Source organism: Xanthomonas sp. NCPPB 3582 (genome assembly GCF_041475735.2).
Lineage (GTDB): Bacteria > Pseudomonadota > Gammaproteobacteria > Xanthomonadales > Xanthomonadaceae > Xanthomonas > Xanthomonas codiaei.
The window spans coordinates 1,058,162-1,288,847 of the sequence record NZ_CM192968.1; the positions used below are offsets into that span (position 1 = coordinate 1,058,162).

Here is a 230,686-nt window from a genome sequence, read left to right on the forward strand (position 1 = left end):
AAGACCAGCAAGCTCTACGGGTACAACGGCTCGGGCCGTTCGCCCAAGTCGCTGACCCTGGCAGAGTTCCAGCGCCGTGGGCTGAAAGACATTCCGCCGACCGGCCCGCTGCCGGTGTCGGTGCCAGGCGCGGTGGATGGCTGGTTTGCGCTGCACGGGCGCTTCGGCCGCAAGCCCATGGCGCAGAACCTGGCGCCGGCGATCCGTTATGCCCGCGAAGGGCACCCCGTTGCCGAAACGATTGCGTATTACTGGGACCGCTCGGTGCCGCGGCTATCGCAGTACCCCGGCTTCAAGGAACAGTTCACCATTGATGGCCATGCCCCGCGCAAGGGCGAGCTGTGGAAGAACCCGAACCTGGCCAACACCCTGCAGCAGATCGCCGATGGCGGCCGCGAGGCGTTCTACAAGGGCGCGATCGCGCGCACCATCGGTGCCTACTTCAAGGCCAATGGCGGGTATCTGAGCTATGAGGACATGGCCAGCCACCAGGGCGAGTGGGTGGAGCCGGTCAGCACCAATTACCGCGGCTATGACGTGTGGGAGCTGCCGCCCAATAGCCAGGGCATTGCCGCGCTGCAGATGCTCAACATCCTGGAGGGCTACGACTTTTCCAAGATCCCGTTCGGTTCGGCCGAGCACGTGCACCTGTTTACCGAAGCCAAGAAGCTGGCCTTTGCCGACCGTGCGCGCTTCTACGCCGACCCGGCGTTCCAGCCCGCGCCGCTGGCCAGGCTGGTGTCCAAGGAGCACGCGGCCCAGCGCCGGTCGCTGATCTCGATGGACAAGGCGCTGAAGGAAGTGCAGCCCGGCACGCCCAGGCAGCTGGAGGAGGGCGACACCATCTACATGACCGTGGCCGATGCCGACGGCATGATGGTGTCGCTGATCCAGTCCAATTACCGTGGCATGGGCAGCGGCATGGCGCCGCCCGGGCTGGGCTTCATCCTGCAGGACCGCGGCGAGATGTTCGTGCTGAAGAAGGACCACCCCAACGGCTATGCGCCGGGCAAGCGGCCGTTCCAGACCATCATCCCGGCCTTCGTCACCAAGGATGGCAAGCCGTGGCTGAGCTTCGGCGTGATGGGCGGGGCGATGCAGCCGCAGGGCCACGTGCAGATCGTGATGAACCTGGTGGACTTCCACATGAACCTGCAGGAGGCCGGCGATGCGCCGCGCATCCAGCACGAGGGGTCCACCGAGCCCACCGGCCAGGCCACCGCGATGAGCGATGGTGGCGAGGTCAATCTGGAAACCGGCTTTTCCTATGACACCATCCGCGCGCTGATGCGCAAGGGGCACCGGGTGATCTTTGCCGACGGCCCGTACGGCGGCTACCAGGCGATCGCGCGTGATGCGGCCAGCGGCGTCTATTACGGCGCGTCGGAAAGCCGCAAGGACGGGCAGGCGGCCGGCTACTGAGCGCGCCGCCACGGCCGAGTCTGTGGCTCAATTCCCGCTACGACGCGCCGCTAACGATAGCGATGGATCAGGACTTCCCCCATGAACTCGATGCAACAGCCCGATGTGCCGTCGCAAACCCAGGCGGCCCTGCTTCCCGACGCACCGGTGGCCTTGCTGCGCCTGTCGGCCGAGGCCTGCGTGGTGGCCTGCAATCGCGCCGGCCTGGATGTGCTGGGCAAGGCGCCCGGCGATCTGATCGGTGCACCGGCTGCGGTGCTGTGGGGCCTGAGTACGGCCGATCTGGTCGGCGATGAAGGCGTGTGGGCCGCGCCGGGCGACGATCCGGCCCGGCGTGTGCGCTATCTGCGCGACCGCGAGCATGGCGGCTGGATGTTGTCGCTGCCGCATGTGGAAACCGCGGTCCTGCTGCGCGAGGCCACCCGTCTGGCCGAAGACAGCCGCCCGGTACCGATCTCGCCGCTGTTGCAGCCTCTGGTCGCGCGCCTGCAGGCCGAGCACGAGGACCGCACCGTGCTGGAGCGCACCGCGCAGGCGCTGGCCGGCTGCGAACTGGAACTGCTGCTGCCGCCAGGCCTGGCCGACACCGAGATGGGCCGTCGGCTGCAGGCCGGGTTCGGCAATCTGGCCGAAGCGATCCGCCAGGCGGTGGCGCTGTCGGTGCAGATCGCCGCCGAGGTGCCGCCGCTGGTGGCCGAGAACGATGAGATGGTGCGCCAGTCGCAGGCACAGACCGACGCCCTGGACGGGGCGCGCACGGCCGTGGAGCGGCTCTCGTCCAGCCTGCAGGACGTCAATGCCGAGCTGGCGCAGGTGATCGCGCTGGCCGCCAGTGCCGACGACAGCGCACGCCAGGGCGTGGCCGCGGCGCATGCGCTGGGCCAGGCCATGCACGAGGTGGAGCGCCGTGCCGCGCGCGCCGGCGAGGTCATCGAAGTCATCGATTCGGTTGCCTTCCAGACCAATATTCTCTCGATCAATGCCAGCATCGAGGCGGCGCATGCCGGTGAGGCCGGGCGCGGTTTCGCCGTGGTCGCCACCGAGATCCGCCGCCTGGCCGAACGCGCCGCCGCCGCCGCCCGCGACGTGCGCGCGATCCTGGCCGAAACCAGCGCCGCAGTGGGCGAGGGCGCGGCCTCTGCGCGCGGCACCGAAGCCGTGCTCGATGGCATCACCCGCGTGCTCGGCCAGGCCAGCGCCGCGATGACCACGGTAGCCGGGCGCATCCAGGCCCAGGACGGCGAGATTCGCGGCATCGAGCATGCGGTGGACGGCGTGGTCGCGCTGGGCCGCAGCAATCTGCAACATGCCGCGCACGTGGCCGAACGCAGCGAAGCGCTGGAGCGCGGCACCGAAACCTTGCGCGATTGCGTGGGCCTGTTCCGCTTGCCGGCCGACCCACTGCAGGTGCCGCGGCACGCCCGCGTCAAGGAGCTTGCCGTGGCCACGGCGGCCAAGATCGGCACGGCCCTGGCGCAGGCGATCGCACGGGGCCAGATCGACGAGGCGTCGCTGTTCGCGCGGACCTATACGCCGATCCCCGGCGTGGAGCCGGCCAAGTTCAGCACCGACTTCGACGCGCTCTGCGATCAGCTGCTTCCGCCGCTGCAGGAGCCGCTGCTGGAAGCGCATCCGTGGATCGTGTTCGCGATCTGCGCCAATCCCGACGGCTACGTGCCCACCCACAACCTGCGCTTCACCCAGCCGCTGACCGGCGACCCCAAGCGCGACCTGGTCGGCAACCGCACCAAGCGCAAGTTCAGCGACCGCGTCGGCCGCAGCGTCGGCGCGCACACCGATCCGTATCGGCTGCAGGTCTACCGCCGCGACACCGGCCAGATCATGTTCGATCTGTCCGCGCCGATCTTCGTCGGCCGAAAGCACTGGGGCGGCCTGCGGGTGGGGTACACCCTGGAGTAAGCCTCGTGCGGGCGGGCATGGTATGCCCAGAGCGAGTAATTGCTGTCGGGCATTGACGACATTGTCGGCCCAGGGCTGCTCTCAGCGCTGCTGCAGACGCGAGCAGGCACGGCGCAGCGGCTTACAGACAGGAGTCCGATGCCGGCAATGGCGTTCCCAAGGCTGCGCCTATCGTGCCGTGCGTGGATTCAGCGCGGCGGCGACTGGCCTGCCCAGAGTGCGCTGCAGACGCTGTCGACATCGAGCGTGTCATCCTGCAACACAGTCTCGACGAAAACTTCGCGCAACTGCTCGGGGGTCACGCCGGCGCGGAAATCGCGGGCGATGCGCGCATGGTTCGGCAGAGCAATGATGTTGGATTCCGGTGCGATCAGGTCAGCCTCGAACATGCCGACGAAATCGAAGGTGTGCACGTCCTCGATCAGCGCACCCACGCGGGCGTTCCCGGTGCAGCCGAAGACGCGATCGCCGTAGGACAGGCCGACCAGGGTCTGGCAGTCCAGATCGCCGAACACGTACAGCTCGCCATTGGCAATGACTGCGCGGGCGCGCAGGTCGCCGGCGACGATCAGGCTGGCAATATCGTTGACGAACAGGATGTCGCACTCGACGTCGCCCAGCACCACGAGCACGTCCTGCTCGATCTCCAGCGCGCCATCGATCCGCAGTGGGCCGTCGCAGCACTCCTCGCCTGCATGGAAGTGCAAATACTCCCAGTTCGGTGGGCAGCGCGCCTGCAACGCTGCGGCCTCGGCATCGGTCAATGGGCGGCGTGCGATTGTCGAGCGCATGGTCGGTGACATCCAGTCAGAAAGGCGGCGAATCATGGTCTATCAGCATGAACGCGTCCAGCGTGGTTCCAGGAGATGCCCGTGTAAGCGTATGGCGGTGACCGGCCGCTCCCCGCCCTACGCTCACTACCCAGACAGCGCACGGCGTCCCACGCATTCGCTTGCCCGTTTCACGAAAAAATAACGGGTTGCGGCGATCGCTGGCTTGCAAAAAAAACCGCCGAAGGTCGGCGGCAGGGAGAGAGAGCAGTTTCTTGTCGTTATGCGGGCAGGCTAGCGAGGGGGCGTGCCTTGAAGATATCGGTGTATGTCAGGGGCGCGGCATGTGTTCAGCTGTAGCGAGGCGAGCCGTGTTGGCGGCACGCACGGCCTGGCTGCATTGGCGCATGCCGCCTGTCTTGGCGATGTGGTTTAATCGCCGCCGAAGTGGGGGTACCGCGGCACCGTTGCGGTTGAGATAGTCCCTTCGAACCTGATCCGGCTCATACCGGCGTAGGGAAGCTTCGTTAGATGCGATGGTCCGTGCCTGCACGGGCGATCCGTGTTGAGCGCCGCCGCTTCGTCCGTACTGCGACTTTCTCGCAGAGCCAGCGCCATTAGCGCTGGTCCCCAGCACACAGGACGAATGCCATGAATGCCGCGCCTACCGTTTTGCAGCAACACGCCCAATCGCTGTCCGAGGCCGTGACCCGGCCGATTCCCGGTTCCCGCAAGATCTTCGTGTCCGGCTCGCGCGCCGATCTGCAGGTGCCGATGCGCGAGATCGTGCTGACCCGCACGCCCACCTTGTTCGGTGGCGAAGACAATCCGCCGCTCAGCGTCTACGACACCTCCGGGCCGTACACCGATCCGCAGGCGGCGATCGATCTTGCGGCCGGGCTTGCGCCATTGCGTGCGAACTGGATCGCCGAACGCGACGACACCGTGGTGCTCGACCAACTCAGCTCCAGCTTCGGGCGCGCCCGCGAACACGATGCGCGGCTGGACGGGGTGCGCTTTTCAGCGCGGCGTCTGCCACGGGTCGCGCGCGCCGGCGCCAATGTCACCCAGATGCACTACGCACGTCGTGGCATCGTCACCCCGGAAATGGAGTTCGTGGCCATTCGCGAAAACCAGCGGCTGGAGGCGGTTGCCGATGCGGCACTGCGCAAGCAGCACCCCGGCGAGCCGTTCGGCGCGGCGATCCAGCAGCGCATCACGCCGGAGTTCGTGCGTGAGGAGATCGCGCGCGGCCGCGCGATCCTGCCGAACAACATCAACCATCCGGAAAGCGAGCCGATGATCATCGGGCGCAATTTCCTGACCAAGATCAACGCCAACATCGGCAATAGCGCGGTGTCCTCGGGCATTGCCGAAGAAGTCGAAAAGCTGGTCTGGTCGATCCGCTGGGGCGGCGACACGGTGATGGACCTGTCCACCGGCAAGCACATCCATGAGACGCGCGAATGGATCATCCGCAATTCGCCGGTGCCGATCGGCACGGTGCCGATCTATCAGGCGCTGGAGAAGGTCGATGGGCGCGCCGAGGCGCTGACATGGGAGATCTTTCGCGACACCTTGATCGAGCAGGCCGAGCAGGGCGTGGACTATTTCACCATCCATGCCGGCGTGCTGCTGCGCTACGTGCCGCTGACCGCCCGGCGTGTCACCGGTATCGTGTCGCGCGGCGGATCGATCATGGCCAAGTGGTGCCTGGCACATCACAAGGAAAATTTTCTCTACACCCATTTCGAAGACATCTGCCAGATCATGAAGGCCTACGACGTGGCGTTCTCGCTGGGCGATGGGTTGCGCCCTGGCTGCATCGCCGATGCCAACGACGCCGCGCAATTCGGTGAGCTGGAAACCTTGGGCGAGTTGACCAAGCTGGCGTGGAAGCACGACGTGCAGACCATGATCGAGGGGCCGGGCCACGTGCCAATGCAGCTCATCAAGGAAAACATGGACAAGCAGCTGCGCGAATGCGGACAAGCGCCGTTCTACACCCTGGGGCCGTTGACCACCGACATCGCGCCCGGCTACGACCACATCACCAGCGCCATCGGTGCGGCGATGATCGCCTGGTATGGCACGGCGATGCTGTGTTACGTCACACCCAAGGAGCACCTGGGACTGCCCAACCGCCAGGACGTGCGCGACGGCATCATGGCCTACAAGATCGCCGCGCATGCCGCCGACCTGGCCAAGGGCCATCCCGGCGCGCAGGTGCGCGACAACGCCCTGAGCAAAGCGCGTTTCGAATTTCGCTGGGACGACCAGTTCCACCTGGGCCTGGACCCTGAAAAGGCCAGGGAATTCCACGACGAAACCTTGCCCAAGGATGCGCACAAGCTGGCGCACTTCTGCTCGATGTGCGGTCCGCACTTCTGTTCGATGAAAATCACCCAGGACGTGCGCGATTACGCTGCCGAGCATGGCCTGGGCGAAGAGGGCGCGCTGGCGGCAGGGATGGAACAGAAGGCGGCGGAATTTCTGGACCAGGGCGCGCAGGTGTACCGCGTGTCGTAGCCCTGTCACTTGGTTGCACGGCAGCCTGCGTGACACGGGGGCTGCTTAGGAACAGTTCAGCAAATTTTTGCGCAGATTCCAGCGGCTCCCGCAAGTGCCACACTGCAACCGATTTGCAAGCGGTTACAGATTTCAAGGCTTGCGGGCCGTCTAACTGAATCGCAGATAAAAAAATCGCGCCAGAAGGCGCGAAGGAAACATCGTGATTATTTGAATTCGTCGGCGAGAGAGAGAGAGCCTGACGTCACTGCCCGGCATAGGAAGCAACGGGCCATAGCGTAAAATTTGCACCAAATGGATGCATGACACAGTCGGTCGTCGTCCTTTGCTGAATTTGGCGCTTCGCATCCGGTGTGTTGCGTCTTCTGTGGCTCTTGCATGCCGATGCCTGTTCTTTGCCGATGAGTGTTTCTCCCGCTACTGCACTGTCCTCTGGCCGACTGCGTGTCGGGCAGTGTGTGATCGACATTGCCTCGCGCGAGGTGCATGCGCCAGGCGGCAGGCGCGTGCTGCGGCTGGCGCCCAAATCCCTGGCGGTGTTGCTGACACTGGCAAGGCAAGCTGGGCAGGTGGTCACGCGCGAACAACTCCTGGCCGAGGTCTGGCCCGACACCTTGCCCAGCAATGATGTCGTCACCCAGGCCGTTACGCAGTTGCGCAAGGCGCTGGGCAGCCACGGCAGTCAGCGTTCGGACCATATCGAGACGATCGCCAAGTCCGGCTATCGCCTGATGGCGCCAGTGGCGTGGGACCTGCATGCCGAGTCTCCCCTGGTGCAGGTGCCACAAGCGCCCATGCCGCCCGGCGAGCCGCTGCCCGAGCACCCGGCGCCGCCCGCAATTCCGGCGATGCACGCCGGGTCGGATGCGGGCCAGCATGAGGCCGCGCAGCGTTTACCGGCGACAGCGAAAGCGCCGCATCGGCGCCGCTGGATGGCCTTGGCCGTTGCCAGCCTGGCGTTGCTAGTGGTGCTGGGGCTTGCGGCGCGCACGCTGTGGCTGCGACCGCAGGCGGCCGATACGGCTGCGTCGGCACCGGCGGTACCAGGCAGTCCCAAGCGGCCGTATCAGGTGATCACCGCAGGCGGCGGGTTCGATCTCACCCCCAGCCTGTCGCCCGATGGCGCGATGGTTGCCTATGCCTCGCTGACCGGCGATCGAGTGGGCACGTCGATCCTGGTCAAGACCACCGACAACGCCTATCCGCGTGTGCTGGAAACGCCTGCACCTGGCGTCTCCGATCGATTACCGGCCTGGTCGCCGGATGGGCGCCAAATCGCATTCTCGCGGCAGGCGCCGGATGGTAGCTGCAGAATCATGATCGCCGCGGCGGCCGGCGCTGCCGCCTCGCGCGAGGTGATGCGTTGCGATGGCAGCGACATGCTCAGTTTCAGCTGGACGCCCGACGGCCGCGCATTACTGTTCGGCAGCATGACCGGTGTGCAGGGCGCGCCGGGGATCCGGCGCCTGGACCTGGAAACCGGTCGGTGGCAGGAGCTGGCATACGACGCGCAGCCAACCGATTTCGACTATGCGCCACGCTATTCCCCGGACGGGCGCTGGATCGTGTTCCTGCGCAACCCCCAGCTCGGCGATCTCTGGCGGATTCCTGCACGCGGTGGCACCGCCGAACGCCTGACCCACGACAACGCCGACATCCGCGGCTGGAGCTGGTTGCCCGACGGCAGCGGCCTGATCTTCGGGCGCCGCGTCGACAGCGAAGCGCGGCTATACCGGCTCGATCTGGTCGACCGCAGCCTGCACGATCTGGGCGTGGACGACGCGCAAGCACCGGACGTGGCGCACGGCCACCTGGTATTTGTCCAGCGCAAGCCGCAATTCGGCGTGTATCAGGTCATCCACGATCCGATGAATGGTGGCTACATTCGACGCCGGCTGTTCGCGTCCAATGGGCGTGACGACCACCCCATGATTGCCCCGGATGGGCGCCAACTCATCTTCGCTTCCAACCGCTCCGGGACTTACGGCCTGTGGTGGGGCGATGTCACCAAACCGGCGTCGGTGCGCTTGATCGAAGGAATACGGCCGGACGCGCGGCAGGCGGCGGATTGGTCGGCCGACTCGCGGCAGGTGCTGGTCAGCGGCAGCGATGCGGAGGGACACGCAGCGCTGTTCGAAGTGACTCCGGCCACCGGCAGGGCGGTGCGCCTGCCGGTTCCGCAGGCACGGCCGCTGCAGGCCATCCATCTGCCCGATCCTGACCGGATACTGGTTGTTGCCGCCGACGACGACGGGCATACCTTCGCCACGCTCTACGACCGGCGCAGCCGGCCCTGGCGTGCGCTGGCCACCCTGAAAGATGTCTCGCAACTGCGCCTGGACCGCGGCAGCGGGCAGGTCTTGTTCACGCATCTCAGTGGCGCCGGGCTGTGGCAGATCGCGCCGACGCTGGCCGCAGACAGCGTGCGGCCGGTGGATACGCAGCAGCCATCGCGTTGGCGGTATCGCAGTTGGTCGCCGGGCGCGGACGGCCGGCTGCATTACCTGTCGTCCACCGATAGTTGTGCGGCCTACGACAGCGAGCTGCGCGGCGGGCGAGGGCAGTGTCTGGACGTGGACAAATTCACCACCATCAACGGATTCAGCGTGGATCCGCGCAGCGATGCGATGTACGTGGCGCTGGCGCAGGAAGACGGCAGCGCGATCGCCTACATGGCGCTGCCGGAGCGGTCGTCGCTCGCCTCTGGCCTTGTCTCCAGCCTATTGATACTAATGAGGAAAATGACCTCGTAAGTTCTTCGGAAAGGTTTCGTGGCGATTTCGGCACAGTTTCGTCAGAACTTCCTGACCCGCGCCAGATTCGGCAAAACACTACGCCCTCTTTTGTACATGGGGCTGCCAACATGCAACAGGTCATCACTGCCGATCGCGGTCTTGCATTGTCTCTGGACAATGCCAGCGAATCGACCTCGACCACGTGTCTGGCCGTCTCGCGCCTCGGCAGCATCCGCACCGCATCTGCGACATTCACACTGTGGGTGCAATTGCGTGGACGCGCATGGGTGGAATCCAAGGAAGGGCGTTTCCGCCTGCGCGCCGGCGACTGGATCGCCTTCGACAAGGATTCGCATCCCACCGTGCAGGCCGACCGCAGTGCGCTCTGCGTCGGTGTCGGTCTCGATGGCGATAGCCTGCAATCGCTGGCCGAGTTGACCGACGCCACGCTGTATCCGGGTCGCAGCCAGCTGTCGCGCAGCGATCTGCGCATCGCCTTGCGGCTGTGGCGTAACGCAGCAGTGCAGAGCGGTAGCGCCTCGGCACGCCCGCTGTTGCTGCATCTGGCAGCGATGCAGCGCGACTTCATCGAGCAGGAGCAACGTTGCCCGGGCCGCTCACGCAGCCGCCGCCGGCAGGTGTTCGGTCGCATGCAGCGCGCCCGACTGTATCTGGAAGGCAACAGCGACCGCGTCGTGCGCATCAACGAACTGGCGCAGCTGACCAACTTCTCCAGCTGGTATGTCTCCAAGACGTTTCAGAGCCTGTACGAGGAGAGCCCGCAGGCATTGTCGGCGCGCCTGCGGCTGGAGCGCGCCTCCGATCTGTTGCGCGACACCTCGATGATGATCGGTGAGGTGGCCGCCGCCAGCGGCTTCGATAACTGCTGCAGTTTCGCGCGTGCGTTTCGCGCGCGCTTCGGGGTTTCTGCATCGCACTACCGCGACCAGGCGGCCAATTCGCCAGATTCGGCAAAGCCACGTAGCGTGACGCGCAAAGCGACGGCGTTCACGCAATCGTAATTTGCACAGGGGCGCTTAACGCGCCACTAACGAACCCTGGAGAGATTGATGAACCTTCGCACCTCCGCAGTGCGGCTGGGCCTGTTGCCCGCCGGTATTGCGATCGCGTTGACGCCGGCTTTTGCCGCCAATGCACAAGAGCAGTCCGCCCCGTCGACCACGACCCTGGACCGCATCGAAATCACCGGCTCGCGCATCCGCTCGGTCGACGTGGAAACCGCACAGCCGGTGTTCACCGTCACTCAGCAGGACATCCAGAAGTCCGGCCTGGTCAGCGTTGGCGACATCCTCCAGAACCTGTCGATCGCCGGCACGCAGACCTACAGCAAGGCTGCCGTGCTGACCTCCGATCCGGAACAAGGCGGCCAGTACGTCAATCTCTACAACTTGAACGAAAACCGTACCCTGGTGCTGGTGAACGGCAAGCGTTGGACCAGCAGCCTGAACGGCCTGACCGACATGTCCACCATCCCGAGCTCGCTGATCGAGCGCATCGAAGTCCTGAAGGACGGCGCCTCGGCGATCTACGGCTCCGACGCCGTGGCCGGTGTGGTCAACATCATCCTGCGCCAGAACTACGACGGTGCCGAGGCCTCGGCCTACTTCGGCCAGAACGGTCGCGGCGACGGTTCCAAGGAGCAGTACTCCTTCACCGCCGGTACCACCACCGACCGCGCCTCGCTGGTGTTCGGTGCCAACTACACCAACGAAGATCCGGTGTGGGCCAAGGACCGTGCGCTGACCCGTTACTCGTCCGGTCCGAACCACATCGAAGACAGCCTGAGCGCGACCGGCCCGTGGGGTCGTTTCACCTCCAACGGCGAAACCTACATCCTCAACCACACCGGTTCGTTCGATGGGCGTGGCGTGGGCGCCGATTCGCGCAATCTCGCCAACTACCACAACGAGATCACCACCGACGACTACTACAACTCCGTCGACCAGATGATGTTGCAGCAGTCCAGCCGCAACAAGTCGATCTTCACCACCGGCAGCTACAACTTCACCGACAGCCTGACCTTCAAGTCGACCGCGATGTACTCCGAGCGCGACTCGAACCGTCAGATCGCCGGCTACCCGCTGCAGGCCGCCTCGCAGCCGCAGTTCCCGGTCGCCATCAGTGGCAGCAGCTACTACAACCCGGTCGGCCAGGACATCACCAGCTGGTTCCGCCGCACCGTCGAGTTGCCGCGCACCACCGAAAGCAACGTCAAGACCCTGCATTTCGATGCAGCGCTGGAAGGCGTGTTCGACGTCGGCAGCCACGGCTGGAACTGGGACGTGGGCTTCAACTACAACAAGTACGACGTGACGCAGGTCTCGCGCGGCAACATCAACCTGCTGGCGCTGCAGAAGGCATTGGGTCCGTCGTTCCTCAATGCGCAGGGTCAGGTGCAGTGCGGTACCGCGGCGGCTCCGATCGCGCTGGGCACCAGCAACGCGTTGGGCCAGTGCACCCCGTTCAACATCCTTGGCGGCCCCTCGGCGTCCACCCCGAACGCGCTGCAGTACATCAATGCGCTGACGCAGTCCACGCAGCAGAGTCTGAGCAAGCAGTGGACCGCCAACATCACCGGTGGCCTGTTCGATCTGCCGGCCGGCGAGCTGGGCTTCGCCGCAGGCGTCGAGCACCGCGAAATCAGCGGTTACGACTATCCGGATCAGCTGTCCAGCGCCGGTTACACCACCGACCTGGCTGCACAGGCCACCGAAGGTCGCTACCAGACCAACGAAGCCTACCTGGAGTTGTTGATCCCGGTGCTGAGCGATCTGCCGGGCGCCAAGGAGCTGTCGTTCGATGTGGCTGCGCGCTACAGCAACTACAGCCGCTTCGGCGACACCACCAACAGCAAGTTCAGCTTCACCTGGAAGCCGATCGACGACCTGCTGGTGCGTGGTACCTACGGTACCGGTTTCCGTGCGCCGACGCTTGATGATACCTTCGGCGGTGGTTCCCAGAGCTTCGATTACTTCACGGACCCTTGCGACGCAACGTTCGGCTCGCTTGGTAATGCCGGTGTAGCGGCGCGTTGCGCAAGTGAAGGTTTGGCAGGCAACTTCCGTCAAACTGACACTGCGAACAACCCAGTAACCCAGCGCGACGAGCAGGGTAATGCTCCGTTCAATGCAGGCGTTGGTAATGCTGAGCTTGAGCCGGAATACAGCATCACCCGTACCGCGGGCATGGTGTACAGCCCGCATTGGGTGCAGGGCCTGGACTTCTCCCTGGACTGGTACCGCATTTCGATCTCCAACATCATCACGGCGCTGTCAGCCAATGATGTGTTGAACAACTGCTACCTCAACAACCTGGCCAGCTACTGCGCCGACTACGGTCGCGACGCGGTCACCGGCCAGGTCACCACGCTGAGCCGCGGCAACGTCAACCTGGGTCGTCTGGAAACCGAAGGCTACAACTTCGGCGTGCGTTACCGCATGCCGGAAACCGCCTACGGCAAGTTCGCCGTCAACCTGGACACCAACTACCTGGCGACCTACAAGACGCAGGCCGAAGCCGGTGCCGAGTGGGCCAACGATGCTGGCTACTGGAACTTTCCGCGCGTGCGCGCCACCCTGGGCGTGGACTGGTCGCTGGGTTCGCTGTCGGCCAACTGGAACCTGCGCTACTACGGCGGTTTCCGCGATTACTGCTGGGATGCCTCGGCAGGGATCGAGTGCAACGATCCGAACTACCAGACCCCGAACCCGGGTTGGGGCGGCGGTACCGGTTCCAACAAGAAGGGCTCGATCTCCTACCAGGACGTCTCGGTCACCTGGCAGGCTCCGTGGGATGGCAGCGTGACCGTCGGCGCCCGCAACATCTGGAACAAGCAGCCGCCGGTGACCTACTCGATCACCAACAGCAGCACCGCGGCCATCGATCCGATGCTGGATTACGACCGCTTCCTGTTCGTGCAGTACAACCAGCGCTTCTGATCATCGAAGCGACGTGAAAGAAGAAGCGGGCCGAAAGGCCCGCTTTTTTTATGTCCGTGTTCGACTGCGTTCAAGGTGTGGTGGTGCGTGCCAGTCGCGCGGCTGCCGTGTGGCGCCGAGGGCTGGCGCGCCCCGGGACCGCCTGGACGCGCTGCAACCGGAGCCGGGGCATGCCACAACATTCCCTGCGCGTGTGTGCGGTCCACGACTCTTCAACGACAGGGGCTCGCGTTTCCGTGTCGCAACCTCGGTCTGGCTTGGAACGCAGCTGTTTCGGGTCTGGATCCTCCTTGGCGGATAGCGCGTTGCGCGGAGGCTGAAGTCACCGCTCGGCAGTGACCCCGAGTGCCCATCCCGCGCGCGTCATCCCGCAGCAAAGGGCCAAAGAAAAAGGCGCGATCCCATCGCGCCTTCTCGCTACTTGCATCGCTGCCCTGGGCGGCCGCCGCTCATGCCTCGGCAAGGCCAAGCAAGGTATCGGCCTGTTCGCGCCAGGTGGGCAGGCGGGAGATTACGCCGACCTTGGACAAATACTCCTCGTCCACGGTTTCGCCACTGGCCAGTGCCGTGGCCACATGCACCGCGCCTGTCACCCAGAAGCTGCGCAGGCTGGAACGTTGCGGGTGACGATGGAAGGCCACCGCTTCGATGATCGGCATCGGCAGGCCCCACAGGCCAAGCAGGTAGGCGCCGGCTTCGGTATGGCCCAGGCGCTCGTCGCCGCCTTCCGGCAGCGGCTCGCGCTCGTCGCGCACGCCGGGCAGCAGCAGGCCGATATCGGCCAGCAGCGCGGCGGTGGAACCCAGCTCCGCGCTGGTCGGTGGCAATACCTTGGCCGCCAGGCGCGAGGAGAGCAGGGCGCGGCGCTGCATCGCGCTGCGCTCGGCGGGGGTCAGGGTCTGCACCGAGAACACTTCGCTTGCCAGTACCAGGTCGCGCAGCGTCGCCACGCCCAGGCGGGTCACCGCCGTGCGCAGGTCGGTGATGCTGCGCCCGCCGGAAAAGAACGCCGAGTTGCACAGCTGCAGCACCTTGGCCGCAATCGCCGGATCGCCGGCAATGAGCTTGGCGATGTCGGCCGCATCGGCGCCATCGTCTTCTTCCAGTGCATGCATCAGGCTCAGATACAGATGCGGCGGCGACGGCAGCTTTTCGATCCGCCCGATGGCCGCGCGCAGGCGCGGGTTGCCGAGCAGGTCGCGCAGCTCTTCCAGGCTGGTGACGGCCTCGAGCAGGACTTCCGGCGCCAGCGGCATCGGCAGGAAGCGATGGGCCACGCCGATGATGCGGGCCGGCGGCGTGCGCTGGCCATCCTGGGCATCGATCAGCGCAATCCGGATCGTATCCGGGCGCAAGGTGCGGATCTGCCCCAGCAAGGTGGCGGCAGTCAGGTCGGGCAGGATCGGTGCAACGATGACCGCGTCGAACGGCGACAGCGCGGCAGCTTCGATCGCCGAATTTCCATCGGCCACCTGCTGCGCCTGCCATTGGTCGCCGAGATCGGAGACGTAATCGACCAGGTCGGACGGCAGGCTGGCTTCGTCCCCAACAAACAGAATACGCAAGACACTTCCCCAGAAGTCACCGGCGGCAAGGCGCCGGCCAAACGCAGTCCGGCAATGTACCCAATCTGCCGGCAGCGGTCACCGGGATCACGGCAAAAGCGTGATCCCGGTCGCTCCGTGCTCACGGAGCCAAGGTGACGGCCGACGACTCAGGGCACGTCGGAATTATAGCGTTCCACCGATTCGACCAGGATGCGCTTGGCCTCGGCCGCGCCGCCCCAGCCGTCCAGCTTGACCCACTTGCCCTTCTCCAGGTCCTTGTAATGCTCGAAGAAATGGCCGATGCGCTCCAGCCAGTGGCTGGACACCTGGTCGATATCTTCGATATGCGCATAGCCGGAGAAGATCTTCTCGATCGGCACCGCCAGGATCTTTTCGTCGCCGCCGGCCTCGTCGCTCATGCGCAGCACGCCCACCGGACGGCAGCGCACCACCGAGCCCGGGACCAGCGGCAGCGGCAGCACCACCAGCACGTCGGCCGGATCGCCGTCGCCGCACAGGGTATTGGGCACATAGCCGTAATTGCAGGGGTAGCGCATCGGGGTCGACAGGATCCGGTCGACGAAGATCGCGCCGCTGGCCTTGTCCACTTCGTACTTGACCGGCTCGGAATCCTTGGGGATTTCGATGACGACGTTGATTTCTTCCGGCAGATTCTTGCCAGAGGTGACCAGTTCAAGACCCATGCGCGTAGCTCCGAGGCGTCAGCAGTGTGTGGAGCGCGATTCTACGCGTTCGGCTGTTGCGCTGCAGCGACACTGAATAGGCACCGTTCTGACGCCCGCATGCGGCATAGCCTGCATTCATCACAGGGAAGGCCCCGATCCCTGCAGGTCGGCCCTGCGGCGCACGCTGCAGGCTCATCCACCGCTCGGGAACCGCCATGCTCAGGACCACGCGCTTGCTCGTCGTACTGCTGTTTTCGCTCTGCGCCCATGCCGCCGCTGCGGCAACGCCACCACCGACCTACATTGACGCCGTGGACTGGCCGTCCAATGGGGAGGGCTGGGAGGCCTTCATCGATCTGGAGCAACGGCTGGACCGTGATTTCGACAACATCTGCGGCGACACTTTCTGCGGTGGCGAATTCAGCGACTACCAGCCGCTGCGCTTTCGCTGCTCGGTGCATCGCCTCACCGGCGTGGTGCGCAGCTGCATCTGGACCTTCGGCGCCAGCGAGGTCGGCGTCGATCCCCGCAGCGGCTACCTGCGCTCCGACAGCCGGGTCTGGCGCTGCACCGCGCCCGTGAAGGCTGGAACCCGCCTGGACGAGATGTATCGCGTGCTTGCGGTGACCAATCCGCTGTTCGAACCGCTACCGGGCGGTGCGCCGGCGATCTACGACGGCCTGATCGGTTGCCTGTGATGGCGCCGAGGCGAGCCGCCCAGGTTGCGGGCCGATGGTCCGCTCGACACGGTCGGCGCCATCCATCGCAGGCGAGTACGTCGCTTGCAGCACCGCATGCGCCGGCGGCCATCCGGTCACGGCGCAGGATGGTGCAGCCGGCCGCATGGCAGCGGCCGGGGACGGCTCGCCGCCCCGTACTGGGCCAGATATCTCGACCTGGCGACCGTGCCCGGCCGGGCCGGGCCGCACTGCGAACTGCCAGCGAAGCCCAGGCGCATGGCACGCTTCGCTCAGAGCAAGGGCACCAGCAACAGCGCCACGATGTTGATGATCTTGATCAACGGGTTGATGGCCGGCCCTGCGGTGTCCTTGTACGGGTCGCCCACGGTGTCGCCGGTGATCGCCGCCTTGTGCGCTTCGCTGCCCTTGCCGCCGAAATGGCCATCCTCGATGTATTTCTTGGCGTTGTCCCAGGCACCGCCGCCGGTGGTCATGGAAATGGCCAGGAACAAGCCGGTAACGATCGTGCCGATCAGCAGGCCGCCGAGCGCGCGCGGCCCCAGCAACAGTCCCACCACGATCGGAACCACCACCGGCAACAACGAGGGCACGATCATTTCGCCGATCGCCGAGCGGGTCAGCATGTCGACCGCACGGTCGTATTGCGGCTTGGCGGTGCCGGCCATGATGCCGGGAATCTCGCGGAACTGACGGCGGACTTCCTCCACCACCGCGCCCGCCGCGCGGCCCACGGCCTCCATCGCCATGGCGCCGAACAGGTAGGGAATCAGGCCGCCGATCAGCAGGCCGATGATGACCGTGTGGTCGGACAGGTCGAAGGCGAAGACCTCGTTCGGATTGGCGGCCTGCAGGTTGTGGGTGTAGTCGGCGAACAGCACCAGCGCGGCCAGCGCCGCCGATCCGATCGCATAGCCCTTGGTCACTGCCTTGGTGGTATTGCCTACCGCATCCAGCGGATCGGTGATGTTGCGCACTTCCGGCGGCAGCTCGGCCATTTCGGCGATGCCGCCGGCGTTGTCGGTGATGGGGCCATAGGCATCCAGTGCCACGATCATGCCGGCCATCGACAGCATGGCGGTGGCTGCGATGGCGATCCCGTACAAACCGCCGAAGTGGAACGCGGCCCAGATCGCCGCACATACGGCGATCACCGGCAGTGCGGTGGACTTCATCGAAATACCCAGGCCGGCAATGATGTTGGTGCCGTGGCCGGTGGTGCTGGCCGATGCCACGTGCTGCACGGGCCTGTACTGGGTTCCGGTGTAGTACTCGGTGATCCACACGATCAGCCCGGTGAGGACCAGGCCGATCAAGGCGCATACGTACAACGACGTGGCGCCATGGCTGTTGTCGCGCATCAGCGCCTGGGTGATCGGCCAATACGCCAGCGCGGCCAGGACGCCGGAGACGATCACGCCCTTGTAGAGCGCTCCCATGATCGAGCCACCCGCCTTCACCTTGACGAAGGCCGCACCGACGATCGACGCGATGATCGATACCCCGCCAAGCACCAGCGGATACAGCACCGCATGCGGCCCGGTCTCGGCCAGGGTCAGGCTGCCGAGCAGCATCGTGGCGATCACGGTGACTGCATAGGTCTCGAACAGGTCCGCTGCCATGCCGGCGCAGTCGCCCACGTTGTCGCCCACGTTGTCGGCGATCACCGCCGGGTTGCGCGGGTCGTCTTCGGGGATGCCGGCCTCCACCTTGCCCACCAGGTCCGCGCCCACGTCCGCGCCCTTGGTGAAAATACCGCCACCCAGGCGCGCGAAGATCGAAATCAGCGATGACCCGAACGCCAGCCCGACCAGGGCGTGCAGGTTTTGCTCCAGCGGCAGCCCCAGGCGCTGCAGCACGGCGTAATAGCCGGCCACACCGAGCAGGCCCAGGCCCACCACCAGCATGCCGGTGATCGCGCCACCGCGAAACGCCACATCCATCGCCTTGCCGATCCCGTCGCGTGCGGCCTCGGCGGTGCGCACGTTGGCGCGCACCGAGACGTTCATGCCGATATAGCCGGCCAGCCCGGACAGCACGGCACCCAGTGCGAAACCGATCGCGGTGTACCAGCTTAGGAACAGCCCGACCAGCACGAACAGCACGCCGCCGGCGATCGAGATCGTGAGGTACTGCCGGTTGAGATAGGCGCGTGCGCCTTCCTGGATCGCAGCGGCGATCTCCTGCATGCGGGCGTTGCCGCTTGGCTGCGCCACCACCCAGCGCGCCGACACGATTCCGTAGACGATTGCCAGGACCGCACATCCCAGCGCAAGCGATAACCCGTAATGTTCCAGCATGACCCCTCCCAGAGAATGGATGTCATCCGGTCGGGATGAACCAGGGGGCGATGCACGACGAGTAGACGGCGAATACGAACTCGACGGCCGCAAGGGCCACAATGCGCGTCGCGATGTTCAAGTGGCCGGATCGCGGCCGAGTATGCGCCGCCGAGTGCGTGGCTGCCAGCCATCATGGCTTGGCGCGTTGTTCAGTTGCCACGTGACAGCCTGCGGACCATCCGATCAACCGATCCAAGGAGTCGCCATGTCCCGCCATGCCGCGTCCAGCTATGCCGCAGCGTTGAGTGCCCTGCTGCTCGCCGGCAGCGCCTTTGCTGCAGACCCCGCGCCGGAACTGAAAGCGCGTGCGCCCGGTGCCGCGCAGGCGGTCGGGGCAGTACACACCTTGCGGCAGATTCCGGAAGCGTGCGCACGGTTGGAAGGCGTGTTCACCGGCAATGCCGCGCAGCCGTACACCTTCTCGGTGGTGCGCAGCAGCCCGACCTGTCAGCCGCGCGCGCGCTTGGTGGACTACGCCAAGGCCGCGCCCAGCGTGGCGTCGGGCTGGATTTTCAACGACGTGATCCGTGTTCCCAGTGCGGCTTGCCCGAGCCAGCAGGCGGTGGTGCGCATCTGGCGCAAGCCGGTGGATGCCAAGCCGCAGCTGGACGGGCAAGGTCAGTCGCGCATCTATCTGGAAGATGCCAAGCAGCAGGCCGCTGCCGGCAAAATGCCGCAGGTGCCGATGTTCGCCGCCCAGCAAACCCTGGAAGGCAAGGCCTGCCAGTAGGTGGTGCGGGTCGTCAACGCACTGCGTGGATGGATCACGCTGGGGATCGACCTGGCGAGGGCGCCTTGACATCGCTGGCCACCAAGCTGGATGACTCGCTGGGTGAGCAGTGTCGCCGGGGTTTAGAGATGTGATGCACCCCGCCGGCCGGTTCTCATGCATTCCATCCCGACGCGCGCCGCAGCGCCCTGAGATAGCCAACACACTTGCACCGGCTGCCGCTCCTGTGTCGCATCCATGTCGAAGCCAGCTGCCACGCACATTTTCCGGTGATGTCGCCGTGCCATTCGGCTGGTGCCGGGACGCGGCTGCATGCCACCGCCTGCCTGTCCAGGTGCTGATGCGTCAGCACCTGGAGCGCGGCGGCCCGGCTGGACTCAGCCCTCCCAGGCCGGCAGCTTTTTCGCCACTGCCACGTTCTTCAGGCTGACGTATTTGGGCAGGCCATCGCTGCCATAGGCCAATGGCGCTTCGCCCTTGATCAGCGGGGCGAAGTAGCGGCGGGCGCGTTCGGTGATGCCGAAGCCGTCCTTGCGCAGGAAGCTGGGCGGCATCTTCTTTTCGTGGTTGGCCACCTTGTGCAGCGGGGCCGGCACGATCTTCCAGCGGTACGGGGCGTCGCTGCTGCGTTCGATCACCGGGATCACCGCGTTCATGCCCTTGAGTGCGTATTGCACGGCGGCCTTGCCGACAGCCTGGGCCTGTTCCCAATCGGTCTTGGAGGCGAGGTGGCGTGCGGAACGCTGCAGGTAATCGGGCAGCGTCCAGTGCACCTTGTAGCCCAGCTCCTGCTTGACCTGTGCCGCCAGGAACGCGGCCACGCCGCCGAGTTGCGCATGACCGAACGAGTCGGCGGCGCCGCCGGCATCGGCGACGAAGCGGCCGTGCGCGTCCTGGATGCCCTCGCTGGCAACCACCACGCACCAGCCGACTTTTTCCACCACCTGCTTCACTTTCGCCAGAAACACGGCCTGATCGTAGGCACGCTCGGGCAGCAGGATGATCTGCGGTGCGTCGTCGGGGCCCTGACCTGCAAGCCCCGCCGCTGCGGCCAGCCAGCCGGCGTGGCGGCCCATGGCTTCGTAGATGAAGACCTTGGTCGAGGTGTCGGCCATCGCGGCGACATCCAGCGCGGCCTCGCGTACCGACACTGCGGTGTACTTGGCGGCCGAGCCGAAACCCGGGCAGGTGTCGGTCACTGCCAGGTCGTTGTCGATGGTCTTGGGCACGCCGATGCAGTGCAGCGGGTAGCCATAGGCCTTGGCCAGTTGCGAGACCTTCCAGGCGGTGTCGGCGGAATCGTTGCCGCCGTTGTAGAGGAACCAGCGCACGTCATGCGCGCGCAGCACGTCGAGCAGGCGTTCGTACTTGGCGCTGTCGTCCTCCAGCGATTTGAGCTTGTAGCGGCACGAGCCGAATGCACCGCCGGGCGTCTGCGCCAGCGCGGCGATCGCGGCGGCCGACTCCTTGGAGGTATCGATCAGCTCTTCGCGCAATGCGCCCAGGATGCCGTTGCGCGCGGCCAGCACCTTGATCTTGCGCGCGCGTGCTTCGCTGATCACGCCGGCGGCAGTGGCATTGATGACGGCGGTGACGCCGCCAGACTGGGCATACAACAGATTGCCGGTGGTCATAGTGGACAGGCTCCTCACATGGGCGATGGCGCAAGGGACAGTGCCGGGACATTCCCCGGATGCGGTAAGCTGCACGACCATACGGTCAGCGCTGGCGAAGACCTGAGTCTAACGCCGCCAACCGCAACGCGTTTTTCTTCGAAAGTGGAGTCCACTGATGCGATTGGTTCTGTTGGGACCGCCCGGTTCGGGCAAGGGCACCCAGGCGACACGTCTCAAAGACACGTTTGACATCCCCCACATCTCCACCGGCGACCTGTTGCGGGCCGAAGTCGCCGCCGGCTCGCCGCTGGGCTTGAAGGCCAAGGAAGTCATGGCACGCGGCGATCTGGTGTCCGACGACATCCTGCTCGGCATGCTGGAGGCGCGTCTGGGTCAGCCCGACGTCTCCAAGGGCTTCATCCTCGACGGCTACCCGCGCAACGTGGCGCAGGCCAATGCCTTGGAAGCGTTGCTGAGCAAGATCGGTCAGCCGCTGGATGCGGTGGTGCAGCTGGATGTGGCCAGCGAGTTGCTGGTCGAGCGCATCGCCGGCCGCGCCAAGGCCGAGGGCCGCGAAGACGACAATCCCGAATCGGTGCGCAAGCGTCTGCAGGTGTACACCGACTCGACCGCGCCGGTGATCGGCTTCTACGAGCAGCGCGGCAAGCTGGCGCGCGTGGATGGCGTCGGCTCGCTGGACGAAGTGCTCGCGCGCATCAGCAAGGCGCTCGGGCGCTGAGTTCGCCAGGCCGGGCGCAATGCCCGGCCCTTGCCGCGGCGCTCCGATGGCAGCGCCGCGGCGCAGGTGCAAGACCTGCGAATCGGACCTCTTCCCAAAAGAAAAACCCCGGTCGTACACGACGACCGGGGCGGAATAACGCCAGTAGTGAGCTTGCTCAGAGCCCCGACAGCATGAGCTCCCTGGGGATTTGGCCTCTTGGGGAGTAGGACCAAAGGGATACTGCGACTGGCGTTCAGCATAGTGATGGATGTGACGCAGTTCGCATATCGGGAAATTCCCGACAGTACGGTAGGTGTTTCCCGACACGGGCGTCGAAAGGGCAGCGCGATGGCCGACGCCTGCGACGATCGGCGACAATGTGCGGCATGACCAAACTCCACATCCTCGGCATCGCCGGGACTTTCATGGGCGGTGTGGCCGCCCTGGCGCGCGAGCTGGGCTGGCAGGTGGAGGGCAGCGACCAGGCCATCTACCCACCGATGTCCACCCAGCTGGAAACGCTGGGCATTGCACTGGCGCAAGGCTACGCGCCGTCGAACATCGCGCCCGATGCCACCGACGTGGTCATCGGCAATGCCTTGTCGCGCGGCAATCCGGCGGTGGAAGCGGTGCTCGATGCCGGCCGTCGCTACACCTCCGGCGCCCAGTGGCTGGCCGAGCAGGTATTGCCGGGCCGCGACACGCTCGCGGTGGCCGGCACCCACGGCAAGACCACCACCACCACCATCCTGAGCTATCTGCTCGAGGCCGCCGGGCGGGCGCCGGGCTTTCTGATCGGCGGGGTGGCCGAGGACTTCGGCGTCTCCGCACGGCTGGGCCAGGGCCGCGAATTCGTGGTGGAAGCCGACGAGTACGACACCGCGTTCTTCGACAAGCGCAGCAAGTTCGTGCACTACCGGCCGCTGGTGGCGATCCTCAACAATCTCGAATACGACCACGCCGATATCTTTCCGGATGTGGCGGCCATCCAGCGGCAGTTCCACCATCTGGTGCGCACGGTGCCGGCGCGCGGGCGGTTGATCGTCAACGGCGACGACGCGCGTCTGGCCGAGGTGCTGGCGATGGGCTGCTGGACGCCGGTGGAACGCTTCGGCTTCGATGCCGGGCTGGAGTGGAGCGCGCGTTTGATCGCCGCCGATGGCAGCACGTTTGCGGTGGCCCATCGCGGAGTGGAGATCGGCCAAGTGCAGTGGCCGCTGGTGGGCCGGCACAACGTGCTCAATGGGCTGGCGGCCTTGGCCGCGGTGCATGCGGTGGGGGTGGACCCGGCCGCGGTGATGCCGGCGCTGGCGCAGTTCCAGAGCGTCAAACGGCGATTGGAAGTGCTGGGCCAGGCGCGCGATATCACCGTCTACGACGACTTCGCCCATCATCCCACCGCAATTGCGACCACGCTGCAGGGGCTGCGCGCCAAGGTGGGTGCGGCGCGCGTGCTGGTGGCGATGGAGCCGCGCAGCAATTCGATGCGCCTGGGCGCGCATGCGCAGGCGCTGGCGCCATCGCTGCACGATGCCGATGCGGTGGTGTTCCTGCATCGGCCGGAACTGCCCTGGGATGCGGCGCCGATCATCGCGCAGGTACGCGGCGATGCGCGCGTGGTGCAGGATGTCGACGCCTTGCTGCACAGCTTGGGCGAGCTGGCGCAGCCGGGCGACCATGTGGTGTTCATGTCCAATGGCGGTTTCGATGGCGCGCCGCGTCGCTTCTTGGCGCAGCTGTCCTGATGGCGCCGATCCCTGCCGTTGCCGACACCAGCGCGTTGCCGCTGTTCCCCTTGCACAGCGTGCTGTTGCCGGGCGCGGCGATGGGCCTGCGTGTGTTCGAACGCCGCTATCTGGATCTGGTGCGCGAATGCGGCCGCAACGGCACCAGCTTCGGCGTGTGCCTGATTCTGGAAGGCAACGAAGTCGGTGTGCCGGCCACGCCGGCCGCGTTCGGTACCGAAGTGCGCATCGAGGATTTCGATGTGGGTGCCGATGGTGTGCTGGTGCTGCGCCTGCGTGGTACGCGGCGTTTCCACGTACAGCGCTCGCGCATTCGCGACAACGGCCTGGTGGTGGGCGATGTCACGTGGTGCGAGCCGGATCCGGACGACGAATTGCGGCCCGAGCACAGCCTGCTGTCCACGGTGCTGGAGCGCATGCTGGAGCAGATGGGCGGCGAATTCGCATCGGTGGGACCGGGGTTGCTGGATCAGGCCGCCTGGGTTGGTTGGCGGTTGGCCGAGCTGCTGCCATTGACCGAGCAGCAGCGGCTCTCGCTGTTGCAGCAGGACGATCCGCATCGGCGGCTGGATCAATTGCTGGCCTGGATGCCCTGAAAGCGGCTGACAAAACGGCTGCGTCCGCCACACGGGTGCGAGTGGCGTTCGGAATTCTCATGGATCAGGCGTGCACGCTGCGTCCTGCGCGCTGTGCACACCCAACCGTCGACTGCGCGCTACGCCTTTCAATCACTCCGTGACGTGGGGCGATGGTTTCGGTCGGCCCCATCACCGCGCTTGCACCATGGCAACGGCACACTGCGCGCGCTTGAGTGCGCTAGCGAGCGCATCCACGCACTGGATGCGCGCACTGGCGTCACTCGTTCCTCTTGATGGAGTGTGCCTTTGATCGTCGATGTAAAGCCGCGTGTGGCCGATGTGATCAGCCAGGTCTGGCGGACCCTGGCGGTGCTGTTCGTATGGGACGTGTTGATCACCATCATCTATTACGTACTGCCGTTCCGCGCACCGGCGCTGCCGTTGACCATCTTCGGTTCTGCGTTGGCGTTGTTCCTGGGCTTTCGCGCCAATTCCACCTATCAGCGCTGGTGGGAAGGCCGGGTGCTGTGGGGCCAGATGATCAATGCCTCGCGCAATCTGGTGCGCCTGAGCGTCAGTATCCTGTCTGCGCCGGAAGCGGGCGATCTTGGGCGCGCCATCGCGCTGCGGCAGATCGCCTACGTCAACGCACTGCGCTGCCAACTGCGCCGGTTGCCGGTGGCGATGGCGCTGTCTCCGTACCTGGACGCCGACGAAGCGGCGGCCGTGGTCGTGCGCACCAACGTGGCGAACGGCTTGCTCGATAGCACCGGACGCAGCGTCGAACAGGCGCGTCGCGAGGGCTGGATCGACAGCATCCAGCAGGCCAGCGTCGAACGCATCCTGGTGGACATCGCCAACGCGCAAGGCGGCATGGAACGGCTGAAGAACACCCCGCTGCCGTATCAATACCGCTTCTATCCCAACCTGTTCACGCGGCTGTTCTGCGTGCTGCTGCCGATCGGGCTGGTGGAAACGCTGCAGTACGCCACGCCGGTGGGGTCGACGGTGGCCGGCCTGATGTTCCTGGCGGTGCTGAAGATCGGCGATGAACTGGTCGACCCGTTCGCCAACACCATTCACGACCTGCCGCTGGATACCATGTGCCGCACGGTGGAGATCGATGCGCTTCAGGCCCTTGGTGAGCAAGCGCCGGAGCCGATGCAACCGGTGGATGGCGTGTTGTGGTGAGGTGTCGCGTGTTAGGCCAATGCGGCCTTTGCATCGCCGAACTGCGCTGACTCGCAATCTCCCGGTCGCCTTGAGAGGCGATTGAAAGGTACGAGCAGTTGTAGAGCGGCCAACTGCGAGTTTTCTGCAGGGCCCTTGCCCGCCCACCATCGCGGGACACGCTGCAAGTACGTCCTTGTAAGCTCTTACGCGGCATCCATGTCGCGTAAGGTCCCGCGACGGTGAGCGGGCAAGGACCAGTCAAGTTGGTCGGTGCGCAGAGTGTTCAAGCGACAGCAAACCCTGCGACGCAAGTAACCAGGCTGCGCAGTGTTCTCTGCTCTTTGGTAGGTCACCGACGAACGTTCTGGTGCGGTGTCCTCGCCGCTTGCGGGACCGTTGGCGGCATGGATGCCGCCATCGAGCCCCCATGGATGGGTTCACGGCGTGTCCCGCAAGCGGCGAGGGCGCCGCGCGCTCGACGGGCCAAGCGTTCACCCTGAAAATTCAGCTGCTTCTACACGACGCCAAGACGCTACCGCCATCGATACAGCGTTCAAGACGCATTGCGGGCACCCCATGTCGACACGACCCATAGCGACACGACCCATATCGACACGCCTGTGCGATTCGCCGGCCGATCGCCTGTTGCCGGATCGCTCAACGGCGTTGTTGTGGCGAACCTGATGCTGCTGGATCGAGCGCAGCGGTTTGCGTCTGCGCTGCAGCGTTGTCGTTGTTTTCGCCACGCACCGCATTGCCCGAGGTGCTGTCGATCAGGATCACCGGCACCTGCGAACGACGCCGCTGTTCCACACGATGCGGCAGTGGCCCGAGTGCGTCGCGCAATGCGCTCAATGCCGGATCGACCCCACGCAACGGATACCACAGCCCGATCAGGCTGAAGTGACGGCTGTAGCGCAAGGTCTGCGTGCTGCCGACCCACAGCGACTGTGCATCGGGCTGCAGGCGTGCGGCCGCTGGCCACAGGCGCAGCACATGCACATGGCCGGGTGCCGCGTGGCGCACCATCAACAGCGCTTCGACCTGGGTGTCCAGTGTGGCCGGCAGGATCGGCACCTCGTCCGGGCGACCACTGACGTCGAGCAGGTGCAGTGCCTGTTCCCAGCCGGCCTGCGGTTGTGCCCGCCAGCCGCGCGTTTCGAGCTGGCGCTGCAATGGGGCGAGCGGACCGGCCACTTGCACGTCCAGCGGCCAGCGCTGGTCGTCGTCGAATTCGTTGCGGCGCGCCGGCAGCAGGCGCCATTGGCTGGCCCACCACTCGCTGGCGGGCAGCTCCATCAGCAACGGCGGCGGCGGTTCGAACTTGGCCAGCTTGGTGTCGAGGTTGCGCGGCGCGAAGAAGAGCGCACAGCCCAGGAACACGCCATAGAAGATCCACGACACCGGCTTGACCCAGAATGCGCGGGTGGCGCGGCGGCGGTAGGCGATGCCCAGCACCAGCAGCCAGAAGATGCCGAACAACATGCCGCCGACCACATCGCTGAGCCAGTGCGCGCCCAGGTACAGCCGCGCAAAACCGATCAGCGAGACGATCGCGCCACTGACCAGATACGGCCACACCCGGCGCCGGCCGGGCAGTTCGCGCGCGATCAGCAACGCAAAGAAGCCAAAACCAATCGTGGCCATGGTGACCGCCACCGATGGAAACCCGAACCCGCTGCTGGCCGCAGGCGGGCGCACCACCTGCACGGTGGCGCCGAGCAGTTGGGTCAGGGCAAGGCCGAACGCCAGCGCAATCACCCAATGCGTCACCGCCATCCAGCGCCGGCGCCAGGCCAGGTAGCCCATAGCCGCGACAATCGCCGGCAGCAACACCTGCCAGTCGCCCAGCGAGGCCAGTGCCACCATCGGGTAATCGGCCAGCGGGTTGCGCAGCGCCAGCATCAGGTCGTGCACGGCCAGGTCCACGCGCAGCGGCTCGCCATGCGCCAGCACCACCATCAGCAACACGAACCAGCCCCAGCCGAGCAGCAACAGCATCAGGGCCATCATCGCCAGCGGCACCGATTCGCGGCGGCGCGGGTCGAACACGCTGACCGACCAGTCGCCCAGCACCGGATGCCGATGCGACCACTCCAGCAAGCGCGCCAGCAGCGCGTCCAGGTGGCCGGCGGACCAGCGGTACGAATACAGCACTATCGCCCACGCCAGGCCGATCACCGCGGCCAGCAACGCCACCACCACGAACAGGCGCCCGGCCACCGCGGCCACCGCGTCGTAGGCGGTGCCCAGCACCCAGCCCGGCACCAGGAACAGCAGCGCCCAGGAAATGCAGGCCAACCCGCTGGCGGTCAGGTAGCGCTTGAACGGCATGTGCGACATGCCGGCAATGGCGGGCACGAACGGCCGCACCGCGCCCACGTAACGGGCGATGAGGATGCTCTTGAAGGCATTGCGCCGGAACAGCAGCTCGCCACGTTCCAGCAATTGCGGGTAACGCCGGAACGGCCAATAGGTGTGCAACTGGTGGCCCCAGCGATGACCGACCCAGAAGCTCAGCGCGTCGCCGACGAAGGCGCCCAGGGTGGCGCAGGCCACTGCGTACGGCCCGTTGATCTGGCCGAGCCCGATCAGCACGCCGATGGCGAACAGCAGCGGCAGCGCGGGCACGATGGCACCCAGCACGATGACCGCATCGCAGAATGCGATGACAAAGATCGCCACGCCAGCCAAGGTGGGGTGGTGTCCGATCCACTCCAGTGTGGCGTCGATCCATGAGTTCATTGCCGAATTATAGGTGGGCACGGTGACGGCTGACTTGTGCCCCGCTCACATCGGGCCGTTCGCTTCACCTGAGGTTGCAACCGGCCCTGCAGGGCCTGTCCGGTGCACGGTGGCGCGAGCGTTGGCGATGTGGCGATGCGGACCGCCCGTCTACAATGGGCGATGAGCCACGATCCCGCCGGCAACCTGCCGCTGAAGTCCGATACCTTCGGGCGCATCCTGCTGATCCGCGACGCCGGCCGCGTGTTCGTGCGGCGCGACCTGAGCGTGGCGCCGTGGCTGCTGCGTGGTGTGGCATGGTGGCTGGCGCGGCGCGAAGCGCTGGCACTGCGCCAGCTGGATGGCCTGCCGCACACGCCACGCCTGCTGCACTGGGACGGGCGTCATCTGGACCGCAGTTACCTGGCCGGCGATGCGATGTACCAGCGCCCGCCGCGCGGCGACCTGGCGTATTTCCGGCAGGCGCGCCGGCTGTTGCAGCAGTTGCATCGGTGCGGCGTGGCGCACAACGATCTGGCCAAGGAAGCCAACTGGCTGGTACAGGACGATGGCAGCCCGGCGCTGATCGATTTCCAACTGGCGGTACGCGGCCATCCACGCGCGCGCTGGATGCGTCTGCTTGCACGCGAAGACCTGCGCCACCTGCTCAAGCACAAGCGCATGTATTGCCCGGCCGCGATCACCCCGGTGGAACGTCGCGTACTCAAGCGCCGCTCCTGGGTGCGCGAGCTGTGGTTCGCCACCGGCAAGCCGGTCTACCGTTTCGTGACCCGTCGGGTGCTGCATTGGGAAGACAACGAGGGGCAGGGGCCGAAGCCCTGAACGGCTGGGATTGGGTGTTCGGGATTGGGGATTCGTAAAGGCCGATGGTGCAGGGCTGGTGGCTGGTCGGTTGAATCCAGCAGCTGCACATGACGCGTTCCGATTCGGCGCCGGTTACCGGCTGTAAGCTCTGACGAATCCCTAATCCCGATTCCCCAATCCCATGACCTTAAACGGCAAAACCCTCTTCATTACCGGTGCCTCGCGCGGGATCGGGCTGGCGATCGCGTTGCGGGCGGCGCGCGATGGGGCCAATGTGGCGATCGTGGCCAAGTCGGCGGTGCCCAATCCGAAATTGCCCGGCACCATCCATGGCGCCGCCGATGCGGTGCGTGCGGCGGGTGGACAGGCGCTGGCACTGCGCTGCGACATCCGCGACGAGGCGCAGGTGCATGCGGCGGTCCAGGCCACCGTGGAGGCGTTCGGCGGGATCGATATCCTGGTCAACAACGCCAGCGCGATCTGGTTGCGCGGCACGCTGGATACGCCGATGAAGCGCTTCGACCTGATGCAGCAGGTCAATGCGCGCGGCAGTTTCCTCTGCGCGCAGGCCTGCCTGCCGCATCTGCTGCGCGCGCCCAACCCGCACATCCTCAGCCTGGCGCCGCCACCGTCGTTGAATCCGGTGTGGTGGGGCGCGCATACCGGCTACACGCTGGCCAAGATGGGCATGAGCCTGGTGACGCTGGGGCTGGCGGCCGAATTCGGCCCGCAAGGCGTGGCGGTCAATGCGCTCTGGCCGCGCACGGTGATCGCCACCGATGCGATCAACATGCTGCCCGGCGTGGATGCGGCGGCCTGCCGTCGGCCGGAGATCGTGGCCGATGCGGCGCATGCGGTGTTGACCCGCGAGGCCGCTGGGTTCCATGGCCAGTTCCTGATCGACGAGCAGGTGCTGGCGCAGGCCGGCATCACCGATCTGCGCGGATATGCGGTGGATCCTTCGCGCGATTTGCTGCCGGATCTATTCCTGGACTGACGGTGGTGCGCGGTGCGTGCGCCTGCCGCGTCCGGACCTGGGCGGGGTGCGAGCCGTGTGCCGTCGAGGACTGGTTCCCACCCACCCGCCACGCGTCGCAGACCGACGTGGCGGCAGCCGTCGCGCGCGCATCCGTGCGCTGCGCGCGCCGGGCTGCACGGGCCTGGCTCATCCGTTTCCCATGGCCGGCAGCGGCTCGGCGCACTGCCGGCAATAGCGTGCGTCCGGCGCGTGGCCTTCCAGCCCGCAGCGCACGCAGTTGCGGATATCGCGCTTGCCGGCGTGGCCGCCTTCGCGCAGCGTACTGGCCAGCTCGGCGGTGTAGATGCCGGTGGGCACGGCGATGATGCTGTAGCCGATCAGGATCAGCGCCGAGGTGACGAAGCGGCCCAGCGTGGTCTGCGGCACCAGATCGCCGAAACCCACCGTGGCCATGGTGACGATGGCCCAGTACATGCTGGTCGGGATGCTGGTGAAGCCATGCTGCGGGCCTTCGATGACGTACATCGTGGCGCCGGCGATCACGGTGATGGTGAGCACGCTGAACAGGAATACCAGCACCTTGCGGCGACTGCGCCACAGCGCGTCCACCAGCTGCCCGCTTTCCTGGATGTAGCGGGTGAGCTTGAGGATGCGGAACAACCGCAGGATGCGCAGCACCCGCACCACCAGCAGGGTCTGCGCACCGGGCACGAAGAACGACAGATAGCTCGGCAGGATCGACAGCAGGTCGATCACGCCCCAGATACTGAGTGCGTAATGCAGCGGCCGCCGCACCACCGCCAGCCGCAACGCGTATTCCAGCGTGAACAGGATCGTGAAGGCCCACTCCAGCGGCACCAGCCAGTGCGCCGACTGCGCATGGATGCGCGGCACGCTGTCGATCATGATCACCACCACGCTGGCGAGGATGGCCGCCACCAGCATCAGGTCGAAATTGCGCGAGGGGCGGGTGTCGTGCCGGTAGATGATGTCGAACCAGTGCCGGCGCCAGCCGTGGTCGGTGGCAGGGGTGAGTTGCGGATCGGAAAGAGGGCGCATGCGGGCATTGTGCCGCAGGCGTGCGAATGCGCGAGAATGCCCGCTCCCCTTCCGCTTCCGCGACTGATCCTCATGAGCACCGCTGCCGATTCGCCCCTGTCCCTTGCGCACTACTACCTGCCGGTGTATCGCCCGCGCCAGGTGGTGCTGGAGCGCGGACAGGGCAGTCGCGTGTGGGACGATGCCGGGCGCGAGTATCTGGATCTGTCCTCGGGCATCGCCGTCAGCGGGCTGGGCCATAACGATCCGGACCTGGTGGCCGCGCTCACCGAGCAGGCCGGCAAGCTCTGGCACACCAGCAACATCTTCTACAGCGCGCCGCCGTTGAAGCTGGCCGAAGAACTGGTGGGCGCCTCGCGCTTTGCCGAAAAGGTGTTCCTGTGCAATTCCGGCACCGAGGCCAACGAGGCGGCGATCAAGCTGGTGCGCAAGTGGGCCAGCGACCAGGGCCGCCCGCCGGAGCGGCGCGTGATCGTCACCTTCCGTGGCAGTTTCCACGGCCGCACGCTGGCCTCGGTCACCGCTACCGCGCAGCCGAAGTACCAGGAAGGCTACGAGCCGCTGCCGGGCGGATTTCGCTACGTGGATTTCAACGACGTGTCGGCGCTGGAAGCGGCGATGGCGACAGGCGATGTGGCGGCGGTGATGGTCGAGCCGATCCAAGGCGAGGGCGGGGTGATGCCGGCCGCGCCGGGCTTCCTGGCCCGCGCACGCGCGCTGTGCGACCAGCACGATGCCTTGCTGGTGCTGGACGAGATCCAGTGCGGCATGGGCCGCACCGGCAGCCTGTTCGCGCATTGGCAGGAACAGGTGACGCCGGACATCGTGACCCTGGCCAAGGCCCTGGGTGGCGGTTTCCCGATCGGCGCGATGCTGGCCGGCCCCAAGGTGGCGCAGACCATGCAGTTCGGCGCGCACGGCACTACCTTCGGCGGCAATCCGCTGGCCGCTGCGGTGGCGCGGGTGGCATTGCGCAAGCTGGCCTCGCCGGAGATCGCGGCCAATGTGGAGCGTCAGTCGGCGGCGTTGCGCGCAGGGCTGGAGGCGCTGAACGCCGAGTTCGGCGTGTTTGCGCAGATCCGCGGGCGCGGCCTGATGCTGGGCGCGGTGCTGGCGCCGGCGCATGCCGGCCAGGCCGGCGCGATCCTCGACCTGGCGGCCAGGCATGGGCTGCTGGTGCTGCAGGCGGGGCCGGACGTGCTGCGCTTCGTGCCGGCACTGAATCTGACCGATGCCGAGCTGGCCGACGGGCTGCAGCGCCTGCGCCTGGCGATTGCCGAGTACGCGGCGCAGCGGTGATGGATACTTGCGCGATGCGAAGCGCTGAATGATCTGGCTTGTGTCTGGGTGAGCGGGTGCAGTTTGGCGCCAGTGATTGCGTGACGTGCCGATCGTCTGATTTTGATCGTGGCATCGTGCGCTTGAGGCTCGGCTCTTGCTGCTGAGGTTGTCGCTTCCCGCCGTACCCTCACCCCAACCCCTCTCCCGATGGGAGAGGGGCTAGTCGGTGCGTTTTGCTGAGCATGGTCTGGTCGAGGAGTTGCGCCCGATTTATCGCGGTTTCGTGCGCATGCGCGCAAAAACGCACGCTGGCGGATGGAATATCGATAAATGCATGCTTGGCCTGATTCACCACAACACACACGGCTAGCGTGTTGTTTGGCTGCGCATTCGCTTGCAGAGCGAGGCTAGCTACCGTTGGCCGCTCGGCAGAGCGTTGACCTTTCAAGAACGCCGGCGAACGCTGCTCCGATTCCCGATTCCCGATTCCCGATTCCCGATTCCCGATTCCCAAATCCCAAATCCCAAATCCCAAATCCCAAATCCCAAATCCCAATTCCCCCCTCATCCCAACCCATACCGCTTCACCACCCGCCGCAATGCGCGCGCATCGCGCACCGTGTCGGCGTGCAGCCCCGCAGCACGGGCGCCGCGGACGTTGACGAACAGGTCATCGACGAACAGGGTGCCGGCTGCGGTCGCCCCAAGGGCGTCGAGCGCACGCTGATACACCCGCAGCTCCGGCTTGCGCCCGCCCAGTGCACCGCTGCACAACACGCGTCCCTGCAGCAGCGGAAACAGCGACGGCACGATCTGCGCAATCGCCTCAGCCATCAATGGGCCGTTATTGGTCAGCACGGCCACCGCGGTTGTCGCCGATACCGCCAGCACCTGCGCCGCCACCGCAGGGTCTGCACGGCATGCGGCCACGCGTGCAGCGATCCAGGTGGCCTGATCAATCGGATGCCCCAGACCGTCGCCGAGTTGGCTCAGGTACGCCGGCGTGTCGATCGCGCCGGTATCGTAGGCGCGCTCCAGGCCCTGGTCGAACAGTACCTGCTGCACGCGCTGCGGCGTGCAGGCGGCGGCCGTTGCCAGGGCCGCCAGACGGCGTGGCCGCGAATAGCTGGCGAGCACGCCATCGAAGTCGAGCAATAGCAGGGAAACCGGTGGAGTTGGCATGCGCAGGCTCAGGACATAGCGCTGCAGCGTTGTCGATTCGCACTTGCATGGCAAGCGTGCGAGCGCTGCCATGCCCAAAGCGCTGCGCGCGGGTAGGCGCGTTGCGCACGAACGGTTCGCGGCCATGCGGCGCAGCGCCAACGCCTGTGTCGCCAATGCCTTGCCACGGAAATCCGCGCCCGCCAAGCACACGGATGCTGCGTATTCATACGGTTCAATTCGGTAGCAGCCTACCCACCTGCGCAGAGCCTACCCTCCGCACCGCCTCTGCTTCGGAACCGTGCTGGGTATGGTCGATACGTGCCGCATCCGCGGTGTCAGCCGGTCTTGGGGAGCGGGTCCGGTCACTCAGCACGCACCACACTCCGAGGGCCGATTGCATGCCTAAGCGCTTGAATACCGATCAATTGGCGGCCGCACTGGCCGCAGTTCTCACCGCCGCCACGCGCCGCCACACGCTCGCCTCGATGACCCTGCTGGTGGCTGGCGCGCCAGGCCTGCCCGCGTTCGCCCAGGAGGCACGCACCCTGGATGCGGTCAGCGTGGTGGGCACCGGGTCCACCCGTACTACCGCCTCCATTTCAATGGACGAGATCCAGGCGCAGGTGCCTGGCGTGGCGCCGCAACAACTGCTGGCCAGCCTGCCCGGCGTGAATGTGCAGACCACCGATCCGTTCGGGCTGTACGAGTTCGGCGATTCGATGACCATTCGCGGGTTTTCCGCCAACCAGATCGGCGTGACCCTGGACGGCATTCCGATCGAGACGTTCGACACCCGCGAAGGTGGGCCGATCACCCGCTATGTCTCCAGCGAAAACCTGCTCGATGTGACGGTGTCCGCCGGCTCGGGCGATGTCACCCAGCCCTCCTATCACGCACTGGGCGGTGCGATCCGCTACACCAGTCTTCCGCCCAAGGGTGGCGATACCTGGAGCGGCAATCTCACCCAGACCATCGGCTCGGACGATCTGGTGCGCAGTTTTGTCCGTCTGGATACGCCGCAGTGGTGGGCGGGCGGGCCGAGTGCGTACCTCTCCGCATCGCGCACCCAGGGCGGGGTGTGGGACATGGAACCGGCTACGCAAAAGAGCGATCACTTCGAAGCCAAGGTGCGTCAGGCCTGGGACGCGGGCAGCCTGACCCTGGGCTGGATCTACAACAACCGCAAGGACTACGACGTGCAGTCGTACAACTCCGACGGCTCGGTATCGTGGGATCTGCACGAACGCATCACCGGCAACCCGGAAGTGGATGCCGAGCATTACAGCGAATGGCAAAACGGCCGCCGCGATTCGCTGCTCAGCCTGCATGGCGATTTCATGTTCAATGACGCCATCGGCGTCACCTTCACCGGTTATTACGAAAACAAGCACGGTTACGGCGTCGGCGGCACGCCGCCGAGTACCGCCACCGGGTTGTACAACGATGCGGTTGCCGGCACCCCCGGGCGCACCGATATCGCCATCAACGACCCACAGAGCGTCGATGCCAATGGCAACGTCACCCAAGTTGGTGCGATGACGCGGCGCGAAGAAATCATGGGCGGCGATCGCTATGGCTTGACCACGGCCGTGGCATGGGAGACCGAACATAACAAGCTGGAAGTGGGCGCCTGGTACGAAAGCTACGACTTCGACCAGGTGCGCCCGCTGTACAACCTAGACCCGGCCACTGGCGCCTTGCTCAAGAACGCCCTGCCGATCGTGATCTATTACGACAACCACTTCTCCACCGAAGTGAAGCAGCTCTACATCAAGGACACGCTGCGCCTGCTGGACGATCGGCTCACCATGGAGTTCGGTGCCAAGGGGCTGGACGTCAAACGCGACTACAACGGCATCGCCAATCTGGACGACTTCAATGTCGGTGTGCGCCGCGATGTCGCCATCAAGAACAGCGATTGGTTTCAGCCGCAGGTCGGCGCCAGCTTCCAGCTCGCCGAGGGCGTGCAGGTATTCGCCAACTACGCGGAAAACTTCAGCTCCGCGCCGCGTCTGGCATTGACGTCCGGTGCCTTCGATCCGGACATCGCGCCGGAAGAATCCACCAACATCGATATCGGCATCCGCGCCGAATCCAGCCAGTGGAGCGGCTACATCGCCGCCTACAAGATCGATTATGAAAATCGCATCATCGCGCTGACCGACCCGGACCCGCTGGTGGTTGCGCCTACCGTCTACGCCAACGTCGGCGACGTGCAGACCTACGGCGCGGAAGTCTCCGGCATGTGGAAGCCGGCGCCGGGCTGGCGGCTGGGTGCGTCGCTGACCTGGAATCAATCCGAATTCCAGGACAATTACTTCGGCCCGGTCAGCGGCAACCTGGTGCAGGTGAAGGGCAACGACGTGCCGGATGCGCCGAAGGTGATGTTCAGCGTCAACGGCGGCTGGGAAGGCGAGCACTTCTTCGCCAACCTCGACACCAAGTACACCGGCAAGCGTTACGGCGACACGCTCAATACCGACCAGGTGGATGCCACCTTCATCGTCAACGGCAGCGTCGGCTATCAAGGCAGCGATGCCGGCTTTCTTGCCGGTGGGCGGCTGCAATTGTCGGTCTACAACCTGTTCGACAAGGACGATGCGATCGGTGCGGTGTTTCCCAACGAGAGTTCCGGCTCCTACCAGCTGATCGCACCGCGCCAGCTGTTCGCCAGTCTTTCCTACCGCTTCTGATGGCTCCGCTGCGCGCGGTGTTGCCGATGACCACAGGCGGGATGCGCCGTCGCGCCGCGCGCGGCCAGGGCGTTGAGTTGGCTTCTGTTCCACTATCTGCAGGGGACGTGCGTTGATGCAAGGCAATCACACTGGGGCGATGACGCGGCGGCAATTGCTGGCGCGCATCGGCATGACCGCTGGCGGGGCCATGATGTATCAGGCGATGAGCAGCCTGGGCATGGCCGCCGAGTCCAGCTTCACCGGGCCGCTGCAACTGGATGGCGATGCGAAGGGCGCCTCGGTGCTGGTGCTGGGCGCCGGCCTTGCAGGCATGACGGCCGCCTTCGAATTGCGCAAGGCGGGGTATCGCGTGCAGCTACTGGAATACAACGCGCGCCCCGGCGGGCGCAACTGGACCTTGCGCGGCGGCGATCGCTACACCGAACTCGGTGGCGCTGCCCAGCAGTGCCAGTTCGACAAGGGCCATTACCTCAATCCCGGGCCATGGCGGATTCCCCATCATCACCGGGCAGTGTTGAGCTACTGCAAGCAGTTCGGTGTGGCGCTGGAAGCCTTCAACCAGGTGAACTACAACGCCTTGCTGCACAGCCAGCACGGGTTCGGCGGCAAGCCGCAGCGCTTTCGCGCCATCGATGCCGACTACAAGGGGCATGTGTCCGAGCTGCTGGCCAAGTGCACGCAACAGCACGCGCTGGACACGCTGGTCAGCAACGAGGACCAGCAGATCCTGCTCGAATCGCTGCGTACCTGGGGGGCGCTGGATCAGAAGTTCGGCTACGTCAAGGGCAAGGACAGCAGCGAGCGGCGCGGTTTTGCGCGCTATCCCGGCGGTGGGTTGTCGGGCATGCCGGAATTCTCCCAGCCCTTCAGCGTGCAGGACGTATTGCGCTCGCGGCTGTGGACCACGCTGGCGGCCGGCAACAACTACGAGATGCAGACCACCATGTTTCAGCCAGTCGGTGGCATGGACCAGATCGGCAAGGCGTTTGCGCGCCAGCTCGGCGATGCCATTACCTACAACGCCAAGGTCACCAGGATCGACCAGGATGGCAACGGCGTGCGGGTGTCCTGGCAGGACGCGGTACGCGGTGGCGAAGAGCGCATCGCCAGTGCGGACTGGTGCATCTGCACGATTCCGCTGTCGGTGCTGAGCCGCATTCCGGTCACCGCCAGCGATGCGATGACCACCGCCATCGGCAAGGTGCCGTATGCGGCATCGGTGAAGGTGGGGCTGCAGTTCAAGCGCCGCTTCTGGGAGGAGGACGAGGCGATCTACGGCGGCATCAGCTACACCGATCTGCCGATCACCTTGATCAGCTATCCCAGCACCGGCTATCACAGCCCGGGCAAGGGCGTGCTGCTCGGCGCCTATGTGTGGGGGCTGGATGCCTACCAGTTCACTTCGATGAGCCCGCGGGAGCGCGTGCGCAAGGCGGTCGACTACGGCACGCAACTGCATCCACAGTATCCGCGCGAATTCGAAACCGGTATTGCGGTCGGCTGGCATCGGGTGCCGTTCACCCATGGCTGTTTCGGCATGTGGACCGAGCAGGCCCGCGCCGAGCATTACGCACCGCTGTGCCAGATCGATGGCCGTCTGGCACTGGCCGGCGAGCATGTGTCCTACATCCCGGCCTGGCAGGAGGGCGCGATCCTGTCCGCGCACGATGTCGTGGGCCGGCTGCATCGCACCGTTATCGCCGCAGGAGGCCGTGCATGAGTCTGTTGCCCCGCACACTGGTTGTCGCTGTCGCGCTCGTCATCGGCGCTCTGCTGCTGCCGCCCGGCATGCGCAGCGCACGCGCGCAGAGTTCCGATGCCACGGCGCTGTACCCACAGCAGGGCTTCGCCACCGCGTCCGGCGAGCACGTCTATCGCGCGGTGTGCCAGGGCTGTCACATGCCGGCCGGTACCGGTGCGCAAGGGGCGGGCGAGTACCCGGCGCTGGCAGGTAATCCCAAGCTGGCGGCTGCACCCTACGTCACCATGATGGTGCTCGACGGCCATGCCGGCATGCCGGGATTTGGCGACATGCTCACGGACCGCCAGGTGGCCGAAGTGGTGAGCTATGTGCGCACCCATTTCGGCAACGACCATGCCGAGCGCGTTACTGTCGACGACGTCAAGCTGCTGCGCCAATGACCTTTCCCTGCCAAGGAGTTGCCATGTCCCGTTCCATGTTGTTTGCCGTCACCGCTGCCGCAGTGTGGTGCGCAAGCCTGACCGCCGCGCACGCTGCCGATGTCATCCGCCACAAGATTCCCAATAGCGATTTTCCGATTGCCGCCGCGGTGGAGATTCCTGCCGGCAAGGCCACTGTGTACGTCAGTGGTAAGGTGCCGGCGGTGGTGGATGCGAGCGCACCGAAAGAGTCACCTGCCGCCTATGGCGATACCAAGGCGCAGACGGTCAGCGTGTTGAAGCAGATCCAGGACCAGCTGAAATCGCTCGGACTGGGCATGGGCGATGTGGTGAAGATGCAGGTGTTCCTGGTGGGCGATCCGGCGATGGGCGGCAAGATGGATTTCAACGGGTTCATGGAAGGCTACCGGCAGTTCTTCGGTACCAAGGAACAGCCCAACCTGCCGGCGCGCTCGGCGTTCCAGATCGCTGCATTGGGCAACCCGCTGTATCGGGTGGAGATCGAAGTGGTGGCCGTGCGTCCCTGAGTGGGTGTCGTTGCCTTGCCGGAGAAGCTCAAGAAAGTCGCCGCTTCGCATCGTCATGCAGACGCATGGCGGTGACGCGTTGCGCCAGGCGCTGCCCACCCACCGTGGCAGCGGCCGGTGTACGGTTCTGTTGATCCCGACAAGCGGTTACCCTGGAAGCGCCGACGCACTGCGCGCGGCGACGGTTGCGTTGGACGCATCGTGCATTTCTGATTGTAGGAGTCATGCCTTGAAACTGTTTTCCACGATCGCCGTGCTCGGCGCGATGGTGCTCGCGCCTTCGGCCTGGGCCAAGACCTGCGCGGTGACCATCACCGGCAACGACCAGATGAAGTTCGACCAGAGCGCCATCGCCATCGCGCCGGACTGCACGCAGGTGGAGCTGACGCTCAAGCATTCCGGCAAGATGGCCGCCACCGTGATGGGGCACAACTGGGTGCTGACCAAGACCGCCGATTTCCAGCCGGTTGCCAACGCCGGCGTGCGATCGAGCATCGCGGACAGCTATCTGCCCAAGGCCGATGTGCGCGTGATCGCGCATACCAAGGTCATCGGCGGCGGCCAGAGCACCACGGTCAGTTTTGCCACCAGCAAATTGACCAAGGGCGGCGCGTATACGTTCTTCTGCTCGTTCCCCGGGCACTGGGCGATGATGAAGGGCACGCTGCGCTTCGGCTGATCTGGTCGCGGGGGCAGCGTGCATCTGTGGCGTGCGGAGTGCCGGTGCATTGACGTGAGCGTTGCCTGCAGCGATCACGCGCTGCAAACGCAGGCGCTGCCGTCCGTGAAAGACGCAGGTCGGGCGAGCGCCGCCAGGTGCCCCGCCACTTAGCGCGGCGCGTCCTCTGCTTGCTGCGGATCCTGGCCACGCAACACGCCCCGTTGCTGCGCCTGCGCCAGCGCGCCCTCGCGGCTGCGTGCGTCGAGCTTGCGATACAGGTTCTTGAGGTGGAACTTGACGGTGTTTTCCGACAGGTGCAGGTGGCGGGCGATCTGCTTGTTGGAGTAGCCGCGTGCCAGCTGCGCCAGCACTTCCAGTTCGCGCTCGCTGAACATGTCGCTGGCCGGGTCTTCGTCGCCGCTGAGCCGTTCGAGCAAGGCCTGGATGGTCAATGCACGCGTGGTGCCGGCAACGGTGTGCGGGTCGTGCTGACGTAGCGAACGCAGCATTGCCTTGGCCGGCAGGCCAAGTTCGACGATGGCCTGCCAGCTCTGGGTCAGCGCCACGTGCTCCAGTGCGCTGTACAGCGGCGGCAGTGCCTCGCGCAGTTCGCCGCGCTGCTGCAGCACCAGTGCGATGCGTGCACGGGTGCGCGCGAGATGGCAGGCATTGTCGCTGCCGATGCAGGCCTGTTCGATCTGGCCAAGAATGCTCAGCGCCGCATTGCTGCGCCCGGCCAGCCGATGCCAGCGTGCCAGCGCAAAACCCATCGCGGCACGGTCACGCCAGCGGTGCGCGGCGCGCAGCGTGTGGGCCAGGCCGGATTCGCCGCCGGTGCGGGCGATCAGCAGGTCGATGGCCGTGTTGCCCGGGTGCTCCAGCAGCGCCATCAATCGCCACGCGGCGGCCAGTTCGGACAGCCGCGCCAGCTTGCGCCCGTGGGCGATCTGTTCGATGTGTTCGAGCAACGCCAGGGCACTGCGTCCACTGCGATCGCGCAGGCGTTCCAGGCCCAGCGCGGTGTCGTAGGCGGCTGCCAGCACATCGGCGCTGCCATCGTGTTGTTCGAGCAGTTCCAGCGCCGGATGCAGCAGGTCGGCCGCATCGTCGTGGTGCCCGCGCTCGTAGTGCAGCTGCGCGAGCAGGCAATGCGCTGTGGCTTGCAATACACGATCCGGCTGCGGTGAGCGCGCGCTGCACTGCAGGGCCTGCTGGTAGCAGGCGTCGGCCTCGCCGAGCTGGCCGCGGTAGAACAGGCTCTGTCCCAGCGACAGCAGCGCCTGGCTGGCGCCAAGATCGCTGCCGCCGCGGCGCATCGCATCGCGTGCGGCCAGCGCATGCCGCTCGGCCACTGCAAACGCGCCCTGTGCAAGCGCGGTATTGGCGCAGATGCACAGCAGCATGCCGCGGCCCAGGTGGTCGTCGTCGTCCAGTGCGTCGGCCTGCGCGGCGATCTGGGTCAGGCCGTGCGGATTGCCGCAGATTTCATCCAGGCGGTCGCGCAGCAGCGCCACCACCACGGTGTAGTCGCGTTGCTGAGGCTCGCGCAGTGCGGCCGGGAAATCACGGAAGCGCTCCAGCAGCAGGCGCGCGTGGCTGAATTCGCCGAGCTTGAGGTGCAGGTGCGCCTGGGTGAGGTTGAGTGCCGGCGTATCGCGGATGGTGCGGTGGTCGAAGTGGCGCAACAACCCACGCACCGCGTGCGTGCCCTGCGTCAGCAGCAATTGCCAGGTGCCGGCACGCGCGATGTAGCTGGCGGCCAGACCACCGCACTCGCCGCGCGCGGCATGCCGTACCGCGTCGGCCAGATGCTGGTGCTCGCCGAACCAGCGCGCCGCACGTTGATGCAGGTTCATGGCCTGGCCGGGATGCTCGCGGTCGAGCAATTGCTGCAGGAAGTCGGCAAACAGCGGGTGATAGCGGAACCATTCGCGTTCGCCATCCAGCGGCACCAGCAGGCCATGGAAGTGTTCCAGGCGCGCCAGCAGCCGACCGCTGTCCTCGCGCTGGCGCAGTGCATCGGCGAGTGACGCATTGACCCGCTCCAGGTGGCTGGTGCGCAGCAACAGGTCGCGCGTGTCCGCATCCAGATCGTTGACGACCTGTTCGGCCAGGTAGGCGGCGATCTGCGCGCTGCGGCCGGAGAAACGCGCTGTCACTTCCTGCTGGCGTTGCGCATCGCCTTCCAGCCAGAGGCGGGCCAGATGCAAGGCCACCGGCCAGCCCTCGGTGTAGTGCAGCAAGGCGTCCAGTACCGGCGCAGGGATCTGCGGCCCCAGCAACGCGCGCGCCTCGTCGGCGTCCAGTGCCAGTTGCGCGCTGCCAAGGCGGCTGAGTTGCGCCTGCAGGTCCAGCCGCGCCAGCGGTAGTGCGGGAATGCGGCGGGTGGCCAGCAACAGATGCAGGCGCCCGCCGCCGTGTTCGATCAATCGCAGTACCAGTTCATCGACCGCTGCGCTGCCGATGCGGTCGTAGTCGTCGAGAATCACGCTGATCGGGCGCGGTGCCTTGCGCAGTGCGCGGATCAACAGGCTGACGGCGGTGCGTGGCTCCTGGTCGCGGCTCTGCAACACGCTGGCGCACAGTGCGGCATCCGCGCCCGCGTGCTGCAGGGCCAGGGCAAGATGGCCGAGGAAGCGCCCGGCATCGGCGTCCTCCTCATCCAGCGACAGCCACGCCACGGCCATATGCTGGCTTGCCTGCAGCCGGGCATGCCATTGCGCCAGCACGGTGGTCTTGCCAAAGCCGGGCGGCGCCAACAGCAGGGTGAGCGGGCGTGCCTGCGCCCGCTCCAGTGCGGTGAGCAGTGCCTCGCGCAGCACCGCACCCGGGCGCGGCAACGGCGGCTCCAGCTTGCCGGCAAGCAGCCAGTCGGGAAGGGAATGGTCGCGCGACGGTGGCGGGCGCGGAGCGAGCAACGCAACAGGCTTGAGCATGAGGCGAGGGCGGCCGTGGCAGGCGTCGGCAGCGCGCCGGCTCGATGCGCTGCATGACAGGATGAAACAGCGGCGACGGCAAGCCTGTCGCTGCGAAGGCGACAACCGCGGATCGGCTGCTTCGAGGGTCCCCACCCATGCCCGTCCGTGGACACCTTTCAGAAAGGTATGACAGCCACCAGACAAAAGCAAAGGCATCTGGCCGCATGGTGCCGAGATCGCCGCGAGCGATGAGGCCGGTGGTGCGACGGGTCAGGCGATGCGCGGTGCGGCCGCCGTCGCTCGGCAGCGATGGATGAAGATCGGCAAGGGCGTTCATCGGTGCCGATGAACGCGCGCGGCGGCGACCCACGCGCCTGCCTGGCGAACTGTCACACCTGCTCGTCGAGCCAGGGCGGATGGCTGCCTGAGATCGCTCGCTACGTCGTGCTGGCCATCAGCAAGGCGCGCGGCTCAGCGCGCCACCTCGGCAAAGGCCTCGCGTGCGGCCGCCAGCGTGGCGTCGATCACCGCCGCATCGTGCGCGCTGGACATGAAGCCGGCCTCGTACGCAGACGGCGCCAGGTAGACCCCACGCTGCAGCATCGCGTGGAAGAAGCGGTTGAACGTAGTGATATCGCAGGCAGTGGCCTGGGCGTAGCTCTCCACGATTTCGTCGGTGAAGAACAATCCGAACATGCCGCCCACCTGGTTTGTGGTGACCGCAATGCCGGCCGCGCGCGCGGCGTCTTCCAGCCCTTCGCACAGCATGCCTGTGGCCTCGCTCAGGCGGGCGTGGAAGCCCGGTGCCTGCACCAGCTCCAGCATCGCCAGGCCTGCGGCCATGGCCACCGGGTTGCCCGACAAGGTGCCCGCCTGGTAGATCGGCCCGGCCGGGGCGATCTGCTCCATCAGCTCGCGCCGGCCACCGTAGGCGCCCACCGGCATGCCGCCGCCGATGATCTTGCCGAAGGTGGTCAGGTCCGGCGTCACCCCGTACAGCGCCTGCGCACCACCCAGGGCCACGCGGAAACCGGTCATCACCTCGTCGAAGATCAGCAGCGCGCCATGCCGCGTGCACAGCGTGCGCAGGTGCTGCAGGTAGCCGGCCAGCGGTGGAATGCAGTTGGCGTTGCCCACCACCGGTTCGATGATTACCGCCGCCACGTCGGCGCCGATCTCGTCGAACAGGGCGGTGGCGCCTTCGAAATCGTTGAAGCTGAGCGTGGCGGTCAGCTCGCTCAGGCCCGCCGGCACGCCCGGCGATGTGGGTACGCCCAGGGTCAGCATGCCGCTGCCGGCCTTGACCAGGAACGAGTCGCCGTGGCCGTGATAGCAGCCTTCGAACTTGATGATGCGGTTACGCCCGGTCGCGCCGCGTGCCAGGCGCACCGCCGACAGCGTGGCCTCGGTGCCGGAGTTGACCATGCGCAGCATCTCGCAGGAGGGCACCAGCCGGGTGATGGTGTCGGCCATGGTGACCTCGGCTGCGCACGGCGCACCGAACGACAGCCCGTCACGGATGGCGCGTTCCACCGCCTCGCGTACCGCTGGGTGGTTGTGGCCGGCGATCATCGGGCCCCACGAACCCACGTAGTCGATGTAGCGGTTGTCGTCCACGTCGTACAGATACGGGCCATCGGCGCGCGCCACGAAGAACGGCTGGCCCCCCACCGACTTGAACGCCCGGACCGGTGAATTGACACCGCCGGGCAGCAGGGTCTGCGCCTGGGCGAACAGGGCGTGGGAGCGGGTGTGGTTCATGCGCGCAGATCCTTGAGGAATACCGATGGGGGCACCGATGCCCGGTCGTGGGCATCGCGTGCGCCATTGTCAGGCCTGCAGCCTCGCGCGCCTACCCGGCAGAGGCTCGCCTACCCGTCGGAGCCGGCGGGTAGGGCAACCCGGCTGCCTATGATCGAACGCGACGGTCTCGACGGTTGGGCATGAGCTGATGGCACGCGGTCATTGGCGCCCTGCCGCCGATGTTCAGAAAGTGTGATTCCGGTGGCCGTTGGCCCCGTTCATTGGTCGCCTTGCGACAGTTCCAGACTTGGGGAGAAAGCATGAACCGTAGTATCCAGAAGCGTGCGCTGGCGTTGGCCCTGGTGGTGGCCATCGGCAGTGCACACGCGCAGTCGACCACCGGCAGCATCGTCGGCAGCGTGGGCCAGGGCAATGGCACCAGCGTGGTGGTGGAAAACAACAGTGGCCTCAGCCGCGAAGTGCCGGTGGATGCGCGCGGCCGTTACACCGCCGGCAACCTGCCGCTGGGCACCTACAAGGTGACCGTCAAGCGCGACGGCGCGGTGGTGGACACCCGCGAGAACGTGGCCATTACCGTCGGCGCCAACACCGACGTCTCGTTCGCCGCCAGCGCCGCGGGGAGCGGCGTGCAGACCCTGGACAGCGTCACCGTCAATGCCGCCAGCCTGGCCACCATCGACGTCAGCAGCGTCGATACCCGCACCGTGGTCACCGCCGAACAGCTGGCGCAGCTGCCGTTGGGCCGCACCGCCGAAGCGATCGCGCTGCTGGCGCCGGGCGTGGTGGTCAACAGCGGCGGCTTCGACAACGGCCCGCTCGGCGGCTCGCTGCCCAGCTTCGGCGGCTCGGCCGCCAGCGAAAACGCGTACTACCTCAACGGTTTCAACACCACCACCATCAGCAACAACCTGGGTGGCCTGACCCTGCCCTACGGCGCCATCGACCAGCAGGAAATCTTCACAGGCGGCTACGGCGCGCAGTTCGGCCGCTCCAATGGCGGTGTGATCAACCAGATCGGCAAGCGCGGCACCAACGAATGGAAGTTCGGCGCCGCCGTCATCTGGGAACCCAACGGCCTGCGAGCCGACCAGCGCGACATCTACTGGCGTCCGGACAGCCAGGCCAGCACCGTCAACAACGCCGCCTACCGCTACGCGCGCGCGGCCAATGGCCTGTACCAGCCGGCCAGCGAAGCCGAAGCCAACCAGACCACCTACAGCGCCTATGTCGGCGGTCCGATCATCCAGGACAAGCTGTTCTTCTTCCTGGCCGCCGAGCAGGTGGATTCGGACGGCGTGCGCGTGGGCACCAATCGCGACACCGACAACGGCCGCACCGGCGGCCTCACCGATTACGACTACAAGCAGAAGCGCTGGTACGCCAAGGTGGACTGGAACATCACCGACAACCACCTGATCGAGGTGACCGGTGCCAGCGACGAAGCCGAGACCAGCGGATCGATCTACCGCTACAACTACGTCGACCGCCAGCGCGGCAGCTATCTCACCGACGAATCCACCTGGAAAACCGGCCCGACCCTGTTCACCGGCAAGTACACCGGCTATATCGGCGACAACCTCACCGTGACTGCGTTGTACGGCAAGATGACCACGCCCGACGAGTTGACGCCGTTCAACTACGACGCCGCCAATGGTCCGGTGATCAACAGCGCCGCGCTGCAGAATCCGGCCTACACCGGTGGCACCCCACGCATCGGCAATCAACTGGTCACCTCGGTCAGTTCGCCCGACCGCGAATACAAGAAAGACAATCAGCGTCTGAATCTGGAATGGCGCATCGGCCATCACACGCTCAACTTCGGTATCGACAACCAGAAGTCCGAAGGCATCGACGTAGGGTCGGTGCTGTCCGGCCCCGGCTTTGCGTGGACCTATGGCCAGACCAACGATCCCAACGGCCTGGCCACCGGCGGGCTGGTCAGCCAGTCGGCCAACGAGGCTGGTGGCATCGGCGCCCCCAGCCCGGGGTTGGTGGATCCGGTCAACGGATCCAGCGGCTATTACGTGGTACGCAACATCAACACCAGCCTGTACTCGTACGAGGCAAAACAACGCGCCTACTACATCGAGGACAAATGGCAGGTCACCGACACCCTGCTGCTCAGCCTGGGCCTGCGCAAGGACGAATTCACCAACTACACCCCGTTCGGCGACCCCTACATCGAAGTGGACAATGCCTGGGCGCCGCGCCTGGGCTTCAGCTGGGACGTCAACGGCGATTCCAGCCTGAAGGTCTTCGGCAACCTCGGCCGTTATTACCTCGGCCTGCCGCTGTCGGCGGTGAGCCTGTTCACCCCGGCCACCACCACCGACACCTACTTCACCTATAGCGGCATCAATCCCGACGGCACGCCGGTCCTTGCGCAGCAACTGGGCTCGGCGGTCTCGGCCAACTCGCGCTTCGGCCGCATTGCCGATGTACGCACCGCGGTGGCCAAGGACATCGAAGGCGAGAATCAGGACGAACTCATCCTCGGCGTTACCAAGCAACTCGACAGCGGCTGGGTGCTGGGCGTGCGCGGCACGCACCGTCGCCTCAATGCCGGTATCGACGACCAGAACTACGACGTCTCCAATACCGCCTTGATCGACGCGGCGGCCGCGCAAGGCGTGACCATCGATTTTTCCAAGGTGGCCGGCGCATCGCTGATCAATCCGGGTCAGACCAATACCTGGGGCGTGATCGGCACCGATGGCCAGTTCCACGAAGTGTCGGTGAGCCGCGAGGCGGCGGGGTTCCCGAAGTTCAAGCGCAACTACTCGGCGGTGGAATTCAACCTGGAGCGCCCGTTCGACGGCCAGTGGTACGCCAAGGTCAACTACGTGTGGTCGCACAGCTACGGCACCACCGAAGGGCAGGTGCGCTCGGACCTGTGGCGCACCGGCGGCGCGCTGGGCAGCTACCAGGGCCAGGCCTCGGTATCGACCACGCAGAGCTGGGACCACCCGGCATTGATGGAACACTTCAACGGCGATCAATCCAACGACCACCGTCACCAGCTCAAGTTGTTCGGCTTCTACCAATTCAACCCGCAATGGGGCGCCTCGGCCAACTTCAGCCTGATCTCCGGCGCGCCGCATAACTGCTTGGGCAATTACTACGGCACCGAGTACAGCGGCCGCGATCCGGCCGGTTATGGCGGCAGTGCGATCACCGGTGGTCCGTACCACTACTGCTACAACCCGGAGACCGGCACCGGCGTGGCATCGCCTCCGGGCTCGCAGGGCCGCCTGGGCTGGATCGCCCAGCTCGACATGGGCGTGACCTACAAGCCGTCCTTCGCCGATGGCAAGCTGGCGCTGCGTTTCGACGTGTTCAACATCACCAACGAGCAGACCGCGACCAATATCTACCCGTTCTCACAGCTGCCCGACAACACCACCAATCCGCTGTGGAACCAGGTGGTGGCCTATCAGGCGCCGCGCTCTGGCCGGGTGACGTTGAGCTACGACTTCTAATCGGATCAAGCAACAAAGGCAGTCCCAGCAGCGACGCGTGAAAGCACGCGTCGCTGTTGTTGTTTTGGGAGATGGCTTGGCTGACGACGCGGTGTCTTCGTTCTTCAGTAAAACCACCAACCAACTGTCTGGCGTGGTGTCCTCACCGATTGCGGGACCGTGTGGCGGCATGGATGCCGCCATCGAGCCCCCATGGACGGGTTAATGGCGTGTCCCGCGAGCGGTGAGGGCGCCGCGCCCTCGACCGGACTTGAAGATCGCCAGGCGCTCGCGATACGCACATTTCAGGTGTTTCAACCTGATTGCTCGATACGGACAGATCAGGCGCAGAGCGGATCATCTGCGCCTTTGCTGCAGGGCCCTTGCCCACCCACCATCGCAGGACACGCTGCAAGTACGTCCATGTAAGCTCCGTGGCGGCATCCATGCCGCCAAGGGTCCCGCGACGGTGGGCGGGCAAGGACCAGTCGAGATGGTCGGTGGACACCTTTGTAAAAAAGCAACCAGCGACGCGGTGTCTTTAATGCTCTTCAACAAAACCACCAGCCAACTGTCTGGCGTGGTGTCCTCGCCGATTGCGGGACCGTGTGGCGGCATGGATGCCGCCACCGAGCCTACATGGACGTACTTGCGGCGTGTCCCGCGAGCGGTGAGGGCACCGCGCCCTCGACGCTGCGACCTTGCTGCACGGCCCTTGCCCGCCCGCGACGGTGAGCTGGCAAGAACCCGTCACGATGGTCGGTACACGTGGTGCAAGCAATCCATTCAATCTTGCGCGAGCGGCGTACGACGCAGCCAGCGTCAATCGTCTTCAACGCTTGCAGCACTACGACCCAAACCCGGCGCGATATGCCTGCACCGCGGCGACCGGATCCGGCGCCGCATAGACACCGCTGACCACGGCAATCAGATCGGCGCCGGCGGCGACGAGTTCGGGCACCTGTGCGGGCGCGATCCCGCCGATCGCCACCCGCGGCAGGCCCAGCTCGGCAGCCTGCTGCAATAGCGCAGGCGTCGCGCGCCGGGTGGTCTGCTTGGTGGTGGTCGGGAAGAACGCACCGAACGCGACATAGCTGGCACCCGCGGCGGCGGCGGCGCGCGCGCGCTCGATCTCGTCGTAGCACGACACCCCGATGATGGCCCGCTCCCCCAACAGCGCGCGTGCGGCTCCCACCTCGCCATCGTCTTCGCCCAGGTGCACGCCTTGCGCACCGACCTGCGCGGCCAGCTGCGTATCGTCGTTGATGATCAAGGGCACGCCGTGCGCCGCGCAGGCCTCGCGCAGGGCGCTGGCCTGGCGCAGCCGTAGCGCCGCATCGGCCTGCTTGTTGCGGTACTGCAGCCAGGTGATAGACGCCAACAACGGCGCGGTGCGCAACAGCAGGCGCTGGGTGTTGGGCTCGTCGGGGGTGATCAGGTACACGCCGCGGGCGTCGAGACGGTTGGGCATGGCAGCGCTTCCGAAAGCGGAGGGTGGAGTGGGACAATGCAGTCCCACCGTTACGTGACCGCGATTATCCGATGAGCGACACATCCACGACCACCTACCGCACCTGGATGTGCGTCGTCTGCGGGTTTCTCTACAACGAGGCCGACGGCATTCCCGAAGAAGGCATCGCCCCCGGCACCGCCTGGCAGGACGTGCCCGACACCTGGACCTGCCCGGACTGCGGCGTCACCAAAGACGACTTCGAGATGGTGGAGATCGACTGAGCTCCTGCCCGCCTGGATCGGATATCGATCACGGGCAGCAGAGCCACGCTGCGGCGGCCAAGCGGATCGCGATGCGGGCAGGCTCAGTGCGCGCGAGCGCGCTGACTATTCAACTCGACCAGGTGCTCGTGCAGATTGCCTGCGTCCTGCGCGCCTGGATTGAGCAGCAGGTAACGCGACAGATCGTGGCGTGCACCGGAACGGTGGCCCAGGTGCAGGTAGGCCATGCCGCGGTCGCGCAACGCCTCGGGTTGGTCCGGCACCAGCTTCAGGATGCGGTCGGCGCTGCGCGCGGCGCGGTCCCAGTGCTCGGCATCGGCGTAGACGCCATGCAGGTTGCGCAGGATGCGGATCAGGATCGCGCGGTGCGGGGCCGGGTCGAGGATCTGCGCCAGCGCGCGGTCGTCGGGAATCTCACCGCCCAGGTGCGGGCGGGCGCGCTCGCGCAACTCGTCCACGCCCAGCGGGCGACCGCCGTTGAACGGGTCCATCACCAGCACGCCGTCGTCCACCGGCAGGCGCACCAGGAAATGCCCGGGAAACGAGACCCCCGCCAGCGGGATGCCCAGGCGCCGGGCCACTTCGATCTGCACCATCGCCAGCGAGATCGGGTTGCCCAGCCGGCGCTCGAACACCTGATTGAGATAGCTGTTGCGCGGGTCGTAGTACTCGTCGTGATTACCGCAATAGCCCAGCTCATCGAACAGGTAGCGGTTGACCGCGGCCATCTTCAGCGGCCACAGGTCGATCGCATCCACCTCGCGGCGCAGGTGTTCGACGTGGCTCTGCACCAGAGTGTCATACAGCTCGGCATCCAGCTGTGGATACTCGTCGCGCGCAATCAGCAGCGCGGTGGACATCAACGGCACCGCATCGTCGTCCAGGCTGGCGAGCGCGGTCCAATGGGGAAGTGGGAGCATGTCGACCATGCTGCCAAGAGTGTCGGCAAGCGGCGCGGGGTTCAAGTCCGGTACTTCCTGACAGGAGACACCGCATCGCTGTGAATCACTTCAGCTTGGGAATATCCGGACTGAAAACAAGTTCGGTGCCATCCTGGAGGTCGAGCCTGGCGGCCTGGCCGGCATTGAGCTCCAGCACGTAGCGGGCCGGCGCCTTGCTGGGATAGGACGGGCAGGCATCGCCGGCCGAACACGGCGGCACATCGCGCTGCTGCGAGACCAGCCGGCGCTGGTCGTCGAAATACAGGATGTCCAGCGCGATCTTGGTGTTCTTCATCCAGTACGCCAGCGGTTCCTGGCGGTCGTGGATGAACAGCATGCCGCGGTCTTCGTCCATGGCGTCGCGGAACATCAGCCCCCGGATGCGATCGGCATCGTTCTGCGCCACCTCCACCTGATAGCGCGTGCCGGCCAGTTCCACCCACGCGCCGCGGCTGGCGCAGCCGGCGAGCAGGATCAGGCAGGCAAGGGCGAGGAAGCGGACAGGGCGCATGCGGCAGACCGACGAGGCGAGGGATGGCGCACCATCTGTCATGCGCCGGCGTGCGTCAAGCCGCCGGCATGCCAGCCCACCAGAGCCATGCGGGGCCTGCATCGCCGGGTGCAGGCTGCCTGGTCTCCGCGCCCGGCATGGGCGCGCGAATGGGGCCGCGCGTGGTGCGTCAGAGCACGCGCGGCGGTTCGCCGCCGACGATCACCACATCGGCCGGGCGGCGCGCGAACAAACCCACGCAGACCACGCCGGGGATCTGGTTCACGCTGCGCTCCAGCGCCACCGGGTCGGTGATCTGCAGGTTGTGCACGTCCAGCACCACGTTGCCGTTGTCGGTGACCACGCCGTCGCGCCACACCGGCTGGCCGCCAGTGAGCGCCAGGATCTGGCGCGCCACCAGGCTGCGCGCCATCGGAATCACTTCCACCGGCAATGGGAACTTGCCCAGCACCGGCACCTGCTTGCTCGGGTCGACGATGCAGATGAAGCGCTCGCTGGCCTCGGCAATGATCTTCTCGCGCGTCAGCGCCGCGCCGCCGCCCTTGATCAGGCAGCGGTTCGGGTCGCACTCGTCGGCGCCATCCACGTACAGCGACAGATTGCCGGTGTGGTTCAGATCCAGCACTTCGATGCCATGCTGGCGCAGCCGTGCGGTGCTCTGTTCGGAACTGGACACCGCACCCTTGATGCGATGGCCGATACGGCCCAGTGCATCGATGAAATAGGCCACCGTCGAGCCGGTGCCCACACCGACGATCATGCCGTCTTCCACGTAATCGATGGCTTTCTCGGCGGCCAGGCGTTTTGCTTCGGACATGTTTGGGCTCGGGATTGGGGATTGGGGAGTCGGGATTCGTCAGAGCGGTGCACGTCGGGCTGCGGGCATTGAGCGAATCCCCAATCCCGAATCCCGAATCACGGCGATTCCATCGCCAACAGCAGCTTCCACTGCGCGGCAGTCACCGGCAGGATCGACAGGCGGTTGCCGCGCGCGATCAGCGGAAAGCCTTCGCCCAGCGCATCGGCGTGCTGCTTGATCTCGTCCAGCGAAATCGTACGTTTGAGTTTGCGCTCGAACGCCACATCCACCAGCATCCAGCGCGGGTCTTCGCGGCTGGACTTGGGGTCGTGGTAGTCGGATTTCGGGTCGAACTGGGTATCGTCCGGATAAGCGGCGCTGGCCACCCTGGCGATGCCCACGATGCCGGGCACCTTGCAGTTGGAGTGATAGAAAAACACGCCATCGCCCACGTGCATGCCGTCGCGCATGAAGTTGCGCGCCTGGTAATTGCGCACGCCATTCCACGGTTCGGTGCCGACGCGTTGCAGATCGTCGATGGAAAAGGTGTCCGGCTCGGACTTCATCAACCAGTAGCGCTTGCGGGCAGTCATACGGAAACGGCGTCGTCTTTCAGGAGAGTGGCGTGTTCGGTGCAGATGGCATCTACCGCCACGTCCCAGGGTTCGGTCGGCAGGGCAGGCACCTGTTGCGCGGCGAAGCCGACGCCGACCAGCCAGGGCGGCGGCGCCTGGCGATGCCGGAACGCGAAGCTGCGATCATACCAGCCGCCTCCCATGCCCAGCCGCCGGCAACCCGCGTCGAAGCCGGTAAGCGGAGCGATCACTAAGGCCATGTCTTCCGGTGCCAGGGTGTCGGCAAGCGCCACCTCTGGCTCCGGGATTCCATAGCGGTTGCTGACCAGCCCCTGGCCCGGCTGCCACGGCGCAAAGCGCAGCGCGCGTCCGTCCAGCACCGGCAGGCAGTAGCGCACGCCCGCCGGCAGGCTCAGTTGCCAGCGATGCAGGGCGATCTCGCCATCCATCGCCCAATACCCCGCCACCGCGCCGGTCTGCGGCGCAAACGGCAGCGCCAGCAAGCGCGACGCCAAGGCATCGGCGGCGGCCAGGCGCTGCGCAGCCGGCACGCTGCGGCGCTGCGCGCGCAATTGCTGGCGTAACGCCTCTCGATCCTGGGTCATCGCTTTCTCGCCGCAGAAGGGGGATGCATTGTCGTTGCCGCGCGCACGCCTGCCTAGCAGCGCCTGCGCTGCGGTCGCCTGTTGCGCAGCGACCCGGTAAGCGGTGGTTCGATGGAACTGGGTCCCGGCGTGGGCGTCAAGGCTTGCATCACGGGTGGGGGCCGCAGACATGTTCAATCGCACAAAAAGAAACGACGCCCGAAGGCGCCGTTTCAGATTTGCATTCTCCGCCGTGACGATGCGGGCGAAACGACCTTGAACCCGGGGTTCAAGTGGGGACGTTGTGAGGCCATCGGGCTTCCCGCTACGAGGCGGACTTGCACACCCGGCTTCGTCGCGCCCCCGTGGTCGTAATTAAGGGACAAGGCGAATGTTTTGCACGCTGTCGTTTACAGCAGAGAACGCAGGCGAATTATAGACCTCTGCCGCGCGATGGCTAGCCCATTCGTCGGTACGCGCGTTCGAAAGTTCATCTTTGCGACGGCACTGCGACGTGCGCCTCAACGTGGCGTATCGGCCACGCTGTCCAGACGACGATTCAAGCTATCCAGCGTGGTCGCCAATTCACGGTCGTACAGCGCTTGCTGGTCGCGCAGTTGCTGCAATTCATGCGCCAGATTGAGTGCCGCCAGCACCGCGACGCGGTCCACCGCCGCCATGCGGTTGCTGCCGCGGATCTCGCGCATGCGCAGATCCAGCAAGCGCGCGGCGGCCGTCAGGCTCTCGCGTTCCTCGGCGGTGACGCCCACCGTGTATTCACGATCCAGAATGCGCACGCTGACCGGTTCGTTGCTGCTCACGTGTGCTGCTCCAGTGACTTCAGCCGCGTAATCATCGCTTCCACGCGCGAGCGCGCCTGTTCGTTCTTGGTCAGCAGTTGCGAACGCTCGCCGATCAGCTGTTCCTGCTGGTGCCGCAGGCTGCGGTTCTCGTCGGTCAACCGTTGAGTACGCTCGACCAGCGCCTCCACGCGGGTGGCAAGTGCGCGGATCTGGGCGAGGGCGGCGGCGTTGTCCATGCACCCACGATAGGGGGGCGTGCGCGCGGCGGTCAAGCGCGCGAACGACGGACGGCGGTGCCCCGCAAGCGCAGGCCTGCCAAGGCTTGCTCCCCCGTGGTCCGCGCCCGCCGCGACGGCCGTGGAACGCTGCATGGAACTTCGTCATGGCGGCGAAGGAGGAGGGCGCCTTGGTACACTGAGAAGTCAAATCGCCCGGCATGTGCGGGCACCTTCCGTTCCTAGCCTGGATGATTCGATGGATCTGCCTGATGTGACCGCCGTGCAAACCGAAAGCCGCCAGCTCGCGCTGGCGTCCTCTGCGGCGGAGCTGCATGGCGGGCTGTGCGGATGGCTGTCTGGTGGCGGCGCCGACAGCGCCGACTGGCTGGCGCGCATCCTTGCCGAACCCTCCCAGGTGGCGCCAATGCAGGGCGGCGCGCTGGATCAGCTGCGCCAGGCCACCGTGGCGCAGCTGGAAGACCGCGACTTCGCCTTCGAGCTGTTGCTGGTCGAAGACGGCGCCCCGCTGCCGGCGCGCACCGACGCCTTGTTCGACTGGTGTCGCGCCTTTCTGGGCGGCTTCGGGCTGGCCGCCCAGCAGCGCCCGGCGTTGACCGAGGAAGGCGAGGAGGCCTTGCAGGACCTGGCGCGTCTGGCGCAGGCCTCCAGCGAGGATTTCGATGCCGGCGAGGAAGACGATACCGCGCTGGCCGAGATCGAGGAATTCGTGCGCGTGGCGGTGCTGTTGCTGCATGGCGACTGCGTGATGGGGCCGCGTTTCCGCCAACGTCTGAACTGATCGTCGCCCTATGAAAAAGCTCACCGGGATCGGCGCTGCCGAATACGCGCGCCGGCGCAGGCAGCTGATGCAGATGGCCGGCGAGCACGCCATCCTCATCCTGCCGGCTGCGCCCGAGCGCGTACGCAGCCACGACACCCACTACCCGTACCGGCAGGATTCGGACTTCTGGTACCTGAGCGGGTTTCCCGAACCCGAGGCGGTGCTGGTGCTGGTGCCCGGCCGCAAGCATGGCGAGGCGATCCTGTTCTGCCGCGAGCGCGACGCCGAGCGCGAAGCCTGGGACGGCCCGCGCGAGGGCCAGGAAGGGGCGGTGGAGCGCTATGGCATGGACGATGCCTATCCCATCGACGATGTGGACGAGATCCTGCCGGGCCTGCTCGAAGGACGCAGCCGCGTGTATTACCACTTCGGCCGCGATGTCGATTTCGACCTCAAGCTGATCGGCTGGCTCAAGCGCGTGCGCGAGCAGGTGCGCCACGGCGCGCAGCCGCCGCACGAATTCCTGGAGCTGGGACACCTGTTGCACGAGCAGCGCCTGTTCAAGTCGCGCGACGAGATCGCGCTGATGCAGCAGGCCGCCGACATCAGCGTGCGCGCGCATCGTGCAGCGATGCGGCTGGCGCGCCCGGGCGTGCACGAATACGCGTTGCAGGCCGAGATCGAACGCGAATTCCGCGCCGCCGATGCGTGGCCGGCATACGGCAGCATCGTCGGCACCGGCAGCAATGCCTGTGTGCTGCATTACCGCGCCAATAACGCACGCAGCCGCGATGGCGAGCTGGTGCTGATCGATGCCGGCGCCGAGTACCGCGGCTATGCGGCCGACATCACCCGCACCTTTCCGGTCAACGGCCGCTTCACCCCGGCCCAGCGCGCGCTGCACGAGCTGGTCGGTGCCGCGCAGGCCGCTGCGCTGGCGCAGGCGCGCCCGGGCGTTGCCTACGAGGCGGGGCATCTGGCCGCCGTGGAAACCCTCACCGAAGGCCTGCTGCGGCTGGGCCTGCTCAAGGGCAAGCTGGAGCGCAACATCGACGAAGGTCATTACAAGCGGTTCTACCGGCACAAGACCGGTCACTGGCTGGGCCTGGACGTGCACGATGTCGGCGACTACAAGCTGGCCGGCGAGTCGCGGCTGCTCGAACCGGGCATGGTGTTCACCATCGAGCCGGGGCTGTATGTCTCCGCCGACGACACCTCGGTGGAGGCCCGGTGGCGCGGCATCGGCATCCGCACCGAAGACAACGTGCTGATCACCGCCGACGGCCACCGGGTTCTGACCGATGCCTTGGCGCGCAGCGCCGATGAGATCGAGGCGGAGATGGCGGGCGTCGTCGCCTGAGGTGGTTTCTCCGGTGCGGTTGGTGTGCCTCGCTAGCGGCGCTGGCGTGCGCGGCGCGTACCTCCCGGCGCCGACGGCGACTGCAGGTGTCCTTCTCGATGAGATCGAGCGGAGATGGCAGGCGCCAAGGCCCGATGCCTTTGCCGCGGTGTCGAGCTGAGGGCGGCTGCAGTGGAGGCAATGCGTACGCCCCCCGATGCACGCGCCGTAGCCTGCGCAGGGTCCGGTGCGAGCGCGTGGATGCCGCGCCTCACCTGCCCATCTTTCTGTTCGCCGGGATCGCCGCGATCGCCGCAGTGCCAGCTGTGGTGCCTTGTAGGTGCTACTGCCCCAGCTGCGGCGTCTGGCTGCGCTCTGGCTGCTGTTCCTGCTCGCCGGGGCCGGTGAGTTGGCGTGCACGCTCGAACGACTGCGCTTCGGGGGTGCTCAGCGCCTGCTCGGTCTTCATGTGCGCGCGCAGATGCGCCGGGTTGGTCGGCTCGCCCTGCACCACGAACACGTTCTCGCCGCTGTGCACACCGGTGCCGTTCGCCTGGCTCATCAGCACGTGATCCACGCGCGACAGGCCGTTCTCCTTGGCCAGCGGCAACAGCGCGGCGGTGAGCCGCGCGCTGGCCTGGTCGGGCGTGCGCCCGTGCGCGGCGTCGATCGCGTGCACGCCGCGTTCGATCTGCTGATACATCGGATGGTCCGGATGCGAGGCCTGACGTGGGTCGTTCATGGGAATGCTCCGTGCGGCACAGGGCCGGTCATGCGGCGGCAAATACCGGGCGCGTCAGGTTTTCCGGCGCGTCGTCGGTGCACACCACTTCGTCTTCGATGCGGATGCCGCCATAGGGTTTGAAGTATTCCACGCGCTGCCAGTCGATGCTGGCGGCGTGGCCATTGCGTTTGACTTCCTCCAGCAGCATGTCGATGAAATACACGCCCGGTTCGATGGTCACCACCATGCCCGGCTCCAGCACGCGGGTCAGGCGCAGATACGGATGACCCGCGGGCCGCTCGATGCGCCCGCCCTGGTCGCTGGCGGCAAACCCAGCCACATCATGCACCTGCAGGCCGATCAGGTGGCCCAGGCCGTGCGGGAAGAATGCGGCGCTGACGCCGGTGGCCAGGGCCGCCTCGGGCGAGACGGTGAGGATGCCGAAGTCCTTGAGGATGCCCATCAGCGCCAGGTGCGCATCGACATGCAGCTGCCTGTAGTCCACGCCGGCACGCACGCCCTGGCCCATGCGCAATTGCGCGGCGTCCACCGCATCGATCAACGCCTGGAACTCGCTGCCGGTGTCGGCGGCATAGGTGCGGGTGATGTCGCTGGCATAGCCGTGGGCCGAGGCGCCGGCATCGATCAGGAAGCTGCGCAGCGGTTGCGGCGGTTGCTGGCCCAGCTCGGTGTAATGCAGCACCGCGCCATGCTCGTTGAGCGCGATGATGTTGCCATAGGGCAGTTCGTTGGCGTCCTGGCCCACTGCGCCACAGTAGGCCATGTGGATGCCGAATTCGCTCTGGCCGGCGCGAAACGCGGCTTCGGCGGCGCGATGGCCGCGCACGGCCAGCTGCTGGGCGATGCGCATCAGCGCCAGTTCGTAAGGCGTCTTGAAGGCGCGCCGATACTCCAGGTCATCGAGCACCGGCTGCGGGTTGTTCGGTACGTAGGCGCCGAGCGCGCTGTTGGCCTCGCCCAGGATGGCGCAGCGTTCGCTGCGCGCGGGCAGCAGCGTCAGCGCCTCCTCGGGCGTGCGGATGATGTGGATATCGCAGTGCTCCACCCACCAGCCACTCGGTGCATCGGGCACCACATGCCAGTAGTCGAACGGCTGATGGAAGATCACCGTCGGTCGCTGGCCCGGTGTGTAGACCAGCCAGCTGTTGGGCACCCGGGTCAGCGGTACCCAGGCCTTGAACTGCGGATTGACCGCATACGGGTAATCGCGGTCGTCGAACACCTGGTAATGCAGGTTGCCGCTGGGCACCACCAGATGATCGAAACCGCCGCGCTGCAGCGCCTGGTCGGCGCGCGCGGTGAGCGTGCGCAGGTGGTCGGAATACAGGCGGCTCAGGGAGGGCTGGGTCATGCAGGACTCGATCGGCGATGCGAAGCAAACATCGATTTTGCCGCAAACCCGGTGACGCGGTCAGCCCACCATGTGTTCTTCGGCGATCCAGGCACGCAGGCGCAGGCGATGCGGCTCGGACATGCTCAGGAAGCGAAAGCCGGCCCAGGCCTGGCCCGGTGCGTGTGCCGCGTCCGACCACAGCAGGTGCACACCGACATCGATCTCGGTCGCGCGGCCGATGCGCTCGGGCAGGCTGAAGCGCAGCTGGTACAGCGCATCGTCGTGCAGCGGAACCGAGGCCAACAGCAACATGCCGGTCTCGGAGACATTGCCGACGCGGCCGATCTGCGCCTCGGTCAGCATGTCGATGACCGGCACCAGGTCGCTGGGCTGGCGTCGGGGCGCGCGGCGGGTGTCCTGGATCATGGCGATGTCTCGGCGGGGGATTGGCCGGCCAGGCTGCGTAGCGTGCGTACGGTGGCATGCCAGGCACGATCGATCAGTCGCGATTTTTCTTCCACCAACAGCCGCGCCTGGCCACTGGCCATCAGCCGCGCCAGACCGTCGAGCGAGTGGTCGCCCACCTTCTGCCCGCGTTGATTGACGAACAGCGCGTGGTCGGTCATCGGGCTGTACCAGGACAGCCGCTGCCGGCGCAGGTCGCCCTGCTGGTTGATGGTGAATTCGAACCAGGTACCGAAGGGCAGGCTGCGCAGTTGCGTGTAGTACTCCTCTTCGACCGGCGTGCGCGGTGCCGCGGCCGGCTTGCGCGCTGCGCCCTCGCCTTGGTCGCCCAGCCGTGCGCGCGCCTTGAGCTTGGCGGTGAGCTCGGTGCGCGAGGTGAGTGCGTCCTCGCCGCCGGGCGTGGCCAGGCGGCGCGCGATCGCGGCGGCTTCGTCGTGGTGGTAGCCGACCTGCAGCAGCGCGGTTTCCACATCGGTGGCGAGCGCGCTGTCGATGGGCTCGCCCTTGCTGCGGCAGGTGACCTCGGCGATGCGCGCGGTCAAGGCCTGGCGTTCGTCCCATTCGGGCGATTGTTCGCCCTGGCGCAGCAGGGTGAGGGTGAGCACATCGGACCAGGCCTGGCGCAGCAGCGACTGCACGAAGCGCGGCGGTGCGCTGCGTTCGCACAGGTCTTCGATGCGGGCCTGGGCCTGCTGCTTGGCCGATTCCAGCCGCTCCTTGCCGCGGGCGGCATCCACGTGCCGGCGTTCGGCAACCTCGGCCTTGCGGCCGAGCGCGCGCAGGTGCGCCTGGATGTCGTCGTTGGCGGCGGCGAACACCGCTTCGTCGCCCTGGTAGGTGTCCACGATGCGGTCGACCGCGCTGCCCAGTTTGTGCAGCAGCTGCGGGTCGATATCGTCTTCGCCCAGCCACACTGCGCCGGACTCGGCCACGGTGTTGAGCAGCTCGCGCACCGGGTGTTGGTCGCGCACGAAGAAATGCGTGTCGGTCAGCGCGGCGCGCACCACCGGAACCTGCAGTCTGGCCAGCAGCGCCTGTGCCGGGGTGTGCTCGCGGACCTCGCGCTGCATCTGCGCATACAGCAAGCCGAGCAGGTCGAAGGTGTCGGTGTCCTGCGGCGACAGCGCCGCGCCGGGCCCATGCTGGGCACGCAGCACCTCCAGCACCTGACGCTGGACCGCATCGATACCGCTGGCCTGCGGCAGCGGGTCGGTCTGCGCGCGCAGGGCGCCTTGCAGGCTGGCCAGGGCCTCGCCGAGCGCGGCCTTGGGCACCGCAGCCGAGGCCGCCGCAGCGGGCGGCATGGCAGGCTGTGCCGCGGCGGCCTGCACCAGGCTGCCTGGCGCGGCGCCTTGCTGCGCGTTGCCGGCGATCTGTGCCTGGCGCGCCGAGGACATCAGGCCACCGAGCGCCTGCGCGGCATCGGCCAGTGCCGGTGAGCCGGCCGCTGCGCCCTTGGCGGCAGCAGCCGGCGTTGCAGCGGCGGTGCCCTGCGGATCGAGCAGCGCGCTCTGCCAGGCGGTCGGTGCGGCTGCGCCACTCCAGCCGGTGGCCGGGCGCCCCGTGCGTTGTGCGCTGCCGCGGCTGGTCGCATCCTTCGGCGTGCCCGCGGCGGCCGGTGCCGTGCGCCGGGTCTGGACCTGGGTGGGTTTGACCAGGTACGGGTGATAGATCAGTCCCGGCAGGATGCCCTCGTGTTCCAGGGCGCTATTGGCGCGTTCGAACAGGTCGCCCAGCCGGTCCATCACCTGGCGCTCGAACACCTTGTACAGGGTCAGCTGCCCATCCAGGTTGAGCCCGAGCGCGTGGCCGCACTCGCGCAGGATCCGGCACAGCGCGTACGGCCCGAGCGGCAGGGCTTCCAGTTCGAATTCGGGCACCGCGCCGATCACCGCCAGCCGCTGCGCGAGCAATTGCAGTGCATCGGCGCGCCGCGAGGTTTCGCGCCGGGCGATCTCGCTGAGCACGATGTCGCGGTCGATCTCGGTGTCTTCCACCAGCGTGAGCATCTGCGGATGCGCCGCCGCATCCGGTGGCGGCATCAACGCAGGGCGTGTGTGCAGGTTGGCCAGGTCCTGCGCCAGTTCCTGCAGGAAGCGCTGCGGAAAGCGGTCGATGTGATCGCGCAGCCCGCGTGTCTGCGCGTAGGTGTCGGCCTGGATCTGGCTGTTGCGCGCATGTTCGGCCTTGTGCAGCAGCTCGCGCTCCAGCTCGACGATGGTCAGCCGCAGCGGCCCGCCAAGCGCCTGCACGCAGTGCGCATGCAACATGCCCAGCAGGCGCCGGCCGCGCGCGGACACTGGCGCATCGGCGATCGGGCCGCTGAGCGTGGGCTGCAAGGAAGAGGCGGGCGTGGACATCCGGGGCAGGCTCGGTTCGAAGCGTGAGCTATGTAGCATGTTTCCGCTACCGAGCGAACCTGCGTGCGGAAGCTGTCCGGCCGTTGCTCTCCACAGGCGCAGGCGATTGCAGACCTGCGGGCTGTCCTGTCGTGAGCCCGAGCAGGTTCGCCTCCGGTAGCAAGCTGCAGCCACCGGGCCGGCCGCTGCAGCGGGCAGGTAGTCGCCAGGCGGGCGCGGCCGCTGCCGGTCGGCTGACGCGCAGAGACTGCGTTGTGCCGCCGCCAGCTGCATCTGGCCGGTGGTGATCTTGCGGTAGCGCGTTTGCCGTGCCTGCGTGGCGCAGGCCGCTCACCTGTTGCGCGCGGCGGCAGTCAGTCCAGGAACAGCTCGACCACGTCGTTGGTGAAACGGCGGCCCAGTTCGGTGGGCAGCAGGCGCCCGTCGTGCTCGACCAGCCAGCCCTGCGCCTGCGCGCGCGCCAGCGGTGCGGCAATCGCCGAGGCCGGCAGCCCGGTGCAGGCTTCGAAGTCGGCAAGCCGGAAGCCTTCGTGCAGCCGCAGCAGGTTGAGCATGTATTCGAACGGCAGCCGTTCGCGCGGCACGAGGTCGTCGCCACCGATCGACGCCGCCGTGCCGGCGCTGGCCAGATAGCTTTGCGGATGCTTGTGCTTCCAGCGGCGCAGCACCTGCTGCTGCGCGCCGGAACTGATCTTGCCGTGCGCGCCGGCGCCGATGCCCAGGTAATCGCCGAAGCGCCAGTAATTGAGGTTGTGCGCGCACTGCCGCCCCGGTTTGGCGTAGGCGCTGACTTCGTACTGCGCGTAGCCGGCCTCTGCCAGCAAGGCTTGGCAATGTTCCTGGATATCCCAGGCCGCATCGTCGTCGGGAATGCCCGTGGGCGGCCGCGCGAAGAACACCGTGTTCGGCTCCAGCGTGAGCTGGTAGTGCGACAGATGGGTGGGCTGCAGCGCGAAGGCGCGTTCCAGGTCGTGCTCGGCCTGGGCCAGCGTCTGCTCGGGCAGGGCGTACATCAAGTCGATGTTGAGATTGTCGTAGCCGGCATCCTGCGCCAGCTTGATCGCACGTTCGGCTTCGCCGCTGTCGTGGATGCGGCCGAGCCGTTGCAGCGCCACATCGTCGAAGCTCTGCACACCGAAGCTCAGGCGGTTTACGCCTGCGGCGCGGTAATGCTCGAAGTGCCCATGTTCGGCAGTGCCCGGATTGGTTTCCAGGGTGATTTCCAGATTCGGCGCAAACCGCAGCCGCGCCGCGGCCGCCTGCAGGAAGCGGTCGATCGCCGCAGGCGGAAACAGGCTGGGCGTGCCACCGCCGAAGAACACCGAATGCACCACCCGGCCCCAGACCAACGGCAGATCCGCATCCAGATCGCGGATCAGCGCATCCACGTAATCGTCGAACGGCAACGCACCCTTGGCCGCATGCGAATTGAAATCGCAGTACGGGCACTTGCGTACGCACCAGGGCAGGTGCACATAGAGCGACAGCGGCGGCGGAATCAGCTCAGGCATGGCACCACGCGTCGGTCACAGCGCCAGCGCGCGTAGCTTGTGCTGCAGCGTGGCCAGCGCCACTGCGCGATGGCTCAGGCGGTTCTTCAGATCGCTGTCCATTTCTGCGGCAGTCAGGCCATGCACCGGGTCCAGGAACACCGGGTTGTAGCCGAAGCCACCGTCGCCGCGCGGTTCGGTGGTGATCGTCCCTTCCCAGCTGCCTTCGGCGATCAGCGGCTGCGGGTCTTCCGGATGGCGCAGCAGCACGATCACCGCATAGAAACGCGCGCTGCGGCGCTCGGCCGGCACCGCGCGCATCGCCTCGAGCAATTTGGCGTTGTTGGCCTGTGCGTCGGTCGGGCTGCCGGCATAGCGCGCGCTGTACAGGCCGGGCGCGCCGCCCAGGGCATCGACGATCAGGCCCGAGTCGTCGGCCAGTGCCGGCAGGCCGGTCACTGCGCTGGCGTGGCGGGCCTTGATCAAGGCGTTCTCGACGAAGGTCAGGCCGGTTTCCGGTACATCCTCCACGCCCAGCTCGCCTTGCGCCACGATCTGCAGCGGCAGGCCGGCCAGCATGGCGCGCAGTTCTTCCAGCTTGCCGGCGTTGCCGCTGGCCAATACCAGTTGTTTCATTGCTTGGGCTCCAGCAGATCCCACCGGGTGCCGTACAGGTCGCGGAACACCACGACCGTGCCGTACGGTTCCTCGCGCGGGGTTTCCAGAAATTCCACACCAAATGCCTGCATCGCCGCGTGGTCGCGCCAGAAGTCGTCGGTGTAGAGGAAATGATCCACCCGCCCGCCGGTCTGGTCGCCGATACGCGCCTGTTGTGCGGCATCGGCCGGTTGCGCGAGCAGCAGGGCGGCCTCGTCTGCGCCGCCAGGGCCGATCACCACCCAGCGCTTGCCCTCGCCCAGTGCACGGTCTTGCAGCACCTGGAAGCCCAGTGCGCCGGTGTACCAGGCAATGGCCGCGTCGTAGTCGGCGACCAGCAGCGTGGTCAGGGCGATACGCCGCTTCATGCGGCCAGCGCGGCGCGTTGCAGCGCGAACAGTTCGCCCATGCCTTTTTCAGCCAGCGTCAGCAGCGCATTGAGTTCTTCGCGGCGGAAGGCATGGCCCTCTGCCGTGCCCTGCAGCTCGATGAAGCCGCCGCCGTCGTTCATCACCACGTTCATGTCGGTGTCGCAGTCGCTGTCTTCCGGGTAATCCAGGTCCAGCACCGGCTCGCCGCGGTAGATGCCCACCGACACCGCTGCCACCGCGCCGATCAGCGGATGCTTCTTGATGTCGCCACGCTTGAGCAGCAGATTCACCGCGTCGGCCAGCGCCACGTAGGCGCCGGTGATGGCCGCGGTGCGGGTGCCGCCATCGGCCTGCAGCACGTCGCAGTCCAGGGTGATGGTGCGCTCGCCCAGGGCATTGCGATCCACGCAGGCGCGCAGTGCGCGGCCGATCAGACGCTGGATTTCCAGCGTGCGCCCACCCTGCTTGCCGCGTGCGGCTTCGCGGTCGGAGCGGGTGTGGGTGGAGCGCGGCAGCATGCCGTATTCGGCGGTGACCCAGCCTTCGCCCTTGCCGCGCAGGAAGTTCGGCACGCGGTTTTCCACGCTGGCGGTGCACAGCACGCGGGTGTCGCCGAAGCTCACCAGCACCGAGCCTTCGGCATGGCGGGTGAAGGCGCGTTCGATGCGCACCGGGCGCAGCTGATCGGCCATGCGGCCGCTGGGACGGGAAAAGGTCATGCGTGAGTCCGGAAGTCGGGAGGTGGTCGGTCGGCGCGTGGCGGGGCGGTCAGCCAGCGCGGGCGGCTAGGGTACCATTCGCGCTTTGATGGAACGGGATTGACGATGATCCGAAGCATGACCGCGTTTGCCGGCGGCGAACGCATCACGCCCTGGGGCACGCTCGGCTGCGAGCTGCGCTCGGTCAACCACCGCTTTCTGGAAGTGGGCACGCGCCTGCCGGAGGAATTGCGTGCGCTGGAGCCGTTGCTGCGCGAGCGCGTGGCGGCCAGGAACAGCCGCGGCAAGCTGGACCTGACGCTGCGCCTGCGCGCGCCGGACAACGCGCAGACCCTGGCGGTGAACGAGGCGCTGCTGCAGGAACTGGGCGCGCTGGCCATGCGGCTGGACGCGAGCTTCCCCAAGCTGCAGGTGGGCTTCACCGAACTGCTGCAACTGCCCGGCGTGCTGCAGGTGCAGGACGTGGATGCGCCGGCCCTGCAGGCACAGGCGCTGGCCTTGCTGGACGAGGTGGTGGACAGTTTCGTGGCTGCGCGCGAGCGCGAAGGCGCCAAGCTGGCCGAGGCAATCGGCGAGCGGGTGGATGCGATCGAGCGCATCGCCGCCGAAGTGCGCAGCCTGATCCCGGTGATCCGCGAAGGCCAGCGCGCCAAGCTGGCCGCACGCCTGGCCGACCTGCCGCATCCGGTGGACCCGGGCCGCGCCGAGCAGGAACTGGTGCTGTGGCTGCAGAAGCTCGATGTGGACGAGGAACTGGACCGGCTGTCCAGCCATATCGGCGAGATCCGCCGCGTGCTCAAGCAGCGCGAACCGGTGGGCCGCCGCCTGGATTTCCTGCTGCAGGAATTCAACCGCGAGGCCAATACGCTCGGCTCCAAGTCGGTGGACAGCCGCACCTCCAACGCCGCGGTGGATCTGAAGGTACTGATCGACCAGATTCGCGAGCAGGTGCAGAACATCGAGTAGCCGGGATTCGGGATTCGGGATGGGGCAGTTGCCGGTTCCCGATGTCTGCGGGCTGCGCCCAATCCCGGTAGCATGTCGACCCCGGTGGTACCGGTCCGCAGTCCGTTCGCGAATCCCGACTCCCCAATTCCGAATCCCTGATCCTATGCGCGGCACTCTCTATATCGTTGCGGCCCCCTCGGGCGCCGGCAAGAGCAGCATCGTCAACGCCACCCTGGCACGCGACCCGAAGATCGCCTTGTCGATCTCGTTCACCTCGCGCGCGCCGCGGCCGGGCGAGCGGCATGCCGAGCACTACCATTTCGTCTCCGCCGACGAGTTCCAGGGCATGATCGAAGCCGGCGACTTCTTCGAGTACGCGCTGGTGCATGGCGACTGGAAGGGCACCGCGCGGCAGTCGGTGGAGCCGCAGCTGGCCGCCGGCCACGACGTGTTGCTGGAGATCGACTGGCAGGGTGCGCGCCAGGTGCGGCAGAAGGTGCCCGATGCGGTGAGCGTGTTCATCCTGCCGCCGTCGCGCCAGGCGCTGGACGAGCGCATGCGCAAGCGCGGCCAGGACAGCGAGGACGTGATGGCGCAGCGCCTGGCCGCCGCGCGCGAAGAGATGCTGCATTTCGAAGAGTTCGACTACGTCATCATCAACGAAACCTTCGACACCGCTGTGTCGGAGATGTGCGCCATCTTCACCGCCAGCCGCTTGCGCCGGCAGGCGCAACAGCAGCGGCATGCGCAGCTGATCCAGGCCTTGCTGGATTAACCATAATCGGCCAGGCAGCGCGCGCAGTCGCGAACGCGGTCTTGCAGCAGTGCGAAGGTGCATGGTTCGTGACGTCTTGTTGCCTCGAATCCGCGGCGCCTTCGTGTCGCTCCTTGCCCGATGGCGATGGATCCGTGTGTTGCCCGGATCGGATGGCTGGAGCGCACGAGCGCGGGGCCAAGGCGGAACGCGACCGGTCGTTCTGCGCACCGAAAGGTCGGGGGTGTCCGGGTGTCGCGGCTCAAGTCGCTGATTCCAAAGGAAACTGAATGGCCACCGGTTGCCCGGCCCGCAGGGCAGGCGTACACTCCGCCCCCTTTCCCTCATTCGATGCGCGGCCGTTGCCGGTCGCCGGGAGCCCGCATGGCCCGCATTACCGTAGAAGATTGCCTGGAAGTCGTGAACAACCGTTTCGAGCTGGTCATGATGGCCTCCAAGCGCGCCCGTCAGCTCGCCAACGGCGTGCAGCCGCTGATCGAGAACGCCGACGCCGGTGACAAGCCCACCGTGATGGCGCTGCGCGAGATCGCTGCCCGCCGGATCGACAACGCGCTGATCGACGAAGTCGAGAAGGCCGAACGCGAGCGTGCCGAGCGCGAAGCGCTGGAATGGGCCGCCGCCGAAGTGGTCGCCGACGAAGACATGTCCAAGAACGACGACTGAGTGGTTGCGGGATGCCGACGCGCCTCGCGCGGCCGGCAAGCGATCTGCAAGCGGCCCGCCTCGTGCGGGCTGTTTGCGTTCCGGGCGGCGGATTGGGGCTAGCGTGTCTACAGGTCGCCAATCGTGCAGGCCACGGGCCGCGACGGACATGCAGCTTTCGCTACGCGGCCCGGCCACAGTGGACGGCCGCACCCGCGCTGTCAGACACCCGTCGTGATGCGCTGGGGCATCGCCTGCGCCATCTCGTGACGCAGCGAGCGCTCCAGCGCCTGCATGGCGGTGTAGCCGCGGCGTTTTGCAACGTGGAAACGGGCGATGTCTGCCGGCGTCGGCACGGTGCCGGCGCCGGGTGCGCTCATTGCCGCCATCGCTGCCGGCAGGTCGGGGTACGCACCGCTGGCCACCGCCGCCAGCATCGCGCTGCCCAGCAGTACCGGTTCGGCCGTGGCGGCCACGTCCATCCGGATGCCGCAGGCATCGGCCATCAGCTGGCGCACCAGCCGGCTGTGGCTTGCCCCACCGCTCATGATCACGCTGTCCATGCACACGCCTTGCCCGCGCAGCGCGTCGAGGATGTCGGCCAGCCCGTAACCCAGTCCGCAGATACCCGCGACATACAGCGCCTCCAGGCCATCGAGATCGTGGTCGATGCCGAGCCCGACGATGACCGCCCGGGCGCTGGGGTCGGCGGCGGGCGAGCGGTTGCCCAGGTAGTCCGGCAGCACGTGCAGCGCGTGCGCACGCAGGGCGGCGTGCGAGGGCGTCCGTACCTGCGCCAGGATGCGTTGCTCCAGCCATTGCAGGACATCCAGCCCGGCCGCGGTGGCCTGCGCGCTGGCATCGGCATAGCCCGGATGCGAGCGGATCAGGGTGTCGATCGCCACGCCGGCGGCCGATTGCCCACCCTCGTTGAGCCATAGCCCCGGCACCAGCGCAGAGTCATACGGTCCCCAGACACCGGGCGTGAAGCACGCGGCCTGCGTGCTCACCAGCACGCAGGCGGAGGTGCCCAGGATGTAGGCCGCGCGTGCGGTGAGCGGCACCGGCTGGCCGTCCGCGGCGGGGCTGGCGAGGGTGCCGACGGCGCCGGCATGCGCATCGATCAGGGCCGCACCCACCGCGATCCCGGCCTGCAGACCCAGTTCGTCGGCCGCCGTGGGCGTCAGCCCCTGGCCCAGTGCGGCGCCCGGTGCAACGATCCGGTGGCCGATCCGTGCAGCGTCCTTGACGAGCAACTCGGCCAGGCCGATGCGTTCGAAGAAGGCCGGGCTCCAGCCGCCGCTATGCTGCACGTAGGTCCACTTGCAGGTGACCGTGCACAGCGAGCGGTCGGTGCTGCCGGTGGCACGCCAGCTCAGCCAGTCGGCCAGGTCGAACAGGTGCGCGGCGCGCGCATAGCTGTCGGGCAGATGCTGCTTGAGCCAGAGCAGCTTGGGTATCTGCATTTCCGGCGAAATCTGCCCACCGACATAGCGCAGTACCGGGTCGCCGGTGGCATTGATGTGGTCGGCCTGAGCGACGGCGCGATGGTCCATCCACACGATCACATCGCGCTCGGCCTGGCCGCCGGGGCTGATGCACACCGGCCCGCCGTCGGCGGCGACCGCGACCAGCGAACAGGTGGCGTCGAAGCCAATCCCGGCCACCCGCGCAACATCCACGCCGGCCTGCGCCAGCGCCGCGCGGATCGCCTGCACGCAGGCCTGCCAGATGTCCGCGGACGATTGCTCGACCATATCGCCGGGCAAATACCAGGTCTGGATGGGATGGCGCGCGCTGCCGAGCAGGCGGCCGCGCGCGTCGAACAGCCCGGCGCGTGCACTGCCGGTGCCCACGTCCACGCCGATGAACACGGCAGTGTTGGTCGAAGACATGGCCTACCAGCAGGTATAGCCGCCGTCGGCCAGCACGATACTGCCGGTCATCAGGCTGGCGGCGGGGGAGGCCAGGAACAATGCGACCGAGGCGATTTCTTCCACTTCGCCCAGTCGCCCCATCGGCGTGCCGCCGATCCAGGCGGCGTACATCGCCGGGTCTTCCTTGACGAAGGCGTTCAAGGGCGTGGCGATATAGGTCGGCGCCACCGCGTTGACGCGCACGCCGCGGTTGCCCCATTCGGCGGCCAGCGATTTGGTCAGATGGTGCACCGCCGCCTTGGAGGCGTTGTAGTACGCCTGCGCCTGCGGCTTGTTGACGATGAAGCCGGACATCGAACCGACATTGACGATGGCGCCGTCGCCGCCGTCCAGCATGTGCTTGCCGAAGGCGCGGCAGCACCAGAAGGTGCCGTTGAGATTGACGTCGATGACATTGAGCCAGTGCTCGTCGGTGACGGTTTCGGCCGGGGTCTGGCTGCGCGCGATGCCGGCGTTGTTGACCAGGATGTCGACCTTGCCGAACCTGGCGTGCAGTTCGTCGGCCACCTGGGTCACGCGCGCCGAATCGGTGACGTCCATCTGCACGATCTCCGCCTCCAGGCCCTTGCTGCGCAGGGTGGCCAGACCTTGCTCGGCCACGGCGATGTCGTGGTCGGCAATCACCACCTGGGCGCCGGCTTCGGCCAGCGCATCGCAGATGGCCAGGCCGATCGCGCGGCCGCCGCCGGTGACGACCGCCACGCGGCCATCGAGTTTGAACTTGTCCAGATACATCGCATGTCTCCTGCTGGGTCTTGCACGTGGGGGAGTGAACGGGTGAACGCTGCAGCGCTCAGCGCATGGCCTGCTGGCCGGCGTCGAAGCGATGCAGGTGCTGCGGGTCGGGCAGCAAGGTGACGGTGTCGCCCACGGCAACGCGCAGGTCGCCGGTACAGCGCGCATCCACGGTGCCCACGCCGGGGATCTCCACATAGACGAAGGTGTCGCTGCCCAGGTGTTCGGCCTGGAGCACGCTGCCCTGCCAGGCTTCGCCGCCGGCAGCGGCCGCAGTGCTGCCGCGGTGCACGGCGATATGTTCCGGACGCACGCCGAGCGTGACCGCGCCATGGCGCGCGGCCACCTCGCCCTGCAGCAGGTTCATGCGTGGGGAGCCGATGAAGCCGGCCACGAAGACATTGGCCGGGCGCTCGTAGAGTTCCAGCGGCGTGCCGACCTGCTCGATACGCCCAGCCTGCAGCACCACGATCTCGTCGGCCATGGTCATCGCCTCGACCTGATCGTGGGTGACGTAGACCGCGGTGGTCCTGAGGTGTTTCTGCAGGCGGGTGACTTCCAGGCGCATCTGCACGCGCAAGGCGGCATCCAGGTTGGACAGCGGTTCGTCGAACAAAAAGCCCTTGGGTTCGCGCACGATGGCGCGGCCGATCGCCACGCGCTGGCGCTGGCCGCCGGACAACTGGCCGGGCCTGCGGTCCAGATAGTCGGTGAGGTTGAGCACCGTGGCGGCCTGCGCCACGCGCCGCTCGATCTCGGCCTTGGGCACGCGCGCCATCTTCAGCCCGAAGGCGATGTTCTTGCGCACGCTCATGTGCGGATACAGCGCATACGACTGGAACACCATCGACAGCCCGCGCCGGGCCGGCGGCAGCTTGGTGACATCGTCGCCATCGATCAGGATGCGCCCGCCGCTGACGTCTTCCAGACCGGCGATCAGCCGCAACAAGGTGGTCTTGCCGCAACCGGACGGGCCGACGAAGACCACGAACTTGCCGTCGTCGATCTCCAGGTCCGCGCCGTGGATGACCTGCGTGTCGCCGAAGGATTTGCTGACAGCTTGCAGCGTGATGCGTCCCATGAACCACCTGTTGCGTTGAGTGAGTTATTTCACGGCGCCGAAGGTCAGCCCGCGCACCAGTTGCTTCTGGCAGAACCAGCCCAGCACCAGGATCGGTGCGATCGCCATGGTCGAGGCAGCCGACAACTTGGCCCAGAACAGGCCTTCCGGGCTCGAATAGGACGCGATGAAGGCGGTCAACGGCGCGGCCTTGGACGAGGACAGATTCAGCGACCAGAACGCCTCGTTCCAGGCCAGGATCACGTTGAGCAGCAGCGAGGAGGCGATGCCGGGCAGTGCCATCGGCGCCAGGATGTAGAGGATCTCCTTGCCGATGGTGGCGCCGTCCATGCGCGCCGCTTCCAGGATGTCCCTGGGGATGTCCTTGAAGTAGTTGAACAGCATCCACACCATGATCGGCAGGTTGCCCAGGCACAGCACGATCACCAGGCCGAGTTGGGTATCCAGCAGGCCCCAGTCGCGGTACAGCAGGTAGATCGGCACCAGCACGCCCACCGGCGGCAGCATCTTGGTCGACAGCATCCACAGCAGGATGCTGCGGGTGCGCCGGGTCGGTGCGAAGGCCATCGACCAGGCCGCGGGGATGGCGATCGCCAGCGCGATCAACGTGGAGCCCAGTGCCACCACCACCGAATTCCACGCATGCGCGAGGTAATCGCTGCGGGCCTGTACGGCGGCGTAGTTTTCCAGCGTCCAGTGGAAGAACAGGAAACTGGGCGGAGTGGAGAATGCGTCGATCTCGCTCTTGAAGCTGGTCAGCAGCATCCACAGGATCGGGAAGAACATCACCCCACCCACCACCCAGGCGGCGAGGGTGGTGGCAAGCACTTGCATGGCGGGCGCGCGACGGGCCATCTCAGGTCTCCAGGTTCTTGCCGACGATGCGGACCAGGAAGATCGCCGCCAGGTTGGCCAGCACTACCGCGATCAGGCCGCCGGCGGAGGCGGCGCCGACGTCGTACTGCAGCAGCGCCTGCGAATAGATCAGGTAGGCCAGGTTGGTGGTCTGCATGCCCGGGCCGCCGCCGGTGGTGACGTAGATCTCCACGAACACCGTCAGCAGGAAGATGGTTTCGATCAGCACCACGATGGTCAGCGGGCGCGCAAGATGCGGCAGGGTGAGATGGAAGAAGCGGTCGAATACACCGGCACCATCCATCAACGCCGCTTCCTGCTGTTCCTCGTCCAGCGATTGCAGCGCGGTCAACAGGATCAGCACCGAGAACGGCAGCCACTGCCAGGCCACGATCAGGATGATCGACAGCATCGGGTATTGGGTGAACCAGTCGATCGGCGTCAGCCCCAGCGATTGCCATAGCCAGGCCAGCAAGCCGGACACCGGATGCATCAGCAGGTTCTTCCAGATCAGCGCACTGACCGTGGGCATCACGAAGAAGGGGGCGATCAGCAACAGGCGCACGATGCGCCGGCCCACGAACGCCTGGTCGAGCAGCAAGGCGATCGGCACGCCGCATCCGGCAGTGATCGCCAGCACCGAGCCGACCAGCAGCAAGGTGTTGCCGAGCGAGGAGAAGAAGGCAGGGTTGCTGAGGAAGTAGCGGAAGTTGCCCAGCCCGACGAAGGTCTTGTCCGGGTTGAGCAGGTCGTAATGCAGCGTGGAGAACCACACGGTCATCGCCAGCGGCACGATCATCCACGCCAGCAACAACAGGATCGACGGCGCGATCAGGAAGCGGGCGAGGCGTTGGGTTTGCTGCGTGGCCATCGGAAGGTCCGTTGCAGGGGCGGCGAAGGTTGCGGATGACAGTGCGCGATGGTTATGGGAACGACTTGGCCCGCTGCGCGTGCGCAGGCGGCAGCCGGCGCTGCGCGACTAGAAGTTCAGGCTGACCTGCAGGCCGAGCAGGGTGGCGTGATCGACATCGCGCCCGCCGGGATGCCGGATGTACTGCACGCTGGGCATGATCTCGATGCCGCGGCTCACGGCAAGGTTGTAATTGAGTTCGATCGGATACTCGTAGCGCTGCACCTCGATCGCGCCCGCGCCGCTCGGCAGGCGCTGGTTGTAGGCACGCTGGGCGCTGCGCAAGCGGTCGCTGAGCGCATTGCGGCCGAATGCCAGGCCGATGCGGTCGTTCGGCCGTGTGGGAAACACGCCCTTCCAGAACGCGCCGAGCGCCACCACCTGGCCCACCGTGCTGACCTCGTCGTCGGCATCGATGAGGCTGGCGAAGATGCGCAGGCCGCCGCCTTCCCCGTTGCTGGTGAGTTGCTGTTCGAGGTTGGCGTAGAACGCGCGATCGGTGTCCTGCAAGGTGGCCGGGCTGGCGCTCAGGCTGGTGGGCAGGCCGATCTGGTTGTAGACCCGGGGTTGATCGTTGCTGTTGCGCACCGCGCCGATGCGGTAATCGCCATCGATGCCATTGCCGTAGTCGGGTTTGAATTCCACCTCGGCCACCATCAGCGTGCCGTGGTCGTCGCCTGCGGTGCGCAGTTTCAGGCCCTGGTCGGTGGAGCGGTTCTGCGGGTTGGCATCGTAGCCGCCGACGCGGAATAACCAGCGCTTGTCCGGGCTGAAGGTGAGCACGCCGCCCCAGGCACTGAGCGGGTCGCCATACCAGTTGTTGCTGATGGTGTTGGACGAGCCGCCGCTGCAGAAGCTCAGGTGCTGGAAGTTGCAGTTCAACGCGAAGAAGTCCGCGCTGGGGTAGATGCGGCCGGCCTTCAGCGACAGGCGGTCGTCGAGCAGGCGCTGGGTCAGCGAGAACTGGGTCAGGCGCGTGACCGGGCCGCGGCCGAAGATCTGCTGTGCCTGCAACAGGGTGGGAATGCCGGCCTTGGTGTTGATCAGATCGCCATTGCGGTTGGTGATCTCCAGTTTGAAATCGGCGCCGGTCCAGCCCCAGAGCCTGTCCAGGTCGCCGTAGCCGCCCAGAAAGAATTGATCGGCGTAGGCGGTGGTCTCGCGTTCCCCGCCGGCGAGGTTGTGCGCGGTCTGGCTGAAATGGGCCAGCTTGAATTCCACGCCCTGTTCGGCCAGTGCGCTGCGCGCCCCGCCCCAGTCGCCGCCGATATGCTTGCCCGGGTCGAATGCATCGGCGGCCTGCGCGGGGGCGCAGAGCAGGCTGGCGGCAATGGCCGGCAGCGCAGCAAGAGTGTGCCTGATCTTCATCGAGTGCCTCGCGTGATGAGGCCCGGCGCGCCTGCGCCGAGCGTGCAGCGGGATCCAGGCCGTGCGGCGTACCGCACGGAAAGGTAGGCGTTACTTCTTCGGGTAGCCGGCGCGCAGCATTTCGCGCTCGGTGCTGGCCTGGGCGTTCTTCAGCGCGTCGTCCACGCTGACCGAGCCGGTGAGCGCCGCAGAGAACTGCTGGCCGACCGTGGTGCCGATCGACTGGAATTCCGGGATGGCCACGTACTGCACGCCGACATAGGGCACCGGCTTGACCGCGGGGTGATGGGTGTCGGCGCCCTGGATGGCGGCCAGGGTCGGCTTGGCGAACGGCGCGGCCTTCAGATACTCGGAGTTGGCATACAGCGATTGACGCGTGCCCGGTGGTACGTTGACCCAACCGTCCTTGGCGGCGACCAGGTCGATGTAGTGCTTGCCGGTAGCCCAGGCGATGAAGGCCTGCGCCTTGTCTGCCTTCCTGGAACTGGCCGGGATCGCCAGATTCCAGGCCCACAGCCAGCCGGTAGTCTTGCCCTTGCCGGCATCGGGCGCAGGCGCGAAGCCGACCTTGTCGGCCACCTTGGATTCGCTCGGGTTGCTGATGAAAGAGGCCGCCACCGTGGCATCCACCCACATGGCGCACTTGCCGGCGTTGAACAGCGCCAGATTCTCGTTGAAGCCGTTGGAGGCCGCGCCGGGCGGGCCGGCCTGCTGCATGACATCCACGTAGGTCTGCAACGCGGCCTTCCATTCCGGCTGGTCGAACTGCGGCTTCCACTGCTCGTCGAACCAGCGCGCACCGAAGGCATTGCCCATCGCGCTGATCAAGGCCATGTTCTCGCCCCAGCCAGCCTTGCCGCGCAGGCAGATGCCATACACGCCGTTCTGCTTGTCGGTGAGCTTGCGCGCGGCATCGGCCACGAAACTCCACGACGGCTGCGCCGGCATCTGCAGGCCGGCCTTCTGCAGCAGGTCGGTGCGATACATCAGCATCGAGCCTTCGGCGTAGAACGGCGCTGCGTACAGCTTGCCCTTGTCGCTGACCGCATCGCGGATCTGCGGCATCAGGTCGTCCACGTCGTAGTCGGCGTCGAAGCTCAGCGGCTTGAGCCAACCGCGCTCGGCCCAGATCGGCACCTCGTAGGTGCCGATGGTCAGCACATCGAATTGCCCGCCCTGGGTGGCGATGTCGGTGGTCACGCGCTGGCGCAGCACGTTTTCCTCCAGCGTCACCCACTCCAGCTTGATGTCCGGATGCCTGGCGGTGAAGTCGGCGGTGAGCTTCTGCATGCGGATCATGTCGCCGTTGTTGACGGTGGCGATCACCAGCGTGTCCTGCCTGGCCGCCGCATCGCCATCCTGTTGGCCGCCACCACCGCAACCGGCCAGTGCGGTGCTCAGTCCCACGCAGGTCAGCAACTTGATCGAAGTGTTCATACCGGTGCCTCGGGTCGAGGTTGCTTGAGCAAATGCCCGTGTGATGCGCATATGCCCACGCTGTCGGCACGCTGTAAAGCACTTTCGATCGTGCAACGCAGCATCGCCGCGCACGCCAGGGCGCCCGCAGCCGGATGAAAACCTCACGAATGAACCGTCTTGCGCCGCTGCGCGAGGGCGTGCCTCAGCTGGCGAGCAAGGCCTTGGCCGTGTGCTCGTCGGTGATCAGGCCATTGAGGATGCGGCCCTTCAGGGCGGCCTTGATCGGCCCCACCTTGACCGTGCCCGCGGCCACGCCGATGGTCAGGCTGCGCGACGGCACGCTGTGCGGCACGCTGGTCAGGCGCAGGTTGCTGCCGCCCTCGATGATCTCGCCATCGGCATTGATCGCCCAGCCGATGACCTCGCCCACGGCGCCCAGGCGGATCAGTTCCAGCAGTTCGGTGCGGCTGATGAATCCGTCCACATGCAGCGGAGCGGTCTGGTCGAGCTGGCCGACGCCGACCAGGCGCAGATCGGCCTTGTCGGCGATCGCGCGGACCCTGCGCACCACCTCGATGCCCAGCAAGCTCTTGCGCTCGGTCTGCGAGGACAGGAACACCGGCAGCGGCATCGGGTAGTGCTGGGCGCCGGTCAGGTCGGCCAGGCGCGCCACCGCATCGAACGGGCTCGCCGAGCCGTCCGGGGAGATATTGCCGACCAGCGACACCAGCTGGTGATTGCGGGTCTGCATCGCCGGAATCCGTTCCACCGCCGCGCGCATCGAGCGGCCGGTGCCGATGCCGATGATGCTCGGGGTGTCGCTGCGCAGCGTGGATTCCAGCAATGCGGCCGCACGCTCGGCCACGCCGGTGACCAGGCCCGGATCGGCCGGATCGGTGGGCGCCACTTCGCAATAGCCGATGCCGAAGCGATCCTGCAGCTGCGCGGCCAGATCCATGCAGGCGGCGATCGGGTGTTCCAGGCGAAAGGTGATCAGGCGCTGGCTCAGGCACAACGACACCAGCCGCTGCGCGGTGGCCCGCGAGACCTTGAGCTTGCGGGCGATTTCGTCCTGGGTGTTGCCTGCGATGTAGTACAGCCAGCCGGCACGGGCAGCGGCGTCGAGTCGCGTGGTGTCGCTGTCGGAGTTGGCCATCTTTCACATGTGGACGCGTGGACGTCTCAGCCTAACGCAGTGCCCGGGCGTACGCAGCCGGCGGCATCCAGCGCAGCGGACACGGCCGCCATGCTGTCGAACACGCGCACCGCGCCGGCGGCGGCCAGCGACGCGCTGGCATCGGCTGTCGCGCCGTGGTGGCTGCCACCGCTGAATCCCCAGCCCTGCATGCCGGCCGCGCGGGCCGCCTGCAGGCCGCTGGGGCTGTCTTCGATCACCAGGCAGTTGCCGGGCGCGACCTGCATGCCGTCGGCGGCGAACAGGAACAGGTCCGGCGCCGGCTTGCCCTGCGCCACGCGCTCGGCGGTGTACAGGTGCGGGCCGAAGTAACGCGCCAGTCCGGTGACCTGCAGGCACAGCCGGACCCGTTCCAGATGACTGGACGAGGCCACGCACAGCGGCCGGTCCAGCGCCTGCAGCAGCGCGGCCACGCCGGGAACCGGCTGCAGTTCGCTGCGCAGGCGCGCCAGCAGTTCGGTGTTGAGATCGGCCTCGAAGGTGTCGGGCAAGGCGATGCCCAGCGTCTGGGCATGCGCACGTACGCTGGCCAGGCGACGCCCGAGAAAGCGCTGCTTGACCGCAGTGGCGTCCATGTCCACGCCATGCCGTCGCAGCGTCTGCGCCAGCACCGCGCAGGCCAGCGGTTCGCTGTCGACCAGCACGCCGTCGCAGTCGAAGATGATCAGGCCAGGTCGGGCGTGCATCGGTCGGCGTCTCGCCACGGGCAACGGTCCTGGAGTATAGCGTCCGGGCAAATGTTGCATGGAATGGGCAATAGCGCAGGGTGGCGGTTCGGTGCCGTGCCTCGCCCCGGCAGCCCGCGCCCTTGCCTCCGGCATGCTTGCGCGTTCACGTGCCGCATTGCCGCAAACCGGCCACTGGCATAGTCTTCCGCCATGAACCCAGGCCCCACTGCCCAGGCGAGCGTGGCGACGACCCCGTCCTCCGACCCGGCGATTCCCGACTACGTCCTGCACTTCGAGCGCGCTGCCAGCTACCTGCCCAAGGAGCAGCTGCCGATCCTGCGCCGCGCCTGGGAAGTGGGCGCCACCGCGCATGCGGGCCAGACCCGCAAATCCGGCGAGCCCTACATCACTCACCCGGTGGCCGTGGCCGGTGTGCTGGCCGAGCTGGGCCTGGATATGGAATCGCTGATCGCCGCGATCCTGCACGACACCATCGAAGACACGCCGCTGACGCGCGAAGAGCTGGCCTCCGAATTCGGCGAAGCGGTGGCCGAGCTGGTCGATGGCGTCACCAAGCTGGACAAGCTCAAGTTCCGCGACCGCCAGGAAGCGGCTGCCGAAAGCTTCCGCAAGATGCTGCTGGCGATGTCGCGCGACCTGCGCGTGATCATGATCAAGCTGGCCGACCGCCTGCACAACATGCGCACGCTGGGCGCGCAGAGCACCGAGGCGCGCGGCCGCATCGCGCGTGAGACGCTGGAGATCTACGCGCCCATCGCCCAGCGCCTGGGCATGAGCCTGATCAAGTCCGAGCTGCAGAACCTGGGCTTCCGCGCGTTGTATCCCTGGCGTCACGCCATCATCGAAAAACATATCCGCAGCCAGCCGGTGGTGCGGCGCGAATCGATGGCGCAGGTGGAGGTGCAACTGAGCCAGCGGCTGGCCAAGGAAGGGCTGGAGCACCGTCTGGTCAGCCGCATCAAGACGCCGTGGAGCATCTATTCGAAGATGCACGAAGAGAACAAGTCCTTCGACCAGGTGATGGACGTGTTCGGCTTCCGCCTGGTGGTGCGCACGGTGGCCGATTGCTACCACGCACTGGGCGCGGTGCATGCCACCTTCAAGCCGCTGGACGGGCGCTTCCGCGATTTCATCGCGATCCCGAAGGCCAACGGTTATCAGTCCTTGCACACGGTGTTGTTCGGGCCGTACGGCTCGCCGATCGAGGTGCAGATCCGCACCGAAGAGATGGACCTGATCGCCGAGCGCGGCGTGGCGGCGCACTGGACCTACAAGGTGGGTTCGGCCGCGCCCAACAGCGCGCAGAGCCGTGCGCACGACTGGATCGTGGAGCTGATCGATTCGCAACGCGCCGCCGGTTCGTCGCTGGAGTTCCTGGACAACGTCAAGGTGGACCTGTTCCCGGACGAGGTCTATCTGTTCACGCCCAAGGGCAAGATCCTGGCATTGCCACGCAATTCCACCGCGCTGGATTTCGCCTATGCGGTGCATACCGACGTGGGCAACCGCGCGGTGGCCTCGCGCGTGGACAAGAAGCTGGTGCCGTTGCGCACCAAGCTGGTCAGCGGGCAGGCGGTGGAGATCATCACCGCGCGTTCGGCCACGCCCAAGCCGCAGTGGCTGGAATTTGTGGTCAGCAGCAAGGCGCGCACGGCGATCCGCCACCAGCTCAAGCAGCTCGAACACGAAGACGCCGTACAACTGGGCCACCGCATGCTCGACCGCGCGCTGGAAGCGATGGATTCCTCGCTGGAGCGGCTGCCCAAGGGCCGCCTGGACGCCTTCCTCACCGAACATCGCTACCCGCGCCTGGAAGCGCTGCTGGCCGACGTGGCGCTGGGCAACTGGATGCCCACCCAGGCCGCGCAGGCGCTGATGGCCTACGCCGAACTGCGCGGTGGCGGGCATTCCAAGCATTCGCACGAAAAGATCCTGATCGACGGCAGCGAGCGCGGCGTGATCAGCTTCGCCAATTGCTGCCAGCCGATTCCCGGCGACGAGATCATGGGCTACCACACCGCCGGCAAGGGTATCGTGGTGCACCGGCTGGATTGCCCGAACCTGGCCGAGTTGCGCAAATCGCCCGAGCGCTGGGTGCCGATCGACTGGGACTCCAACGTCAGCGGCGACTACGACACTGCGCTGATCGTGGAGGTGGAAAACCGCACCGGCGTGCTGGCGCAGCTGGCTGCGGCGATCGCGCAGAGCCAGTCCAATATCGAACGGGTGGATTATCTGGACCGCGATTTCAATGCCGCGGTGTTGCGCTTCAACATCCAGGTGCGCGACCGCCGCCATCTGGCCGAAGTGATGCGCCGGCTGCGCCGCCTGCATGTGGTGCAGAGCGTGGGGCGGCAGTAGGCCGGAGCCCGACCCTGCCAAGCGCCGCAGCAGGCCGGTTGGATCGGCTTGCGCGACGGCGCGCGCCATGAGAACGCAGTGCGTTGATCGCTTCAGTGCGTTGCAGTGCGAACGACGCAGCCGGCGTGACGCACCGTGCCCATCGTAAGTTGCGCTGCAAGCGCCGCGTGCTCACGACGTCAGAAACTGCGCGCCCTGCGGGTGCGCGCAACCAATGTGAAGTCAGCACTCGACGTAGTCGTGCACCGCGTTCGTATCGGGGCGCAGTCTCGATTGGACCGCAAGACATGCGCTGCACCCGCTTTGGGGACACTCCGGATCGCGCGCGAGTCGGCCGAGGCCGACGCAGAAACCCTGGGCGCGCATCACTGCGTGACGGTGGCAGTGCACAGTCCTGGGTGACCAGCGCGCTCGCAGAACTCAGGTGATCAGCCGGCGTAGTGCCGGATTGTCGTTGTCCTGCTTCCACGCCAGATGCAATTCCACCGGCGTGGCCGGCGCCTCCTCGCGCAGCGGCAGGTACACGATGCCGGCGTAGCGCAGGCCGCTGGCGCCTTCGGGCACCAATGCCATACCCATGCCACCGCGCACCAGCGCCAGCACCGAATGGATCTGGCTGACGTATTGCACCGAGCGCGGCGCGATGCCGCGGCTGCCGAACAGCTGCGCCAGCAGATCGTAGAAGTAGCGCGCTTCATCGGGCGCGTAATTGACCAGCGGCTGGCCGTCGAAATCCTGCAGGCGCAGGCTGTCGTGACGTGCCAGCGGTGCGTCCTCGGGCAACGCGGCGATCAGCGGCTCGCGCGCTACGCAGCGGCTGTGCAGGACAGGGCGCTGGATCGGCGGGCGCAGCAGGCCGATATCCAGCCGCCCTGCGTCCAGCGCATCCAGCTGCGCCAGGCTGACCATTTCCTTCAGCTGCAGGTCCACATCCGGTGCCTCGCTGCGCCAGCGCGCGATGGCCTCGGGCAGGAAGCGATAGCTGGCGCCGGCAGTGAAGCCCACCGAGACGCTGCCGGCATCGCCGGTGCCGATCCGGCGTGCACGCAGGCCCGCGTTCTCAGCCATGCGCAGGATCGCGCGCGCCTCGGCCAGCAGGCTGCGCCCGGCCTGGGTCAGCCGCACGTGCCGGCTGTTGCGCTCCAGCAAGGTGGTACCGACGCTGTGCTCGAGCAGCTGGATCTGCCGGCTCAGCGGTGGCTGGGTCATGTTCAGGCGCTCGGCCGCGCGACGGAAGTGGAGCTCGTCGGCAACGGCGACGAAGCAGCGCAGCTGGGGCAGATCGAACATGAAGCGGCCTCTCGACGGGCGATTTGGATGAATTCGATGCTGCACGTGCAACATCTTGGCGCACGGTGCGCGGATGAATACGCGGCACGCCGGCAAGACACCGACACCGGGCACGAGCATTCATAATTACGTGGGTCACAGAAAATCGTTGCAAAGCAGCCATTTGCGCCGGTTTGGCGTCATCCATGAAGCGACTGATTCGAATCGTGTATCAAACAATACGTAATTTGGTTTGGACCAGCAACGATCTGCGTTCCTAGGATCAGCCCATCCCCCGCCCAGGAGCGTTTGTCCGATGAGCAGCAGATACACCCCGTCCGAAATGGCCCAGGCGCTTGGCGCCGGGTTGCTGTCGTTTCCGGTCACCCATTTCGATGCCGAGCTGGCGTTCGACGAGCCGGCCTATCGCACCAACCTGGACTGGCTGTCCTCGCATCCGGCGGCCGGGTTGTTTGCTGCCGGCGGCACCGGCGAGCTGTTTTCGCTGAGCCTGGAGGAGGTCAACCGCGCCGTACGTGCCGCGGTGAGCCAGACCGCCGGGCGCATGCCGGTGATTGCGCCGGCCGGCTACGGCACCGCGATCGCCATCGAGATGGCGCAGGCCGCCGAACGCAACGACGCCGACGGCATCCTGCTATTTCCGCCATACCTGACCGAGTGCGATGCCGACGGCGTGGCCGAGCATGTCGAGCGCGTCTGCAAGGCGACCAAGCTGGGCGTGATCGTCTATGGCCGCGCCAACGCCAGGCTCGACGATGTAACCCTGGCGCGCGTGGCCGAACGCTGCCCCAACCTGGTGGGCTACAAGGACGGCATCGGCGATGTGGATCGCATGACCCGCATCTATGCGCGGCTGGGCGACCGGCTGCTGTACGTGGGCGGCTTGCCGACGGCCGAAACCTTCGCGCTGCCGTATCTGGAAATGGGCGTCACCACCTATTCGTCGGCCATCTTCAACTTCCTCCCCGAGTGGGCGCTGGCGTTCTACGCGGCGGTGCGCGCGCGCGACCACGCCACCATCTACCGCGAGCTCAACGACTTCGTGCTGCCGTACACGGTGCTGCGCAATCGCCGCGCCGGCTATGCGGTATCCATCGTCAAGGCCGGCATGCGCGCGGTGGGCCGCCCGGCCGGCCCGGTGCGCACGCCATTGGCCGACCTCACCGAGGACGAATTCGCCCAGCTCAAGCAACTGATCGGAGGGCGCCGCTGATGCATGCCATCCAGGGTGAATCGTTGATCGGCCAGCGCAGCGTGCCCGGTGCCGGTACGGTGTTTCAGGGGCTGGATGCGGCCAGTGGCCAAGCGCTGCAGCCGGTGTTCGCCTCGGCCAGCGCACAGGACCTGGAGCAGGCCTGCGCGCTGGCGCACGCGGCGTTCGATCCTTACCGCGACACCTCGCTGGAAGTGCGCGCCGGCTTTCTGGAGACCATCGCCGAACAGATCCTGGCACTGGGCGATGCGCTGATCGAACGTGCCATGCGCGAGAGTGGGCTGCCGCGTGCACGGCTGGAAGGCGAGCGCGCACGCACCGTGGGCCAGCTGCGGCTGTTCGCCAACGTGGTGCGCGAAGGCAGCTGGCTGCAGGCGCGCATCGACCCCGCCATGCCACAGCGCACGCCGCTGCCGCGTGCGGATCTGCGCCAGCGTCATATCGCGCTGGGGCCGGTGGCGGTGTTCGGTGCCAGCAACTTCCCGCTGGCGTTCTCGGTGGCCGGCGGCGATACCGCCTCCGCCCTGGCGGCCGGTTGCCCGGTCGTGGTGAAAGCGCATGGCGCCCATCCTGGCACGTCCGAGCTGGTGGGCCGCGCGATCCAGGCGGCGGTGGCGCAGTGCGGTCTGCCCGAAGGGGTGTTCTCGCTGCTGTTCGACGCCGGCATCGAGATCGGCGCGCAGCTGGTGGCCGATGCACGCATCAAGGCCGTGGGCTTCACTGGCTCGCGTGCCGGCGGCATGGCCTTGATGCAGATCGCCTCTGCACGCCGCGAGCCGATTCCGGTGTATGCGGAAATGAGCGCGATCAACCCGGTCTATCTGTTGCCGCATGCGCTCCAAGCGCGCGCGCCGGCACTGGGCAAGGCGTTCGTGGGCTCGCTCACCCTGGGCGCGGGACAGTTCTGCACCAACCCCGGCCTGCTGCTGGCGATCGATTCGCCAGCGCTGGATGCCTTCATCGCCTCGGCAACGCAGGCGCTGCAGGAGGTGGCGCCGGCGGCGATGCTCACCGCCGGCATCGGCCAGGCATATGCGCAAGGCGTGCAACGCCTGGCTGCGCATCCGCAGGTCGCCACCCTGGCACGTGGCGCGGCGGCAGACACCGGGCGTTGCCCGGCGGCGTTGTTCGGCACCGATGCCGATGCCTTCCTGGCCGATGAAGCGCTGCAGGCCGAAGTGTTCGGTGCCTCCTCGCTGCTGGTGCGTTGCAAGGACATCGCCCAGTTGCGTGCATTGAGCGAGGCGCTGGAAGGCCAGCTCACCGCCACCTTGCAGATGGACGAGGGCGACACCGCGCTGGCGGCGGCATTGCTGCCGGTGCTCGAGCGCAAGGCCGGCCGCATCCTGGTCAACGATTGGCCCACCGGCGTGGAGGTCTGCCACGCCATGGTGCACGGCGGCCCGTTCCCGGCCACCTCCGATAGCCGCAGCACCTCGGTGGGCACGCTGGCGATCGATCGTTTCCTTCGCCCGGTCTGCTACCAGGACCTGCCGGCCGCGCTGCTGCCGGCGGCGGTGGCGCATGGCAATCCGCTGGGCCTGTGGCGGCGCGTGGATGGCGCCTTGGGCCACGACTGACCGAGCCGTTCGCAACGTTGCCTGAGGCGTGCCGGAGGAGGGTCCGGCATGCCAACCGCAGGCCCATTTGGAATACCGAAGCGCAGTGCGCTTCCATCGTCATAGGTGAGGAACGATGATGGCTATCGATTCAAAAACGGTCGGTTCAACGACAGTCGGCGCACCGACGGTTCCGCGCAGGCGGTATCTGATCCTGTTGATGCTGTTCGTGGTGACCACGATCAACTATGCCGATCGCGCCACCTTGTCCATCGCCGGTTCTGCGGTCCAGGATGCACTGGGCATCGACGCGCTGCAGATGGGCTTCATCTTCTCCGCGTTCGGCTGGGCCTATGTGGCCGGGCAGATTCCCGGCGGCTGGTTGCTCGATCGCTTCGGGTCGCGCCGCGTGTATGGCCTGTCGCTGCTGATCTGGTCGCTGTTCACCGCGTTGCAGGGCTTCATCGGCTGGGTGCCGGTGGCCTGGGCGGTGACCACGCTGTTCGTGCTGCGCTTTCTGGTGGGCATTGCCGAAGCGCCGTCGTTCCCCGGCAACAGCCGCATCGTGGCGGCCTGGTTTCCCACCGCCGAGCGCGGCCTGGCCGCGTCCATCTTCAATTCCGCGCAGTACTTCGCCACGGTGGCGTTTGCGCCGCTGATGGGCTGGCTGGTGCATGCCTGGGGCTGGGAGCATGTGTTCCTGGTGATGGGCGGGGTGGGCATCCTGCTGGCATTGGTATGGCGCAAGACCATCTATGCCCCACGCGAACATCCGCGCCTGAGTGCGCAGGAGCTGGACTACATCCAGCGCAACGGCGCACTGGTGGACATGGAGCAGGGCGCCAAGCCCGGCAGCCAGCCCAAGGGCACGCAGTGGCATTACGCCAAGCAGTTGCTGTGCAATCGCATGCTGCTGGGCGTGTATATCGGCCAGTACTGCATCACCACGCTGACCTATTTTTTCCTGACCTGGTTCCCGGTGTACCTGGTCAAGGAACGCGGCATGTCGATCCTGGAGGCGGGCTTCGTGGCCTCGTTGCCGGCGGTGTGCGGCTTCGTCGGCGGCGTGTTGGGTGGCTATGTGTCCGACCGCATGGTGCGGCGCGGGTATTCGCTCACTGCCGCGCGCAAGACGCCAATTGTGGTGGGCATGCTGATGTCGGTGACGATGATCGGCTGCAACTACGTGCAGGCCGAATGGATGGTCGTGGGGCTGATGGCACTGGCCTTCTTCGGCAAGGGCATCGGGGCCCTGGGCTGGGCAGTGGTGGCCGATACCTCGCCCAAGGAAATCGCCGGCCTGTCCGGTGGCCTGTTCAACACCTTCGGCAACATCGCCGGCATCACCACGCCAATTGTCATTGGCTACATCGTGTCCACCACCGGCACCTTCGAGTGGGCGCTGGTCTTCGTCGGGTTCAATGCCCTGCTGGCGGTGGTGTCCTATCTGTTCGTGGTCGGGCAAATCAAGCGCGTGGAACTGAAGGCCCCTCCGGGTGGCCCGGCCGCGCCCATGCCCGCATCGCGTTGACCGTCTTCGGAGAGCCTTGATGAACATCCATACTTCTGCTGCAGGCATCGGCGCCACGCCGCGCATCACCGACATCCGCGTGGTGCCGGTGGCCGGCCAGGACAGCATGCTGCTCAACCTCAGTGGCGCGCACGCGCCGTACTTCACCCGCAATGTCTTGGTGCTGCGCGATTCGTCCGGGCGCACCGGCGTGGGCGAGGTGCCGGGCGGCGAGGCCATCGCCGGCCTGTTGAACGAGGCGGCCGCGCTGATTCGCGACCGTTCCATCGCCGACTACCAGCGCATCCTCAATCAGGTGCGCACCGCCTTCGCCGACCGCGACAGCGCCGGACGCGGCCTGCAGACCTTCGATCTGCGCATCACCATCCATGCGGTGACCGCCATCGAAGCGGCACTGCTGGACCTGCTCGGGCAGTTCCTGGACCAACCGGTGGCCGCGCTGCTCGGCGAAGGCCAGCAACGCGATGCGGTGGACGTGTTGGGCTACCTGTTCTTCATCGGCGAGCGCCGCAAGACCGGGCTCGACTACCGCGACGGCAGCGCTGCCACCGATGCCTGGGAGGCCGTGCGCGACCAGGAGGCACTGACGCCGTCCGCGGTGGTGCGGCTGGCCGAAGCGGCCTACGCCAGATACGGTTTCCGCGATTTCAAGCTCAAGGGCGGCGTGTTGCGCGGCGAGGACGAGATCGAGGCGATCCATGCGCTGCATGCGCGCTTTCCGCAGGCGCGCATCACCCTGGACCCCAACGGGGCGTGGTCGCTGGCACAGGCCATCGCGCTGTGTCGCGACATGCATGGCGTGATGGCCTATGCCGAGGACCCGTGCGGAGCCGAGCAGGGCTATTCCGGCCGCGAGGTCATGGCCGAATTCCGTCGCGCCACCGGCCTGCCGACGGCCACCAACATGATCGCCACCGACTGGCGCCAGATGGGCCACGCCATCCAGCTGCAGTCGGTGGATATCCCGCTGGCCGACCCGCATTTCTGGACGCTGCAAGGCTCGGTGCGGGTGGCGCAACTGTGCCGCGACTGGGGCCTGACCTGGGGTTCGCATTCCAACAACCATTTCGATATTTCGCTCGCCATGTTCACCCATGTGGCCGCCGCCGCACCGGGGCAGGTGACGGCGATCGATACGCACTGGATCTGGCAGGACGGCCAACGCCTGACCCGCACGCCGCTGCAGATCCAAGGCGGCCAGATCCAGGTGCCGGCAAAGCCCGGTCTGGGCGTGGAGCTGGACATGGATGCGCTGGAAGCGGCGCATCGCACCTACCAGCGTCTGAGCCTGGGCGCGCGCGACGATGCCGCCGCCATGCAGGCGCTGATCCCCAACTGGACCTTCGACAACAAGCGGCCCTGCCTGGTGCGCTGAAGCGCCTCGATGCACTGCTGCCGATGCACCGGCAGCAGCGCATGACCGCCAGTTCACCGCAGTTGGAGAACCGAGCAATGAAAAGCGTGATGGCAATCAGCGGCGTTGCGCTGCTGGCGGTCGGCGTGGCCGGGCGTGCGCGTGCGCAACAGCCCGATGAGGGATTCTGGAATGGCGCCACGGCCGAGGTCACCGCACTCAATTTCTATTACAACCGCGACTTCCGCAGCGGCCAAGGGCAGGGCAAGCGGGCCGAATGGGCGCAAGGCTTCGTGATCGATGCCAGGAGCGGCTATACCCGCGGCTCCGTCGGCGCGGGACTGGACCTGCTGGGTATCGGCGATTTCAAGCTCGATGGCGTGCGTGCCGAAGGCGGCACCGGCCTGCTGCCCAACAACGACGACGGCACCGCGCAGCATGCATTGGTGCGGGTGGCACCGACGCTCAAGCTGCGCGCCTCGCAGACCGAATTGAAATGGGGCAGCTTCATTCCCAATGAGCCGCTGGTGCGCGCCAGCATCACCCGCATCATGCCGGAGACGTTTCAGGGCGTGACCCTGGAATCCAAGGATGTGCCCAAGCTCGACCTGCTGCTCGCCCGCTTCACCAGTGCCTGGTATCGCGACGGCGATTCGCGCGTGCCGATCACCCTGACCAACAAGAACCGTCGCTTTCTCGGGACGCCGGATTCGGATGCGTTCAATCTGGTCTCGGCGACCTATACGCTGGCCCCGACTACCCAGCTGCGTTATCAGGGCGCGTTGATGGAAGACATCTACCGCCAGCAGCTGTACAACCTGATCCAGACCCAGATGTTCGGCAAGGACCGTCTGCGCGTGGATCTGCGCTATTTCCGCACCGACGATGTCGGCCAGTCGCGCGCCGGCCCGATCGACAACCGCATGTTCAGCAGCATGGTGTCCTGGCGCACCGGTGGTCATGAATTCGGTGCCGGCTATCAGAAGCTGTCCGGACCCAGCGCCATGCCATGGCCCGGCGGCACCGACGGCAACGTCTTCAACTGGACCTTCATCAACGACTTCCTCGAACGCGGCGAGCGCAGCTGGCAGCTGCGTTACAGCATCGATGGCGACAGCATCGGCATTCCCGGCCTCAGCGTCATGGCGCGCTACATCAGCGGCGACAATGCACGGCCGGCGACATATGCCGGCGAAGGCCGCGAATGGGCGCGCGACGTGCTGACCACCTATCAGTTCCAGAGCGAGCGCTTCAAGCATCTGAGCCTGATCTGGTTCAACGGCACCTTTCGCTCCAACTACCAGCGCAATGTCGATGAAAACCGCTTGATCCTGCAGTACCGGCGCCAGTTCGACAGCCCCGACCGGTAATGCATTCAATCCCATGTTCTGCAAGGTAGCCCCGTGATGTCCGCAACCCAGCACGCCATGCCCTGGCTCAGCATCCGCGCCCATGCGCGCGACAACGTCGCCATTGTCGTCAACGATGGCGGTGCGCCTGCCGGCGCCACTTTTCCGGATGGGGTGAGCGCCATCGAGCACATTCCGCAGGGCCACAAGATGGCGCTGCTGGACCTGCCTGCCGGCGCGCCGGTGATCCGCCTGGGCGCGGTGATCGGCACCGCCAATGCCGCCATCGCGCGTGGCGCCTGGGTCAGCGAGCAGCTGCTGGCGATGCCCGAGGCCCCCGAACTGGCCACGCTGGATCTGGCGCTGCACCCGGCACCTACGCCCGAGCCGCTGCAGGGCTACACCTTCCAGGGTTACCGCAACCGCGATGGCAGCGTGGGCACGCGCAATATCCTGGGCATCATGACCAGCGTGCAGTGCGTGGTGGGCGTGCTCGGGCACGCGGTGGAACGCATTCGCGCCGAGTTGCTGCCCAGGTACCCGCATGTCGACGATGTGGTGGCGATCAATCACGTCTACGGCTGCGGCGTGGCGATCACCGCGCCGGAGGCCATCATTCCCATCCGCACGCTGCGCAATATCGCGCGCAGCCCCAACTTCGGCGGGCAGGCGCTGATCGTCGGCCTGGGCTGCGAGAAGCTTGCGCCGGAGCGCCTGTTGCCCGACGACGCCAGCGACGACGACAGCGGCGTGTATCGCCTGCAGCAAGCCAGCCTGGGCTTTGCCGACATGGTGGGCTCGATCATGGCCATGGCCGAGGAACGCCTGCGCCATCTGGACCTGCGCCGCCGCGAAACCGTGCCGGCCAGCGAACTGGTGGTGGGCATGCAATGCGGCGGCAGCGACGCGTTTTCCGGCGTCACCGCCAACCCGGGCCTGGGCGTGGCCGCCGACCTGCTGGTGCGTGCCGGCGCCACGGTGATGTTTTCGGAAAACACCGAAGTGCGCGACGGCATCCATCTGCTGGTGCCACGCGCGGCCAATGCGGACGTGGCCAAGGCGCTGGTCCGCGAGATGGCCTGGTACGACGCCTATCTGGCGCGCGGGCAGGCCGATCGCAGCGCCAACACCACCCCGGGCAACAAGAAGGGTGGGCTGGCCAATATCGTGGAGAAGGCGATGGGCTCGATCGCCAAGTCCGGCTCCTCGGCGATCAACGGCGTGGTGCCACCCGGCGAGCGCGTCAAGGGGCGCGGCTTGCAGTACTGCGCCACACCGGCCAGCGATTTTGTCTGCGGCACGCTGCAGGTGGCTGCGGGCATGAACCTGCATGTGTTCACCACCGGCCGCGGCACCCCGTATGGCCTGGGCATGGTGCCGGTGATCAAGGTGGCCACCCGCAGCGAGCTGGCGCAGCGCTGGTCCGACCTGATGGACATCGACGCCGGCGGCGTGGCCACCGGTGCCAAGACGCTGGAGCAATTGGGCTGGGAGCTGTTCCAGCGCTACCTGGACGTGGCCAGCGGCCAACCCACCTGGACCGAGCGGCATCGCCTGCACAACGATCTGGCCTTGTTCAACCCGGCGCCGATCACCTAGTTTGGCGCTCTCTCACGCGAGAAGGCGCGCCTGCCTTCTCCCCTCGGGACATTGTCCTCCTTCATGGGGGAGAGAGTGCCCCGGAGCGGCGAATGAGGGGACGGGCGAAGCCTCACGCACTACGTCACACAGCGTCCAACAGCGCACACCGACCGCCGCACCGAAGCCATCGCGGGCAGGCGAAAGCCAGCAGCAACTGACACCACGGCGACACAGCCAATCCACCGGGCAACGCGGTGTACCGCCACCACCGAGGCCAGCGTGCCGTCACCGCGCATTCGCCCGTCCACGGCATGCGCCGATACAATGCGCGCTCGTTTTCAGTGTTGACGGAGTTCCCATGTCCCAGATCATCCATACCGATCAGGCGCCTGCCGCCATCGGTCCGTACTCCCAGGCCGTGCGTGCCGGCAACACCGTGTATTTCTCCGGCCAGATTCCGCTGGACCCGGCCACCGGCGAGATCGTGCCCGGCGATATCGGCGCGCAGGCGCGCCGCGCGTTCGACAACCTCAAGGCGGTGGCCGAAGCGGCCGGCGGCTCGCTCGACAAGATCGTGCGGCTGGGCCTGTACCTGACCGACCTGGGCCAGTTCGCCGCCGTCAACGCGGTGATGCAGGAGTATTTCCAGGCCCCGTTCCCGGCCCGCTCCACCATCGAGGTCTCCGGCCTGCCCAAGGGCGCCGGCTTCGAAGTCGATGCGGTGATGGTGCTCGACTGATCCCGTCCGGCTGATCGGTCCCGATCCGTCGTGCCGCGCGCACCCGTCGCAACGCCCAGTCTGGCCGTCGCCGGCCAGGCGGCGCTGTCCAGCCTGCCCGGCGTCGGCCCCAAGGTGGCCGAGAAGTTCGCCGCGCGCGGCATCGTGAGCGTGCAGGATCTGTGGCTGCACCTGCCGCTGCGCTATGAAGACCGCACCCGCCTGACCACCATCGCGCAGCTGCAAAGCGGCGTGCCGGCGCAGATCGAAGGGCGGGTGGATGCAGTGGAGCGCGGCTTCCGCTTCCGCCCGGTGTTGCGCGTGGCAGTCTCGGACGATTCGCACGGCAGCGTGGTGCTGCGCTTCTTCCATTTCCGCGCTGCGCAGGTGGCGCAGTTCGCCGTCGGCACGCGCGTGCGGGTGTTCGGCACGCCCAAGCCCGGCCAGCACGGCTGGGAGATCGTGCACCCCAGCTACCGGGTGCTTGCGCCGGGCGAGGACGCCGGCTTGGGCGACAGCCTGGACCCGGTCTATCCGGTGCTCGAAGGCGTCGGCCCGGCCACGTTGCGCAAGCTCATCGGCCAGGCGCTGGAGCGGCTGCCGCCGGAGGCTGCACTGGAATTGCTGCCCCCGCATTGGCTGCAGGACCAGCAGCTGCCCTCGCTGCGCGCGGCCTTGCTGACCATGCATCGCCCGCCGGTCGGCACCGATCCGCAGCAGCTGCTTGCGGGCGGGCATCCGGCCCAGCAGCGTCTGGCGCTGGAAGAATTGCTGGCGCATCAACTCAGCCTGCGCCGCCAGCGCATCGCCCTGCAGCGTTTCCGTGCCCCGCAATTGCGCGGCGGCCGCCTGGTGCAGCAACTGCGCAAGGCATTGCCGTTCCAGCTCACCGGCGCGCAGCAGCGCGTGTTCGAGCAGATTGCGCACGACCTCGCGCAAGCCTCGCCGATGCTGCGGCTGGTGCAGGGCGATGTCGGCAGCGGCAAGACCGTGGTGGCTGCCCTGGCGGCGATGCTGGCGGTGGAGCAGGGCAAGCAGGTGGCCCTGGCCGCGCCCACCGAGCTGCTGGCCGAGCAACACCTGAGCAACCTGCGCGGTTGGCTGGAGCCGTTGGGCATCCGCATCGTCTGGCTGGCCGGCAAGGTCACCGGCAAGGCGCGCGCCGCAGCCATGGCCGAGGTCGCCTCCGGCCAGGCGCAGGTGGTGGTCGGCACGCATGCCCTGATGCAGGAGGCGGTGGTCTTCCACGACCTGGCGCTGGCCATCATCGACGAGCAGCACCGCTTCGGCGTGCACCAGCGCCTGGCGTTGCGCGACAAGGGCGCGGCGGCCGGCAGCGTGCCGCACCAGCTGGTGATGACCGCCACCCCGATCCCGCGCACGCTGGCGATGTCCACCTATGCGGATCTGGACGTCTCGGCCATCGACGAACTGCCACCCGGCCGCACCCCGGTGCAGACCATCGTGCTGAGCGCCGAACGCCGCCCGGAGTTGGTCGAACGCATCCGCGCCGCCTGTGCCGAAGGCCGCCAGGCCTACTGGGTGTGCACGCTGATCGAGGAAAGCGAAGAACCCGAAAAAGGCGCGCCGAGCGGGCCGCCACGCATCGAGGCGCAGGCCGCGCAGGTCACCTATGAGGCCTTGTCGGCGCAGTTGCCCGGCGTGCGCGTCGCGCTGGTACACGGGCGCATGAAGCCGGCCGAGAAGCAGCAGGCCATGCTCGACTTCAAGCAGGGCCGCAGCGACCTGCTGGTGGCCACCACCGTGATCGAAGTCGGCGTGGACGTGCCCAATGCCTCGCTGATGATCATCGAGAACGCCGAGCGCCTGGGCCTTGCCCAGTTGCATCAGCTGCGTGGCCGGGTCGGCCGTGGCGCGGCGGCGTCCAGTTGCGTGCTGCTGTACCAGGGGCCGCTGTCGCTGATGGCGCGCCAGCGCCTGGAAACCATGCGCCAGACCAACGATGGCTTCGTGATCGCGGAGAAGGATCTGGAACTGCGTGGGCCGGGCGAGTTGCTGGGCACGCGCCAGACCGGCCTGGCCAGTTTCCGCATCGCCGACCTGGCCCGCGACGCCGGCCTGCTACCGCGCGTGCAGGTGCTGGCCGAGCGCCTGCTGGCCGAGGCGCCGGAGATCGCCGACCGCGTGGTGGCGCGCTGGATCGGTGGCGCGGTGCGGTATGCGGCCGCTTGAGCGGCGGGGATTGGGGAGTCGGGATTGGGGATTGGTCAAAGCGGGGTTGCTGCGACCTGGACGTCCCCGGAATTCGCGCGGCTCGCCGATCCTTGCGAAGATGCCGCAACGAATCCCGAATGCCCAATCCCGAATCCCATGACAAAAAGAATACCGCTGCTGATCGATACCGACCCGGGCGTGGACGACGCGCTGGCGTTGCTGATGGCCTTCAACGACAGCCGCCACGAGGTGGTCGGGCTGACCATCGCGGCCGGCAACGTGGGCCTGGAGCACACCGTGCGCAATGCCTTGAAGGTCTGCGAGATCGCCGGCCGCGACGATGTGCCGGTGTACGCCGGTTGCCCGCAGCCGCTGCTGCACCCCTCGGTGGATGCGGCGCACGTGCACGGCATCGATGGCTTCGGTGATGTGGGTCTGGCACCGGCCAAGCGCACTGCCGAGGCCGAGCATGCGGCGCTCGCCATCCTGCGCCTGTCGCACGCACACGCCGGCGAGCTGTTGCTGGTGGCGCTCGGCCCGCTGACCAATCTTGCGCTGGCGCTGACCCTGGACCCGACCCTGCCACAGCGCGTGGCGCGACTGGTGGTGATGGGCGGGGCACTGACCGGGCACGGCAACATCACTCCGGCGGCCGAATTCAACATCGGCTTCGACCCGGAGGCGGCGCACATCGTGTTCCGCGGCTTTCCGACCTTCGATGTGGCCGATTGGGAAGCCACCATCGCGCACGGCCTGCTGCACCGGGACGTGGAGCAGTGGCTGGCCGCCGATTCGGCCCGCGCCCGCTTCTACGAGGAAATCTCGCGCAAGACCCGGCTCTGGTCCGAGGACAGCCGCGGCGAGTACTGGTATGCGGCCGATGCGCTGGCGATGGCGTTCGCCCTGCATCCGGAGGGCGAACGGCGCCTGGAGCAGCGCCCGGTGCATATCGAACTGACCGGCACCCACACCCGCGGCATGACCCTGGTGGACTGGAACCGGCAGGGCGGCGCGCCCGACAATTGCAACCTGTTGCTGGAGTACGACCGCCAGCGGTTCTATGGGCTGGTCGGCGCGGCGCTGGCGGCCGGCTAGGGCGATCTTGCGCCGGCTGCCTGCAGGCCGCTATAATGCCCGGCTTATCCAGGCAGCCCGGCGCCAAGTCCATGAAAGAGAACGTGCATCCCAACTACAAAGACGTCGTCTTTCACGACGTGACCTCGGATTTCAAGATCCTGACCCGTTCCACCATGAGCTCGAAAGAGACCGTGAAGTGGGAAGACGGCCAGGAATATCCGCTGATCAAGGTGGAAATCTCATCCGCATCGCACCCGTTCTATACCGGCAAGCACAAGGTGATCGACACCGGCGGCCGGATCGACAAGTTCCAGAAGCGCTACGCGCGCTGAGCTTGCAGGACGGGCTGTACCGGCAGCGGCCGCGCATTGCGCGGCCGTTGTCTTTTGGGGCGTGCCCCGCCCCCGTTGCTTCGCTTGCCGCCCAACGGCCGGCATCTACGACTTCTGTCCAAGCGACGGGCAAAATGCTGCTGTGCGATAATGACGTGATCCGAGGCGACGCCTTGGACTTCCATCACGTGCCTGCCCATGTGGGATCAGGCGCCTTCCACTGAAGGAGCGTACACAGTGTCCGATCTTGATCAGGTCACGCTCAACGCCGGCGACACGTCGGTCGTTCTGCCGGTTCTCAAGCCCACGCTGGGCAATGACTGCGTCGATATTTCCAAGCTGACCAAAGAAACCGGTCTGTTCACCTATGACTCGGGCTTCACCGCCACCGCCAGCTGCAAGTCGGCCATCACCTACATCGATGGCGACAATGGCGTGCTGCTGTATCGCGGTTACCCGATCGAGCAGCTGGCCGAGAAGTCCAGCTTCCTGGAAGTGTCGTACCTGCTGATGAACGGCGAACTGCCGACCGCGGACGAGTTCAAGAAGTTCGACCACGAAGTGACGCATCACACGATGATGCACGAGTCGTTGAAGAACTTCCTCGGCGGTTTCCGCCACGATGCGCACCCGATGGCCATGCTGGCCGGCTCGGTCGCCTCGCTGTCGGCGTTCTATCACGACACCCTGGACCTCAACGATCCGGAACAGCGCCGTCAGGCCGCCATCCGCCTGATTGCCAAGGTGCCGACCCTGGCAGCTGCTGCGTACCGGTACTCGATCGGCTGGCCGATCCGCTATCCGCGCAACAACCTGAACTACGTCGACCGCTTCCTGCACATGATGTTCGAAGTGCCGAGCGAGCCGCTGGAGATCAACCCGGTCGTGGCCAAGGCGCTGGACCTGCTGTTCATCCTGCACGCCGACCACGAGCAGAACGCCTCGACCTCGACCGTGCGTCTGGTCGGTTCCACCGGCGCCAACCCGTACGCATCGGTCGCTGCCGGCATCACCGCACTGTGGGGCCCGGCCCACGGCGGCGCCAACGAGGCGGTGCTGAAGATGCTCGAAGAGATCGGCACCGCCGATAACGTCGAGTCGGCCGTGGCCAAGGCCAAGGACAAGAACTCCTCGTTCCGCCTGATGGGCTTCGGTCACCGCGTCTACAAGAACTTCGACCCGCGTGCCAAGATCATCCGCGAGATGACCCACAAGGTGCTGGGCGAGCTGGGCGTCAACGACCCGCTGCTGGAAGTGGCGCTGAAGCTGGAAGAGGCCGCGCTGAAGGACGACTACTTCGTGCAGCGCAAGCTGTACCCGAACGTCGACTTCTACTCGGGCATCATCTATAAGGCGCTCAATATCCCGGTGGAAATGTTCACCGTGATGTTCGCCATCGCCCGCACCGCAGGCTGGGTGTCGCATTGGCTGGAGCAGCAGGTCGACCCGGAAATGAAGATCGGCCGTCCGCGCCAGATCTACACCGGCTACGACAAGCGCGACTACACCGACAGCGCCAAGCGCTGATCGCGCCACGCGTGTGTTCGTAAACGAGCGCCCCGCATTGCGGGGCGTTTTTGTTGTTGCCTGATGCGCTTATCAGAGCGGCGCGCTTGCAGGAAGCGGATGGCGCCAGCTCCTCGGAGCACTCAGCAAGTTGGAGGGAGGGCATGCACGAAGCCGATGCTACCTGCCAAACCTTGCGGGTCGGCCCATGCCCAGCTTGAGCTGAGAACAATCGTTTGATTGCCCTAAAGCTCTGCCGGTGCCTGAATCTTGGCAATCAACGCTTGGTCGGCGGCATCGTACATGGATGCAATCCCGTCCAGGTCGAGCATATAGAAGTGTCCGCGGTTGGTGAGGAAGTGCCAGGCGAGCACCTGGTTGCCGTTATATCTATGGCTTGGATCTCCGGCAGTGATGCGGTCCAGCGTGTGTCCGCCTTCCTCGCATAGGCGGTCAATCAACTTCATATAGCGCGGTTGGTTCTTTCGTGCCAGATCGATTCGTGCCTGGCGTTCTGCAGCGGGGACTGTGCTTGCAAGACGTTCTATTTCCTGCTTTAACCGGTCCGGCGGTAATGCCAGCAGTCGTGGGTGATGGCGCAGCCATGCCGAATTCAAGTCGATCAGGTTTTCCTTGCGCTCCAGATCGTAGAAGGCGCTGTCACGCTGACTCAGGGAACGTTGCACTGACCTTCCCTCCCCATACGGGTCCTGCATAAAGATTTCCAGGTCCTGCTCGCCAAGGCGCATGAAGTCGGCGTGGTTTTCGGCGTACAACGCTGCGTGCCTTGGGGCGCCCATCGCTTCCAGGCCTCTCGCGACAAATTGCATGACCTTGGAGTTATGGTTGGAGTTCAATAGGAACTGTGCAAAACCGCCATTGTTTACCTGCGCCAGATAAAAATCGACGTAGTAGCTGCATAAAGCATTTTCTGAAATTTCGTCTTCGCGCATGTAGTTGCCAATCAAGGCATTGACAACGTCAATATTCGACTGGATCAGTTCATACGGGTCCGAGGCATCAAGACTCACGCGTGAGACGATAATGGTGTCAGATTTCATGCGGGCACGTTGATTTTCTAAATGGGCCAGTCCAGGATGATTCCATCGCGATGGGACATCGGCGTCAAGACTTTACGGTCTCAGCCCGGCAGTGGGTGTCCGCCCATGCCGGAAGGCACGCGGCACTCTCTGAGCGCGGCGTGGCTGTCGGCGGGTGGGCGGTTGCGCATGACTGCAACTGCCCAGTTACCGCTTTGCGAGATGTGATCTGGATTCGTGGGCGGGCGGCAGCTCTGCCAGCAGCTGCCGCAACTGCGCCGCCGACGCACGCGGCATCGGCTTTTCGTCCAGTTGCGAGAGCGGGGCCTGGCGCAGGGCGTCGTAGGGCAGCACGGTCAGGTCGAAGGTCAGGTCTTCGGCACCGAACAGCCACACCGGAAACTCGCCGTTGCGCTCGCGGTCCAGCCGCAGGCGGCGGGTGCGCGCTTCGGCAGGGATGCGGTGTTCCTCCAGAAAGCGCTGTACCGCGTCCGCATCGTCGCTGTGCAGCTGCAGCTGCACGGGCGCATTCGCATCAGCGGTGCCCTCCAGCACCGGGCCGGTCAGCCGTGGCTGGAACGGGCTGAGGAAATCCAGCGCCCGCAACGCGGCCTCGCGGCGCTGGCGCAATCGTGTCGTGTGGTCGGGGCCGGCGAACAGGCGTTGGTATTGGCGCAAGGCATCTTCGATCTCGCGGTTGCGTGGCAACGAGGCATCGTCATGGATGCCGAGCCGGCTGGCGGCCTTGAGCTTGGCCTGGTGGAAATCGCGGATACCGCCTTCGGCCATCAATCTGGCGGCCTCATGGGCGAGCCGATGACGGCGTTCCCGGGTGCGCGTATCGGCGTGCTGGCGTGCGTGATGCATGACCGGGCTCCCCTGATGAACCTGGGTTCGACTCTACAACAGCCACATGAAGACATGGCGAATGTGTCGCGCCATGTTGGAGCGACGGCGTCGTACTTTCGATTCGGCTCCATCCGGCAATCAGCCGCAAGCGGCAACTGCCGGGCCGCATCGCTGCACTACCTCACCCGCCCAAGAAAAAAGGGAACCGGAGCAGCTCCGCTGTTCCGATTCCCCATTCCCGAATCCCGAATCCCGAATCCCAGCCCTTAAAAAATATCGAACGCCTTCTCGTCCTGCTGTTCCTGCAGGCCGTAGTCGTAATCCTGCAGGCGATCCAGGTCCTCGTTCTTCACCCACTCGACCGCGCCATTGATCGTGGCCTGGGTCATGCCCTCGGGCGGATCGTTGGCGGCGATCGGCTTGTCCTTCAGCGCCACGCGCATGTAGTCGATCCAGATCGGCAAGGCCGCCTTGCCGCCGTACTCGCGATAGCCCAGCGAGCGGAAGTCGTCGCGGCCGACCCACACGGTGGTGGCGTACGGGCCGCCGAAGCCGGAGAACCAGGCATCGCGGTGGTCGTTGGTCGAGCCGGTCTTGCCGCCCACGTCCTCGCGGCCCAGCACCTTGGCAGCGGTGCCGGTGCCGCGCTGGACCACGTCGCGCATCATCGACACCAACTGGTAGGCGGTGCGCTCGTCGATGGCGCGCGGCGCAATCTTGGTTTCCGCCGTCGCCACAGGTGCTGTTTCCGCCGCTGCCGGGGGGGCGTTGTCGGCGGGCGCGGCCGAGGCCGGCGGCGTGGCCGGTGCCTGTGCGCCGAAATTGAAGCCATCCACCACCTGGCTGACCGGTGCCGCGGTGCCACCCTGCGTGGCACAGGTGCGGCAGGCCACGGCCGGCACTTCCTTGAAGATGACCTTGCCGTCGCGGTCCTTGACCTCATCCACGATCCAAGTGTCCACGCGCGAGCCCCCATTGGCGAACACCGCGTAGCCACGCGCCACCGACAGCGGCGTCAGCGACGCGGTGCCCAGCGACATCGACAGGTTGGGCGGCAGCTCGGCTTCCTGGAACCCGAACTGGCTGATGTATTTACGCGCAAAATCGACGCCGATCGCATCCAGCAGGCGCACCGACACCAGGTTGCGCGACTGCACCAGCGCCTCGCGCAGCCGCATCGGGCCGCGGAAGCCGCCGCCATCGTTCTGCGGCGACCAGGTCTTGCCGCGGCGGTCGCGGAACACCACCGGCGCATCCAACACGATCGAGGCCGGGTTGAAGCCTTTCTCGAAGGCGGCGGCATACACGAACGGCTTGAAGCTGGAGCCCGGCTGGCGGCGTGCCTGGGTGGCGCGGTTGAACTTGTTGCCGGCAAAGCTGAAACCGCCGACCAGGGCCCGCAAGGCGCCGCTGTTGGCGTCCAGCGACACCAGCGCCGCCTGGCCGCGCGGCAGCTGGTCGATGACCCACTCGCCATCCTTCTCGCCGGCACGGATGCGGGTCAGATCGCCGCGGGTCAGCAGTTTGGCCGGGGTCTTGCTGGTCCAGCGGCTGGCCGAGGCGGGCAGGGTGAGTTCGGTCTTGTCGTGCTGCACGACGGTGATGCCGCCATCGGGATTGGTGCGCGCCACGATCACCGGCCGCAGCCCGCCCTGGGTGGAGACGCCGGACAGGTGCTTGGCCAGCGCGGCGGCATCGGCGTCGGCGGCCACGTCGAAATGCTGCTCCACCCCATGCCAGCCATGCCGGTGGTCGTACAGGCGCAGACCATCGTTGATTGCCGCATCTGCGCCGGTCTGCAAGGTCGCATCGATGGTGGTCGTGACGTGGTAGCCCTTGTTGAGCACGTCGCCGCCGTACTTGGCGATCATCTCCTGGCGTACCAGCTCGGCCACGTACGGGGCGTAGACCTCCACCGGCGGCTCGTGCGGCTTGGCATGCATCGGCACCGCCTTGGCGGCATCTGCCTCGGCCTGAGTGACGAAGCCCAGCTCGGCCATGCGCTGCAGCACGTAATAGTCGCGCCGTTCGCGCGCGCGCTCGGGGTTGCTGATCGGATTGCCGCTGGACGGGAACTTGGGGATGCCGGCCAGCGATGCCATCTCGTCCAGGCTCAGCTCGCCCAGCTTCTTGCCGAAGTAATACTCGGCCGCGGCGCCGATACCGTAGGCGCGATTGCCGAAGAAGCTCTTGTTGAGATACAGCTCGAAGATCTCGTCCTTGCTCAGCTCGCTTTCGATCTTGCGCGCCAGCAGGATCTCGGCCAGCTTGCGGGTGTAGCTGTATTCGGAGCTCAGGAAGAACTGCCGCGCCACCTGCTGGGTAATGGTGGAGCCGCCCGGGACCCGCTTGGCATCGGTGGTGGCCAGCAGCCAGATCGCGCGGCCGATGCCCTTGTAGTCCACCCCCCCGTGTTCGTAGAAGCGCGCGTCCTCGGTGGCCAGGAAGGCCTGCTTCAGGCGCAGCGGAACCTCCTTCATCTGGACCGGGTAGCGCCGGGTCTCGCCATAGACGGCCATCAGGCGACCGTCGCTGGAATAGACGTACATGGGCTCCTGCAGTTCGACCTGCTTGAGCGACTGTACGTCCGGCAACTTCGAGGAAATGGCGTAGTACAGGCCGCCGGCAGCAATGGCGCCGAGCAGTGCGAGCACAACGAGCGTGGCCAGGATCCAGCCCAGCCAACGGCGAATACGGGGCATGTAAGAGAGATTCCGATTGCAGATTTCTTGGTCACAGAGTATAGATGACGCCGAGTTTGGCTGGGGCCGAACTCTGGGGATCGCAGAAGACAGCACTGGGGTCACGTTCGCGGGGTCATTGCCTTGCGCGTGGAGGGCTTGTCAACTGTTAAAATTTGATTATTAATACGAGGGCGCATCAGCGTCCAAGTGCCCATCGGCAGGGGAGTTTCCGTGGGGCTTCTACCCAAGAGTCAATCGCCACTTATCGGTGTCGATATCAGTTCCACTGCGGTCAAGCTCTTGCAGCTGTCGCGCAGCGGGAATCGTTTTCGCGTGGAACACTACGCGGTGGAACCGTTGCCGCCGAACGCGGTGGTGGAAAAGAACATCGTCGAAGTGGAGGCGGTGGGCGAAGCCATTCGTCGCGCCATCAACCGCTCCGGCAGCAAGGCCAAGAGCGCGGCTGCGGCCGTGGCCGGCTCGGCGGTGATCACCAAGTTGATCCCGATGCCGGCCGATCTGGACGAGAGCGATCTGGAAGCCCAGGTCGAGCTGGAAGCCACCAATTACATTCCGTACCCGATCGAGGAAGTGAATCTCGATTTCGAGGTCCTCGGCCCGATGCCCAACAGCCCGGACATGGTCCAGGTGCTGCTGGCCGCCTCGCGCTCGGAGAACGTGGAGCTGCGCCAGTCGGCGCTGGAACTGGGCGGGCTGACTGCCAAGGTGATGGACGTGGAGGCCTTCGCGGTCGAAAACGCCTTTGCCCTGGTGGCCAGCGAACTGCCGGTGGCCGCCGATGCGGTGGTCGCGCTGGTCGACATCGGCGCCACCATGACCACGCTGAGCGTGCTGCGCTCCGGCCGAAGCCTGTATAGCCGCGAGCAGGTCTTCGGCGGCAAGCAGCTGACCGACGAAGTGATGCGCCGCTATGGCCTGACCTACGAAGAGGCTGGCCTGGCCAAGCGTCAGGGTGGGTTGCCGGAAAGCTACGAGGTCGAGGTGCTGGAGCCGTTCAAGGAGGCGACGGTGCAGCAGATCAGCCGCCTGTTGCAGTTCTTCTACGCCGGCAGCGAGTTCAATCGCGTGGACTGCATCGTGCTCGCCGGCGGTTGCGCCGCATTGGCGCGGTTGCCGGAAATGGTCGAAGAACAACTGGGCGTGACCACCGTGGTGGCCAACCCGCTCGCACAGATGACGCTGGGGCCGAAGGTCCAGGCCCACGCACTGGCGCTGGATGCGCCCGCCCTGATGATCGCCACCGGCCTGGCCCTGAGGAGCTTTGACTGATGGCAAGAATCAACCTATTGCCCTGGCGCGCCGAGCGCCGGAAGGCGCGCGAGCGTGAGTTCTATTCGATGCTGGGCTTCGCCGCCTTGGGCGGCGTGCTGTTGTCGGCATTGATCTGGTTCTACTACGACGCGCAGATCAGCGGGCAGACCGAGCGCAATGCGTTCCTGACCACCGAGATCGAGAAGGTCAAGGCGCAGAACGAAGAGATCAAGGAACTCGACAAGAAGAAGGACCGCCTGCTGGCCCGCAAGAAGGTCATCGAGGAACTGCAGGCCAACCGCTCGCAGATGGTGCACCTGTTCGATTCGCTGGTGCGCACCATTCCCGATGGCGTGGCGCTGACCAACATCAAGCAGGACGGCGACATCCTGACCCTGGAAGGCCGCTCGCAATCCAATGCGCGCGTCAGTGCGTACATGCGCAACCTGGAAGGCTCGGGCTGGATGACCAATCCGGACCTGTCGATCATCGAGGCCAAGAGCCAGGACAAGGCCGGCGGTCAACCGGTGACCTCGGCGATGGACACCAAGACCCTGCCGTACGTGTTCACGTTGAAGGTCAAGCTGGCCAATCCGAACGAGGCCGACAAGAACGGCGCTGCGCCGGTCGACGGGCAGGCACCGGCGGCACCGGGCGCGACGCCTGCGGGCGCTGCACCGGCACCTGCCGCGACGCCAGCCACGCCGGCGCCGGCCACGCCTGCACCCGCACAAGCGGCACCGGCGCAAGCCACTCGGCCGCAGGAGGGGGCGGCGTCATGAGTAAGAAATCATTCAAGCTCAGCGATCTGGATTTCAACAACATCGGCGGCTGGCCGCAGCAGGCACGCATCGTGTTCTGCGTGGTCGTGGGCCTGTTCATCATGGTCCTGGCCTGGTTCCTGCTGATCAGCGGCAAGCGTGACGAGCTCGAAGGCCTGGAAGGCACCGAGTCGCAGCTGCGCACCGAGTTCGAGACCCAGCAGGGCCGTGCGGTCAATCTGGAGCCGCTCAAGCAGCAGCTCGCGCAGATGGAGCAGGTGCTGCAGCAGATGCTGCGTCAGCTGCCCAGCAAGACCGAAATGCCCGACCTGATCATCGACATCTCGCAGACCGCATTGTCCAGCGGCCTGTCCAACGAGCTGTTCCAGCCGGGTCCGGAGTCGCCGAAGGAGTTCTACGCCGAGAAGCCGATCGCCCTGCGCATGGTGGGCAGCTACCACCAGTTCGGTGCCTTCGTCAGCGGCGTGGCCTCGCTGCCGCGCGTGGTGATCCTGACCATGCACGACATCAACCTCAAGCCCAAGGACGCCAAGGCCGGCATCACCCCGCGCGGCGCGCTGGAACTGTCCGGCACGGTCAAGACCTATCGTTATCTGGACGATGAGGAAATGGCCGAGCAGGAGAAGGCGGCGGCCGACGCTGCGAAGAAGGGCGGCCAATGACCATGAAATTGCTCAAGATCCTGTCCTGCGTGGCGCTAATTGCTGTATTGCCGGCCTGCAGCCGCGGCATTACCAGCACCCCGGGCGATGCGCCGAATCTGGAAGCCTGGGTGGCCGAAGTGCGCGCGCGTCCTGCGCCGCCGCTGGAGCCGTTGCCGGTGATGCAGCAGTTCGAGACGTTCGAATACGCAGCGCAGACCATGCGCGACCCGTTCAGCGATGCCTGGGTCAGCGCGGAAGGCGGCAACGGCACCCGACCGGATCCGAACCGGCGCAAGGAGCCTTTGGAGGCCTTCCCGCTCGACGCTCTCGACATGGTGGGGACCATCGGGGGTGGGTCGGGCCTGATCGCACTGGTCATGGCGCCCGACAAGGTGACCTACCGGGTGCGACCGGGTGTGTATCTGGGACAGAGCGATGGCCGGGTGACCGGGGTCTACGAAGACCGCATCGAGCTGATTGAACTTGTGCCGGACGGTGCGGGTGGATGGCTTGAACGGCCGGCCGCACTCGCATTGGATGATCAATAAAGTGATAGGGGATAGCACGATGACGTTTTCCAATGCCCAGCGGCTGCGTCCGGTTCGACGCCACGCGATGCTCCAGGCCTGCGCGTTGGGGTTCGCGCTGGCGCTGGCCAGTGGCAGCTCGTTCGCGGCCGCCGCGCTGACTTCGCCCGCGCAAGACCCGGCCAAGACTGCTCCGGCGAGCCTGGCGGTGTCCAAGATCGATTTCAAACGCGGCGACGATGGCGCAGGCCGGTTGATCCTGAAGTTCGACGGCCAGGGCGCCAGCCCGGACCTGCGCACCCAGGGCGACAACGTGCTGGTGGACATCAGCAACGCCAAGCTGCCGCCGGAGTTGCAGCGCCCGCTCAACGTCACCGATTTCGCCACGCCGGTACAGCGCGTGGAGGTCAAGCCGTCCGGCTCCGGCTCGCAGCTGGTGCTGTCGACCAAGGGCGCCTTCGACTCGCTGGCCTACCAGACCGGTAACGAATACGTGGTCGAGATCACCCCGCGCAAGGGCCAGCCGGCCGTAGGCGGTGTGAGCCCGGCGGCGGTGACCCAGGCTGCCGCGCAGATCGCTGCGCGGGGCTACAGCGGCCGCCCGGTGACGTTCAACTTCCAGGACGTGCCGGTGCGCACCGTGCTGCAGCTGATCGCCGAAGAGTCCAACCTCAACATCGTCGCCTCCGACACCGTGCAGGGCAACGTCACCCTGCGCCTGATGAACGTGCCGTGGGACCAGGCGCTGGACATCGTGCTGCGCGCCAAGGGCCTGGACAAGCGCCGCGATGGCGGCGTGGTGTGGGTCGCACCGCAGCCGGAGCTGGCCAAGTTCGAGCAGGACAAGGAAGACGCCCGCATCGCGATCGAGAATCGCGAGGACCTGATCACCGATTACGTGCAGATCAACTACCACAACGCTGCACTTATCTTCAAAGCGCTGACCGAGGCCAAGGGGATCGGTGGCGGTGGCGGCCAGGGTGGGCAGGGCGGTGCCGGGCAACAGGACAATGGTTTCCTGTCGCCGCGCGGCCGCCTGGTGGCCGACGAACGTACCAATACGCTGATGATCAGCGACATCCCGAAGAAGGTCGCGCAGATGCGCGAGCTGATCTCGCATATCGACCGTCCGGTGGATCAAGTCCTGATCGAGGGGCGTATCGTCATCGCCACTGATACGTTTGCTCGCGATCTGGGTGCAAGGTTCGGGCTTGGTGGCACGCATACTTATGGCGATAACGTCGCGACGATCGGCAGTGGCGTGACTGGCGGTGGCACTGCGGCGAATCGTGGGTTGAACGTCAACCTGCCGACCGGTGCTTTCACTAGCGGAGCAGCTGCTCCGAGTCTGGCTTACACGCTTTTAGGTTCCAATTTCAACCTCGATCTTGAGTTGTCTGCCTTGCAGCAAGAAGGACGTGGCGAGGTGATCTCCAATCCCCGAATCGTTACCTCCAATCAACGCGAGGGCGTCATCAAGCAAGGGCGTGAAATTGGCTACGTCACGATTACCGGCGGTACCGCAGGCCAGGCGGCGACGCCGAATGTCCAGTTCAAGGAAGTATTGCTCGAGCTGAAAGTCACCCCGACGATCACCAACGACAATCGCGTCTTTTTGAACATGAACGTCAAGAAGGACGAAGTGGATCAGCTAATCGAGCTGCCCAACTATGGCACCGTACCATCCATCAATCGCCGCGAGATCAACACGGCAGTACTGGTCGACGATGGGCAGACCGTTGTCATCGGCGGCGTCTACGAATTTACCGATCGTGCCAGCGTCAACAAGGTTCCTTTCCTTGGTGATGTCCCGTTCCTCGGTAACCTGTTCAAGAGCCGCGGCCGCAGCAAGAGTAAGGCCGAGCTGCTCGTGTTCATCACGCCGAAGGTACTACGCGTCGCATCGGCAGTACGCTGACCGTACGTATTGAAAAGGGGGCCGTACCGCCGCAGGCGGTGCGGCCCCTTTTTTTTTGGACCGGGCGAGGTGCTTCCTGCGCGATCATGACCTTCGTCACTCACTGAACCTCCGGCCAGCGTCAAGTGAACCAATCGCGTTCGGATCGGTCACACTGAGCCTATGAACGCACCGCCGCTCCTTCCCCCAGAAGCCGCTGCCGCGCCCGTCGAGGACCGGTTGCATCGTCAATTCACCTCCCTGCGCGAGTCGCTGGCGCAGCGCATCGTCGGCCAGTCGGCGCTGGTCGAGCGGTTGCTGATCGCCTTGCTGGCCGACGGCCATCTGCTGGTCGAGGGCGCGCCCGGGCTGGCCAAGACCACGGCGATCCGTGCGCTGGCCTCGCGGCTGGAAGCGGACTTTGCGCGGGTGCAGTTCACCCCGGATCTGCTGCCGGCCGATCTGACCGGTACCGAGATCTGGCGCCCGCAGGACAGCCGGTTCGAATTCATGCCCGGGCCGATCTTCCATCCCATCCTGCTGGCCGACGAGATCAACCGCGCGCCGGCCAAGGTACAGTCGTCCCTGCTTGAGGCGATGGGCGAGCGGCAGGTCACCGTCGGCCGGCACACTTATGCGCTGCCGCAGCTGTTCCTGGTGATGGCGACGCAGAACCCGATCGAGCAGGAAGGCACCTTTCCATTGCCCGAAGCGCAGTTGGACCGCTTCCTGATGCATGTGCGCATCGGCTACCCACAGGCCGACGCCGAGGCGGAGATCCTGCGCCTGGCCCGCGAGGCGGCGCGCGATACGCTGGAAAAACACGAGACCGTTCCCGACAGGATTCCGCTGGAAGATGTGTTCGCGGCGCGGCGGGTGGTGCTGGATGTGCATCTGGCGCCGCAACTGGAACGGTATCTGATCGAGATCGTGCTCGCCTCGCGCGATGCACAGCGCTACGACCCCGCGTTGGGGCGGCGGATCGCCTGGGGCGCCAGCCCGCGTGGCTCGATCGCGCTGGAGCGCTGCGCGCGTGCGCGTGCATGGCTGGCCGGGCGCGACTACGTGACTCCGGACGATATCCGCGCCATCGCTCCGGATGTGCTGCGCCATCGCGTGTTGCCCAGCTATGAGGCAACTGCCGAAGGCTGGGATGGCGAGCGTCTGGTGGCCGCCTTGCTGGAAAAGATCCCGCTGCCCTGATCGGGTAGCGTGTTGCCGAGGTATGCCGTCCTCCCGCCCGACTCCGATGTCTTCGATGCCGTCTCCGCCCCCCGCACCTCCCGCCTCGTCCGTTGCCGGCCACGGCCTGCGCCCGAGTCTTGCGGAGCTGATCGCATTGCGTGGTACCGCGTTGCATCGTGGGCAGCCCGGACGCGGCCGGCATGGCCTGGTGGGTCCGGTGCCGGCCGCGACACGTGGACGCGGGATGGAGTACGCCGAGTCGCGCGACTATGTGGCCGGCGATGACGCGCGGCATATCGACTGGCGCGTCACCGCACGCACCGGGCGCGCGCATACCAAGCTGTTCCAGGCCGAGCGCGAGCGCTTGAGCCTGATCGTGGCCGATACCTCGCCCGCGCTCTATTTCGGCACGCGGGTGCGCTACAAGTCGGTCCAGGCCGCGCGCGCCGGGGCAGTGGCGGCATGGCTGGCGCAGCGGCAGGGCGATCGCATCGCCGCCTTGCGCGGTACCGCCAGCGAAGCGCCGATTGCGCCGCGCTCGGGGCAGCGTGGGGTGTTGCCGGTGCTGGATGCGCTGGCGCGCTGGTATGCCCAGCCGCCGCCCGGCGATGCCGGGCTGGAGGTCGCGCTGGACCATGCCGCTCGCTTGCTGCGTCCCGGCGCCCGGTTGACGGTGCTGGCCGATGCGCGCAGTGCCAGCACGATTTCCGCAGCCCGGTGGTCCGGCCTGGCGCTGCATCACGAAGTGGTGGTGATCGTGCTGGTCGACCCGCTGGAGTTGTCGCCACCGGCGCGCGCGCTGAGTTTCGATGTGCGCGGCGAGCGCATTGCAGTGGACCTGGCCAGCCAGTCCGCACGCGCGCGCTGGCAGGCCGAATTCGTGGCGCCACTGGAACACTTGGCCGCGATGCTGCAGGCACGCGGCGTGCGCCTGCACCGCCTGTCCACCGACGATGCCAGCGATGCCTGGCTCGGTGGCGGCGCATCCGTGCGGAGCGCATGACGATGGCACCGCAATCGCTCCCGCTGCGTGATGTGCACCTGCCGCCGTCGCCGGGCTGGTGGCCGCTGGCGCCGGGCTGGTGGCTGGTCATCGCGGTTGTCGCGCTGGTGCTGGCCGGTACGTGGTTCTGGTGGTGGCGCCGTCGCCGCCAGCAACGCCGCTGGGTGGCGGCCTTCGATGCCGAGCTGCAACGCGCGGCGACGCCGGCGCAACGCCTGGCAACGCTGTCGGTGTTGTTGCGGCGTGCGGCGCGCACGGTGGATGCGCAGGCCGACCGCCTGCAGGGCGAGGCATGGCTGCAGTTCCTGGACGGCCACAAGAGCAAGGCGAAGGCGTTTTCGCAAGGGCCGGGACGCGCGGTGCTCGACGGTGGATTCCAGCGCACGCCGGCGGTGGCCGATATCGATACCGTCCAGGCGCTGGTGCGGCAACGCTTCCTGGCGCTGATGCGGGGCCGGCGATGAACTGGCTGCAGTGGTCGCAATGGCAGGACGCGCTGGCGCATTGCGCATGGCCGTGGGCGTGGTGGCTGATGCCGCTGCCGTTGCTGATGTGGTTCTGGCCGCGCCGCGCCGCAGATGCGGCGGCATTGCGCGTGCCGTATGCCGATCAGCTACACGCCGTCGCGCAGGCGCAGCATGTGCCTGCCTTGCGGATGCCGCGCTGGTTGGCCTGGCTGGGCTGGTTCCTGCTGTGCGCCGCGTTGGCGCGCCCGCAGCAATTGGGTGAGGTCATCCAGCCACCGCGCGAGGCGCGCCAGATGATGCTGGCGGTGGACCTGTCCGGCAGCATGAGCGAACCGGACATGGTGCTGGGCGGCAACGTGGTGGACCGCCTGACCGCGGCCAAGGCGGTGTTGTCGGATTTTCTCGATCGCCGCGATGGCGATCGCGTCGGCCTGCTGGTGTTCGGACAGCGCGCCTACGCGCTCACCCCGCTGACCGCCGACCTGACGTCCGTGCGCGATCAACTGGCCGACAGCGTGGTGGGGCTGGCCGGGCGCGAGACCGCCATCGGCGATGCCATTGCACTGTCGGTCAAACGGCTGCGCGAGCAGGAGCAGGGCCAGCGCGTGGTGGTGCTGCTCACCGATGGCGTCAACACCGCCGGCGTATTGGATCCCTTGAAGGCGGCCGAACTCGCCAAGGCCGAAGGGGTGCGCGTGCACACGATCGCCTTCGGCGGCAGCGGTGGCTATTCGTTGTTCGGCGTGCCGATTCCGGCCGGCGGCAACGACGATATCGATGAGGAGGGGCTGCGCAAGATCGCCCAGCAGACCGGCGGACGCTTCTTCCGCGCACGCGATACCGCAGAGCTGGCCGGCATCTACGCCGAGCTCGATCGCCTGGAACCGGTAAAGGCGCTGGGCCCGTCGGTGCAGCCACGCGTGGAGCGGTATTACTGGCCGCTGGGGGCGGCACTGGCGGTGGCGCTGCTGGCATTCGTGTTGCCGCGGAGATGGCAATGACGGCGTTGACCGGGCTGCTCGCCTCCTTGCATCTGTTGCGTCCGGACTGGCTGTGGGCGCTGCTGGCGATCGTGCCGGCGGCGGTGCTGTGGCAACTGCGTCGCCGCAGCGCCAATGCCTGGCGGCAGAGCGTGGACGCGCACCTATTGCCGGGCTTGCTGGTTGCCGGTGGCCGACGCGGGTGGCTGGGCTTCGTGCTGGCCGCCCTGACCTATGCGCTAGCGGTGGTGGCGATGAGCGGGCCCAGCTGGCGGCAGGTCGAGCGCCCGGCGTTTCACTCGAGCATGCCCCTGGTGGTGGTGGTGGATCTGTCCTCCAGCAGCAATGCAACCGACCTGCCGCCATCGCGCCTGTTGCAGGTGCGCGCCAAGCTGGCCACGCTGCTGCGCAAGCGCGCCGGAGGCGAGGTCGCGCTGCTGGTGTATGCCGGCGAAAGCTTTACCGTCGCCCCGTTGACCGAGGACGTCAGCAATGTGGCCCTGTTTCTGGACGCGCTGTCGCCATCGGTGATGCCTGTGGATGGCAAGCGCGCCGACCGTGCCATCGATGCGGCGGCCCGTCTGTTGCAACAGGCCGGCTTCAAGCAGGGCGAGATCCTGCTGCTGAGCGACAGCGCGGACGGCTCGGCAGAAAGTGCGGCACGCACCGCACGGGCGCGAGGATTCCGCGTATCCGCCCTGGGCGTGGGCAGTGCGCGCGGCGCTGCCTATCGCACCGCAAGTGGCGAGATCGCGCAGGCACGGCTGGACGAACCCAGCCTGCGCGACCTGGCTGGTCAGGGCGGCGGGCGCTATGCGCGTATCGCGCCCGACGACGCGGATCTGCAGGCGCTGGGCGTGCTCGATCCGGCGCAACAGTCCTTGGCCGAGGAGACCACCGACGCCAGCGGCGGCAAGACCTGGCTGGACGAAGGCTATTGGCTGGTGCTGCCAGTGATGGCGCTGGCATTGCTGGCATTCCGTCGGCGTGCGGCGGTGGCACTGCTGGCGCTGGTGTGCGTCCTGCCGCTGGCCCAGCCTGCGCAGGCGGCCGATGGCACGCTGTGGCAACGCGCCGACCAGGTACAGCAGCAACACCTGGATGCTGGCGTGCAGGCCTACCGGCGCGGTGATTTCGCCGCTGCGCAAAAAGCCTTCGAACACGTGCCGACCGACGAAGGCCTGTACAACCTCGGTAACGCACTGGCGCGGCAGGGCCGCTACGACGAGGCGATTGCGGCCTACGATCGCGCGCTCAAGCAACATCCGAACCAGGCCGATGCCATCGCCAATCGCGCTGCGGTCGATGCGGCGCGCAAGCGGCAGCAGCAGGGCAACAAGGACGGGCAGGGCAAGTCCAGGGATCAGAATCAATCCGGGCAGAACAAGGCCGGCCAGAACCAGCAGAACACTCAGGGCGCGGGCCAGAATGGACAGCCGCCGCAGGACGCGCAAGGCAAGCAGGAGGGCAAGGATCCCTCGTCTGCCACGCCCGAGTCGCAGGATGGAAAGACGCAGGCCCCGCAGTCCAGCGATGGCAAGGGCGAGCCGAACACGCAGGACGCACCACCGCAGTCGGCCGACGCCAAGGCGCAACAACAGGCCGACGAAGCGCAGCGCCGCAAGATGCAGCAGGCCATGGCGCAGGCCGGCGACAAGGGCGCCGGTGCCAAGGGCAAGGCGGAAGCGGCAGTGGCGGACGAAACGCCGGAACAACGCGAACAGCGCCAGGCGGTGGAGGCATGGCTGCGGCGGGTACCGGACGATCCGGGCAGCCTGCTGCGGACCAAATTCAGGCTGGAATACGAACGCAGGCAACGGGACGGACGATGATCGGCACATACCACTTGCGCCGCGTGGCCATCGGCATGCTGAGCAGTGCCGCGCTGGTGTTCTGCGCACCGCTGGGTGCGGTGACGCGCGCCTGGCTGGACCGCGACAGCGTCAACGCCGGCGATGCGGTGACGTTGAACATCGAAACCGATCAGCGCGGGGTCGATCCGGACTACGCGCCGTTGCGCAACGACTTCGCGCTGGGCGCCAAGAGCGCCAATCAGCAGATGCAGGTGGCCAACGGCGGGGTGACGGTACGCGCCTTGTTCGGCGTGGTGCTGACCCCGCGCAAGAGCGGTGAGTTGATCGTGCCGGCGATTCGCGTCGGCGGCGAGCGCACCGAGCCGCTGCGGCTGCAGGTGGTGGGCGCGACAAACGAGGCCGCAGACAGCGGCGCCGGTGCCGCCAGCGGGCCCAGCGCGGCGCAGGGCAACGAAGAGGCCTTCGTCCAGACCCAGGTGGACGACCCGCAGCCGTTCGTGCAGCAAAGCGTGGGCGTGGTGGTGCGCCTGTATTTCGCCAACCAGCTGGCCTCCGGCGAGCTGGATCTGGAAGCGCCCGATGGTGCGTCGTTGCAACGCATCGGCGATGACGTCAGTTCGGTCAAGCTGGTCAACGGGCGTCAATACAACGTGGTGGAGCGGCGCTATCTGCTGGTGCCCGAGCGCAGCGGGCGTCTGCTGCTGCCGCCGGCGCGGTTTACTGGCCGCTCGGTGGGCGGTTTCTTCGACGATTACTTCGGCCGCGGCAACGGCGAGCTGAGCGCGCGCAGCGCCAGCATCGCGCTGCAGGTGCGTGCGCAGCCGGCCAACGCGCCGCAACCGTGGTTGCCGCTGCGCAGCCTGCAGTTGCGGTACACGGCCACCCCGCAGCGCGCCACCGCCGGCGAGGCGGCGCAGTTCGTGGTGGAAGCCAGTGCGCGTGGCGCCACCCAGGCGCAGTTCCCCGAGCTGCCCACGCCGAGCGTGCCGGATGCGCAGGTGTTCGCCGAACCGCCGCAATACGAAGAACGGTTCGTGGACGGCTCGCCGCAGTTGCGGCTGACCCGGCGCTATTCGATCGTGCCCAACCGCGCCGGCCCGCTGGTCGTACCCGGCCTGCAGGTGGCGTGGTGGGATGTGGGTGCGGCCGCGGCCAGGACGGCAACGGTGCCGGACCTGACGCTGGACGTTGCGGCGGGCAGCGGTGCGTTCGCGGCGCCTGCACCTGCACCTGCGCCGGCTGCAGGTCCGGCGACCGCCGGCCCTGCGCCTGCAGCGGCCACCGGTGCGCTGACTGTGCAGCCGCCGCCGCAGGGGCGCCCCTGGGCGTGGATCGCTGCGGCGGCAGGCTTCGCGCTGTTGTGGGTGCTCACGCTGGCATGGGCATTACTGCGCCGAGGTGGTGCGCCGCGCACGGCGGCCGGTGCCCATGGCGCAGAGATCGCCATGCCTGGACGGCGTGCGACACACGGCGTGGCCGAGTTGCGCCGCGCGCTGGATGCCGGCGGGATGGACGAGGTGGCAACCGTGCTCTGCGGCATGGCCGGTGTGGCCGATATCGACAGCGTGCTGGCCGCCCTGGCCGATCCCGCCCAGCGCGCGGCCGTGGCGCGCATGCAACGTGCGCGCTGGGGCGGCGACGGCGATGTGGCCGGTGCCCGCGCGGCGTTGCGCGAGGTATTCGCCAAAGGCCCACGCTGGCGCCACGCAAGCGCTGCAGAACCTGAGGTGCTGGCGCCGTTGTATCCACCGGCGCCTTGATCGCCTGCGCGGCGTGGGCATCGTCAGCGACTGAGGGTCATGAAGCGGTGCCTCGTGGTGCATCGCCATAGCACCTGGATCAGCGAGCAAGAACGATGCGGTCACCAGGCGGGCGCGGCCGGCGCTCGAAACTTGCTTCTCACTCTGTACTCCGGTTCTTAGCGCATCGCCACATCCATCTGGCAACTGCTCGCTACGTGTTGCTGGCCGCACGTAGTTCCGGATATCAGCTGTGTTGCCGAGGGCAAGGCGTTGCGCCTGCCGTTGGCTGCAGGGCCCTTGCCCGCCCACCATCGCGGGACACGCCGCAAGTACGTCCCTGTAGGCTCTTTGGCGGCATCCATGCCGCCAAAGGTCCCGCGACGGTGAGCGGGCAAGAGCCAGTCGTGTCGGTCGGTGTGGATGGGCGAGCAATGCACCACGTCACTCTGCGATCCATGGTGCTCGCTGGCTACACCTCTCACTTTTGCACCAACGTCTGTCTGATGCGAATGCGGACGTCTGCATCGGCATGTCAGCGCGTGCCGCGATCAGCTCTTTGAAGCAAGTGCCGATCAACGTCACGGTGCGGTGTCCTTGCCGCTTGCGGGACCGTGTGGCGGCATGGATGCCGCCACCGAGCCTCCAGGGATGGATTCACGGCGTGTCCCGCAAGCGGTGAGGGCACCGCACTCTCAACCAGCTCGGCTTTATAGCATCGATCTGGCTTCAACGCTCACGACCTCAGCCGCAGTGGATTTGGTGGTCGCAAGTTCCAAGTGCAGTGTCAGGCACGAGCTGCAAGTCACCAATCGCCGATCGCAATCTGCATGCATGCGTGCAGATTGCCGCGAGCACTCGACGACTCCGTCCACCAACGCGTTGCTGCAGCAAGCGAATCGCTCCCTCATTCACGCCGAGCCAAGCACCGGCCTTGCCTACCTGGCCTTGCGCGCGATCAGTGTTTTGCTGTTGCACCGCTCGTCACTGTCCTCGCAAGGCACACCTACCCGCGGGCAGCCGCAGAGCGGCGTGGCCGCCTCGATGGCAATGTTAAGCTGCGGTCTTTGTGTTCACACCAAGGCCGACCAGATGACTGCCTCCCCAGCCGCACGCCGCCCGGGCCTTCCCCTGCATTGGAAGATGGGTATTGGCTTTGCCGTGGGCCTGGTGCTGGGTCTGGCGGTCTACTACCTGGCCGGCAGCGACGCCGAGTGGGTGCGCCTGGCGACCAGGTACGTCACCACGCCGTTCTCGCAGGTCTTCCTCAATCTGATCTTCATGCTGATCGTGCCGCTGCTGTTTTCGGCATTGGTGATGGGCATCTCCGACATGGGCGACATTCGCGCGCTGGGGCGCGTGGGTTGGCGCACGCTGGGCTACACCGTGGTGCTGTCCGGCATCGCGGTGCTGCTGGGCCTGGTGCTGGTCAACGCGCTCAAGCCCGGTGCCGGCGTGGACCCGCAACTGGCCAATCAGCTGATCCAGCAGAACGCCGAGCGCACCCGCGAGATCATTTCCAGCTCCGGCACCCAGCCGCAGGGCATGGACATGCTGCTGTCGATCGTGCCCAGCAACGTGATCGCCGCCGCGTCCAGCAATGGCGCGATCCTGTCGCTGATGTTTTTCGCGGTGATGTTCGGCGTGGGCATGGTGCTGACCGCCGACGAAAAGGTCGCCACGCTGCGGCGCGGGATCGAAGGTGTCTTCGAGATCTCGATGACCCTGATCGGCCTGGTGATCCGCCTGGCCCCGTATGCGGTGGCCTGCTTCATGTTCAACCTGGCCGCGCTGTTCGGCTTCGATCTGTTGATCCGCCTGGGCGCCTACGTGGGCGTGGTGGTGCTGGCGCTGGGGCTGCACATGGTGGTGAGCTACGGATTGGCAGTGAAGTTCGCCGGGCGTTCGCCGCTGGGCTTCTTCCGGCAGACCCAGGAAGCCACGTTGATGGCGTTCTCCACGGCCTCCAGCAACGCCACCCTGCCAACCGCCCTGCGCGTGGCCGACGAGATGGGGCTGCCGCCGCGGGTGTCGCGCTTCGTGCTGACGGTGGGCGCCACCGCCAACCAGAACGGCACCGCGCTGTTCGAGGGCGTGACGGTGATCTTCCTGGCGCAGTTCTTCAACGTGGACCTGAGCCTCGGCCAGCAGTTCATGGTGATGCTGGTCTGCATCCTGGGCGGCATCGGCACCGCCGGCGTGCCGTCCGGCTCGCTGCCGGTGGTGGCACTGATCTGTGCCATGGTGGGGGTCAACCCGGTGGGCATCGGCATGATCCTGGGCGTCAATCACTTCCTGGACATGTGCCGCACCGCGCTCAATGTCACGGGCGATCTGGCGCTGACCACCCTGGTGGCCAAGGGCGAAGAGTAGGGATGGGGGATTTGGGATTTGGGATTGGGGATTCGGTAAAGCGATTGTTGCGCGCGTGTCGCTTCAGGGCCTTGCGCATGAAGGCCAGGCTCTACCGCTTTTACCAATCCCCGCTCCCGACTCCCCAATCCCGGCCCCACTAACACGGTGTGTGGGAGAATAGGGCTCTCCGCTTCCAGCGGTGTTCCCCTCCGCTTCCATAGACGCTCATGACCCAGCCCACCCGCCGCCAGCTGGCCAACGCCATCCGTTTTCTTGCCGCAGATGCGGTCGAAGCCGCCAAGTCCGGTCACCCCGGCATGCCCATGGGCATGGCCGATATCGCCGAAGTGCTGTGGAACGACTTCTACCGGCACAACCCGAACAACCCGCAGTGGTTCAATCGCGACCGTTTCGTGCTGTCCAACGGGCATGGGTCGATGCTGCAGTACGCGTTGCTGCACCTGTCCGGCTACGACCTGCCGATCGAGCAACTCAAGCAGTTCCGCCAGCTGCACAGCAAGACCGCCGGCCACCCGGAGCGCAGCGAAACCCCCGGGGTGGAGACCACCACCGGACCGCTCGGCCAGGGCTTTGCCAATGCAGTCGGGTTCGCGCTGGCCGAGAAGTTGCTGGCGCAGCGCTACAACCGCCCCGAGCTGGAGATCGTCGATCACCGCACCTGGGTGTTCATGGGCGACGGCTGCCTGATGGAAGGCATTTCGCACGAAGCCGCCTCGCTGGCCGGCACCTGGGGCCTGGGCAAGCTGGTCGCGTTCTGGGACAACAACCAGATCTCCATCGACGGCAACACCGCCGGCTGGTTCAGCGACGACACCCCGGCGCGTTTCGAAGCCTATGGCTGGCACGTGATTGGCGACGTGGACGGGCATGACGCCGAGAAGATCAAGGCCGCCATCGAGGCGGCGCTGGACAACGGCGACAAGCCCACGCTGATCTGCTGCCGCACCAAGATCGGTTTCGGTGCGCCGACCAAGGCCGGCAAGGAGTCCTCGCACGGCGCACCGCTGGGCAAGGACGAGCTGGAAGGCGCGCGCAAGGCGCTGGAATGGCCGTATGGCCCGTTCGAGATTCCCGAAGAGATCTACGCCGGCTGGCGCGCTGGCGGCACCGGCACGCTGCGCCAGGCCGAATGGGAGCAGCTGTTCGACAAGTATGCCAAGCAGTACGCCAGCGAGGCCGACGAGCTGACCCGCCGCTCGCATGGCGAACTGCCGGCCGACTTCATCGCCAAGGCCGACGCCTACATCGCCAAGGCGCAGGAAGAAGGTCAGACCATCGCCTCGCGCAAGGCCTCGCAGCTTGCGATCGAGGCGTTTGCGCCGCTGCTGCCCGAGTTGATCGGCGGCTCGGCGGACCTGGCGCATTCCAACCTGACCCTGTGGAAGGCCAGCAAGTCGGTGGCTACCGACGACCCGGACGCCAACTACGTGTATTACGGCGTGCGCGAGTTCGGCATGACTGCCATCGCCAACGGCCTGGCGCTGCATGGCGGCTTCATTCCGTTCGATGCCACCTTCCTGGTGTTCAGCGATTACGCCCGCAACGGCGTGCGCATGAGCGCGCTGAACCCGGCGCATGCCATCCACGTGTACACGCACGACTCGATCGGCCTGGGCGAAGACGGCCCGACCCACCAGCCGGTGGAACACCTGGCCTCGCTGCGCTACATCCCCAACAACGATGTCTGGCGCCCGGGCGATGCGGTGGAATCGGCAGTGAGCTGGAAGGCTGCGATCACCCGCAAGGACGGTCCGAGCTGCCTGATCTTCAGCCGCCAGAACCTGCAGCACCAGCCGCGCAGCGCCGAGCAGATCAAGCTGATCGAACGCGGTGGCTACGTGCTGGCCGATGCCGAAGGCGGCACGCCGGACGTGATCCTGATCGGCACCGGTTCGGAGGTCGGCCTGGCGATGGAGGCCAAGAAGACGCTGGATGCAGCCGGCATCAAGACGCGCGTGGTGTCGATGCCGTCCACCGATGTGTTCGATCGCCAGGACGCGGCGTACCGTGAGTCGGTGTTGCCCAATGCGGTGCGCAAGCGCGTGGCAGTGGAAGCGGGCGTGACCGGCTTCTGGCGCAAGTACGTGGGCCTGGATGGCGATGTCGTCGGCATCGACACCTTCGGCGCCTCGGCACCGGCCGACCAGCTGTACGCGTACTTCAAGATCACCGCCGAGCACGTGGTTGCGGCAGCCAAGGCGCTGTAACGCCTTGCGTGGTGCTTGAAAGAAAAAGCCGGCGAAAGCCGGCTTTTTCGTTTGGATCTCGTGAGCGATGCGCGGTCCGTCATCGTTCAACGGACGCATCGCGTGTTTCAGTGCGCGTCGTTGGCCAGCGCCGCTGCACGGATCCTGGTCAGCACCTTCAGTTGTGCGTCCATCATCGGCGGATTGGGATCGTGTCCGGTGCGTGGCAGCAGGATAAATTCCTTGCTCGGAGCAGAAAGACCATCGAAATAGGCTTTGCTGATGTGCGCCGGAGTGACCAGATCCTGTTCGCCCTGAATCAGATAGATCGGCATGGCGAACTGCGGCCCGAGTGCGCGCAGGTCGATCTGCGGACCCATGCCGTCGCCTGCCAGCCCGACGAACTGCAGGAAGGAATAGTCTTCTCCGGCCTCATAGGCTGCGCGGTAGTCGGGCGTGTCGTACTCCGCTGCGAAAGTGAACCAATCTTCTGGTGCCGGGTCGGTACTCAGGGCTTCGTATTTGCGCGTGATGCGCCGCAGGATTCCGAAGTTGCGTGGGTTGGTCCATGGCGGCGGGCCGATCTTCTCCAGCTTGCCGATCGCATCCGCATCGCTGGCTGCCCGGGCCAGGCTCAGCGTCTTGGCGTAGCTCGACGCCATGTCGTCCTGGTAATTGACCAGCTGCGCCGTGCCGACATACGCGTGGAACAGGTCCGGATTTGCCTTGGCGATAGTGACCGACAGTGCCGAGCCCCACGACCCGCCCATCAGGATGAGCTTGGGTTTGCCCAGCCGCTGCGAGGCATAGCGTGCGAGCTCGCTGCCGTCCTGGGTCAGCCGCTGCATGGTCAGCGGCTCGCCGTCGGCAGGCTTGCTTGCCGCATAGGTCTTGCCGGAGCCGCGTTGGTCCCACTGCACGATGGTGAAATCGCGCGTCCAGCTGCCGAACAGGCGATGCGCGAACGGCGTGTTGGGGTTGCCCGGCCCGCCATGGACGATCAGCACCACTGGATTGCGGCAGTCCTGGCCCTCGATCGTGACCCATTGCTGGATGCCTCCAATCTGCACAAGACCTGCCTCGTGTATGGCGTTGCCGGGTCCCCGGCAAGCGTCATGCAACGGCGTTTTTCCAGACTCCGCAGCACTCACTGCCGGCGCGCACACCAGTAGTAGGGCAATAGCTGCCCAGTATTTCTTCATTATTTGATTCCCATCGTAGTGCGTTGCGTCATTGCATCAGCCACCTGTTCAGCAGCTCCCGCTCCGAGTGTCGCGTCTATGCGAGCTCGGCTGCAATGGCTGCAGTTGGACCTGACGCGCCTTCCACTTTGGTAGCGCTCGCTTGTATCAAGCAGTGCTAAACAGTGGCAATCCGGCTATTTAAAATGTGAATCATTCCCATTAAAATGGTGCGCTGCCGCGCTTGCGTGGCGCGTCCTTCCCCTCTGTTCGCCGTCCGGCACTGCCGTGATGGGTGCCCTCGACTGTCTGTACCGGAGCTGTGATGAATCGTCCTACCGTAATGCGTCTTCTTCCCATTGCGCTGCGCCCGCGCGCGCTGTCGCATGCGGTGTTTGCCGCGCTGTGCACCCTGTCGGCAGGGCAGGCGATGGCCGAAACGCCGGCCGGCGATGCGGAGGTCACCACCCTGGACCGGCTCAATGTGCAGGGCGAGCAGGTCAAGGGCTACACGGTGGAAAAGACCACCGCCGGCACGCGCATGAATCTGTCGCTGCGCGAGATTCCGCAGTCGGTCACGGTGGTCACGCGCGAGCGCATGGACGACCAGAACCTGCAGAGCATCACCGACGTGCTCAACAACGTCTCCGGCATTTCGGTGGCGCAGAGCGACAGCGAGCGGCTGGAGTTCTACGCGCGCGGTTTCTACATCGACAACTACCAGTTCGACGGCATTCCGGCCTACATGGAGCAGGCCTGGAGCTACGGCGACTCGGCACTGGACGTGGCGCTGTACGACCGGGTGGAAGTGGTGCGCGGCGCCACCGGGCTGCTGACTGGCTCGGGCAACCCGTCGGCCTCGATCAACCTGGTGCGCAAGCATGCGGTGAGCCGCGACTTCACCGGCACCGTGTCGGTGGGTGGTGGCGACTTCAACAAGACCCGCAGCGTGGCCGATGTCACCGTGCCGCTGAGCCCTGAAGGCACCGTGCGTGCACGTGTGGTTGGCGTGTATCAGGACGGCGAGTCGGACATGGATCGCTACAACCTGCGCAAGAAGATCGGCTCGGCGATCATCGATGCCGACCTCACCGACAGCACCCTGCTGAGCGTGGGCTACGAATACCAGAAGAAGGAATCGGACGACGTCACCTGGGGCGGCTTCCCGCTGTTCTTCAGCGATGGCAGCCGTACCAACTACGATCGCTCGTTCAACCCGGCCACCGACTGGACCTTCTGGGATACGCGTCTGCAGCGCACCTTCGCCAGCCTGCAGCAGAGCTTCGACAGCGGCTGGATGCTCAAGGCGAATGTGAGCCACGAGAAGACCGAAGTGGCCAACCATCTGTTCTATCCGTTCTACACGATCTTCGGTTTCGACCGTGCCACCGGCGGCGGCGTGGTGCCGTATTCGGGCAACTACCAGACCGAGCGCAAGGCCGATGGCGCCGATGTCTACGCAGAAGGTCCGTTCCAGCTGTTCGGCCGCGAGCATCAGCTGGTGGCCGGCGCCAGCTACAACCGCCGCGAGTACGCCAACAATGGCACCTTCGATTTCCCGGCACCGCTGACCAGCTATTTCGGCTGGAACGGTGCCTATCCGGAGCCGAACTGGAGCCCGTTGTTGCTGCAGAGCGACGGCACCATCGAGCAGAAGGCCGCTTATGTGGCAGCACGCTTTTCGCTGGCCGATCCATTGAAGCTGTTGGTGGGCGCGCGCTACACCGATTGGCAGATCGATGGCAGAAACCTCGATTTCGCCACCCAGCAGCTGGTGCCGTTCTCCGACACCCAGACCGAAGTGACCCCGTATGCCGGCCTGGTCTACGACATCAACGATGTATGGTCGACCTATGTCAGCTACACCGAGATCTTCAACCCGCAGACCTTGCGCGATGCCAACGGCGGCTACCTGGACCCGTTGAGCGGCAAGGGCTACGAAGCCGGCGTCAAGGCCGCGTGGTTCGATGATCAGCTCAATGCCTCGCTGGCCCTGTTCCGCATCGAGCAGGACAACCTGGGTGTGGCCACCGGCGGTTTCGTTCCGGGCAGCAGCGAGTCTGCTTACGAAGCTGCAAATGGCGTGGTCAGCGAAGGTTTCGATTTCGAGCTTTCCGGTCGCCTGACCGCAGGCTGGAACGCCACGTTTGGCGCGTCCCATTACACCGCGCGCGACGACAACGGCACCTCGATCAACACGCATCTGCCGCGCACCACCATCAAGCTGTTCAACAGCTACACGCCGCAGGGAGCGTGGAGCGACCTGACCGTTGGCGCTGGCGTCAACTGGCAGAACCGCTCGTACTACGTGGACCCGGTGTACGGCACCTTCCAGCAGAGTGCCTATGCACTGGTCAGCGCATTCGCACGCTACCGCCTGTCGCCGCAGTTCTCGGTGCAGCTCAATGTCGACAACCTGCTCGACAAGCGCTACTACGCGCAGTTCAACGGCGGCTACGGCGCATGGGGCGCGTCGCGCAACGGCATGCTGACCTTCAACTACACGTTCTGAGGAAACACGGCATCGGGCGTCTGTGACGCCCAATGCGTGAAACCGGCACAGGCGTCCTGCCAAGGGGGCCTGTGCTTTTTTGTTGGCCTGCGCTGTTGCCGCGCGCAGACATGACGGTCGATCAAGGCACCAGCGGCTGCAGATGCTGTGCCATCACGTCCGCCACCCAATCCATGAAGGCACGCACGCGTTGCGGCAAATGGCGGCGTTGCGCATAGAGCAGGGTGACCGGCATCGGTTCGGCGGCCACTTCGGGCAGGATTTCTACCAAGGCCCCGCTATCCAGATACGGGCGCAACGGGCTGGCCGGTGCCTGGATGATGCCGAGTCCGGCCAGGGCTGCGGCAAGATAGCCGTCGCCGTTGTTCACCGTCACCGGTCCATGCATCGGCAGCAGCCGGTAGGCCTGACCATCGTGGTATTCGAAGCCCGGCGAGCGCTGGCCCAGCGTCGGCACGTAGTGCACCAGATCGTGCTGCGTCAGATCGTCCAGACACTGCGGTGTACCGCGAAGGGCGAGATACCCGGCGCTGGCACAGCTCACGATCCGGAACGCGCCCAGCGGACGCGCCACCAGGCTGGTGTCTTCCAGCGTGCCGACGCGCAGCACGCAATCGAAGCCTTCGCGCACCACATCCACGCGGCGGTCGGTGCCGCTGATTTCCACCTCCAGCTGCGGGTGCTGCGCAAGGAAGGCGGGCAGGGCCGGAATCACGAAATTGCGCGCGATGCCGGCCGACATATCCACCCGCAACCGACCGCGCAACTGGCCACGCTCGCGCTGAAACATGCCTTGCAGCTCGTCCATGTCGTCCAGCAGATCGCGGCTGCGCTGGTAGAACGCGCTGCCATCGCCGGTGAGCTGCACGCGCCGTGTGGTGCGGTGCAGGAGCTGGGTGCCCAGCGAGGCTTCCAGCCGTTGCACGGCGGTCGACACGCTTGCCTTTGGCAGTCCCAGGGTGTCGGCGGCCTGGGTAAAGCTACCGAGCTCGGCTACGCGCAGGAAGGCGCGCAGCGAATCCATGCTGTCCATCGATTGATCGATTGTCTTGAACGGTGCGATCAGCGTGAGCCGATTTATCTGCCGCAGCAAGCCCAATAGGCTGTAGACACTTTCTGACGGAGCGTGCCCCATGTCCACCACCCCCATCACCGTGATTACCGGCGGCAGCCGCGGCCTGGGCCGCAATGCCGCGCTTGCGCTCGCTGCGGCGGGCAGCGATATCGTGCTGACGTATCGCAGCCAGGACGCGGAGGCGGCCGAGGTCGTTGCGCAGATCCAGGCGCTGGGACGTCGCGCGCAGGCCATGCAGCTGGATGTGGCAGCGGCCGACACCTTCGCCGGGTTCGCTATGCAGCTGAAGGACGTGCTGACCGGCTGGGAGCGTACGCAGTTCGATGCACTGGTCAACAACGCCGGTACCGGCCTGCATGCGGCCATTGCCGACACCACGCCTGCGCAGTTCGACGCGCTGGTCAATATCCATCTGAAGGGGCCGTATTTCCTGACCCAGACCCTGTTGCCGCTGATCGCCGATGGCGGGCGCATCCTCAATGTCTCCAGCGGGCTTGCGCGCTTTGCGCTGCCGGGGTCTTCGGCCTACGCGATGATGAAGGGCGGGGTGGAAGTGTTCACCCGCTACCTTGCCAAGGAACTGGGTGCGCGCGGCATACGCGCCAACACGCTGGCACCGGGCGCCATCGAAACCGACTTCAATGGCGGCGGCGTGCGCGACAACGCGCAGATCAATGCGATGGTGGCGTCGATGACCGCATTGGGCCGCCCGGGCTTGCCGGACGATATCGGCCCGGTGGTGGCGGCATTGCTTGCACCGGGCACCGGCTGGATCAATGCGCAGCGCATAGAAGTCTCCGGCGGCATGTCGATCTAGCTGCCACCACTGCTGCCGTTTAGGCACCGGCGGTGCAGGCCTGGGCCAGGAGCCCACACGCGCCAGGCGCGGTTTCGATGCCCGCTGGCTGCAGCGTGTGCAGTGACTGCTCATCCGTGCCCGCATGCCGCACGCTCAGTTGCGTGTCTGCGACGCGTCAAATGCCTGAGGTATCGCCCGGAGTTCCATCTGCATAAGCCACGATGAGCAAGCGCAAACTCAAAGTGTGGACCTCAGTGGATTATCGCAGTGGCTGGTCGCCATGCAGGATGGGATAGGGATTCAACGCCTCGCCCTTCCACCACTGTTTTTCCGGCCCGAGCCGATGGATTTCGAAATGCAGATGCGGTGCGGCCGGATTGGCGTTGCCGGTGCTGCCGACATAGCCGATGACCTGGCCGCGCTTGATCGTTTGCTTCTCGGCCAGGCCGTCGGCGTAGCGCTCCAGATGCGCGTAGTAATAGCAATAATTGCCGCCGGGCTCGAACTGATACACGGTCAGGCCGCCGCGTTCGCTGGTGAACAGTTTTTCGACCTTGCCATCGGCGACAGCCAGCACCGGTGTGCCGGCGGGTGCCAGGATATCGATCGCATCATGCACGCGGCCTTCGCTGCGTGCATCGGTAAAGGTGTCCTGCAGCTGGTTGCTGCCGACGCCTTGTACCGGAATCAGCAAGCCGGACGTTGTCGTCGACGTATCTGTCACCGGTGCGGGAGTGGGAGCGGGTGTAGCCGGCGCCGACGCCGCAGCGGCTGCTGGTGTCGTAGTCGCAGCTGGGGGTGCTGCAAGCGTCGCCGACGGCGCTGCAGGTGAAGGCGACGTAGCGACTTCCATCCCGGTAGACGGCGAGGCAACTGTGCTCGCAGCAGGCGGCACCTTTGCTTCTGGTGCATGACGTTCCAGCCACCAGTAACCACCGGCACCGATCGCCACACCCGCGATCAGGATCATCAGCAGTCTCATGGCTACTCCTGCATCACCACCGGGACCGATGGGCCGACCACGCTGGCCAGGTTCATCACGTCCCAGTTGGTCAGGCGCACGCAGCCATGTGATTCGGTCTTGCCGACATGACCGGGTTCGGGCGTGCCGTGCAGGCCGTAATGCGGCTTGGACAGGTCGATCCACACCCGGCCGACCGGGTTGTTCGGGCCCGCCGGCAGCGTGGCCTTCTTGTCGCCCTTCTTGGCATCCCAGAACAGCTTGGGGTTGTACTTGAACACCGGATCGCGCGAGATGCCCAGGATCTTCCAGCGGCCGATCGGCAGGGGATCGTGCTTGCTGCCGGATGACACCGGGAACTGCGCGTACACCTTGTCGTTGGCGTCGAACAGCCGCAGCGTCGAGTCGGACTTGTCCACCACCAGCCTGGCCGGCTTGGCAAGTGGCGCAACGCCGTCGATGTTGGGTACCTGGATCACGCTGCCGGCCTTGCCCAGGTCCACGCTCGGATTGAGTTGGCGCAGCAATGCAGGATCGGCGTGGAAGCGCTCGCCCAATGCTTCATCGACCGATGCATAGCCCAGCGCCGACAGCTTGGCTTGCTCGGCCGGACCCTTGGGGATCGGCTGGAACGGGCCGGCGACATCGGCATCGGTCAAGGTGTATTGCACCAGCGCCGGTGTGGTATCGGCCTGCAATGCCTGCCAGGTCGCATCGTCCAACTCGCCGGTGACCTTGATATCGTGCGCGGCTTGGAATCCGGAGACCGCACGCTTCTGGTTGGAGCCGCGTTCGCCATCGATCTGCCCCGGCGAAAAATGCGCGCGATCGAGCAGCACTTGTGCGTGCAGATCCGAACGCGGACCGGTTTGAACAGCCTTCTCCGCAGGCGTTGCGGCAGCCGCGGGCGTTGCTTGTGGTGCCTGCGCCAGCGCGGACAACGAGGCGCCAAGCGCCAGGGCGAGCAAACAGACACGAGCGTAGGAGCGTGTTGGCATGAGCGGTTCCCAAAGATGCATGGCGCACCTTGCCGCAGCCAGCTGCGTTTTCTGCGTGAAATGGCTGCACGCGCACTGACTGCAGACCGCCAAGCGCGCATCGGCTGCACGACGGGGTCAAGACCATCGGTGGTCTCAACTCGAGTTGCCTGGCCCCGATTTTTCCATCCGTCACGACGCCGCGAGATGCAGACCTTGCACGCGCGATCTGGCGAACCGGCGTGCGGTGTCCGGTTGCATCGCGAACCAGCAGCCATGCAGCCTGCAACGCCCCCGCACGAGCGGGCAGCGCCGCTGCGACCTTGCCGCACTCTTGCCGTCAGTAGGTGTAGCCCAGCGTCAGCATGTAGACCCGCCCGGTCTGCACATAAGCACCATCGGCGCCTGGATCGTAGGCCATGTAGCGTCTGGACTTGCCCTGGGTTTCGTAGAACGTGGCCACGTTGAGCAGGTTTTTCGCCGACACGCCCACGTCCACATGATGCGGCAGATGATAGGTGGCGTTGAAGTCCAGCGACTTCACCGGCTGCAGGTAGTAATTGAGCCGGTCGGTGGTGAGCCCCAGCAACTGCAGGCCGGTGTAGTTGTAGCTCAGGTCGGTGCGCAGATGCGTGTCGTCGTAGAACAGGTCCAGGTTGTAGAGGCGCTCCGGGGCACGCGGCAACCAGGTCTTTTCCGGTTGATCCGCGCGCCTGCTGTCCGCTTCGCTGTGCTGCAGGGTGACATTGGCGGTGACGCCAAGATTGCTCCACAGCCCGGGCAGTTGCTGCAGGCGCTTGCTCGCTGCCAACTCCAGGCCATAGAGCCTGGCGGTGCCGCCATTGAGCGGCATGGTCACCGGCACGCCGTTTTCGAACGTGGTGCCGGTTGGTACCAGGCCGCCGAGGGTGTTGTCGTTGCTGGTGGCCGACTGCGAGGTATACACGAAGCCGGTAATGCGCTTGTAGTAAGTGGAGGCGCTCAGCACGCCGCCCTGGTGATCGTAGAATTCGGCAGACAGGTCTGCATTGTCGGCCTTGCTCGGCTGCAGGTCCGGATTGGGCCTGGAGATGCCCACCACCCGTTGCGTGTCGTCGATGGTGTACACGGTTTGCCCGGAAATCAGGCCGAATGCCGGCCGGCTGAAACTGCGGCGCAACGACGCGCGGTAGACCGTGAGCGCGTCCGGGCGATAGTTGAGGCTGACGCCGGGCAGCACCTGCCCATAGGTGCTGCCGCTGCCGACGAAGCGACCATCGATGCCATCGCCACTGGACTGCCAGGCATCGGCCGAATACCGCGTCAGTTCATAGCGCACGCCGGGCAGCACGCTCACCGCGCCGAAGTGCAGTGCGGCCATTGCATAGCCGGAGGTGATCGCCTCGGTGCTGGAGGTGGTGTTGGCGTTGTAGTCGTTGGCGGTATAGGTGCCGGCGCCATTCGGATCGTCGATGTACTTGTAGGGTACCGCCTGCGCGCGCATCCAGCGGCGGTCCAGCAGCTTGAACGCACCGGTGTAGCGGCCGTCGAAGGCCTTGTAGGTGAGGCGGCCAGGAATCGCGCTCAGCGGTGGGCCACCGGCGGTGGGGAAGGCATAGTTGGGGCCGCCGAAATACGGCCCATTGGTAACGAAGTTGCCGTCCTTGTGGAAGAACGGATGGTCGTATGCGTCACGCTCGGAGCGGTCGGCCGACAGGCCGACCTTGACGCTGTCCAGCACATCCCCGTCCACGCGGTAGGTGATATCGGTGTGCAGGCTGGCGCGGTTGTCGTGACTGCCGGCATCGTGGCCCTGCACCTTCCACAGCAGCGACGCATCCAGGTTGTAGAAGAAGTCCTGCAACGCCTGCGAGCTTGGCCCGATGCTCGGGTAGGTGGGATCGCTGAGATCGAAGGCGAAACTGCCGGGCGTGAAGCCATACAGGCTGGCCGAGACATAGTCCGGCCGGCGGCGGGTGCCGCGGCCGAACGCGCTGCCGTAATCGAAACGCAGCCGGCCCAGCGTGGTCTGCCCGCCCAGTTGCAATGTCGCCAGAGTCTCGTCGATGTCGTGCGTATTGAAATAGCCGCCGCGCACGGCGGTGGGCTGGTTACGGAAGGTTTCCAGGCGTGCGCTGGACTGGTCCTGCTGGCCGGTGACGCCGTAGCTGCCATAGATCGCGCGCGCATACAGCGCGCTGGTGTCGCCCTGCCAGTCCAGCGACAGGTTGCCGCCATAGCGCTCGATCTGGCTGGTGTAGAGGCTGTACTTGTAGCGGGTGCTGATCAACGGCCCCACGTTGCGCAGGTCGGTGGCGTTGGCAAGCGCTGGGTCGGCCGGCACGTACTTGCTGTTGGGCGCCGGTGCCTGCGCCATGGTGTTGTTCTTGCCGTAATAGGCAGAGGCGTAGATGCCGAACGCATTGCCGTCGCCGAACTTCCAGGCCAGCTCCTGCTGGAGGGTGCCGCCGCTGTCCTTGCCGCCCAGATGCGTGGCCAGGTCGTTGAGCTGGCCGCGTGCGGTGGTCCTGGCAGACACGTCCTGCGCGAAGTCGAACGCGTTGGGCGTCCGCATGTCGATGGCGCCACCGATGGAGTCGCCGGGCATGTCCGGCGTCGGCGATTTGGACACCTGCACCGACTGGATGCCGAAGGGTGCGAGCATGTTCAACGAAATGGCGCGGGTGGACGAATCGGTTTCCGGCATGCCGAAGCCGTTGAGCGTGTAGGCGTTATAGCTGGCATCCATGCCGCGGATGCTGACGTAGGCGTTCTCGCCGGTGGTGGCCTGGCCCAGGTGCATGTCGCTGTACGCCGACAGCCCCGGCATGTGCGCCACCACATCGGCGATGCCGCCGGACGGAATGGCATCGATCTGCTGCTTGCTCAGCACGCTGTTGACGCTGCTGGAGGTGCGTTGCTCGTCGAGCGAGCCCGGCGCGGCGGCATGCGTGGCCTGCACGTTGACCGAGTCCAGGGTGGTGGTGGCTGTGCGCAGGTCCGGATTTTCTGCAAAGGCAGGTGCCGACAGCGCCAGGGCGATGGCGCAGCTCAGGCGATGGAAAGGACGAAGATACGGCATTGGAAGACTCTCGGAGATGGGGAAGAGAAAGGCCCGGTCCGGCACGTGGACATGGCCAGGTCTGGCCGACGCCATCCATTGCGACAGGAGGTGGTTTGCCTGTGGCGGCCGCGGGACCGCGCGTGCCGCCGCCGATCAGTGGCTCAGATCGACGCCCTTGCACAGCGTCTGCGGCCGCTGCGGATTGCAGCGCGCCACCGCATTGCCGGCAAAGCGCATCACATAGCCGGAGCTGGCCGGCGCGTTGACGGGAAAGTCGGTGCTGATCAGCTGTGCGCCGCTGGCAAGCATGCGGTCGCGCCGCGTGGTGTCGTTGGCCTGCGCTTGCTTGAGGTCGGCGTCGGCGCGTGTACGCACCAGGTAGCCGGCCTTGACCAGCTGCGTGATCTCCTCGGCAGGGCCGTCGTTGCGCTCGACGAACGCGGCATCGTCGGCGCCCGGCACCGCATTGGTGAAGCACACCCGGCCGCGCAACGATGGATGGCCGGGAAGATAGCTGTCGCTGGCGCTGCGTTGATCCAGCAGGAAGATCACCTTGCCGCGTGCGGCCTGCAGGGGCGGCCAGCCATGCGCCAGCACCGCGGCATTGAGCGTGCGCGCGCTGCCACGCACCTGATCGGGGCCGATGTACTCGCCGGGCTGGAACACCGAGCGCAGCTCGGCATCCAGCGCGTCCATCGCCTTGGCGTCGAACGGCTCTGGCTGCACGGTCGGGAACGGCGCCGGTATCGATGTCTGCTTGGTCTCCAGCAGGATGAAGACGGGCACATGGCCGGGGTGCTGCCGGGACCATGCGCGCACCTCCTGCAGGCAGGCCACCAACGGCTGGCAGTTGCTGCGCTGGTCGATGTCCTGCACATGCATGACCTTGAATCCGGGCTTGTCCATCACCCCCTCCGGCGCGCTTGCCGGCGCGGCTGCAAGCCCGGCCTTGGCAATCTGCGCAACGATGGCAGGATGCGCATAGCGCCCACCCTGTGCATCGGCAAAGACATCCAGTTCCAGTTGGCGCACGCCATCGTCCAGTTGCCTGGTCAATGCCGGATGGCGGTAATCGAGCGCGGCAAACAACGCCGGATCCAGTTGCTTCAGCACCACCGCCTCGCTGGGGGCGAATCCGGCGTGGTAGCTGTTGTGGCTGCCGATGTATTGCAGATCGGTGAGGTGGGGCGCTGCGCTCGCCATAAGGCTGCCCAGCATCGCAACCGCGAAGGTAATGCCGGCAGCTACAGTCCTTCGCTTTTCGCGCGAGTCATTCGCTTTGCTGCCGGTGCGGGAGATGGATGCAGAAACAGCGGAAAAACCAGGCATTCAGAGCGATCCGGACACAATGTGATCGCCATCATCCTGGCCCAGTTTGACGCATATCTTTCCGCTGCATGTCCGTGATGCGTCAGCCCGCTGGCCTGGTCGCTATCGAACGCGCCCCGTCGGTGGATCATCTGCTACCGATCTGAAGTTGTTTGTCGCAAGGCATGTACAAGCAGTCGCGCCTGCACGCGCTCGCCAAGACTGCGCGGCGCATCCAGCGCCATGCGCTGCAGGCACGCCGCCTCGTCGGGTTGCAATTCTCTGCGCGCGAGCACGGCGCGCGCCACGGTTGCGGCCTTGCCGGTCGCACTGGCCGTTGCAGCCTTTAGCCAGGTCAAGGCGCGCAACAGGCGCTGCTCGATCGCGGTGAAGTCGCTGCCCAGTGGGTAGTCGGGCAGGCTGCCGTCGCGGCGAAACGGGGCCAGGGCCTGCTCCAGCGCCTCGGGCGTATTGCGTTGCGCGCGTGTAGCCAGTTGCGGTGGAGTGCGTAGCTTGCGCGACCGCGTCGCCTGCGCCAGCAACGTGTCTTGAAAGCGGGCATCGCAGATGCCGGCCATCTCCAGTACGCAGTCCTGGTCGGTCTTGTGGCGCAGGTCGGCGATGCCGTATTCGGTGATGTAGAGATCGCGCAGGTGGCGCGGGATGGTGGTGTGACCATAGTTCCAGCGCACATTGCTGGCCGCCCGCGCGCCCGCATCGCGGGTGGCGCGCAACATCAGCGCGCTGCGTGCCTGCGGCAGCGCATGGGCCATCGCCACGAAGTTGTACTGGCCGCCCACACCGGACACCACGCGTCCATCCTCCAGGCCATCGGAAACTGCCGCCCCGAGCGCGGTGGCCATCATGCAGGAGTTGAAGAAGCGCGCATCGCGCCGTTGCAGGCGTTCCAGCGCTTCGTTGCCGCCATAGAGCTGATTGATCTGGCTGATGCGGCGCATGCCGATGGCCTCGCGGGTCTGCTCGTCGAGTGTGCGCAACCACTGGTAGAAGTCCGGCGAGCCGAGATAGAACGCGCCATGCAGGAATTCGCCTTCGCGTGCCAGGCGTGCCCGGTCGTCGGCATCGGCGCTGCCATCGGCGATGCGTTGCATCAGCGGCAGGTCGTCGTGCACCTTGCGGGCGATCACGCCACTGTCCACCAATTGCTTGAAGCCTTCGTTGAGCATCTCGCTGCAGCCATACAGGCCGATCGTGAACGGCTCCAGCCCGCCGCTGGCCTGCACGGCCGGATGCGTTGCAAGTTCGGGGTCCAGTGCCTGCAGCACGCGGCGATAGGTGGCGTTGTCGGTGTGGCGCAGGACCAGCGCATGGCTGAGGGCATCGGCCAGCGTGCCGATGCCGATCTGCAAGGTGCCGCCATCGCGCACCAGGGTGCTTGCATACAGGCCAATGGCGTAATCGACGCTGCTCACCGGCTGCCGCGGCAAGCCGAACAGGCGCGGCGAGGGGCCGGGCAGGTCGATGACCAGATCGAAGAACGCCGCGTCCACCGCGGCGGTGCCGCCGATCCAGGGCAATTGCGGATCGACCTCGGCCACCAGCAAGGGGCGCGGCAGCCCCAGCGACTGCACCGCCTCCAGGGTGTCCTGGGTGATGTCGTTGTTGCACGACAACGACAGTCGCGTACCGCCAGGCTCGCGCGCTACCTTCTGCACGATCAGGTTCGGCGCCCTCTGCGCCACCGCGGCGGCGGCGTGCGTGTAGTTCAGGCTGGTGTAGTCGGCCTGCGCCTGCCTCGACTGCAGCAGCCCGCCGGATTGCATGTAGAACTCTTCCACCTGGATATGCGCGGGCAGGGCGTCGCGCAGCATGGCATCGACATAGGCCAGCCGCGGAAAATCCTCACCGAAGTGACGCGCAATGAACGGTGCCGCAAAGCGTGCCTGAAGGCCCGTGCCCGGCCTGGGCGGATTGAGCGAGAGTGCGGTGTACAGCGCCAGCGGCCGCGACGGGGTGTCCTTGAGCCGCGCATAGAGCGCATTCAACAGCCGGTGCGGTTTGCCGATCCCCAGTGGCGCGCCAACGCGAAGGGGGCCGTCGATACGTTGCAGGATCCACTCCAGGGCGGAGTCCAGGTCGGTCAGGTGGTCGGTCATCGGTGCAGGGTAGCCGAGCCGTCGCTGCGATGCCTGCGGGGCGAATGCGTCGCCTGGGGGGCTGCTGCAGCTGCAAGCGATCATGGAAGAGGCTTGACATCGCCTGTGTTTACGAGCGTAATCGTAAAAAATTACGGATGTAATCGGATGCAGATCAGCGACGCCGAAGCCGTGGTGATGCAGGTACTCTGGGACGGCGCGCCGCGCACGGCCGAAGAGGTGGTGGCAGCGCTGCCGCAGACCGACTGGGCCGAGCCCACCATCAAGACCCTGCTCAATCGCCTGCTCACCAAGGGCGCCATCGCCGCGCAGAAGGATGGGCGCAAGTACCTGTACACACCGGTGCTGCAGCGCGACCAGTGGGTGCAGCAACAGAGCGAGGGCCTGCTGCAAAGACTGTTCGGTGGCCGCGTCGCACCGCTGGTGGCGCACTTCAGTGAGCGCGGAAAGCTCAGCGCATCGGATGTCGCCGACCTGAGGCGCCTGCTCAAGGAGCTGGACGATGAGCCCTGATGCCATGATGTTACGGACCACGCTCTACACCAGTGCTGCGGTGCTGGCCTGTCTGCTGCTGCGGGGACGCTTGCGTCTTTGGTTAGGCCCGTCGGCCGCCTATGCGATCTGGGCCAGCGTGCCGCTGGCCTTGTTGGTTGCGTTGGTGCCAGGCCCGCCCATCGGCATGGCGACGCTGCCTGCATCGGGGCTGGGGACACTGCCGTTTGCACCGGGCAGCGTCGGCGGTCGCAGCGATTGGCGCGAAATCCTCGGCCTCGCATGGCTGGCTGGCGCACTGCTGATGGCCTTGCTGGTGTGGCGCAGCCAGCGGCGTTTCGTGCGGGGCCTCGGGCCACTGCTTGCCTTGGACAAGACGCTATGGATGGCAACGCACGATGGAGGTCTGCCAGCCTCGCTGGGTCTTCTGCGTCCACGCATCGTGCTGCCGCCGGACTTCACCACCCGCTACAGCGCCGACGAGCGCGCGTTGATCCTGGCGCACGAGCAGCAGCATCTGCATCGCGGCGATCTGTGGGCCAATGCGCTGGCGATCGCGCTGCTGTGCCTTGGTTGGTTCAATCCGCTGCTGTACCTGGGATGGCGCGCGTTTGGCCTGGATCAGGAGCTGGCCTGCGATGCCGCGGTGATGGCACTGCATCCTGGCAAGCGCCGCAGCTATGCCGCGGCGATGCTCAAATGCCAACTCGGCAACGCCTGGACGCCATTGGCCCGCCACTGGGCAGCGGCGCATCCGCTGACCCAGCGGCTCAGCGCCCTGCGCATGCCTGCAATCGCCACGCAGCGCGCGTGCAGGAACTCGCGTGCGGTCATGCTGCTGGCGGCCATCGCCGGCCTCGCCTGTTGGGTGATCCAGCCGGCGCGTCTGCAGGCCACGCCGGTTGTCGGCAGCCCGGTGGATTTCAGCACGATGCAGCCGCCCAGATACCCGGCTGCAGCCGCCGCTGCGGGTCTTGCCGGCCTGGTCGAACTGCAGATCCAGGTGAGCCCGAGTGGGGTGCCGGAGCATATCGTCATCCTGCGCAGCCAGCCGGCCGGGGTGTTCGACCAGTCCGTGCTTGAGGCAGCGCATAGCTGGCGCTTCAAGCCTGCCTCTGTCGATGGCAGAGCGGTGACCTCGGCGGTACGCGTGCCGGTGCGCTTTGAACCGGATCCGGCGGAAGACGCTTCCGGCATTGCCCCGGCCACCGGTGGCCCGCAGCACATTGCGCAGCTTGAACGCAGGGCCGGCTGCCCGGCGTCGGGTTGCACCGCGCAGGAGATGCAGTGATGCGGCGCGCGCTGGTGTGTGCAAGCGGTGTGCTGGCGCTGTTCCTGGGCGGCTGCGCGAGCCGGCCTGTGCTGGAGCAGGAGCGCAGTCAACGCGAGGATTCGGTCGATCAACGCATGTTGCCGCCGCAGTCGGGTGCTGGTGGCGCGGCCGCGACGCAGGCCTATACGCTGTCGTCCACACAACGCTTTCGCATGCCACGCGCCCTGCGCAGCGATACGCCCGCGCTACCGCCGGAGTCGCCGCGGCAGACCCTGGCCCCGACCACGGTCTGCGTGCAGGTGATTCTCACAGCCGACGGCGTGGTGCAGCGCGTGGACCCGCTGTCCGATCGCGATGAGTGCGGCGCCGTGCTGTTGCCCGAGCATGCCGATCTGCTGCAGGCCGTGCGCGCTGCGGTGATGCATTGGCAGTTCGTGCCCGCAGCGATGTGCAGCTACGCGCCCGGCGCGACACCGCCGGCGGACCTGGACGACTGCACCGGCGCCGCGCGGGTGGAGCCGGTGCCGGTGACCTTGCCGTTTGCCTTCACTTTCGAGGTGCGACAGGGCAGGGCGAGTGTGCGGTCCGGTCAGGTGGCACGCTGAGTGCGGCATGCGGTGCCGGGAACGGTGTGCCCGGTCCTGCGCTGGTGGAAGCTGGGTCGCAGGCTACGTCCTGCAGGTCGAGCCCAGCCGGATAGTGAGCCTGGATAGAGCAGCGCACCTGCAGCGCGTGCCGCGAACAACGCGCAGACGGCAAAGGCATGCGCCTGGGAAATCGCATCACCGAACTGATGGCTTTCGCGCAGGCCGGCGCGCAATCGCACGCTGCGCGCCCGCTTGCGCCGGTGATCCCATCAGGTCAACGCGTGCACGCTGTCGGCAATGCGCTGCACTTCGTCCGGGTTATGGCTGACGTACAGCATCGGCAGACGGATTTCGTCGCGCACGCGCTGCAGGTACGGGATCAATTCATCGCGACGCGCCTGGTCCAACGCCGACAACGGCTCGTCGAACAACAGGATCGCCGGCTGCGACAGCAGCGCGCGGCCGATCGCCACCCGCTGCGCTTCGCCGCCGGATAAATTGCGCGGCCGGCGCTGCAGCAGCGGCGCGATGCCGAGCAAGGCCACCACATCGTCGAACCCGAACGTCGCCGCGCCGCGCGCATGCCGGCCATAGCGCAGGTTGTGCCGCACATCCAGATGCGGAAACAGCCGCGCATCCTGGAACACATAGCCGATGCGGCGCTTGTGCGTGGGCAGGTCCACGCGCTGCTGGCGGTCGTACAGGCAGCGTCCATCGATGCGGATATGGCCTGCATCCGGCTGCACCAGGCCGGCGATGGCGTTGAGCACCGTGGTCTTGCCCGCACCGGAGGGCCCCACCAGCGCCACCACGCGTGCCGCGTCCTGGATGCAGATGTGTCGCTGGAAATTGCCACGCCGCAGATGCAGGTCCAGATCCAGCATCAGCCGTCCTCGCGCGGATGCGGCCGACGCACCAGCCATTCGGAGAGCAGCAATGCCGCCAGCGAGATCGCCAACGCCACTGCCGCCAGTCGCCATACGCCCGACTCCATTCCCGGCACCTGCATCAGGCCGTAGATGGCCGACGACAAGGTCTGGGTTTCGCCGGGGATATTCGACACGAAGGTGATGGTGGCGCCGAACTCGCCCAGCGCCTTGGCGAACGCCAGCACCATGCCGGCCACCAGGCCGGGCCAGGCCAGGGGCAGGGTGATGCTGAAGAACACCCGCCACGGCCCGGCCCCGAGGGTGGCCGCGGCCGCTTCCAGGCGGCGGTCGGTGGCTTCGATCGAGAGCCGAATTGCGCGCACCATCAGCGGGAACCCCATCACCGCGCAGGCCAGCGCCGCGCCGGTCCAGCGGAATGCGAATCGCACGCCGACGTGTTCCAGCAACCAGCTGCCGATCACCCCCCGCGTGCCCAGGGTCACCAGCAGCGCGTAGCCGGTCACTACCGGCGGCATTACCAACGGCAGATGCAGTACCGCATCCAACAGCGCCTTGCCGGGGAAACGCCGGCGCGCCAGCAGCCAGCCGCAGGCGATCCCCGGCGGCAGGCTGGCCACTGCGGCCACCAGCGCAACCTTCAGACTCAGGCCGATGGCGACCAGCTCTTGCGGGGTGAACATCGACAAGCGCTGCGCCTCAATCCTGCAGCGAGAAGCCACGACGGGTGAAGATGGCCTTGGCTGGCGCACTGCGCAGCCATGCGACGAAGGCGGTCGTGGCCGGGTTGCGGCTGTTCTTCAGGGCAGCCACCGGATACACGATGGGCGCATGGCTGTCCGCCGGGAACGTGGCCACCACGCGCACCTTGGCGTCGGCGCGTGCATCCGAGCCATACACGATGCCCAGCGGCGCCTCGCCACGCGAGACCAGCATCAGCGCTGCGCGCACGCTCTCCGATTCGGCCAGGCGTGCCTGCACGCTGTCCCACTGGCCAAGCTTGCGCAGCGCCGCCGCGGCGTATTTGCCGGCCGGCACGCTAGTGGTCTGGCCAACCGCCAGGCGGCCGCTCTCGCCCAGGGCCTTGGCAATGCTGCCCGGGACACGCGGATCCACCTGCACCTGGCTGGTCGCTGGCGCGATCAGCACCAGGGTGTTGCCAAGCAGCTGCTGGCGTTGTGCCGGCTCCACCAGCTTGCGCTGCTGCAGATAGTCCATCCATTCCAGGTCGGCCGAAAAGAACACATCCGCCGGGGCGCCTTGCTCGATCTGACGCGCCAGCGCCGAGCTTGCGGCATAGGACACGCGCACCGGCGTTCCGGTGGCCTTCTCATAGGCGGCTGCGGCGTCGTCCATCGACTCCTTGAGGCTGGCGGCCGCGAACACGGTCACCGGCGCGGCCTGCGCGCAGGCCAGCACGGGCAGGGCAAGCATCAACACGCACAGGGCGCGCTGCCAGAAACCGATCATGCGCATGGGAAGCTCCAAACAGGTGGCGGTCACCGATCATAACGGCTGCGCCGTGACCGGCGTGGCGACCGCCTGCGCGGGTTATGTAGCCTTGCCTGCGCCGCGCCCCGCCTGCAGGTTGGCCTGCAGCGCCGGGCCGATCAGCCTGGGCTCCGGCAGGGTGGCGTCGCGTGCCTGCCGCTGCGCCACGAACGCTGCGATGTCCACGCCGTCGCGCACGTGGATATTGCTGCGCCGTTGGTCGCCGATGCTGGTCTGGTACGCCACCGGCCGGCCGCCAGGGCCATAGTCGTGGCAGACGAACACCCGGGTGGTGTCCGGCAGCGTGTAAAGACGCTGGATCGAGGCATACAGCTGCCGGGCATCGCCGCCAGGAAAGTCGCAGCGTGCGGTGCCCGCGTCGGGCATGAACAGCGAGTCGCCGGGAAACAGCGCATCGCCGATCAGGTACGCAATGCTGTCGCTGGTGTGGCCGGGTACGGCAATGACCCGCGCATGGATATTGCCGAGCAGGAAGCGTTCGTCGTCGGCGAACAGATGATCGAATTGCGAGCCGTCGGCGCGAAAATCCTGCGGCAACGCGTAGCGCGGTGCGAGCGTCTGTTGCACCTGGGTGATACCGGCGCCGATGGCGACGCGTGCCTGCGGCCAGTGCTGCTTGAGCCACTGCGCGGCAGACAGGTGATCGGCATGCGCATGGGTTTCCAGCAGCCACTGAACCTGCCACCCGCGTTGCCGGATGGCATCGACGATCGTCTGCGCGGTCTGCATGCCGATGGCGCCGCTGTCCGCTGCATAGTCCAGTGCCGGGTCGATCACCGCCGCCGCGCCGGAGGCCGTGTCGGCCACCACATAGGTGAAGGTGTTGCTGTCGGCATGGAAGAACGCGAGCACCTGCGGTTGCATCGGCGTCTCCACGTCAGGGAGCGGCCAGTGCCGCATTGAGGACGGCGGCCAGCCGGTCGCCGGCGATGCGCAGCTGGGTTTCGGCGATCGGCCGGTAGGTGTCCATGTATCCCTCCGGCAAGACGTGCGACGCGGGATACGTGCCCGGGGCAATGGCGATCTTGCAGGAGGCCTGCGCCCATGCCGCTGCCGGTGGCGGCAGCGCTGGCGAGACAGGAGCGGCGGCCGGCAGGGCCAGCAGGCGCTGCAGGTAGGCCTCGTCGCTGAGGTGGCGGTCGTAGAGCATGCCGCTATCCCACAGCGCATGCAGGTTGCTGCCCTTGCCGCCGACCTGCAGCTGGAAGTCGTTGCCGCCCTTGTCGTGTGCGTAGCCGGCATGCATCGGCTGATGGATGTCGCCGACGAAGTGCACCACGAACTTCAATGCCTGGCGGCGGACCTCCAGCGGCTGGCTGCGGTCGGCCAGCAAGGCGGTCTGCCGATCGAGTGCGGCGATCACGCAGTTGCCGTCGGGACAGTCGCGCGGCGGCTGGTAGACGCAGTCGTGTTCGCCCAGGTTGACGTAATGCCACGGCCCGGAGCGCTTGCCCAGGTCCGGATCGTGTTCGCGCAGCTCGTCGGCCCAGCTTGCGACACCGTGCAAGGTCGGATCAGGCTCGCCGGCCAGCAGCTGCGCCACCTGGGCACGCGCCTGCGGGCTCAGCTCGGTCTCTGCAACGCGCGCCACCAGACGGTGGCCCTGCGCGCCCCAGGCAAAGGCGGTGATGGGCTGGATCGCCGCGGTCAATGCCGCGGCAAGGGCGAAACGGGACAGGGAAAAAGTTTTCATCCCCGGATTGTACGCACGCATCGCGGGCGGTTTTGTGGCTGCCGCCGACACCTCGCCGCCGCCCGCCGGCATGCCAGCGGCAGCGCGATCAGTAATAGACCAGGTACGAGATGCCGTAGGTCAGCGGATCGATCCGCGCCTTGCCCAGCCGGGTGCCGTTGAGGTCGACGTTGCTGCGCGAATCGGTCCAGCGCGCGTCCACGCGCAAGCCGCTGCGGTCGTTGAAGATGAAATCCACACCGACGTGCGCGGTGGCGCCAACCGAGTCTCCAAGGCGCAGGTCGCCGTTGCCCAGCGCCGGCTCGGTGTCTTCGCCAAGCAGCATGCTGTAGTTGATGCCCGCACCCACGAACGGCGACACCGTGCCGTAGCCATTGATGTGGTACTGCAGCAGCACGCTGGGCGGCACCGACCAGTAGCTGCCCACCTTGCCGACGCCTTCCAGTTCAAGGTCGTGCCTGCCCGCAACCGAGGCATTGAGTTCGATGCCCAGGTTGTTGCGGATGAAGTACTCGTAGGTGAACGAGAGCGTCGGCGCGCCCTTGATCTCTGCAGAGGTGCCGGCGAAGGCGCCGCTGTCGGACTTGGGCGAGACGTAGCCTGCACCGTAGCCGGTGGTCCAATGGCCGGCCGACTGGGCGAGGGCGGGTGCGGCCGAAGCGGCCAATGCAATGGCGAGGGCGGTGCGGATGAACATGCTCATGGGATCCCCGGTAGGTCGGACAGGCGCTCGACGCGATCGACCTGTCCGCAACTCCGGCGGTGGATGCACGTCCCTGGACGTCAAGTGTGCCAGAGATGCGCCGCGCCTGCCGCTGCCGCTCAGAACCGGTGCACGTAGGCCGCGCCGTAGACCAGCGGGTCGATGTTCACCGTGCCGATGCGCGAGCCATCCAGGCGGGCTTCGGTGTCGATATCGATCCAGCGCAGGTTGACGCGCAGGGCGCCGCGTTCGCTGAGCTTGAAGTCCAGGCCCGCGTGCAGGGCAAGACCCCAGGAGTCGTCCAGTTCCAGTTCGCTGCCGGCCAGCGCACCGCGGGTATCGGTACTGAAGAAACGCGTGTAGTTGATGCCCGCACCGAGGAAGGGCGAGACGCGGCCCTGGCTGTTGAAGTGGTACTGCAACGACACTACGGGCGGCAGATGCTTGGTGCTGCCGACGCGTCCCGCTCCGCGCAGCGCGATGTCGTGTTCGAACGGCAGCGCAGCCAGAACCTCGATGCCCAGGTTGTCGGCAACGAAATATTCGGCGGTGAAGGTCGGCTTGATGTCATTGCCAACCTCCGCTTCGAGCGTGCCGCCGACCAGGCGGCCATTATCGGACTTGGGAGCGACCTGGTGGGCACCGACGGCAACGGTCCAGTCGCCTTTGGATTGAGCCAGTGCGGGGACGCTGGCAACGGTGGCGGCCAGGCCGGCGAGCAGAAGGGAAGAGCGCATGCGCATGAAGATTCTCGTTGTGTGCAGGGGATGGACGAAGTCTTGTGGATTTGTCCCGGCATCGCCTTGATCCTGATCAACCCAGGGGGCGTCTGTGTTGTGGGTCGCTGCGATGGGGAATGGGTGTGCAGCGGCGGCGCAGCCTGCCGTCGTGCCGATTGCACGCGCATATCGCCTCTGGCATGCGGTGCGTTGCGGGCGAGCCCACTGCCGGTAGGGGGAGGTGTCCCGACAGTGGGATGGACAGGCGTGCAGGCCGTGGGTGGTGCGCTGTCATGCAGTGGCGCTCACTTGGCCTTGGCGACCGTCGGCGCGTCCACTTCCGGCATCGCCGAGCTGTGGTGATTGATGATCAGCCACTTGCCGTCGCGCTTTTCGTACACGAAGGTGTAACGCGCCTGCACATCGCTCTGCTTGCCGTTCTTGTCGGTCAGCGTGAAGGTGTACACGCCGGCATCCACGGCGCTGTCGTCATCGAGCACGCGCACGGTGCGGTAGTTGACCACGCCCTTGGGCTTCTTGGTCAGGAACATCTCGAAGTACTTTTCGATCTGCTCGCGCGAGGCGCGCACCTCGTTGGAGACCGTCGGCAGCAGCACGCCATCGGACGCGTACAGGTCGGCCACCTTGTGCGGGTTGCCCGTGGCCAGCGCCGCATTCCAGGTATCGAACAACGCGGCGACTTCGCGCGCCTCGCCATCGGCCGGCAGCGACGCCTTCTCGGTGTAGTGCATGACGCCGCCGGCCAGCGCCGGGGTGGCAGCCAGAGCCAAAGCCAGAGAGAACAGGGTGCGACGCATGGGGAATCTCCGTGTGATTGATTGGGTGCCTCAGCAGGCAGGGCCAGTATCGAGATCCACGGGGTGCCGAAATGCTGCTGGTCGGCATATGTATGAATAGGCTTTTCGGCGTAGCTGATTAAATTGTAAGTAATTGTAAAACAAAGAATAGTTCGGCTCTCGGTTGCGGCCGGCGAGTGTGCTGGTGTTTCGATGGCAGGGCTGGTGGCATGGACGCTCGGTCACACGCTGCGCAACGCCGGGTGCGGGTGGGGCACTGCGGCTGATGCCGGTGCCACTTCCTGTCGGGCGGAGCCGCGGAGGTGCCAGGCGGTTGCAAGATGCGCTGTCAGGTGTGGGCCATCGCTCGGATCCGGGTCGGCTTCCCATCCCCGCCCACGGCGCGTGCGTGCAACAGCACGGCCGTACCAGAAGGACGCTGTTAGAATGGCGGCCCCTTTCCATCCGCCGCGCTGTCGCGGCCGCAGGAGCTAGTGAACATGGCAATCAAGGTTGGCATCAACGGATTCGGTCGCATCGGACGCAACGTGCTGCGCTCTGCGGTGCAGAACTTCGCCAATGACATCGAGATCGTGGCCATCAATGACCTGCTCGAGCCCGACTACCTGGCCTATATGCTGCAGTACGACTCGGTGCACGGCCGCTTCAAGGCCGAGGTGTCGGTCGACGGCAACACGCTGATCGTCAACGGCAAGAAGATCCGCCTGACCCAGGAGCGCGACCCGGCCAACCTCAAGTGGGATGCGGTAGGCGCCGACGTGGTGATCGAATCCACCGGCCTGTTCCTGACCAAGGAAACCGCGCAGAAGCACCTCGACGCCGGTGCCAAGAAGGTGATCCTGTCGGCCCCGTCCAAGGACGACACCCCGATGTTCGTCTACGGCGTCAACGACAAGACCTACAACGGCGAGGCCATCGTCTCCAACGCCTCGTGCACCACCAACTGCCTGGCGCCGCTGGCCAAGGTCATCAACGACAAGTGGGGCATCAAGCGCGGCCTGATGACCACTGTGCATGCGGCCACCGCCACCCAGAAGACCGTGGACGGCCCGTCGAACAAGGACTGGCGCGGTGGCCGCGGCATCCTGGAGAACATCATCCCGTCCTCCACCGGCGCGGCCAAGGCGGTGGGCGTGGTCATTCCCGAGCTCAACAAGAAGCTCACCGGCATGAGCTTCCGCGTGCCGACCTCGGACGTGTCGGTGGTCGACCTGACCGTCGAACTGGAAAAGCCGGCAACCTACGCCGAGATCTGCGCCGAAGTGAAGGCGCAGAGCGAAGGCGCCTTGAAGGGTGTGCTGGGCTATACCGAAGACAAGGTGGTGGCCACCGATTTCCGCGGCGAGACCTGCACCTCGGTGTTCGATGCCGATGCCGGCATCGCGCTGGATTCCACCTTCGTCAAGCTGGTGTCCTGGTACGACAACGAGTGGGGCTATTCCAACAAGTGCCTGGAAATGGTGCGGGTTGTTGCCAAGTAACCGGCCGCTTCGCACGAAATAAAAAAGCGCCTTCGGGCGCTTTTTTATTTCCCAAGACCAGCTCCGGCAGGCGCCTATTCCGCAGTGATGCGCATATCTTCGCCCTTGCCGGTGACCGCGACCCGGCTACCGACGGCCAGGCCGGAGACTTCGGCGCTTGGCTTTGTCACGACGACCTGCGACTTGTTGTCGAAACGGATCTTCAACATATAGTGCGAGGCGACCCCGTTGCCGATGACCTTGTCGCCCACCTGAGTGCCGGCGTACGTGCCGGCCGCTGCTCCGGCTTCTACGCCAACCGGGCTATTGGCCTTGAGGCCGAGAAAGCTGCCCGCAATGCCACCGAAGTTGGAGGCTGCGTTCTTGAGCCTCTTGTTGCGTTCCGGAACATTTTCCCCTTTGTTTTCGATGGGTTCCAGCGCCGCGATGGTCCCATGCCGTGCCGATTCGGCCATGGCCGGCACGACGAGCATCGTTTGTGCGAGTGCAAGTGCCAGCCATGCGCTACGGCACATCCAATTGTTTGTTTTCATCCAGGGGGTCCTTGTTGTGTGGATCGATGTCGGGCGGGTGATGGCACTATTTCTTGCTCTTCGGGCGTCCCCAGCTGCGGACATGGTCGTTGCATTTGCTGCCGCCGAAATCGTATCGGGTGATGATGCCGCTCGAGTCGGCGATGAAGGTGATTTCGCAGTGATGTTCGGCGGGAACGAAGACTTCCTCGCTATGCTGGTTTTGCTCGAAAATCGGCGTGCGTGCTACGCCATTGCCGCCGCCGGCCATGCCGATAACTCCCCCTTGCGTGGTCCAGTAATGGGTGCGGTAATGCGCTTCGATGCCGAAGTTGTAGGTATAGGCCGTTTCCTGCGTCTCGGTGTTTTCGGACGTATACAGCCCTTTTCCTACTGGCCATTGCATCATCAGCTCGCTGGCGTCGTGACCGACCCAGCTTCGGGCAACGCTTTCGGCGGTGCCGAACAGGTCGGCAGATGCCGGCGCCGCCGCGATCAATAGGGCGGATGCACAGAGTGCCAGGACGACCTGGCTCCGGAACGAGCGATGCATGGCGATACTTCCCTGTAGGACGTGGTTCCAAAAGAGGGCGCTCCGCGGCGAGGTCGTCGCGTGCGCGTGCGATTTTTATCATCGGTCCGGGCATTGCGCAAGCGGCGCATTGCGCGCCGTGCCATGACATGGACATCGCTGCCGGCTCGTGCACTAATGCCCGCTGCTGGCCGGCGATCGTTCCCACGCTGGCCCGCACAGGACGTTCTGGGACACATGGATTCAAGGAGAGGTGAAATGCAAGTTTTCGGTAAATGGACCGCCATTCTGGTGCTGACGGTGGTGTCGGCTGCAGGCGTCGTGCCGCACGCGGTCGCCAAGAAGCAGACCGGCACGCCGGCCTGGATGAATGCCGACGGAGAGGTCACCAACTCTGCGCAGGTCGAAGCCGGCTACGGCGAGACCGTCAAGGGCGTCAATGATTATGAGGGCGAGATCACCGGCAAGCCGGCGCCCGACAGCAAGTTCACCCAGCTCAAGATCGGTATGCCGATGAAGCAGGTGACCGATCTGATTGGTCAGCCGACCGACCAGGGGTCGTATGTCACTGGCAAGGCATTTATCCCGTTCTTCTACGGTGGCGACCGCTATCGTCACGAGATGGCCTACAAGGGCCAGGGGCGTTTGGTATTTGCCGGCAAGTCGATGGATACCGGCGGCAACCTGATCTGGATCATTCATAACAAGAACGACAGCGGTTACCGCGAATAATCCGCCAAGACGCCCGGTTTTCCGGGCGTTTTTTATTGGTGACCGAAGGCATGCCGTGGCGCCTGGACCGGTACATGGCGGCCACTGCGGCTCCCTGACACTCCTCCATCTCCATGGCCCGCTTGCCCAAGGGGCCGGCAGAGGCTGTATGGTGCGCGCATTCGGCCGGATGCCGGCTTGCAGGGCACTACATTGGAAGCACTGATTGGATTGGTCGCGCTGCTGCTGCTCGCAGTGCCAGTGGGCGTGGTGATTGCGCTGGTGTGGATCGCCGCGTTGCGGCGGCGCGTGGATGTGCTGGAGCAGCGGCTCGCGCACTGGCAGGCCGGCGCTGCGGACGCAGTGGCGCCAATGGCGGCGGCAGAGACGTCGGTACAGCCAGCACCGGCGCCAAGGCAGCAATGGCCTGGATCGGGCAGGTCTGAGGCGATGGATGAGGGGACTGCCGATGCAGCAGTGCCTGCCGGTGCACCGGCGGTCGTGCTGGATGCGCAACCCGAGGCAGACGCGTCGCTACCGCCGCCACTTCCTGCCGCGGCTGGTGCGGATGCTGTTTCTGCGACTGCGCTGCGGTTGCCGGCAGCCGCCGCGCAGGTCGGGGCATCAGCACACGCGCAACCGCAACCGTCGCAGCCGTGGTCCGACGCGCCGGCCGGGCCGGACCCGGTCATGCGCGCGCTCGGTGCGGTGAAACGCTGGTTCACCGAAGGCAATGTGCCGGTCAAGGTGGGCATGCTGGTGTTGCTGGCCGGCGTGGCTTCGTTGTTGAAGTACGCCAGTGACCAGGGCTGGATGCGCATGCCGATCGAGCTGCGCCTGGCCGGGATCAGCGTGGTGGCCCTGGCCGGCCTGGTATTGGGCTGGACACAACGGCTGCAACGGCCGGGGTTCGCCTTGGCGCTGCAGGGCGGCGCGATCGGTGGGCTGTTGCTGACGGTGTTCGCGGCGTTCAAGTTGCACGGATTGCTGGATGCTGGCTTGGCGATGGGCATCAGCGTGGTGCTGATCGCGGGCATGTGCGTGCTGGCGGTGCTGCAGGAGTCGCGCACGCTGGCGGTGCTGGGCGTGCTGGCCGGTTTCCTGGCGCCGATCTGGCTGTCCACCGGCAGCGGCAACCATGTTGCGCTGTTCGCGTACTACGCCGTGCTCAATGCCGGCATCGTGGCCATTGCCTGGACACGGCCGTGGCGCGTACTCAACCTGCTGGGGTTCGCCTTTACGTTCGGCATCGCCACGTTATGGGGAGCGCTGCAGTACAGCCCGGCGAAATTCGCCACCACCGAGCCGTTCCTGTTGCTGTTCTTCGCCATGTACGTGGCCATTCCGGTCCTGCACGCGCGGCGCGGCGACGGCAGTGCCGGCTGGCTCATCGATGGCAGCCTGTTGTTCGGCACGCCGTTGGTGGCCTTTGCGTTGCAGGCGCGTCTGCTGGAAGGCGAGCGCCTGCCCCTGGCGCTGTGCGCGGTGGCCGTGGCCGCGGTCTACGCGGGCCTGGCAAGTTGGCTGCTGCGCCGTGCGTCCACGCGTCTGCTTGGCGAAGCGCATGCGATGCTGGCGGTTGGCTTCGCCACGCTGGCGGTGCCACTGGCCTTGTCGGCCCGCGCGACCGCCAGTGTGTTCGCGCTGGAAGGTGCCGGTTTGCTGTGGCTGGGCTTGCGCCAGCAGCGACGCGTCTCGCAGGTCAGCGGTGTCGCATTGCAGCTGCTGGCAGCCGTCGGTGTCGCCTTCGGCGTGGATGCCTGGCGCCACGACGCCGTGGCGGTGGCCAATGCCACCTGCATGAGCGCATTGCTGCTCGCCATTGCCGGCTGGGCCAGTGCCTGGTTCCTGCGCGATGCCGGGCAGCCGCGCCGCGCGTTGGTGGCGTATCTGTGGGGGCTGGGGTGGTGGACGCTGTGCGGAGTCCACGAAATCCTGCGCTTTGCCGGCGATCTGCGTAGCGAGCCGGATCTGCTGCTGGGGTTCGTGGCGCTCAGCGTGTGGCTGGCGGCCGAGGTGCATCGGCGTCGGCCCGCCGCGGCTCTGGTCTGGACCGTCGTGGCCGGGCTGGCGCTGGGCGCGCCGTTGGCGTTGTGGCAGAACCACGTGCACATGCAGCCGTTTGCGCATTGGGGCGCTCTGGCCTGGCTGGCGTTCGCGCTGGCAGGCGTGCGTAGCCTGTGGTGCCTGCGCATGCAGCCTGGTGCGGGCGCAATCGTGGCGCAGTTCGTCTGGTGGCTGTTGTGGCCGGCGGTGGTGTCGCTGGGCGCGGCCTGGCTGGCGGATGCCTTCGCTCTTGCCAATGGCTGGCGCTGCGCCTTGCTGGCGAGCCCGTGGTTGGCAGTGGCCGCCATCGGCTTGCTGCGCTGGCCGTGGCTGGCGTGGCCGCAGGCGGATGCGTTCGCGCGCACACGCAATGCCTTGCTGGGCTGCGTGTTTGCGGTCCTGGGCAGCGGCTGGCTGCTGGCCGTGCTGGACCCGGTCAGCCCGGCGCCCTTGCCGTGGGTGCCGCTGCTCAATCCGGCCGAGCTGGCGCAACTGGCCGTGCTGGCCTTGCTCGCACGTTGGGCCTGGTCCGGGCATGCACCGCCGGTGCTGCGCAGCTGGCGGGTGACCACGCTCGGGGTGCTGGGGTGGGCCATGATCACCGGCAGTACGCTGCATAGCGTGCACCACTGGGGTGGAGTGGCGTGGGATGCGCGGCTGGTGGAAGCGACCGTGTCGCAGACCAGCCTCACCATCGTGTGGAGCGTGCTCGGCGTGCTGGGCTGGGTGACCGGTTCGCGGCGCGGTCAGCGCGGGCTGTGGCTGGGCGGTGCCTTGCTGATGGGGCTGGTGCTGGCCAAGCTGGTACTGGTCGATCGCCAGCATCTGGGCAATCTGCTCGGCATCGGCTCGTTCATGGCCTACGGGCTGTTGTGCACCGTGGTGGGGTATCTGGCACCGGCGCCGCCGCGTGCCATCGTCGAAGAACACGTGGCCGGCGACGACAGCGCGGCGAAGGATCAGGCATGAATGCACGGCATTGCGGATGGCTGCTGCTGGTGCCGCTGATGGCGCAGGCCGCCGATGTCCGTCAGGACTATCGGCAGCAGTGGCCCTTGCAGCTGGCTGCGTCCGATGACGGTCTGTATCAGCTGAGCTTGAATGAGGCGGTGTATCGCAATGCGCATGACGCGGCAGCGCGCGACATCACGGTGATCGATGCGCGTGGCGAGGAAATGCCCACCGCCGCGCTACCCGTCGACGCAGCACCGGTGGCGGTCCCGCGCCGGCACCGCTTGCCGGTCTTCGCATTACCCGAAGGTGCGGCAGCCAGCAAGAGCGATCTGCAGCTGATTGCAGAGCGCGATGCAAGCGGCGCGGTGCGACGCCTGGAAGGGCGTTTCGCCACCGGAGCCTCTGCAGCTTCTGCTGCGGGCAGCAGTTGGTTGATCGATGCCAGCGCGCTGCGCGATCGGCCGCGCGCGCTGTGGCTGGACTGGGACGGCGAGAGGCCGGTGCAGGCGCAGCTGCGGGTGGAAGGCAGCGACGATCTGCGCGACTGGCGCGTGCTGGCCTCCGATGCCACGGTCATGGCGCTGGACAATCAGGCGCAGCGGCTGCAGCAACGCCGCATCGCCGTGGACGGCGGCGCCCGCTATCTGCGCATCGTGCCGGTGTCGGGCAAGCTGCCGGCGCTGCGGGCGGTGGAGGCAGAACTCGACGGCCTCATCGCACCTGCGCAACTGGCATGGCTGGACCTGCCCGGCACCGCACAGGACACCGCGGTGACCTACGTCCTGCCGGGCCGCTTCCCGATCACGCAACTGGATGTCGGTGGCGGCCAGACCGAGGCGGTGCAGTGGAACGTGGACAGCCGCGAGACCGATGATGCGGTATGGCTGCGGCGGGCTGGCCCCTGGTTGGCGTATCGGCTCGGTAGCCGCACCTCGCCGCCGCAGCGGCTGTCCGCACCCGTGCGCGATCGCCAGTGGCGGCTGCTGGCGGCACAGGGGCGCAGCCCCGCCGTGCCGAGCCTGCGGGTCGGCTACCAGTCAGAACGCCTGATGTTTCTTGCCCAGGGCCAGCCGCCGTATGCATTGGTTGCCGGCAGCGCGCGGGTCCTGCGCAGCGATGCCCCGCTGGCTGACATGCTGCAGGCGCTGCGGCAGCAGCGCGGCATGCAGTGGCAGCCGGCAGAGGCGGCACTGGCCGCCCGTGCGCAACCGTTGGCGGGCGAGGCGGCACTGCAACCGGCGGCCGCCCCACGCGATTGGAAACGCTGGCTGCTGTGGGCGCTACTGGTGGGCGGCGCCCTGCTGGTAGGCGGATTCGCAGTGAGTCTGCTGCGCAGTAATAGCGCCGATCGCGAGGCCTGAGCCTGTACGCGCCGCGGGCGGTTTGCCGCTGCGGCGCGAAGGTCCGACAATGGGCGTCCCCCGTCGCCAAGGCAGTCGCATTGCCCGTCGTGTCCGACCGACCAGCGTCCGCGCCATCCGCACTTGCGGCAGTGCCCGTCCAGCGCACTGTCCGGTTGCGCAACGGCGGGCCGATTCCAGGCCCTGATTGCCCGATCCCCGCCGCCAAGGCAGTCGCATTGTCTGTGGTCTCCGAGCCACTGCCGTCAGCGTCTGCCGCAGGTGCAAGGGCGGCATCGTTGTGAACTGCGGCGCCACGCCAAGCTGGCGCAGTAGCGCCATTCCTCCGCGCACAGCGCGTGCACGCACGCGCGGCGCCTTGTACCAATCCCCAATCCCGATTCCCTAATCCCCAGACGCAGCGAGCCAAGCCCATGTCCATCGTCCGTATGACCGACCTCGATCTCTCCGGCAAGCGCGTGCTGATCCGCCAGGATCTCAACGTGCCGATCGACAACGGCCAGATCACCTCCGAGCAGCGCATCACCGCCTCGGTGCCCACCATCAAGCTGGCGCTGGAGAAGGGCGCGGCGGTCATGGTCACCTCGCACCTGGGGCGCCCGAAGGAAGGCAGCTGGAGCGAAGAGGATTCGCTGGCGCCGGTGGCCGCGCGCCTGACCACGCTGCTGGGCGTGGACGTGCCGCTGGTGCGCGACTGGGTCGATGGCGTTGACGTCGCGCCGGGCCAGGTGGTGCTGCTGGAGAACTGCCGCATGAATGTCGGCGAGGGCAAGGACGACGAGACCCTGGCGCGCAAGTACGCCGCGCTGTGCGATGTATTCGTCATGGATGCCTTCGGTACCGCGCATCGTGCGCAGGCATCCACGCATGGCGTGATCCGCTTCGCACCAGTGGCTGCCGGCGGTCCGCTGTTGATGGCCGAACTGGATGCGTTGGCCAAGGCATTGGACAACCCCGCCAAGCCGCTGCTGGCGATCGTGGCCGGCAGCAAGGTCTCCACCAAGCTGGAACTGCTGTCCAATCTGGTCAACAAGGTCGACCAGCTGATCGTCGGCGGTGGCATCGCCAACACCTTCATCGCAGCGGCCGGGCATGACGTGGGCAAGTCCTTGAACGAACCGGACCTGATTCCCACCGCCAACCAGATCGTCGCCGATGCCAGGACCCGCGGCGCCGAGATCCCGCTGCCTACCGACGTGGTCGTTGCCAAGCAGTTCCTGCCCGACGCGCCGGCCAGCGTGAAGGCGCTCGACGCGGTGGAGGCGGACGACCTGATCCTGGACATCGGCCCGCAGACCGCGCAGCGCTACGCCGAGCTGATCGCCAATGCCGGCACCGTGGTGTGGAACGGGCCGGTGGGCGTGTTCGAATTCGAGCCCTTCAGCCACGGCACCGAGACCCTGGCACGTGCGATCGCCGCATCCAAGGCGTTCTCCATTGCTGGCGGCGGCGACACCCTGGCGGCGGTGGACAAGTACGACATCGCCAAGGACGTCACCTACATCTCCACCGGTGGCGGTGCGTTCCTGGAATTTCTGGAAGGCAAGATCCTGCCGGCCGTGGCCGCGCTCGAGGCCCGCGGCAAGTGAGTGCAGCCACGCTGTTCTTCGATCTGGACGGCACCCTGGTCGATTCGGAACCTGGCATCGTCGCCAGCATCGCGCATGCCTTCGAGACGGTGGGCCAGCCGCGTCCGTCGCCGCAGACCCTGCGCGCCTGGATCGGCCCACCGCTGCGCGACAGCTTCACCGAATGCTTCCCCGACGATCCGGCGCTGGTGCAGCGCGCGCTCGGCCTCTACCGCGAGCGCTACGACGCGGTGGGCTGGACCGAACTCAGCGTGTTCGACGGCATCGGCGAGGTGGTCACCGGCCTGCAGCGCGCCGGTCATCGTCTGGCGGTGGTCACCTCCAAGAATGAGCGTTACGCGCGGCGCATCGTCGAGCACCTGCCGTTCGGTGCCTGCTTCGAGAACGTGATCGGCGCCAGCGAGGACGGCACGCGCCGCTTCAAGCCGGATCTCATCGCCGAAGCGCTGCGGCGCCTGGACATCGCCAAGGCCGGCTGCGTGATGATCGGCGACCGGCGCATGGATATCGACGGCGCCAACCACCACGGCATCCACAGCATCGGCGTGCTGTGGGGTTTCGGCGACGAGGCCGAACTGCGTGCGGCCGGAGCCGGCGCGCTGGCACGCACGCCGGCCGAGCTGGCGGCCTTGCTGCAGGCGTGAGCGGCGCGCTGCAGCCGTTGTGTTCGCTTGCGCGATGCACTCCTCGTGTCGGTACGCATCGCGCAGGAGGTTCTTCACCGCCACCGGGTTAGGGTGGCGGCCGTCGGCGTTGCCGGTGGCGGCGCCGACGCAGGCGTACGTACTGTCCCGCACTGTCTGTAAGACATGCCGGAATCGGAGGGTGGCTATGCCGCAATGCCATCCTCGGTGCGTGACGTGTGTGTTAAGTTTCGCGGCTTTTACAGGGAGGCCATCATGAAAGAACGTCAACGCCGCACCAAGATCCTCGCCACCCTCGGACCGGCAACGGATGCGCCCGGTGTGCTGGATACGCTGTTCAAGGCGGGCGTCAACGTGGTGCGCCTCAACTTCAGCCACGGCGACCCGTCCGGCCAGGCCAAGCGTGCCGCGGAAGTGCGCGCCGCTGCCGCCCGCGTCGGCGCCGAAGTCGGCATCCTGGCCGACCTGCCGGGCCCGAAGATCCGTATCGAACGCTTTGCCGAAGGCAAGATCAAGCTGGCCATGGGCGATCGCTTCGACCTGGTGGCCGACGCCAATGCGCCGGCCGGCGACCAGCACCAGGTGGGCGTGAGCTATCTGGGCCTGCCGCAGGACGTCACTGCCGGCGATGTGCTGCTGCTCGACGACGGACTGATGCAGCTGCAGGTCACCGACGTGCAGGGCGAGCGCATCGTCACCAAGGTGTTGAACGACGGCGTGCTGTCCGACCGCAAGGGTTTGAACAAGCAGGGCGGCGGCTTGTCGCTGGGCGCGCTGACCGAGCGCGACAAGGAACTGATCGGCATCGTCGCCAAGATCGGCGTGGACTTCATCGCGGTGTCGTTCTGCCGCAACGCGCAGGACATGCACGACGCCCGTCAGATCGCCCAGCAGCACGGCTGCGATGCGCAGCTGGTGTCCAAGATCGAGCGCACCGAAGCGATCGAGAACCTGGTCGAGATCGTCGAAGCCTCCGACGTGGTGATGGTGGCGCGCGGCGACCTGGGCGTGGAAATCGGCGATGCCGAATTGCCGGGCCTGCAGAAGAAGATCATTCGCGAGTCGCTGGCGCAGAACAAGGTGGTGATCACCGCCACGCAGATGCTGCAGTCGATGGTCGAAAGCCCGATCCCGACCCGTGCCGAAGTACTGGACGTGGCCAATGCCGTCATCGACGGCACCGACGCGGTGATGCTGTCGGCCGAAACCGCCGCCGGTGCCTACCCGGTGCGTGCAGTGGAAGCGATGGCGCGTATCTGCCTGGGTGCCGAGCACCAGTTCGAATTCGATACCGACTTCGAAGCGGCGCAACGCAACCTGCAGCGTGCCGACCAGGCCATCGCGATGGCGACCATGTTCCTGTCCGAGCACATCGGCCTGGGCGGCGTGGTGGCATTGACCGAATCCGGCGGCACCCCGCGCTTTTTGTCGCGCTTCCGCTCCAACATGCCGATCTACGCCTTCACCCGTCACGATGGCGCGCGCCGCCAGATGGCGATGATGCGCGGCGTGTTCCCGATCAGCTTCGACAGCCGCGGCCTGACCCCGCGCGAGGCCGCACGCGCGGCGATCCGCCTGCTGGTGGAGAACGAGCGCATGGGGCCTGGCGACCGCGTGGTGTTCACCAGCGGCGAGCACATGGAAATGCACGGCGCCACCAATACGCTGCGTCTGCTGGAAGTGGGCGAAGACGGCCGCGCCACCGGTCTGGGCGAGCTGTAATCCTGTCGACGATATCCGGCGCATGACCTGAGCCGGGCAGACGCGACATGCAACATGCAACGGCGGCCCCAGGGCCGCCGTTTTGCTGTGTGGAGATGCCGGGCACCGGCGACTGCCTGGCCTGGGTCTGCGTGTTGCTCGAAGGCCGGATCCGGCGACTGCGCAGCCGGCGCACTATCGCCGCCGCGCTGCGTTACGGCGTCGGCAGGACGCACTGTGTTTCGCAAGGCGAAACCTGACCACGACGGCGATTCGGTTTTCCGGCTCCTCGACGGAACGGACAGGATGGCGAACGACGCGCGGTGTGACCGGATAGGTGACGACGAGCGAGGGGCGCGTGGTGAACCTGGTAGCGCATGCCGCAGGCCGCTCCATGCAACAGACCAATCCCCACAAACGCCAACCAACGCGGACGTGGCGAAGTTTCAACCGCGCCACCGCACGTCATTGGCGCCATGCATCACAGCAAAGCAAGCAACAAGCTGCACGTCATGCTCTGCTTTGACGAATCCCGAATCCCGAATCCCGAATCCCGAATCCCGCGATGCGAGCCGCGCCACACATCCTGTCACGCAGGCAAGGTGTAATCGGTTGCAGGCATTCCGTGAAGGAATGTGTACGACTTTCGTCGCTATACTTTCGTTCTCCCCCGCAGCTGCCACAGGAACTACATGAGCATCGAACAGCTTGCCGAAACCGCCCAGGCCATGGTCGCCCCGGGCAAGGGCATCATCGCCATCGACGAGTCGACCAGCACGATCGCAAAGCGTTTTGCCAGCGTCGGCATCGAGAACATCGAAGAGAACCGTCGCGCCTATCGCGAACTGCTGCTGACCACGCCCAAGCTGAGCGACTACATCTCCGGCGCCATCCTGTTCGACGAGACCATCCGTCAGAAGACCAAGGACGGCGTGCCGTTCGCCAAGTACATGGCCGAGCACGGCATGATCCCGGGCATCAAGGTCGACAAGGGCGCGCAGCCACTGGCCGGCATGCCTGGCGAGCTGGTCACCGAAGGTCTGGACGGCCTGCGTGCGCGTCTGGAGGAGTACTACACACTGGGCGCGCGCTTCGCCAAATGGCGTGCGGTCATCAACATCGGCGAAGACATTCCGTCCGGCACCTGCATCGAAGCCAACTCGCATGCGCTGGCGCGTTATGCGGCGCTGTGCCAGGAGCAGGGCCTGGTGCCGATGGTCGAGCCGGAAGTGATCATGGATGGCAGCCACGACATCGAGACCTGCTACGAGGTCACCGAAGCCACGCTGCGCTCGCTGTTCGGTGCGCTGTACGAGCAGAACGTGGTGCTGGAAGGCACCATCCTGAAGGCCTCGATGGTCATCTCCGGCAAGAGCTGCGAAGAGCAGGCCAGTGTCGAGGAAGTGGCCGAGTCCACCGTGATGTGCCTGAAGTCGACCGTGCCGGCGATCCTGCCGGGCATCGTGTTCCTGTCCGGCGGCCAGACCGACGAGCAGTCCACCGCGCATCTCAACGAGATGCACCAGCTGGGCAACCTGCCGTGGCCGCTGAGCTTCTCCTACGGCCGTGCCATGCAGCAGGCGGCGCTGAAGCTGTGGTCGCAGGACATGACCGGCAACTACGCCAAGGCGCAGCAGGTCATCTATGAGCGCGCCAAGGAAAACGGCCTGGCAGCATTGGGCAAGTGGAAGGGCTGATCGCTTGATCGCGCGGCCGCAAGGCCGCATCGCCTGCAAGACCAGAACGCCGGCAGCGATGCCGGCGTTTTTTTGTGGGGTGTCGTCGCGTGGACCGCGCCAAGGTGCGGTCCGGCGCACCACAACGGGCGGCCTCCTTGCAGTGGCAAGACGATGACGGCCGTTGCCTGAGCGGCAGTGGCGGTGCGGCTACGCGTGCTTCGCACCGCCGCCCCCATCCACCGACGATCGCTTCCGAAGGCGTCCGCTGTGTCCGGTGCACGCACGCCAGGTGGCGCCGTGTGGCCGCCGCACATGCGTGACCCGGCTGGCCCGACGTTCGTGCCTCGGCTAAACCGAAGACGTGGGCTACGGCCCAAACGCAACGAGCGCCTTGCGGCGCCCGTCAGTGCGATTTCCACGTGCCGCAGCGATCAGGCAGCCGCCGTTTCCTGTGTCGCCAGCGCCTGCTGATACGCCTTGTAGGTCGCCTCGTTATAGGCCACCAGCACGATGTGCTTGGGCACCTTGTGCGAGCGTTGCCAATCGCGCGTTTCGGTCACGGCGATGCGTGCGGCCTGGTACAGCGGATAGCCATAGACTCCGCAGCTGATCGCCGGGAATGCGATCGAATGCAGCAACATCTGCTCGGCCAGCTTCAGCGACTGCCAGTAGCAGTTGGCCAGTTGCTCGGGCTCGTTGTGCTTGCCGTCGCGCCACACCGGGCCCACGGTATGGAACACATGGCGGGCCTTCAGATCGAAGCCGTCGGTGACGCGGATTTCGCCGGTCGGGCAACGCACGCCCGGGCGCACCTGCGGCAGCGCCTCGCAGGCTTGCAGCAACCGTGGACCGGCTGCGCGATGGATGGCGCCATCGACGCCGCCACCGCCAAGCAGTGATTCGTTGGCGGCGTTGACGATGACGTCGACGTCGAGTTCGGTGATGTCGCCCTGCCAGACTTCGATTTTCATGGCGTGATAGTTATGGGATTTGAATGATGAACGCGTGATGGGTGCAGGCGTTGCGGGCCTCCACGCTAGTAGCCATTCATCTCATGGTGTGCGACACGGCTGCGCAGCCGTTCAACCCTCCGACGGGGTCGTGAATTGCTGTCGGCGCGAGGGGGGCGGCAGGCCGACTAGCGCCCGGTCTGCGACTAAAGCCAGCGTCTGACGCGTGCGCAGTAATCGCCGTAGTGGCGGCCGAATTCGACCCGCAGGCGCGCTTCTTCGAACGGGATGACGTAGCGCTGCAGGGCGAGCCAGGGCAGTGGCAGCAACAGCACGGCCCACGGTAGCCCCAACTGCAGGCACAGGCCCACATAGCTCATCACCAACGCCAGATACATGGGGTTGCGGGTGAAGCGATAGGGGCCGTCCAGCACCAGCCGCGACGGGTGGCCACTGGGCATGATGGTGGTGCGCCGACGTGCGAACAGCACGAAGCAACTCAACGCCAGGGCGAGCCCGAGAACGGCGATCGCACCACCAGCGAGTTCGATCCAGGCCAGGGGCGTCGGTGCAGGCAGCGGCAGCGCCAACGCGTCCTGCAGCCATCCACCGATACCAAGCGCCAGCGCAAAGTGCACAGGCGAGGTCATCTTCACCAGCCATGGCGCCCGCGCGGTGCGGGTCTCGCTGTGTCCATACGGCCGGTTGTTCACCAAGGTTCTCCCTACATCACGGCCGCCATCCTAACGGTTCCTTGACGGAGGCGGGAGGTGGGGGAAGAGCCGGGACTCGGGACCGGGGACCGGGGACCCGTAAAGCGGAGCAAAAGCCGGTGTATCGAGATCTGCTGCTGCAACCGGCCGGGCGGGTTAGATGGTCAGCCGCCGCAGCCAACGGATCGCTCACTACAGGGCCCGCCTTTTCAGGCCCTGGCCCGGTAGGCAGCGTCGCCGCAAGACAGCCAGCCGCCCGACAGCTCGCCGCAGAGCCCGCCTTTACGGGTCCCCGGTCCCCGGTCCCGGGTCCCGGGCGGAATCTCCTCCACCAAGCCCCCGCCCCCGCCATTGCTTGCCCCGGCGTCCTCAGGGCAGGCCGGCCAGCCAGTCGTCGTCGGAGCCTTCGTTGATGTCGGCGAACAGGGGGGTGGAGAAGTAGCGCTCGCCGGTGTCCGGCAGCATGGCCAGGATCACCGCACCGGGCGCGGCGCCCGCGGCCACGCGCAGGGCGGTGGCGACGGTGGCTCCACCGGAGATGCCGGTAAAGATGCCTTCCTCGGCGGCCAGGCGGCGCGCCACGTCGATGGCGTCGGTGTCTTCCACGCTCAGCACTTCATGGGCGACCTCGCGGTTGAGCACGTCGGGCACGAAGTCCGGGGTCCAGCCCTGGATCTTGTGCGGCTTCCAGTCCTGCCCCTGCAGCAATGCCGCGCCGGCCGGCTCGGTGGCGGTGATGCGCACTTCCGGGCGGGCCACGCGCAGCACCTCGCCCACGCCGGTGAGGGTGCCGCCGGTGCCCCAGCCAGTGACGAAGTGGTCCAGCCGGTGGCCGGCGAAGTCGCGCAGGATCTCGGCGGCAGTGGTGTTGCGGTGGTAGGCCGGGTTGGCCGGGTTGGCGAACTGGCTGGCCAGGAACCAGCCATGCTGTTCGGCCAGCTCCTTGGCCTTGCGCACCATGCCACTGCCACGTTCGGCGGCCGGGGTCAGGATCACCTTGGCGCCGTAGGCGCGCATCAGCTTGCGGCGCTCGATGGAGAAGGTTTCCACCATGGTGGCGACGAACTTGTAGCCGCGCGCGGCAGCCACCATGGCCAGTGCCACGCCGGTGTTGCCGGAGGTGGCTTCCACGATGGTGTCGCCGGGCTTGAGCAGGCCGCGCTGCTCGGCGTCGAGGATGATCGCCAGCGCCAGGCGGTCCTTGACCGAGCCGCCGGGATTGAACGATTCGACCTTGACGTACAGCGACACGTGCTCCGGTGCGAGGCGGTTGAGTCTGACCACCGGGGTGCGGCCGATGGTGTCGAGGATGTTGTCGTACAGGGCCATGGGGGTCTCCGTCGGAATCAGGCTGCGTGGGCGAGTGTGGGCGAGTGCGGCGTTGCGATGGGTGAGCGCGGGGTGGGCGGCGCGCCCAGCGGCGGCGCGCCGAACCAGTGCAGCGTCTGCGCCAGTGCCGCCACCTCGCCCAGGATCAGCAGCGCCGGGGCGCGCACGGCGTGCGACTGGGCGGTGGCGGCCAGCGTGGCCAGCGTACCGGTGATGACGCGCTGCTGCGGGCGCGAGCCGTTTTCCACCAGCGCAAACGGGGTGGTGGGTGCGCGGCCGGCCTGCAGCAGCCGCTGCTGGATGCCGTCCAGGCCGGCCACGCCCATGTAGAAGGCCAGTGTCTGCCGCTCCTGTCCCAGCGCCTGCCAGTCCAGGGTGTCCAGCGAGTCCTTGCAGTGTGCGGTGATCAGCCGCAGCGATTGCGCATGGTCGCGATGGGTCAGCGGGATGCCGGCGTAGGCCGCGCAGGCCAATGCGGCGGTGATGCCGGGAATCACCTGGAAGCCGACGCCGTGTGCGCGCAGGAATTCCAGCTCCTCGCCGCCGCGGCCGAACACGAACGCATCGCCGCCCTTCAGGCGCACCACCCGGCGGCCGGCACGTGCGTGCTCCAGCATCAAGGCGTGGATCTGCTCCTGGCGCGTGCTGTGCCCCTGCGCGGACTTGCCGACCTCCACCAGCCGCGCGTCGGCGCGTGCCAGGCGCAGGATCTGCGGGCTGACCAGGCGGTCGTGCAGCACCACCTCGGCCTGCCGCAATGCGCGCAGCGCATGCCGGGTGAGCAGGCCGGGGTCGCCGGGGCCGGCGCCGACCAGGGTCACGCTGCCGGGGGACAGCGGAGCGATGCGCGCGTGCTGCGCGGGGGAGAGCGCAGCTGGGGCGATGGCGGGGGTGGCGCTGTGGGTCAGCAGGCGGTGGGCACCGGCGGCAGTGCGGAGGGCGTCGTTGAGTTCGGGGGTGTCGCTGGCGGCGATGGTCAGCCACAACGGGGTGTCGGGCAGTGCCAGCCATGCGCGGTCGAAACGCCCGGCCAACCAGTGCAGGTCTCCGGCCTGCGCCCACCGCTGCAGTTGCGGGGTCAGCGCCGGGGCGCCGACCAGCGGCAGCGCACCGGCCTGCAACAGCGCGGCAGTGGCACGTTCGGCGGTGACGCCGCCGCCCACCACCAGGACGGCGCGGCCACGCAGGTCGGCAAGGAGCGGAAACGCAGCAGTCACGGTCAGGGGGATCGAAAGGGAGGGCCAGACCGTACCGCCGGCATATAGCCGTCGGAAATGACTTCATACACCCTGAAAATAGCGTTCGGTTATAAGCTGGCCCGCAGAACTCCTCTACAGTCGAAGGCCTTGTGGCGCCTCGCGCTTTTCTGGATATAAGCCCATGACGCTGACCCAACTTCGTTATCTGGTGGCCATCGCCGATGCCGAGCTGAACATCACGCTGGCCGCCGCGCGGGTGCATGCCACCCAGCCCGGTCTGTCCAAGCAGCTCAAGCAACTGGAAGACGAGCTGGGTTTCCTGTTGTTCGTACGCAAGGGACGCAGCCTGGATGCGGTGACGCCGGCCGGGGTGGAAGTGATCGAGCGCGCGCGCGCGGTGCTGGCCGAAGCCAACAACATCCGCACCTACGCGGCCAACCAGCGCCGCGAGAGCCAGGGCCAGCTGACCCTGACCACCACCCACACCCAGGCGCGCTTCGTGCTGCCGCCGGCGGTGGCGCAGATCAAGCACGCCTACCCGCAGGTGAGCGTGCACCTGCAGCAGGCGGCCGAAAGCGCGGCGCTGGACCTGCTCAGCCAGGGCGATGCGGATATCGCAGTGGTCAGCACCGCCGGCGGCGAACCCAGTGCCGGGATCGCGGTGCCGCTGTACCGCTGGCGGCGGCTGGTGGTGGTGCCGCGCGGACATGCGCTGGATCGTCCGAAGCTGGCGCCGGACATGCAGGCGCTGTCGGAGCATCCGTTGATCAGCTACGAATCCTCCACCCGGCCGGGCTCGTCGCTGCAGCGGGCATTCGCGCAGGTGGGCCTGGAGCCCAGCATCGCGCTGACCGCGCTGGATGCGGATCTGATCAAGACCTATGTCCGTGCCGGGCTGGGCGTGGGGCTGGTGGCGGAAATGGCGGTCAGCGCCGACGACGAAGACCTGCGCGCCTGGCCGGCACCGGCACCGATCGCCGAGTGCATCGCTTGGGCGGTGCTGCCGCGCGATCGGGTGCTGCGCGACTACGCGCTGGACCTGGTGCATGTGCTGGCCCCGCAGATCGACAAGCGCGACCTGCGCCGGGTGCTGGACGGCAACCAGGCGCCGAACTGGCCGCTGCCGCCGAGCTGGGAATCGCTCACCCAGACCATCACCAGCTGAGCGCTGCGATGAGCGCGCCCCTGCGTCCGCCGTTGAGCCGAGTGTGGCTGCCTGAGCCGGATGGCGGCATGTCGTTGCAGTTGTTGGCCGATCTGGAGAGCGGCGAGCACACGCTACTGACCCTGTCGGCCGACCCGCAGGACGAGGCGGTGTGGGTCACGCTGCAGGCCGGCGCGGTGCCGCTGCAGATTCCGCTGGCGACGCTGCGGCAGCTGTTAGAGGTCGCTGTCGAGCAGGTGCATTCGGCGGAGTGGTTTGCACGGCAGGAGTCGGACTAGCTAGGGAATGGGGAATCGGGAATCGGGATTCGGGATTCGTAAGTGCGGGGCGTTTGATTTTTTTGCGGGGTGGGCGTGATGGGTTTTGTTGCTGTTCCCGCTTACCGCTTACCGCTACCCGCGCCCGACTCCCGATTCCCGACTCCCGAATCCTGAATCCCGACTCCCGACTCCCGACTCCCGAATCCCGACTCCCGAATCCCGACTCCCGAATCCCGAATCCCGAATCCCGAATCCCGAATCCCGAATCCATGCTGCACCGCACAGCCAGTTGCTGTCGGAAAAATCCAGTCGAATCAACGTTCTGCAGCGCTCAAGAGCTGCGCCGGAACGCGCGCTGTCGGTGATTCTCCCTACACGTGTCAGGGCTGCTTGCGCTGGTGTCGTCGGCATCCATCAAGTTGGCCCCGGCGCTGTCGTAAATCCTTATAGCAACCATGACGCGACACTTTCGGACGTCTAGGGGTGGACGACGCAGGACCGGCGAAGCAGACATCGCCTTGCCGGTCTGGTCAGTGGGGTGTCGTTGAAGGGTTGCTAGCGCTGTCGCATCACTTTTGCGCGAAGCTGCGCACAGAGCGGCTGGCGCACCCGGGTCCCTGGGGAGAGACCTGGCGTGTTTGGCGGCGGATCCGGGTCGGGAGCTCGGATCCGCCTTTTTTTTGCGCGAGCACACGTACCCGGGGGCGAGGGATGTCGTGCGCAGCGCCGGCATCGGCCCGATCGCCAGGAGCAGGCCCACCCGTACGCATGATCAGGTGCGGATGCGCCGCCTCGGCGGCGCTGCTGTCGACCGCCAGCCCTCAGGCCAGCGGGATCCGCACCGAGAAGCAGGTGCCGCCTTCCGAACGTGGGCGCACGCTGACCTCGCAGCCCAGCGTGTCGGCAGTGCGGTGTACGATCCACAGGCCGATGCCCAGGCCATCGCTGCGCGGGTCGGCCTGGCGGAAGGCCTGAAACACCTGTTCGGGCTGCTCCAGGTTCAGGCCGATGCCGCTGTCGATGATCTCCACCACTGCGTAGCCGGGGCGGCGGCGCACGCCGACCAGTACGCGCCCGCGTTCGGTGTACTTGACGGCGTTGCCGACCAGGTTGCCGATCAGCGTGGTCAGCAGGGTGGGGTGGCTGCGCACGCGCAGCGAGGTGGGCACGTGGCGCAGCGCCAGGCACTTGTCGATGGCAGGTTGGCGCCACACGCCCAGCACCGAATGCAGTACGTCTTCCAGCTGCAGCGCCTGCAGGTCCGGCGTGGCGGTCTTGCTTGCGGCCGCCAGCGTGGCCAGTTCGTCCAGATTGCGTCCGACCAGGTTGATGGCGTCGCGCGCGGTCACCAGGGTGGGAATGGAATCGACGTTGGCATGCCGGCGCATCTTGTCGATGGCGTAGGCCGCGGTACGCAACGGTGTCTTGAGATCGTGGCCGGCGATGGCCATCAGGCGGCTGCGGTAGCGGTCGGACTCTTCGGCGATCAGCAGGGCGCGGCGCAATTCCAGCTGCGCCATGGTCTGGCGTGCGAGCGCGCGCAGCGCTTCGACCTGTTCGTCGGTGAGCTGGCGCGGCTTGCGGTCCAGCACGCAGACCGTGCCCAGCGGCAGACCGTCGGGCGTCTTCAGCAGCGCGCCGGCGTAGAAGTACAGCGGCGCTTCGCCGGTCACCAGCGGATTGCGCGAAAAGCGGCTGTCCTGGCGCGTATCCGGAACCACCAGCACATCGTTGTCGAGCAGCGCATGCGCGCACATCGACTTGAACAGCGGCGTCTCGCGTTCGCCCATGCCGAGTTCGCTCTTGAACCACTGGCGGTCGGCGTCGACCAGGCTGATCAGCGCGATCGGGGTCTGGCAGATGATCGAGGCGAGCCGGGTAATGTCTTCGAAGGCGGCCTCGCGCGGCGTATCGAGCACACCATAGCTGTGCAGCGCCTGGAGGCGAAGTGCCTCGCTCGGTGGTTTGGGTGCGCAGGGAAGTGGCTCGGCCGCTGGATCGGACAGGACGGTGCTCATGCGCGGGAGGTGAATGGGATGAGCCGCAAGCATAGGGCATGACCGTGCGCAGCAGGTGTGTAGCCCGACGCACCGGTCGGGAACTGTGACTGACGACCTGGACACGCCGGCGCTGGTGTCGTGTGGATGGGCGCCTGCCATGCAGGAGGGCAGCTGGCCGCACTGGCCTCGCTGCCTGCCGAGCGCACCCGAATCCTTCGATCGTCGGCTTCGGACGGAGGTGGTCGCAGCATTGGGGGCGCTGTGCGGCGGCCGGGCCGGTGGCTCGGGCCGTCATCGGGATGTGCCGTCTGCGGCAGCGTCGCCGTGCCCGCCGATCCTGGCTGAGGACGGGGCGCTGCAGGTCAACTGCGCCGGGTCTGCGGCAGACCTTCGCCAGAGCCAAGGGTTCGTGGGCTGAAGGAGGCCGCTTGATCCTGGTGGACAACGATTGTCGAGCACGCCAGTCCGATGCCTTCGTACCGGGGTGCCTCCATCGGCCTTCGGGCGCGATCGGCCTGATGGCCGCATCGACCAGTGCGAAGCACCGCCCTGGTCAGCACGCCGCGACGCTCGCGCAGTTGCCAGGGCAGGTGCAGATGCCAGGGGCCTGGGCGAAGGGTGCGACATGCTGTCGCGGCCAGGGAGCCAGCCTCGCGGCGGCAGTGCCTGGCCGCTTACACTGCCGCCATGCTGCGTTCGCTCCGCCGCCATCGCCCGATGCATCTGCTGGCCTGCCTGGCGGTGCTGCTGTTGCTGGTGGCGCCGCCGATCAGTCGCTGGAATCAGGGGCTGGCGCAGGAGCCGATGTGCACGAGTGGGCAGGCCGGCAGCCTGGCTGCCGTGCTGCTCCCCCAGCAGGCGATATCGGCGCAGCACGCGTCGCATCACGCCGAGCTTGCGGCGGCGATCAGTCGGCACCCGGGCGGCCCCGATGCCGCCCACCATGGCGAAGCCTGCGACTACTGCGTGCTGGCTGCAAGGCTGCTGCCCTGGCTGGTGCTGGCGGTGCTGTGCCTGTTGCAGTTGCGGCCGACGACGACATCCACACGCGCCGACGCGCCGCGCCGGGCGGCGCTGCGCTGGGCAGCGCATGGCGCGCGCGGGCCACCGCTTTACGCGTAGGCCTCGCCCGCCGCGGGCGTTCGTCTCACCACTGCCGTTGCGCCGCCGATGCTTCGGCCTGCGCGTGCGTGTCTGGACGAAGCGCCCGTTTCTTGAATCCAGCCAGCGCCCGCCGAGTTGCGGTGGCGCGCGGCTTGGAGCCGCTGACAAAACGACTGCGCAGCCGACAGGCAGGCGCGGCCGGCGCGCGCAATCGGCATGTACAAGACGTACACGCCGGTTCCGCGCCGCGCCGCCCACACCCACCTGACCACCGCTCGCGACGTTCTGTCAGCCGCTCTCCGTGCCGTTTCGGAACGGCAAAGGCTTGCTCATGCGTTGGGGATTGTTGAGAACGTTGTGGTGCGCGCCATCGTTGGCGCTGATGTACGGACCTGCCTGCGAACTGCAGGCGCAGCAGGCGGCATTGACGCTGGGCAAGGTGCAGGTCAGCGAGCCGGCCCAGCGCTTCCCGGGTGCTCAGTTCGGTGGATGTGATCGGCGGTGAACTACTGCACGATCAGCATGTGGATTACAGCTGGGAACTGCTGATGCGCGCGCCCGGCGTGCAGGTCACCCAGTTCCGCATGGGCACCGACGCAGGGCGGTTTTCCTTCCGTGGCTTCAATGGCGAAGGGCGGATCAACGCGGTCAAGCTGCTGATCGACGGCATCCCCAGCAACGACAATGCCGGCGGCATGCCGTATCTGGATGCGGTGTTTCCGCAGGACATCAGCGCCATCGAGATCGTGCGCGGCACCAACGACGCGCGCTACGGCTTGAACGCCATCGCCGGCAGCGTGGATGTGCTCACCCGCACCGGCGGAAACGATGGCCGCCTCAGCGTCACCGTCGGCAGCTTCGGCGCGCGCGAGGTGCAACTGGGCAAGGGCATCGAGCGGGGCGCCTGGAGCCAGAACTATGTGCTGGCCTGGCGCGATTCCGATGGTTATCGCGAGCATGCCGATGCGCGCAAACGCAGCGTTGCCGGCAAATGGTTCTACACCGACCCGGATGGCATGTTTCGTGCCGGGCTGACTACGCGCTACTACGACAACCACGCGTTGGAGGCGGGGTATCTGGATGCGGCCACCGCGCGTGCGGCGCCGCGCAGTTCACCGGCGTATGCCCAGGACGATCGCAGCGAACGCCGCGTGCGGCAGACCGCACTGCACGTGGATGGTGTGCTGGGTGCGGATGCGCAGTGGAGCGCCAAGGCCTACCAGAACGATTACCGCAACCAGCGTTGGGTGCGCTTTTCCGCCACCGGCCTGCAGCAGGAGCGCGACACCGATGAAACCCATCGCGGCGTGTTGCTGCGGGGCAACTGGCAGCCCGGTTGGGAGGTAATGGACACCAGCCTGGAAGCCGGCATGGATGGGCAATGGCAAACCAATCAGTCGCAGCGGTATCGCACCGCCGCGCGTGTGCGCGGCGTGCAGCTGCGCGATTGGAACTACGACCTGCGCACGCACGGCGCCTATGTGCAGGCGGTCCTCAAGCCGACAGAACGCCTGCAGCTGGTGCCCGGCTACCGCATCGATCGGATCGATGGCCGGCTGCACGATGTGCTGGCCGGCGTGTCTGCGCCCACTTACGACTACGGCAGTATCAGGCAGCCCAAGGTCAGCGCCAGCTATCGCGTGGGCGCGCAGGGCAGCGTCTATGCCAACTGGGGGCGCAGCTTCCAGATCGGCAGCGGTGATGGCGCGTACCGCCGGCAGCCTGCCAATCTCGGGCCATCGATCAATGACGGCTGGGAGGCCGGGTTCAAGTTTGCGCCGTCGGCGGTGCTGGATGGGCGGCTGGCGTACTGGGGGCAACGCGCCTCCGGCGAGGTGGCCACCATTCTTGGCGTCAATGGGGTTGCCGGCGTCGGCGACGTGGCCAACGTGGGGCGCACGTTGCGGCGTGGATGGGATGCGCAGTTGAATTTGCAGCCGGCCGAGCATTGGCGCGCATGGATGTCGTATTCGCGGCAGAAGGCCAGTATCGCCACGCCCGACCCGAGCGCGCCGGCCACGCGCGGCAAGGAGATCGAGAACGTGCCGCACTGGCTGGCCAGCGCCGGGCTGGAGTGGCAGGTCACGCCTGCCGTGCAGCTCAGCGCATGGGGCAATGCCCAAGGTGCTTATTTCCTGGAGCGCAGCAACACGCTGGGCCGCACCGGCGGCTATGCCCTGCTCAATCTGGGCGCGCGCTGGAGCGTGAACGCAGGCAATGCGCTGAGCCTGCAGCTGCGCAATGCGACCGATCGCGCCTATGTCTATGCGTGGTACGACAGCGGCAGTTCCGGCTACTCGCCGGGCGATGGCCGCGCGCTGTCGCTGTCCTGGGATTGGAGCTTCTGATGCGCGCACGCGTTGCTCATGACCGGGTCGTCCCGACGCCGCAGGATGGCCGCTGGCGGTTCTATCGCGCGGTATGGCGCTGGCACTTCTACGCCGGCCTGCTGGTGCTGCTCTTCATCATCTGGCTGGCGATGACGGGTGCGGCATTTCTCTATCAGGAAGCGATCGACCGTGGCGTGCACCACGCCCTCAAGGTGGTGCCGGTGGGGACGGCACGCGCCTCCGCACAGCAACTGGTGGAAGCGGCGCAGCGCCATCAGCCAGGCCGCCTGTTCCGCTACACCACGCCGAAGTACGCCGATGCCAGCGCCGAGATCGGGCTGGTGGATGCGCATGGCGCGCGGCAGGTGGTGTACGTGGACCCGTACCGCACGCGCGTATTGGGCAGCCTGCCCGAGCATGGCACGCTGGCCTGGACCATCCGCCGGCTGCACAGTCTTGAAGTGTTCGGGCCACTGGCGCGTGGGCTGATCGAAATGGCCGCCGGCTGGGCAATCGTGCTGGTGCTCACAGGTGCCTATCTGTGGTGGCCACGCGGGCGACGCGGTGGCGTGATCAGCGTGCGTGGTGCTCCGCAACAGCGGCTGTTCTGGCGTGACCTGCATGCGGTGACCGGTGCTGGCGTCGGCGCGGTGCTGCTGTTCCTGGCGCTGACCGGCATGCCGTGGTCGTGGCTCTGGGGCGCGCAGGTCAATCGCTGGGCCAATGGCCACGACTTCGGCTATCCGGCCGGATTGCGCGTGCAGCTCCCGATGTCGCAGCAGCGGCTCGCCGACAGCGGCGACACCGCGTGGTCGCTGCGCCAGGCGCGAGTGCCGGAATCTGTATTGCCTGGCCGCGCGGCGCGTGGAGATCATGGCGAGGAGCGCGGTGCGCAGCCGGATGGGCTGCATTCGGGGGTGATGCATGCAACCGACCCTCACCCCAACCCCTCTCCCGACGGGAGAGGGGCGAACATGCGCGCTCCTGCAGCGGAACACTGGGAACATTCAGAACACGCAACGCATGCGGGCGCAGCCAGCGTCGCTGCGCCTGGCCTTGCGGCGATAGGGCTGGACGCAGCGCTGGCGCGGTTCGATGCACTCGGCATGATGCAGGGTTACAGCGTCCTGCCACCGCGTGGTGGCTCAGGCGTGTATACCGCCTCGGTCTATCCGGCCGACCTGCAGCGGCAGCGGGTCATCCACCTGGATCAGTACAGCGGCGCGGTGTTGCTGGATATGAGATATCGCGATTACGGGCCGCTGGCGAAGATGCTGGAGTGGGGCATCAATGTGCACCTGGGCCAGCAATACGGCACTGCCAATCAGCTGATCCTGTTGTTTGCCTGCATGACGATCGTGCTGTTGTGCGTGAGTGCGGCGGTGATGTGGTGGAAACGCCGGCCGGTTGGCGGACTGGGCGTGCCGCCATTGCCGGCAGATCCACGTACGCTGCGTGGTCTGATGGTGCTGCTGGTGATCTGCGGGTTGATCTTCCCGCTGGTCGGCGTGTCGCTGGCGCTGATCTGGCTGTTCGACCGCTACTGGATGCGGCGCGCACGCGCAGATGCCGCTGCATGATGCTGCGTGCGCTCCCGGTGCAGGCACGCGGATCGCAGCACGCCGCTGCGGCTAGATGTCTTCGTGAATGCCGCACTCGCGCTTGAGCCCGAAAAAGCGCGTGTCTTCCTCGCGCATGCCCGGTTCCCAGCGGCGGGTGGTATGGAAATCGCCGATGGACACGTAGCCCTGCTCCCACAGTGGGTGATAGGGCAGGTCATGGGCCTGCAGGTATTGCCACACGTCGCGATCGGTCCAGTCGGCGATGGGGCTGACCTTGTAGCGGTCGCCACGCTTCTGCACGATCGGGGTCTGCGCGCGGCCGCCGGACTGGCTGCGGCGCAGGCCGGTGAACCAGGTGCCCACGTTGAGCTCGTCCAGTGCGCGCCGCATCGGCTCGACCTTGCGCAGGTTGTTGTACTGATCGATGCCGACCATGCCCTGCTCCCACAGGCGCCCGTGGCGTGCCTCCATCCAGGCACGGCTGACCAGCGGGCGATACACCTTGAGGTTGAGCTTGAGCCGGTCGGTCAAGGCATCGGCGAAGCGGTAGGTCTCCGGGAACAGGTAGCCGGTATCGATCAGGATCACCGGAATGTCTGGGCGCTGCTGGGACAACAGGTGCAGCGTCACTGCGGATTGCGCACCGAAGCTGGACGAGAGTGCGGCCTCCTGTGGCCCGTGCTGCAATGCCCAGGCGACGCGCTCGTCGGCGCGCAGGGTTTCCAGCTGCGCGTTGAGCGTGTCCAGGTCGTCCAGCGCCGAAGAGGTGTTCGATGCAGCGGGCAGCGCGGTCATGCGAGCAGTTCCAGGTCGAGGTGGCGGTGCGTGGGGTAGGGCGGCAACGCGATCAGGCCGCTGCGGTGCAGGAAATCGCCGAAGCCTTCGTCGCCGGGCAGGTCGCGTTCGGCCGCATAGCGCGCCAGCAGCGGATCCAGTGCGGCGAGGATGTCCGCTTCGGCGATGTTTTCGCGATACAAGGTGTTGAGGCGTTGGCCGCGGCGGTCGCCGCCCAGCATCAGGTTGTAGCGGCCGGGCGCCTTGCCCACCAGCGCGATTTCGGCCAGGTACGGCCGCGAGCAACCGTTCGGGCAGCCGGACAGGCGCAGCACGATGGGCGTGTCGGCCAGGCCGTGCCGTTCCAGCAGCGGCTGCAAGGCCGCGCTGAAGTCCGGCAGGTAGCGCTCGGCCTCGGCCATCGCCAGGCCGCAGGTGGGCAGCGCCACGCAGGCCATCGCGCCGCGCGCCAGCGCGCTGGCAGCGTGGTTGCCCGCATCCAGCGCGTACTGCGCGATGAGCGCGTCGATGCGCGCGCGCGCGCTGGCGGGCACGCCGGCGATGACCAGGTTCTGGTTGGGCGTCATGCGGAACTCGCCCATCTGCAACTGCGCGATCGCGCGCAGCCCGCTCAGGTGCGCGGCGGTTTCGGTGTCGGCAATGCGGCCGGCCGGCAGCGACAGGGTCAGGTGCCACAGCCCGTCTTCGCCCTCCACCCAGCCATAGCGGTCGCCGTTGTGGTCGAACGCAAAACGCTGTGCCGGCTGCAGCGCGAACCCGGCACGGCGCTCGATCTCGGCCACGATGGTGTCCAGGCCGTGGTCGTCGATGGTGTACTTGAAACGCGCCCGCTTGCGCACCGCGCGGTTGCCCAGATCGCGTTGGGTGGTGACCACCGCGGTGGCGATGTCCAGCAACTGCGCGCGGGTGACGAAGCCGATCACGTTGGCCACGCGCGGCCAGGTCTCGGCGTCGCCGTGGGTGGCGCCCATGCCGCCGCCGATGCTGACGTTGTAACCGAGCAGCTCGCCCTCGCGCAGGATCGCGATAAAGCCAAGATCGTTGGCGAACACGTCCACGTCGTTGAGCGGTGGCGCGGCAAACCCGATCTTGAACTTGCGCGGCAGATAGCGATCGCCATAGATCGGCTCGTCTTCGCTGCCGGAACCGGACACGCGCTCTTCGTCCAGCCAGATCTCGTAATACGCACGGGTATTGGGCAGCAGATGCTCGGACACGCGTGCCGCATCGGCATACAACGTGGCATGCGCTTGCGACAGCAGCGGGTTGGCGGCCACCTGCACGTTGCGATTGACATCGCCACAGGCGGCCAGGGTGTCGATCAAGGTGGCATTGATCGCCTGCATGGTGGCCTTGAGTTCGCGCTTGATCACGCCATGGAACTGGAACGCCTGGCGCGTGGTGATGCGCAGCGAATGATTGGCATAGCGCGTGGCGATGCCGTCCAGCGCCAGCCACTGGCTGGGCGAAATCACCCCGCCGGGCGTGCGTGTGCGGATCATGAACTGATACGCCGGTTCGAGCTTTTGCCGGCGCCGTTCATCGCGAATATCGCGGTCGTCCTGCTGGTAGCTGCCGTGGTACTTGATCAGCGTCTGGTCGTCCTCGCGCAGCGCCCCGGTCACCGCATCGGCCAGGCTCTGCTCCAGCGAGCCCCGCAGGCGGCGGCTTTCGGATTTGATGTCTTCGACGGAGTGGCTCATGACGGGATTCGGCATTCGTGATTCGGGATTGGCAACAACAACGCGCGGGCAGTGCCCACAAGACATAACGATCGCGGACATCCGCTGTTACACATCCCCAATCCCCACTCCCGAATCCCAGCCTCAATAGACATCGCGCGCATACCGCCCCTCCACCTGCAGCTGGGTGAGATAGGCGGCGGCATCTTCGGCACTGCGCGCGCCGTGGGTGGCGACGATGTCCAGCAGCGCGGCATGCACGTCCTTGCCCATGCCGATGGCGCCGCACACGTACACGTGCGCGCCGCCTTGCAGCCATGCATAGACCTGCGCGCCGCGTTCGCGCAGGCGATGCTGCACATAGACCTTTTCGCTACGGTCGCGCGAAAACGCCAGGTCCAGGGCATGCAGCTCGCCGCGTTGCAGGGCCTGCTGCCATTCGGCCTGGTACAGGAAATCGGTGTTGAAGTGCTGGGCGCCGAAGAACAGCCAGTTGCGGCCCCTGGCGCCAGTCTCGGCGCGTTCCTGCACGAAGCCGCGGAAGGGCGCCACGCCGGTGCCGGGGCCGATCATCAGGATGTCGCGGTCGGGGTCGGCCGGCACGCGGAAGCGTGCGTTCGGTTCGATGTAGACCGGCGCGGTGTCGCCTTCGGCCAGCGCAGCCAGAAAGCCGCTGGCCGAGCCCAGGTGCGCGTGGCCGTGGGCCTGGTAATTGAGTTCGTCCACGGCCAGGTGCACTTCCTCGCCCACGCGCTTGCGGCTGGAGGCGATGGAGTACAGCCGTGGGGTGAGCGGGCGCAGGCTCGCCAGCAGGCTGGCCTGGTCCCAATCCGCCGGCCAGCGGCGCAGCACGTCGATCACCTGATGATCGGCCAGCAGTGCCGCCAGGCCGGCGGTCTGGGTCGGGGCCAGCAGCGCCTGCAGCTCGTGGGCACGGGCGCGCTCGGCATGTACGGTAAGGAATGGCCGCGACAGCTTGGTCAGTTCGCGCCGGCTGCTCAGCCAGTCGCGCAGGGGCAGGGTGTCCTCGCCAACCGTGACCGTGGCATCGCCATCCAGGCGCACCGCCTGCAGCAGCGGTTCCACCAGGGCCGGCGGATTGCGGTGCACGATGCCCAGCGCATCGCCCGGCTCGTAGCTCAGGCCGCTGCCGTCCAGCGAGAATTCCAGGTGCCGCACGCGCTTACCTGGTTGCGCATAGACGCGGAAGCCCGGGCCCTTGAAGTCGCGCCCGCTGATGACCTGGTTGGCCAGCAGCTCGGCGCCGAACGGATGCTGGTGCGACCAGGCCGGGGCGGCGGGGCTGCTGCTGCGCAGTGGCGTGATCGTGGCCGAGTGCGGGCCGCTCTTGAGCTGCTCGCGTGCGTGCCTGAGCGCCTGCGTGCGCCAGGGGGTGGCCACGCTGTCGATATCCAGGTCGGCTTCGCCGCGCGGCTGCACACGGCTGCCACCCAGCTCGGCCAGGCGTTCGTCGATGCGCCGCGCGATCCCGCAGAAGTCCTCATAGCTGGAGTCGCCCAGGCCCAGCACCGCGTACTTGAGCTCGGGCAGCTTGGGCGCGCGGCGGCCGGTGAGGAATTCCACCAGGCCGATCGCATCGTCTGGCGGGTCGCCTTCGCCCTGGGTGCTGATCACCACGTACAGCAGGCGTTCGCTGGCCAGTTCTCGGGTGGGGTAGGCATCGGCACGCAGCAGCCGCACGGTCAGGCCCGCCGCCTCGGCGTCGGCGGCCAGCTGTTCGGCTTGCCGGCGGGCGTTGCCGGTCTGGCTGCCGTACAGCACGGTCAGGCGCTGGCTGTCCTGCGGTGCCGCCTGCGGCTGCCCGCCCGGCAGCACCGCCAGCGTGCGCGGCGGCTGGCCCTGGGCCAGCCCGGCGGTATAGCCGGACAACCACCACAGCGATGCGGCATCCAGGCCGTCGACCAGCTGCTCCAGCAGCGCCTTGCGCTCGTCGGGCAAGGGGCTGGGCGGTAGCGCGGAGCTGGCGGCAGTCATTCGGGTCCGGGGGCTTGGATGAGACCGACGATGTTAGGGAAGCGTTGCAGCCACCAGAAAGGAGCAGCCGTTATCGCGTTATGCCGGCCGCTTATTTCGGGCCGGCATCAGCCCGGCACACACTGCAGCGCCTTGCCCTACCATCGGTTGGCCTGCCACCGATGCCGACGACATCCCGATGACCCTGCTGCCGCTGTCCCATCTCGACCGGCTCGAAGCCGAAAGCATCCACATCCTGCGCGAAGTCGCCGCCGAATTTCGCGCGCCGGTGATGCTGTATTCGGTCGGCAAGGACAGCTCGGTCCTGCTGCATCTGCTGCTCAAGGCATTTGCGCCGTCGCCGCCGCCGATTCCGCTGCTACACGTGGACACGCGCTGGAAGTTTCGCGAGATGATCGCCTTCCGCGATCGCCGCGCGGCCGACACCGGCGTGGACCTGCGCGTGCACATCAACCCCGACGGCATCGCCCAGGACATCGGCCCGATCAGCCACGGTGCCGCGGTGCATACCGACATCATGAAGACCCAGGGCCTGAAGCAGGCGCTGGAGCAGGGCAGCTTCGATGCGGCGATCGGTGGCGCGCGCCGCGACGAGGAAAAATCGCGCGCCAAGGAGCGGGTGTTCTCGTTTCGCAACGCACGCCATCGCTGGGACCCGAAGAACCAGCGCCCGGAGCTGTGGAATCTGTACAACGCCCGCACCAGCCCCGGCGAGAGCGTGCGGGTGTTTCCGCTGTCCAACTGGACCGAGCTGGATATCTGGTTGTACATCTACCGCGAAAACATCCCGGTGGTGCCGCTGTATTTCGCCGCACCGCGCCCGGTGGTGGAGCGCGATGGCGCGCTGATCATGGTGGACGACGAGCGCCTGCCGCTGCACCCGGGCGAGACCCCGCAGCTGCGCTCGGTACGCTTCCGCACGCTGGGCTGCTACCCGCTCACCGGCGCGATCGATTCCACTGCCGACACGCTGGAAGCGGTGATCGCCGAAATGCTGGTCAGCACCAGTTCCGAGCGCCAGGGCCGCATGATCGACCACGCACCGGGCGCCTCGATGGAACAGAAGAAGCTGGAGGGGTATTTCTGATGGGCAGTGATTCGGGAGTCGGGATTCGGGATTGGCAAGAGCAACCCGCGGCGAGCGGGAAGGCGGAGGGGAGCGCTCTTGCGAATCCCCAATCCCCACTCCCCAATCCCGGCAGCATCGCTGCCTACCTCCAGCAACACGAAACCAAACCGCTGCTGCGCTTCATCACCTGTGGCAGCGTGGACGACGGCAAGAGCACCTTGATCGGGCGGTTGCTGTACGACAGCAAGCGCTTGTTCGACGATCAACTGGCGGCCCTGGAAAGCGACAGCCGCCGCCATGGCACCCAGGGCGAGGGCATCGATTACGCCTTGCTGATGGACGGGCTGGCGGCCGAGCGCGAGCAGGGCATCACCATCGATGTGGCCTACCGCTACTTCGATACCGACCGGCGCAAGTTCATCGTGGCCGATTGCCCGGGCCACGAGCAGTACACCCGCAACATGGCCACCGGCGCCTCCACTGCCGATGTGGCGGTGGTGCTGGTGGATGCGCGCAAGGGCTTGCTCACCCAGACCCGCCGGCACAGCTACATCGTGTCGCTGCTGGGCATCCGCCACGTGGTGCTGGCGGTCAACAAGATGGACCTGGTGGACTACGACGCGCAGGTGTTCGCCCAGATCGCAGAAGGCTACAAAACGCTGGCCGCACAGCTGGGCATCGTCGATGTGCAGTGCATCCCGCTGTCGGCGCTGGCCGGCGAAAACCTGTCCGGCCCGTCTACCCGCATGCCGTGGTATCAGGGGCCGCATCTGCTGCAGCATCTGGAAAGCGTGCAGCTGGAGTCGGAAGCGGACAGCGGCGGCCTGCGCCTGCCGGTGCAATGGGTCAACCGGCCCAATGCGCAGTTTCGCGGCTATGCGGGCACCATCGCGGCCGGACAGGTACGGGTGGGCGATGCGGTGGTGGTGGTGCCATCGGGGCGGCGCTCGCAGGTGGCCAGCGTGCTCGATGCCAATGGTGCGGTGGATGAGGCGCGCGCCGGTCAGGCGGTGACGCTGACCTTGTCCGACGAGATCGATATCAGCCGTGGCGACATCATCGCCGGCATCGACGATCCGCCCGAAGTGGCCGACCAGTTCGCCGCGCATCTGCTGTGGATGGACGATGCCGCGCTGCTGCCCGGCCGGCCGTACTGGCTGAAGATCGGCGCGCGCACGGTCACCGCCAGCATCAGCGAGATCAAGCACAAGGTCGATGTGAATACCCAGGAGCGCCTGGCCGCCAAGCGGCTGCAGCTCAACGAGGTGGGCTACTGCAATCTGTCGCTGGACGAGCCGATCGCGTTCGCGCCGTATGCGCGCAACCGGGTGCTCGGCGGCTTCATCCTGATCGACCGGCAGACCAACGCCACCGTGGCCGCCGGTACGCTGGAATTCGCGCTGCGCCGTGCCGGCAACGTGCACTGGCAGCATCTGGATGTGGACCGCGCCGCTCGGGCACGCATCAAGGGGCAGACGCCGCGCGTGCTGTGGTTCACCGGCCTGTCCGGCGCCGGCAAGTCCACCGTGGCCAACCTGGTCGACAAGCGCCTGCATGCGCTGGGCCATCACACCTTCATCCTGGACGGCGACAACGTGCGCCACGGGCTCAATCGCGATCTGGGCTTCACCGACGAAGATCGCGTGGAAAACATCCGCCGCGTGGCCGAGGTGGCGCGGCTGATGGCCGATGCCGGGTTGATCGTGCTGGTCAGCTTCATCTCGCCGTTCCGCGCCGAGCGCCAGCTGGCGCGCGAACGCTTCGAGGCGGGCGAGTTCGTCGAGGTATTCGTCGATGTGCCGCTGGCGGTGGCCGAGGCGCGCGACGTGAAGGGGCTGTACCGCAAGGCCCGCGCCGGGCAGATTCCCAACTTCACCGGCATCGACTCGCCGTACGAGGCGCCCGAGACGCCGGAGATCCATCTTCACGCCGACGGTGAGAATGTAGAGGCGCTGGCGCGCCAGGTACTGGGATATCTCGGGCTGGAGCGCTGAGCGCGACGCACGCGGCAGAGCGGGTAGCGGGCGGACAGGGCGGTGGGTACGCGATCGATGGGCACTACGGTGTACCTGCTCGCACTTGCCGCTTGAGTCCGTTTGTTGCTGCGCACATTGCGGCGGACGTCACGCTCGACAGCGCATCGTGACGCTGGCGACAAGGGTCGTTGGTCATGGTGCAAAGCGCGCCCTTTCCGGCAATTCAGGCCGGCGAGGTCGGTAAACTTTCGCCGTACCCCGCCAGGATGTTCTGATGCTTGTTCTGCCCAGCGCGCGTGTCTGCGTTGCGCTTCTGTTGGCCGTATGGCTGTCCGGTTGTGCCCGCCAGGCCAGTGCGCCGGCGGTGGCCAAGCCCATCCCGGTGGTGGTGCAGCCGGTGGCGGTGCAACCCTGGAACTCCACCGTGCAGTCCATCGCCACCGTGCGTGCGCGCGAGTCGGTGGCGCTGACTGCCGCGGTCAGCGATGTGGTCGAGCAGGTCTATTTCGACAGCGGCGACGAGGTCAAGGCCGGGCAGCTGTTGCTGCGCTTGCGCGGCAATTCGCAGCAGGCCGCGCTGACCGCCGCACAGGCCACCTTCGAGGAAACCGACCAGCTGTACCGGCGCCAGTTGAGCCTGGTGGGCCAGCAGCTGGTGGCCAAGTCCACGGTCGATACCCAGCGCGCGTTGCGCGATGCCGCCCAGGCGCGCGTGCAGCAGATGCGTGCGGAGATCATCGACCGCGAGGTGCGCGCGCCGTTCTCCGGCGTGCTGGGCATCCGCCAGATCAGTCCCGGTTCGTTGATCACCTCCAGCACGGTGATCGCCACGCTGGACGATGTGGCGCGCATGTACGTGGATTTCCAGGTGCCGGAATCGCAATTCGGCCTGGTGCAGCTGGGCAATACCGTCAACGGCACTGCGGCGGCGTATCCGGGAGAGCGTTTCGAAGGCAAGGTGGCGGCGATCGATTCGCGCATCGACGAGACCACGCGCTCGGTGACGGTGCGGGCGGATTTCCCCAACGATGATCGCCGGCTGCGCCCGGGCATGCTGCTGGATGTGCGGCTGTTGCAGCCGGCGCGGCAGGCGGTGGTGATTCCGGAAATCGCGGTGGTGCAGGTGGGACGCGAGTCCTATGTGTTCCGGGTCAAGCCCGACAGCAGCGTGGAGCGCGCCGACGTGCGCCTGGGCGAGCGACGCGACGGCAAGGTGGAAATCCTCGACGGCCTCAAGGCCGGTGAGCGCATCGTGGTCGATGGCACCGGCAAGCTGCGGCCCGGCCTGAAGGTCGCCGACCAGCCTGCGCCCGCGCCGGCCCCTGCGCAGGCCGCGCGATGAAACTCTCCGATCTGTCCATTACCCGCCCGGTGATGGCGGTGGTGATGAGCCTGCTGCTGATCGTGCTGGGGGTGATGTCGTTCACCCGCCTTACGCTGCGCGAACTGCCGGCGATCGACCCGCCCATCGTCTCGGTGGACGTGGAATACACCGGCGCCTCGGCCGCAGTGGTGGAAAGCCGCATCACCCAGGTGCTGGAAGACGCGCTGGCCGGCATCGAGGGCATCGCGACCATCGAGGCGCGCAGCCGCAACGGGTCCTCGGACATCAGCATCGAATTCGTGCCCTCGCGCGATGTGGAAGCGGCCGCCAACGATGTGCGCGATGCGGTCAGCCGCGTCTCCGACCGCATGCCCGACCAGGCGCGCCCGCCGGAGATCTCCAAGGTCGAGGCCGATGCCGACCCCATCCTGTGGCTCAACATGAGCTCCAGCACGATGGATACGCTGCAGCTGTCCGACTATGCCGAGCGTTATGTCGTCGACCGCTTCTCCAGCCTGGACGGCGTCGCGCAGGTACGCATCGGCGGCCGCCAGCGCTACGCGATGCGCATCTGGCTGGACCGCGACCAGCTCGCCGCGCGCGCGCTCACCGTCGCCGACGTGGAAGCGGCGCTGCAGAACGAGAACGTGGAACTGCCGGCCGGCAGCATCGAATCGGCGCAGCGCGACTTTACCCTGCGGGTGGAGCGCAGCTACCTCAAGCCGGAAGACTTCGCCAAGCTGCCGCTGAGCAAGGGCGAGGACGGCTATGTGGTGCGGCTGGGGGACGTGGCCAAGGTGGAACTGACCTCGGCCGAACGGCGCGCGTATTTCCAGAGCAACGGCGTGCCCAACGTGGGCCTGGGCATCGTGCGCAATTCCACCGCCAATGCGTTGGACGTGGCGCGCGAGGCGCGCGCACGCGCCGAAGAGATCCAGAAGACCCTGCCCAAGGGCACCACCATCTTCGTCGCCTTCGATACCACCACCTTCATCGACGCGGCAGTGGAACGCGTCTACCACACGCTGGTCGAAGCGGTGGTGCTGGTGCTGGTGGTGATCTGGGTGTTTCTGGGCAGCGCGCGCGCCGCCTTGATTCCGGCGGTCACCGTGCCGGTGTGCCTGATCGCGGCCTTCATCGCGCTGTATGCGTTCGATTTCTCGATCAATCTGCTGACCCTGCTGGCGCTGGTGCTGTGCATCGGCCTGGTGGTGGACGACGCCATCGTGGTGGTGGAAAACATCCAGCGCCGCATCGACCTGGGCGAGCCACCGCTGGTGGCCGCCAAACGCGGCACCGGCCAGGTCGCCTTCGCGGTGATCGCCACTACCGCGGTGCTGGTGGCGGTGTTCCTGCCGGTGGGTTTTCTGGAAGGCAACACCGGACGGCTGTTCCGTGAACTGGCGGTGGCGCTGGCGGCGGCGGTGGCGATCTCGGCCTTCGTGGCGCTGACGCTGACGCCGATGATGTCGTCGAAGCTGTTGCGCTCGCACGGGCAGGCCAAGCCCAATCGCTTCCATCAGTGGTTCGATGGTCGCATGCAGGCAGTGTCCGCTGCGTACGGCCGCTCGTTGGAGCGCCACGTGCAGCGCAGCTGGGTGTTTGCGTTGCTGATGCTGTTGGCGCTGGGCGCCAGCGCGTGGCTGATGGGCCGCATTCCCTCCGAGCTGGCACCGGCCGAGGACCGCGGCAATTTCCAGATCATGATCGACGGCCCGGAAGGTGCGGGCTTCGATTACACCGTGGGGCAGATGCATCAGGTCGAAGACATCCTGCGTCCGTATGTCGGCACGGACAAACCCATCGTGCGCGCCAACCCGCGCGTGCCAGGTGGCTTCGGCAGCAGCGAGGAAATGCACACCGGCCGCGTCAGCGTGTTCCTGCAGGACTGGGAAAAACGCACCCGCCCGACCACCGAAGTGGCCGACGAACTGCAGCAAAAGCTCAACGTGCTCACTGGTGTGCGTGCGCGTACGCAGGTCAGCGGTGGCCTGGTGCGCAGCCGCGGCCAGCCGTTCCAGCTGGTGTTGGGCGGGCCGGATTATGCCGAGATCGCGCAATGGCGCGACCGCATCCTGCAGCGCATGGAATCCAATCCCGGCCTGGTCGGCCCGGACTCGGACTACAAGGAAACCCGCCCGCAGATGCGCGTGAACATCGATCGCCTGCGTGCGGCCGACTTGGGCGTGCCGGTCACCGCGATCGGTGGCGCGCTGGAGGCGATGATGGGCTCGCGCCGCGTCACCACCTTCGTCGACAACGGCGAGGAATACGACGTAATGCTGCAGGCCGGGCGCGAGGGTCGCATGTCGCCGGAAGACCTCACCGCCATCCGCGTACGCTCCAGCCGTGGCGAGCTGATTCCGCTGTCCAACCTGGTGAGCTTGAGCGAAGTGGCCGAAGCCGGCACCTTGAACCGCTTCAATCGCCTGCGTGCGATCACCATTACCGCAGGCCTGGCCCCGGGCTACCCGCTGGGCGAAGCCATCGCCTGGGCGCAGCAGACCGCGCGCGAAGAACTGCCCGACTACGCGCAGGTGGACTGGAAGGGCGAATCGCGCGAATACCAGCAATCCGGCAGCGCGGTGCTGCTGACCTTCGGCATGGCCTTGCTGGTGGTGTACCTGGTGCTGGCGGCGCAGTTCGAAAGCTTTGCCCACCCGCTGGTGATCATGCTCACCGTGCCGTTGGCGGTGCTGGGCGCCCTGGTGGGCCTGTGGCTCACCGGCGGCACGCTCAATCTCTTCAGCCAGATCGGCATCGTGATGCTGGTGGGCCTGGCGGCCAAGAACGGCATCCTGATCGTGGAGTTCGCCAATCAGTTGCGCGACGAAGGCCGCAGCGTGCACGCGGCGATCGTGGAATCGGCCTCGGTGCGCCTGCGCCCGATCCTGATGACCTCCATCGCCACGGTGGTCGGCGCAATCCCGCTAGTGGTGGCCGGCGGGCCCGGCTCGGCCAGCCGCGCCACCATCGGCGTGGTGGTGATCTTCGGCGTCTCGCTGTCCACGCTGCTGTCGCTGTACGTGGTGCCGGCGTTCTACGGCCTGATCGCCCCGTACACCAAATCGCCGGAGGCACTGGCCCGTGAACTGGATGCGCTGGAGGCAAAGACCCCATCGGTGGGCGGGCATGCGTGAATCATGCCTGCTTCTGCGCTATTTCCCGTCACTGCTCTTTGAGGCCAACTGCATGTTCGGCCGTGAGTATCAGCAACATGAGGACGGCAAGAGCCATCACTGCGTGGACGGTGGTATACGCAGGTTGATCGCTCTGTATTGTCGTTGCTTGCCGTAACGCGGCCCGTTCTTTTCGAACGTGGCGCAGAGCCGCTCCTCTCCACAGGGGGCCAGGTCCGCTTGAGCGACCCGTTCCCAATAGTCGATCGAGGTGCGCAGCTGTGCGAGCTCGTGACGCTTCTCCTTGACGATGTCCACCGAGTAAGCCATCGCCCCCAACCCCAGCACGCCCGCCACCAGCATCGTGGCCGAGGCGATCCACATGCGCCGGGTGCTCCGAGTCTCCAACGTGTGCTGCGCCTGCATGTAACGCCGCGTGGCGTGCTGCAATGTCTCGTCGGCAGTGGCCATTTCTTTGTTGAATCGTTGGGCTGCCGGTTCCAGCGTCTGCGTCAACGCCTGATTGGTCAGCTGCGTCAGCCTCGGCAGCGCGTTCTCCAGCACGCGATTGATCTTGGAGTCGGCGCTGCCCACCGCGTTCTGGAGCACCTGGAGTTGCTCGGTAACCACCTCGCGCAACCGCTGTTCGCGCTGCTGCATGGATGCCACCAGGGTCGTCAGCACCTTGATGGTCTCCTGCAACGACGCGTTCGATGCGTTCAACATCGCCATCATGTCCGCCACTGCGGTAGCGTCTTGCCTGTCCATGAGGTCTCCTCAACTCAGTTGATCCCAGAAAAGTTTTGACTAACCACCGCCACCACCTCCACCGCCCCCGCCGTCTCCACCACCACCACCTCCGTCCCCTTGGGGACCGCTCTGCATCGGCCCCTTGGCGAACTCCGGCAGCGTCAGCACCATCACCGGCCCACGGCTAGTGTTGATCTCTGCCGAGACATCCATCCCCAGCGCCTGGCGTGTGGCGGCGAGCTCCTGGGCCTCCTGCTGGGCCTGCGCCTCCAGGAACTCGTTGCCTGTTTTGATCAGCGCCTGCGTTGCCGCGCTGTTGGCCACCCGGTTCAGGGCCTGCTCGATCGCCAGCTCGTTTTTGCTGTCGAGCGCGTAGAGCACTTCGTCGATGTCCGGGTCGCCGGTGATGGATTTTCGCTGAGTCTGCGACGCATCGTTTGGCGCATCCCCTGCCCCTGGACCGGTGAAGCGCTGGGCTAGAGGTGGGTAGGCATCGGTTTGCTCTGCCGCTTCACTGGGAGAGCGACGCGCTTGCTCGCGCTGCGGAAACTCGTCGACGCTAATGCCGTCCACGCTTCGGGTGCCGTCGCGAGCGAAGGGATAGGGTTCCCCGCGCTCGCGATACTCCCTCCATTCCTGGTGGAAGCGTTCGTCTTCTCGATCCGCCGCCTCAATCTCCTGTTGCAGTTGACGCAGCGAGCGCATGGTCTCCTCCAGGAACAGAGCACCTCCCGGGTCTGCGGCACTGCGATTCTGTTCCGGAGTTGATTGCGTTTGTTGGTTTTCTGCGTCAGCAGACCCGACGGACACGCGAGTGGCGGCACTGCTTGCCAATGACTGCTCACGCGCTTGCGCGAAGTGTTCTGGGGACAGCACCGGCGCACCATGATCAGCGAGCAAGGCGTTTGAAGGACGGGGCTGTTCGGCCTCGGCTTCTCGCTCAGGCGTGGCAGACGCTGTGGAAAGCGATGCAATCAACGGTTCTGCTGTCGCAGGCACTGTTGGGGCCATGGTCTGAACCGGCGCTGCCCCCTGCTCATGCGCCTCATCTTGCTGGCGCACCGACGCTTGCTCCATCTCCGCCGGCTGCGTTTGCACTTGGCGAGACAGCGCCGGGGACACCGCATCGGCTTGCACGCTCTGCACAGGTTGGTCGCCGGATTCCCGGCCCTTAGAGGGAGACACTTGGAGGTGCGCAGCATCGCGACTCTCCGAGGCCTGGCTTTCCAGCGCGCGTGCCGCTTCTTGTGCTTGATGCGGCTGGGCTTCGCCTGAACCAGGCGGCTGTGTCCGAGGGCCAAGCGTATGATGAGCCAAGTCTTCGCTTGCCTGTTGATTCAGCGCCTCTGGCAGCTGAAGTGCGTCTTCCTGCGGCAACCCGGGCCACGGCGTTTGTTGAGCCAGCGCGGCATATTGAGCGTGCGGGTGAGGGTCCGGTTGCGGCGAGGATTCCTGAGGCTGGGCCTGCTGCTGTTCGAGTCCTTGAAATTGCTGCTGCTGATCCTGTGCTTGCCGAGCCTGACCTTCCTGGGCCTCAACCTGCCTGGCTTCTTGAGCCTGGCGGTCTTGCTGCTCCCGCTGCTGGTTGTCTTCGGCTCGGCGTTCCTGTGCCTGCCTTTGCTGGGCGTCCCCCTCCTCACGCTCCTGCAGCTCGCGTTGCTGGCTGGCCTGTGCCTGCCGCTCTTTTAGTTGACGTTCTTCTAGTTCGCGCTGCTGCTCGGCTTGGCGTTGAACTTCCAACACGGCCTGCGCCTGGAACGCTTGTTCGCTTTGTGACCTGTCTTCGTGCTCAGGCTCTGCCTGCTGGAGGTGCTCGCGCACTTGCGCAGCGTGTTGCTCTTGCACGAGGCGATCTTGCTGTGCGCGTTCTTGCCGCGCCTGCGCCGCGACAGAAGCCTGCATGCGTGCCTGGATATCCAGAACTTGCTGTGGATTGGACGAATCGGAGGTCGAGGTGTCCGCATCTCCCGTCGCTTCGGGCGCCCGAGCAACAGTTGCCGATTCCTGTCGATGGCCTTTCGCCTCACTCAACGCCTGTCGGATCTCGTCGCTGCTGGTCACTGCAACCACACGAATCACCCCATCGCTGCCGCGCTGGAGGTGTGCAATAGGGCTGTCATAGCCGTATTGCCCCGACTCATTGCGCTGCAACTGCTGCATGGTCGGCCCGGTAATGCCGTTGGCCGCCATGGTCCGCTGCGAAGCTAGCTCTACGGCCTGCTGGGTCTGCGGGTTGACGTTCAAATCAACGCCGGCGGCCCGGTAACGATGCAGCAGTTCGTTGTGCTCCATCTGCGCAGCCGTCGGCGCGGGAAGTGCCTGGATCGCCGCCAAGGTTTCCTGGGCGCGCTCGATTGAGGGCTGCCGCAGTTGGTCGGTCAGCTCCAGCTCCACCGCCAGGTTGCCACTGGCGAGGCCACCCTTGCCAGCCCACTGCCCAGACTCGTTCCGCTGGTAAAGCTGAGCGTCCGAACCGAGCACCGCGCCGGGCTTGGCCTGGGCGGCTTGGACGGCCGCAGGCACTTCGACCCCGTAAGCCTGGGCACGTTGCGCGGCATGGTTTTCCAGATAGGCGGCGGCGATGGCTTCGCGTCCGGTGGCGATATTGCTTTCGATGCGGCCAAGGGCTTCTTGATTGAGCTGTCGTGCGCGTTCCGGGGGAGCGAGTTGGAGTGCATAGCTGCCAATCTCATCGGAGCCAGAGGCCGCTGTCCTGACTTGGCGCTCCCAGGTCTGACGCTCGGGATTGCGCTGCCAGTTTTGGTTGTCCAATCCGACTTGGTCGCTTGCCTGAGCTGGGAGATTGAACGGGTCCTGGGGCGGCGGCGCTTTGCCAAGCGCTAGTTCCACTGCCTTGGCGTTAGCCAGAGCACCCAACTCCTGGGATTTTTCGTAGCTCGCAACCACGGGCTGCTCGCCGCTCGTGCGCCGGCCATCCTGGGCGAGGTCAATGGCCGCTTCGCGCTGCCAATTGCGACCGTTGAACTGCCACTCCACGCCAGCTTTGTCGGTTTGGTGGTAGATGGCGCGGTTGTCCAGCAAGTCGGCGCCTTTATCGAACGCCTTGCTCATCAACAGCGCATCGCCGACCACCAACGCTGCCGGCACGAAGCCGCTGCCGCCCAGAGCCGCTGCGGTGGAGGCACCACCGGCCCAGCCGCCGACATTGCGCGCCAATGCATGGGTGACCTCGGACTGCGCGGCAGTGGCATTGCCTTGTTCCAGTAGCTCGGCAGAGCGGCGGGCGGTCACCACTGCGTCTGCGCCGGTTGTCAGCAAACCTCCCGAGCGCACCAGGGTGCTGGCCGACGCATTGCCCAGCAATACTTCCATGGAGGCGACACCGCTTTGACCCCGGGGAACGCGCAAAGGTCTGGCAGCCTCCTCTCCCAAGGTGTTTTCAATTACGGCGACACCACCTGGTGACAGCGTCAGCTTTCCACCGTGGTAAGCCTCGGAGATGGCTACGGATAGCCCGTGGCGTTGTAGTTCAATGTTGCCGCCTCTGGTCAGCGCCTGCCCCGATCCAGTGAAGTAATTGAGCGTGGAGACGATCCGGCCTTCGTTGTGCGTGACCAAGCCCCACTGTCTGTTTATGGCGCTAGCTTGACTATGTGCATCCACCTGACTGGAATTCTTGATTGCGTAGCCGTCGGGATCATCGAAGAACGTCTTTGTCTGCGTCCGCGCCTGATCAGTAGTTTGCCCAATCCCGGTGTTGGTGCGCAGGTCGCCATTGATGAGCCCAACTTGCATGGTGTCAGACATTCGCTGCACTTTGATCGCGATGCGATCCAGGGCCTCAGGATCGCCTGCCAGTGCCGCTTGTCCATCTTTGCTGAGTTCTAAACGTTCAAGGCGTGCTTGTAGGCCATAACGGTAATCGCCAAGAGGACCTCCGCTATGAGGCGAGACCCCCAAGGAATCGGCCAAGGTCTTGTCGTTGGGCATGTTGATCAGATTGGACGAAGCATCCATGTCGAAGCGACCGGTATCCCTGAGCGCTTTCAGCAGCCGGCTATACCCCATCGTTTGTTGCTCGATGGTGTGGTGTCCTTGAAACAGAGGCTTGCTCGGCATGGTTCAGTCCTTCCGTGCTGGCGTGCTGCGTCAGATATCGGATGCATCAATGAAGGAAATGCCGCTCAGTTCTGGATCTTCTGGCACTCCAGCGCGGTGAACCGCGGCCTTGAACACCTGGTCACAGACAACGAACAAGCTATACGGCGTCAAAAATACATGCGCGCCCCCAAGTGCCTCACGCTTGAACGCTAAGCTAGCTCCCCCTCCAGTCGCGTAATACTTTCCATTCACGAAATCATCGTCGATTTCGATTTTGAGTTTCGAGTTATCTTCATCCACAGCGTCTAGGACGCGCACGACATCACAGAGGAAATACTGTGGGCCTTGTGCACCGTTGCGCAAGCGAACGTCGCATTCGGCGAAAGCGAACGCATCGTTATCTACCGAAACCATGGCCTCACGTAGTCGTTCTGAGACGAGCCAATAGCCGCTGAATCCTCCCTCCAGATCACGTGGCTCGGGGCCCTGGGAAGGATCTAGAACAAGTTTTGGCTTTTCGCGCAGCGGAGGGAATCCACCGCCTAAGGGACGCAAGATTAGGCGCGGCGGTGTTAATAGCTTTTGGACGTTTTCGAAGGCCGCGCCCCTAAAGGGCCTATTGCTTTCCAAGTCGGGGCCAAACACAAAAAATTCGCCTGCATTGGGTTGATTGGCCGTTGTCGTTTCCATGCGTCGCGTCCCGTTCTTGAATCATGTCACCAGAATCATTGCGAAAAGCCTAGCGTCGCCGGCGTATCTTGGCAGACAGTGCAACAGTAGCGCCTTACCCGCTAGTTTGCATTTTTTGGCTTGACGCTCCCACGCCAGACTCGCGGGATTGCGCCGCCACTTCTGGTTGTCCAATCCGAATTGGTCGCTTGCCTGATCAGGGAGGTTGAACGGGTCTGAGGGTGGTGGGACGTTGCCCAACGTCGGCTCCACCGCCTTGGTCCTGACCAGCGCACCCAACTCCTGTGATTTCTCATCGCTGGAACCACGGGCTGCTCGCCCGATGTGCGGCCATCATCCTGGGCGAGCTCGATAGCCGCGTCGCGCTGCCAGTTGCGACCATTGAACTGCCACTCCACGCCGGCCCTGCCGGTTTGGTGATAAATGGCGCGGCTGTCTGGCAAATCGGCGCCTTTGTCGAACGCATTGCTCATCCGCAGCGCATCGCCGAACACCAACGCCCACGGCACGAAGCCGCTGCCGCCAAGCGCGACCGCGGTGGAGGCACCGCCGGCCCAGCCGCCGACGTTGCAGGCCAGTGAATGGGTGATCTCGGCTTGCGCGGCAATGGCATTGCCTTGCTCCAGTGACTCGGCCGGGCTGCAGGCGGTTGGCACGGCGTCTGTGCCAGTGGTCAGCAAGCCGCTGCAATGCACCAGGGTGCCGACTGGCGCTGGAAACATGGCAGGGAGGCAGCGAGGCGCTGACCTTGGAGAGCCTGCAAACATTCGGTGGCACAATCCCACAATGACGAAGGTCACATGACAGTCACCGCCGCCTGTGATCGACTTCGGCGGTTACCTCGACCGGAATCGCCGATGCGCCCTCTTGCCTGCCTGCTTGCTCCTTCCCTTCTTGCGTTGTGCTGCGGCACCGCGCTGGCGCAGTCCTCCGGCGAGCCGGTGCCCAATGGTCGGCTACCGAAGTGGGCGGTGCCCGAGCGCTACAGCCTGGCGCTGAAGATCGACCCGGACCAGGCGCAGTTCAGCGGGCGCACCACCATCCGCGTGCAGCTCAAGCACGCCTCCGATCACCTGTGGCTGCATGGCAAGGAGCTGAAGGTCAGCAAGGCCACGGTCAAGCCCGGCAAGGGCAAGGCGCTGACCGCGCGCTATGTGCAGGCCGATGCGCAGGCCGGTGTGGTGCGCCTGGATTTCGGCCGCACGCTCAAGCCGCAGACGCTCACCGTGGACATCAGCTACAGCGCGCCGCTCAACCAGCAGCTGCAGGGCCTGTATCAGGTGAAGTACCAGGGCAATGCCTATGCGATGACGCAGATGGAACCGATCAGCGCGCGCTACGCGTTTCCCGGTTTCGACGAGCCGGCGTTCAAGACGCCGTTCGACATCAGCCTGACCGTGCCCAAGGACGACCAGGCGCTGGCCAATACCATCGCCACCTCGACCAAGCCGGCCGGCAAGGGCTGGAAGACGGTGACCTTCGCGCCGACCGTACCGCTGCCCACCTATCTGGTGGCATACGCGGCCGGCCCGTGGGATGTGGTGGATGTGCCCGCAATGCCGGCCACGCCACAGCGGCCCGCCGCCACCCCGTTGCGCGGTATCGCCGCCAAGGGGCAGGGCACGCGTATCACGCCGGCGCTGGATCAGACCCCGGCGATCATCGCCGCGCTGGAGGACTACTACGCGTTCGGCTATCCCTTCGATAAGCTCGATCTGGTCGCCGCGCCGGATTTCAGCGCCGGTGCGATGGAGAACCCCGGCTTCGTCACCTTCCGCGACTGGCTGTTGTTGCTGGACAAGGATTCGCCAGCGGAGAACGTGCAGCGCTCCTTCAATGTCAACGCGCACGAGCTGGCGCACCAGTGGACCGGCGACACCGTGACCATGGCGTGGTGGGACGACCTGTGGCTCAACGAGGCATTCGCCACGTGGATGCAGCAGAAGATCACCATGCAGCTGCATCCGGAATATCACGCCAACCTGGATCGTATCGGCGGTGCGCAGTATGCGATGAACAACGACAGCCTGGTCAGTGCGCGCAAGATCCGCCAGCCGATCACCGGCAACGGCGATATCGAAACCGCTTTCGACGGCATCACCTACCAGAAAGGTGCGGCCGTGCTGGCGATGTTCGAAGCCTTCGTCGGCGAGGAGGTGTTCCGTGAGGGCATGCGCGCCTACATCGCCAAACACAAGTTCGCCAACGCCACTGCCGACGACCTGATCGATGCGATCGCCGAAGCGGCCGGCAAGGACGATGCGTTCAAGGCCGCCTTCCGCAGTTTCCTCGACCAACCGGGCGTGCCGTACCTGCAGACCCAGGTGGCGCGCGCCGGTGGCAAGACCGTGGTCAACCTGCAGCAGCAGCGCTATCTGCCGGTGGGCTCCACAGGCTCCGCCGCGCAGCAGTGGGGCGTGCCGGTGTGCGTGAAGTACGGCAAGGGCAAGAACCAGGTGGGGACTGCCTGCCAGCTGCTGGACAGTGCCAGCGGCAGCATCGTGCTGGAAGGCGCCGGCAAGAACACCTGGGTGTTCCCGAACGCGCGTGGCGCCGGCTACTACCGTTTCAGCCTGCCGAAGAAGCAGCTGGCCGCACTGGGCAAGCAGATCGGCCAGCTCGACGACAGCGAGAAGCTCGCCTATGCCGATGCGATCGATGCGGCCTACCGCCATGGCGATGCCGACAGCGATGCGGTCCTGGCGGCGATCAAGCAGCTGGCGCCGTCCGCGTCGGCCGCTGTGTCCACCGCGCTGGTGGAACGCATGGTGTGGATCTGGCAGCACCAGGCCAGCACCGACGCGCAGCGCGCTGCATTGCGCAAGGTGGCCGAGCAGGCCTACCTGCCGCGCCTGCGCCAGTTGGGTTACACGCGGCGCAGCGGCGAGTCGGTCGACGAGGTCGCGTTGCGGAGCTCGCTGGCCAGCCTGTTCGGCCTGCGCCTGCGCAACCCGGAAGTGCGCAAGGCCTTGCTCGCCCAGGGCGATGCCGTGCTGGCCGGCGGCAATGGCGCGCTGGACTTTTCTGCGGCCAATCCCGACCTGCTCGGCCCCGTCTTGGCGGTGACCGTGCAGGAACGTGGCGCCGCCGCGGTGGATGCCTTGATCGCGGCACTGCGCACGCATGCCGATCCGGCGCAGCGCAACGCGATGATCGACGGGCTGGGTGCGGTGCAGGATCCGGCATTGCTCAAGCGGGTGCGGGATTTTGCGCTCACCGATGCGATCAAGGTCGGCGAGATGAAGAGCCTGCTGCGTCGCGGCCATGCCGAGCAGGCATCGCATGCGTCGATGTGGCCGTGGTTCACCGCCAACTTCGACCGCATCGTGCAGCGCAGCGGTTCGTTCGATGGGGGCGGCTTGCCGGCGCTGGCTGCCAGCGGTGGCTGCAGCAGCGAAGAGGCCGAGCGCCTGGAGGCGTTCTTCAAACCGCGCCTGACCGCCCTGAGCGGTGCCGACCGCGGCCTGGCCCAGACTGGCGAGAGCATCCGCCTGTGCGCCGCGCTCCAGCAGGCACAGACCGCCAGGCGTTGAGGCCCGTGCACCGGGCTCGAGCGCTGGGCCCGGGCATGGCAGTGGCGTCGTGCCGACGGCGCGATGCCGCACGTTGGCGTCATGCGTTGCGCCGGTACGGCAGCCACGCGCCGGCCGCGTAACGTCGCATCGCGGCGCGCTTTCGGCCAGAATCGGGGCACTCCCCACGTCGCTGGGGTCAACGTCCGGCGCGTCGGGGAGATTGCGTGGAAGCACTCATCAATGGCATCAACGGTATCGTCTGGAGCAAGGCACTGATTTTCATGTGCCTGGGCGCCGGTGTGTACTTCACCATCCGCACCCGTTTCATGCAGGTGCGCGGTTTCGTCGAAATGGTCCGTCTCACCGTGGGCGGGCAGAAGTCCGACGCCGGGGTGTCCTCGTTCCAGGCGCTGGCCATGTCGATGGCCGGGCGCATCGGCATCGGCAACATCGCCGGGGTGGCCACCGCCATCGCGTTCGGCGGTCCGGGCGCGATCTTCTGGATGTGGGTGATGGGGTTCCTTGGCGCCTCGACCTCGTACGTGGAATCCACGCTGGCGCAGATCTACAAGATCAAGGATGCCGAAGGCAGGTACCGCGGCGGTCCGGCGTACTACATCGAAAAGGCGATGGGGCTGAAGTGGTACGCGCTCACCTTCGCGGTGGCCACCATCATCGCCACCGGCTTGCTGATGCCCGGCGTGCAGGCCAACGCGATCGCCGACAGCGCCATCAACGCCTGCCGCGGGACCGCGCTGTGCGGGGCGATGGACGGCCAGTGGATGGGCCTGCCGATGCGCGATGCCGCCAAGTTGGGCATCGGCGTCGTGGTGGCGTGCATGCTGGGGGTGATCATCTTCGGCGGCGTCAAGCGCATCGCCAACTTCGCCGAGATCGTGGTGCCGTTCATGGCCATGGGCTATATCCTGATGGCGGTGGTCATCATGCTGCTCAACGCCGAGCGCGTGCCGGACATGTTCGCCACCATCTTCAGCAGTGCCTTCGGCAGCCATGCCGCGTTCGGCGCGTTGCTGGGCCTGGCGGTGGAATGGGGCGTCAAGCGCGGCATCTACGCCAACGAGGCCGGGCAGGGCACCGGCCCGCATGCCGCTGCGGCCGCGGAGGTCTCGCATCCGGCCAAGCAGGGTTACGTGCAGGCGTTCGCGATCTACTTCGACACCATGATGGTCTGCACCGCCACCGCGTTCCTGATCCTCACCACCGGCAAGTACAACGTGTACGCACCCGACGGCGCAACGCCCGGCCTGTATGCCGGCCTGAGCGGCGTGGAGGAGGGCCCGGGCTATGCGCAGGCGGCGGTGGAATCGGTGCTGCCGGGTTGGGGCGCGGGCTTCGTGGCGGTGGCGCTGTTCTTCTTCGCGTTCACCACCATCATGGCCTATTACTACATGGCCGAAACCAACCTCAGTTACGTCAATGGCAACCGTCGGCGCCCGTTCACCGTGTTGCTGCTGCGGCTGGGCATCCTGGGCATGGTGATCTTCGGCGCATTCCACAACGCGCAGCTGGCCTGGGCGCTGGGCGATATCGGCGTGGGGGTCATGGCGTGGCTCAACATCATCGCCATCCTGATCCTGCACAAGCCGGCGATGCTGGCCTTGAAGGATTACGAACGGCAAAAACGCCAGGGGCTGGATCCGGTCTTCGATCCTGTTCCGCTCGGCATCAAGAACGCGGATTTCTGGACTAAAAAATGAAACAGCATGATAGGCGCGGCACACGGCCGACGCGCGACGGCGGCGCGGTTCCTCCGCGCAGTCCCTGGGAACGGGCCACGCCCGCTTCACCGGCAGCGCCGCCGCCGACAGCATCCGCGCGCGCGCCTGTGGCACCCTCCGGTGGCGGCAACGCGCGCGAGTTGCGGCTGTACGGTATCAACGCCGTGCAGGCGGTGTTCAAGGCGCGCCCGCAGGCGTTGCGCAAGCTGTACCTGAGCCAGGCGCGCATTCCGCAGTTCAAGGACGTGCTGGCCTGGTGCGTGGCCCAGCGCGTCGGCTACCGCGTGGTGGAAGAGGCCGACCTGAGCAAGCTCGCCGCCAGTGCGCACCACGAAGGCGTGGTGGCCGACGTGCTGCGCGTAGCGCCGCAGCCGCTGCAGCAATGGCTGTCGGCGCTGCCGCCAGGCCCGGTGCTGGCGCTGTGGCTGGACGGCGTAGGCAACCCGCACAACTTCGGCGCGATCCTGCGCTCGTCGGCACACTTCGGCGTGGCTGGCCTGCTGCTGCCGGCCGGCTCCACGCTGGGGCTGTCCGGGGCGGCGGCCCGCGTCGCCGAAGGCGGTGCCGAAGCGGTGCCGCTGGTGCAGTTGCCCGACACCGACCAGGCGCTGGCGCAGCTGCGCCAGGCCGGGTTTGCGGTGGCCGCCACGCTCGTCGATGGCGGCCAGGACGTGTTCGCCGCCAGCCTGCCGCAACGCCTGGTGTACGTGATGGGGGCGGAAAGCGAGGGCATGGACCGCCAGTTCGCGCGCGACTGCGATCTGCAGCTGTCCATCGGCGGCAGCGGCAAGGTCGAAAGTCTCAACGTGGCCTCGGCCACCGCTGTCTTCCAGGCCGCCTGGCGTGCCCGTGTGATCACCGGAGAGTCTTGATGCGTGTGTCTGCCTGGCTGCTTGCCGCCACCTGCGTTCTTACCGGCAGCGCTGCTGCTGCCACCGCGCCCACGCCCGCTGCGCCGCCGGAAGTGCGCACCGATCACGGTGCGGTGCGTGGGCAATGGCAGGACGATGGCAGTGCGGTGTTTCGCAAGATTCCGTTCGCCGCACCGCCGCTGGGCGCGCTGCGCTGGCGGCCGCCGCAACCGGCCCCGGCATGGGCACAGGTGCGCGACGCCACCCAGGCAGCCACGCCGTGCGTGCAGCCTGCGCTGGGCTGGAACAATGCCATGGCCAGCCGTGGCAGCGAAGACTGCCTGTATGTGGAAGTGCAGACGCCGCAGCTGCATCCGGCCAAGCCGTTGCCGGTGTTCGTCTGGATCCATGGCGGCGCCAATGTGGCCGGTGGTGCGGACGGGCATCTGCCCACCAACCTGGTGGCGCAGGACATGCTGGTGGTGACGCTGCAATACCGGCTGGGCGCGCTGGGTTTCCTGTCGCTGCCTGAGCTGGGCGATGGCCAGAACGAGGCGGCCGGCAATTACGCCCTGCTCGATCAGATTGCGGCCTTGCGCTGGGTGCGCGACAACATTGTGCAGTTCGGCGGCGACCCGGCGCGGGTCACCATTGCCGGGCAGTCGGCCGGCGGCCAGGACGTGGGCCTGCTGATGCTCAGCCCGCTGGCGCGCGGGCTGTTTTCGGCCGCGATCGAACAGAGCGGCACCGCCGGGTTCGGCTTGCCGGCGCGCAGCCTGGAAGACAACCGCGCAGTAGGCGTGAGCATCGCCAAGCGCGCCGGCATCGACGATCCGGCCACGCGCCTGGCGCAGTTGCGTGCGTTGCCGGCGGAGCAGTTGCTCAAGGCCGCGCAGGGCGTGGATGTGCCGGCGCTGGACGACGATGGTTACATCTGGCTGCAGGCAGTGGTGGACGGGCGCGTGCTGCCGCGCGCACCGGCAGAGCTGTTGGCAAGCGGCGCGCAGGCCAGGGTGCCGCTGCTGATCGGCTACGTGGTGCAGGAACTCACCTATGGTGGCGAACAGGGAGCACAGGCGCGCTTGCGCCGCGACTATCCCGATCGTGCCGACACCGTGCTGCAGGCGCAGCGCACGCACGCCGAGCAGCGTGCGGCGCGGCAGGGCAATGCGGCCATGCAGCTGTCCACCGATCTCACCTTCCGTTGCCCGGCGGTGACGGTCGCACAGCGCCAGGCCGCGCTCGGTGTGCCGGTATGGCATTACGTGTTCGATACCGCCGCGCCGGGGGCCCAGGTGACCCATAGTGCCGAGCTGCCGTTCCTGTTCAAGAACCTGCCGATCGGCCAGCCACCGGTAAGCCTGCAGCGTTACTGGGCCGCTTTCGTGCAGAGCGGTAATCCAAACGCCAAAGGTCTGCCTGCATGGCCGGCGTTCGCACCAGGGCATGCGGCATTGCAGTTCGACGCGCGGGGTGTGCAACAGATCAAGGATGCCCGCCCTGCCGTGTGCGCAGGCGTGGATTTGCCGTAAGGTGCGCCTCCTCGCCGAGGCGAGGGGGGGCGTCTGGTAGACCAACCTGCGTGGTCGTCACTGCACAAGAGAAATTGATAACACCCCTTCTCCCTTTGGGACATTGTCCTCCTTTATGGGGGAGAAGGTGCCCCGAAGGGGCGGATGAGGGTGCGCCTCAAGCGTCTGCCAGTGCAAGCAATGATAAACGCGTCGCCACGCGCCTCCAGAAGTGACGCTAGGATTGCTTTGCCGCGTACCCTCAACCCATCCCGTTTCGCGCCCTGGCTCGCGCTTGCAGCGCGGGCGCTCCACCGGCCGCGCGCCCATGGCGCGGAACCCCTGCCTTGTCACCCCGGAGCAAGATGGGCGCTGACGCTTCAGGTGCTTCCAGACCTCCAGCGCCGCAAGGTCCGGTCAGTGCCTGGCTGCTTGCGCATCGACACACACCCCGCCGGTATGGTGGGAGCCGCGATGCACAATCGATGCTGCGCGGCGACCAACCCTCCAGTTCCGTTGCGCAGGCGTATCGCTGGCCTGGGATACGCCTGCACGATGCGCGCGTCACTGCGCTCATCGCAGGCCGCTACGCGCACTGCAGCAGTGCGCGTAGACCCACGGCTGGCTCAGCGTGCGCAGCCCGGGCCACCGAAGTAAATGCCACCGTTGCGCATCTCGGGCGACAGGCTGGTGCGTGAGACGCAGGCACCCAAGGCATACGGATAGGCGTAGCCGGCAATCGCCAAGGTGTAGCAGGCGGGCTGCTCCACGTTCAGCGATGACAGGCGCTGCGCCGGCCGGGTGGTCATGGTTGCGTCGCGGTAGAAATGGTTGGCCTGGAAGGCTGCCTGCCGGTAGCCGGCCGATGCGAACGTCCCGCTGCCCATCGGTGCGCTGGGGCGACCGTCCCAGGTGGAGATTTCGCCACCGGCGGAAATGAAGATGTTGGCACTTCCGTCGGCGATGTCGCCCGCATAGAGCTCGGCCTTGTAGTAGCCGATCCATTCGCCATTCAAGCCGAACCACCAATAGCCTTCGGCATTGCGCTGGAATTCCACATGCAGCAAGGCCTGCTGGCCGCCGGCGGTGCTGAAGCCGCCCGCCGGTGCGGCGCCGAGCACATTCGCGCTGCTGGTCTGCACGAAGTCGGCGCAATCCAGGTTATGGCAGCCGGTGGTGAGGTAGCCGTCCTGCGTGGAGTAGATAAATAGGATGGGCGTAGTGCCCCAGCCTGCGCCGGGCTGGGTCTGCCATCCGGCTTCCAGCGTCTGGATCTGACCTTTGGGCGTGTAGCCGCCCAGCCAGATCTGGCTGATCGATTGCGCATCGTTGGCGCGTACGGCGGGCACCCAGGTGTTGAGATCGGCGCCGGCACCGGTCACCGGCGAGCCGGCGGTATCCAGATAGATGGTGGAGTAGTAATGCACCACCGAGGCGGCGTCCTGTGCGGCGGTCATGCGATGCGCGCGCGCTGGTTCGATCGCACGCGGCGTGGTGCCGCGCAGGTAGGCCTGCAGCGTTGCGTGCCGGGTCAGTTCGGTCAGGCCGATGCGCTGCAGCGGCACACTTCCGGCTTCGCAGCGTTGTGCCTTGTCCAGGATGTCGTTGGCGCTGACGCCCGGTGCGATGGCCGGCGGCAGGGCAGGCGTGCTCCCATCGCGCAAGGCCGGCTGTTGCGCGCGCGGGATGCAGTCGAACACGGTGCCGCCCTGTCGTACGCTGCCCAGCACGGTCAGCCCGTTGTAGCGGTTGAACAGATAGCGCTGCATCTGCGCGAATGCGGTGGGGTCGGCAACCTTCGACGCCGCATCGCGCTTGGCATAGCTGGCGCGCGCCTGCGTCTGCAGGAACTGCTGGAATTCGGGCGTTACCTGCGGATACGCGCGCGATGCCGCGTCAGCGAGGCGCGCGCGCGCCGCTCGCGGGTTGGCAACGCGCGGCGTGGCCGGCGTCTGCAGCAGCGGTGGCATGAGTTGGTCGATGTGCTGGTCGCTGGCTGGCGACACCGACACCGGCAGCAAGGTGGCCGCATAGGCGGGAGCAGCCACGCAAACGACGAGCGCAGCAAGGGCGCCGCGCAATGGCAGCGATCGATGGGAACGAAGAAGCATGCAGAGGGTCCTGGGCGCCGGAATAAAGCGGCTGGCACGCGGCGAACCGTGTCAGCCGCGCCCTCAGGTCGTAGCGGCGCTTGGAACACTGCTCGAAAGCGCACGTCCACAGTGAGGGCGCACGCATCCTAAATTATCGACTTTGCAAATATTCAGAAGAAGTGCGATTGCGTGACATCAGGCACACGCCAAGCGCAATCGGCTAAGCGGATGCTGCGGCGTATCGGATGACTGAAGACATGACGCGGGCGCGGCTGCGCAGCAGTACGCGTAGCCACTCCAGCGGTTGGCGCAACGAGGCGCTTGCCGATCCGGTTGCCTTGCTGCAGGCGGTGGCATCGCAGCTGCCAATGGGGTGTGGGTGGCGAAAGTCGCTACGCGCGCCCGCCGGGACGTTATCCATGTCCCGGCGCGCGATGCGTGCGATCACACCTCGCGGCCGAACGCTGGCTAACGGTCGACGCGGACGCAGCGCGTGATGCACGCACCATGGGTGCGTGCGGTGCGTCCAAGCCGGCCGCTGCGCACCCTACGGCTCAGTCCTTCTGCAATCGCACCGCTGCACCGCCGTTCGCCGCCAGCGCCAGTTGCAGGCTGTCAGCGCCTGTGAGCTTGCGCGTGTCGATGCGTACCTCGGTGGGCGCTTGCCCATCCGCGTAGATCGTGGCGATCCAGCGGCCCTTGCCGAGGAACGCCAACGGAACTTCCAGGGTGCGTGCCTGTTCGTTGGTCATCGCGCCCAGGTACCAGTCCTTGCCGCTGCGCCGCGCCAGGACGATGTGCTCGCCGATGGCGCCGTCGAGTGCGCGCGTCTCATCCCAACTTGCCGGCACATCGCGCAGGAACTGCGCGGCCGGCACGTTCTCGTATTGCTCCGGGCTGTCGGACACCACCGCGAACGGGCTTTCGTACACCACATACATCGCCAGCTGCTGCGCGCGCGTGGTCATCACCTGCGGAGCGATGTGCTGCATCTTGAAGTCGGCCGGGCGCACGTTGCGGAAACCGCCCGGCGTGTAATCCATCGGACCGAGCAGCATGCGCGTGAACGGCAGCGTGAGGTTGTGCGTGGCGGTGATGCGGGTGGTCCACTTGTTGTATTCGGCGCCCAGGACGCCTTCCTGGGTCAGGTAGTTGGGATAGGTGCGTGTCAATCCGGTCGGGTGGTAGGCGCCGTGCAGGTCCACCAGCAGCTTGTGCTCGGCGGCCTTGCCCAACAGGCGATGGTAGAAGTCCACCATCTGCTGGTCGTCGCGGTCCATGAAGTCCACCTTGATGCCCTTGATGCCGAGCTGCTGGTACCACGCCAGCGCCTCGTCCATGTGCGCATCGAGCGCGCGCCAGTGCGCCCACAGCCACAGCCCGACCTCGCGTTTGCGCGCGTACGACACCAGGCCCGGCAGATCCAGGTCCGCCACCGGCCGGCGGATATCGGCATCGGCGTTGTAGTGTCCGTCGCCGGTGCTGCCGTAGTACCAGCCGTCGTCGATCAGCATGTACTGCAGCTTCAACTGGTGCGCATGGTCGATATAGCGCCGGATGGTGGCGGTGTTCATGCCCGGACGCTCCACCCCGCTGGCCAGGCTGCCCGACCACCAGTCCCAGGCCGATTTGCCCGGCCGCACCCAGCGCGCATCGAATGCCGGCGGCGGATTCAATGCGGAAATCAGGTTGGATTCGATCAGGCTCGCCGGGGTGTCGCCCAGCATGATCACGCGCCAGGGCGTGGCGAAATCGCGGCCCTTCGCATCGATGCTGACCGCCAGCGTGGGGTCATCCAGGCGCGGCGACAGTTTTGCCGACACCCCCAGCCCGCCATCGGCGCGTCCGGTGAGATACAGGCCGGCATAATCGCGCAGGTTCGCTTCGCCGATCGCCAGCGTGGTGCCCTTGGCATCGGTCTGGCAGACCAGCGGCAACTCAAGCAGATTGTGCGGGCGCAACTTCGACGCCGCGATGGCGTCGTACTCGCCCTCGTGGCTGGTGCCGAAGCGGCCCAGGTTCAATGTCCAGCACGCGTAATCACGCGGAAAGGCGAAGCTGGTGAGCTCATCGCGAATGCGCACATCGCCAGCATCGGGCAACACGTAACGCAGCGCCACGCCATCGTCGTAGGCGCGTAGTTCGACCTCCAGGCGTCGCTGTTGCGGGTCGGAGAGCTGCACGCGCAATGCGCGGTAATGGTCGCGCGCCTGCCGGGTCTTGCCGACCGGCAATGCGAAGCGGCTGTCATGCGTGTCGGTCGTGCTGCCTTGCACGGTCATGCCGCGACCGAGTTTGCCGGCCTTGCCGAGATCCAGCCCCAGTGGCGCGTCGTCGAGCACGATCGTGTTGCGGTACAGCACGCGGTAGCTCGGCACGCCGCCCTCGGCCAGGGTGAATTCCACCTGGGTGCGTGCGTCGGGCGATTGCACGCTCAAGCGCTGCGCCCATGCAGGTGCAGCGGCAAAACACAGCAAGGCACACGCCATGGGTAGTGCGGACTGGATCAGGTTTCTCATGGGTCCCTCCTCCTGGGAGCGACCACCCTAACGCAGAACGGTTGTCGTCGATATCGCCTTGGGGTAACGTTACCTCGCACCATGGCCGCTGAAACAGGGGCGGCAGCCACGGGCGGCACGACCAAACGCAACGCGCAACACGTCCGCTGGACGTCTGCCGATTGCATGCTGGTGGTGTGCACCGTTGCTTGGCAGTAGAGCTTGGGAGAGGCCTCTAATGCTGATGGTTCGCAAGGCGTTCGGCCGTGGAGCGCTGTGGTTGTTGTGTGGTTGCATGGCCTGGGCTGCAGTGGAGGCTGCGCCCGCTGATGCGCCTTCGCCCGGCCCGTACGATGTGCGCGTGTTGACGGGCGGGATGGGGTTGGCAAAGAAGCTTGCCGCCGATGCACCATTGTTGGCTGCCGACGCAGACTGGAGCGTGTCGGGCTGGGTGCGTCCTTCGCGTGCGACCGCCGGCCCGGCCTTGATCGCCGGCATTGGCGAACCGCAAACCGCAGGCCGCTATTTCATGATCGACAACGGCAGGCTCGGCTTCGTGCAGGGCGCCGACACCGCGCTGCGCAGCAAGCAGGCGCTGCGTGCCGGGACCTGGACGCACGTGGCCGCGGTGGCGCAAGGCGGGCAGTTGACGCTGTACGCCGCCGGCCGCCGGGTTGCCAGCGGCGCACTGCGCAAGAAGGTAGTCGCACCGGTGCTGATGTTCGGCCCACGCGAACAGCCGGCCGCGTATACGCAGCACTTCGGTGGCGAGATTGCCGGTTTCCTCGTGCAAGCCGGCGCACTGGATGCTGCAGCTGTCGCGCAGCTCGCAGGCAGGGCACCTGACGCGGCCTTGCAGCGTTTCGAAGACGCCTCGCCGGCCTGGCAGGTGCAGGTCAGGCAGATGGCCGGCCAGGTTGCACCGCAGGCGCCGGCAACCTTGCCACGCAGCGCAGCGGCCTTTTCTGCGCCGGTGGCAACGCCGATACAACAGGCGCCCGCATTGCAGCCGCTGGATGCAGCGGCGTGGCGGTTGGGTGCGTGGCAGCTGGCTGCCGCACCGGATCTGGGGCAGGCCACCGGCGCCAGCCTGTCGCGCGGCGATGACGCAGGCGCTGCCGCGGCCTGGCATGTGGCCACCGTGCCGGGCACCGTGCTCACCACGCTGGTCGATCGTGGCGTGTATCCGGATCCGGATATCGGCCTCAACAACATGGCCATTCCCGAATCGCTGAGTCGGCAGGACTGGTGGTACCGCAGCAGTTTCGATCTGCCCGCGGCAGCGCAGGGCAGGCGGCTGGAACTGCTGTTCAACGGCATCAACTATGCCGGCGAGGTCTGGGTCAATGGCACCCAGGTGGGGCGCACGCGCGGTGCCTTCGCACGTGGGCGCTTCGATGTCAGCAAGCAACTCAAGGCTGGCCGCAACGTCATTGCGGTACGCGTCTCTCCGCCGCCGCATCCTGGCATCGCGCACGAGCAGTCGATGACCGCAGGCGTGGGCGAGAACGGCGGCGTGCAGGCGCTGGATGGGCCAACCTTCATCGCCAGCGAAGGCTGGGACTGGATTCCGGCGGTACGCGATCGCAACACCGGCCTGTGGCAGGACGTGCAGTTGCACGCCACCGGGCCGGTGGCGCTTGGCGACACCCAGGTCCTCACGACCCGGCTGGCCCCGGATCATCGGCGTGCCGAACTCGAAGTCAACGTACCGTTGCGCAACGAGACCGCCGCAGCGGTGCAGGGCACCGTGCAACTGGCCGTGGGCGATGTGCGCATCCAGCGCCAGGTCGAGGTGCCGGTCGGTGGCACCACGCTCAGGCTCACTGCGGCCGACACGCCGGAACTGGTCATCGCCAATCCACGGCTGTGGTGGCCCAACGGCTATGGCGAACCGGCGCTGTATCCCTTGCAGGTGGGCGTGGATGTGGCCGGTACCCGCTCGGACACCCAGCAGCTGCGCTTTGGCATATGCGAAGTCAGCTATGAACTGTCGCTGTTCGACCAGGACGGCGCGCTGCGCCGCGTGCTGGTGGATTTCAACAAGGCCCGGCAGCGTGGCGAACGCATCGTCGATGCGCGGCACAGCGCAATTCGCCCGGTGCCCGGCGGCGATGCGCAGTCGTTCTACCCGGGTGCGCAGGCCTCGCCGGCGGTGACGCCGCTGAGCGATGACGCGCTGGCGCCTTATCTGGCCATCCGCATCAATGGCGTGCGGATTGCCGTCAAGGGCGGCAACTGGGGCATGGACGACTGGCGCAAGCGCGTCTCGCGCGAACGGCTGGAACCGTATTTCCGCCTGCAGCGCGACGCGCACTTCAACGTGGTGCGCAACTGGGTGGGACAGAACACCGAAGTCAGTTTCTACGAGCTGGCCGACGAATACGGCATGCTGGTCTTCAATGACTTCTGGCAATCCACGCAGAACTACAACATGGAGCCCGCCGATGCGGCGCTGTTCCTGGACAACGCCGCCGAAGTGATCAAACGCTTCCGCAATCATCCTTCCATCGTGCTGTGGTTCGGGCGCAACGAAGGCGTTCCCGCACCCATCCTCAACGAGGGCCTGGATAAGCTGGTCGCCGACCTCGATGGCACGCGCTGGTATACCGGCAGCTCCAATCAGGTCAACCTGCAGGGCAGCGGGCCGTACAACTACCGTGAGCCGGTGGCCTATTTCACTGCCCTGGCACAGGGCTTTTCGGTGGAGGTGGGCACGCCGTCGTTTTCCACCCTGGAGTCGTTCAAGGCATCGGTTCCGGCAGCGCAGGATCAGTGGCCGATCAGCGATGCCTGGGCGTATCACGACTGGCATCAGTCCGGAAACGGCGACACCGCCAGTTTCATGCGCTCGCTCACCGACAAGCTTGGTGCGCCGACCAGCCTGGAAGATTTCGAGCGCAAGGCGCAACTGCTCAACTACGACACCCACCGCGCCATCTTTGAAGGCTTCAACGCGCAGCTGTGGACCAAGAATAGCGGGCGGCTGTTGTGGATGAGCCATCCGGCATGGCCCAGCAACATGTGGCAGGTCTACAGCCACGATTACGACACCCACGCGGCGTATTACGGCGTGCGCAACGCGGCCGAGACCCTGCATGTGCAGATGAACCTGCCGGACCACGAGGTGGTGGTGGTCAACAACGCCAGCACGTCGGTGCGTGGCCTGCGCATGCGTGCGGAGGTCTATGGCAGCGATGGCGCCCTGCTGCAGCAACGCGAGCAGGCCGTGGATGCGGCGCCTGTAACGGTCTCGGCGCCGGTGCTGCAACTGGCGCCGTTGCTCAAGGACACCAACGGGCTGGGCTTCGTGCGGCTGCAATTGCTCGACCGCGATGGGCTGGTGCGTTCGCGCAATTTCTACTGGGTGGCCGGGAACGACTCCGCCATGCGCGGCCTCACTGCGCTGGCCGCGGTGCCGGTGCAGCTCGCCACGCGGCTGGATGACGGTGCCGAGCCGGTATTGCGCGCCAGCGTGCGCAATCCATCGCAGCAGGTGGCGCTCAATACCAAGTTGACCCTGGTGGATGCGCAAGGCCAACGCATCCTGCCGGCGTATTACAGCGACAACTACCTCAGCCTGGTGCCGGGCGAACAGCGCGAGATCGAGATCCGCGGCCCGTCGGCGTCCGTCTTGCGCAACGCCACGCTGCAGCTGCGCGGCTGGAATGTCCAACCATCAAGCGGCGCGGTCAGCGGGTCCCCGTAACGCGCAAGCAAGTTGCCACGCCATGCCGGTGCATGGCGTTGTGCAGTGACGTGCGGGTTCGCGCGTCAGCCAACACCGCAGTGCCCCCCGCATTGCCATTCGAAACGGTCGTGGAGTGTCGTCATCCCTGGGAGGGGACCATGAACAAGCTGCATCGCAGTACCCGTCATACGCCGCTGGCCGCTGCGCTCGCGGTAGCACTCACCCTGGCGGCCGCACAGGCCGCCGCGCAGGACGCAGGCAGCACCGCCGGCGTCACCGAGCTGGACAAGGTCATGGTCAAGGGCGTGCGCGGCGCGCAGGCCGAGGCCATCGAAAACAAGCGCACCGCCGCGCAGATCATCGATTCGATCTCGGCCGAAGACATCGGCAAGTTGCCCGACGTCACCATCACCGATTCGCTGCAGCGCGTGCCCGGCGTGCAGATCCGGCGTTCGGCCGGCGAGGGTTCGCAGCTCAACATCCGCGGCATGCCGCAGGTGCAGACCACCATGAACGGCGAGTTGTATCTGAGCGCCGGCGGCGGCGACCAGTTCGGCCAACCGAACATCGGGCGCGCACAACCGGATTTTGTCGACATCCCGCCGACGCTGTTCAGTGGCGTGGACGTGATCAAGTCGCCCACCGCCGCCGACCTGGATGGCGGCATCAGCGGTACCGTCTCGCTGAAGACCCGCCGCCCGTTCGACCTGCCCGAGGGCTGGACCTTCAGTGGCCAGGCCGAAGGCTCCTACGGCGATCGCGTGCAGGAACTCAACGAGCTGTACTCGGGACTTGCCAGCTTCCGCACCGAACGCTGGGGCGCGTTGCTGGCGGTCTCGTATTCCGATGCCACCCTGGAAAACAAGCACCCCAGCGTGTATTCCAACGGTGCGCAGAAATCCACCGAGCAGAACGTGGGCTTCGATTTCAACGGTGACGGCCGCATCGGCAGCAACACCGACCCGTCCAACCTGCCGCGCGACTATTTCTACAACTGGGTCGCCACCGAACTGGATAATCGCAGCACCGATCGCCAGCGGACCGGCGTCAACGGCTCGTTCCAGTTCAACATCAACGACTCCTGGACGCTGCTGGCCGACGCGGCCTACACCAAGCTCGAAGATCACGACACCTCGGTGGCCGCGCAGCTGCACACCGGTTGGGCAACCAATCAGTTGCAGCCCGGATCGGTGGTCGATTCCAACGGCGTGCTCGAATACGGCCAGTTCCGCTACAACCGCTTCCAGGCGCATTCGATGGCCGGCGTGGCCGATTCGGACTCGCTCAACACCAATCTGGAAGTGCGCTTCGATGACGGCGGTCCGTTCCGTGCGTCGTTCCGCTGGGTGCATGGCGATGCGCAGCGTACCTACGACGAAGCGCGTGCCGATGCGGTGGTGACCCGTGGCGACCGGATCACGCGCGCCAACGGGGTGACCCAATGGGCGAACGCCAACGGCCTGCCGACCGTGGATGCTTCGGTGGATTTTCGCGGAAGCTACCCGGCGGTGAATCTGGGTACCGATGTGTCCAACCCGGACAACTGGCAGCTGATGTCCACCTGGGCCCAGGGCAACAAGATCGAGGCGAGCATGGACGCGTTCCGTGCCGACGGCACCTTCGAGTTCGATGAAGGCGTGGTGCGTGGCTTCCAGTTCGGCATCCGTTATGGCGAGCGCGAGGTCAAGCTCGATACCTATCGCTACCTGTCGCCGGTATCGACCACCTGCGCCGACCCGAACCGTTCGCTGTACTACTTCAAGGATCCGCTGATCGTGGATACCTGCAGCGGCGTCTCCGAAGCGCGGCTGCTGCCGTTCAATTCCATCCCCGGTTACTGGGCCTACTTCAACGACTTCGATCCGCTCAAGGTGACCGGCCTGGGCAGCCAGGGCTTGCCGGCGATCAACCCGCAGGTCATGAAGGACCCGGTGGCCTATCTCAACAGCCTGTACCCGGGCAACGTGGCGTACCAGCAGGCGGCGGACTCCTACAAGGTCACCGAGAAGAGCACCGCGGCGTACTTCCTGGCGAACCTGGAAGGCGGCACCGGCAGCGCGCTGCCGTGGACGGCCAACATCGGTGCGCGCATCGTGCAGACCAAGCTGGCGATCGATCAGTATCTGAGCAGCGGCAATGTGTTTATCGGCAATGTCGAATGGAACGGCGTGAGCCCGGCCATCGGCACCAATCGCCTCAACCGTCAGTACACCGACGTGCTGCCCACCGCCAATCTGTCGCTGGACATCACCGACGCCCAGAAGCTGCGCTTTGCCTACAACAAGGCGGTGGCACGTCAGGACCTGCCCGATCTGGGCCGTGGCCTGGTGAGCTTCTATGCGGTCAACGGCACGCCGCCACGCAATCCGTCGTTGCCGTCGGATGCGGTGTTGTTCCTCAATGGCCGCTCCGGTAATCCGGATCTGGATCCGTATCGCGCCACCAACTACAACGCTTCATGGGAGTGGTATTTCTCCGATGCGTCGCTGGTCAGCGTGGGCGCCTTCCTGATCGACGTGAAGTCCTTCCCCACCACCGTGACCAACATCGAGCTGTTGCCCGACGCCGATGGCGTGGCGCGTCTGGGCGGCCCGGTGGAACGCATCGTCAACGGCGGTGGCGGCAAGATCAAGGGCTTTGAAATCGGCTATCAGCAGGCCTTCGACTTCCTGCCGGGCTGGTTGAGCGGCTTCGGCACCAACATCAACTACACCTTCTCCGACGCCGATACCGACAACACCGATATCGAAGGCAACACGCTTCCCATCGGCGACAACTCCAAGCACCAGGCCAATGCGGTGCTGTGGTACCAGAAGGACAAGCTGCAGGCGCGCGTAGCCTATAACTGGCGCAGCAAACGCTTCAGCCAGATCAACAGCGGTGCCTGGGGCGACGAGCTGGCGATCTGGAACGACGATGTCGGCTATCTGGATGCCTCCTTCAGCTACGACGTCAACGACCATCTGACGCTGTACGCCCAGGCCACCAACCTCACCGGTGAAAGCGAACGCCGTTACGCGCAGTGGACCAATCACTACTACGACCAGAACATCTTCGAGCGTCGTTACTACGCCGGTCTGCGTCTGCGTTTCTGATCCGATGTACCGATGTGCGACACGGCGCACTCCCGCGCCGTGCCGCACATGGTCTTCTGTCGTCCCTCTCCAGGCGGTCATTGCGCGTTCTTCCCGTCGCCGGTGTTTTTCGGCGCTGCAGTACGTTCGACGGTAACGTCGGGCACCCTCCCATTCGGCCGCATCGTCGGGAAGCGATGTGGCCGTTTTTTTGTGCGTAATGGCACATCGATTTGTGGCGTAATGCCTGCAGTTGAAATGTCGCCATGGACAGTCGCTGGATCTGTGTCCAACCGCAATATTTGAAGATTGCTTATGGCTGATATGCGGCGTAGTTTCCGCATGGCGAACACACCCCCCCCCGTTCGCAGGCACAGCATCCCCATGCTGATCGCTCATTCGCTCCCTGGAGATACTCCGAACATCGCAGAGGCAACCGTCGCAACGATTATCTCGAAGCGACCAGGTTGGCCTCCAAGGAATCTGAGGTCTTAGGCGAATCGTCCCCGAATGCAAGCAGGCCAACAGCCTGGTTTCTGTCTGGGCGTCGCTGAATTATTGCCGCGCAACGACTCTTCGGCGGGACGCTGACGGAGCGTCATCGAGTGGCTCCAGACATCTCTGATGGGCGCACTGAAAAAAGGACAAGGCAGGCCAAAAAAAAGGCAGTGCTTCAATGCGTGTCGATAAACACCATCCAATCATCAAGGTGAATCTCATGAAATCCAGCAAAGGCATTCGTCGTCACTTCAAGCGCACGCTGGCGCTATCGCTGTTGGCAGTGAATCCGCTGTTCGTCGCCACCGTCTGTGCGCAGGTTCATGTCGATAATCCCTTCGTGGGCGCGACCGGTTATGTGAATCCGGATTACGCCAAGAAGGTCGATGCATCGATTGCAAAGGTGAAGGGCGCGCCGCTGAAGGCCAAGATGGGTGTGGTCAAGACCCATCCCACGTCGGTATGGCTGGATCGTATCGCCGCCATCGGTGGCGGGTCGCAGAATGCCGGAAGGCTTGGTCTGCGTGGGCATCTGGATGCCGCGTTGGCGCAGAAGAAGCCCAATACGCCGATCACCGCCAGCTTCGTCATTTACAATCTGCCAGGCCGCGATTGCCATGCGCTGGCGTCCAACGGCGAATTGCCGCTGACGCCGGCAGCGCTGGAGCGCTACAAGAAAGAATATATCGACGTGATTGCCGGAATCTTCGCCGATCCGAAGTACAAGGACATCCGCATCGTCAACGTGATCGAGCCGGACAGCCTGCCGAATCTGGTCACCAATTTGAACGACATGCGCTGCGCCCTGGCCAGTTCCACCGGTATTTACGAAGAAGGCATCAAGTACGCTCTCAACAAGCTGCATGCCATCCCCAATACCTACAATTACCTGGATATCGGTCACTCCGGGTGGTTGGGCTGGGACAGCAATCGCGGCCCGTCGATTTCGCTGTATACCCGGGTCGTGCAGGGCACCAATTCCGGTCTGGCAAGCGTGGACGGGTTTGTCACCAATACCGCAAATACCACGCCGTTGAACGAGCCGAATCTTCCCAATCCCGAGCTGAGCATCAACGGGCAGCCGATCAAGTCGTCGAAATACTACGAATGGAATCCATATTTCGACGAAACCGACTTTACCCAGGCGCTGTATAACGGTTTTGTCGGCGCAGGCTGGCCGAGCACCATCGGGTTTATCGTCGATACCGGTCGCAATGGCTGGGGCGGCCCCAATCGTCCGGTTGGTGCGTTCGGCAGCGATATCAATAGCTACGTCAATTCGGGCCGCATCGATCGCCGCCTGCATCGCGGCAACTGGTGCAATCAGAAGGGCGCGGGCATCGGCGAACTGCCGACTGCTGCGCCAGGGCCGCACCTGGATGCCTACGCCTGGGTCAAGCCGCCGGGTGAATCGGATGGCTCCAGCAGCCTGATTCCGAACAACGAGGGCAAGGGCTTCGATCGCATGTGCGATCCCACCTACACCACCTCCGATGGCGTGTTGAGCGGTTCCTTCCCGGGCGCGCCCATCTCCGGCGCCTGGTTCCACAATCAGTTTGTCGAACTGGTGAACAACGCCTACCCGGTGATCGCCACGGCCAGCACCGCAAGCGTCGCAGCCGCGCCGCGCGTCGTTCCGGGCGCCACCCGCGGGCTGACCGCCCTCGGCGGCGATCGTCTGGTCAGGCTGAGCTGGTCGCCGGTCGCGGGAGCCAGCAGTTACACGGTGCAGCGTCGGGCCGGCAGCGGCGCGTTCGCGATCGTCGATGCCAACGTGACATCTGCGTCCTACCTCGACCGGGCCGTCACCAATGGCGCCAGTTACGACTATGTGGTGAGCGCCAATGGCGTGGCGGGAGCGGGTGCGCCATCGGCGCTGGTGCGTGCCAGGCCGGGTAAATGACGAGGTCGCAGGGCAGCGGTATCCCGGTGTCCTGCGGCGGTGGCCAGTGCGTTGGTTGCATCGCGCGCTGGCGCCGTTGATGTAGTCGATGCGTTGTTCCATGGCGGCCACCCGGCCGCCATGGATGCGTTGCAGGCAGGCAAGGAGCGCCGCGTCGCTCGATCATCAGGCACTTTCCTGGCACAACGCCCAGCACCTGCGAGGTGGCTTCGATCCAGCGCCACAGGCGCCTGTCCGGGTCCAAACGCAGCATGACCCGACGCCGATCGACCGCGGCGGCACGGCACCTGGAGTACCGACGCGATTACCCGGAGGACGGGCCGGCCGTCGAACCGCGCTTGACCACGGTGTACTTCATCACCTGGTGCACGCCGGCGGCGGCACCGCCCTTGCGCCGTTGTCGGATGGCATCGGCAAGCAGCGACACAGCCGCACGGCCCATCGCAGTCACCGGCTGATGCACGGTGGTGAGTTCGGGCCAGATGGTGGTGGCTACCGGCGTGTCGTCGAAACCGGCCACCGACACATCTTCCGGCACCCGCAGGCCCAGGCCGTGGGCAACGGCCACCGCGGCAGCGGCCATGTCGTCGTTGCTGCAGAAGATGGCCGTTGGCGGCTGCGGCTGGGCGAGCAGGCTGCGCGCGGCCAGCAGGCCGGAGCGATAGGTGAACAGCCCATCGGCGATCAGGTCCTCGGCAAGCGGCAGCCCGGCGGCCTGCAGGCTGTCGACATAGCCGTTGGCACGCAGCGCGCTCGGAGTGTGCTTCGGATCGCCCTTGATCAAGGCAATGCGGCGATGACCGAGTTCGATCAAGTGGTCGACGATGGCGCGTGCGGCCTGGTAATCGTCGATCCGCACCGAACTGATCTGTGCCATCGGCGCGCCGCTGGCCACGGCCACGACAGGAATGCCACGTGCATCCAGCTCGGCGATGGTCTGGCGCGAATCGCACAACGGTGGCGGCAGGATCACGCCATCCACGCCGGCTGCCAGCAGGCGTTCGGTGGCGGCGCGCTGGCTGCGGATGGCACCGCACTTTTCCACCAGCACCTGGCTGCCATTGAGGCTGCTCTGCTCGAGCAGGCCCAGCATGAATTGATTGAGATAGGCGGCGCTGGGGTTGCTGTACAACACGCCGATGCGCAGCAGGCCGCTGGTACGCAACGAACGGCCGGCCAGATTGGGCCGGTAGCCCAATGCCTGCACCGATGCCTCCACCCGCGCCCGCATGTCCTGTCCGACATGCGGGTGGCGGTTGATCACGCGCGATGCGGTCATCGGCGACACACCGGCGTGTTTGGCGACATCCAGCAAGGTCGCCGCATTGTTCGCACTGCGTTGCCGCTTGGCCACCATCGTGTGTGCTCGTCCTGGAGTTGAAGCGCAAGCGTGCGACGCGGTGCCAGCTTACTCGTTCGGCGGCTGCACGGCGCTGGCGCGGCTGCCGAAATCGCCCTCGGCTTCGGCCGCCAGATACGCGAACACGGTGTAGGCGGCCACGTTTTGCGCGAGCGCCTTCGGGTCGATCTTGTCCAGCGTGTCGTCGGCGGTGTGGTGCAGGTCGAAGTAGTCGGTGCCGTCCTGCGCCAGCCACGCCCACGCGCCGCCCTTGGCTGAGATCGGGCCCACGTCCGGGCCGGGGCCGCCCTTGCCCGGTGCGTACTCGATGCCCAGCGGCGCCAGCACTTCGGCAATCTGTCTGGTCGCCGCGCGCGAGTCGTCCGGCGCCGCGGAGCCGGTGTTGAAGGCATAGATGCGCCCGGCGCCGAAGTCGCTCTCCGCACCGATCTGATGCCGCGCCATGTCCCTGGCATCGGTGCCATGCGCGGCGGCATACGCCTTGCCGCCATACAGGCCCTGTTCTTCGTTGGCGAAGGCCACCACGCGGATGCTGCGCTTGGGCGCCTGCTTGAGTTGCCCGATCAGGTGGCCTGCCGCCATGGTGATCGCCACGCCGGCGCCGTCGTCGATCGCGCCGGTGCCCAGATCCCACGAATCCAGGTGCCCACCGATCACCACCACTTCCTTGGGCTTGCTGCGCCCGGTGATCTCGCCGATCACGTTGTACGAAGTCGCAGTGCCGTCCCAGCCGCAATCCAGTGCCAGGCGGATGCGCGTGGCACCGCGTGCAGTCAAGCGTGCGAGCTGGTTGGCATCGGGTACCGACAAGGCTGCCGACGGCACCGGAGTGAGTCCCTTATCGAACCGGGTGATGCCGGTATGCGGTACGCGGTGCGAATCGGTGCCGGCCGAGCGCATCACAAAGCCGATCGCGCCCTTGCGGATGGCTTCGGACGGCCCCTTGCTGCGCACCGCGCCGCCATTGCCGTAATCCTTGCCGTCGCGCGCCTTGACCATCTGGTAGTCGACGAAGGCGATCTTGCCGGCCAGCGAGCCGGCAGGCGCAGCCTGCAATGCAGCGAGATTGGCAAAGCGCACCACCTCGCCTTCGACGCTGCCGCCCGGGCTTCCGCCCAGTGCGGTGATGGTCAGCGGTTGCGCATGCGCGCCGAGCACGGCGGCATGTTCGCTGCGGCGTTCCCACTTGGGAAAGGTCACCGGCTCGGTCCACACCTTGTCGAAGCCCAGCGCCTGGAACTTGGCCTTGGCCCAGGCCACGGCACGCGGATCTGCTTCCCCACCGGCGATGCGTGGGCCCACTTCGGTGGTCAGCGATTCGACCACCGCAAAACCGGTGCTGTCGGCCAGCGCCTGCTCGCGCAGCTGCGCGGCGGTGCGCAGCGCGCTGTCGGGGATGGTGGTCTGTGCGGCATGAGCGGACGCGCAGGCGAGCAGGGCGGAGATGGCAACAGCGAGGCGACGCATGCAGGGCGGCTCCAACGACAAGGGGGACCACGAGCTTATCAGCGCGTGGTCCCCCATCTGCGTGCGAAAGGTCATCCTTCTGCGCGAAGCGCAACGGATGTGTCCGGTCAGGGCGTGGTCGGCGGCTTGAGCGTGTCGTTCTTGAGCGAGTCGCGGATCTCGCGCAGCAACAGCACTTCTTCGCTCGGGCCCTTGGGTGCATCGGGCTTGCGATGGCTGAGGCGGTTGATCAGCTTGACCACCAGGAAGATCGCGAAGGCGATGATCACGAACTGCACCACGGTGTTGATGAAGTCGCCGTAGCCGACCACGACGGCGGGGATCTCCTTGCCGGCGGCATCGACCTCGGCCGGCTTGAGCACCCATGCCAGCCGCGAAAAATCCACGTTGCCGATGGCCCAGCCGATCGGCGGCATGATGATCTTTTCGACCAGCGCGGTGACGATCTTGCCGAACGCCGCGCCGATGACCACACCGACCGCAAGATCGATGACGTTGCCGCGCATCGCGAATTGCTTGAATTCGCTGACCATTCCCATAGAGCATCTCCAGATGCGGTCGCGGACCAACTGCCGCTGTGCCGATCCTAGCCCGGCAGATGTCAGCCGGCGATGATGCCGTGGCGTTCGGCCACGTTTTCCAGGCGTGCACTGAACTGATCGCCGGGCAGCAGCGGGCCGACCCCGGCCGGCGTGCCCATGAAGATCAGATCGCCCGCGCGCAAGGCGTAGAGCTTGGAGAGCTCGTGCAGGATTTCCGGCACGTTCCAGATCATCTGGTCCAGCAGCGATTGCTGGCGCACCTGTCCGTTGACTTCCAGCGACAGGTTCAACGCCTCCAGCGCGCCCACTTCGCCGGCATGCACCAATTCGCTGATCGGTGCGGAATGATCGAAGCCCTTGGCGATATCCCACGGCAGCCCCTTGGCCTTGGCGGCGGCCTGCAGATCGCGGCGGGTCAGGTCCAGGCCCACGCCATAGCCGTAGATCAGCGCGTCGGCCTGCTCCACCGGCAACTCACCGGCCGGCGCATCGCGACCCAACGCCACCACCAGCTCCACTTCGTGGTGCAGCTCGTTGGTGCCGGGCGGGTAGGGGATGCGGTCGCCATGACCGACCACGATGGCATCGGCAGGCTTCATGAAGAAGGTCGGCTGCCCGCGTTCGGCCTTGGAGGCCGGCGCGCTGGCGCCCATCTCGCGCGCGTGGTCGGCGAAGTTGCGGCCGACACAATAGATGCGGTGCACCGGAAACGTACCGCCGCCAACCACCGGAATGCGCGGAACGTCGGTGGCGGGAATCACATCGTGGGTCATGCACGCATCCTCGAACAGGGGACGCGTGAGTCTAGCCGCTAGCCCGTGTACGACGGAACCTTCGTTGCTGAAACGCGCAAGGCCACATCGGCCGGCTTCGCGCCGCCCGGGTGGTCGGGCAGGTGCCCAAACGCAGATCGGCATGTGCGAGCACATGCCGATCTGCGAGGCCTAGCTTGGGAGCCCAGCGCAAGGTGCCGCCAGGGTGCAGCGACAGCGCAGGTGCTCAGTGCGACATCGGCAGCGCGGGCTTGCGCACCACGCGGTACTCGGCCTCGACCACGCGCGCCTGCGGCGACGCACGTCGGTTCGACTTGCTCAACAGCTTCCAGGCGATGCCGCCCAGGATCATCGCCGCGCCGACGAACACGCTGAAGAAGATCAGCACCGCCAGGATGGCCAGGCCTGCGAGGCCCGCAGCGACGCGCACCAACGGATGGCGCGGCTTGCGTGGCGCAAACAGGTGATGGAGATTGCCGAATTGGAAGAGGCGTGCAGGCATGGCGGTGGGCTGCCGGGCAGGAAACGAGCGCGCAGTATCGTTGCGGTTTCATGTCATTGAGTGAAAATTTCGTTAATTCGACGCCTGTTTTGTTAAGTGCATCACAATGCGTGTGCTAGCCGGGGTCTGCCAAAAGCGTCCTTTCCGTCGCTGCCACCGTTGGCGATCGGCTCGGATACGCCGCCCGCATCGTGCAGGCGTGGCAGCACGCGCATGCCACAATCGGCGACCTTTCCCCACCCAGCCCTGGCCTATGTCGTCGTCTCCACCTACCCCGCTCGCCAGCCTGGCGCAGATTCCCGATGCGGGATTTCTGGAGGTGGAAGCGTGCTGGGAAGAAGCCTGCGAATCGCTGGTGTTGTATCGCGAAGGTGCACAGGTGCGTGCCTGGTTGAACGTCTGCCCGCATGCCGGCAGGCGGCTGGACTGGGCGCCAGGCCAGTTCCTCAAGACCAAGGAGGGCCATCTGGTCTGCGCTGCACATGGCGCCGCGTTCGAGCTGACTGCCGGCGAGTGCATCAGCGGTCCCTGCCGCGGCCAATCGCTGGTGGCGGTGCCGGTGCACATCGACGGCGAACAGGTGGTGTTGGGATAACGAGCGGCCGCCTGCGCGGCAGTGCAGAGGGAAGGGCGGCCTGAAGGTCCGCTGCGATCCGATGGCGCGATCGATGCGCTGCGCGAGCATCGATTCCGCTCCGCCTGCGCTCAGCGTGCGGCCCACCAGAACATCAGGTTGATCACCGACACCATCACCACGATGTAGATCAGCGACAGCGGCGCGCCCACGCGCCAGAGTTCGCGCGGTTGATAGTTGGCCGGGCCGGCCACCATCGAGATCACCGGGTTGGAGGCGGTCATCAGGTTGTTGGAGGCCGACAGCGCCACGATCAGCGCGAACGCCGTGGGGTTGCCGTTGGCCGCCAATGCCAGGTTGACCGCGATCGGCACCATCACGATGGTCGCGCCCACATGGCTGATGACCAGCGAAAATGCAGTGGTCAGCAGCGCCAGGCTGATCTCCAGCGCCCACACCGGGACGCCTTCGGGCAGGCGGTCGATGGTGTGGCCGGCCACCCAGGCCGCGGTGCCGCTGCTGTCCATCGCCCAGCCCAGCGGAATCAGCCCGGCCATCATGAAGATGGTCTTCCAGTTGATCGAGGCGTAGGCCTCGTCCATGCGCAGCACGCCGCTGACCAGCATGCAGGCCACGCCGGTCATCAGCGTCAGTGCCACCGGCAGGCGGGAGGTGAGCGCGATCAGGATGGTGAAGGCGAAGATCGCCATGGCGATCTTGAACTTGTGCGGGCGCTGCTCGCCCTTGGGGAAGTCGGTCACCGGCACGAAATCGCGGCTTTCCGCCGCCTGCGCCAGGTCCTGCCAGATGCTGTGGAACACAAGCATGTCGCCGGCCCGCAGCGGCACGTTGCGCACGTCCTCGCGGATGACCTGCTTGTCGCGGTTGATCGCCAGCAGGCTGATGCCGGCCTGCTTGCGCAGCCGCAGTTCGGCGGCGCTCTTGCCGATCGCGCGCGAATTGGGCGGGATCACCGCTTCGGAAATGCCTGCAAGGCTGGGGTTGAACAGGTCGCCCAGATTGCGCAGCCGCGAGGACATGCGCAGGAAGTGGTTCTGCGCAAAGTCGGCCACGTCCTGGCGCTGGCCCATCGCGCCAAGCACGCTGCCGACCCAGATGCGCATATCGGCCGGCGGTGCCAGGCGGGTGTCGTTGCCTGTCTTCAGCGCCAGCAGCAGCGGCGCGTCGTGCAAGGCTTCGGCTTCGCCCAGGGTCATGCCGACCAGCGGGCTTTCGGCGGTCACGGTGAGCTCGAATACATCGCCATCGATGCCGTAGGTCTTGGCGAAATAGCTTTCGGTGCGCGAGGGGGTGACCCCTTCGTTGATCAGGCGCTCTTCCTCGATCAGCTTGCGGTCGCCGTAGAAACGGAAATACAGCAGCGCGGCGATCAGCAAGGCCACGCCGATCGGCAGCGGCGCGAACATCGTCAACGGCTCGATGCTGGCCATGCCCGAGGGCAGGTTGTTGTTGGCCGACACCAGCAGGTCGTTGAGCAGGATCAACGGCGAATTGCCCACCATGGTGAGCGCACCGCCCATCACGATGGCCGCGGCGATCGGCAGCAACATGCGCTGCAGGGTGAGCCCGGTGCGCGCGGCCAGCCGCGAGGCCACCGGCAGGTACAAGGCCATCACCGAGGGGTTCTGCATGAACGAGGAGTTCAAGCCGGAGATGGCCAGCGTCATCATCATCAGGCGCTGTTCGCTGCCGTGCGAACGCCGCAACAGCCAGCTGGCCAGCCGGTTCAAGGCGCCGGTGCGCTCCAGCCCCGCGCCCAGGATGGTGGTGGCGATGATGCTCATCACCGCATTACCGGAAAAGCCGCCGAACAGTTCTTCCGGCGCCACCAGCCCGGTGACGCCCAGTACCACCAGCACGATCAAGGCCACCACATCGGCACGGATGCGCTCGAACAAGAACATCGCCATCGTGAAACCGACCAGCCCGAGGACGAGCTTCATGTCGTTGGTCAGCGTCAGCGCGGTGTCCATTGGGGGCCGGGATTCGTGATTCGGGAGTGGGGATTCGTTGAGCTGCTGCGGCGTCGAGTGTGCGGGAAGGCGCTGTTACGAATCCCCAATCCCCACTCCCGAATCCCGGTCATAGAGCAGATCCCAGACGCCGTGACCAAGCTTCTGGCCGCGGGTTTCGAAGTGGGTCTGCGGACGCCAGGCAGGGCGTTCGACGTGGCCGCGCGGGCCGGCGCGGTTCACCAGGCCGGCGGTGGCGTCGAGCACGTCCCACATCTGTTCGGCGTAGTCGGCCCAGTCGGTGGCGGCATGCAGGCGGCCACCATCGCGCAGCTTGCGCACCAGCAACTGCGCAAACGCCGGCTGGATCAGGCGGCGCTTGTTGTGGCGCTTCTTGTGCCACGGGTCGGGGAAGTAGATGCGCACTTCATCCAGCGCGCCATCGGCGATCTCGCGTTCCAGTACTTCCACCGCGTCGTGGTGATACAGGCGCACATGCGTGCTGCCGTCTTCGTCCAGCGCGTTGAGCAGGCGGCCCACGCCAGGCGCATGCACCTCGATGCCGATGTAGTCGCGGCTGGGGTCGTGCCGGGCGGCAAAGCGCAGTGCGGCGCCGTTGCCGAAACCGATCTCCAGCACCTTGGGCGCGTTGCGCCCGAATGCGGCATCCAGATCGCGCGGCGTGCCGGCATAGTCCAGCCCGAACCGCGGCCACAGTTCGTCGAAGGCGCGCTGTTGCGCAGGGGTGAAACGGCCCTGGCGCAACACGAAGCTGCGCACCTGGCGGCGCCCCTCTTCGATGGTGAAGGGCTTGGGCGGCATCTTGGCGCCGTCGCTAGTAAACGGGTCGGTCATGAAAGCTCGGTCATCTCAGCAAGCGCACGCTCTGCGCGTGCGCGATAACGCGTCGCCCAGCACAGGAGCAAAGAGTCTCTCTCCCGCCGGGAAAGCAAAGACTGTCGCTCTCCCGCTGGAAGAGCAGTAAAGAGCCCCTCTCCCGGTGGGAGAGCAAGAAAAAGCCCCTCTCCCACTGGGAGAGCAGAAGAGCCCGTCTCCCGCTGGGAGAGCAGAAAGAGCCCCTCTCCCGCTGGGAGAGCAGAAAGAGCCCCTCTCCCGCTGGGAGAGGGGTTGGGGTGAGGGCACGGGCGAAGCGACGCCGGATCCGATCACACCCATCGTCGAGCGGCCACTGCCTGGCGGCTGCGCAACGCAGACGGTCGAATGCACGGCGCCAGCAGACCACTCACTCATCCGATCACGCCATCCACCGGGCTCGATGCCGAGGCATAGCGCTTGCGCGGAATGCGCCCGGCCAGGAACGCCTCGCGGCCAGCCTCGATCGCCTTGCGCATCGCGCTGGCCATCAGGATCGGATCGCGTGCGCCGGCAATGGCGGTGTTCATCAGCACGCCATCGCAGCCCAGCTCCATCGCAATCGCCGCATCGGAGGCGGTGCCCACGCCGGCATCGACGATGATCGGCACCTTGGCGTTCTCGATGATTTCCAGCAGGTTGTACTTGTTCTGGATGCCCAGGCCCGAGCCGATCGGCGCGGCCAGCGGCATCACCGCCACGCAGCCGATCTGTTCCAGCCGCTTGGCCAGGATCGGGTCGTCGGAGGTATAGACCAGGACCTCGAAACCATCGGCCACCAATTGTTCGGCGGCTTTGAGGGTCTGCACCACGTCCGGGTACAGGGTCTTCTCATCGCCAAGCACTTCCAGCTTGGTGAGGTTGTGGCCATCCAGCAGCTCGCGCGCCAGCCGACAGGTGCGCACCGCATCGTCGGCGGTGTAGCAGCCGGCAGTGTTGGGCAGCAGGGTGTAGCGGTCCGGCGGCAGCACATCGAGCAGGCTGGGCGCGCTGGGGTCCTGGCCGATGTTCACGCGGCGGATCGCCACGGTCACGATCTCGGCGGCGGCGGCCTCGGTGGCCAGGCGGGTTTCGTCCAGATCCTTGAACTTGCCGGTGCCGGTGAGCAGGCGGGAGCGGTAGCGTTTGCCGGCGATCAGCAACGCATCGGAGGGGGCGGGAGTGGTCATGGCGCAATTATCACCCATCACGCGCGGATACGTTGACTGCTGCGCGGGTGCGTCGTCAGGCTCGATCGTCACCGCTGGTCCTGGAACACACGACTTCGACGTACTTGCCGCCGCGCGCCGCCGTTGCTGTCCAGGCATTGGCGAGTCCCTCCAACGGAATAAAAAGCACAAGGTCCGCGGCGTTGACATCGGGCGCCAATGGCCCGAGGGCGCCCTCGCGAATCGCCGGGTACGTCGTGTCGAAAAACAGCATCACGATTGCTCGTGCGTCCGGCGCGGCGAGCTGGGTCGAGAACCAGTCGAGCGCGTGGCGGACAGTGAGCGTGAAAAGTGGCATGGGCAGGGAGCCTGATCTGGCGGTCAGCCACCGCCCAAGGCATGCACGATCTCCACCACATCGCCCTCGTGCAATGCGTGCTCGGCATGCCGCCCGCGCGACACGATCTCGCCGTTGACCTCCACCGCCACGCGGCGCTGTGACAGGCCTTCCTGTTCCAGCAATGCGGCCAGCGGCAGGTTGTCGGGCAGCGTACGCAGGCTGCCGTTGAGTTGAATGTTCATGTCATCATTGTGGCATCGCGCGCCGTCCGGGCGCGCGTTCGCGTTATGCGGCACTGCAGCGTGAGCACGGGAGGCGAGGGTGAAACCATTGCCATTCGCCGGCGTACGTATGCAGGCCGGTCCGGTCCCATCCACTCCAAGCAGGCACTCCCATGGCTTCAACACTTCGCCCGATCCGCTCCCTGATGGCGGTCGCCATCGCTATCGCGGCCACCCCGGCCATGGCCGAGTCGGCCTTCGACCGGACCGTATTCTTCGGTGACAGCCTCACCGACAGCGGCTACTACAACCCGCTGCTGCCGGCCGCTTCGCGCGCGGTCACCGGCAAGTTCACCACCAACCCGGGCTGGGTGTGGGCCGAATATGTCGCCGATCATTTCGGCACCAACGCCGCCCCGAACGGCAACGGCCAGACCGGCGACAACTATGCCGCCGGCGGCGCGCGCATCCAGGCCAGTTCGGTCAGCGCGCTAGGCGCCGCTCCATCGGTGACCAGCCAGATCAATACCTACCTCACCGCCAATGGCGGCCGCGCCGACCCGAACGCGCTCTACACCGTGTGGGGCGGCGCCAACGACCTGCTCGCCGCGTCCCTTGCACCGGCACAGGCGCAAGCCATCATCGGCAGCGCGGTCACCGCCCAGGTCGGTGCCGTGGCCACCTTGCAGAACGCCGGCGCACGCTACGTGATGGTGCCCACCATTCCGGATGTGGGCCTCACCCCGCGCTTCCGCGCTGGCGGCGCTGTGGGCATGGCGCAGGGCACCGGCGCGGCCACCGCCTACAACACCGCCTTGTTCAATGGCCTGGAGTCGGCCGGCCTGCGCGTGATCCCGGTCGATACCTTCCACATGCTGCAGGAGATCGTCGCCACGCCGGGCACCTTCGGCTTCAGCAACGTCACCAACACCGCCTGCAACCCGGCCGTGCCGCTGCCGGCCTGTAACCCGACCAGCCTGGTCGCCGCCAACGCCCAGAACACCTATGTGTTCGCCGACGGCATCCACCCGACCACTGCCGTGCACCAGATCCTGGGCCAGTACGCGATCTCCTTGCTGGAGGCGCCGCGTCTGCAGCAGGTGCTGACCCATTCGGCGCAGGCCGGTGGCCGCGCGCGCGCCGACCAGGTGGCCTGGCATCTGGACGGCAAGCCGGACGCCGACGGCCTGCGCTGGTGGGGGAGCGTGCGCGGCGACATGCAGCGTTACGACCACGCCGACCTGTACGACGGCATGGCTCCGGCCGGCCTGTTCGGGGTGGACTGGACCGCGGGCGACCTGGTGTTCGGCGGCTTTGCCGGTTTCGGCCGCATGGACGCCGACTTCGGCAAGCGCAACGGCAGCTTCAAGCAGGACGACACCACCCTGGGCGGCTTCTTCGGCTGGTATACCGGCCCGGTGTGGGTCAACGCCCAGGTCAGCTACAGCTGGCTCAGCTACGACGTGGACCGCGAAGTACAGCTCGGGCCGGCCACCCGCGTGCATAGCGGCTCGCCGGACGGCAGCAACCTCACCGCCGCGCTCAATGCCGGCTATTCGCTGGGCGAAGGCAACGTCAAGTACGGTCCGGTGGCCGGCCTGACCTGGCAGAAGATCAAGCTCGATGGCTACACCGAAAGCAACGAGAGCGCGACCGCATTGGGTTACGCCGACCAGGACATCGACTCGCTGGTGGGACGCGTCGGCTTCCAGGTGCGCCTGGACGGCGCCATGGTCAAGCCGTACCTGCAGGCGACCTACGACCACGAGTTCAAGGACGGCGGCGAAGCCAGTGCCTGGCTGCAGTCGATGCCGGAAGTGGGCATGTACACCGTTCCCGGCCAGAACTTCGACCGCAACTACGCCACCGTGGTGCTGGGTGCGCGCACCGGCCTGTGGGGCCTGCAGAGCAACGTCGGCCTGAGCACCACCACGGCCCAGCGCAGCGCCCGCGATGCCACCTTGTTCGTGAACTTCAGCGGCAGCTTCTGATCCACGCACTGCAGATCGCGCAGCACCCGTAACACACGAGGGCCGGGCAACCGGCCCTCGTCGTAGGCGGATTTCGGCAGTGTTTGCGCCTGGCTGCACACGGCAAGGATTGTCCTGGCATGGTGCCGGCGGCGGCGAGGTGGGCCCGGCAGGCGCACGACCTCTCACGCGCACATTGCGCCCGATGCCCGCACCCGCCTAAACTCTCCCCACGCCACGCGGGCGTAGCTCAATGGTAGAGCTGTAGCTTCCCAAGCTACTGACGTGGGTTCGATTCCCATCGCCCGCTCCAATGCCGCAATGGCTTTGGACTACCAAGCGCTTTGGCAACCAGCGTGGTGCAGTAAGTAGGGTAGTTGGGCTGGCCGCTGCGCGCATGCGGCGCAAAAGATCGGCGTGGGAGCTAGACAGCGTCATCAAACGCGAATTTGCTAACAATTTCCGAGTAGTTGGTTCGGGTTTGCCAAGAGTCATCGGGAATGTTTGCGACTTCAAGTGATGCGATAGCGGGTCGATTGGTAGTCGCCATATGGTTTGTCGCCTTTTCTATCGGGTTGCTTGTACTAGCTAGATATTCGGCGGCGCCGGAATCAAGATTAGTCAAGAGGTGCGCGGTAGGGAGCCTGATAATCGGGCTGGTGTTCTCGTTCCTGTTGCCGCCTGCTGTCTATGTTCCCAAGTTCGTGGTGATGCTCGTCGTTTCCCTCGGAATAGTCGGTTTGGGTGTGTTGAACGGTAAGCACAGATACACGGTGTTTGGTTTGTTAGCGGCAGCTTTGGCTTACGTTGCTGTCGGGCTCCAGTACACGTTTATGAAAATGGCCAGATAGTGATGATCTTTGAAGGATCTCATTTCCCCAGCGTCGCATGTCTTTCGTTCCGTCTGAGTCGGGCTGACTTGGAGTGCTGTCTGGTGCGCGCTCCTCCCTGGACGGATGGCTTCAGGCATGGATACCAGACCACGGATGCCCTGCTTGGTTGCTGATTGCTTGAGCAGATTCGATGGTGCACAGATGTCACTGCGGCACTGATTCCGTTACCGTTCGGACTTGCCGCTCTAGCGTTTGCAGTGCACGGACATCCGTGTGTTCCGGAGGCTGTCATGGCTGTCGCTCGCAATCGTCTGCCGTCGATCATTGTTGCCCTGGGTGCGGTCATGTTCGCCGGTCCCGTCCTTGCTGCGTGCCAGCCCGGACCATTTGCGTTCTCGCTACCGGCGCAGCGGCTCGACGAGCGTTTGCAGGAGCTGGTGCACGTGACAGGGTGCGCGGTGGAGGTGGACCCCTCGTTGCTGGACGGTAAACGCGCGTATGCCCTGGCTGGAGACCTGAGTACCGATCAGGCGTTCATTGCGTCCGTGCGCGGCAGCGGCCTGGAGGCGGGGCTTGCGGACGATCATTGGCGCGTCAATCGGGCACAGCAACGGTATTTTGCCGAGCGCGTCGAGACCCTGCAGGGCGCTATTGCGGATGCGCGCAAGAGCGGCGCGATTGCACCCGCGAGGGCGAAAAAGCTGACTGCGCATCTTGCGGCGGTGGCCACTGAAGTTCCCAGACTGGTGCGCCAGCAGGGCTTCCTCAGTGCGGCAGAACGTGCGTCATATGAGCGCACATTGAAAGAGGCGGAGCAGTCGTTGGGTCGCTGATGGTGGTTGCAGCCATACGCGCTGCTGCGGTTCCAGATGTGCGGATCTGCGGCGTTGCGCTGTCGATCAGTGGACTTCGCCCATGAGCGCAGGACAGGCCGCAGACATCGTGGTTGCAGCCGTATCGAGGGGGAACGCAGTGATCCGCTGCGCGTCGCAACAGGCTGCGTTCGACCAGTGCATCTGAGCCCACGCTGTTTTTCCTGAGCCCGGATTGCGCGTAGGCCAGCATGCGCCAGTACGGAATGCCAATGACATCGATTGCAGTGGACTTATGTCGCGAAAATACGTGGCAAAGCTTCGTCATTTCCTTCCAGGTGGTCAGGAACCTCCTGATTGAGCCTGGCCTGGATGAGCGCCATAGTTTCCGCATCATCGAGCGGGCACCATGACGACTACTCATTCACAGCTGGTTGGTGCGCTGATCAAGGGGATGCGTCGCGCCGAGTCGGCACGTGCCGCCTCGATCGCGCACCGTGCCGGGTCGGCCGAGCAGGCCAGCATCTGCGGCACGCCGGACGATGCGGGCAAGGTGCTGGAAATGTTCAAGCTGGACGCCGAGCAGATCCGCCAGATCGGGTTGATCGGGGTGGAGGAGCTGGGCGAGGCGGTGTGCCATGCCTGGTCGATCAATGCCGGTCAGCTGGATCGGGTAGTGCAATGGTTCACCGCCCCCCGGGTGGAGTTCGTGGGCAAGCACTGCAGCGAACTGATCCGGGCCGGGCGCATCGGTCCGGTGCTGACCATGGCCCGCGAACACGCCCTGTTGCGCCATCGCTGAGCGCCAGCAGAGCCGAATCTGCCCGGGCGCTTTACGCTGGACGGCGTAGCGGCAATACTCGTTGACCCGCCCAACCTTAGTTTCGTCAATGCGCCAGGTTCCGCCAGCGTCACCCTCTGCCGCCGCCAAGGCCCAACTGCTGGAAGAGCTGCGCAAGCTCGAGCAGGAAGAAGCGCAGCTCAAATACGCCCAGACCCTGGAAGCGTTCGACCAGATCGTCGAAGCGCTCACCCAGTTCGGTAGCCGATTCAATGCGAAGCAGAAGTCCCAGATCGCCTCGCTTGCCATGACCGGCAAGACCAAGGGGCCGCTGTCGTCCACCGGCGAGGTGGTGGCCAAGTACTGGCTTCCCCATTCCGGCGAGACCTGGTCCGGGCGTGGCCGCACGCCGCGCGCATTCAAGGCCTGGGAGGGCACCAGCTCCTACAAGGAATGGAAGTCCAAGCATCCGGACAAGCGTTTCCCGCTGTATCCCGGGTGAGGTCGCATATCTGGCTGGTGTTTTGGCAGCAGATGTAGCCAGGAACGCGTGGTAGGGCGCGTCGCGCCCACGTCACGAATGCGGGCGTCGATCGGTCGCAATGAATCGCATCAAAGAGTGGGTGACTGCGGCGACGACGCGCGTTCGCGCCAGCCCTTTGATCGATAGATGTCTGCCCTCGTCGGATTGTTTCGGACAAGTTGTCGGGGGCGGCTTGGTGTCGCGTTGAACTGCCGATTCGCTTGGTCGGCGACCGCTACGCATAATCGGAACTCGCTCGACCCAATCTCGCCTCGCGGACCGTCCCAACAGCGATACATACAGCGATACAGACTGACGCTGCCTCCCCAAACCGTCATAACCAAGCCATTGCCTGCTTTGCATCACGCGGATCGCTGCATCCCGCTTGGCAATTCCTTGTCACTACCTTTGCACCAATAGCGCGACCTGGGCGCCAAGAACACCGCCCGCCATTGAGGCGGGCGATGATGGGCAGGTCCGGCAAGCCGCTAGTGATCGCTCTTGCACTCGAAGACCGACACGCTGCGCGGCGGTGCCAGGAATTCGCTGGCACCGGCGGGCATCATGTCCACTTCCAAGGCTTCGTCTGTGGACAACACCAGCTTCCAGTGCACTGGCTCGTCGGTGGAGGGCAGGGTGAAGCTCACGCCCTCGTGGTAGGCATTGATGACGATCAGCAAGGTGTCATCGTTGGCCAATTCCTTGACACCTGACGTCTGCGCCTTGCCTTCCAGCAACAGCCCCACCGAGCGCGCACCCGCATCGGTCCAATGCGCATCCTCCATCTCGCTGCCACCCGGGTTGAGCCAGGTGAGGTCACGCACGCCGGCTTCCTCGTTGTACTGCCCATTGAGGAAGCGGCCGCGCGAGAGGATCGGGTAACGCTTGCGCAGCGCAGTCAACGCCTTGACGAAGTCGGTGAGGCGGCCGTTGGTAGGATCGTTTTCCCAATCGAGCCAGGTGATCTCGTTATCCTGGCAATAGGTATTGTTGTTGCCGCCCTGGGTCTGCGCACGCTCGTCGCCGCTCAACAGCATCGGCGTGCCTTGCGAGAGCAGCAGCGTGGCAAGCAGGTTCTTCATCTGCCGCTCGCGGATCTGCAGGATGTCGGCGTTATCCGTCTCGCCTTCTTCGCCGTAATTGCACGAGCCATCGTTGGACGAACCATCGCGATTGTCTTCGCCGTTGTCGATGTTGTGCTTCTCGTTGTAGCTCACCAGATCGCGCAGGGTGAAGCCATCGTGCGCGGTGATGAAGTTGACCGAGGCCCACGGCCGACGGCCGCGGCGGTCGAACAGATCCGCAGAACCGGTGAAGCGCGTGGCGAATTCGGCCAGCTTGCCGTCCTCGCCCTTCCAGAACTCGCGCGCGTTGTCGCGGAACTTGTCGTTCCACTCCGACCAGCCCGGCGGGAAGTGGCCCACCTGGTAGCCGCCCGGGCCACAATCCCACGGTTCGGCAATCAGCTTGACTTCCGACAGCAACGGATCCTGATTGCAGGCGTCGAGGAAGCCGCCACGCTGGTCGAAGCCGCTGGGCTCGCGGCCGAGGATGGTCGCCAGGTCGAAGCGGAACCCGTCGACGTGCATTTCGCCGGCCCAGTAGCGCAGCGAGTCGTTGACGAACTGGATCACCCGCGAGTTGCTCAGGTTGAGCGTATTACCGGTGCCGGTGTCGTTGATGTAATAGCGCTTGTCTTCGGCCAGGCGGTAGTAGCTGGCATTGTCGATCCCCTTGAACGAAAGCGTCGGGCCCAGTTCGCTGCCTTCGGCGGTGTGGTTGTAGACCACATCCAGGATCACCTCCAGCCCCTGTTTGTGCATGGCCTTGACCATGTCGCGGAATTCGTCGCGGTGGCCGCTGGAGAGATAGCGCGACTTCAGCGCAAAGAAGCCGATGGTGTTGTAGCCCCAGTAATTGCGCAGCCCCTTGTCGAGCAGGTGCTGGTCGTCCAGGTAGGCATGCACCGGCAGCAGTTCCACCGCGGTGATTCCCAGGTCCTTGATGTACTGCAGCACCTGCGGCTGCGCCAGGCCGGCGCAGGTGCCGCGTACGGCTTCCGGCACCTGCGGGTTGCGCATGGTGTAGCCACGCACGTGGGTTTCGTAGATGACGGTCTCGTTCCATGGCTTGAGCAGGCGCACATCGTCGCCCCAGTCGTAGGTGTCTTCGACCACCACGCACTTGGGCATGAACGGCGCACTGTCGCGCTCATCGAAACTCAGATCGCCGTCCGGATGGCCGACGGTGTAGCCATACAATTCGTCCGCCCAGATAAGATCGCCCTCCAGCTCGCGCGCATAAGGGTCCAGCAACAGCTTGTTGTGATTGAAGCGGTGGCCTTCGGTCGGCGCGTAGGGACCATGCACGCGATAGCCATAGCGTTGCCCCGGCCCGACATCTGGCAGGTAGCCATGCCAGATCTCATTGGTGTATTCGGGAAGATCGATGCGGGTTTCGTTGCCCTGTTCGTCGAAGAGGCACAACTCCACGCGCGTGGCATGCGCGGAAAACAGGGCAAAATTGGTGCCCTTGCCATCGAAGACGGCCCCGCGCGGGAACGGGCGTCCCTGGCGGATGCGGGAGGGGTTGGCATAGGCCGCGCTTGCTGGACGTCGCATGGAGAGTCTCGGGTGCGCCGGCATGCCGGCATTGAGGAGGCGCAAGCATCGCGGTTTCATCTGTGCAAAACGCGTTACGGCCATACCGGTGCGGCGTGAGGGTGACGAGCCGCGACGCAGCGTTGGCGCTGGCAGCTGCGCTCGCTTGTACTGGCGCGGCGGGGCGGGATGGGCATTGCATCGAAGCAGGCGCTGGCAACTTGCGTGTCTGCTCTGAACTGGCGGACTTGAAGGACCCTTGTGTCTTGAGCGCCGCGCGGGCGCCCTGCTAGCATCGATGGTGTTGAGGCTGCGTCGCGTGTGCGCTGCGGCAATACGGGTTGACGCACTATCGCGTCTTCATCCTCGGGGCCGTCGCACACCGGTTCGATCGTCGCGCACGGGCTTGGCAGCCGCTGGCGCTCCGGCCGCCGGCAGACCTACGGACTTGGCTAACTTCGTCATCAAACTCCGACCATGTCCAGGCCGCGCCGTGTCCCTGCCGCGATGAAAATCGCCATCCTTTCCCGCAACAGCAAGCTGTATTCGACACGCAGACTGATCGAGGCCGGGCGCAAGCGCGGGCACACGGTACGCATCCTCGACCCGCTTCGCTGTTATATGCGCATCGCCGCCGACGGCTTCAGCCTGCACTACAAGGGCAAGCCGATCACCGGTTTCGATGCAGTGATTCCACGCATCGGCGCATCGGTGACCCGCTATGCCAGCGCGGTGCTGCGCCAACTCGAATTCATGGGCACCTACACGCCCAATCCCTCCGACGCCATCCTGCGCTCGCGCGACAAGTTGCGTGCGCACCAGCTGCTGGCCGCGCAAGGCATCGACATGCCGGTCACCGTGTTCGGCGACAACCCCGACGACACCCAGGACCTGCTCTCCATGCTCGGCCCTCCGCCGCATGTGGTGAAGTTGAACGAGGGGGCGCAGGGGGCCGGAGTGATCCTGACCGAGAAGGCCAGCGCCTCGCGCGGCGTGGTCGAAGCGCTGCGCGGGCTGTACGCCAACTTCATCGTGCAGGAGTTCATCGGCGAAGCCGAGGGCGCCGACCTGCGGTGCTTCGTGGTGGGTGACCGGGTCGTGGCTGCCATGCGCCGGCAGGCCGCCGAGGGCGATTTCCGTTCCAATCTGCATCTGGGGGGCAGCGCCGCGGTGGCCGAGGCGACCAGCCAGGAACAAGAGGTCGCGGTGCGCTCGGCACGTGCGCTCGGCCTGGCGGTGGCTGGCGTGGACCTCATCCGCTCAAGGCGCGGGCCGCTGGTGCTGGAGGTCAATTCCACACCGGGCCTGGAGGGCGTCGAAGGGGTCTGCGGTGTGGATGTGGCAGGCCACATCATCCTGCACCTGGAGCAGGCCGTCCGCCGATCGGATGGCTGAATGCTTTAGCGGAAAATTAACGAAAAAATAATCTCTGGCTCGCTAGCCTCTGCCGACCGTAGCTCCGCTCTCGGCAGTGACGGTGATCGGGATGAACGTTTGGCCCGGATGCTTCGCGGCATCCGGGCCTTTTTGTGGCGGCTTGTTGGTTACCGTGTTCAGGTCTACATTTCAGCAATCGTCGGGTATGGAAAGGAAAGGCATCATCATGAAAGGACCTCTATTGCTGCTGCTGTGCGCTGCGTTTCCCGCCCTCGCAGCCAGTAAGGCGCCCGTGGATCTGAAGGCACCGCGGCCATTTGCCGAGCAGGCCGAACAAGTACGCCGTGATCTCAGTGACGGCGACACCTATGCGGAGATCGGCGCCGACAACCGCGCCAAGGTGCTGGCTGCCTTGCAGCGCATGCAGACCGCGCTCCAGGCCAGTTCCGACCCGGCGCAACTCACGCCGGAGTCAAGCGCCGCAGTGTTCAATGACCAGGAATTGGTCAACGCCCTGTTGACCAAGGCAGGCGAAGAAAGCCGGATGGTCTGTCAACGCGTACGCGCGGTGGGGTCGCATCTTTCCACCACGCAATGCATGACGGCTGCCGAAAGGCGTCGGCTGCGAGACGGCAACAAAGACGAATTAACGCGGCTGCAGCGCCAAAACGTGGCGACGCAGCCGGGTATGTGACCCAACAACGAGGTTCCAGTGCGAATTCTAGTAATCGAAGACAACAGCGACATCGCCGCCAATCTGGGCGACTACCTCGAAGACCGCGGCCATACCGTGGATTTCGCCGCCGATGGCGTGACCGGCCTGCACCTGGCGGTGGTGCACGAGTTCGACGCCATCGTCCTGGACCTCAATCTGCCCGGCATGGACGGCATCGAAGTCTGCCGCAAGCTGCGTAACGAAGCGCGCAAGCAGACCCCGGTGCTGATGCTGACCGCGCGCGACTCGCTGGACAACAAGCTGGCCGGCTTCGACTCCGGCGCCGACGACTACCTGATCAAGCCCTTCGCCTTGCAGGAAGTGGAAGTGCGCCTCAACGCACTGTCGCGTCGCGGCAAGGGCGTGCACACCCGCGTGCTGGAGACCGGCGACCTGGAATACAACCTGGACACGCTGGAAGTGCGCCGCCGCGGCAAGCTGCTGCAGCTCAACCCCACCGCGCTGAAGATCCTGCAGGCGCTGATGGAAGCCTCGCCCGCCGTGGTGACGCGCCAGGAGCTGGAAACCCGCGTCTGGGGCGAAGAACTTCCGGATTCGGACTCGCTGCGCGTGCATATCCACGGCCTGCGTGCGGTGGTGGACAAGCCCTTCGACGTGCCGATGATCCAGACTCGCCACGGCATCGGCTACCGCATCGCCTCGCCCGATGCCTGAGAGTGCCGGCGGACTGCGGCCCGCCCGCAGGCGTGGCCGCTACCGGCGACGCCTGCGTAGCCGCATCATCCTCTCGTTCGTGTTGTTGGGCTTCTGCCTGACGACATTGTTCGCCTTCGCCACCAACTGGGCGCGCTCACGCGTGGAAAACCAGTTGGTCGAAGACGTGATGAATCGCAACATCGATGCCTTTGCGCAGCGGTTCTATTCCGACCCGCTGCGCAATCCCGACCTGCCGGTGCAGCAGATGCGCGGGCGCGTGGTCAAGCGCGACAAGTTCGAAGCACTGCGCCTCGAACAACCGGAGTGGTACCAGTTCCCCGACGGCATCCACACCATCACCGGCGTGGACGAAAGCGGCAATGCGTATTCGTACAAGCTGGCGGTGCGCAAGACGCCCAGCGAGTGGTTCTTCCTCGCCTACGACATGACCCAGACGCTCAAGGGCGAGATCCAGCTCAAGCGCACGCTGATGCTGTCGGTGTTGGTCTTCAGCGGGTTTTCGCTGTTGATCGGCTGGTGGTCCGCTTCCAAGGTGATGCGGCCGGTGTCGGACCTGGCCGCGCGTCTGCGCGCCTACCGCGGCGGCACCAGCGAGCCCAAACCGCTGGCCGCGCACTTTCCGGACGACGAAGTCGGCCAGCTGGCCGAAGCGCTGGACGATTACTCCGCACGCCTCACCGAAGTGGTACAGCGCGACCGCGAGTTCAACGCCGATGTCAGCCACGAACTGCGCACCCCGCTGGCGGTGATCCGCGGCGCCACCGAGCTGCTGCTGACCAAGCCCAATCTGGACGAGAAGATGCTGCAACGCCTGCAGCGTATCCAGCGTGCCGAACAGCAATGCAGCGACCTGATCGGCTCGCTGCTATTGCTCTCGCGCAACGAGCGCGGGCAGGGCAGCAGCAACGTGGCCAAGGTGGCCGAACAACTGATCGACGCACACCGCGCCCAGCTCGGCGGAAAACCGCTGGAGTTGCTGCTGGAGGGCGAACGCGACCTGGTCATCGACGCGCCCGAGTCCGCCCTGTCGGTGGCGCTGGGCAACCTGATCGGCAACGCGGTCAAGTACACCCAGGACGGCCAGGTGCGCGTGCGCGTGCTTGGCGATGCGGTGGAAGTCATCGACTCCGGCCCCGGCCTGAGCGAGGAAGACGCCGCCAAGCTGTTCCAGCGCGGCTACCGCGGCACCCACGCAGGCCACTCGCAAGGCGGCGGCATCGGCCTGTCGATCGTCAGCCGGCTATGCGATTTGTATGGCTGGCGCGTCAGCGTCAGGCCGGGGCAGGAGCGCGGCGTCATCGCCACATTGGCCTTCCATCGCTAACCAATCACCCGCGCTCGCGTAGGAGCGCACCCGGGCGCGAGGGCTTTACAAGTAATGCTCAACCCAACAATAGACGATGTCCTTCGTCACCCTATCCGTAACGCGCTGCCCAGCGATTCAGACCATGCCATAGGCCATCAACGCCGCAGATCGGATAAATCCGATGGCATCAGTTGGCGGTAGTGGAGCACCGTCAAGATATCCACCTAAAGCGCTGCTCTCGCTTGCATGCTCCATCATCTGCTTACGCATGCTTCCTGGGTTTTGTTAGCCACTCTAAGTACACGAAAACCCCTTCTTTGTCGTCTCGTGCGACTGCGATTCATATTTCCAAAAGCCGTCGCACCGCTGGGGAGTCCATTAGTAAGTTCTCGCCTAATTGCTTTGCAATTTGTTCTAGGTCGATTGACCATCCCTGCTTGGATGGAAGGGCAACATCCGTCAATAAGGTTTTTTTTCCTTCTGCGGTGACGCGATAAATAATCAATTTGCGTAGTTCTTCGTCAACGTAAACAAGGTGGCTATGCTCTATCATGTTAATTATTCCAAGTGTTCAGGGGCGGGATCGGATCATTTCTCAAGCATGCGGCATATCGCTGAGTAGCAGACGCATGGCATGCCTCGCCCCTTCTGGCACCGCGCCGCCGAGTGATTGCATTGCATACGTCAGTGTCTACGCGCAGCAGTTTTTCACACTCATCTTTATCGTCTTCGTCCGGGCAAACAGCGCTACTTACTAGGCCACCGATCAGGCCACCAGCCGACGCGCCGCCCAAGCCTCCAAGTGTCGAGCCTGCGATAAAGCCGCCTGCGGTTCCAGCCACAGGCGTCACGGCAGTGCCTCCCGCACCGCCGAGAATGCCCCCACCCCAATAGCCAACGCTGCCCCCTGCAACAGTGCATGTTCCTACCACTGAAGCGACACATCCTTGGTTTGGCGCAAGACCAAATGGATCAATCGATGTTAGTGGCATCGCTGCTACATAGCTGAATGTACTTATCCCACCACCCAGCCCGACCGGATCGGACTGCGAGTACCGTCCGGTGCCAGCTTCATACTCGCGATGGATGTTCTGATTCAACCCACTCGCCGCATCAAACCGTTGCCCCGGAAACCGCATATCCAATACCAGCGCCGCACCATCCCCATCAGGATCCTGATTCGGTGCGGTGTTGCCGAAGGCTTCGCCCTTTAAGCTCCACGTCCATACCGCCACATCGCGGGTCGGGTCGATCACCACACGCGGGCTGCCCAGGTGGTCCGGTTCGATGTAGTGCAGTTTGTTGGCGTTGGCCAACAGGCCAACAGGCCGACCGGCAGATCGTCCAGCCAGATCGCCTGCTGCTTGGGCGCGCCGTTGCTGTCGTAGTCGCCCAGCCAGTGGCCGGCTTCGTCGTAGAGCGTGTAGGTGTTGGTGGTGCCGAGGAAGCGGCGCACCTGCTCGCCACGACCGTTGTAGCGATAGTTCATGGTCACCGCGCCGGCGCGACGGGCCTGGCTCATGTGGCCGGTGGTGTCGTAGGTGTACTGGCGGGCGGTGCCGCCGATGGCGGTGGTGTTGCCGGTGGCATCGTAGGTACGCGCCACGCCGGCCACTGCGCTCAGGCGATGGCTGTCGGTTGGGTAGGTGTAGCTCTGCGTTGCCGTGCCGACCTTGGCGCTGAGGCGGTTGCCGGTGGCGTCGTAGCTGTAGCCGTCGATCAGCGTGCCGGTGCTGCCGTCCTTGAGGCCGGTCAGGCGGCCCAGGGGGTCGTAGTCCAGGCCGATTTCCGGCGTGGGATTGCCGGCGGGCGTCAGTGCGGTGAGGTTGCCGGCCGGGCCGAAACCGAAGCCCACCTCCAGCCCGCCCGGGCGGGTGTCCTGGATCGCTTGCGGACGCTGCAGCATTAACATCAAACGGTCGGATTTATTGCTACTGGACAAGAATGCGAGAAAAAGCCCTTTTTAGGAATCATGATTGTTCCAGAGAGGTCATTAAATTTTGTGTCGCCCAGCCATTTTGAGTCTTTTATTCGATAAAATATCAATACGTCTGCGGCTTCGTTCTCGCGATCAAAATTTACAAATATTTGGTTTAAATGTATTTCCCCATGAAGCTTTTGCTGTGGTGCAAGTGTGATTGTCCTCAGATAATCAGCAATTGGCGCCACTCTGACTAGTTTATCTGATTTTCCGTTGAAGACTTTGAATGCTTCGATATAAATTGATTTTGAGTTATTCCACGGCAATGCTACTTCAGGTATCGGTATTGGAGTGGAGGTAATATTTTTAATGGATAGCAATAAGGAGGTTGGCCTGTTACACGCCACGCTTAATTTCACTTCTATTTTTTGGGTTGCCAAAGCCGAAAATGAAGTTGCAGCAAGCAGTATAAAATAGAGCATTTTATTTGCCATATGTTTCGCCCTCGATGGCTGGTATGGAGCTGCGTGTAATTTGTCTGATTCTTCGAATCAAAGCGGCCTTGCACTTTTCATCGCGTTGGCCGTTCATAGATCTCAATTTGCTCATTAGGCAATTAAGCTCAACGGTGTGTGCTCTAAATTCAGAGACATCTAACTCGCTATAGTTACTGCCAGGATAAAGAGTACTTGGGAAAGTAACGCTCATTGGCGTAGTACCAATGCCCATCCATTGCAAGGGACCTCTCCGGCACAGGCCGGGATTGGAGCGATTGGCATCTGCAACGTGTGACATTTCATGCGCCATCAAGCAATCCGAAACGTCCTTGCATTCTTGAAATTCTTTTGGCCACAAATCATAGTTGAAATATGGCTTAATTAACCCATCGACACAATAAATTCTTCCTGCTGGCCTTTGATTTGCTGGTGGAATTGGAGTTAGAAATGCAGCAAGGCCACTTGGGTCAATAGCATTCAACGGAGTCTGTTGGGCATATCCATACACACTAATTCCTCCCTTTATCCCAATCGGATCAGTCTGCGTATATCGCCCCGTTGCCGCTTCGTAGCCGTCACGCAAATAATTTTGATTCAACCCACTCGCCGCATCAAACCGCTGCCCCGGGAACCGCATATCCAACACCAGCGCTGCACCATCGCCATCAGGATCCTGATTCGGTGCGGTATTGCCGAAGGCTTCGCCCTTCAAGCTCCAGGTCCATACCCCCACATCGCGGGTGGGGTCGATCACCACGCGCGGGCTGCCCAGGTGGTCGGGTTCGATGTAGTGCAGCGTGTTGGCGTTGGCCAGCAGGCCGACCGGCAGATCGTCCAGCCAGATCGCCTGCTGTTTGGGCGCGCCGCTGCTGTCGTAGTCGCCCAGCCAGTGGCCGGCTTCGTCGTAGAGCGTGTAAGTGTTGGTGGTGCCGAGGAATCGGCGCACCTGCTCGCCACGGCCGTTGTAGCGGTAGTTCATGGTCACCGCGCCGGCGCGGCGGGCCTGGCTCATGCGGCCGGTGGTGTCGTAGGTGTATTGGCGGGCGGTGCCGCCGACGGCGGTGGTGTTGCCGGCGGCATCGTAGGTACGCGCGACGCCGGCGACTGTGCTGAGGCGATGGCTGTCGGCCGGGTAGGTGTAACTCTGCGTTGCCGTGCCGACCTTGGCGCTGAGGCGGTTACCGGTGGCGTCGTAGCTGTAGCCGTCGATTAGCGTGCCGGTGCTGCCGTCCTTGAGGCCGGTCAGGCGGCCCAGGGCGTCGTAGCCCAAGCCGATCTCCGGCGTGGGATTGCCAGCGGGCGTCAGCGCGGTGAGATTGCCGACCGGGTCGAAGCCGAAGCCCACTTCCAGCCCGCCCGGGCGGGTGTCCTGGATCGCCTGCGGGCGATAGTCCAGATCGTACTGGCGGGCGAGGGTGCGGCCATTGCCGTAGGTCCAGCCGGCAGCCGGCCCGAACGGGTAGTAGCTGGCGTTGCCCAGCAGCGCCTGGCGGCTGCCGCCAGCCGGGGTGACGCCGACCTCGGTGGTCTGGCCTTGTGCGTTGCGCACGTACTCGACCACCGCGCCGTCCGGATAGGATTTATTCATACCCCTGAAAGCTTATAATTTCCGCATCTTTTTTGTTTAGCGTGTATTCTCCGCCGCCACCTATGATCCCTAGGCGCTTATCCACTAAAAAGACGATTATTATTTTTGAGGGTGTTTGGGCAATTCCGATCGAATAAGAGTCAAGGTCTCGCAGCAATGAGTAATCGCCGCTGCGTGGATACATTGCTATTATTCGAGTTTGAAAATCTTTGCTTGCTGCTTCAATCGCTTTAATGGTTTCTGCGCTATTAGGTCTCGCGCCAGAAGTGTCAACGAAGAATAACGATAAAAATAGAATTAAGGATTTGAATTTCATAGTTGCCATCCAAAAGCATTGTTGAGAAATTCTAAAAGCCTGTTGTTGTTGCTGTCGCATCCGCAGCCGGAGCTCGGGATTGCGTCAGGGAGATCACTGTAAGGCGAGCCTGAAGTGGAAAATCTCAATAATTTGCCCGAGGGTGTTCCTAAGTAGGCCGCATCCCCGTAGGGTATTCTTGTATCAGCCTTTGAGAACGCTTCTCCCACATAGCCCGGAGTTACATCTCCGTGTGTATGGTACGCGCCAGTTGCTCCATCTGGCCGCGGGCCAGGGTTCACTGAAGATGTCAGCCCGCGACGTGGCGTCGTGTAACTATAGTACCCGTTCGGTTTTTGATATACCCAGCCACCGTATTCCAAATCTTCTCTTATCGATACCGGTAGAATGTCTTTAAGTGCCTGAGCTGCTGCCAAATTTTCTGTTCTGTAACAATCACCCGGAAGCAGGCCAAATTTGTCCGACCAACGGAATGGACTTGAGAGGCTATAAACGTAAGTGCCGATCCCTCCGTGAAACCCAATAGGATCACTCTGCCCATATCGCCCGGTAGTAGGGTCATAGTCCCGGAAGTAGTTCTGATTCAATCCGCTGGCCGCATCAAACCGCTGCCCCGGGAACCGCATATCCAACACCAACGCCGCACCATCTCCATCAGGATCCTGACCCGGTGCGGTGTTGCCGAAGGCTTCGCCCTTCAAGCTCCACGTCCATATCGCCACATCGCGGGTCGGGTCGATCACCACGCGCGGGCTGCCCAGGTGATCGGGTTCGATGTAGTGCAGTTTGCTTGCGTTGGCCAACAGGCCCACCGGTAGATCATCCAGCCAGATCGCCTGTTGTTTGGGCGCGCCGTTGCTGTCGTAGTCGCCCAGCCAGTGGCCGGCTTCATCGTAGAGCGTGTAGGTGTTGGTGGTGCCGAGGAAGCGGCGCACCTGCTCGCCACGACCGTTGTAGCGATAGTTCATGGTCACCGCGCCGGCGCGGCGGGCCTGGCTCATGCGGCCGGTGGTGTCGTAGGTGTACTGGCGGGCGCTGCCGCCGATGGCGGTGGTGTTGCCGGTGGCATCGTATGTACGCGCGACGCCGGCCACTGCGCTGAGGCGATGGCTGTCGGTTGGGTAGGTGTAACTCTGCGTTGCCGCGCCGACCTTGGCGCTGAGGCGGTTGCCGGTGGCGTCGTAGCTGTATCCGTCGATCAGCGTGCCGGTGCTGCCGTCCTTGAGGCCGGTCAGGCGGCCCAGGGCGTCGTAGGCCAGGCCGATCTCCGGCGTGGGATTGCCGGCGGGCTTCAGTGCGGTGAGGTTGCCGGCCGGGTCGAAACCGAAGCCTATTTCCAGCCCGCCCGGGCGAGTGTCCTGGATCGCTTGCGGGCGATAGTCCAGATCGTGCTGGCGGGCGAGGGTGCGGCCATTGCCGTAGGTCCAGCCGGCGGCCGGACCGAACGGGTAATAGCTGGCGTTGCCCAGCAGCACCTGACGGCTACCGCCAGCCGGGGTCACGCCGACCTCGGTGGCCTGGCCCTGTGCGTTGCGCACGTAATCGACCACCGCGCCGTCGGGATAGGTCATGCGTCGCAGCTGGCCGCCGACGGTGTAGTCGTAGCGCAGCACCAATGCCTTACCGTTGCTGGTCTGCACCTTGCGCACCAGGTCGCCGAAGCGGTTGTAGCAGTACTGGGTGATGGCGCCACCGTCCTGCATGCGGGTCAGCCGGCCGATGGAGAAGGTCTCCCCGCTGGCACAGGCGGTTTGCGTCACGTCATAGGTATAGGTGACGTTGAGGCTGGAGGTGGGGTAGGTGACCTCGGTCAGGCGATTGAGCGCGTCGTAGCCGTAAGCAG

171 protein-coding genes, 1 tRNA gene, 2 other RNA genes, 8 pseudogenes and 1 riboswitch (2 of these 183 cut by a window edge) are annotated in these 230,686 nt (G+C 66.0%); of the genes and pseudogenes, 93 read left to right on the plus strand and 89 right to left on the minus strand.

Translation table 11 applies throughout. From position 1 onward, the window contains the following. Both ggt and ACCQ05_RS04545 read left to right on the plus strand, forming a co-directional pair. A protein-coding gene (ggt, locus tag ACCQ05_RS04540; RefSeq protein ID WP_372393050.1) for a gamma-glutamyltransferase crosses the window boundary here: on the plus strand, nucleotides 1-1,422 show its 3' portion. It extends 288 nt beyond the left edge of the window; 1,422 of the gene's 1,710 nt are visible here — the last part of the coding sequence; the start codon falls outside the window, past its left edge; the stop codon is at nucleotides 1,420-1,422. 81 nt (nucleotides 1,423-1,503) lie between these two features. Next, entirely contained in the window at nucleotides 1,504-3,342 is a 1,839-nt protein-coding gene (locus tag ACCQ05_RS04545) for a methyl-accepting chemotaxis protein (RefSeq protein WP_372393051.1), read from the plus strand. Between the two features lie 188 nt (nucleotides 3,343-3,530). Here the strand turns inward: ACCQ05_RS04545 and ACCQ05_RS04550 are convergent, their stop codons facing one another. Beyond that, nucleotides 3,531-3,974: a hypothetical protein gene (locus ACCQ05_RS04550; RefSeq protein WP_372393052.1), complete on the minus strand. Its 444-nt coding sequence runs from the start codon at nucleotides 3,972-3,974 to the stop codon at nucleotides 3,531-3,533. A gap of 577 nt (nucleotides 3,975-4,551) precedes the next feature. Continuing rightward, a riboswitch (TPP riboswitch) is annotated at nucleotides 4,552-4,650 on the plus strand. Nucleotides 4,651-4,763: 113 nt separating this feature from the next. Here ACCQ05_RS04550 and thiC point away from each other — a divergent pair. The 4 genes from thiC to ACCQ05_RS04570 all read left to right on the plus strand — a co-directional run bounded on the left by thiC (nucleotide 4,764) and on the right by ACCQ05_RS04570 (nucleotide 13,335). Then, nucleotides 4,764-6,641, plus strand: coding sequence for a phosphomethylpyrimidine synthase ThiC (thiC, locus tag ACCQ05_RS04555; protein ID WP_372393053.1), 1,878 nt, complete (start codon nucleotides 4,764-4,766; stop codon nucleotides 6,639-6,641). Between the two features lie 425 nt (nucleotides 6,642-7,066). Further along, complete coding sequence (locus tag ACCQ05_RS04560) at nucleotides 7,067-9,394, plus strand: winged helix-turn-helix domain-containing protein (protein ID WP_372393929.1); 2,328 nt, start codon at nucleotides 7,067-7,069, stop codon at nucleotides 9,392-9,394. A gap of 110 nt (nucleotides 9,395-9,504) precedes the next feature. Continuing rightward, nucleotides 9,505-10,398 carry a helix-turn-helix domain-containing protein gene (locus ACCQ05_RS04565; RefSeq protein WP_372393054.1) on the plus strand — a complete coding sequence of 298 codons (894 nt, stop codon included), beginning with the start codon at nucleotides 9,505-9,507 and terminating at the stop codon, nucleotides 10,396-10,398. Between the two features lie 48 nt (nucleotides 10,399-10,446). Further along, nucleotides 10,447-13,335 (plus strand): TonB-dependent receptor plug domain-containing protein, encoded by a 2,889-nt coding sequence (locus ACCQ05_RS04570; RefSeq protein WP_228961893.1) that lies wholly within the window; start codon nucleotides 10,447-10,449, stop codon nucleotides 13,333-13,335. A gap of 449 nt (nucleotides 13,336-13,784) precedes the next feature. Here ACCQ05_RS04570 and ACCQ05_RS04575 read toward each other — a convergent pair whose 3' ends face one another. Both ACCQ05_RS04575 and ppa read right to left on the minus strand, forming a co-directional pair. Then, the gene (locus ACCQ05_RS04575) at nucleotides 13,785-14,900 is read right to left on the minus strand and encodes an HDOD domain-containing protein (RefSeq protein ID WP_104539935.1); all 1,116 of its coding nucleotides are present in this window, start codon (nucleotides 14,898-14,900) and stop codon (nucleotides 13,785-13,787) included. Between the two features lie 149 nt (nucleotides 14,901-15,049). Beyond that, nucleotides 15,050-15,586, minus strand: coding sequence for an inorganic diphosphatase (gene ppa / locus ACCQ05_RS04580; RefSeq protein ID WP_104539936.1), 537 nt, complete (start codon nucleotides 15,584-15,586; stop codon nucleotides 15,050-15,052). 197 nt (nucleotides 15,587-15,783) lie between these two features. Between ppa and ACCQ05_RS04585 the strand changes: the two genes are divergently transcribed. Next, nucleotides 15,784-16,266, plus strand: a complete 483-nt coding sequence (locus ACCQ05_RS04585; RefSeq protein WP_228961894.1) for a hypothetical protein — start codon at nucleotides 15,784-15,786, stop codon at nucleotides 16,264-16,266. 272 nt (nucleotides 16,267-16,538) lie between these two features. Here ACCQ05_RS04585 and ACCQ05_RS04590 read toward each other — a convergent pair whose 3' ends face one another. Continuing rightward, the gene (locus tag ACCQ05_RS04590; RefSeq protein ID WP_228961895.1) at nucleotides 16,539-18,566 is read right to left on the minus strand and encodes a sodium-translocating pyrophosphatase; all 2,028 of its coding nucleotides are present in this window, start codon (nucleotides 18,564-18,566) and stop codon (nucleotides 16,539-16,541) included. A 247-nt stretch (nucleotides 18,567-18,813) separates the two neighbouring features. Here ACCQ05_RS04590 and ACCQ05_RS04595 point away from each other — a divergent pair, with 247 nt between their 5' ends. Further along, nucleotides 18,814-19,338: a hypothetical protein gene (locus ACCQ05_RS04595; RefSeq protein ID WP_228961896.1), complete on the plus strand. Its 525-nt coding sequence runs from the start codon at nucleotides 18,814-18,816 to the stop codon at nucleotides 19,336-19,338. Nucleotides 19,339-19,715: 377 nt separating this feature from the next. On the opposite strand, the gene ACCQ05_RS04600 is transcribed toward ACCQ05_RS04595, so the two are convergent. Further along, nucleotides 19,716-20,972 (minus strand): 6-phosphofructokinase, encoded by a 1,257-nt coding sequence (locus ACCQ05_RS04600; RefSeq protein ID WP_372393055.1) that lies wholly within the window; start codon nucleotides 20,970-20,972, stop codon nucleotides 19,716-19,718. Nucleotides 20,973-21,129: 157 nt separating this feature from the next. Here ACCQ05_RS04600 and ACCQ05_RS04605 point away from each other — a divergent pair, with 157 nt between their 5' ends. The 4 genes from ACCQ05_RS04605 to ACCQ05_RS04620 all read left to right on the plus strand — a co-directional run bounded on the left by ACCQ05_RS04605 (nucleotide 21,130) and on the right by ACCQ05_RS04620 (nucleotide 25,189). Beyond that, nucleotides 21,130-21,693: an adenylate kinase gene (locus tag ACCQ05_RS04605; protein ID WP_104539941.1), complete on the plus strand. Its 564-nt coding sequence runs from the start codon at nucleotides 21,130-21,132 to the stop codon at nucleotides 21,691-21,693. Between the two features lie 359 nt (nucleotides 21,694-22,052). Next, on the plus strand, nucleotides 22,053-23,420 hold the full coding sequence (gene mpl / locus ACCQ05_RS04610) for a UDP-N-acetylmuramate:L-alanyl-gamma-D-glutamyl-meso-diaminopimelate ligase (RefSeq protein WP_372393056.1): 1,368 nt from the start codon (nucleotides 22,053-22,055) through the stop codon (nucleotides 23,418-23,420). Continuing rightward, the gene (locus ACCQ05_RS04615; RefSeq protein WP_372393057.1) at nucleotides 23,420-24,016 is read left to right on the plus strand and encodes an LON peptidase substrate-binding domain-containing protein; all 597 of its coding nucleotides are present in this window, start codon (nucleotides 23,420-23,422) and stop codon (nucleotides 24,014-24,016) included. The genes mpl and ACCQ05_RS04615 overlap by 1 nt, the downstream gene beginning before the upstream one ends. A gap of 288 nt (nucleotides 24,017-24,304) precedes the next feature. After that, the gene (locus tag ACCQ05_RS04620; RefSeq protein WP_104539944.1) at nucleotides 24,305-25,189 is read left to right on the plus strand and encodes a bestrophin family protein; all 885 of its coding nucleotides are present in this window, start codon (nucleotides 24,305-24,307) and stop codon (nucleotides 25,187-25,189) included. Between the two features lie 639 nt (nucleotides 25,190-25,828). Here ACCQ05_RS04620 and ACCQ05_RS04625 read toward each other — a convergent pair. After that, nucleotides 25,829-27,916 (minus strand): bifunctional DedA family/phosphatase PAP2 family protein, encoded by a 2,088-nt coding sequence (locus ACCQ05_RS04625; RefSeq protein WP_372393058.1) that lies wholly within the window; start codon nucleotides 27,914-27,916, stop codon nucleotides 25,829-25,831. A 162-nt stretch (nucleotides 27,917-28,078) separates the two neighbouring features. On the opposite strand from ACCQ05_RS04625, the gene ACCQ05_RS04630 reads away from it, so the two are divergent. Together ACCQ05_RS04630 and ACCQ05_RS04635 are read left to right on the plus strand one after the other, a co-directional pair. Next, nucleotides 28,079-28,738 carry a serine/threonine-protein kinase gene (locus tag ACCQ05_RS04630; protein WP_228961382.1) on the plus strand — a complete coding sequence of 220 codons (660 nt, stop codon included), beginning with the start codon at nucleotides 28,079-28,081 and terminating at the stop codon, nucleotides 28,736-28,738. Nucleotides 28,739-28,901: 163 nt separating this feature from the next. Next, nucleotides 28,902-29,717: an SDR family oxidoreductase gene (locus ACCQ05_RS04635; protein WP_372393059.1), complete on the plus strand. Its 816-nt coding sequence runs from the start codon at nucleotides 28,902-28,904 to the stop codon at nucleotides 29,715-29,717. 168 nt (nucleotides 29,718-29,885) lie between these two features. On the opposite strand, the gene ACCQ05_RS04640 is transcribed toward ACCQ05_RS04635, so the two are convergent. Beyond that, complete coding sequence (locus ACCQ05_RS04640) at nucleotides 29,886-30,758, minus strand: ion transporter (protein WP_104539949.1); 873 nt, start codon at nucleotides 30,756-30,758, stop codon at nucleotides 29,886-29,888. A gap of 72 nt (nucleotides 30,759-30,830) precedes the next feature. On the opposite strand from ACCQ05_RS04640, the gene ACCQ05_RS04645 reads away from it, so the two are divergent. Beyond that, nucleotides 30,831-32,057, plus strand: coding sequence for an acetylornithine transaminase (locus ACCQ05_RS04645; RefSeq protein WP_228961380.1), 1,227 nt, complete (start codon nucleotides 30,831-30,833; stop codon nucleotides 32,055-32,057). A 546-nt stretch (nucleotides 32,058-32,603) separates the two neighbouring features. Here ACCQ05_RS04645 and ACCQ05_RS04650 read toward each other — a convergent pair. Beyond that, nucleotides 32,604-33,221, minus strand: coding sequence for an HAD-IA family hydrolase (locus ACCQ05_RS04650; RefSeq protein WP_372393060.1), 618 nt, complete (start codon nucleotides 33,219-33,221; stop codon nucleotides 32,604-32,606). Nucleotides 33,222-33,613: 392 nt separating this feature from the next. Between ACCQ05_RS04650 and ACCQ05_RS04655 the strand changes: the two genes are divergently transcribed. From ACCQ05_RS04655 to azu, 5 genes are all read left to right on the plus strand, one after another. Next, complete coding sequence (locus ACCQ05_RS04655) at nucleotides 33,614-35,896, plus strand: TonB-dependent receptor (RefSeq protein WP_228961384.1); 2,283 nt, start codon at nucleotides 33,614-33,616, stop codon at nucleotides 35,894-35,896. A gap of 115 nt (nucleotides 35,897-36,011) precedes the next feature. Further along, nucleotides 36,012-37,619 carry a flavin monoamine oxidase family protein gene (locus tag ACCQ05_RS04660; protein WP_228961378.1) on the plus strand — a complete coding sequence of 536 codons (1,608 nt, stop codon included), beginning with the start codon at nucleotides 36,012-36,014 and terminating at the stop codon, nucleotides 37,617-37,619. Further along, nucleotides 37,616-38,041: a c-type cytochrome gene (locus ACCQ05_RS04665; RefSeq protein WP_372393061.1), complete on the plus strand. Its 426-nt coding sequence runs from the start codon at nucleotides 37,616-37,618 to the stop codon at nucleotides 38,039-38,041. Before ACCQ05_RS04660 ends, ACCQ05_RS04665 begins: the two co-directional genes overlap by 4 nt. 23 nt (nucleotides 38,042-38,064) lie before the next feature. Continuing rightward, a complete protein-coding gene (locus tag ACCQ05_RS04670) occupies nucleotides 38,065-38,568 on the plus strand; it encodes a RidA family protein (protein ID WP_228961376.1) in 504 nt (167 codons plus the stop codon). 229 nt (nucleotides 38,569-38,797) lie between these two features. After that, complete coding sequence (gene azu, locus ACCQ05_RS04675) at nucleotides 38,798-39,247, plus strand: azurin (RefSeq protein ID WP_228961375.1); 450 nt, start codon at nucleotides 38,798-38,800, stop codon at nucleotides 39,245-39,247. 149 nt (nucleotides 39,248-39,396) lie between these two features. Here azu and ACCQ05_RS04680 read toward each other — a convergent pair whose 3' ends face one another. Beyond that, nucleotides 39,397-42,165, minus strand: coding sequence for a winged helix-turn-helix domain-containing protein (locus ACCQ05_RS04680; protein ID WP_228961374.1), 2,769 nt, complete (start codon nucleotides 42,163-42,165; stop codon nucleotides 39,397-39,399). Nucleotides 42,166-42,618: 453 nt separating this feature from the next. Then, nucleotides 42,619-43,908 (minus strand): glutamate-1-semialdehyde 2,1-aminomutase, encoded by a 1,290-nt coding sequence (hemL, locus tag ACCQ05_RS04685; protein WP_228961373.1) that lies wholly within the window; start codon nucleotides 43,906-43,908, stop codon nucleotides 42,619-42,621. Between the two features lie 302 nt (nucleotides 43,909-44,210). Here hemL and ACCQ05_RS04690 point away from each other — a divergent pair, with 302 nt between their 5' ends. Continuing rightward, nucleotides 44,211-47,390, plus strand: coding sequence for an outer membrane beta-barrel protein (locus tag ACCQ05_RS04690; protein ID WP_228961372.1), 3,180 nt, complete (start codon nucleotides 44,211-44,213; stop codon nucleotides 47,388-47,390). Nucleotides 47,391-48,216: 826 nt separating this feature from the next. Here the strand turns inward: ACCQ05_RS04690 and thiE are convergent. After that, nucleotides 48,217-48,840: a thiamine phosphate synthase gene (gene thiE, locus ACCQ05_RS04695; RefSeq protein WP_372393062.1), complete on the minus strand. Its 624-nt coding sequence runs from the start codon at nucleotides 48,838-48,840 to the stop codon at nucleotides 48,217-48,219. A 23-nt stretch (nucleotides 48,841-48,863) separates the two neighbouring features. On the opposite strand from thiE, the gene ACCQ05_RS04700 reads away from it, so the two are divergent. Further along, nucleotides 48,864-49,103: a rubredoxin gene (locus ACCQ05_RS04700; protein ID WP_146091842.1), complete on the plus strand. Its 240-nt coding sequence runs from the start codon at nucleotides 48,864-48,866 to the stop codon at nucleotides 49,101-49,103. Between the two features lie 83 nt (nucleotides 49,104-49,186). Here the strand turns inward: ACCQ05_RS04700 and ACCQ05_RS04705 are convergent, their stop codons facing one another. The 8 genes from ACCQ05_RS04705 to ACCQ05_RS04740 form a co-directional block, all read right to left on the minus strand. Then, on the minus strand, nucleotides 49,187-50,068 hold the full coding sequence (locus ACCQ05_RS04705; protein WP_104539957.1) for a SirB1 family protein: 882 nt from the start codon (nucleotides 50,066-50,068) through the stop codon (nucleotides 49,187-49,189). Nucleotides 50,069-50,108: 40 nt separating this feature from the next. Further along, a complete protein-coding gene (locus tag ACCQ05_RS04710) occupies nucleotides 50,109-50,555 on the minus strand; it encodes a DUF192 domain-containing protein (protein ID WP_228963183.1) in 447 nt (148 codons plus the stop codon). 169 nt (nucleotides 50,556-50,724) lie between these two features. Next, nucleotides 50,725-51,372: a ribose-5-phosphate isomerase RpiA gene (gene rpiA, locus ACCQ05_RS04715; protein WP_372393063.1), complete on the minus strand. Its 648-nt coding sequence runs from the start codon at nucleotides 51,370-51,372 to the stop codon at nucleotides 50,725-50,727. Between the two features lie 98 nt (nucleotides 51,373-51,470). Beyond that, the gene (locus tag ACCQ05_RS04720; RefSeq protein ID WP_167394479.1) at nucleotides 51,471-51,947 is read right to left on the minus strand and encodes an EVE domain-containing protein; all 477 of its coding nucleotides are present in this window, start codon (nucleotides 51,945-51,947) and stop codon (nucleotides 51,471-51,473) included. Continuing rightward, on the minus strand, nucleotides 51,944-52,534 hold the full coding sequence (locus tag ACCQ05_RS04725; protein WP_372393064.1) for a 5-formyltetrahydrofolate cyclo-ligase: 591 nt from the start codon (nucleotides 52,532-52,534) through the stop codon (nucleotides 51,944-51,946). The genes ACCQ05_RS04720 and ACCQ05_RS04725 overlap by 4 nt, the downstream gene beginning before the upstream one ends. 220 nt (nucleotides 52,535-52,754) lie before the next feature. After that, nucleotides 52,755-52,938, minus strand: a non-coding RNA gene (gene ssrS / locus ACCQ05_RS04730) — 6S RNA. Between the two features lie 96 nt (nucleotides 52,939-53,034). Then, nucleotides 53,035-53,334: a cell division protein ZapA gene (locus tag ACCQ05_RS04735; protein WP_104539960.1), complete on the minus strand. Its 300-nt coding sequence runs from the start codon at nucleotides 53,332-53,334 to the stop codon at nucleotides 53,035-53,037. After that, nucleotides 53,331-53,552: a TIGR02449 family protein gene (locus tag ACCQ05_RS04740; protein WP_372393065.1), complete on the minus strand. Its 222-nt coding sequence runs from the start codon at nucleotides 53,550-53,552 to the stop codon at nucleotides 53,331-53,333. The genes ACCQ05_RS04735 and ACCQ05_RS04740 overlap by 4 nt, the downstream gene beginning before the upstream one ends. 238 nt (nucleotides 53,553-53,790) lie before the next feature. On the opposite strand from ACCQ05_RS04740, the gene ACCQ05_RS04745 reads away from it, so the two are divergent. Together ACCQ05_RS04745 and ACCQ05_RS04750 are read left to right on the plus strand one after the other, a co-directional pair. Continuing rightward, a complete protein-coding gene (locus ACCQ05_RS04745) occupies nucleotides 53,791-54,333 on the plus strand; it encodes a YecA/YgfB family protein (protein ID WP_372393066.1) in 543 nt (180 codons plus the stop codon). Nucleotides 54,334-54,343: 10 nt separating this feature from the next. Beyond that, nucleotides 54,344-55,675, plus strand: coding sequence for an aminopeptidase P N-terminal domain-containing protein (locus ACCQ05_RS04750; protein WP_372393067.1), 1,332 nt, complete (start codon nucleotides 54,344-54,346; stop codon nucleotides 55,673-55,675). A gap of 322 nt (nucleotides 55,676-55,997) precedes the next feature. Here ACCQ05_RS04750 and ACCQ05_RS04755 read toward each other — a convergent pair whose 3' ends face one another. The 9 genes and pseudogenes from ACCQ05_RS04755 to rph form a co-directional block, all read right to left on the minus strand. Then, complete coding sequence (locus ACCQ05_RS04755) at nucleotides 55,998-56,396, minus strand: XVIPCD domain-containing protein (RefSeq protein WP_104539963.1); 399 nt, start codon at nucleotides 56,394-56,396, stop codon at nucleotides 55,998-56,000. 28 nt (nucleotides 56,397-56,424) lie between these two features. Next, complete coding sequence (gene pepQ / locus ACCQ05_RS04760) at nucleotides 56,425-57,750, minus strand: Xaa-Pro dipeptidase (protein WP_372393068.1); 1,326 nt, start codon at nucleotides 57,748-57,750, stop codon at nucleotides 56,425-56,427. Between the two features lie 60 nt (nucleotides 57,751-57,810). Beyond that, nucleotides 57,811-58,158, minus strand: a complete 348-nt coding sequence (locus tag ACCQ05_RS04765) for a PilZ domain-containing protein (protein ID WP_228963190.1) — start codon at nucleotides 58,156-58,158, stop codon at nucleotides 57,811-57,813. Next, nucleotides 58,155-59,483, minus strand: a pseudogene (locus ACCQ05_RS04770) (DUF1631 domain-containing protein); the annotation flags it as partial. The gene ACCQ05_RS04765 and the pseudogene ACCQ05_RS04770, both read right to left, overlap by 4 nt. Before the next feature lie 77 nt (nucleotides 59,484-59,560). Then, nucleotides 59,561-60,557: pseudogene (locus ACCQ05_RS04775) on the minus strand (DUF1631 family protein); the annotation flags it as partial. Between the two features lie 353 nt (nucleotides 60,558-60,910). Next, nucleotides 60,911-62,068, minus strand: coding sequence for a radical SAM family heme chaperone HemW (gene hemW / locus ACCQ05_RS04780; protein WP_372393070.1), 1,158 nt, complete (start codon nucleotides 62,066-62,068; stop codon nucleotides 60,911-60,913). 15 nt (nucleotides 62,069-62,083) lie between these two features. Beyond that, a complete protein-coding gene (gene rdgB / locus ACCQ05_RS04785) occupies nucleotides 62,084-62,683 on the minus strand; it encodes an RdgB/HAM1 family non-canonical purine NTP pyrophosphatase (RefSeq protein ID WP_372393071.1) in 600 nt (199 codons plus the stop codon). Further along, on the minus strand, nucleotides 62,680-63,072 hold the full coding sequence (locus ACCQ05_RS04790) for a VOC family protein (RefSeq protein WP_228963194.1): 393 nt from the start codon (nucleotides 63,070-63,072) through the stop codon (nucleotides 62,680-62,682). Before ACCQ05_RS04790 ends, rdgB begins: the two co-directional genes overlap by 4 nt. After that, the gene (gene rph, locus ACCQ05_RS04795) at nucleotides 63,069-63,794 is read right to left on the minus strand and encodes a ribonuclease PH (protein ID WP_372393072.1); all 726 of its coding nucleotides are present in this window, start codon (nucleotides 63,792-63,794) and stop codon (nucleotides 63,069-63,071) included. Before rph ends, ACCQ05_RS04790 begins: the two co-directional genes overlap by 4 nt. Nucleotides 63,795-63,899: 105 nt before the next feature. Here rph and ACCQ05_RS04800 point away from each other — a divergent pair, with 105 nt between their 5' ends. From ACCQ05_RS04800 to rpoZ, 3 genes are all read left to right on the plus strand, one after another. Next, nucleotides 63,900-64,760 carry a YicC/YloC family endoribonuclease gene (locus ACCQ05_RS04800; protein ID WP_228963196.1) on the plus strand — a complete coding sequence of 287 codons (861 nt, stop codon included), beginning with the start codon at nucleotides 63,900-63,902 and terminating at the stop codon, nucleotides 64,758-64,760. A gap of 145 nt (nucleotides 64,761-64,905) precedes the next feature. Next, nucleotides 64,906-65,517 (plus strand): guanylate kinase, encoded by a 612-nt coding sequence (gmk, locus tag ACCQ05_RS04805; RefSeq protein WP_064510492.1) that lies wholly within the window; start codon nucleotides 64,906-64,908, stop codon nucleotides 65,515-65,517. A gap of 363 nt (nucleotides 65,518-65,880) precedes the next feature. Then, nucleotides 65,881-66,180 (plus strand): DNA-directed RNA polymerase subunit omega, encoded by a 300-nt coding sequence (gene rpoZ, locus ACCQ05_RS04810; RefSeq protein ID WP_104539972.1) that lies wholly within the window; start codon nucleotides 65,881-65,883, stop codon nucleotides 66,178-66,180. Nucleotides 66,181-66,380: 200 nt separating this feature from the next. On the opposite strand, the gene ACCQ05_RS04815 is transcribed toward rpoZ, so the two are convergent. The 9 genes from ACCQ05_RS04815 to ACCQ05_RS04855 all read right to left on the minus strand — a co-directional run bounded on the left by ACCQ05_RS04815 (nucleotide 66,381) and on the right by ACCQ05_RS04855 (nucleotide 76,345). After that, entirely contained in the window at nucleotides 66,381-68,054 is a 1,674-nt protein-coding gene (locus tag ACCQ05_RS04815; protein WP_372393073.1) for an FGGY-family carbohydrate kinase, read from the minus strand. A gap of 3 nt (nucleotides 68,055-68,057) precedes the next feature. Then, nucleotides 68,058-68,831 (minus strand): SDR family NAD(P)-dependent oxidoreductase, encoded by a 774-nt coding sequence (locus ACCQ05_RS04820; RefSeq protein WP_104539974.1) that lies wholly within the window; start codon nucleotides 68,829-68,831, stop codon nucleotides 68,058-68,060. Between the two features lie 58 nt (nucleotides 68,832-68,889). After that, nucleotides 68,890-69,912: an ABC transporter ATP-binding protein gene (locus tag ACCQ05_RS04825; protein ID WP_372393074.1), complete on the minus strand. Its 1,023-nt coding sequence runs from the start codon at nucleotides 69,910-69,912 to the stop codon at nucleotides 68,890-68,892. A gap of 24 nt (nucleotides 69,913-69,936) precedes the next feature. Next, nucleotides 69,937-70,767: a carbohydrate ABC transporter permease gene (locus tag ACCQ05_RS04830; protein WP_372393075.1), complete on the minus strand. Its 831-nt coding sequence runs from the start codon at nucleotides 70,765-70,767 to the stop codon at nucleotides 69,937-69,939. Between the two features lies 1 nt (nucleotide 70,768). Next, nucleotides 70,769-71,638 carry a carbohydrate ABC transporter permease gene (locus tag ACCQ05_RS04835; protein WP_372393076.1) on the minus strand — a complete coding sequence of 290 codons (870 nt, stop codon included), beginning with the start codon at nucleotides 71,636-71,638 and terminating at the stop codon, nucleotides 70,769-70,771. Nucleotides 71,639-71,746: 108 nt separating this feature from the next. Next, nucleotides 71,747-73,045, minus strand: a complete 1,299-nt coding sequence (locus ACCQ05_RS04840; protein WP_372393077.1) for a carbohydrate porin — start codon at nucleotides 73,043-73,045, stop codon at nucleotides 71,747-71,749. Nucleotides 73,046-73,135: 90 nt separating this feature from the next. Next, on the minus strand, nucleotides 73,136-74,482 hold the full coding sequence (locus tag ACCQ05_RS04845) for an ABC transporter substrate-binding protein (RefSeq protein WP_372393078.1): 1,347 nt from the start codon (nucleotides 74,480-74,482) through the stop codon (nucleotides 73,136-73,138). Nucleotides 74,483-74,666: 184 nt separating this feature from the next. After that, on the minus strand, nucleotides 74,667-75,620 hold the full coding sequence (locus ACCQ05_RS04850) for a sugar-binding transcriptional regulator (RefSeq protein ID WP_228963204.1): 954 nt from the start codon (nucleotides 75,618-75,620) through the stop codon (nucleotides 74,667-74,669). Between the two features lie 26 nt (nucleotides 75,621-75,646). Continuing rightward, a complete protein-coding gene (locus tag ACCQ05_RS04855; protein ID WP_228963205.1) occupies nucleotides 75,647-76,345 on the minus strand; it encodes an HAD family hydrolase in 699 nt (232 codons plus the stop codon). A gap of 192 nt (nucleotides 76,346-76,537) precedes the next feature. On the opposite strand from ACCQ05_RS04855, the gene ACCQ05_RS04860 reads away from it, so the two are divergent. Continuing rightward, nucleotides 76,538-78,709 carry a RelA/SpoT family protein gene (locus tag ACCQ05_RS04860; protein ID WP_104539982.1) on the plus strand — a complete coding sequence of 724 codons (2,172 nt, stop codon included), beginning with the start codon at nucleotides 76,538-76,540 and terminating at the stop codon, nucleotides 78,707-78,709. Nucleotides 78,710-79,129: 420 nt separating this feature from the next. On the opposite strand, the gene ACCQ05_RS04865 is transcribed toward ACCQ05_RS04860, so the two are convergent. After that, nucleotides 79,130-79,999 carry a LysR family transcriptional regulator gene (locus ACCQ05_RS04865; RefSeq protein ID WP_372393079.1) on the minus strand — a complete coding sequence of 290 codons (870 nt, stop codon included), beginning with the start codon at nucleotides 79,997-79,999 and terminating at the stop codon, nucleotides 79,130-79,132. Nucleotides 80,000-80,294: 295 nt separating this feature from the next. Here ACCQ05_RS04865 and kdgD point away from each other — a divergent pair, with 295 nt between their 5' ends. The 11 genes from kdgD (at nucleotide 80,295) to ACCQ05_RS04920 (ending at nucleotide 94,415) form a co-directional block, all read left to right on the plus strand. Then, nucleotides 80,295-81,212: a 5-dehydro-4-deoxyglucarate dehydratase gene (gene kdgD, locus ACCQ05_RS04870; RefSeq protein WP_372393080.1), complete on the plus strand. Its 918-nt coding sequence runs from the start codon at nucleotides 80,295-80,297 to the stop codon at nucleotides 81,210-81,212. Next, nucleotides 81,212-82,792: an aldehyde dehydrogenase (NADP(+)) gene (locus ACCQ05_RS04875; protein WP_372393081.1), complete on the plus strand. Its 1,581-nt coding sequence runs from the start codon at nucleotides 81,212-81,214 to the stop codon at nucleotides 82,790-82,792. Before kdgD ends, ACCQ05_RS04875 begins: the two co-directional genes overlap by 1 nt. Nucleotides 82,793-82,907: 115 nt before the next feature. Continuing rightward, on the plus strand, nucleotides 82,908-84,302 hold the full coding sequence (locus tag ACCQ05_RS04880) for an MFS transporter (protein ID WP_372393082.1): 1,395 nt from the start codon (nucleotides 82,908-82,910) through the stop codon (nucleotides 84,300-84,302). A 19-nt stretch (nucleotides 84,303-84,321) separates the two neighbouring features. After that, a complete protein-coding gene (gene gudD, locus ACCQ05_RS04885) occupies nucleotides 84,322-85,677 on the plus strand; it encodes a glucarate dehydratase (RefSeq protein ID WP_372393083.1) in 1,356 nt (451 codons plus the stop codon). Between the two features lie 77 nt (nucleotides 85,678-85,754). Next, a complete protein-coding gene (locus ACCQ05_RS04890; protein WP_372393084.1) occupies nucleotides 85,755-87,026 on the plus strand; it encodes an OprD family porin in 1,272 nt (423 codons plus the stop codon). 36 nt (nucleotides 87,027-87,062) lie between these two features. After that, complete coding sequence (garD, locus tag ACCQ05_RS04895; protein ID WP_372393085.1) at nucleotides 87,063-88,604, plus strand: galactarate dehydratase; 1,542 nt, start codon at nucleotides 87,063-87,065, stop codon at nucleotides 88,602-88,604. A gap of 340 nt (nucleotides 88,605-88,944) precedes the next feature. Beyond that, the gene (locus tag ACCQ05_RS04900; protein ID WP_011038342.1) at nucleotides 88,945-89,325 is read left to right on the plus strand and encodes a RidA family protein; all 381 of its coding nucleotides are present in this window, start codon (nucleotides 88,945-88,947) and stop codon (nucleotides 89,323-89,325) included. A gap of 30 nt (nucleotides 89,326-89,355) precedes the next feature. Next, on the plus strand, nucleotides 89,356-91,497 hold the full coding sequence (gene recG / locus ACCQ05_RS04905) for an ATP-dependent DNA helicase RecG (protein WP_372393086.1): 2,142 nt from the start codon (nucleotides 89,356-89,358) through the stop codon (nucleotides 91,495-91,497). Between the two features lie 138 nt (nucleotides 91,498-91,635). Then, on the plus strand, nucleotides 91,636-92,574 hold the full coding sequence (locus tag ACCQ05_RS04910; protein WP_372393087.1) for a nucleoside hydrolase: 939 nt from the start codon (nucleotides 91,636-91,638) through the stop codon (nucleotides 92,572-92,574). A gap of 71 nt (nucleotides 92,575-92,645) precedes the next feature. Then, on the plus strand, nucleotides 92,646-92,888 hold the full coding sequence (locus tag ACCQ05_RS04915) for a type B 50S ribosomal protein L31 (protein ID WP_104539990.1): 243 nt from the start codon (nucleotides 92,646-92,648) through the stop codon (nucleotides 92,886-92,888). A 237-nt stretch (nucleotides 92,889-93,125) separates the two neighbouring features. Continuing rightward, the gene (locus ACCQ05_RS04920; protein ID WP_104539991.1) at nucleotides 93,126-94,415 is read left to right on the plus strand and encodes a citrate synthase; all 1,290 of its coding nucleotides are present in this window, start codon (nucleotides 93,126-93,128) and stop codon (nucleotides 94,413-94,415) included. Nucleotides 94,416-94,639: 224 nt separating this feature from the next. Here ACCQ05_RS04920 and ACCQ05_RS04925 read toward each other — a convergent pair whose 3' ends face one another. The 3 genes from ACCQ05_RS04925 to ACCQ05_RS04935 form a co-directional block, all read right to left on the minus strand. After that, on the minus strand, nucleotides 94,640-95,455 hold the full coding sequence (locus ACCQ05_RS04925) for a DMP19 family protein (RefSeq protein ID WP_372393088.1): 816 nt from the start codon (nucleotides 95,453-95,455) through the stop codon (nucleotides 94,640-94,642). A 186-nt stretch (nucleotides 95,456-95,641) separates the two neighbouring features. Continuing rightward, nucleotides 95,642-96,301: a hypothetical protein gene (locus ACCQ05_RS04930; protein ID WP_372393089.1), complete on the minus strand. Its 660-nt coding sequence runs from the start codon at nucleotides 96,299-96,301 to the stop codon at nucleotides 95,642-95,644. A gap of 248 nt (nucleotides 96,302-96,549) precedes the next feature. Beyond that, nucleotides 96,550-98,985 carry a penicillin-binding protein 1A gene (locus ACCQ05_RS04935; RefSeq protein WP_506191538.1) on the minus strand — a complete coding sequence of 812 codons (2,436 nt, stop codon included), beginning with the start codon at nucleotides 98,983-98,985 and terminating at the stop codon, nucleotides 96,550-96,552. A gap of 213 nt (nucleotides 98,986-99,198) precedes the next feature. Between ACCQ05_RS04935 and ACCQ05_RS04940 the strand changes: the two genes are divergently transcribed. From ACCQ05_RS04940 to tkt, 13 genes are all read left to right on the plus strand, one after another. Further along, on the plus strand, nucleotides 99,199-100,257 hold the full coding sequence (locus ACCQ05_RS04940; RefSeq protein WP_104539994.1) for a pilus assembly protein PilM: 1,059 nt from the start codon (nucleotides 99,199-99,201) through the stop codon (nucleotides 100,255-100,257). Further along, nucleotides 100,257-101,021, plus strand: a complete 765-nt coding sequence (locus tag ACCQ05_RS04945) for a PilN domain-containing protein (protein ID WP_372393090.1) — start codon at nucleotides 100,257-100,259, stop codon at nucleotides 101,019-101,021. Before ACCQ05_RS04940 ends, ACCQ05_RS04945 begins: the two co-directional genes overlap by 1 nt. Next, complete coding sequence (locus ACCQ05_RS04950) at nucleotides 101,018-101,683, plus strand: type IV pilus inner membrane component PilO (protein WP_029220527.1); 666 nt, start codon at nucleotides 101,018-101,020, stop codon at nucleotides 101,681-101,683. The genes ACCQ05_RS04945 and ACCQ05_RS04950 overlap by 4 nt, the downstream gene beginning before the upstream one ends. After that, entirely contained in the window at nucleotides 101,680-102,213 is a 534-nt protein-coding gene (locus ACCQ05_RS04955; protein ID WP_064510516.1) for a pilus assembly protein PilP, read from the plus strand. The genes ACCQ05_RS04950 and ACCQ05_RS04955 overlap by 4 nt, the downstream gene beginning before the upstream one ends. A 19-nt stretch (nucleotides 102,214-102,232) precedes the next feature. Continuing rightward, nucleotides 102,233-104,110 (plus strand): type IV pilus secretin PilQ, encoded by a 1,878-nt coding sequence (locus ACCQ05_RS04960; protein ID WP_372393091.1) that lies wholly within the window; start codon nucleotides 102,233-102,235, stop codon nucleotides 104,108-104,110. Nucleotides 104,111-104,272: 162 nt separating this feature from the next. Beyond that, the gene (locus ACCQ05_RS04965; RefSeq protein ID WP_372393092.1) at nucleotides 104,273-105,292 is read left to right on the plus strand and encodes an AAA family ATPase; all 1,020 of its coding nucleotides are present in this window, start codon (nucleotides 104,273-104,275) and stop codon (nucleotides 105,290-105,292) included. A gap of 22 nt (nucleotides 105,293-105,314) precedes the next feature. Continuing rightward, a complete protein-coding gene (locus tag ACCQ05_RS04970; protein ID WP_372393093.1) occupies nucleotides 105,315-106,277 on the plus strand; it encodes a DUF58 domain-containing protein in 963 nt (320 codons plus the stop codon). A 2-nt stretch (nucleotides 106,278-106,279) separates the two neighbouring features. After that, nucleotides 106,280-106,741, plus strand: a complete 462-nt coding sequence (locus tag ACCQ05_RS04975; RefSeq protein ID WP_228964127.1) for a DUF4381 domain-containing protein — start codon at nucleotides 106,280-106,282, stop codon at nucleotides 106,739-106,741. Next, nucleotides 106,738-107,745, plus strand: coding sequence for a vWA domain-containing protein (locus ACCQ05_RS04980; protein ID WP_372393094.1), 1,008 nt, complete (start codon nucleotides 106,738-106,740; stop codon nucleotides 107,743-107,745). The genes ACCQ05_RS04975 and ACCQ05_RS04980 overlap by 4 nt, the downstream gene beginning before the upstream one ends. After that, nucleotides 107,736-109,556 carry a tetratricopeptide repeat protein gene (locus tag ACCQ05_RS04985; protein WP_372393095.1) on the plus strand — a complete coding sequence of 607 codons (1,821 nt, stop codon included), beginning with the start codon at nucleotides 107,736-107,738 and terminating at the stop codon, nucleotides 109,554-109,556. Before ACCQ05_RS04980 ends, ACCQ05_RS04985 begins: the two co-directional genes overlap by 10 nt. After that, nucleotides 109,553-111,298: a BatD family protein gene (locus ACCQ05_RS04990; RefSeq protein WP_372393096.1), complete on the plus strand. Its 1,746-nt coding sequence runs from the start codon at nucleotides 109,553-109,555 to the stop codon at nucleotides 111,296-111,298. The genes ACCQ05_RS04985 and ACCQ05_RS04990 overlap by 4 nt, the downstream gene beginning before the upstream one ends. 1,071 nt (nucleotides 111,299-112,369) lie before the next feature. Beyond that, complete coding sequence (locus tag ACCQ05_RS04995) at nucleotides 112,370-113,650, plus strand: dicarboxylate/amino acid:cation symporter (RefSeq protein ID WP_372393097.1); 1,281 nt, start codon at nucleotides 112,370-112,372, stop codon at nucleotides 113,648-113,650. 209 nt (nucleotides 113,651-113,859) lie between these two features. After that, a complete protein-coding gene (gene tkt, locus ACCQ05_RS05000; RefSeq protein ID WP_372393098.1) occupies nucleotides 113,860-115,860 on the plus strand; it encodes a transketolase in 2,001 nt (666 codons plus the stop codon). Between the two features lie 239 nt (nucleotides 115,861-116,099). Here tkt and ACCQ05_RS05005 read toward each other — a convergent pair. Next, nucleotides 116,100-117,041, minus strand: a pseudogene (locus ACCQ05_RS05005) (alpha/beta fold hydrolase); the annotation flags it as partial. A 304-nt stretch (nucleotides 117,042-117,345) separates the two neighbouring features. Here ACCQ05_RS05005 and fhuE point away from each other — a divergent pair. Beyond that, on the plus strand, nucleotides 117,346-119,532 hold the full coding sequence (gene fhuE / locus ACCQ05_RS05010) for a ferric-rhodotorulic acid/ferric-coprogen receptor FhuE (RefSeq protein WP_372393099.1): 2,187 nt from the start codon (nucleotides 117,346-117,348) through the stop codon (nucleotides 119,530-119,532). Nucleotides 119,533-119,653: 121 nt separating this feature from the next. Here the strand turns inward: fhuE and ACCQ05_RS05015 are convergent, their stop codons facing one another. Further along, entirely contained in the window at nucleotides 119,654-120,565 is a 912-nt protein-coding gene (locus ACCQ05_RS05015) for a LysR family transcriptional regulator (protein ID WP_372393100.1), read from the minus strand. Between the two features lie 100 nt (nucleotides 120,566-120,665). On the opposite strand from ACCQ05_RS05015, the gene ACCQ05_RS05020 reads away from it, so the two are divergent. Then, nucleotides 120,666-121,424 (plus strand): SDR family NAD(P)-dependent oxidoreductase, encoded by a 759-nt coding sequence (locus tag ACCQ05_RS05020; protein WP_372393101.1) that lies wholly within the window; start codon nucleotides 120,666-120,668, stop codon nucleotides 121,422-121,424. A 241-nt stretch (nucleotides 121,425-121,665) separates the two neighbouring features. Here the strand turns inward: ACCQ05_RS05020 and ACCQ05_RS05025 are convergent, their stop codons facing one another. From ACCQ05_RS05025 to ACCQ05_RS05045, 5 genes are all read right to left on the minus strand, one after another. Beyond that, nucleotides 121,666-122,388, minus strand: a complete 723-nt coding sequence (locus ACCQ05_RS05025; protein ID WP_372393102.1) for a peptidoglycan DD-metalloendopeptidase family protein — start codon at nucleotides 122,386-122,388, stop codon at nucleotides 121,666-121,668. Between the two features lie 2 nt (nucleotides 122,389-122,390). Next, on the minus strand, nucleotides 122,391-123,308 hold the full coding sequence (locus tag ACCQ05_RS05030) for a L,D-transpeptidase family protein (protein ID WP_372393933.1): 918 nt from the start codon (nucleotides 123,306-123,308) through the stop codon (nucleotides 122,391-122,393). Nucleotides 123,309-123,684: 376 nt separating this feature from the next. Then, nucleotides 123,685-126,405 (minus strand): TonB-dependent receptor, encoded by a 2,721-nt coding sequence (locus ACCQ05_RS05035; RefSeq protein WP_372393103.1) that lies wholly within the window; start codon nucleotides 126,403-126,405, stop codon nucleotides 123,685-123,687. 135 nt (nucleotides 126,406-126,540) lie between these two features. Then, complete coding sequence (locus tag ACCQ05_RS05040; RefSeq protein WP_372393104.1) at nucleotides 126,541-127,605, minus strand: phosphatidylinositol-specific phospholipase C1-like protein; 1,065 nt, start codon at nucleotides 127,603-127,605, stop codon at nucleotides 126,541-126,543. A gap of 245 nt (nucleotides 127,606-127,850) precedes the next feature. Beyond that, complete coding sequence (locus ACCQ05_RS05045; RefSeq protein WP_372393105.1) at nucleotides 127,851-129,812, minus strand: acetyl-CoA hydrolase/transferase C-terminal domain-containing protein; 1,962 nt, start codon at nucleotides 129,810-129,812, stop codon at nucleotides 127,851-127,853. Between the two features lie 147 nt (nucleotides 129,813-129,959). Here ACCQ05_RS05045 and ACCQ05_RS05050 point away from each other — a divergent pair, with 147 nt between their 5' ends. The 3 genes from ACCQ05_RS05050 to ACCQ05_RS05060 are packed head-to-tail and all read left to right on the plus strand — an operon-like array spanning nucleotide 129,960 to nucleotide 132,182. Beyond that, the gene (locus ACCQ05_RS05050) at nucleotides 129,960-130,325 is read left to right on the plus strand and encodes a BlaI/MecI/CopY family transcriptional regulator (protein WP_372393107.1); all 366 of its coding nucleotides are present in this window, start codon (nucleotides 129,960-129,962) and stop codon (nucleotides 130,323-130,325) included. After that, a complete protein-coding gene (locus tag ACCQ05_RS05055) occupies nucleotides 130,315-131,595 on the plus strand; it encodes a TonB family protein (RefSeq protein WP_372393108.1) in 1,281 nt (426 codons plus the stop codon). The genes ACCQ05_RS05050 and ACCQ05_RS05055 overlap by 11 nt, the downstream gene beginning before the upstream one ends. After that, nucleotides 131,595-132,182, plus strand: a complete 588-nt coding sequence (locus ACCQ05_RS05060; RefSeq protein ID WP_372393109.1) for a hypothetical protein — start codon at nucleotides 131,595-131,597, stop codon at nucleotides 132,180-132,182. The genes ACCQ05_RS05055 and ACCQ05_RS05060 overlap by 1 nt, the downstream gene beginning before the upstream one ends. Before the next feature lie 251 nt (nucleotides 132,183-132,433). Here the strand turns inward: ACCQ05_RS05060 and modC are convergent, their stop codons facing one another. The 8 genes from modC to ACCQ05_RS05100 all read right to left on the minus strand — a co-directional run bounded on the left by modC (nucleotide 132,434) and on the right by ACCQ05_RS05100 (nucleotide 138,496). Next, nucleotides 132,434-133,048 (minus strand): molybdenum ABC transporter ATP-binding protein, encoded by a 615-nt coding sequence (gene modC, locus ACCQ05_RS05065; protein ID WP_372393110.1) that lies wholly within the window; start codon nucleotides 133,046-133,048, stop codon nucleotides 132,434-132,436. Further along, nucleotides 133,048-133,734 (minus strand): molybdate ABC transporter permease subunit, encoded by a 687-nt coding sequence (modB, locus tag ACCQ05_RS05070; protein ID WP_372393111.1) that lies wholly within the window; start codon nucleotides 133,732-133,734, stop codon nucleotides 133,048-133,050. Before modB ends, modC begins: the two co-directional genes overlap by 1 nt. 16 nt (nucleotides 133,735-133,750) lie before the next feature. Continuing rightward, a complete protein-coding gene (gene modA, locus ACCQ05_RS05075; RefSeq protein WP_372393112.1) occupies nucleotides 133,751-134,527 on the minus strand; it encodes a molybdate ABC transporter substrate-binding protein in 777 nt (258 codons plus the stop codon). A 75-nt stretch (nucleotides 134,528-134,602) separates the two neighbouring features. Continuing rightward, nucleotides 134,603-135,427: an MBL fold metallo-hydrolase gene (locus ACCQ05_RS05080; protein ID WP_372393113.1), complete on the minus strand. Its 825-nt coding sequence runs from the start codon at nucleotides 135,425-135,427 to the stop codon at nucleotides 134,603-134,605. A 13-nt stretch (nucleotides 135,428-135,440) separates the two neighbouring features. After that, complete coding sequence (locus ACCQ05_RS05085) at nucleotides 135,441-136,328, minus strand: S1/P1 nuclease (RefSeq protein WP_372393114.1); 888 nt, start codon at nucleotides 136,326-136,328, stop codon at nucleotides 135,441-135,443. Between the two features lie 16 nt (nucleotides 136,329-136,344). Next, nucleotides 136,345-136,959 (minus strand): OmpW/AlkL family protein, encoded by a 615-nt coding sequence (locus ACCQ05_RS05090; protein WP_372393116.1) that lies wholly within the window; start codon nucleotides 136,957-136,959, stop codon nucleotides 136,345-136,347. Nucleotides 136,960-137,078: 119 nt separating this feature from the next. Next, entirely contained in the window at nucleotides 137,079-137,702 is a 624-nt protein-coding gene (locus ACCQ05_RS05095; RefSeq protein ID WP_104540019.1) for an OmpW/AlkL family protein, read from the minus strand. A 281-nt stretch (nucleotides 137,703-137,983) separates the two neighbouring features. Continuing rightward, on the minus strand, nucleotides 137,984-138,496 hold the full coding sequence (locus ACCQ05_RS05100; protein ID WP_104540020.1) for an SgcJ/EcaC family oxidoreductase: 513 nt from the start codon (nucleotides 138,494-138,496) through the stop codon (nucleotides 137,984-137,986). A 479-nt stretch (nucleotides 138,497-138,975) separates the two neighbouring features. Here ACCQ05_RS05100 and gap point away from each other — a divergent pair, with 479 nt between their 5' ends. After that, nucleotides 138,976-139,977, plus strand: coding sequence for a type I glyceraldehyde-3-phosphate dehydrogenase (gene gap / locus ACCQ05_RS05105; RefSeq protein WP_228964108.1), 1,002 nt, complete (start codon nucleotides 138,976-138,978; stop codon nucleotides 139,975-139,977). Nucleotides 139,978-140,051: 74 nt separating this feature from the next. Here gap and ACCQ05_RS05110 read toward each other — a convergent pair whose 3' ends face one another. Further along, complete coding sequence (locus tag ACCQ05_RS05110; RefSeq protein WP_228964138.1) at nucleotides 140,052-140,450, minus strand: hypothetical protein; 399 nt, start codon at nucleotides 140,448-140,450, stop codon at nucleotides 140,052-140,054. Between the two features lie 106 nt (nucleotides 140,451-140,556). Beyond that, complete coding sequence (locus ACCQ05_RS05115; protein WP_228964107.1) at nucleotides 140,557-141,042, minus strand: hypothetical protein; 486 nt, start codon at nucleotides 141,040-141,042, stop codon at nucleotides 140,557-140,559. Nucleotides 141,043-141,279: 237 nt separating this feature from the next. Here ACCQ05_RS05115 and ACCQ05_RS05120 point away from each other — a divergent pair, with 237 nt between their 5' ends. The 7 genes from ACCQ05_RS05120 to ACCQ05_RS05150 all read left to right on the plus strand — a co-directional run bounded on the left by ACCQ05_RS05120 (nucleotide 141,280) and on the right by ACCQ05_RS05150 (nucleotide 151,724). Further along, the gene (locus ACCQ05_RS05120; protein ID WP_267475839.1) at nucleotides 141,280-141,753 is read left to right on the plus strand and encodes a hypothetical protein; all 474 of its coding nucleotides are present in this window, start codon (nucleotides 141,280-141,282) and stop codon (nucleotides 141,751-141,753) included. 192 nt (nucleotides 141,754-141,945) lie between these two features. Then, a complete protein-coding gene (locus ACCQ05_RS05125) occupies nucleotides 141,946-144,747 on the plus strand; it encodes a DUF2339 domain-containing protein (protein ID WP_372393117.1) in 2,802 nt (933 codons plus the stop codon). Then, nucleotides 144,744-146,093 carry a DUF3999 domain-containing protein gene (locus ACCQ05_RS05130; RefSeq protein WP_372393118.1) on the plus strand — a complete coding sequence of 450 codons (1,350 nt, stop codon included), beginning with the start codon at nucleotides 144,744-144,746 and terminating at the stop codon, nucleotides 146,091-146,093. The genes ACCQ05_RS05125 and ACCQ05_RS05130 overlap by 4 nt, the downstream gene beginning before the upstream one ends. A 413-nt stretch (nucleotides 146,094-146,506) precedes the next feature. After that, nucleotides 146,507-147,682 carry a phosphoglycerate kinase gene (locus ACCQ05_RS05135; RefSeq protein WP_372393119.1) on the plus strand — a complete coding sequence of 392 codons (1,176 nt, stop codon included), beginning with the start codon at nucleotides 146,507-146,509 and terminating at the stop codon, nucleotides 147,680-147,682. Further along, entirely contained in the window at nucleotides 147,679-148,326 is a 648-nt protein-coding gene (locus ACCQ05_RS05140; RefSeq protein ID WP_372393120.1) for an HAD family hydrolase, read from the plus strand. Before ACCQ05_RS05135 ends, ACCQ05_RS05140 begins: the two co-directional genes overlap by 4 nt. Before the next feature lie 255 nt (nucleotides 148,327-148,581). Next, nucleotides 148,582-150,048, plus strand: a complete 1,467-nt coding sequence (gene pyk / locus ACCQ05_RS05145; protein WP_228964102.1) for a pyruvate kinase — start codon at nucleotides 148,582-148,584, stop codon at nucleotides 150,046-150,048. Between the two features lie 671 nt (nucleotides 150,049-150,719). Beyond that, the gene (locus ACCQ05_RS05150) at nucleotides 150,720-151,724 is read left to right on the plus strand and encodes a class I fructose-bisphosphate aldolase (protein WP_372393121.1); all 1,005 of its coding nucleotides are present in this window, start codon (nucleotides 150,720-150,722) and stop codon (nucleotides 151,722-151,724) included. A gap of 413 nt (nucleotides 151,725-152,137) precedes the next feature. Here the strand turns inward: ACCQ05_RS05150 and ACCQ05_RS05155 are convergent, their stop codons facing one another. The 4 genes from ACCQ05_RS05155 to cobA form a co-directional block, all read right to left on the minus strand. Further along, nucleotides 152,138-152,677, minus strand: coding sequence for an O-acetyl-ADP-ribose deacetylase (locus tag ACCQ05_RS05155; RefSeq protein WP_104540028.1), 540 nt, complete (start codon nucleotides 152,675-152,677; stop codon nucleotides 152,138-152,140). 185 nt (nucleotides 152,678-152,862) lie between these two features. Then, the gene (locus tag ACCQ05_RS05160) at nucleotides 152,863-153,369 is read right to left on the minus strand and encodes a methyltransferase family protein (protein ID WP_372393122.1); all 507 of its coding nucleotides are present in this window, start codon (nucleotides 153,367-153,369) and stop codon (nucleotides 152,863-152,865) included. A 369-nt stretch (nucleotides 153,370-153,738) separates the two neighbouring features. Beyond that, on the minus strand, nucleotides 153,739-154,698 hold the full coding sequence (gene cysK, locus ACCQ05_RS05165) for a cysteine synthase A (protein WP_372393123.1): 960 nt from the start codon (nucleotides 154,696-154,698) through the stop codon (nucleotides 153,739-153,741). 17 nt (nucleotides 154,699-154,715) lie between these two features. Then, nucleotides 154,716-155,915 (minus strand): uroporphyrinogen-III C-methyltransferase, encoded by a 1,200-nt coding sequence (gene cobA, locus ACCQ05_RS05170; RefSeq protein WP_372393124.1) that lies wholly within the window; start codon nucleotides 155,913-155,915, stop codon nucleotides 154,716-154,718. A 163-nt stretch (nucleotides 155,916-156,078) separates the two neighbouring features. On the opposite strand from cobA, the gene ACCQ05_RS05175 reads away from it, so the two are divergent. Together ACCQ05_RS05175 and ACCQ05_RS05180 are read left to right on the plus strand one after the other, a co-directional pair. Further along, on the plus strand, nucleotides 156,079-157,062 hold the full coding sequence (locus tag ACCQ05_RS05175) for a LysR family transcriptional regulator (protein ID WP_104540031.1): 984 nt from the start codon (nucleotides 156,079-156,081) through the stop codon (nucleotides 157,060-157,062). An 8-nt stretch (nucleotides 157,063-157,070) separates the two neighbouring features. Beyond that, on the plus strand, nucleotides 157,071-157,340 hold the full coding sequence (locus ACCQ05_RS05180; RefSeq protein ID WP_372393125.1) for a hypothetical protein: 270 nt from the start codon (nucleotides 157,071-157,073) through the stop codon (nucleotides 157,338-157,340). An 803-nt stretch (nucleotides 157,341-158,143) separates the two neighbouring features. On the opposite strand, the gene ACCQ05_RS05185 is transcribed toward ACCQ05_RS05180, so the two are convergent. Then, the gene (locus ACCQ05_RS05185) at nucleotides 158,144-159,340 is read right to left on the minus strand and encodes a sensor histidine kinase (RefSeq protein WP_228962912.1); all 1,197 of its coding nucleotides are present in this window, start codon (nucleotides 159,338-159,340) and stop codon (nucleotides 158,144-158,146) included. Between the two features lie 669 nt (nucleotides 159,341-160,009). On the opposite strand from ACCQ05_RS05185, the gene ACCQ05_RS05190 reads away from it, so the two are divergent. The 4 genes and pseudogenes from ACCQ05_RS05190 (at nucleotide 160,010) to ACCQ05_RS05205 (ending at nucleotide 164,336) form a co-directional block, all read left to right on the plus strand. Then, nucleotides 160,010-160,444, plus strand: a complete 435-nt coding sequence (locus ACCQ05_RS05190) for a DUF2946 family protein (protein WP_372393126.1) — start codon at nucleotides 160,010-160,012, stop codon at nucleotides 160,442-160,444. Nucleotides 160,445-160,642: 198 nt separating this feature from the next. Then, nucleotides 160,643-160,720, plus strand: a non-coding RNA gene (locus ACCQ05_RS05195) — sX9 sRNA. Between the two features lie 61 nt (nucleotides 160,721-160,781). Next, a pseudogene (locus ACCQ05_RS05200) lies at nucleotides 160,782-162,774 on the plus strand (TonB-dependent receptor). Then, nucleotides 162,774-164,336, plus strand: a complete 1,563-nt coding sequence (locus ACCQ05_RS05205) for a PepSY-associated TM helix domain-containing protein (RefSeq protein ID WP_372393127.1) — start codon at nucleotides 162,774-162,776, stop codon at nucleotides 164,334-164,336. The pseudogene ACCQ05_RS05200 and the gene ACCQ05_RS05205 overlap by 1 nt, the downstream one beginning before the upstream one ends. Before the next feature lie 51 nt (nucleotides 164,337-164,387). On the opposite strand, the gene ACCQ05_RS05210 is transcribed toward ACCQ05_RS05205, so the two are convergent. From ACCQ05_RS05210 to ACCQ05_RS05220, 3 genes are all read right to left on the minus strand, one after another. Continuing rightward, nucleotides 164,388-165,113, minus strand: coding sequence for a phosphoadenylyl-sulfate reductase (locus ACCQ05_RS05210; RefSeq protein ID WP_372393128.1), 726 nt, complete (start codon nucleotides 165,111-165,113; stop codon nucleotides 164,388-164,390). Further along, nucleotides 165,110-166,816, minus strand: coding sequence for an assimilatory sulfite reductase (NADPH) hemoprotein subunit (cysI, locus tag ACCQ05_RS05215; RefSeq protein ID WP_372393129.1), 1,707 nt, complete (start codon nucleotides 166,814-166,816; stop codon nucleotides 165,110-165,112). Before cysI ends, ACCQ05_RS05210 begins: the two co-directional genes overlap by 4 nt. A gap of 123 nt (nucleotides 166,817-166,939) precedes the next feature. Further along, nucleotides 166,940-168,790 (minus strand): assimilatory sulfite reductase (NADPH) flavoprotein subunit, encoded by a 1,851-nt coding sequence (locus tag ACCQ05_RS05220; protein ID WP_372393130.1) that lies wholly within the window; start codon nucleotides 168,788-168,790, stop codon nucleotides 166,940-166,942. 178 nt (nucleotides 168,791-168,968) lie between these two features. Here ACCQ05_RS05220 and cysD point away from each other — a divergent pair, with 178 nt between their 5' ends. The 4 genes from cysD (at nucleotide 168,969) to ACCQ05_RS05240 (ending at nucleotide 176,299) form a co-directional block, all read left to right on the plus strand. Continuing rightward, nucleotides 168,969-169,877 (plus strand): sulfate adenylyltransferase subunit CysD, encoded by a 909-nt coding sequence (gene cysD / locus ACCQ05_RS05225; protein WP_372393131.1) that lies wholly within the window; start codon nucleotides 168,969-168,971, stop codon nucleotides 169,875-169,877. Next, nucleotides 169,877-171,853, plus strand: a complete 1,977-nt coding sequence (cysN, locus tag ACCQ05_RS05230) for a sulfate adenylyltransferase subunit CysN (protein ID WP_372393132.1) — start codon at nucleotides 169,877-169,879, stop codon at nucleotides 171,851-171,853. Before cysD ends, cysN begins: the two co-directional genes overlap by 1 nt. Nucleotides 171,854-172,109: 256 nt before the next feature. After that, nucleotides 172,110-173,177, plus strand: a complete 1,068-nt coding sequence (locus ACCQ05_RS05235; protein ID WP_372393133.1) for an efflux RND transporter periplasmic adaptor subunit — start codon at nucleotides 172,110-172,112, stop codon at nucleotides 173,175-173,177. Beyond that, nucleotides 173,174-176,299 carry an efflux RND transporter permease subunit gene (locus ACCQ05_RS05240; RefSeq protein WP_372393134.1) on the plus strand — a complete coding sequence of 1,042 codons (3,126 nt, stop codon included), beginning with the start codon at nucleotides 173,174-173,176 and terminating at the stop codon, nucleotides 176,297-176,299. The genes ACCQ05_RS05235 and ACCQ05_RS05240 overlap by 4 nt, the downstream gene beginning before the upstream one ends. Before the next feature lie 96 nt (nucleotides 176,300-176,395). Here ACCQ05_RS05240 and ACCQ05_RS05245 read toward each other — a convergent pair whose 3' ends face one another. The 4 genes and pseudogenes from ACCQ05_RS05245 to ACCQ05_RS05260 all read right to left on the minus strand — a co-directional run. After that, nucleotides 176,396-177,046, minus strand: a complete 651-nt coding sequence (locus ACCQ05_RS05245; protein ID WP_372393135.1) for a hypothetical protein — start codon at nucleotides 177,044-177,046, stop codon at nucleotides 176,396-176,398. 39 nt (nucleotides 177,047-177,085) lie between these two features. Beyond that, nucleotides 177,086-180,361, minus strand: a complete 3,276-nt coding sequence (locus ACCQ05_RS05250; RefSeq protein ID WP_372393935.1) for a hypothetical protein — start codon at nucleotides 180,359-180,361, stop codon at nucleotides 177,086-177,088. 777 nt (nucleotides 180,362-181,138) lie between these two features. Then, a complete protein-coding gene (locus ACCQ05_RS05255; RefSeq protein WP_372393136.1) occupies nucleotides 181,139-181,780 on the minus strand; it encodes a DUF1629 domain-containing protein in 642 nt (213 codons plus the stop codon). A gap of 114 nt (nucleotides 181,781-181,894) precedes the next feature. Further along, nucleotides 181,895-182,547 (minus strand): annotated as a pseudogene (locus tag ACCQ05_RS05260) (hypothetical protein); the annotation flags it as partial. A gap of 90 nt (nucleotides 182,548-182,637) precedes the next feature. Here ACCQ05_RS05260 and ACCQ05_RS05265 point away from each other — a divergent pair. The 4 genes from ACCQ05_RS05265 (at nucleotide 182,638) to ACCQ05_RS05280 (ending at nucleotide 189,417) form a co-directional block, all read left to right on the plus strand. Then, the gene (locus tag ACCQ05_RS05265) at nucleotides 182,638-185,313 is read left to right on the plus strand and encodes a M1 family metallopeptidase (protein WP_372393137.1); all 2,676 of its coding nucleotides are present in this window, start codon (nucleotides 182,638-182,640) and stop codon (nucleotides 185,311-185,313) included. A 206-nt stretch (nucleotides 185,314-185,519) separates the two neighbouring features. After that, complete coding sequence (locus ACCQ05_RS05270) at nucleotides 185,520-187,013, plus strand: alanine/glycine:cation symporter family protein (protein WP_506191539.1); 1,494 nt, start codon at nucleotides 185,520-185,522, stop codon at nucleotides 187,011-187,013. Beyond that, nucleotides 187,010-187,906 carry a TrmH family RNA methyltransferase gene (locus ACCQ05_RS05275; RefSeq protein ID WP_372393138.1) on the plus strand — a complete coding sequence of 299 codons (897 nt, stop codon included), beginning with the start codon at nucleotides 187,010-187,012 and terminating at the stop codon, nucleotides 187,904-187,906. Before ACCQ05_RS05270 ends, ACCQ05_RS05275 begins: the two co-directional genes overlap by 4 nt. Beyond that, entirely contained in the window at nucleotides 187,906-189,417 is a 1,512-nt protein-coding gene (locus tag ACCQ05_RS05280) for a carboxylesterase/lipase family protein (protein WP_372393139.1), read from the plus strand. Before ACCQ05_RS05275 ends, ACCQ05_RS05280 begins: the two co-directional genes overlap by 1 nt. A gap of 605 nt (nucleotides 189,418-190,022) precedes the next feature. Here the strand turns inward: ACCQ05_RS05280 and ACCQ05_RS05285 are convergent. Together ACCQ05_RS05285 and ACCQ05_RS05290 are read right to left on the minus strand one after the other, a co-directional pair. Then, the gene (locus tag ACCQ05_RS05285) at nucleotides 190,023-191,444 is read right to left on the minus strand and encodes a neprosin family prolyl endopeptidase (RefSeq protein ID WP_372393140.1); all 1,422 of its coding nucleotides are present in this window, start codon (nucleotides 191,442-191,444) and stop codon (nucleotides 190,023-190,025) included. A gap of 599 nt (nucleotides 191,445-192,043) precedes the next feature. Beyond that, nucleotides 192,044-194,008, minus strand: coding sequence for a glycoside hydrolase family 97 protein (locus tag ACCQ05_RS05290; protein WP_372393141.1), 1,965 nt, complete (start codon nucleotides 194,006-194,008; stop codon nucleotides 192,044-192,046). Between the two features lie 217 nt (nucleotides 194,009-194,225). Between ACCQ05_RS05290 and ACCQ05_RS05295 the strand changes: the two genes are divergently transcribed. The 3 genes from ACCQ05_RS05295 (at nucleotide 194,226) to ACCQ05_RS05305 (ending at nucleotide 203,153) form a co-directional block, all read left to right on the plus strand. After that, a complete protein-coding gene (locus tag ACCQ05_RS05295; RefSeq protein ID WP_372393142.1) occupies nucleotides 194,226-197,696 on the plus strand; it encodes a glycosyl hydrolase 2 galactose-binding domain-containing protein in 3,471 nt (1,156 codons plus the stop codon). A 140-nt stretch (nucleotides 197,697-197,836) separates the two neighbouring features. Next, nucleotides 197,837-200,773: a TonB-dependent receptor gene (locus tag ACCQ05_RS05300; RefSeq protein WP_372393143.1), complete on the plus strand. Its 2,937-nt coding sequence runs from the start codon at nucleotides 197,837-197,839 to the stop codon at nucleotides 200,771-200,773. 751 nt (nucleotides 200,774-201,524) lie between these two features. Continuing rightward, nucleotides 201,525-203,153, plus strand: coding sequence for a glycoside hydrolase family 6 protein (locus ACCQ05_RS05305; RefSeq protein WP_372393939.1), 1,629 nt, complete (start codon nucleotides 201,525-201,527; stop codon nucleotides 203,151-203,153). 304 nt (nucleotides 203,154-203,457) lie between these two features. Here ACCQ05_RS05305 and ACCQ05_RS05310 read toward each other — a convergent pair whose 3' ends face one another. The 5 genes from ACCQ05_RS05310 to ACCQ05_RS05330 form a co-directional block, all read right to left on the minus strand. After that, on the minus strand, nucleotides 203,458-204,510 hold the full coding sequence (locus ACCQ05_RS05310) for a LacI family DNA-binding transcriptional regulator (protein WP_372393144.1): 1,053 nt from the start codon (nucleotides 204,508-204,510) through the stop codon (nucleotides 203,458-203,460). Between the two features lie 51 nt (nucleotides 204,511-204,561). Continuing rightward, nucleotides 204,562-205,980, minus strand: a complete 1,419-nt coding sequence (locus tag ACCQ05_RS05315) for a M28 family peptidase (protein WP_372393145.1) — start codon at nucleotides 205,978-205,980, stop codon at nucleotides 204,562-204,564. Nucleotides 205,981-206,087: 107 nt separating this feature from the next. Continuing rightward, nucleotides 206,088-206,519 (minus strand): large-conductance mechanosensitive channel protein MscL, encoded by a 432-nt coding sequence (mscL, locus tag ACCQ05_RS05320; RefSeq protein WP_228964675.1) that lies wholly within the window; start codon nucleotides 206,517-206,519, stop codon nucleotides 206,088-206,090. Nucleotides 206,520-206,581: 62 nt separating this feature from the next. Then, the gene (locus tag ACCQ05_RS05325) at nucleotides 206,582-207,295 is read right to left on the minus strand and encodes a fumarylacetoacetate hydrolase family protein (RefSeq protein WP_104539060.1); all 714 of its coding nucleotides are present in this window, start codon (nucleotides 207,293-207,295) and stop codon (nucleotides 206,582-206,584) included. A gap of 226 nt (nucleotides 207,296-207,521) precedes the next feature. Beyond that, a complete protein-coding gene (locus ACCQ05_RS05330; RefSeq protein ID WP_104539061.1) occupies nucleotides 207,522-207,797 on the minus strand; it encodes a hypothetical protein in 276 nt (91 codons plus the stop codon). A gap of 253 nt (nucleotides 207,798-208,050) precedes the next feature. Between ACCQ05_RS05330 and ACCQ05_RS05335 the strand changes: the two genes are divergently transcribed. Continuing rightward, on the plus strand, nucleotides 208,051-208,392 hold the full coding sequence (locus tag ACCQ05_RS05335; RefSeq protein WP_228964674.1) for a Rieske (2Fe-2S) protein: 342 nt from the start codon (nucleotides 208,051-208,053) through the stop codon (nucleotides 208,390-208,392). A gap of 110 nt (nucleotides 208,393-208,502) precedes the next feature. Here the strand turns inward: ACCQ05_RS05335 and ACCQ05_RS05340 are convergent, their stop codons facing one another. From ACCQ05_RS05340 to thiS, 5 genes are all read right to left on the minus strand, one after another. Then, nucleotides 208,503-210,365 carry an SLC13 family permease gene (locus ACCQ05_RS05340; RefSeq protein ID WP_104539063.1) on the minus strand — a complete coding sequence of 621 codons (1,863 nt, stop codon included), beginning with the start codon at nucleotides 210,363-210,365 and terminating at the stop codon, nucleotides 208,503-208,505. Between the two features lie 75 nt (nucleotides 210,366-210,440). Beyond that, nucleotides 210,441-211,199 carry a tRNA (guanosine(46)-N7)-methyltransferase TrmB gene (trmB, locus tag ACCQ05_RS05345; RefSeq protein WP_228964673.1) on the minus strand — a complete coding sequence of 253 codons (759 nt, stop codon included), beginning with the start codon at nucleotides 211,197-211,199 and terminating at the stop codon, nucleotides 210,441-210,443. 392 nt (nucleotides 211,200-211,591) lie between these two features. Beyond that, nucleotides 211,592-212,386: a thiazole synthase gene (locus tag ACCQ05_RS05350; protein ID WP_372393146.1), complete on the minus strand. Its 795-nt coding sequence runs from the start codon at nucleotides 212,384-212,386 to the stop codon at nucleotides 211,592-211,594. A 55-nt stretch (nucleotides 212,387-212,441) separates the two neighbouring features. Next, nucleotides 212,442-212,723 carry a hypothetical protein gene (locus ACCQ05_RS05355; protein ID WP_228964672.1) on the minus strand — a complete coding sequence of 94 codons (282 nt, stop codon included), beginning with the start codon at nucleotides 212,721-212,723 and terminating at the stop codon, nucleotides 212,442-212,444. 23 nt (nucleotides 212,724-212,746) lie between these two features. After that, nucleotides 212,747-212,947: a sulfur carrier protein ThiS gene (gene thiS, locus ACCQ05_RS05360; protein WP_228964671.1), complete on the minus strand. Its 201-nt coding sequence runs from the start codon at nucleotides 212,945-212,947 to the stop codon at nucleotides 212,747-212,749. Nucleotides 212,948-213,099: 152 nt separating this feature from the next. On the opposite strand from thiS, the gene ACCQ05_RS05365 reads away from it, so the two are divergent. From ACCQ05_RS05365 to ACCQ05_RS05385, 5 genes are all read left to right on the plus strand, one after another. Further along, entirely contained in the window at nucleotides 213,100-214,917 is a 1,818-nt protein-coding gene (locus ACCQ05_RS05365; RefSeq protein ID WP_506191540.1) for an autotransporter outer membrane beta-barrel domain-containing protein, read from the plus strand. Between the two features lie 218 nt (nucleotides 214,918-215,135). Next, nucleotides 215,136-215,209, plus strand: a tRNA-Gly gene (locus tag ACCQ05_RS05370). 810 nt (nucleotides 215,210-216,019) lie between these two features. Beyond that, nucleotides 216,020-216,562, plus strand: a complete 543-nt coding sequence (locus ACCQ05_RS05375) for a hypothetical protein (protein WP_372393147.1) — start codon at nucleotides 216,020-216,022, stop codon at nucleotides 216,560-216,562. A gap of 388 nt (nucleotides 216,563-216,950) precedes the next feature. Further along, on the plus strand, nucleotides 216,951-217,343 hold the full coding sequence (locus tag ACCQ05_RS05380; RefSeq protein WP_104539086.1) for a hypothetical protein: 393 nt from the start codon (nucleotides 216,951-216,953) through the stop codon (nucleotides 217,341-217,343). Nucleotides 217,344-217,431: 88 nt separating this feature from the next. After that, a complete protein-coding gene (locus tag ACCQ05_RS05385) occupies nucleotides 217,432-217,824 on the plus strand; it encodes an H-NS histone family protein (RefSeq protein ID WP_064511049.1) in 393 nt (130 codons plus the stop codon). Between the two features lie 509 nt (nucleotides 217,825-218,333). On the opposite strand, the gene glgX is transcribed toward ACCQ05_RS05385, so the two are convergent. Continuing rightward, the gene (gene glgX / locus ACCQ05_RS05390) at nucleotides 218,334-220,466 is read right to left on the minus strand and encodes a glycogen debranching protein GlgX (protein ID WP_372393148.1); all 2,133 of its coding nucleotides are present in this window, start codon (nucleotides 220,464-220,466) and stop codon (nucleotides 218,334-218,336) included. Between the two features lie 486 nt (nucleotides 220,467-220,952). Here glgX and rimK point away from each other — a divergent pair, with 486 nt between their 5' ends. From rimK to ACCQ05_RS05415, 5 genes and pseudogenes are all read left to right on the plus strand, one after another. Beyond that, nucleotides 220,953-221,840 (plus strand): 30S ribosomal protein S6--L-glutamate ligase, encoded by an 888-nt coding sequence (gene rimK, locus ACCQ05_RS05395; protein ID WP_506191541.1) that lies wholly within the window; start codon nucleotides 220,953-220,955, stop codon nucleotides 221,838-221,840. 91 nt (nucleotides 221,841-221,931) lie between these two features. Beyond that, the gene (locus ACCQ05_RS05400; RefSeq protein ID WP_372393150.1) at nucleotides 221,932-222,516 is read left to right on the plus strand and encodes a hypothetical protein; all 585 of its coding nucleotides are present in this window, start codon (nucleotides 221,932-221,934) and stop codon (nucleotides 222,514-222,516) included. Nucleotides 222,517-222,534: 18 nt separating this feature from the next. Then, nucleotides 222,535-223,212 (plus strand): response regulator transcription factor, encoded by a 678-nt coding sequence (locus ACCQ05_RS05405; protein ID WP_003490678.1) that lies wholly within the window; start codon nucleotides 222,535-222,537, stop codon nucleotides 223,210-223,212. Continuing rightward, nucleotides 223,205-224,539 (plus strand): sensor histidine kinase, encoded by a 1,335-nt coding sequence (locus ACCQ05_RS05410; RefSeq protein WP_372393151.1) that lies wholly within the window; start codon nucleotides 223,205-223,207, stop codon nucleotides 224,537-224,539. The genes ACCQ05_RS05405 and ACCQ05_RS05410 overlap by 8 nt, the downstream gene beginning before the upstream one ends. 185 nt (nucleotides 224,540-224,724) lie before the next feature. Then, nucleotides 224,725-224,810 (plus strand): annotated as a pseudogene (locus ACCQ05_RS05415) (IS5/IS1182 family transposase); the annotation flags it as partial. A 51-nt stretch (nucleotides 224,811-224,861) separates the two neighbouring features. On the opposite strand, the gene ACCQ05_RS05420 reads toward ACCQ05_RS05415, so the two are convergent. The 6 genes and pseudogenes from ACCQ05_RS05420 to ACCQ05_RS05445 form a co-directional block, all read right to left on the minus strand. Further along, nucleotides 224,862-225,074: a hypothetical protein gene (locus tag ACCQ05_RS05420; protein WP_372393152.1), complete on the minus strand. Its 213-nt coding sequence runs from the start codon at nucleotides 225,072-225,074 to the stop codon at nucleotides 224,862-224,864. Between the two features lies 1 nt (nucleotide 225,075). After that, nucleotides 225,076-226,418, minus strand: a pseudogene (locus ACCQ05_RS05425) (RHS repeat-associated core domain-containing protein); the annotation flags it as partial. Between the two features lie 14 nt (nucleotides 226,419-226,432). Further along, complete coding sequence (locus ACCQ05_RS05430) at nucleotides 226,433-226,936, minus strand: hypothetical protein (RefSeq protein ID WP_372393154.1); 504 nt, start codon at nucleotides 226,934-226,936, stop codon at nucleotides 226,433-226,435. Then, nucleotides 226,926-228,518: pseudogene (locus ACCQ05_RS05435) on the minus strand (RHS repeat domain-containing protein); the annotation flags it as partial. The pseudogene ACCQ05_RS05435 and the gene ACCQ05_RS05430, both read right to left, overlap by 11 nt. 1 nt (nucleotide 228,519) lies before the next feature. Further along, the gene (locus ACCQ05_RS05440) at nucleotides 228,520-228,843 is read right to left on the minus strand and encodes a hypothetical protein (protein ID WP_372393155.1); all 324 of its coding nucleotides are present in this window, start codon (nucleotides 228,841-228,843) and stop codon (nucleotides 228,520-228,522) included. After that, on the minus strand, nucleotides 228,840-230,686 hold the end of the coding sequence (locus ACCQ05_RS05445; RefSeq protein WP_372393156.1) for a DUF4329 domain-containing protein. The gene runs 2,710 nt beyond the window's last position; 1,847 of the gene's 4,557 nt are visible here — the last part of the coding sequence; its start codon lies off the right edge, out of view; it ends in the stop codon at nucleotides 228,840-228,842. Before ACCQ05_RS05445 ends, ACCQ05_RS05440 begins: the two co-directional genes overlap by 4 nt.

Excerpts from the sequence above, each read along its gene's own strand:
- ACCQ05_RS05155 (WP_104540028.1), bottom strand. The coding sequence starts at position 152,677 with ATGAAAATCGAAGTCTGGCAGGGCGACATCACCGAACTCGACGTCGAC.
- ACCQ05_RS05115 (WP_228964107.1), bottom strand. The coding sequence starts at position 141,042 with ATGCATCGCTCGTTCCGGAGCCAGGTCGTCCTGGCACTCTGTGCATCC.
- ACCQ05_RS04825 (WP_372393074.1), bottom strand. The coding sequence starts at position 69,912 with ATGGGACGCATCACGCTGCAAGCTGTCAGCAAATCCTTCGGCGACACG.
- modC (WP_372393110.1), bottom strand. The coding sequence starts at position 133,048 with ATGCTGGATCTGGACCTGCATCTGCGGCGTGGCAATTTCCAGCGACAC.
- mscL (WP_228964675.1), bottom strand. The coding sequence starts at position 206,519 with ATGGGAATGGTCAGCGAATTCAAGCAATTCGCGATGCGCGGCAACGTC.
- ACCQ05_RS04625 (WP_372393058.1), bottom strand. The coding sequence starts at position 27,916 with ATGAACTCATGGATCGACGCCACACTGGAGTGGATCGGACACCACCCC.
- ACCQ05_RS05280 (WP_372393139.1), top strand. The coding sequence starts at position 187,906 with ATGCGTGTGTCTGCCTGGCTGCTTGCCGCCACCTGCGTTCTTACCGGC.
- ACCQ05_RS05080 (WP_372393113.1), bottom strand. The coding sequence starts at position 135,427 with ATGCAACCGCAGGTGCTCGCGTTCTTCCATGCCGACAGCAACACCTTC.
- ACCQ05_RS04725 (WP_372393064.1), bottom strand. The coding sequence starts at position 52,534 with ATGACCCAGGATCGAGAGGCGTTACGCCAGCAATTGCGCGCGCAGCGC.
- ACCQ05_RS04945 (WP_372393090.1), top strand. The coding sequence starts at position 100,257 with ATGGCAAGAATCAACCTATTGCCCTGGCGCGCCGAGCGCCGGAAGGCG.
- ACCQ05_RS04950 (WP_029220527.1), top strand. The coding sequence starts at position 101,018 with ATGAGTAAGAAATCATTCAAGCTCAGCGATCTGGATTTCAACAACATC.
- gap (WP_228964108.1), top strand. The coding sequence starts at position 138,976 with ATGGCAATCAAGGTTGGCATCAACGGATTCGGTCGCATCGGACGCAAC.
- ACCQ05_RS05295 (WP_372393142.1), top strand. The coding sequence starts at position 194,226 with ATGCTGATGGTTCGCAAGGCGTTCGGCCGTGGAGCGCTGTGGTTGTTG.
- cysK (WP_372393123.1), bottom strand. The coding sequence starts at position 154,698 with ATGGCCCTGTACGACAACATCCTCGACACCATCGGCCGCACCCCGGTG.
- ACCQ05_RS05335 (WP_228964674.1), top strand. The coding sequence starts at position 208,051 with ATGTCGTCGTCTCCACCTACCCCGCTCGCCAGCCTGGCGCAGATTCCC.
- hemL (WP_228961373.1), bottom strand. The coding sequence starts at position 43,908 with ATGAACCACACCCGCTCCCACGCCCTGTTCGCCCAGGCGCAGACCCTG.
- ACCQ05_RS05300 (WP_372393143.1), top strand. The coding sequence starts at position 197,837 with ATGAACAAGCTGCATCGCAGTACCCGTCATACGCCGCTGGCCGCTGCG.
- cysI (WP_372393129.1), bottom strand. The coding sequence starts at position 166,816 with ATGAGCCACTCCGTCGAAGACATCAAATCCGAAAGCCGCCGCCTGCGG.
- ACCQ05_RS05265 (WP_372393137.1), top strand. The coding sequence starts at position 182,638 with ATGCGCCCTCTTGCCTGCCTGCTTGCTCCTTCCCTTCTTGCGTTGTGC.
- ACCQ05_RS05040 (WP_372393104.1), bottom strand. The coding sequence starts at position 127,605 with ATGCTGGGCAGCCTTATGGCGAGCGCAGCGCCCCACCTCACCGATCTG.
- ACCQ05_RS04585 (WP_228961894.1), top strand. The coding sequence starts at position 15,784 with ATGCTCAGGACCACGCGCTTGCTCGTCGTACTGCTGTTTTCGCTCTGC.
- ACCQ05_RS04815 (WP_372393073.1), bottom strand. The coding sequence starts at position 68,054 with ATGTCTTCGACCAACACTGCCGTGTTCATCGGCGTGGACGTGGGCACC.
- ACCQ05_RS05175 (WP_104540031.1), top strand. The coding sequence starts at position 156,079 with ATGACGCTGACCCAACTTCGTTATCTGGTGGCCATCGCCGATGCCGAG.
- ACCQ05_RS05385 (WP_064511049.1), top strand. The coding sequence starts at position 217,432 with ATGCGCCAGGTTCCGCCAGCGTCACCCTCTGCCGCCGCCAAGGCCCAA.
- ACCQ05_RS05180 (WP_372393125.1), top strand. The coding sequence starts at position 157,071 with ATGAGCGCGCCCCTGCGTCCGCCGTTGAGCCGAGTGTGGCTGCCTGAG.
- ppa (WP_104539936.1), bottom strand. The coding sequence starts at position 15,586 with ATGGGTCTTGAACTGGTCACCTCTGGCAAGAATCTGCCGGAAGAAATC.
- ACCQ05_RS05235 (WP_372393133.1), top strand. The coding sequence starts at position 172,110 with ATGCTTGTTCTGCCCAGCGCGCGTGTCTGCGTTGCGCTTCTGTTGGCC.
- ACCQ05_RS04565 (WP_372393054.1), top strand. The coding sequence starts at position 9,505 with ATGCAACAGGTCATCACTGCCGATCGCGGTCTTGCATTGTCTCTGGAC.
- ACCQ05_RS04680 (WP_228961374.1), bottom strand. The coding sequence starts at position 42,165 with ATGCTCAAGCCTGTTGCGTTGCTCGCTCCGCGCCCGCCACCGTCGCGC.
- ACCQ05_RS04830 (WP_372393075.1), bottom strand. The coding sequence starts at position 70,767 with ATGGCCCGTCGCGCGCCCGCCATGCAAGTGCTTGCCACCACCCTCGCC.
- rimK (WP_506191541.1), top strand. The coding sequence starts at position 220,953 with ATGAAAATCGCCATCCTTTCCCGCAACAGCAAGCTGTATTCGACACGC.
- garD (WP_372393085.1), top strand. The coding sequence starts at position 87,063 with ATGTCCGCAACCCAGCACGCCATGCCCTGGCTCAGCATCCGCGCCCAT.
- ACCQ05_RS04660 (WP_228961378.1), top strand. The coding sequence starts at position 36,012 with ATGCAAGGCAATCACACTGGGGCGATGACGCGGCGGCAATTGCTGGCG.
- ACCQ05_RS05440 (WP_372393155.1), bottom strand. The coding sequence starts at position 228,843 with ATGAAATTCAAATCCTTAATTCTATTTTTATCGTTATTCTTCGTTGAC.
- ACCQ05_RS05205 (WP_372393127.1), top strand. The coding sequence starts at position 162,774 with ATGCGCGCACGCGTTGCTCATGACCGGGTCGTCCCGACGCCGCAGGAT.
- ACCQ05_RS04925 (WP_372393088.1), bottom strand. The coding sequence starts at position 95,455 with ATGAAATCTGACACCATTATCGTCTCACGCGTGAGTCTTGATGCCTCG.
- ACCQ05_RS05310 (WP_372393144.1), bottom strand. The coding sequence starts at position 204,510 with ATGGTGGCCAAGCGGCAACGCAGTGCGAACAATGCGGCGACCTTGCTG.
- ACCQ05_RS05090 (WP_372393116.1), bottom strand. The coding sequence starts at position 136,959 with ATGAGCATGTTCATCCGCACCGCCCTCGCCATTGCATTGGCCGCTTCG.
- ACCQ05_RS05210 (WP_372393128.1), bottom strand. The coding sequence starts at position 165,113 with ATGACCGCGCTGCCCGCTGCATCGAACACCTCTTCGGCGCTGGACGAC.
- tkt (WP_372393098.1), top strand. The coding sequence starts at position 113,860 with ATGACCCAGCCCACCCGCCGCCAGCTGGCCAACGCCATCCGTTTTCTT.
- ACCQ05_RS05120 (WP_267475839.1), top strand. The coding sequence starts at position 141,280 with ATGCAAGTTTTCGGTAAATGGACCGCCATTCTGGTGCTGACGGTGGTG.
- ACCQ05_RS05100 (WP_104540020.1), bottom strand. The coding sequence starts at position 138,496 with ATGCGTCGCACCCTGTTCTCTCTGGCTTTGGCTCTGGCTGCCACCCCG.
- ACCQ05_RS04755 (WP_104539963.1), bottom strand. The coding sequence starts at position 56,396 with ATGAACGACCCACGTCAGGCCTCGCATCCGGACCATCCGATGTATCAG.
- ACCQ05_RS04965 (WP_372393092.1), top strand. The coding sequence starts at position 104,273 with ATGAACGCACCGCCGCTCCTTCCCCCAGAAGCCGCTGCCGCGCCCGTC.
- mpl (WP_372393056.1), top strand. The coding sequence starts at position 22,053 with ATGTGCGGCATGACCAAACTCCACATCCTCGGCATCGCCGGGACTTTC.
- ACCQ05_RS04710 (WP_228963183.1), bottom strand. The coding sequence starts at position 50,555 with ATGCGCCCTGTCCGCTTCCTCGCCCTTGCCTGCCTGATCCTGCTCGCC.
- ACCQ05_RS05185 (WP_228962912.1), bottom strand. The coding sequence starts at position 159,340 with ATGAGCACCGTCCTGTCCGATCCAGCGGCCGAGCCACTTCCCTGCGCA.
- pyk (WP_228964102.1), top strand. The coding sequence starts at position 148,582 with ATGAAAGAACGTCAACGCCGCACCAAGATCCTCGCCACCCTCGGACCG.
- ACCQ05_RS05250 (WP_372393935.1), bottom strand. The coding sequence starts at position 180,361 with ATGGAAGTATTGCTGGGCAATGCGTCGGCCAGCACCCTGGTGCGCTCG.
- ACCQ05_RS05130 (WP_372393118.1), top strand. The coding sequence starts at position 144,744 with ATGAATGCACGGCATTGCGGATGGCTGCTGCTGGTGCCGCTGATGGCG.
- ACCQ05_RS04865 (WP_372393079.1), bottom strand. The coding sequence starts at position 79,999 with ATGTTCGATCTGCCCCAGCTGCGCTGCTTCGTCGCCGTTGCCGACGAG.
- ACCQ05_RS05365 (WP_506191540.1), top strand. The coding sequence starts at position 213,100 with ATGGCTTCAACACTTCGCCCGATCCGCTCCCTGATGGCGGTCGCCATC.
- rdgB (WP_372393071.1), bottom strand. The coding sequence starts at position 62,683 with ATGAAACAACTGGTATTGGCCAGCGGCAACGCCGGCAAGCTGGAAGAA.
- thiE (WP_372393062.1), bottom strand. The coding sequence starts at position 48,840 with ATGCCCAACCGTCTCGACGCCCGCGGCGTGTACCTGATCACCCCCGAC.
- ACCQ05_RS05035 (WP_372393103.1), bottom strand. The coding sequence starts at position 126,405 with ATGCCGTATCTTCGTCCTTTCCATCGCCTGAGCTGCGCCATCGCCCTG.
- ACCQ05_RS04605 (WP_104539941.1), top strand. The coding sequence starts at position 21,130 with ATGCGATTGGTTCTGTTGGGACCGCCCGGTTCGGGCAAGGGCACCCAG.
- ACCQ05_RS05420 (WP_372393152.1), bottom strand. The coding sequence starts at position 225,074 with ATGATAGAGCATAGCCACCTTGTTTACGTTGACGAAGAACTACGCAAA.
- ACCQ05_RS04960 (WP_372393091.1), top strand. The coding sequence starts at position 102,233 with ATGACGTTTTCCAATGCCCAGCGGCTGCGTCCGGTTCGACGCCACGCG.
- ACCQ05_RS04690 (WP_228961372.1), top strand. The coding sequence starts at position 44,211 with ATGAACCGTAGTATCCAGAAGCGTGCGCTGGCGTTGGCCCTGGTGGTG.
- ACCQ05_RS05085 (WP_372393114.1), bottom strand. The coding sequence starts at position 136,328 with ATGCCGGCGGGCGGCGGCGAGGTGTCGGCGGCAGCCACAAAACCGCCC.
- ACCQ05_RS05290 (WP_372393141.1), bottom strand. The coding sequence starts at position 194,008 with ATGAGAAACCTGATCCAGTCCGCACTACCCATGGCGTGTGCCTTGCTG.
- ACCQ05_RS04645 (WP_228961380.1), top strand. The coding sequence starts at position 30,831 with ATGAGCACCGCTGCCGATTCGCCCCTGTCCCTTGCGCACTACTACCTG.
- ACCQ05_RS05245 (WP_372393135.1), bottom strand. The coding sequence starts at position 177,046 with ATGGACAGGCAAGACGCTACCGCAGTGGCGGACATGATGGCGATGTTG.
- ACCQ05_RS04875 (WP_372393081.1), top strand. The coding sequence starts at position 81,212 with ATGCATGCCATCCAGGGTGAATCGTTGATCGGCCAGCGCAGCGTGCCC.
- gudD (WP_372393083.1), top strand. The coding sequence starts at position 84,322 with ATGAACATCCATACTTCTGCTGCAGGCATCGGCGCCACGCCGCGCATC.
- ACCQ05_RS04720 (WP_167394479.1), bottom strand. The coding sequence starts at position 51,947 with ATGACTGCCCGCAAGCGCTACTGGTTGATGAAGTCCGAGCCGGACACC.
- ACCQ05_RS04650 (WP_372393060.1), bottom strand. The coding sequence starts at position 33,221 with ATGCCAACTCCACCGGTTTCCCTGCTATTGCTCGACTTCGATGGCGTG.
- rpoZ (WP_104539972.1), top strand. The coding sequence starts at position 65,881 with ATGGCCCGCATTACCGTAGAAGATTGCCTGGAAGTCGTGAACAACCGT.
- modB (WP_372393111.1), bottom strand. The coding sequence starts at position 133,734 with ATGTTCACCCCGCAAGAGCTGGTCGCCATCGGCCTGAGTCTGAAGGTT.
- ACCQ05_RS04910 (WP_372393087.1), top strand. The coding sequence starts at position 91,636 with ATGACAAAAAGAATACCGCTGCTGATCGATACCGACCCGGGCGTGGAC.
- ACCQ05_RS05255 (WP_372393136.1), bottom strand. The coding sequence starts at position 181,780 with ATGGAAACGACAACGGCCAATCAACCCAATGCAGGCGAATTTTTTGTG.
- ACCQ05_RS05095 (WP_104540019.1), bottom strand. The coding sequence starts at position 137,702 with ATGCGCATGCGCTCTTCCCTTCTGCTCGCCGGCCTGGCCGCCACCGTT.
- ACCQ05_RS05430 (WP_372393154.1), bottom strand. The coding sequence starts at position 226,936 with ATGGCAAATAAAATGCTCTATTTTATACTGCTTGCTGCAACTTCATTT.
- ACCQ05_RS04990 (WP_372393096.1), top strand. The coding sequence starts at position 109,553 with ATGATCGGCACATACCACTTGCGCCGCGTGGCCATCGGCATGCTGAGC.
- ACCQ05_RS05060 (WP_372393109.1), top strand. The coding sequence starts at position 131,595 with ATGCGGCGCGCGCTGGTGTGTGCAAGCGGTGTGCTGGCGCTGTTCCTG.
- ACCQ05_RS04975 (WP_228964127.1), top strand. The coding sequence starts at position 106,280 with ATGGCACCGCAATCGCTCCCGCTGCGTGATGTGCACCTGCCGCCGTCG.
- ACCQ05_RS05375 (WP_372393147.1), top strand. The coding sequence starts at position 216,020 with ATGGCTGTCGCTCGCAATCGTCTGCCGTCGATCATTGTTGCCCTGGGT.
- ACCQ05_RS05325 (WP_104539060.1), bottom strand. The coding sequence starts at position 207,295 with ATGACCCACGATGTGATTCCCGCCACCGACGTTCCGCGCATTCCGGTG.
- ACCQ05_RS04790 (WP_228963194.1), bottom strand. The coding sequence starts at position 63,072 with ATGAAGCGGCGTATCGCCCTGACCACGCTGCTGGTCGCCGACTACGAC.
- rpiA (WP_372393063.1), bottom strand. The coding sequence starts at position 51,372 with ATGTCCGAAGCAAAACGCCTGGCCGCCGAGAAAGCCATCGATTACGTG.
- ACCQ05_RS05330 (WP_104539061.1), bottom strand. The coding sequence starts at position 207,797 with ATGCCTGCACGCCTCTTCCAATTCGGCAATCTCCATCACCTGTTTGCG.
- rph (WP_372393072.1), bottom strand. The coding sequence starts at position 63,794 with ATGACCTTTTCCCGTCCCAGCGGCCGCATGGCCGATCAGCTGCGCCCG.
- glgX (WP_372393148.1), bottom strand. The coding sequence starts at position 220,466 with ATGCGACGTCCAGCAAGCGCGGCCTATGCCAACCCCTCCCGCATCCGC.
- ACCQ05_RS05355 (WP_228964672.1), bottom strand. The coding sequence starts at position 212,723 with ATGCCACTTTTCACGCTCACTGTCCGCCACGCGCTCGACTGGTTCTCG.
- ACCQ05_RS04985 (WP_372393095.1), top strand. The coding sequence starts at position 107,736 with ATGGCAATGACGGCGTTGACCGGGCTGCTCGCCTCCTTGCATCTGTTG.
- ACCQ05_RS04880 (WP_372393082.1), top strand. The coding sequence starts at position 82,908 with ATGATGGCTATCGATTCAAAAACGGTCGGTTCAACGACAGTCGGCGCA.
- ACCQ05_RS04640 (WP_104539949.1), bottom strand. The coding sequence starts at position 30,758 with ATGCGCCCTCTTTCCGATCCGCAACTCACCCCTGCCACCGACCACGGC.
- ACCQ05_RS04860 (WP_104539982.1), top strand. The coding sequence starts at position 76,538 with ATGAACCCAGGCCCCACTGCCCAGGCGAGCGTGGCGACGACCCCGTCC.
- ACCQ05_RS04855 (WP_228963205.1), bottom strand. The coding sequence starts at position 76,345 with ATGCACGCCCGACCTGGCCTGATCATCTTCGACTGCGACGGCGTGCTG.
- ACCQ05_RS05240 (WP_372393134.1), top strand. The coding sequence starts at position 173,174 with ATGAAACTCTCCGATCTGTCCATTACCCGCCCGGTGATGGCGGTGGTG.
- ACCQ05_RS04615 (WP_372393057.1), top strand. The coding sequence starts at position 23,420 with ATGGCGCCGATCCCTGCCGTTGCCGACACCAGCGCGTTGCCGCTGTTC.
- ACCQ05_RS04845 (WP_372393078.1), bottom strand. The coding sequence starts at position 74,482 with ATGAACACTTCGATCAAGTTGCTGACCTGCGTGGGACTGAGCACCGCA.
- ACCQ05_RS04890 (WP_372393084.1), top strand. The coding sequence starts at position 85,755 with ATGAAAAGCGTGATGGCAATCAGCGGCGTTGCGCTGCTGGCGGTCGGC.
- ACCQ05_RS04740 (WP_372393065.1), bottom strand. The coding sequence starts at position 53,552 with ATGGACAACGCCGCCGCCCTCGCCCAGATCCGCGCACTTGCCACCCGC.
- ACCQ05_RS05055 (WP_372393108.1), top strand. The coding sequence starts at position 130,315 with ATGAGCCCTGATGCCATGATGTTACGGACCACGCTCTACACCAGTGCT.
- thiS (WP_228964671.1), bottom strand. The coding sequence starts at position 212,947 with ATGAACATTCAACTCAACGGCAGCCTGCGTACGCTGCCCGACAACCTG.
- kdgD (WP_372393080.1), top strand. The coding sequence starts at position 80,295 with ATGAGCAGCAGATACACCCCGTCCGAAATGGCCCAGGCGCTTGGCGCC.
- ACCQ05_RS04850 (WP_228963204.1), bottom strand. The coding sequence starts at position 75,620 with ATGGCCAACTCCGACAGCGACACCACGCGACTCGACGCCGCTGCCCGT.
- ACCQ05_RS04670 (WP_228961376.1), top strand. The coding sequence starts at position 38,065 with ATGTCCCGTTCCATGTTGTTTGCCGTCACCGCTGCCGCAGTGTGGTGC.
- ACCQ05_RS04590 (WP_228961895.1), bottom strand. The coding sequence starts at position 18,566 with ATGCTGGAACATTACGGGTTATCGCTTGCGCTGGGATGTGCGGTCCTG.
- ACCQ05_RS05135 (WP_372393119.1), top strand. The coding sequence starts at position 146,507 with ATGTCCATCGTCCGTATGACCGACCTCGATCTCTCCGGCAAGCGCGTG.
- ACCQ05_RS04820 (WP_104539974.1), bottom strand. The coding sequence starts at position 68,831 with ATGTATCTGGACAAGTTCAAACTCGATGGCCGCGTGGCGGTCGTCACC.
- ACCQ05_RS05350 (WP_372393146.1), bottom strand. The coding sequence starts at position 212,386 with ATGACCACTCCCGCCCCCTCCGATGCGTTGCTGATCGCCGGCAAACGC.
- gmk (WP_064510492.1), top strand. The coding sequence starts at position 64,906 with ATGCGCGGCACTCTCTATATCGTTGCGGCCCCCTCGGGCGCCGGCAAG.
- hemW (WP_372393070.1), bottom strand. The coding sequence starts at position 62,068 with ATGCCTGAGCTGATTCCGCCGCCGCTGTCGCTCTATGTGCACCTGCCC.
- ACCQ05_RS04840 (WP_372393077.1), bottom strand. The coding sequence starts at position 73,045 with ATGAAGATCAGGCACACTCTTGCTGCGCTGCCGGCCATTGCCGCCAGC.
- ACCQ05_RS04915 (WP_104539990.1), top strand. The coding sequence starts at position 92,646 with ATGAAAGAGAACGTGCATCCCAACTACAAAGACGTCGTCTTTCACGAC.
- thiC (WP_372393053.1), top strand. The coding sequence starts at position 4,764 with ATGAATGCCGCGCCTACCGTTTTGCAGCAACACGCCCAATCGCTGTCC.
- ACCQ05_RS05315 (WP_372393145.1), bottom strand. The coding sequence starts at position 205,980 with ATGCGTCGCCTCGCTGTTGCCATCTCCGCCCTGCTCGCCTGCGCGTCC.
- ACCQ05_RS05015 (WP_372393100.1), bottom strand. The coding sequence starts at position 120,565 with ATGGACAGCATGGATTCGCTGCGCGCCTTCCTGCGCGTAGCCGAGCTC.
- ACCQ05_RS05275 (WP_372393138.1), top strand. The coding sequence starts at position 187,010 with ATGAAACAGCATGATAGGCGCGGCACACGGCCGACGCGCGACGGCGGC.
- ACCQ05_RS04800 (WP_228963196.1), top strand. The coding sequence starts at position 63,900 with ATGATCCGAAGCATGACCGCGTTTGCCGGCGGCGAACGCATCACGCCC.
- trmB (WP_228964673.1), bottom strand. The coding sequence starts at position 211,199 with ATGACCGACCCGTTTACTAGCGACGGCGCCAAGATGCCGCCCAAGCCC.
- cysD (WP_372393131.1), top strand. The coding sequence starts at position 168,969 with ATGACCCTGCTGCCGCTGTCCCATCTCGACCGGCTCGAAGCCGAAAGC.
- ACCQ05_RS04835 (WP_372393076.1), bottom strand. The coding sequence starts at position 71,638 with ATGGCCACGCAGCAAACCCAACGCCTCGCCCGCTTCCTGATCGCGCCG.
- ACCQ05_RS04635 (WP_372393059.1), top strand. The coding sequence starts at position 28,902 with ATGACCTTAAACGGCAAAACCCTCTTCATTACCGGTGCCTCGCGCGGG.
- ACCQ05_RS04665 (WP_372393061.1), top strand. The coding sequence starts at position 37,616 with ATGAGTCTGTTGCCCCGCACACTGGTTGTCGCTGTCGCGCTCGTCATC.
- ACCQ05_RS05410 (WP_372393151.1), top strand. The coding sequence starts at position 223,205 with ATGCCTGAGAGTGCCGGCGGACTGCGGCCCGCCCGCAGGCGTGGCCGC.
- ACCQ05_RS04980 (WP_372393094.1), top strand. The coding sequence starts at position 106,738 with ATGAACTGGCTGCAGTGGTCGCAATGGCAGGACGCGCTGGCGCATTGC.
- ACCQ05_RS04970 (WP_372393093.1), top strand. The coding sequence starts at position 105,315 with ATGCCGTCCTCCCGCCCGACTCCGATGTCTTCGATGCCGTCTCCGCCC.
- ACCQ05_RS04545 (WP_372393051.1), top strand. The coding sequence starts at position 1,504 with ATGAACTCGATGCAACAGCCCGATGTGCCGTCGCAAACCCAGGCGGCC.
- ACCQ05_RS05020 (WP_372393101.1), top strand. The coding sequence starts at position 120,666 with ATGTCCACCACCCCCATCACCGTGATTACCGGCGGCAGCCGCGGCCTG.
- ACCQ05_RS05190 (WP_372393126.1), top strand. The coding sequence starts at position 160,010 with ATGCTGCGTTCGCTCCGCCGCCATCGCCCGATGCATCTGCTGGCCTGC.
- ACCQ05_RS04930 (WP_372393089.1), bottom strand. The coding sequence starts at position 96,301 with ATGCATCACGCACGCCAGCACGCCGATACGCGCACCCGGGAACGCCGT.
- ACCQ05_RS04765 (WP_228963190.1), bottom strand. The coding sequence starts at position 58,158 with ATGATCCAGGACACCCGCCGCGCGCCCCGACGCCAGCCCAGCGACCTG.
- ACCQ05_RS05400 (WP_372393150.1), top strand. The coding sequence starts at position 221,932 with ATGAACGTTTGGCCCGGATGCTTCGCGGCATCCGGGCCTTTTTGTGGC.
- ACCQ05_RS05050 (WP_372393107.1), top strand. The coding sequence starts at position 129,960 with ATGCAGATCAGCGACGCCGAAGCCGTGGTGATGCAGGTACTCTGGGAC.
- modA (WP_372393112.1), bottom strand. The coding sequence starts at position 134,527 with ATGCGCATGATCGGTTTCTGGCAGCGCGCCCTGTGCGTGTTGATGCTT.
- fhuE (WP_372393099.1), top strand. The coding sequence starts at position 117,346 with ATGAATCGTCCTACCGTAATGCGTCTTCTTCCCATTGCGCTGCGCCCG.
- ACCQ05_RS04935 (WP_506191538.1), bottom strand. The coding sequence starts at position 98,985 with ATGCCCCGTATTCGCCGTTGGCTGGGCTGGATCCTGGCCACGCTCGTT.
- ACCQ05_RS04900 (WP_011038342.1), top strand. The coding sequence starts at position 88,945 with ATGTCCCAGATCATCCATACCGATCAGGCGCCTGCCGCCATCGGTCCG.
- ACCQ05_RS05025 (WP_372393102.1), bottom strand. The coding sequence starts at position 122,388 with ATGAGACTGCTGATGATCCTGATCGCGGGTGTGGCGATCGGTGCCGGT.
- ACCQ05_RS04600 (WP_372393055.1), bottom strand. The coding sequence starts at position 20,972 with ATGACCACCGGCAATCTGTTGTATGCCCAGTCTGGCGGCGTCACCGCC.
- ACCQ05_RS05340 (WP_104539063.1), bottom strand. The coding sequence starts at position 210,365 with ATGGACACCGCGCTGACGCTGACCAACGACATGAAGCTCGTCCTCGGG.
- ACCQ05_RS05110 (WP_228964138.1), bottom strand. The coding sequence starts at position 140,450 with ATGCTCGTCGTGCCGGCCATGGCCGAATCGGCACGGCATGGGACCATC.
- ACCQ05_RS04750 (WP_372393067.1), top strand. The coding sequence starts at position 54,344 with ATGAAAAAGCTCACCGGGATCGGCGCTGCCGAATACGCGCGCCGGCGC.
- ACCQ05_RS04955 (WP_064510516.1), top strand. The coding sequence starts at position 101,680 with ATGACCATGAAATTGCTCAAGATCCTGTCCTGCGTGGCGCTAATTGCT.
- ACCQ05_RS04595 (WP_228961896.1), top strand. The coding sequence starts at position 18,814 with ATGTCCCGCCATGCCGCGTCCAGCTATGCCGCAGCGTTGAGTGCCCTG.
- ACCQ05_RS04995 (WP_372393097.1), top strand. The coding sequence starts at position 112,370 with ATGACTGCCTCCCCAGCCGCACGCCGCCCGGGCCTTCCCCTGCATTGG.
- ACCQ05_RS05045 (WP_372393105.1), bottom strand. The coding sequence starts at position 129,812 with ATGACCGACCACCTGACCGACCTGGACTCCGCCCTGGAGTGGATCCTG.
- cysN (WP_372393132.1), top strand. The coding sequence starts at position 169,877 with ATGGGCAGTGATTCGGGAGTCGGGATTCGGGATTGGCAAGAGCAACCC.
- pepQ (WP_372393068.1), bottom strand. The coding sequence starts at position 57,750 with ATGACCCAGCCCTCCCTGAGCCGCCTGTATTCCGACCACCTGCGCACG.
- ACCQ05_RS05220 (WP_372393130.1), bottom strand. The coding sequence starts at position 168,790 with ATGACTGCCGCCAGCTCCGCGCTACCGCCCAGCCCCTTGCCCGACGAG.
- ACCQ05_RS04630 (WP_228961382.1), top strand. The coding sequence starts at position 28,079 with ATGAGCCACGATCCCGCCGGCAACCTGCCGCTGAAGTCCGATACCTTC.
- ACCQ05_RS05150 (WP_372393121.1), top strand. The coding sequence starts at position 150,720 with ATGAGCATCGAACAGCTTGCCGAAACCGCCCAGGCCATGGTCGCCCCG.
- ACCQ05_RS05380 (WP_104539086.1), top strand. The coding sequence starts at position 216,951 with ATGACGACTACTCATTCACAGCTGGTTGGTGCGCTGATCAAGGGGATG.
- ACCQ05_RS04745 (WP_372393066.1), top strand. The coding sequence starts at position 53,791 with ATGGATCTGCCTGATGTGACCGCCGTGCAAACCGAAAGCCGCCAGCTC.
- ACCQ05_RS04570 (WP_228961893.1), top strand. The coding sequence starts at position 10,447 with ATGAACCTTCGCACCTCCGCAGTGCGGCTGGGCCTGTTGCCCGCCGGT.